The organism is Lysobacter sp. BMK333-48F3, assembly GCF_019733395.1.
GTDB lineage: Bacteria > Pseudomonadota > Gammaproteobacteria > Xanthomonadales > Xanthomonadaceae > Lysobacter.
The window spans coordinates 2,770,126-2,998,601 of the sequence record NZ_JAIHOO010000001.1; the positions used below are offsets into that span (position 1 = coordinate 2,770,126).

Here is a 228,476-nt window from a genome sequence, read left to right on the forward strand (position 1 = left end):
CGGCGACGCGCCGACGCCGCGCGCCGGCCTGACCCGCGCCCAGGGCCTGGCCGCCGCGCCGGCCACCGCGGCGATGCAGCTCAAGCGCGCCAACGCCGCCGTGGTCAGCACCGCGACCCGCGAGATCGAGCTGCAACTCGGCGCGCACCGGGTCAATGCGGTGCTCGACCAGGCCCGCGACACCGGTCGCGGCAGCACGGTGTGGCTGGGCCACGTGCGCGAGACCGCCAAGGCCGCGGCGCGCGACGCGCGCGAAGTACGCCACGACGAACGCAACTCGGTCGCCCTGGTGCGGCGCGGCAACGGCGTCACCGGCAACGTGCGCATCGACGGCCAGTTGTACCGGATCCGCCCGCTCGCCGACGGCAGCCATGCGGTGGTCGAGGTGGACGAAAGCCGCATGCCGCCGGACCATCCGCGCGGCTTCCTCGATTCGGACCTGCCGCAGATCGCGATGGACGCCGCGCCGGCCGCGCGCAGCGCCTCCGGCGGCATCGGCGCGGCCGCGGTCGACCCGGGCGCGACCGCGACCATCCGCGTGCAGGTCGTCGCGACCAACCAGGCCGTCACCGCTTACGGCGGCGACATGCAGGCCCTGGTCGAACTGGCCGTGGCCGAAAGCAACCAGGGCTACGCCAACTCCAACGTCGGCATCCAGCTCGAATTGGCCAACTACCGCACCGTCGAGTACACCTCGGCCGGCGACGGCCACTTCACCGACGAAGAGCGCTTCGCCGACCCCAACGACGGCTACATGGACGACATCCACGCCAGCCGCGACGCCAACGCCGCCGACGTCAACGTGCTGGTGATCAACGATGGCGGCAACTGCGGCCTGGCCCATTCGATCGGCTCGACCGCCGACACCGCCTTCGCCACCGTCCATTACGACTGCGCCACCGGTTACTACAGCTTCGCCCACGAGATCGGCCACCTGCTGTCGGCCCGCCACGATCCCGCCGCCGACCCGACCAACACGCCCTATGCCTACGGCCACGGATACCGTTACGAGCCCGCCAGCGGCAGCAAGTGGCGCACGATCATGGCCTACAACTGCAGCGGCGGCTGCCCGCGCCTGAACTACTGGTCGAACCCGGACGTGACCTACAACGGCGTGGCGATGGGCACCACCGACCGCAACCACAACCAGCGCGTGCTGGTGCAGACCAAGGCGACGATGGCCGCGTTCCGCGGCGCGCCGGGCGGCAATACCGCGCCGGTGGCCAACTTCAGCTCCTCGGCCAGCGGCCTGACGGTGGCGTTTACCGACAGCTCGACCGACAGCGACGGCAGCATCGTCTCGCGCAGCTGGAACTTCGGCGACGGCACCAGCTCGACCGCGACCAGCCCGAGCAAGACTTACGCCGCGGCCGGCACCTACAGCGTGGTGTTGACGGTCACCGACGACGACGGCGCTACCCACAGCAAGACCGCCTCGGTCACGGTCAGCGCCAGCGGCGTGCAAACCTACACCAACGGCACCGACGTCAGCATCCCGGACAACAACGCCACCGGCGTCAGCAGCAGCATCGCGGTGTCCGGTCGCAGCGGCAACGCGCCGAGCAATGCGCAGATCTCGGTCAACATCGTCCACCCGTACAAGGGCGACCTGATCGTCGACCTGATCGCGCCGGACGGCTCGGTGTACAACCTGCACAACCGCAGCGGCGGCAGCGCCGACAACGTCACCGGCACCTTCACCAAGAACCTGTCGAGCGAACCGCTCAACGGCACCTGGAAGCTGCGCGCCGCCGACCGCGCCGCCCAGGACGTCGGCAAGATCGACACCTGGAGCGTCACCTTCTGAAGCTTCACCTTTCGGACGACGTCCGCCGCAACGGCGGACGCGTTCGAGCGCGCTTAGGGGAGCGCATCGTCGCCGCGCCGTGTTCGACGGCGCGGCGGCAGGACTACGGCCCGGACGCGGGCCGTCGCCCACGGCGTCGCGTCCGGCCCGCCTCGGCCGGGCGCGACGGCGCGGGCTCGTCGCACGCCGCCGGAACCGCCAAGCCGCGGGACCGCGCGGCCGCAGTCATCGCCTCATCGCCACCATCGCCTGACATCCCAACGGACGGAGACAGACATGAAACGCATGACCCTCACCCTAGGCTTGCTCGCAATTTCGATCGGAACGGCGCTGGCCGGGCCGAACCAGCGTCCGGCCGCCTTCGACCACGCCGGCCTGACCCGCATCGACCGCATCGGCGTGCGCAGCATGCCGGCCGTGGACGTGGCCAAGCTGCGCGCCGAAGATCGCCAGCGCGAAGCGCGCAACGAAGTGCCGCGCTTCGCCACCGCGCTCGCGGTGGACATCGACACGCTCAACAGCGGCCTGTGGGAAGACCTGGATGCCGACACCGCGGTATGGCGCACCCGGGTCGAGTCCAAGGACGCGCAATCGCTGAACTTCCATTTCGACCGCTTCCGCCTGCCGGAAGGCGCGCGCATGCTGATCTATCCGGCCGACCAGACGCCCGGCGCGGCCACCGGCCGCGTGCGCAGCTTCAGCGCCGCCGACAACAACGCCTTCGGCGAACTGTGGACGCCGGTCGTGCTCGGCGACGAGGCGGTGATCGAAGTGGTGGTGCCCAAGGCCAAGGCCGGCCAGCTCAAGCTGCACCTGGCCAAGGTCAACCACGATTACGTCGGCTTCGGCAAGCTCGCCCGCCGCGCCGCGCTCGACGCGGTGCCGACCGCGACGTCCGGCAGCTGCAACATCGACGTGGTCTGCCCGGAAGGCAACGGCTACCGCGACATCATCCGTTCGGTTGCGGCCTATTCCAAGCAGGGCACCATGTGGTGCACCGGATCGTTGGTCAACAACACCGCCAACGACAAGAAGATGTACTTCCTGACCGCGAACCATTGCGGCATGACCAGCGCATCGGTCAACAATTCGATGGTGGTCTACTGGAACTACCAGAACTCCACCTGCCGCGCGCCCGGTTCGGCCGCCAGCGGCGCCAACGGCGACGGTTCGCTGGCGCAATCGCAGACTGGCGCCACCCTGCGCGCGACCAATGCCGCCTCCGACTTCACCCTGCTTGAGCTCAGCACTGCCGCCAATCCGGCTTACAACCTGTATTGGGCCGGCTGGGACCGCCGCGACCAGAACTACCCGAGCTCGATCGCGATCCACCATCCCAATGTCGCCGACAAGCGCATCAGCTTCTCCGACAGCGCCTCGCGCCTGACCAACTACGGCGGCGCCGACTACAACCCGCCGACCGTCGCCAACGGCAGCCATCTGTTCGTGAAGTGGGGCGTCAACCGCGGCGTGACCGAGCCGGGTTCGTCGGGCTCGCCGCTGTACAGCCCGGACAAGCGCGTGATCGGTCAGTTGCATGGCGGTCCGTCCGGCTGCAGCGTTCCGCAGGAACAGAAGGCGGACTACTACGGCCGCATCTTCACCTCCTGGACCGGCGGCGGCTCCGCCGCCACCCGCCTCAGCGATTGGCTCGACACGTCCGGCAGCGGCGCGCAGTTCGTCGACGGCCTGGATTCCGGCGCGCCGGGCGGCAACAACCCGCCGGTGGCGAACTTCAGCTCGTCGGCCAGCGGCCTGACGGTGGCGTTCACCGATAGCTCGAGCGACAGCGACGGCAGCATCGTCTCGCGCAGCTGGAACTTCGGCGACGGCACCAGCTCGACCGCGACCAGCCCGAGCAAGACCTACGCCGCGGCCGGCACCTACAGCGTGGTGTTGACGGTCACCGACGACGACGGCGCCACCCACAGCAAGACCGCCTCGGTCACGGTCAGTGCCAGCGGCGTGCAGACCTACACCAACGGCACCGACGTCAGCATCCCGGACAACAACGCCACCGGCGTCAGCAGCAGCATCGCGGTGTCCGGTCGCAGCGGCAACGCGCCGAGCAATGCGCAGATCTCGGTCAACATCGTCCATCCGTACAAGGGCGACCTGATCGTCGACCTGATCGCGCCGGACGGCTCGGTGTACAACCTGCACAACCGCAGCGGCGGCAGCGCCGACAACGTCACCGGCACCTTCACCAAGAACCTGTCGAGCGAGCCGCTCAACGGCACCTGGAAGCTGCGCGTCGCCGACCGCGCCGCCCAGGACGTCGGCAAGATCGACACCTGGAGCGTCACCTTCTGATCCAACCGCGACCGCCCAGCGCGCTACGCGACTCAGCCCCCGGCAACGCCGGGGGCTTTTTTTTCCGGACGACGCGCGACGTTGCAGGGGCGAACGGCGCGGAAGGCGGCCGGAAAATTCAATCGAGCGCGGCGAAAAACCGGTGAAATTCCACGGCAAAAGCAGCGCCGCGTGCGCCGCTCGTACCCCGCAAGCAACCGCTCGCCGGCGAAGTTCCGCCGACGTGTGAGCGCGGCGGCTTCATGAACGCGGACGGGTTCTCAATTTCGATTTCCGCCCGCAGGTACCGATTTCAATCGAAACAAATCTTCGCCGTATGCGTGACGCAACACACGGATGCGATGTGGACTCGGCGGATTTGCGTCTTGTTGTGCGCGACGGCCCTGCCTCAGAGTCGCGCCGTGGTCGCGCCGGCTGCGCACCGATCGGCCACGCGTCGTCGCCGTTGAACACGCACGCTTGGGGGAAGCATGCGGCATTGCCTGCATCACGTGCTGGAGCATTCGATTCCCATCGCCTGACCCGCCGCCATCGCCACCGAAACGCCTCGTTCGGCGTCGCGGGTCTTTGCCTCTACTACGGACGGAGAGACTCATGAAACGATTCTGTGGTTCCCTGATGTTGCTCGGAATGTCGATCAGCGCCGCCCTCGCGGCACCCGCGTCGCGGCCCGCCGCGTTCGAACACGCCAATCTGTCCAGCGTCGACAGGATCAGCCTGCGCACCATGCCGGCGGTCGACGTTCCCAAGCTGCAAGCCGAGGATCGCGTGCGCGAAGCGCGCGGCGACATCCCGCGCTTCGCCCAGCCGCTGACCGTCGACATGACGCCGCAGAACTCCGGCGTCTGGGAAAGCATCGACGCCGATACCCTGGTCTGGCGCCAGCGCGTGCGTTCCAACAAGGCGCTGTCGCTGAACTTCGGCTTCACCCAATACCACATGCCGGCCGGCGGTCGCCTGCTGGTGTATCCGGCCACCCAGATGGCGGGCGGCGATCGCAGCCTGATCAGCCAGTACGACGCCAGCAACAACAACGCCGAAGGCCAGCTGTGGACCGCGATCGTGCCGGGCGAGGAGGCGGTGATCGAAGTGGTCGTTCCGCGCGCCAAGGCCAGCGAACTCAAGCTGCACCTGACCAAGGTCAACCACGACTACGTCGGCTTCGGTCCGCTGGCGCGCCGCCTGGCCGCGCAGAGCGGCGAGAAGGGCGTGTCGGGCCAGTGCAACGTCGACGTGGTCTGCCCCGACGGCGACGGCCGCCGCGACATCATCCGTTCGGTCGCGGCCTATTCGAAGAGCGGCTCGCTGGCCTGTACCGGTTCGCTGGTCAACAACACCGCGAACGACAAGAAGATGTACTTCCTGACCGCGCACCACTGCGGCATGGGCACGGCTTCGACCGCGGCCAGCATCGTGGTGTACTGGAACTACCAGAACTCGACCTGCCGCGCGCCGAACACCCCGGCCAGCGGCGCCAACGGCGACGGCTCGATGAGCCAGAACCAGACGGGTTCGACGGTCAAGGCGACCTACGCGACCTCCGACTTCACCCTGCTCGAGTTGAACACCCCGGCCAACCCGGCGTTCAACCTGTTCTGGGCCGGTTGGGACCGCCGCGACCAGAACTTCGCCAGCTCGATCGCGATCCATCACCCGAACGTCGCCGAGAAGCGCATCAGCCTGTCGGTGCAGCCGACCACCTTCGTCGCCTGGGGCGGCGGCGCCGGCACCACCCACCTGCGTTCGCAGTGGCAGCCCACCGGCGGCGTCACCGAGCCGGGCTCCTCGGGTTCGCCGCTGTACAGCCCGGAGAAGCGTGTCATCGGCCAGTTGCACGGCGGCCCGTCGAGCTGCTCGGCGACCGGCGACAACCGCAGCGACTACTACGGCCGCGTGTTCGTGTCCTGGACCGGCGGCGGCGCTTCGGGTTCGCGCCTGAGCGACTGGCTCGACGCGGGCGGCACCGGCCAGACCTTCATCGACGGTCTGGACTCGAGCGGCACGCCGGGCAACAACCCGCCGGTGGCCAACTTCACCTCGACCACCAGCGGCCTGACCGCGACCTTCACCGACAGCTCCACCGACAGCGACGGCACCATCGCCTCGCGTAGCTGGAACTTCGGCGACGGCACGACCTCGACCGCGACCAACCCGAGCAAGACCTACGCCGCCGCCGGCACCTATACGGTCACCCTGACCGTCACCGACGACGACGGCGCCACCAACACCAAGACCGGCACGGTCACGGTGTCCGGCGGCCCGGGCACGCAGACCTACAGCAACGAGACCGACTACGCGATCGCCGACCACAGCACCGTGGACAGCCCGATCACGGTCTCCGGCCGCAGCGGCAACGGTTCGGCCACCACGCCGATCCAGGTGACGATCTACCACACCTACCGCAGCGACCTGAAGGTCGACCTGGTCGCGCCGGACGGCACGGTCTACAACCTGCACAACCGCACCGGCGGCAGCGCCGACAACATCATCCAGACCTTCACCAAGGACCTGTCGAGCGAAGCGCTCAACGGCACCTGGAAGCTGCGGGTGAACGACAACGCCACGGCCGATACCGGCCGCATCGACAAGTGGAGCATCACCTTCTGATCCACGCGGTCTGATCCGCACCGCGCCGCGGCTTTCGGGCCGCGGCGTTTTTTCAGGGCGTCCGTACCGCGACGAGCGGACGCCGCCGGCCTCCGGCGATCGCAGCGGCGTTCTGCTGCGGATATCACGAAAGCGCATCGGCCGCGCGCCGCGCGGCGCTTGCCAGTGCGTCGCACCCATCCACAGCATGGTCGCAGCGCGCTGCCCCGCGACGCTGCCTGCCCACCGCACCGGTTCATGGAGAACTCCCTATGCGCATCCGATCCGCCGCGTTGCCGCTGTTGCTGGCCTTGTCCGCCGGCCACGCGTCCGCCGAAGACCTGCCGGTCTTCGTCACCGCCCATTACCAGAATCCCGCCCAGCTGCAGCGCATCGCGTCGCGCTTCCAGCACCTGATCGTTGACCGCAACGCGCGCACGGTGAAGATCGAAGCGATGCCGGAAGACCTGGACGCGCTGCGCCGCGCCGGCCTGCGCTACGAGATCGACCGCGAAGGCACCGAAAAGCTGCAGCGCCTGCAGAGCGCGCTGCAAAGCTCGGCCCTGGGGATCAAGAGCATTCCCGGCTACGCCTGCTACCGCACGGTCGAAGAGACCTACCAGACCATGGACCAGCTGGCGGCGAGCAAGCCGCAGCTCGCCAGCGTGCGGACGATCGGCCCGAGCTGGCAGAAGACCCAGAGCGCCGGCACCGGCTACGACATGAAGGTGCTGAAGCTGACCAACTCGGCCACCGACGCGGCGCTGCCGAACAAGCCGAACCTGGTCCTGTTCGGTTCGATCCACGCCCGCGAATACACCCCGGCCGAGACCGTCACCCGTTTCGCCGAATGGCTGGCCAACGGCTACGGCAGCAACGATGAAGCGACCTGGCTGCTGGACAACTTCGCCTTCCAGTTCGTGCTGCAGGCCAACCCGGACGGACGCAAGAAGGCCGAGGCCGGCTCGTCCTGGCGCAAGAACGTCAACAACACCAACGGCAGCTGCAGCGCCTCGTCCTACGGCACCGACCTCAACCGCAATTTCCCCTACCACTGGAACAGCGCCGCCGGCGGCTCCAGCGGCAACGCCTGCGCCGAGACCTATCGCGGCCCGACCGCGGCCTCGGAACCGGAGACGCAGAACCTGATGCGCCTGGTCGCCGGCACCCGCGGCAGCAACGGCGTCTATACCGGCGGCATCTTCCCCGATCGCCGTCCCGACGATGTCAACACCGCCGCGCCTGAGGACTACCAGGGCATCTTCATGGACATCCACAGCGCCGCCCAACTGGTGCTGTGGTCCTGGGGCGACACCAGCAATCCGGCGCCGAACAGCGCCGCGCTGCGCGCGCTCGGCCGGCGCATGGCCTACCACAACAACTACCGACCGCAGCAGTCCGACGAGCTGTACGCCACCGACGGCACCACCGACGACACCATGTACGGCTCGCTCGGCGTGCCGGCCTACACGATCGAGCTGGGCGTGTCGTTCTTCGAAAGCTGCAGCACCTTCACCGGCACCACCTTGCCGGACAACCTCAAGTCGCTGCGCTACGCCGCGCGCAGCCTGTGGGCGCCGTACAAGCTGCCGTCCGGCCCGGACACGGTCGCGGTGTCGGTGGCCTCGGCGACGGTGCCGGCCGGCACGCCGGTGTCGCTGACCGCCACCGTCGACGACAGCGTGTTCAACCAGAGCAACGGCACCGAGCCGGTGCAGAACATCGCCTCGGCCCGCGCCTACCTCGACGCGCCGCCGTGGGCGGCGGGCGCGGTGTCCTATCCGCTCAACGCCAGCGACGGCAGCTTCAACGCCAGCCGCGAAACGGTGACCGGCAGCATCCCGACCACCGGTCTGTCCCAGGGCGTGCACACGCTGTACGTGCAGGGCACCGACGCCGCGGGCAAGCCGGGCACGCCGAACGCGGTGCGCTTCACCGTTGGCGGCACCGGGCCGGGCAACAACCCGCCGGTGGCCAACTTCAGCTCGTCGGCCAGCGGCCTGACGGTGGCGTTCACCGACAGCTCGACCGACAGCGACGGCAGCATCGTCTCGCGCAGCTGGAACTTCGGCGACGGCACCAGTTCGACCGCGACCAGCCCGAGCAAGACCTACGCCGCGGCCGGCACCTACAGCGTCACCTTGACCGTCACCGACGACGACGGCGCCACCCATAGCAAGACCGCCTCGGTCACGGTCAGCGACGGCAGCGGCACCCAGACCTACCGCAACGACAACGACGTGCAGATCCCCGACAACGCCACGGTCGAGAGCAGCATCGTCGTGTCCGGGCGCAGCGGCAACGCGCCGAGCAACGCCTCGGTGGCGGTGACCATCTACCACACCTACAAGAGCGACATCAAAGTCGACCTGGTCGCGCCCGACGGCACGCTGTACAACCTGCACAACCGCAGCGGCGGCAGCGCCGACAACGTCATCGGAACCTTCGTCAAGGATCTGTCCAGCGAAGCCTTGAACGGCACCTGGAAGCTAAGGGTCAACGATAACGCCACCCAGGACACCGGCCGCATCGACACCTGGAGCATCACCTTCTGATCCGACGATCGGAACGACGATCGACCGCCGATCACCGCGTCGCGACGAACCCCGGCTCCGGCCGGGGTTCGTCGTTTCGGCGCACTGCGCGCGCTCGCGGCGGCATCCGCGTGCGCCGCTTTTCGTTCATGGAAATAGAGAAAATTCCGGGGTTTTTCGCTCGCATCGGACATGCGCCGGCGCACCGTAAGCGGTTACGGTGCGTATGCATGACCGCAGTCACGGACGCGAATGTGCGCTCGGACAGGTTGTCGCTTGTCCGTCACATCGTTGCGCGCTTAGGGTCGAGTCCCGGGTGCTTCGGAACGTTTCCCCCGCGCGTTTCGGCATCGCTTTCCCGCCCGGCAACTCCTCGCGACGGCCCGCGTTGCATCGCCGTCATTCCAGCCCATCGCGTCCCTGCGCCGGTGCCCGCACGCACCCGGTCGGCGACGCCGAACCCAGGAGCGCTTTCGTGAACAAGCACGTCGCCCCGCTGCCCGCTTTGCTCGCTCTCGCCTTGTCCGCCGCCATCGCGCCGGCGGCCGCACAGACTTCCGCTGCCGCGCAGGCCCATGTCCACGACCAGTCGCGGCTGAGCCCCGGCGAAGACCCGTTCAAGCCGGTGTTCATCGTCACTTCGCGCGACACCTACGACGCCGGGGTCAAGACCTTGGCCCGCAACTCCACCGGCGTGCAGAACGGCGCCGGCGCCAAGCTGGTGATCGCCGAACTCAAGACCCACCAGCTCACCGACGTGACCCACCACGTGCACGAGAAGGAGAAGCGCTGCGGCGGCTTCGTCGCTTTCGACAGCCGCGAAGAGGCCGAAGCCTTCGTCCGCAACGACCGCACCGCGCAGGCGATGGCGACCCAGTTCGCGACCTATACCATCGACAACCAGGCCACAGTGACGCCGTGGCTGAGCCAGGTCGCCGAGGCCAACATCCGCGGCACCATCAACCATCTGTCGACCTCGTACCCGAACCGCTACTACGCCTCGACCCACGGCCGCACTTCGGCGACCTGGATCAAGGACAACTGGCTGAGCCTGGCCAACGGCCGCAGCGACGTCAGCGCCGAGCTCTACACCGGCTGCACCACCTGCTCGACCCAGCCCTCGGCGATCCTGACCATCCAGGGCACGGACCTGCCGAACGAAGTGGTGGTGCTGGGCGCGCACCTGGACTCGATCTCCAGCACCGGCAGCGGCGACGCGATGACCGCGCCGGGCGCCGACGACGACGCCTCCGGCATCGCCACCCTGACCGAAGTGGCGCGCATCGCCCTGGCCAGCGGCTGGAAGCCCAAGCGCACGATCAAGTTCATGGGCTATGCGGCCGAGGAAGTCGGCCTGCGCGGCTCCAAGGCCATCGCCACCGATTTCAAGAACCGCGGCGTCAACGTGGTCGGCGTGCTGCAGCTGGACATGACCAACTACCGCACCAGCGGCACGCCGGAAGTGCGCCTGGTCAGCGACTACTCGAACTCGGCCCTGCAGCAGTTCCTGCGTGACCTGCATTCGACCTACCTCGGCGGCACCCTCGGCAGCTACACCTGCGGCTACGGCTGCTCCGACCATGCCTCCTGGACCTCAGCCGGATTCCCGGCGGCGATCTACTTCGAGGGCGGCAACAGCAGCGGCGGCTACTTCTCCTCGATCCACACGCCCAACGACAAGCTGTCCAACATGGGCAACTCGGCGACCAACAGCGTGCCCTTCGCCAAGCTCGGCCTGGCCTTCCTCGGCGAACTGGGCAAGACCGCCGGCACCGGCCCGGGCCCGGGTCCGGGCACCCAGACCTACACCAACGGCGCCGACTACGCGGTCAACGACAACGCCACCGTCGACAGCCCGATCACGGTCTCCGGCCGCACCGGCAACGCCCCGACCAGCGCCTCGGTGTCGGTGAACATCGTCCACACCTACCGCGGCGACCTGAAGGTCGACCTGGTCGCGCCGGACGGCTCGCTCTACAACATCAGCAACCGCGCCGGCGGCAGCGCCGACAACGTGACCGGCACCTTCACCTTCAACCTGTCCAGCGAACCGCTCAACGGCACCTGGAAGCTGCGGGTGAACGACAACGCCAGCCAGGACACTGGCCGCATCGATACCTGGAGCATTACCTTCTGAAAGCCGGCGCCCCGGCCGGGTCGAACCCGGCCGGGGCGCTTCGATCGAGCCCGAGGCGGATTTCCGCGTCCGTACTCCCGAGGAATTTTCCGTATCGATCGACGCAAGCGGGACCTCGCGTCGCTCCGATCTTGTTTCATTCTCGCAACCAGCCCCGATGCGTCGCGCAGCGCCTGCGGCCGCATCTCGAGCATGAACGATCAGTGAATTGTTCCTGCCACTCGCGGGGCCGCATTTCTACTTTCCCCTGTAACAGCGCGCTGCCGCGTCGGTCGCGCCGTTGCTTCGGATGCCCCAGGGCACGGAGCAGCGGCGGGGCGGCGCGGTTTCGCACCGGGCCAGCTCAGGGGGAAGAACAACATGAACTTGCGTACTTGGATCGCCGCGGCGCATGCCTGGGCGGAGATGGCGGGGGGCTTCGCGGCATCCAAGACCACTGCTCGCCGACCGAGCCGCTTGCGTCGCTACGCCGCGGCCCTGGCGCTGGCTGGGGTGCTGTACGCGTGGGCCGGCTCGGTGCTCGCCGCCACCTACACCGTGACCAGCCTCAGCGACGGCGCCGGCAGTTGCTCTGGCGTCAGTCCGAACTTCAGCTGCACCACGTTGCGTGCGGCGATAACGGCGGCCAACCTGACCGTCGGGGTGGCCGACACGATCGCGTTCAGCGTTTCGGGAACGATCAACGTCACCTCGGCCTTGCCGTCAGTCACCAGTACCCTGAGCATGGACAACAGCGGCATCACTCTCAACGGTGGTGGCGGAAGCTACAACGCTATCCGATTTTCCGGCGTCGGCGCCAGCGGCAGTGTGCTGCAGAACTACACGATTACGAACTTCAACCAAACTTTCGTGTCCGTCGAGAGCGGTGCGGCCAACGTCACGATTGCCGGAAATACGTTGACAGGGAGCGTGACGACCTTCGACGGCATCCGGTGCCTGGACAGCGACAATTGCAGCGTCACCAACAATACGCTGAACGGAAGCTTCGCTTACGGCATCAGCTACTACAACTTCGTCGCCATCGCCGGATACAACGGGACCATCACCGGAAACGTCATCAACGCGACCACGACCAATAGCGGCATCGGTCTGGGCAGCGGTGGCAACGTGACCATCAGCAACAATCAGCTGTCGGCGTCGAACGGTTGCGGAATCAATCTGTATCAGAATTTCGCGGCCGGAAATACCAGCAACAACACCATCACCAACAACACCCTGTCCGGCGGAACCGGTACGGGCATTTGCCTGACCGATACCCAAGGGGCGCAGACCAACAGCAATACCATTCAGGGCAACAGCATCACCGGAATGGGCGGTGGCGGGATCCGGTTGAGCTCGACCGGGGCCGGCGGAATCGCCGGCAACGCGATCACCGGTAACACCATAACCGGCAACGGCGGGGCCGGCGTCGCCGTCGTCGGCGTCAATGCGCAGAACAACTTCATCGCCGCCAATACCCGCATTTCCGGAAACGGTGGCCTCGGCATCGACCTGGGCGCCAGCGGCGTGACCGCCAACGACGTCGGCGACACCGACACCGGCTCGAACGGGTTGCAGAATTTCCCTGTGATCACCGGCATCGCCGGGAATGCGGTCAGCTTCACCTTGGGCACGAACGCCAACGCCAACGGTTACCGCATCGACTTCTACAACAACGCCAGCGGGCTGGATCCGACCGGTTTCGGCGAGGGGCAGAGCTGGCTTGGAAGCTGCATCGTGATCACATTCAGCGCCACCGCACCCAGCACCTGCACGATCGCAGGAGTGAACGCGGCCAGCCTGCGGATGACCGCGACGCGCTGCCTGACGGCGGCTTGCACCAGCGGCGCCACCTCGGAGTTCAACGGTCCTTCCTCCACCGACCTACGGATCACCAAAACCGACGGCCAGACCATCTATACGCCGGGCCAGACCATCGCCTATACCATCGTGGTCACCAACGCTGGGACGACGTCGGTGAGCGGCGCCGTCATCACCGATCCGGCCGTGAGCGGATTGACGGTCGGCAGCGTGACCTGCGGCAGCCCAACCGCTGGCTCCGCCTGTCCTTCGGCCGCCAACACCACCGTGGCGCTGATGCAAGGCGCCGGCATCGTCATTCCCACACTGACCCCGGGCGGAAGCGTGACCTTCACCGTCAATGCGACCGTAGCTGCGGGCGCGAGCGGAAATCTGACCAATACGGCCAGCGTCGCCGCGCCGAGTGGGGTGACCGAAAGCGCGAGCGCGGACAATACGGTTTCAGACATCGACGGCATGCAGCCCAGTTTCGGCACTTGCGACTCGCGGCTGTGGTTGGAGCAGTCGCCCAATGGCACCACGCCGACTACGCTGTACCAAATCGATACCAACGCCAATCCGCTGACGTTCAATCCGATCGGCATCGCAAATTCGACCTACAACGCGGTCGGCTACAACCCGGCCGACAACTACCAATACGGCCTGATCACCAATCCGGCCGGGAATACACTGGTGAAGATCGGCGCCGACGGCAGCGCTGTCAGTCTCGGCGCGGTCAGCGGACTGCCGTCGGCGGTCTACATTACCGGCGCGTTCGGCACTGCCGGCAATATCCTCTACGTCAAGAGCAACGTCGCCGCCGGCACGACCCTGTACGCGATCAACGTGACCACGTTGACCGCGACGCCGATCAGTCTGAGCGCGGCGATCAATATCGCTGATTGGGCCTGGGTCGGCGGCTTGCTGTATGGCGTCACCAACGGCGGGCAGTTGGTCTCGGTCAACCCAAGCACCGGTGCGGTGACCAACATCGGTCCGCCGAACGGCCTTCCGGCCGGCTTCTTCGGCGCCATGTACGGCGCACCGAACGGTTTGTACGGTTCCGGCAACAACCCGCCCAACGGCTTCTACAAATTCGACCTGGCCACCGGCGCGGCGACCCTGATCAGCGGCGCCCCGGGTTCGCAATCGAACGACGGCTCCAACTGTCCGACCGCCAATATCACCTTCGGCGCCGACATGCAGATCACCAAGACCAATACGCCCGCGTCGGGGCCGAACGATCTGGCCAACGACAGCTACACGCCGGGTACGGCGCGCACCTACACCGTCGTGGTTACCAACGCCGGCCCGTTCGGTGCCGCCAACGCGGTGTTCACCGATCCGGCGATCGCCAATTTCACGGTGAGTTCGGTGACCTGCGGCAGCCCGACCGGCGGCGGCGTCTGCCCGAGCGTGGCCAACACCACCGTGGCCCTGATGCAGGGCGGCGGGATCGCGATTCCGTCGCTGCCTTACAGCAACAACACCGCCAGCAGCGTCACCTTCACCGTGACCGGCACCGTCGCCGCGGGCGCGACCGGCGCGCTGGCCAATGTCGCCAACGTCGCGGTTGGCGCTGGAACCAGCGACGCCACACAGAGCAACAACAGCGCCACCGACACCGACACGCCGACCGGCACCATCGTGATCGTCAAGGACGCGGTGCCCAACGACGCCCAGGACTTCGCCTTCACCACCGCCGGCACCGGCCTGAGCGCCTTCAGCCTCGACGACGATGTCGACGGCACCCTGCCGAACACGCGCACCTTCACTGGGCTGGAATCGGGCAGCTATAGCGTGACCGAAGGCGTGGTCGCCAACTGGACCTTGACCGGCCTGAGCTGCGCCGATCCCGACAACGGCACTGTGGTCGACCTGGCCAATCGTCTGGCGACGATCGACATCGATTCGGGCGAAACGGTGACCTGCACCTACGTCAACAGCAATCGGGCCGTGCTGCGTTTGCAAAAGGCGCTGCCGCTAGGGCGCTTCGCCGCGACCGACCAATTCGTATTGCAGATCGCTGGTGCCGGTGCCCCGGCGCCGGTGACCACCACCGGCAGCGGCAGTACGGCGACCGGTACGGTGACCGCGGACCCCGTGACCGCCGGTACCGCGTACACCTTGTCGGAATCCGTCGCTGCGGGTGGGGATTTGAGCAACTACACCAGCGCCTACGCCTGCACCAATGCTCTGGCCGGAGGGCAGACTCCGAGCGGCAGCGGCGCCAGCTTCAGTGTGACGCCTGCGCCCGGCGACGACCTGACCTGCACAATCAGCAATACGCGCAAGCCCTTGGCCGACCTGACGATCACCAAGACGAACACGCCGGGCGTCAACGGCGAGGTCGATCAGGCGAACGACATCTTGGTCCGCGGCCAGACTACGAGCTATACCATCGTGGTTGGCAACGCCGGGCCGGACTCGGTGACTGGTGCGATATTGCGCGACCCGATTGCCGGACGCGTGGGCCTGGACTGCCCCGGCCCGGCGACCTGCGCCGGTACCGGTTGTCCGTCGCCGAGCCTGAGCATGGCGCAGCTCGACGGTGGCGTGACCTTGGGAACGATAGCGCTCAACGATACGGTCGCGGTGACTTTCGCCTGCACCGTGCAGTAGCGCCGAGGTCGAGCGCTGCGCCCCGTCCGCGCCTGGACTCGTCCTGGCGCGGTGTGAGGCGCGGACGGCATCGTCGCCGAGCCGTATGGCCCTGCCGATCCTGGGCCAAAGGGGCGGGGCTCAGGTCGTGAAGCGGCCTGTGCGGGCTAGCGAATCGAGTCCGTCCTGGGCCTGCTTGACCCAGGGGTGCCCCGGTCCGAGCCAGCGCAGAGCCGTATCGCGCAAGCGATGGAGGAACAGGCGTGCGCCTTCACGGTCGCCATTGCGCAGGGCGATATTGGCGCGGGTGTTGAGAATATTGCACAGCACCAGCCTGGCCCGGAGCTGGGGCAGGGCGGCTTCGACTTGCGGCGTGATCGCCGCCAGTTGCGCATCGGCCGCAGCCAGATCGCCTTCGTAATAGGAGAGCTGCGCCAGGCTGTAGAGAATGCGGAAGCGCAGGCTGTGCGAGGCGCTGAAGTAGCGCTCGCTGTCGGCAGCGACTTCGCCCATCAGCTGCCTCGCGGCGGTGCGGTCGCCGCCGATATTGCGGTTGGCCAGCTCGCGTGCGTAGTACAGCTTGGGCGTGAAGATGGGGATCTTTTGCCGGTTGGCTTCGTCGATCACCGTCGCCAACAGCGCCATGCCCTCCGCCAGCAGGCGTTGCCGTTCTTCGCTCGGTAGCGTTGTGGGCTTGCGATGCAGCAGCATTACCCCGAGGTCGGCCTGCGCGCGCAGCGCGGCTTCGTGCCTGGGGCCGTAGGCGGCGCTTAAGATCGCCACGACGCGACGCATCTCGGCCAAACGCTCGGCGTAGCTGTGCTCGGCGAGAAAGTACAGCTGGGTCGATACGCGCAAGGCTTCGGCGTACTCCGGATGCGATTCGCCGTAGCGCGCGCGCAGGATGTCTTTGCCGCGTTCGATCGAGGACCGGCAATCCTCGGGACGCTCGCCAGCGCATTGGCTGTCGGCCAGCGCCACCCAGGCGCGTCCGGTATCGGGATGGCGGTCGCCGAGCGTGCGGCGACGTTCGGCGAGCAGGCGCTGGGCCAGGTTCTGCGCTTCGGCGAACCGCTCCTGCAGGGTCAGCAGTTTGACCAGCTTTTCGCGCGCTTGATTGGCCAGCGGCGGCTGCGCGGCGGCGACGGCGATGGCGCGGCGGAAATCGGCTTCGGCCTGCGGTAGGTTCAGCAGGCGCGCATTCCAATGGCCGCGTAGGATCAACAGTTCGGCATACGGCGCCGGCGCGTTTCCAGAGGGCTCTTGCGCCAGCGCCAGCGCCGCGTCGAGCGCGGCCTGGGCGTCGCGGTGCTGCAGCAGCTCCCAATCGCTGCGCGCGATTTCGGTCAGCAGGCGCACCCGCAGCGGCCGGCTGGCCGGATCGTGGGGCACCTGGTCCAGGGCCCGCTCGGCGACGCTGCGCGCCTGGCGGTGGCGCGCCTGCAGGTTCAGCAGCGAGGCCAAGGTGGCGCGGGTTTCCAGCGAAGGCGCTCCGTCGCGATCGAGCTGGCGTGCAGCCTCGTCGGCCAGGCGGGTGGCGTTGGCGTAGTCGCCGATCACGGCATGGCTGCGCGCCAACGAGGCTAGTGCGCCGGCAAACGTGCGCGGCTGAGCCGAGAGGTCGAGCGCACGGACTTTGGTTTCGACGTCGCGCAGCAAGGCATTGGAGGAGAACGGCGTATCGCTGAGTCCGGACAGGGTCGCCGAGCCCAGGGTTTCCTCGAACAGCCGGCTTACGGCGAGAGTAGCCTGGGCTTCGCGCTCGACCCGATAGGCCTGCCACCAGGTCGCGCCGCTTCCGATCGCCGCAGTCAGCGCGGCTACGCCGGCCAGGCCCAGCGCCAGTCGATGCCGACGCAGGAAACGGCCAGCGCGGTATAGCCGGCCGGCGTCGCGCGCGCGCACCGGACGCTGCTGCAGCCAGCGCTGCAGGTCGTCGCCGAGTTCGTCCGCGCTGCGGTAGCGCTGCGCGGGATCGGCGTGCAGGCAACGTTCGACGATCGCGGCGAGGTCGCCGCTGACCTGTCGGACCAGGGCGCGGTTGCCGGGCAGGTTGCGGTTCGCGACCGTTTGCGGCGCAGCCGTGGCGGCGGCGTGGACCAGCCGTTCTGCGCTCGCGCCCGGCGACGGCGCCGCCAGCCACTGACTGGCCTGGGCCAGCAGCGAGCGCGAGGGGGCTACGCCGGTGAGCAACTGAGCGATGACCGCACCCAGCGAGTAAAGATCCGAGGCGATGCACGGCGCCGCACCGCGGAACACGATTTCCGGCGCGGTGTAGCCCGGCGTGAGCGCCAGCGGCGCGGCCTGCGTTTCCGTGCTCAGGCTCAACGGTGCGGCCAGACCGAAATCGAGCAACTGCACTCGGCCTTCCTCGGTGACCAGCAGGTTGGACGGCTTGAGATCCTGGTGCAGCACGCCCTGGGCGTGCGCATAGGCCAGTGCGTCGCAGACCTGGCCGAGCAAGGCGACGCGGTCGCGCAAGGTCTTGCCGCGGCGATCGCACCAGCGATCGATGGGTTCGCCCTCGACGTACTGCAGCGCGAACCAGGGATGGCCTTGCGGATCTACGCCGCCATCCAGCAGCGGCGTGATGTTGGGGTGCTGCAGGCGCGCCAGATGCCTGCGTTCGGCTTGCAAGGCTTCGCTCAGGCGCGGCGACGACAGTTCGGCGCGCACGCACTTTAGGGCGACGCGTTGCTCGTACTGGCGGTCGTCGCGCAGGGCCTCGTAGACGATGCCCATGCCGCCCTGGCCGATCTTGCGCACCAATCGCCACGGCCCGAGCCGGGTGCCGATGCGGTCCTCGCCTTCGCCGGGGGCGTCGTCGTCGTTGCCGGCCGGCAGCGCGCCGGTCAGGGACGGCAGCGAGCGGTCCAGCGGATGCCCATCGGCATCGGCGGCGATCATCGCCGCCAGCAAGGCATGCGCTTGCGGGTCGTCGCGGCGCGCGTCGTCGAGGAAGTGCGGCCGCCGGCGCGGCTCCAGGTCGACGTAAGTGCGGAACAGGGACAGTACGCGGGCGTCGACCGAGCTCATGCGCGCCACCGCTCAGTGCGCCGGCAAGTCCAGCGAGTCGCCCTGGCCCAGGCGGGCGATCAGGTAGCTGCGCGCGGTGCGCCATTCGCGCCGCACCCGGTCCTCGCCGAGCCCGAGCAGGGCGCCGATCTCCTTGTCGTTCAAGCCGCCGAAATAGCGCAGTTCGACGATGGACACCAGCCGTTCGTCGATCTTGCCCAGGTGGTCCAGCAGTTGGTCCATCAGCACCAGTTGCTCTATCCGCGCGCTTTCGCCGATCCGATGCTGGCCGTCGAGATCGACGAATTCGATGCCGCTGCCGCGTTTGTCGGCGACCGCCTTCTTGGTCTCGTCGAGGATCGCGTAACGCATCGCACGCGCGACCAGGGCGATCAGATGGAAGCGGCTTTCCGCCGACTCGGCGGCGCCGGCCATCTTCAGCCAGGCTTCGCTGATCAGCGAGGTCGGCGACAGCGGGGCGTGGCGCCGGCGCTGTCGCAGTTGGGCGCGGGCGAGCCGGTGCAGGTCCTGGTAGATCCGACTGTAGATCAGGTCCCAGGCGTCGCTGCGGCCGCCGCGGGCCTGGTGCAGCAGGACGGTCACCGACTCGACCGTGGTGTCCGGCAGGGACCACAAAGCTTGGGCGGCGGGCATGGACGGAGCGGTTCCAGGCTCGGGTAACGGCATTAATTGTGATTGTTATCACGAAATTGAGCCAGCCAAGGGGCCGATCGAGGCGACGAACGGGGCCGGGAGGCGGACTAGTGCAACAAAGCACATTCTTGCGTGGCGTCCGAAGCCGGTGGAGATCGTCCGTCCGCGGTTACCGTCGGCCTGCGGCGAGGCCGTCGGTGCGGCCATCGCGCTTGCGGGCGCGGCCACTTCGGTCCGCGCCGATGTCTCGCGAAACACGGCGAGGAGGCGAGCGGATTTCGTCGGCATCGAGTGCGGTCAGAACCATCGCCGAAGCGGCGTTTGACGTATGGATCGAAACAAACCGGGCGCCCTGGGCGCCTATGCCTCGATAAAACAATACGGGCGCCCGAGGGCGCCCGTAGGGAAACCGAGCCGGCGTCGTCGCCGGTGGGCTCAGATCGCTTCGAAGCGATTGGCCTCGACGTTCTTGCGCACCTTGGTCGGGTCCCAGATGCGGCCGTTCATGGCGATGTAGACGCCGGCCGGCAGCGACTGCACCGCGCCGACGGCAGTGCCGATGTTGAACTCGGCGTCGGAGCCGCGGAAACGCGCCGGATTGAGCGCGCCGGTGAGGACGATGGTCTTGCCGGGGATGGTCGCCAGGATCTTGGCGGTCTCGACCATGCTGTCGGTGCCGTGGGTGACCAGCACGTGCTGGGCGTCCTGGGCGGCGATGGTGGCGCGGATCAGCTCGCGGTCCTGTGCGGTGATGTGCAGCGAGTCCTTGCGGATGATCGGAATCACGCTGTAGCGGAACGCCACGCCGAGTTCGTCGAGGATGTGGCCGATCTGCGGTTCGCCGATCTGGTAGTCCGACTTGTCGTCGAAGTAGATCTTGTCGATCGTGCCGCCGGTGGTGACGATGCAGAGCTTGTCCATCTCGGGTGAGTCGCGTGGTCGGGAACGGATGGCGATTATAGGCCCCGGCGCGCGCCTCCGAGCCGCGCCGGCACCGTGCGGGCGCGTATCCCGGCCGCCGCCGCGCGGCGGGGTTCAGGCGCCGGTTTTATCGCCGGCTTTGCGGCCGAACCGCGCCGCCAGGCCGGGCTGGTTGGCGGCGAAGATCACCAGCAGGGCCAGGGCCAACTCGATCCAGGCGTAGCCGCGCTCGGCCGGGGACGACCAGGCCAACATCACCGCGTGGCAGAACCAGGCCAGGGCGCAGACCCCCGACCAGTACCCGGCGCGCCGGCTGCGCCGCCACACCCCCAGCGCCAGCAGCGCCGGCGGCAGCACGAACACCAGCAGCCCGGCCAGCAGGTGCCGTTGCGGCAGCAGGTACCAGAACGAGAACAGCGCGACCAGGCCGAGCAGCGCGGCCAGCAGCAGCGTCTGCGCGCGGCTGCGCGGCGCCGGAGCGTTCACCGGCTCACCTTGAGCACCAGTTCGGCGACCCGGCGGCCGAGCGCGCGCGCCAGTTGGGCCTCGTCGTCGCTGAGCTGCGGATCGTCCTGGGCGCCGGCGACGTGGCTGGCGCCGTAGGGCGTGCCGCCGCCGCGGGTGCTGCTGAGCGCCGGCTCGGTATAGGGCAGGCCGACCAGGATGCAGCCGTGGTGGAGCAGGGGCACCATCATCGTCAGCAGGGTCGATTCCTGGCCGCCGTGCTGGCTCGCGGTCGAGGTGAACACAGCCGCCGGCATGCCGACCAGGGCGCCGCTGGCCCACTGCGCGCCGAGCCCGTCCAGCCAGTGCTTGACCGGCGCGGCCATGTTGCCGAACCGGGTCGGGCTGCCGAGCACCAAGCCGGCGCACTCGGCCAGGTCGCGCGCTTCCACGTAGGGCGCGCCCTCATCCGGCACCGGCGGCGCCGCAGTCTGGGTGATCGCGGCCACCGGCGGCACGCTGCGCACGCGCGCGGCGACGCCGTCGACCTCGCCGATCCCGCGCGCGATCTGCCGCGCCAGCCGCGCCACCGAGCCGCCGCGGCTGTAATACAGCACCAGAACTTCGCTCATCGGAGTCTCCTTTGCGCCGCACAGGATACGGGAGCGGGGGCGGGCTTGGCGCTGCGGCGGCCCGGCCTGCATGCCCCGCCCACGTCCCATCGGTTACCCTGCGCCGGATGGAACCTCTGGATTCGATCTATCGCTGGAGCGAACGGGTGCGCGATCGCGCCCGGGCCGGAACCTTCTTCCGCTTCCTGGCGCGGCGCTTCCTCGACGACAACCTGTTCCAGGCCGCCGGCGCGCTGTCCTACACCACGGTGTTCGCGCTGGTGCCGCTGTCGATGGTGGTGTTCGGGGTGCTGTCGGCGTTCCCGATGTTCGGCGAATGGAGCGACCGCCTCAGCGACTACATCTTCTCCAACTTCGTGCCCTCGGCGGCGCGCTCGGTGGAGAACTACCTCAAGCAGTTCTCGGCCAACGCCGGCCAGCTCACCACCGCCGGCGTGATCGCCCTGGTGGTGTCGCTGCTGATCACCCTCAACGGGGTGGAGTCGGCGTTCAACCGGATATGGCGCATCCACTCGCCGCGGCCGCGCCTGGGCCGGTTCCTGGTGTACTGGACGGTGCTGACCCTGGGCGCGCTGCTGGCCGCGGCCAGCCTGGCGATCTCGGCGCGCTTCTTCGCCATGGACGTGTTCGCCACCCAGCCCGGGCGCTGGCTGGAGAGCCTGCTGCTGCGCACCGCGCCGATGGCGCTGGAATGGATCGCCTTCGCCGCGATCTACCGGGTGGTGCCGCACCGCACGATCAAATGGCGTCACGCCGCCGCCGGCGCGTTCCTGGCGATGGTGCTGTTCGAGCTGATCAAAAGCGGCATCGGCTTCTATCTGGGCAGCTTCGGTTCGTATTCGAAGATCTACGGCACCCTGGCCTTCGTGCCGATCTTCCTGCTGTGGATCTATCTGAGCTGGGTCGCGGTGCTGCTGGGCGCCTCGCTGGCCTCGTCGATCTCGGCGTTCCGCTACCAGCCCGCGTCGATGCGCCTGCCGCTGGGCTTCGAGATCTACGGCCTGCTGCGCCTGCTGGCGCGCTTCAACGGCGCGCGCAAGCTCGGCCGCGGCCTGCACATCGACGAGATCCAGCAACTGGAACCGATGCTGACCGACGCCCTGATCCAGCAGATGCTGGAGCAACTGGGCGAGATCAACGTGGTGCGCCGGGCCGAGAACGGCGAATGGCTGCTGGCGCGCGACCTGGATGAGCTGACCCTGGGCGAGCTGTACGAAGCCTGCAACCTGCGCATACCCATCGCCGAGGCGGTGCTGCCGTGCCGCGACGACTCGCTGGGCCAGTCGGCGATGGCGGCGATGGACGAACTGCGCGTGCCACTGCGCGCGCTGATGAAACGACGCGTGTCCAGCATCCACGCCGAACCGGAGTGACCATGAACCGACCGTACTCGCGCCCGATCCTGCTCGCCGCCGCGCTGGCGCTGGCGGCCTGCCAGCCGTCGGCGCCGCAGGGCGACAGCGCCAAGCCGGCGCCCGTTGCCTCGCCCGCACCGACTCCGGCGCCGACGCCGACGCCGACGGCCGAGCCGGCGAGCGACACGACGCAGCTGCGCATCGCCACTATCGACGGCAAGACCTTCGACCTGGCCGAGCACCGCGGGCGCTGGGTGGTGATCAACTTCTGGGCCACCTGGTGCGGCCCCTGCATCAAGGAAATGCCCGAGCTGTCGGCGCTGGACACGATGCGCGAGCACATCGACGTGGTCGGCCTGGCCTACGAGGAGATCGAGCCGGCCGACATGCAGGCCTTCCTCAAGCAGCATCCGGTCTCCTACCCGATCGCGGTGGTCGACGTGGCCTCGCCGCCGCCGGCCTTCGACACCCCGCGCGGCCTGCCGATGTCCTACCTGATCGCGCCGGACGGCAAGGTCGCCGAGAAATTCCTCGGCGCGGTCGACGCGAAGAAGATCGAAGACGCGATCGCCAAGGCCGGCGGGCCCAAGCCGGGCGAGAAGCCGGCGGCGCCGGGTGCGGCCGGCAGCCCATGAGCGCGGCGCGCTTTTTCGTCAGCGGCAAGGTGCAGGGCGTGTGGTTCCGCGCCAGCACCCGCGAGCAGGCCCAGGCCCTGGGCCTGCGCGGCTACGCCAACAACCTCGCCGATGGCCGGGTCGAGGTGCTGGCCGCCGGCGACGCCGCGGCGATCGAGCGCCTGGCGCAATGGCTAACCCACGGACCGCCGAACGCGCGCGTCGACCGCCTGCAGCGCGATCCGGCCGACGAGGCCGACGCCGGCCCCGGCTTCCTCTGCGGCTGAGCCGTTCCCGCGCCAAGCTCAAGTCGTCCTTCGTGGCGCTCGCTTTCCAAGCGGCTGTCCTCTTTAAAAAGGCAAAGCGCGGTTGTTCCTGTCCTTGCGCAACTCACCGAAAAGCAAATCCCCCGCGCTGCAGTCCGCTGTCGGCTTCGTGCATGCATCGGGCGCCGGCCCCCTTTGTCAAAGGGGGCCACGGTTGGCGCGTCGATCAACCAACCGCCGGAGCACCGGACGCGTTGCCGAGTCAAAGGGGCCACGGTTGGCGCGCCCGTCAATCTGACGGCCGGAGCAGCGAACGCATGTCGATCGCACCCGACCTAAAGTCCGCAATCTCCAGTTCCCCGCTTTTGCCGTTCCCTCCTTTGAATAAGGGTGAGAGCGTGCGCTTGCGAACGGCAGGTTCGCGCACGATCGAACGCCAGCAGGCTAGGCCTGCCGGCCGGACGGGCAGGGGTTGCTCTCGCTCCTCCTCGCAACGCCAACGTCTCGCGCCGCCGCGGGTTAGGCGCCTCTCATAACGCCCCCAGGCGCTCCATCGGCCGGCCATGGCGCCATTCCTGCTGCGCCTGCACCCGCCCGCTGCGCACCAGGTATTCGACGATCGCCCGCACCGTCACCACCGGATACTCGCCGCCGAGCCGGGTCGCGACCGAGTGATCGGTGAAGGCGATATTGTTGCCGAACAGCCCGCCGAGCACGCGCTTGGAATACGGGATGCGGATCCGGTCCGGCCGGAACCCGTCGCGTTCGGCGGCGCGGTAGGCCTGCGTGCGGTTGGCCCCGGACGCGTCCTCGGCCAAGGCCGCGCCCACGGTCTCCAGCACCCAGGCGGTGGAATTCTGATACTCGACGCTGCCTGGGCGCGCGATCAGGTTGTAGCGCGGCTGGTGCAGCGACGGCTGCGGCAGCGCGCGCAAGCGTTCGGCCAGGCGCTGCGCCAAGGCCGGCTCGAGCCAGACGATGCGCGCGTCCTGGTTGACCAGGTCGTCGGCGAAGAAATTCACCAGGCCCTGGGCGTACAGGCCGGAGCGGTCGCTGCCGCATTCGTTGAGCAGATGCACCGCGCTCCAGCGCCCGGCCGGGTGGTCGCGGACCACGAAGCCGACGTGGCTGTAAACCAGCCCCTGCGCCGACAGATCGGTGCCGACCCGCGCCACCAGCGCCAGCGGCGCGTCGCGCTGGTCCAGGGCCGCGGCGACGGTCAGGGCGGTTTGCGCCGCGGCGGCGAGCCGGTCGGCATCGAGGCTGCGGTTCTCGCAGCGGGTGCCGGCTGCGGCGGCGAACGGCTGCAGCGGCAGCGGCAGCATCGCGGCCAGCAGCACGGCGCGTAGGGCGCGATGCGGTGCGTAGGGGCTAGCGGCGAGGCTCATGTGTCGATGCGCTCGCTGTGCAGCAGGGCGCGGGCGGATTGGTTGGGCACGAAGCACAAGGCCTCGCCGGCTGCGGTGCTGATCAGCCAGCCGGCGGCGACCGCCGTGACCACCACGGCCTGGCCGACCTTGAGGCCCAGCCGCGCGGCTTGTTGCGCCGACAACGCTATGACGATCGAGGTGCCGGCGGCGACGGCCGAGACGGTGACCGCGGCGCCCTGGGCGCTGGCCTCGATCGCGGCGACCGAAAACCGCGCGCCCTGCGACAAGGCCTGGGCCGCGGCCGCCGGGACTTCCACCGAGGCCGCCAGGCTGGCCTCGGACTGACGGCTGAGGCCGTCGGATTGCACCGCCGCAAAGGCCGGCATCCCTGCCAGCGGGCCAGCGGCGGCCGAAACGGCCAGAACCAGGGGAAGCAGACGTTCGGCAATCCTTGGCATTCGCGTCTCCTCGTTCGGGACCGCGGCCAGACTCGGGCGCCGCGGCGCGGTTGGCAACAATGATCGACAAGGTGGCTCGGATTTCTATCGTCAGTAGAGTATTTTGCTACCCATGGCGCTTACTCTCGAGCTCGTCGATGCCCTCAAGCGGTTCCTGCGCGCGCAGGAGCTGACCTACCGCGACCTGGCCGGCCGGCTCAAGCTCAGCGAGGCGGCGGTCAAGCGCATGTTCTCGCGCCGGGCGATGAGCCTGCGCCGGCTGGAGCAGATCTGCGACGTGCTCGATATCGGCCTGGCCGAGCTCAGCGCCGAGGCCGCGCGCGGCCGCGCGCCGATGGCCATGCTCAGCGAGGCCCAGGAACAGGCCCTGGTCGACGACCCGGCCCTGCTGGTGGCGTTGTTTCTGACCTTGAACCGCTGGAAGCAGGCCGACGTGCAGGCGCATTTCGTCTTCGACGACGTGCGCTGGACCCAGCTGATGGTGCGCCTGGACCGGCTCGGCATCATCGAGCTGATGCCCGGCAACCGCGGCCGGCCGCTGACCGCGCGCAATTTCCGCTGGCGCGCCGACGGGCCGATGGAGCGCTATTTCCGCCACCACCTGCTCGGCGACTTCTTCGCCGATCCCTTCGACGGCGAGCAGGACGTGCTGTTGCTGCTCAGCGGCTCGCTGAGCACCGCCGGCATCCGCGAGCTCAGGCAGCGCCTGGGCGAGGTCGCGCGCGAGTTCGACGCCTTGCTGGCGCGGGACGCGGCCTTGAGCGCGCAGGAGCGGGTCGGGGTCAGCCTGGTGCTGGCGCAGAAGCCCTGGCTGCTGCAGCTGTTCCACCCGTTCCGGCGTTCGCAGGGCGACTGATCGCAGCCGTCGGGCCGATCGGCCAACCGGCTTCTCGCATTGTCCGCCTCCCTGTAGGAGCGGCGTGAGCCGCGACCAACCGCAGCGGTGTACGCCAGCGTTTCGGCCGAAGACCGGATGCGGGCTTTGGATTCGCCGAAGCGCGGCCGCAGGTCCGGGCTTCGGGAAGCGCGCTTTCGGACACCTCTTCTGTTGGTCGCGGCTCACGCCGCTCCTACAGGAAGGGCGGCGTCAATCGGCCTTCTTGCGCTTGTGGCCAGCCGCCGGAATCGGCTGCACCACGCCGTATTTTTCCGTCGACGGCTTGCCTTTCAGCTTGGGGAACTTCAGCGGCGCCGGCTCGACCCGGGTGTCGGGCAGGCGCGCGAGCAGGTCGCGGATCAGGCTCAGCCGGCCCTGGCGCTGGTCGTTGAAATCGACCAGGGTCCACGGCGCATGCTCGGTGTGGGTCGCCGCGAGCATGGCCTCGCGGGCGTGGGTGTAATCGTCGTAGTGCTTGCGCGCTTCCAGGTCGATCGGCGACAGCTTCCAGCGCTTGAGCGGATCGTCCAGGCGCTCGGCGAAGCGCTGCTCCTGCTGCTCCTGGTCGCAGCACAGCCAGTACTTGAACAACAGGATGCCGTCGTCGACCAACAGCCGCTCGAAGGTCGGCGCCTGGCGCAGGAAGGCCTGGACCTGCTCCGGCGTGGCGAAGCCCATCACCCGCTCGACCCCGGCGCGGTTGTACCAACTGCGGTCGAACAGGACGATCTCGCCGGCCGCGGGCAAATGCGGCACGTAGCGTTGGAAATACCACTGCCCGCTCTCGCGCTCGCTCGGCTTGGACAGGGCGACGATGCGGCATTGGCGCGGGTTGAGGTGATCGGACAGGGCGCCGACCACGCCGCCCTTGCCGGCGGTGTCGCGGCCTTCCAGCAGCACCGCCACGCGCCGGCCGCTGTGTTGCAGCCAGCGCGCCATCGCCACCAGTTCCAACTGCAAAGGTTCGAGCTGGGCTTCGTAGTCCTTGCGCTTGAGCGGCGCGCTCTTCGCCGGCTTGCTCATCGCGCGGCCTTCTTGGCCGCGCGCTTGCGCGGCGCGCGCGGCGGCGCGCTGCGGCGGGTGCCGGCCATGCCGGTGGCGACTTCGAGCAGGGCGCCTTGCTGGCGCGAGCTGAGCGCGCGGTAGGCGGCGAGCAGGTCGTGCTCGCCCTGGGTGCGGGCCGGGTCCAGGGTGCTGGCCAGTTCGGCCAACAAGGCGCCGGCCGGCACGCCGAAGGCGCGCGCCAGCGCGTCGAGCTGGTCCTTGCCGGGCAGCTTCTCGCCGCGCAGCCAGGCGCTGACCGTGGCCGCGCCGGCGCGCGGGATCGCGGTGGCCAGGTCGGCGACGCTCAGGCCGCTGGCCTTGGCCAGCAAACGCAGGGTCGTGTCCAACGACATGCCGATCACTCCTTCAGGCGCGGACGCAGGGTGGCGAGGTTGCACGGCTTGGTGCGCGCGTCGAGCTGGGCGCGGACGATTTTTTCCCAGGCCGTGCGGCAGGCCGAGGTCGAACCCGGCAGGCAGAACAGGAAGGTGGCGTTGGCCAGGCCGGCGAAGGCGCGCGACTGCAGGGTCGAGGTGCCGATCTCGTCGAAGCTGATCGCGCGGAACAGTTCGCCGAAACCCGGCATTTCCTTGTCCAGCAGCGGCAGCAGCGCCTCGGGCGTGGAATCGCGGCCGGTGAAGCCGGTGCCGCCGGTGACCAGGATGCCGTCGACCGCCGGATCGGCGATCCACTGCGACACCGTCGCGCGCATCCGGTAGCGGTCGTCGGGCAGCAGCGCACGCTCGGCCAGGCGATGGCCGGCCTCGGTCAGCGACTGCACCAGATAATCGCCGGAGCTGTCCTCGGCCAGGCTGCGCGTGTCCGACACGGTCAACACGCACAGGTTCAGAGCAATGAAATCGCGTTCGGCGGTCATGGGCGCAGCCTAGCGCAAACCGACGCCGGACGGGCAGTGCGGCCGGACGCAGCGGGCGAGACGCACATTTGGCATGTTCCGATACCCTGTCGCGCGCTTCGCTTGCCGGGGCGGGTGGCGCCGGAGCGGCGCCGCCGGAACGAACGCGATAATCGAGGAGATCGCTCATGGGTAATGTTTCGCTGTGTCGCGCGGCCGCCCGGCTGCTGGCACTGTTGGGCCTGTTCGGCAGCGCCACGGCCGGCGCGGCCGTGCTCGGCAACGTCGACGGCTTCTATTCGGGCGAAGGCGGCCATCCGGTCCTGTCCGGCTGGACCTGCGAGTCCGGCAATCCGGCTTCGATCCAGGTCGACGTGTTCGTCGATGCGCCCTATCCGCGCGGGCAATTCGTCGGCCGCTTCGCGGCCAACGCCGCCAGCGAGCCGGCGGTGGCCGCCAGTTGCGGCAGTTCCGGCGCGGCGCATCGTTTCGCGGTCGCGATCCAGGACCGCGACTGGGTCCAGTTCGGCGGCAAGCCGATCTACGCCTACGGTGTCGCCCCCGGCGGCAGTGCGCCGATCGGAACGCCTGGTGGCGTCGTCATGCCCGGCGGCGGCATTGCTGCGACCTGCCAGATCCAAGACCTGGCCTCGCTCAACCAGTGCGTGGCCAATCGCGCCCAGTACCAGGTATTCAATTTCAATGCCGACGTGGCTTGCACCGGCGCCGAGTGCTGCACCACCGCCGGCAGCGGCGGGGCGCTGCTGAACCTCGACTTCAGCGCCTACAAGGTGGTCCAGGGCAACGGCCACACGTTGTCGCGCTATGCGCCGCGCGCGGCCTGTCCGGCCATCAACATCAACCAATCCTCGTACGTCCGGGTCAGCGATCTGGCGATCGACGAGGACGAGAACGTGCCGGGTTGCCGGCCCGAGGACGACTGCCCCTCGGTGGCCTTGGTCAGTTCGTCCGACAATATCGACTTCCAGGGGCTGAAGGTCTATCACGGCAAGGGCTACGCGATTTATGTCTCCGGCACGCGAGTGTTCAACTTCAATCGTTCGCTGGTGGCCGACTCGGGCATCATCGGCCTCTACGTCGGCACCGTGGTCGGCGACTTCTCGGTGCCCAGCCATTACGTCACGGTTAGCGATTCGGTGTTCACCCATACCCGCACCAACGGCATCGCCTTCCAGGGCGTCTATGGCGACGCTCCCGGGCACAACCTGATCCGCGGCAACGTCCTGACCGGCAACCACTACAAGGGCATGTGGCTGGACCCTCTGGGCCGCGAGATCAACGGCGGCCAGCTCTACCTGCCCAACAGCGCGCACGTGACGGTGCAGGACAACGTGATCGGCGACGGCTTCTGCGCCACCTGCAGCAACACCGACGTCTGGGGCATGGAGCTGGGCGCCGAGGACGTGGTCCGCGACCTCGACGTCTCCGGCAACTATCTCTACAACATCAAGGGCATGGCGTTCTTCCTCAACGAGCACGGCGCGGTCGACGCCAGTTCCAGCCTGGTGTCCAACCGGGTGCTCGGCGTCAGCGTGTTCAAGAACTTCAACGTCGCCGAATCGGGCAACACCTTCTCCGATGCCGTTCCGTCGCTTAAGCGCAACGGCGATGCCAACTACGTGATTCACCGCTCGGTGTTCAACGGCTGGCACCAGGAAGCGAACACCCGCAACGAGCGCGGCGCCGTGTTCGAATCGGGCTTCGGTTTGAGCTCGCATTCCCGTCCGGGCGCGGATGGCGGACCGATCCTGCGCTGCTTCAAGAACGGCAGCGCGGCCGAGGATTTTCCGAGCCGGGATCGCAGCTGCGAGGGTATGGGCACGCTGCACAGCGTGCTGGGCTATAGCTTCGAAGCGGGCTACGTCGGCGCGCAGCCGTTCTACCGCTGCCGCTACAACCAGGACTATTTCGTGAGCTGGGATCCGGGCTGCGAAGGCCGCACCAACGAAGGCCTGCTGGGTTACGCGACCGTACGCTGAGCGCGTTCGTCACCGGCCGGAGCGTCAGCGTTCCGGCCCCTGCAACGGCGCCGGGGCCAGACCCTTGCGTTGGCGTCGCGCCATCGCCAGGGTCATCGCGGCGAAGTCGACCGCGAAGCCGTCCATGTCGAACAAGCCGCTGCTGCGGCGGCGCTCGGCCAGTTCGGCGCGCAAGGCGGCGAGGGCGGCGGGGTCGTTGCCGAGCGCGGCGGCGCGGTCGACGAAGGCCGCATCGTCGGCGAGGTTGAGCGAGTCCAGGCCGAGGTGGTGGTTGAGGCTTCCGGCCACGCGCGCGGCGAAGGTCGCGCCGGGCGCGGTCAGCACCGGGCACCCGGCCCAGATCGCGTCGGAGGCGGTGGTGTGGGCGTTGTAGGGATCGGTGTCGAGGAACAGATCGGCATGGCCCAGCCGCGCCAGGTACTCGGCCTGCGGTTGCTTGGGCATGAACACCAATCGCTCCGGCGCCACGCCCTGGGCGGCGGCGAATTCGCACAGGCGCTGGTCGGCGCGGCCCGGGCCCGACAGCAGCCACAGCACGCTGCCGGGCACGGCGCGCAACACCGCCAGCAGGCGCGCGACGCTGCGCGGGTTCAATTTGTAGCTGTTGTTGAAGCAGCAAAACACCACGCCGGTTGCGGGCAGTCCGCAGTCGGCGCGCGAGGGCATCGACGCGGGTACTCGGCGGGTGTCGGAGGGCTGGAAGCAGCGCGGCAGCCAGGCCGGGGTTTCGCTGAAATCGGCGGCCAGCGATTCGGGCAGCACGTAGCGGTCGGCGAGCACGTAGTCGATCCACGGCGCGCCGGAGGTGCCCGGATAGGCCAGCCAATTGACCTGCACCGGCGCCGGCCGCATCGCCAGCACTTCCGGCGTGCCGCCGCCGCCCCAGCCGCGCAGGTCGAACAGCACGTCGATGCCGGCGCGGCGGATGGTCGCGGCGATCTGCGCGTGCGGCTGCTGCGAGACGTCGTGCAGGGCGTCGGAGGCGGCGTGCAGGCGGCGCCGGATCGCGCTGCCGTCGTCGCGGTTGAGCGCGAACAGATGCACCGCCAGGCCGCCGCGGCGGTGCAGGGCCTCGAACAGGGCCACGGTCAGCAGGCCGGTGGGATGGGCGCCGAAACCGTTGGACAAAAAGCCGGCGCGTACCGGCGCCGCGGTCTCGCGCGCCGGCGCCGGCGGCAGCGCGCGCACCGACTGCGCGACCAGTTGCGCGCGCAAGCCGGCGCAACGGCGCTGTTCGGCGGGGCTGGCGTCTTCGCTGAGAAAGGCGAAGGGCTCGACCGAGGCGCGACCCTGCGCCACCGCGTCGCGCACCTGCTGCGACAGCGCCGGCAAATCGCGCCAATCGCACAGCTTGCGCCGCCAGGCCAGCAGATACGCCGCCAGCTGCGGCTCGCGCGGCGCCAGCGCATAGGCGCGCCCGTAGGCGCCGAGCGCGCCCTCGGCATCGCCGACGTCTTCCAGCGCATGCGCCAGCCAGACCGCGATGCCGGGATGCTGCGGCGCCGCGCGCGCCGCTTCGCCCAGGCTGGCGACGGCGTCCTCGCGCCGGCCCAGCATCCATTGCGCCCGGCCCAGCCGCGCCAGCGCCTCCGGGTGCCCGGGACGCAAGGCCAGCGCGCGCCGCGCCGCGGCCTCGCCGCTGCGCGCGTCGCCGGCATCGAGTTCGTGCTCGGCCAATACTATCCAGGCCATCGCATCGCCCGGATTGCGTTGCAGGGCCTGGCGCAGCGGCAGGCGCGGATCGTTCATCGCGGCAGTCCCGGAGCGAGGTTCAAACCGAGCTCAACGGCAGGTGGTAGCGCTGGGTGCCGTCGTAGCGCTGCCAGCCGGCCTCGTCGTACAGCGCCTGCGCCTGGCGATTGTCGTGATCGGTTTCCAGCTCCAGCCGCACCGCGCCGTCGGCGCGGGCGAAGCCGGCCGCCGCGTCGAGCAGGGCGCGGGCGACGCCGCGGCGGCGCGCATCGGCTTCGACGTAGAGATCGTTGAGCACCCACACCCGCGCCGCGCGCACCGAGGAAAACGTCGGGTAGAGCTGGACGAAGCCGGCGCCGTCGCGCCCGTCCAGGCGGGCCAGCCACAGGGCCGAATCGCCGCGCTGCAGGCGTTCGCCGATGAAGGCGCGCGAGGCCTGCGCGTCCTCGCGCCGGGTGTAGAAAAAGCGGTAGCGCTCGAACAGCGGCGCCAGCAGATCGAGGTCGTCGGGGCCGGCGCGGCGGACGGAAAGGCTCATGCGGGAGGCGGTCCGAGAAGGGAAGGCCGATTATGGCCGCAGCGCTCGCGCGGCGTCATGACCGCCGGCCGGCGATTTGTTGCGCGTTTGTAGGAGCGGCGTCCCGCGGGGATTTCCTTCGGTCATCAGCCGGGACCCACCGCCGCGGTGTGCGCGAGCGGTACGGCCGAAGATCGGGCGCCGGGCGCATGGTCGGAAAACCAACCGATCTTCCGGGCTTCGGATCGTTCGCTTTCGTGCGTCGCTGCGGTTGTCGCGGCTTGCGCCGCTCCTGCAGAGGGGGCAGATTCAATCGGCCGACAGGCGCGCCAGTTCGTCGGCCTGGTGCTCGTGGATCAGCCGGCCGATCAGCGCGTCGAGGTCGCCGGCGACGATGTTGGGCAGGTCGTACAGGGTCAGGCCCTCGACCCGGTGGTCGGTGATCCGGCCCTGCGGGAAGTTGTAGGTGCGGATGCGCTGGCTGCGGTCGCCGCTGCCGACCTGCAGGCGCCGGTCCTGGGCCTGCGCCGCCGCGGCCTTGGCCGCCGCGGCGTCGGCCAGCATCGCCTGCAGGCGCTTGAGCGCCTTGTCGCGGTTGGCGTGCTGGCTGCGTTCGGTCTGGTTCTCGACCACCGTGCCGGTCGGGACGTGGGTGATGCGGATCGCCGACTCGGTCTTGTTGACGTGCTGGCCGCCGGCGCCGGAGGAGCGGAAGGTGTCGATCTTCAGGTCGGCCGGGTTGATCTCGATCGGCTCGCCTTCCGGCTCCACCGCGATGATCGCCACCGTCGCCGCCGAGGTGTGGATGCGCCCCTGCGATTCGGTTTCCGGCACCCGCTGCACGCGGTGGGTGCCGGATTCGAACTTGAGCCGGGAATAGGCGCCGCGGCCTTCGACCCGGGCGATGATTTCCTTGTAGCCGCCGTGTTCGCCCGGGTTGGCCGATTCGATCTCGACCTTCCAGCCCTGGCGTTCGGCATAGCGCGCGTACATCCGGAACAGGTCGCCGGCGAAGATCGCCGCCTCGTCGCCGCCGGTGCCGGCGCGCACTTCCAGGTACAGGTCGCCCTCGTCGCGCGGGTCCTTGGGAATCAGGTGGGCGAGCAGCTCCACGTCCAGCCGCTGCAGCCGCTCCTGCGCCGCGCCGATTTCTTCCTCGGCCAGCTCGCGCAGTTCCGGATCGGCGCGCATCGCCTCGGCCGCGGCCAGGTCAGCCTTGGCCCGGGTTTCCTCGGCCAGCGCCAACGCCACCGGTTCGAGCTGGGCGAACTCGCGCGAGAACTTGCGGAACCGCGCGCTGTCGCCGATCACGCCGGGATCGGCGAGCAGGCGTTCGAGTTCTTCGCGGCGTTCGACGAGCGCTTCGAGCTTGCGGCGCAGGGTGGGGGTCATTGGGGTGCCGGGAATGGGGAATAGGGAATCGGGAATCGGAACGGCAGGCGCGCGACGACGCTAACGCTCGTCGGCGTCCGGCGAACCCGCTGTTTCGATTCCCGATTCCTCACTCCCCATTCCCGGCTTCAGCGCCGGAAACATCTTGTCCGCCGCCCGCGCCAGCTCCGGGTTGCCGCTCAGCGCGGCTTCGCGCAGGGCCACGGTGGGGGCGTGCAGCAGGCGGTTGGTCAGGGTGTTGGCGAGGAAGGCCAGCACCTGCGCCGGGTCCTGGCCGGCGGCCAGTTGCGCCTGGGCCTTGGCCAGCACCTCGGCGCGCGCGGCTTCGCCGTGGTCGCGCAGGCGCTTGATCGGCGCGGTGCGGGTGCTGGCGGCCAGGGTTTCGACGAAGCGCGCGACCTGCAGCTCGACGATCGCCTCGGCTTCGGTCGCCGCTTCGCGGCGGCTGCGGCGATTGTCTTCGATCGCCCGTTCCAGGTCGTCGACGGTGTACAGGAACACGTCTTCCAGGTCGGCCACGTCGGCGGCGATATCGCGCGGCACGGCCAGGTCGAGCAGCAGCATCGGCCGGTGCTTGCGTTGCGCGCGCGCGGCGGCGACGTCGGTGCGGCGCAGGATCGGTTCGCGGCTGGCGGTGGCCGACAGCACGATGTCGGCCTCGGCCAGGTGGCGGTCGAGTTCGCTCAGCGGCAGGGCGAAGCCGCCGTGGCGGCTGGCCAGGTCCTGGGCGTGGGCGAGGGTACGGTTGGCGATCAGCAGGCGCTTGGCCTTGGCCTGGACCAGGTGGCGCGCGGCCAGCTCGATGGTCTCGCCGGCGCCGATCAGCAGCACGGTCGAGTCTTCCAGGCGGGCGAAGGATTCCTGCGCCAGCCGCACCGCCGCCGAAGCCACCGAGACCGGATTGGCGCCGATGCGGGTATCGGTGCGGGCGCGCTTGGCGGTCGAGAACGCCTGCTGGAACAACCGGTCGAGCTGGCCGCCGAGGCTGCCGGCGGCGCGCGCCACTGCCCAGGCGTCCTTGACCTGGCCGAGGATCTGCGGCTCGCCGAGCACCAGCGAGTCCAGCCCGGTGGCGACCCGGAACAGGTGGCGCACCGCATCGGCGTCGCGGTGCCGGTACAGATAGGCGTGCAGGTCGCCGGCGTCGTCGGGATGGGTCGCCAACCACTCGGCCAGAGCGCTGCCGTCGTCGTCGGCGACCGCGTAGACCTCGGTGCGGTTGCAGGTCGACAGCAGGGCGACTTCGCGCACCGGGGCCAAGCCGCGCAGCGCGGCCAGCGCCGCAGGCACCGTCTCGCCCGAAAACGCCACCCGTTCGCGCAGGCTGACCGGCGCGGTCTGGTGGTTGATGCCGAGCACGAACAGGCTCATCGGCGCGCGCGGTTTCCGCTCGTCGCCGCGTCGCGCGGCATGGCCGTCGCAACGCAGCGAAAAAGTTTCATCGGTCGGCGAGTGCGGCGGGACATCGGTTCAGGTGCTTGCGATAAGCTGCGGGCTGCTGAAGGCCGCCATTCTACCGGCCCACTGGTCCCGACGTGGTTTTCTACCATTCGATTTGCCCGATCGGTCCAATAGACGCTGGCTACGACCGCGACGACGGCGCTGCCGCGCCGCGCGCCGACACCCTGGCCCGGCGGATCGGCGCGGTCCTGTTCGGCGTCGGCCTGCTCGGCGCGCTGCTGGCGGCCCCGGTGCGGGCCGCGGCGGTGCCGCCGGCGCCGTCGGCCGCGGCCCTGGCAGCCGCCCAGGCGACCATCCGCGAGCGCGCCGCGGCCGATCCGACCGGGTCGTCGCTGGAAGCGCTGATGAGCGGCGAATTCGCCCTCCAGGCCGGCAAGCTGAACGATGCCGCCACGGCTTATCTCAAGGCCGCGCGCGCCGCCGGCGACGCCGGCCTGGCCGAGCGCGCGACCAGCATCGCCGTCCTGGCCAAGCAGGACCAGGTCGCCGGCGAGGCGCTGGCGCTGTGGCGCAAGCTCGGCGGCCAGGGCAGCGGCGTGGCCGCCGCTGAGGCCACCTTGTCGCTGCGCCGTGGCGACGACCGCGCGGCCCTGCGCCAGCTCAACGAATTGATGGCCGCCGATCCCGAGGCCGGCTGGCGCCAGGTGCTGGTGGTGCTGACCACCGGCTCGAAGGACCCGGAGCAGGCCGGGCGCGTGCTGGAGAAGATCGTCGACGGCGGCAAGATCCCGCAGCGCAATCTGATGGCCTGGGTCGCCTTCGGCGGCCTGTCGCAGCGCCTGGACCGGCCCAGGCTGACCGAGCGCATCGTCGAGGAAGTGGTCGAGCGGTTCCCGGGCGAGCCGCGCGTGGCCCTGCTGCGGGCCAGCCAGCTGCGCGAGGACGGCAAGCCCGACGAGGCGCGCAAGCTGCTGCAGACCCTGGAACCGCAGGCCGAGCGCGACAACAGCCTGCGCGCGCTGATCGCCGAGCAGTACGAGGCCTTGAAGGATTTCCAGCAGGTCGCCGCCGTGCTCGGCCGCGGCCCGCAGGACGAGCAGACCTATGCGCTGCGTGCGTCCTACCTGGCCCGCGCCGAAGACAAGCCGACCCTGACCAAGCTCTACGACGAACTGCGCGCCAGCGCGGCCAAGCCCGATCCGGCGCGGCGCCTGCTGCTGGGGCAACTGGCCGAATTCCTGGAGCGCAACGAAGAAGCGCTGGCCTGGTACCAGGGCGTGCCGGGCGGTTCGCAGCGCTCGCTGGCGCGCCTGCGCAGCAGCAACGTCCTGCACAAGCTCGATCGCGCCGGCGAGGCCTACGCCAACCTGCGCGCGATGCAGGCCGACGCCGCGATCCAGGACGACGCCCGCCGCGACGCCTATCTGCTGGAAGCCAACCTGCGCGCCGACGACAAGAACGACGCCGGCGAGAGCGACGCCTTCGCCCGCGGCCTGGCCGCGTTCCCGGACGAGCCGGAAATCCTCTACGCCCGCGCCCTGAGCTGGGAGCGCCGCGACGACATCGCCCGCGCCGAGGCCGACCTGCGCCGGATCCTGGTCGCCGAGCCGGACAACAGCGCCGCGCTCAACGCGCTCGGCTACACCCTGGCCGACCGCACCACCCGTTACCAGGAAGCGTTGGAACTGATCGAGCGCGCCCGCGCCGCCGAGCCGGACAACTACGCGGTGATCGACAGCTACGGCTGGGTGCTTTACCGCCTGGGCCGCATGGCCGAAGCCGAAACCGAACTGCGCCGGGCCCTGACCCTGCAGAAGGACGCCGAAGTCGCCGCCCACCTGGGCGAGGTGCTGTGGCAGGCCGGCAAGCGCGAGGAAGCGCGCAAGTATTTCGAACAGGCGCGCCAGATCGACCCCGACAACCGCTCGCTGTTGCGCGCGCTGAAGAAGCTGGGCCTGTGAGCGCCGCCCGGATCGCCCCCACGCCGCGCGCCGCGGCGCGCCTGGCCGGCGCGGCCGCGTTGGCGCTGCTGCTCGGCGCCTGCGCCAGCCAGCCCGGTCGGCGCTCGCCGCCGGCCGAGACGGTGGTGCCGGCGGCCGACGCCGCGGCGCGCGAGACCGCGCGCGTCGCCCGTCTGCGCGGCCAGGCCGATTGGTCGCTGAACGGTCGCATCGCCGTGTCCAACGCCGGCAAGGGCGGCAGCGGCCGGATCGAATGGAGCCAGCGCGATGCCGCCTTCGAAGTCGCGCTGAGCGCGCCGGTGACCCGGCAGAGCTGGCGCCTGAGCGGCGGCCCCGGCGCGGCGCGCCTGGAAGGCCTGGACGGCGGTTCGCGCGAGGGCGGCGATGCTGCCGCATTGCTGCGCGAGGCCACCGGTTGGGAGATTCCGGTCGCGGCCCTGGCCGACTGGCTGCGCGCGCTGCCGGCGCAGGGCGGCCCGCAGGCGCAGGTCGCGCCGGGCGCCGACGGCCGGCCGCAGGCGATCGAGCAGGGCGGCTGGCGGATCGGCTACGAATGGCCTGCGACCGGCGACCTGCCGTCGCGGCTGGACGCGCGCCGCGACGGCGCGCGGGTGCGGCTGATCGTGGATCAGTGGCAGGGCGGGGCGAGCGACGCGAGCGCGCCGCCGGCCGAGGAAAGCCAGACCGAGCGCCTGCAGCGCGAGCTGTCGCAGCTGGATCTGGCCGATCCGGCCGCCGACCTGCGCCGCAATATCGCCCAGGGCGACCTGCGCCCGATCGGCGTCTGCGGTTTCGCCTGCCTGGCGCCGGGCCTGGCCCAAGGCGAGCAGCCCAAGCTGCAGGCCATGCGGATCCTGTCCGGCACCGGCGACGTGATCGAAGGCGAGCGCCACCAGCGCCTGATCGAGCAGGCCCGGGCCTACGCCACCGCCTACAACCGGGCCTTGAGCGACTGGCGGCGCGCGCATCCGTCCGCCGCCGGTCGCTGATCGCCTCCTCCTTATCCGCAGCCCGGCCTGCCGTTGCCCCGACCGCCATGTCCGACCCGCTTTCTCCTGCCGCCGGCGCCGAGTCCGGCTGGTCGCTCTGGCCCGCGCCGGCCAAGCTGAACCTGTTCCTGCGCATCGTCGGCCGCCGCGCCGACGGCTACCACCTGCTGCAGACCGTGTTCCGTCTCCTGGACTGGGGAGACAGCATCCGCCTGCGCCCGCGCAGCGACGGCCGGGTGGTGCGCCACGGCGGCTCGGTGGCCGGCGTCGCCGAGGCCGACGACCTCACCGTGCGCGCCGCGCGCTTGCTGCAAATGGAGTCCAATTGCGGCCAAGGCGCGGACATCGTCATCGAAAAACGCATTCCGGCCGGCGGCGGTTTCGGCGGCGGTTCGTCCGACGCGGCGACTGTGCTGGTGGCCCTGGACGCGCTCTGGGGCACTGGCCTGGGGGTCGAGCGCCTGGCCGCGCTGGGCCTGCGCCTGGGCGCCGACGTGCCGGTGTTCGTGCGCGGCGACAACGCCTGGGCCGAGGGGGTGGGCGAGGATCTGCGCCCGATCGCGCTGGCCCCGGCCTGGTACGTGCTGGCCGATCCGGGCGTCCACGCCCCGACCGCGGCCCTGTTTCAATCGCCTGAATTGACGCGGGATGCTGCGCCCGCGACAATGTCGGACTTCGTTTCGGGTTCACCGCTCGGGAATGCGTTCGAGCCGGTGCTGCGTCAGCGCGAGGCCGCCGTCGAGGCCGCCTTCGCCGCCTTGTCGCGGATCGGTTCGCCACGCCTGACCGGGTCCGGCAGCGGCTGTTTCGTCGAATTCGCGACCCGCGAATCGGCGCAGGCGGCGCTGGCGGAACTGCCTTCCGGCCTGCGGGCCTGGACGGCCGGCGGCGCGGCGCATTCGCCGCTGCGCGACGCGCTCGAAGCAAAAACGTAAACCGCACAGGGGCGTCGCCAAGTGGCCCAAGGCACCGGGTTTTGATCCCGGCATTCGTAGGTTCGAATCCTACCGCCCCTGCCAGTGTTACCCGCGGGATTGGAGATTTGGGATTCGGGATTCGCAGGACGCGCGCCTGTTGATTCCCGAATCCCAAATCCCGAATCCCGGCTACAACGCCGCCCGGTCAGAGCGAAGCGGAGTAAAGACAGTGCAAAACGATCGCAACCTGTTGGTGTTCAGCGGCAACGCCAACCGTCCGCTTGCTGCAGCGGTGTGCAAGGAGCTCGGCATCCGGCTCGGCAAGGCCCTTGTGGGCCGCTTCTCCGACGGCGAAGTGCAGGTCGAGATCGAAGAGAACGTGCGTCGTCAGGAAGTATTCGTCATTCAGCCGACGAACGCGCCGACGGCCGAGAACTTCATGGAGCTGCTGGTCCTGATCGACGCGCTCAAGCGCGCCTCGGTGGCCAGCGTGACCGCGGTGGTGCCGTACTTCGGCTACGCCCGCCAGGATCGCCGCCCGCGCTCCTCGCGCGTGCCGATCACGGCCAAGGTCGCGGCCAAGATGTTCGGCGCGGTCGGCGCCGACCGGGTGCTCACGGTCGATCTGCATGCGGATCAGATCCAGGGCTTCTTCGACATCCCGGTCGACAACGTCTACGCCTCGCCGCTGCTGCTCGCCGACATCTGGCGCGCGCACGGCACCGACAACCTGATCGTCGTGTCCCCGGACGTCGGCGGCGTGGTGCGCGCCCGCGCGATCGCCAAGCGCCTGGACGACGCGGACCTGGCGATCATCGACAAGCGCCGCCCGCGCGCCAACGTCGCCACGGTGATGAACATCATCGGCGACGTGTCGGGCAAGACCTGCGTGCTGGTCGACGACATCGTCGACACCGCCGGCACCCTGTGCGCCGCCGCGGCGGCGCTCAAGGCGCAGGGCGCGCAGAAGGTCGTGGCCTACTGCACCCACCCGGTGCTGTCGGGCGCGGCCATCGACAACGTGACCAAGTCGCAGTTGGACGAGCTGGTGGTGACCGACACCATCCCGCTGACCGCCGCGGCCCGCGCCACCGGCCGCATCCGCCAGCTCAGCGTCGCCGAGCTGCTGGCCGAAACGATCCGCCGCATCGCCTTCGGCGAGTCGGTCAGCTCGTTGTACGTCGACTGATCCGGGAGCCGGGAGCGGGGAATCGGGAATCGTAAAAGCAGCTGCGGCGCGAGCGCTCTACCGATTCCCGATTCGCCATTCCCGATTCCCAGCTTCAAAGGCTCACCTGGTCGCGGGTGAGTCTCCCAGCCGCCGCGAGGCGGTTCTAACGCTGTAAAACCGAGTAAACGCAAATGTCCGAACACATCATCAAGGCCACTGGCCGCAACGTCGAGGGGAAGGGTGCGAGCCGCCGCCTGCGTCGTGCCGCCAGCATCCCGGCCATCGTCTACGGCGGCGAAGCCGCTCCGCAGCCGATCCAGCTCGACCACGAAAAGATCTGGCTGGCCAGCCAGCACGAGTGGTTCTACTCCTCGATCCTGAGCCTGGATCTGGACGGCAAGGTGCAGCAGGTCCTGCTGCGCGACATGCAGCGCCATCCGTTCAAGCAGATCATCATGCACCTGGACTTCCAGCGCGTCGACGCCAACCAGGCGCTGCGCGTGGCCGTGCCGCTGCACTTCCTCAACGAAGACAAGTCGCCGGCCGGCAAGTCCGCCGACGTCGTGGTCACCCACGAGCTCAACGAAGTCGAAGTCAGCTGCCTGCCGAAGGATCTGCCGGAGTTCATCGAGGTCGACCTGTCGGCGCTCAAGGTCGGCGACATCGTCCACCTGTCCGAGCTCAAGCTGCCGGCCGGCGTGGAAATCCCCGAGCTGAAGCTGGGCAAGGAACACGACGTCGCCGTCGTGATCGCCAAGCACGGCAAGGAAGAGGCCGTCTCCGACGCCGAGGCCCCGGCCGCCGAAGTGCCGGCCGCCAAGGTCTCGAAGAAGGACGAAGACAAGAAGTGATCGCAGGCCTGCGCGCCCCGACGGGCGCGCCGGTTCGCGTTCGCGGATTGTCTTGATCCATGGCGGGACTGCGCCTGATCGTCGGCCTGGGGAATCCCGGCGCCGAATACACCCGGACCCGGCACAACGCCGGGTTTTGGTTTGTGGACGCCCTGAACGAAAAGTTCGGCGGCCGCTTCGGCCTGGAGTCCAAGCTGTTCGGCGAAACCTCGAAGGTCGAGATCGCCGGCCGTCCGGTCTGGCTGCTCAAGCCGGCCACCTTCATGAACCTCTCCGGCAAATCGGTAGCCGCGGCGCTGCGCTACTGGAAGATCGAGCCGGACGAGGCGCTGCTGGCGCACGACGAGCTCGACCTGGCGCCGGGCACGGCGCGGCTCAAGTTCGACGGCGGCCACGGCGGCCAGAACGGCCTGCGCGACACCGTCCAGCACCTGGGTCACGGCAAGTTCCACCGCCTGCGCCTGGGCATCGGCCATCCCGGCCACAAGGACAAGGTCACCCCGTGGGTGCTCGGCCGTCCCGGCAAGGACGACGAGGCCACGATTCTGCGCGCCATCGACGACGCCATCGACGTCGTGCCGCTGGCCGTGCAGGGCAATTTCCTGGACGCGATGACGCGTCTGCACACCCCTCGGGCGTGAATCGGGAATGGGGAACCGGGAATCGGCTCGGCCGTTCCGCTTTTCTCCATTCCCGATTCTCGACTCCCTATTCCCGGACCTGAAGCCATGGGCATCAAATGCGGCATCGTCGGCCTGCCCAACGTCGGCAAGTCGACCCTCTTCAACGCGCTGACCAAGGCGGGCATCGCCGCGGCCAACTTCCCGTTCTGCACCATCGAGCCGAACGTCGGCGCGGTGCCGGTGCCGGATCCGCGCCTCAACGCGCTGGCCGAGATCGTCAAGCCGCAGAAGCTGATCCCGACCGCGGTCGAGTTCGTCGACATCGCCGGCCTGGTCGCCGGCGCGGCCAGCGGCCAGGGCCTGGGCAACAAGTTCCTGGCCCACATCCGCGAGGTCGACGCGATCACCCACGTGGTGCGCTGCTTCGAGCACCCGGACGTGATCCACGTCAACAACAAGGTCGACCCGATCGCCGACATCGAGACCATCGACACCGAGCTGGCCCTGGCCGACCTGGAGAGCGTCGAGAAGGCCCTGCAGCGCGCCGAGCGCTCGGCCAAGACCGGCGACAAGGAGGCGGTGGCGCGCAAGGAGATCCTCGGCCGGGTCCGCACCGGCCTGGACGCCGGCAAGCCGGCCCGCGCGCTGGATCTGTCCGAGGACGACAAGGCCGCCCTGCGCGACCTGTTCCTGCTGACCCTCAAGCCGGTCATGTACGTGGCCAACGTGCTCGAGGACGGGTTCGAGAACAACCCGCACCTGGACGCCGTGCGCGCCCGCGCGGTGACCGAGGGCGCCCAGGTGGTGCCGATCTCGGCGGCGATCGAGGAAGAGCTGAGCCAGCTCGACGACGACGACCGCGACGCCTTCCTGACCGACCTGGGCCTGGACGAGCCGGGCCTGAACCGCCTGATCCGCGCCGGCTACGCCCTGCTCGGGCTGCAGACCTACTTCACCGCCGGGGTCAAGGAAGTCCGCGCCTGGACGGTCCGGGCCGGTTCGACCGCGCCGCAGGCCGCCGCGGTCATCCATACCGACTTCGAGAAGGGCTTCATCCGCGCCGAAACCATCGCCTACGACGATTTCATCAAGTACAAGGGCGAGGCCGGCGCCCGCGACGCCGGGCGCCTGCGCCTGGAAGGCAAGGAATATCGCGTCCAGGAAGGCGATGTGTTGCACTTCCGGTTCAATGTTTGAGTAGACTGTGCGGCCTCGCGCGGCGGCCCGGTTTCGGGCGCCGGGCAGGGCGGCCGGCGACGGCGGCGGTTCCGAAAAAGTTTGCGTGAAAACGCGTTGACAAGTCGGAAATCGCACGCCAGAATTACGGGCTCTTCGGAGGGATACCCAAGCGGCCAACGGGGGCAGACTGTAAATCTGCTGGCTCACGCCTTCGGTGGTTCGAATCCACCTCCCTCCACCAGTTTCAACGCGACGATCGGCGGTAAGATTCGGCGCGGCGCTTCAAGCGGGTTTCAAAGCCGGTTTGAAGCAAGCAAGTTTGAAGTAAGCAAGTTCCAACGCTGTAACGGCAGTACGCGGCGCGGGAGTAGTTCAATGGTAGAACCTCAGCCTTCCAAGCTGATGGTGCGGGTTCGATCCCCGTCTCCCGCTCCATTGAATCGCCGCCGCAGCGCGCCGTAACAGTCACCGAGTTTCATGCTCACGTAGCTCAGTCGGTAGAGCACCTCCTTGGTAAGGAGGAGGTCGAAGGTTCGATTCCTTTCGTGAGCACCATTCACTGCAGTACCGGCTGCTTTACCACCAGCCACCGCAACACTTAGACCCACATACGAGAAGCGACAGCCATGGCCAAGGGTAAATTCGAGCGCACCAAGCCGCACGTGAACGTCGGCACGATCGGTCACGTCGACCACGGCAAGACCACGCTGACGGCCGCTCTGACCAAGGTCGGCGCCGAGCGTTTCGGTGGCGAATTCAAGGCGTACGACGCGATCGACGCGGCGCCGGAAGAAAAGGCTCGCGGCATCACGATCTCGACCGCGCACGTGGAATACGAATCGGCCGTGCGCCACTACGCGCACGTCGACTGCCCGGGCCACGCCGACTACGTGAAGAACATGATCACCGGTGCGGCGCAGATGGACGGCGCGATCCTGGTGTGCTCGGCCGCTGACGGCCCGATGCCGCAGACCCGCGAACACATCCTGCTGTCGCGTCAGGTCGGCGTGCCGTACATCGTCGTGTTCCTGAACAAGGCCGACATGGTCGACGACGCCGAGCTGCTCGAGCTGGTCGAGATGGAAGTGCGCGAGCTGCTGACCAAGTACGAGTTCCCGGGCGACGACACCCCGATCATCCACGGTTCGGCCCGTCTGGCGCTGGAAGGCGACCAGAGCGAAATCGGCGTGCCGGCGATCCTGAAGCTGGTCGACGCGCTGGACACCTTCATTCCGGAGCCGGAGCGCGCGATCGACAAGCCGTTCCTGATGCCGGTGGAAGACGTGTTCTCGATCTCGGGCCGCGGCACCGTGGTGACCGGCCGTATCGAGCGCGGCATCATCAAGGTGGGCGACGAAATCGAAATCGTCGGCATCCGCCCGACCCAGAAGACCACGGTCACCGGCGTCGAAATGTTCCGCAAGCTGCTGGACCAGGGTCAGGCGGGCGACAACGCCGGCCTGCTGCTGCGCGGCACCAAGCGCGACGACGTCGAGCGCGGCCAGGTGCTGGCCAAGCCGGGTTCGATCACCCCGCACACCGAGTTCGAAGCCGAAGTGTACGTGCTGTCGAAGGACGAAGGCGGCCGCCACACCCCGTTCTTCAAGGGCTACCGTCCGCAGTTCTACTTCCGCACCACCGACATCACCGGTGCGGTGACCCTGCCGGAAGGCGTCGAGATGGTCATGCCGGGCGACAACATCAAGATGGTCGTGCAGCTGATCAACCCGGTGGCGATGGACGAAGGCCTGCGCTTCGCGATCCGCGAAGGCGGCCGTACCGTCGGCGCCGGCGTGGTGGCCAAGATCATCAAGTAATAGCTGTATCGCGGCGGCCTTCGGGTCGCCGCAAGCCGCGAACGGCGGGCCGGCAACCCGGTCCGCCTTCGTTGTTTGCAACACCCGTCAACCGGCCGCCGGCCGCCCCCTTGCGGTGCGCCGAATCGGGCCTAAGATTTCAAGACGTACGCCAGTAGCTCAATTGGCAGAGCAGCGGTCTCCAAAACCGCAGGTTGGGGGTTCGAGTCCCTCCTGGCGTGCCACTCGTTACCGAGCCGTGTCGGACGACCCGGCGACTGGATAGCTATTGAAAGGGCCGCGCAGGGATGGGCGGGCTTTCGCGAGGGAATCGCCCCGAGAATGAACAGCAAGGCCGAACAAACCAAATCCGGCGGCGGTGCCGGCGATATCGCCAAGTACGCAGTGGCCCTGTTGCTCGCGGCCGGCGGCGTGTTCGCCTACCTGTGGTTCGAGAACTGGAGCGGTCCGTTGCGCGCTGGCGCGGTCGTGGCCGGCCTGCTCGCGGGCGCCGCGGTGTTCATGCTGACCGCCAAGGGCGCGCAGACCCGCGAATTCCTGTCCGAATCCCGCTTCGAACTGCGCAAGGTCGTCTGGCCGACCCGCGACGAAGCGCTGAAGACCACCTGGGTGGTCATGATCGCCGTCGCGATCCTTAGCCTGATCCTGTCCGGTTTCGATTACCTGATCCAGGCCGCGGTCAAGTTCCTGCTGTCGCGTTAAGGAGACGACCGACGTGAATTCTCACGAAAACAAGCGCTGGTACGTGGTCCACGCGTACTCCGGATTCGAGAAGTCGGTGGCGCAGGCGCTGCGCGACCGCATCGTTCGTTTCGAAATGCAGGACCGCTTCGGCGACGTCCTGGTCCCGACCGAAGAGGTCGTGGAGATGCGTTCCGGCCAGAAGCGCCGTTCCGAACGCAAGTTCTTCCCGGGCTACGTCCTGGTCCAGATCGCCACCCACGACGAAGCCGGGATTCCGCGCATCGACAGCGAGAGCTGGCATCTGATCAAGGAAACCCCGAAGGTCATGGGTTTCATCGGCGGCACCGCCGACCGCCCGTTGCCGATCCAGGACAACGAGGCCGACCGTATCCTGCAGCGCGTTCAGGAAGGCGTCGAGAAGCCGCGTCCGAAGGTGCTGTTCGAGGCCGGCGAGATGGTCCGGGTCATCGACGGCCCGTTCGTCGACTTCAACGGCGTGGTCGAGGAAATCAACTACGAGAAGAGCCGCCTGCGCGTCGCGGTGCTGATCTTCGGCCGTTCGACCCCGGTCGAGCTGGAATTCGGCCAGGTCGAAAAGGCGACCTGAGCCCGGCCGGCCTTCGGGCCGGTTTCTGGGCTGCACAGCCCAAAAAATCTGATATAGTGTGCGGCTCGCTACCCTGGTTGTGGCGAGCTTTGCCTGTTCAGCCATTCCGAATCCTGGTTCAGGTTTCCCTGGTCCAGGGGAGGGCGGCAGGCGGGAAAGCCCGGTTTCAGCGGGCGCAGCATTCAAACGCGATGCCGGAACGCGCGATTTCCGGCCCGATGGGGAGCCTGCGGTCAAGGCGCTAGCACCCGGAGAGCACATCAATGGCAAAGAAAGTAGTCGGCTATATCAAGCTGCAGGTCAAGGCCGGTCAGGCCAACCCCTCGCCGCCGGTCGGTCCTGCGCTGGGTCAGCGCGGCCTGAACATCATGGAGTTCTGCAAGGCGTTCAACGCCGCGACCTCCAAGCTCGAGCCGGGTCTGCCGACCCCGGTCATCATCACGGCCTACTCGGACCGTACCTTCACCTTCGTCACCAAGTCGACCCCGGCTTCGGTGCTGCTGAAGAAGGCCGCCGGCATCACCTCGGGCTCCAAGCGTCCGAACACCGAGAAGGTGGGCAAGGTCACCCGCGCCCAGCTCGAAGCCATCGCCAAGCAGAAGGAAGCCGACCTGACGGCGGCCGACCTGGATGCGGCGGTGAAGACGATTGCGGGTTCGGCCCGCAGCATGGGCCTGGTGGTGGAGGGTTAAGACATGGCGATGACCAAGCGCGAAAAAGCAATCAAGGCTGCCGTGGTTCCGGGCAAGGCCTATCCGTTCGAAGAAGCGGTGAAGATCGTCAAGACCGCCACCAAGGCCAAGTTCGTCGAGTCCGTCGACGTCTCCGTCCGTCTGGGCGTGGACGCGAAGAAGTCCGACCAGCAGGTGCGCGGCTCGACCGTGCTGCCGGCCGGCACCGGCAAGAGCGTGCGCGTGGCGGTGTTCGCCCCGGCGGGCGCCAAGGCCGACGAAGCCCTGGCCGCCGGCGCCGAAGCCGTCGGTATGGACGACCTGGCCGAGAAGATGCAGGCCGGCGACCTGAACTACGACGTCGTCATCGCGACCCCGGACGCCATGCGCGTGGTCGGTAAGCTCGGCCAGGTGCTGGGCCCGCGCGGCCTGATGCCGAACCCGAAGGTCGGCACCGTCTCGCCGAACCCGGCCGAAGCGGTCAAGAACGCCAAGGGCGGCCAGGTGCGCTACCGCACCGACAAGGCCGGCATCATCCACTGCACCATCGGCAAGGTCTCGTTCGAAGACGGCTCGCTGAAGGACAACCTGCAGGCGCTGCTGCTCGACCTGATCAAGGCCAAGCCGTCCGCCGCCAAGGGCCAGTACCTGCAGAAGATCTCGATCAGCTCGACCATGGGTCCGGGCGTGATCGTCGATCAGACCTCGCTGACCTTGAAGTGACGCATCGGCGCGCTCGCGCCTAGCGCGAGCGCCTTTGCCGACGCGTCATCCCCGCGAAAGCGGGGATCCAGAGCCGCCGAACTCTGGCCGCAAGCGACGAATCCGGACTCTCGCGACCGCGAGCGTCCAACGAAACAAAAGGCGAACGGCGATCCACCGCCGCCAGCCGAAACTTTTGAGGGCAATCGCCCAGGGGAAACCCGAAGCGATCGCCGTCAAAGACCGCAGGCGCGGTCGCGCGAGCATCGATGACGGGCATGGAAGCTCGACACGGCAGGGAGTCGCCGTCGATGCAAGCAAGACCGCTTAATTCGGACTCTTCGGAGCCGGGCCGGCGTAGATGGTGCCGCCCCTGGAATCTTTTTCAGGAAAGGCCACCACCCGGGATGCCCACGGGCGTCCCCGGCGACAAGGATCCGTCGCCGCCCAGGACCGCAAGCGGCAGGAGCCGTGAGCGGAATAGAAGGAGCGGGGAGTTGGAGAAGCGGAACAGGGAATCGCAAAGCGAGTCCCGAAACCCGAGTCCCAAGTCCCGGCTTTAGGAGGAGTGCAATGGCTCTTAATCTGTCTCAGAAGCAAGAAGTAGTCGCCGAGCTGGCAGAAGTCGCCGCGAAGGCCCACTCCTTGGTTGCTGCCGAGTACGCGGGCATCACGGTCGGTCAGATGACCGCGATGCGCAAGAAGGCTCGCGAAACCGGTGTGTACTTGCGTGTCGTCAAGAACACCCTGGCCTCGCGCGCCGTGGCCGGTACCGAATACGAGTGCGTCCAGGACAAGCTCGTCGGTCCGCTGCTGTATGCGTTCTCGACCGAAGAACCCGGCGCCGCCGGGCGTCTGATCAAGGAATTCGCCAAGGGTAACGACAAGCTGCAGGCCAAGGTCGTCGCCGTGGGCGGTCAGGTTTATCCGGCCAGCCACGTCGAAGTCCTCGCCTCGCTGCCGACCCTCGACCAGGCCCTGGCCATGCTGGCCCGCGTCCTGTCCGAACCCGCCAGCATGTTCGCCCGCGCCGTCAAGGCCGTGGCCGACAAGCAGGGCGGCGGCGAAGTCGCTGCCGAAGCGCCGGCCGAGGCGGAACCGGCCTGATCGCCGGCCCGCATTCGCGACCGCTTCACTGAATCCGATTCGAAAGATCACAATTTCCTGAGGTAATACACATGTCCCTGTCCAACGAACAGATCGTCGACGCCATCGCCGAAAAGACCCTGATGGAAGTCATGGAACTGGTTCGCGCGATCGAAGAGAAGTTCGGCGTCACCGCCGCTGCTCCGGTCGTCGTGTCCGGCGGCGGCGCCGCCGAGGCCGCTCCGGTCGAAGAGCAGACCGAGTTCAACGTCATCCTGAAGGCTGCCGGCGAGAAGAAGGTCGAAGTCATTAAGGCCGTCCGCGCCATCACCGGCCTGGGCCTGAAGGAAGCCAAGGACCTGGTCGAAGGCGCTCCGCAGACCGTCAAGGAAGCCGTCTCCAAGGACGACGCTGCCAAGATGAAGAAGGACCTCGAAGCCGCTGGCGCGACTGTCGAAGTCAAGTAAGCGTTACTTGCGTCGCCGTTTTTCTTTGGCGACCACCGAAGGCTGGGGACGTAAGTCCCCGGCCTTTGGCCGTTCCAAGGGAATTGGGAATGGGGAATAGGGAATCGCAGAAGCAGCCTTCGGCTCTTACCGATTCTCCATTCCCCATTCCCGGTTCCCGGCTCCACCCGAGTTGTCAGTCGGAAGTAGCGGGAGAGGGCGTGCTGGTGCCGGCAATACCAGCGACTTCCCACTGGCAATTTTTACGTCATTAGTCCCCACGAGCCGCGGACGCGCGGTTCGCCCGGAAATCCGCCTGCGGCGGGTTTCCCGGCCCATTAGCTAATCGAGGCGGTAGCTCACCATGACCACAGCTTCCACGAACTATTCGTTCACCGAAAAGAAGCGAATCCGCAAGGACTTCGGCAAGCGCAAGTCCATCCTCGAAGTTCCCTTCCTGCTCGCGATCCAGGTCGACTCCTACCGCGAATTCCTGCAGGAACACACCGACCCGGCCAAGCGCGCCGATCGCGGCCTGCACGCGGCCCTCAAGTCGGTGTTCCCGATTTCCAGCTACAGCGGCAACGCCGCGCTCGAGTACGTCGGCTACAAGCTCGGCGACCCGGTGTTCGACGAGCGCGAATGCCGCAACCGCGGCCTGTCCTACGGCGCCCCGCTGCGCGTGACCGTGCGCCTGGTGATCTACGACCGCGAGTCGTCGACCAAAGCCATCAAGTACGTCAAGGAGCAGGAAGTCTACATGGGCGAAATTCCGCTCATGACCGACAACGGCACCTTCATCGTCAACGGCACCGAGCGCGTCATCGTCTCGCAGCTGCACCGTTCGCCGGGCGTGTTCTTCGACCACGACCGCGGCAAGACCCACAGCTCGGGCAAGCTGCTGTACAGCGCCCGCATCATCCCCTACCGCGGCTCCTGGCTGGACTTCGAGTTCGACCCGAAGGACGCGCTGTTCACCCGTATCGACCGTCGCCGCAAGCTGCCGGTGACCGTGCTGCTGCGCGCGCTCGGTTACGGCAACGAGGAGATGCTCAACGAGTTCTTCGAGATCAACACCTTCCACATCATGCCCGAGGGCGTGCAGTGGGAGCTGGTCTCCGAGCGCCTGCGCGGCGAAACCCTCGACTTCGATCTGGCCGACGGCGACCGCGTCATCGTCGAGGCGGGCAAGCGCATCACCGCGCGCCACGTCAAGCAGCTCGAGCAGTCGGGCATCGAAGCCCTGGCCGTGCCGGACAGCTACCTGGTCGGCCGCATCCTCTCCCACGACGTGGTCGATACCAAGTCGGGCGAACTGCTGGCCTCGGCCAACGACGAAATCCACGACGACCACCTGGTCGCGTTCCGTCGCGCCGGCATCGAGTCGGTCGGCACCATCTGGGTCAACGACCTCGACCGCGGTCCGTACATCTCCAACACCCTGCGCATCGACCCGTCGAAGACGCAGCTGGAAGCGCTGGTCGAGATCTACCGGATGATGCGTCCGGGCGAACCGCCGACCAAGGACGCCGCCCAGAACCTGTTCCACAACCTGTTCTTCACCTTCGAGCGCTACGACCTGTCGGGCGTGGGCCGGATGAAGTTCAACCGCCGCATCGGCCGCAAGGAAACCACCGGCGCCTCGGTGCTGTACGACGCCAAGTACTTCGCCGACCGCAAGGACGACGAATCGGTGCGCCTGCGCAACGACCTCGGCCAGACCTCGGACATCCTCGACGTGATCCGCGTCCTGACCGAGATCCGCAACGGCCGCGGCGTGGTCGACGACATCGACCACCTGGGCAACCGTCGCGTGCGTTCGGTCGGCGAAATGGCCGAGAACACCTTCCGCGTCGGCCTGGTCCGCGTCGAGCGCGCGGTCAAGGAGCGCCTGTCGATGGCCGAGTCCGAAGGCCTGACCCCGCAGGAGCTGATCAACGCCAAGCCGGTGGCCGCCGCGATCAAGGAGTTCTTCGGCTCCTCGCAGCTGTCGCAGTTCATGGACCAGAACAACCCGCTGTCGGAAGTCACCCACAAGCGCCGCGTCTCGGCGCTGGGCCCGGGCGGCCTGACCCGCGAGCGCGCCGGCTTCGAAGTGCGCGACGTGCACCCGACCCACTACGGCCGCGTCTGCACCATCGAAACGCCTGAAGGCCCGAACATCGGCCTGATCAACTCGCTGGCGGTGTTCGCCCGCACCAATCAGTACGGCTTCCTGGAGACGCCGTACCGCAAGGTGGTGGACGGCAAGGTCACCGACGACGTCGAGTTCCTGTCGGCGATCGAAGAGAACGAGTACGTCATCGCCCAGGCCAACGCGCCGCAGGACGAGAAGGGCATGATCACCGCCCAGTTCGTCGCCTGCCGCTTCCAGGGCGAAACCCTGCTCAAGCCGCCGAGCGAGATCCACTTCATGGACGTCTCGCCGATGCAGACCGTGTCGGTCGCGGCCGCGCTGGTCCCGTTCCTGGAGCACGACGACGCCAACCGCGCGCTGATGGGCGCGAACATGCAGCGTCAGGCGGTTCCGACCCTGCGCGCGCAGAAGCCGCTGGTCGGCACCGGCATCGAGCGCGCCGTGGCGCGCGACTCGGGCGTGACCGTGAACGCCAAGCGCGGCGGCGTGATCGAACAGGTCGACGCCGGCCGCATCGTGGTCAAGGTGGTCGAAGAGGAGATCTCCGGCGTCACCGACGCGGGCGTCGACATCTACAACCTGATCAAGTACACCCGCTCCAACCAGAACACCTGCATCAACCAGCGTCCGCTGGTGAAGGTGGGCGACGTGGTGGCGCGCGGCGACGTGCTGGCCGACGGTCCCTCGACCGACATCGGCGAGCTGGCGCTGGGCCAGAACATGCTGGTCGCGTTCATGCCGTGGAACGGCTACAACTTCGAAGACTCGATCCTGCTTTCCGAGCGCGTGGTCGAAGAGGATCGCTACACCACGATCCACATCGAAGAGCTGACCTGCGTCGCGCGCGACACCAAGCTGGGGCCGGAAGAAATCTCCGCCGACATCCCCAACGTCTCCGAGCAGGCGCTGAACCGCCTCGACGAGTCGGGCGTGGTCTACATCGGCGCCGAAGTGCGCGCCGGCGACATCCTGGTCGGCAAGGTCACCCCGAAGGGCGAGTCGCAGCTGACTCCGGAAGAGAAGCTGCTGCGCGCGATCTTCGGCGAGAAGGCCTCCGACGTTAAGGACAGCTCGCTGCGCGTGCCGCCGGGCATGGACGGCACCGTCATCGACGTGCAGGTCTTCACCCGCGACGGCATCGAGAAGGACAAGCGCGCCCGCCAGATCGAAGAGTCGGAAATCCGCCGGGTCAAGAAGGACTTCGACGACCAGTTCCGGATCCTCGAAGCGGCGATCTACGACCGTCTGCGCTCGCAGCTGATCGGCAAGATCGCCAACGGCGGCGCCGGCCTGAAGAAGGGCGACACCGTCACCTCGCTGGTGCTGGACGGGCTGAAGAAGTCCGACTGGTTCACCCTGCGCATGAAGGACGAGGAAGCGATCGAGGCGATCGAGCGCGCGCAGAAGCAGATCGAAGTCCACCAGAAGGAATTCGAGCGCCGCTTCGCCGACAAGCGCGGCAAGATCACCCAGGGCGACGACCTCGCTCCGGGCGTGCTGAAGATGGTCAAGGTGTTCCTGGCCGTTAAGCGCCGCATCCAGCCGGGCGACAAGATGGCCGGCCGCCACGGCAACAAGGGCGTCGTGTCGACCATCGTGCCGGTCGAGGACATGCCGTACGCCGCCGACGGCCAGACCGTCGACATCGTGCTGAACCCGCTGGGCGTGCCGTCGCGTATGAACATCGGCCAGATCCTCGAGGTGCATCTGGGCTGGGCCGCCAAGGGCCTGGGCCAGAAGATCCAGCGCATGCTGGAGGCGCAGCAGAAGATCGCCGAGCTGCGCAAGTTCCTCGACGAGATCTACAACCACGACAACAAGCTGCACGGCCAGCGCGTCGACCTGAAGCAGTTCAGCGACGAAGAGCTGCTGACCCTGGCGCGCAACCTGACCGACGGCGTGCCGATGGCGACCCCGGTGTTCGACGGCGCGGCCGAAGTCGAGATCAAGAAGATGCTCGAACTCGCCGACCTGCCGACCGGCGGCCAGACCATCCTGCACGACGGCCGCACCGGCGAGGCGTTCGAGCGTCCGGTGACCATCGGCTACATGCACATGCTGAAGCTGAACCACCTGGTCGACGACAAGATGCACGCCCGTTCGACCGGTCCGTACTCGCTCGTCACCCAGCAGCCGCTGGGCGGCAAGGCGCAGTTCGGCGGCCAGCGTTTCGGCGAAATGGAAGTCTGGGCGCTGGAAGCCTACGGCGCGGCCTACACCCTGCAGGAAATGCTGACGGTGAAGTCCGACGACGTGCAGGGCCGCAACCAGATGTACAAGAACATCGTCGACGGCGAGTACGAGATGGTCGCCGGCATGCCGGAGTCCTTCAACGTGCTGGTGAAGGAAATCCGCTCGCTGGCCATCAACATGGAGCTGGAAGAGAACTGAGGAATGCCGGGAATCGGGAATGGGGAATAGGGAGTCGCGATAAGCGCCCCGTCCCCGTCCCGAAACCCGATCCGACCATTCCCCATTCTCTATTCCCGATTCCCGGAGAGTTCAAATGAAAGACTTGCTCAATCTCTTCAACCAGCAGCGTCCCGCGCTGGACTTCGACGCGATCAAGATCGCGCTGGCCTCGCCGGACCTGATCCGTTCGTGGTCGTTCGGCGAAGTGAAGAAGCCGGAAACCATCAACTACCGCACCTTCAAGCCCGAGCGCGACGGCCTGTTCTGCGCCGCCATCTTCGGTCCGATCAAGGACTACGAGTGCCTGTGCGGCAAGTACAAGCGCATGAAGCACCGCGGCGTGGTGTGCGAGAAGTGCGGCACCGAAGTGACCTTGGCCAAGGTGCGCCGCGAGCGCATGGGCCACATCGACCTGGCCTCGCCGGTCGCGCACATCTGGTTCCTCAAGTCGCTGCCCTCGCGCATCGGCCTGATGCTGGACATGACCCTGCGCGACATCGAGCGGATCCTGTACTTCGAAGCCTATGTCGTGACCGAGCCGGGCCTGACCCCGATGGAACGCGGCAACCTGCTGACCGAAGAGCAGTACCTGCAGGCGCGCCAGGAGCACGGCGACGACTTCGAGGCCGCGATGGGCGCCGAGGCGGTCTACGACCTGCTGCGCACCATCGACCTGCAGTCGGAAATGCTGCAGCTGAAGGAAGAGATCGCCTCGACCAACAGCGAAACCAAGCTCAAGCGCCTGACCAAGCGGATCAAGCTGGTCGAAGCCTTCCTCGAGTCCGGCAACCGTCCGGAGTGGATGGTCATGACCGTGCTGCCGGTGCTGCCGCCGGACCTGCGTCCGCTGGTGCCGCTGGACGGCGGCCGCTTCGCGACCTCCGACCTGAACGACCTGTACCGCCGCGTCATCAACCGTAACAACCGCCTGCGCCGCCTGCTCGAACTCAACGCGCCCGACATCATCGTGCGCAACGAGAAGCGCATGCTGCAGGAATCGGTCGACGCGCTGATGGACAACGGCCGCCGCGGCCGCGCCATCACCGGCACCAACAAGCGCCCGCTCAAGTCGCTGGCCGACATGATCAAGGGCAAGCAGGGCCGGTTCCGCCAGAACCTGCTCGGCAAGCGCGTGGACTACTCGGGCCGTTCGGTCATCGTGGTCGGTCCGACCCTGCGCCTGCACGAGTGCGGCCTGCCGAAGAAGATGGCGCTGGAGCTGTTCAAGCCGTTCATCTTCGCCAAGCTGCAGCGTCGCGGCCTGGCCACCACCATCAAGGCCGCCAAGAAGCTGGTCGAGCGCGAAGAGCCGGAAGTCTGGGACATCCTGGAAGAGGTGATCCGCGAGCATCCGGTGCTGCTGAACCGCGCCCCGACCCTGCACCGCCTGGGCATCCAGGCGTTCGAGCCGGTGCTGATCGAAGGCAAGGCGATCCAGCTGCATCCGCTGGTCTGCACCGCGTTCAACGCCGACTTCGACGGCGACCAGATGGCCGTGCACGTGCCGCTGAGCCTCGAGGCCCAGCTGGAAGCGCGCGCGCTGATGATGGCGTCGAACAACATCCTGTCGCCGGCCAACGGCGAGCCGATCATCGTGCCGTCGCAGGACGTCGTGCTCGGCCTGTACTACATGACCCGCGCCCTGGAGAACAAGGCGGGCGAGGGCATGGCGTTCGCCAACGTGGCCGAAGTCAAGCGCGCCTACGACAACCGCGTCGTGCAGCTGCACGCCAAGGTCAAGGTCCGCATCAGCGAGACCGTGATCAACGAAGACGGCACCCGTTCGCCGAAGACCTCGGTCGTCGACACCACCGTCGGCCGCGCCTTGCTGCGCGAGATCCTGCCGGAAGGCCTGCCGTTCGCCCTGGCCAACACCGAGCTGACCAAGAAGAACATCAGCCGCCTGATCAACTCGTGCTACCGCATGCTCGGCCTGAAGGACACGGTCGTGTTCGCCGACCGCCTGATGTACACCGGCTTCGGTTACGCGACCCGCGCCGGCGTGTCGATCGGCATCGACGACATGATCATCCCGGGCGAGAAGAAGGGCATCCTGGCCGAGGCCGAGTCGGAAGTGCTGGAAATCCAGCAGCAGTACCAGTCCGGCCTGGTCACCGCGGGCGAGCGCTACAACAAGGTCGTCGACATCTGGTCGCGCACCAACGAGCGCGTGGCCAAGGCGATGATGGACGCGATCGGCACCGACACCGTGACCAACGCCAAGGGCGAATCGGTCCCGCAGAAGTCGATGAACTCGATTTACATCATGGCCGACTCCGGCGCCCGCGGTTCGCAGGCGCAGATCCGTCAGCTGGCCGGTATGCGCGGCCTGATGGCGCGTCCGGACGGCTCGATCATCGAGACGCCGATCACCGCGAACTTCCGCGAAGGCCTGAACGTTCTGCAGTACTTCATCTCGACCCACGGCGCCCGTAAGGGCCTGGCGGATACCGCGCTGAAGACCGCGAACTCGGGTTACCTGACCCGTCGACTGGTCGACGTGGCCCAGGACGTGGTGATCACCGAAACCGACTGCGGCACCGTCGAGGGTCTGACCATGACCCCGATCGTCGAAGGCGGCGACGTGGTCGAACCGCTGCGCGACCGCGTGCTCGGCCGCGTCGTGGCCGAGGACGTGTTCCTGCCCGGCAACGACGAGGATCCGATCGTCACCCGCAACACCCTGCTCGACGAAGCCTGGGTGCAGAAGCTCGAGGACGCCAGCGTCCAGTCGATCAAGGTGCGTTCGACCATCACCTGCGAAAGCAGCTTCGGCGTGTGCGCGCACTGCTACGGTCGCGACCTCGGCCGCGGCCACCTGGTCAACCACGGCGAAGCGGTCGGCGTCGTCGCCGCGCAGTCGATCGGCGAGCCCGGCACGCAGCTGACCATGCGTACGTTCCACATCGGCGGCGCGGCTTCGCGAGCGGCGGCGATCGACAACGTCACGGTCAAGACCACCGGTTCGATCAAGTTCAACAACCTCAAGCACGTCGAACACGCCAACGGCCACCTGGTCGCGGTCTCGCGTTCGGGCGAACTGTCGGTGCTCGACCCGCACGGCCGCGAGCGCGAGCGCTACAAGCTGCCGTACGGCGCCACGGTCAGCGTCAAGGACGGCGCGGAGATCAAGGCCGGCCAGACCGTCGCCAACTGGGATCCGCATAACCACCCGATCGTCTCGGAAGTGGCCGGCTTCGTCCGCTTCATCGACTTCGTCGACGGCGTCACCGTCATCGAGAAGACCGACGAGCTGACCGGTCTGGCCTCGCGCGAGATCACCGATCCCAAGCGTCGCGGCTCGCAGGGCAAGGACCTGCGTCCGATCGTGCGCATCGTCGACAAGAACGGCAAGGACCTGCAGATCCCGGGTACCGACCTGCCGGCGCAGTACCTGCTGCCGCCGCGCTCGATCGTCAACCTCCAGGACGGCGCGCCGGTCGGCGTCGGCGACGTGGTCGCCAAGATCCCGCAGGAAGCGTCCAAGACCCGCGACATCACCGGCGGTCTGCCGCGCGTGGCCGACTTGTTCGAAGCGCGCAAGCCCAAGGACCCGGCGATCCTCGCCGAAGTCTCGGGCATCGTCAGCTTCGGCAAGGACACCAAGGGCAAGCAGCGCCTGATCATCAAGCAGGCCGATGGCAGCGAGCACGAGGAGCTGATTCCCAAGTACCGCCAGATCATCGTGTTCGAAGGCGAGCACGTGGAGAAGGGCGAGACCGTGGTGGACGGCGAGCCGAGCCCGCAGGACATCCTGCGCCTGCTCGGCGTCGAGCCGCTGGCCGTTTACCTGACCAAGGAAATCCAGGACGTCTACCGCCTGCAGGGCGTGAAGATCAACGACAAGCACATCGAGGTGATCGTTCGCCAGATGCTGCGCAAGGTCGAGATCGTCGATCAGGGCGACAGCAAGTTCCTCAACGGCGAGCAGGTCGAGCGTCAGCGCCTGATCGAAGAGAACGTGCGCCTGGCCGCCCGCAGCGAGATCGTCGCCAAGGTCGACCCGGTCCTGCTCGGCATCACCAAGGCCTCGCTGGCGACCGAGTCGTTCATCTCGGCGGCTTCGTTCCAGGAGACCACCCGCGTCCTCACCGAGGCGGCGGTCCGCGGTACCCGCGACGGCCTGCGCGGCCTGAAGGAGAACGTGATCGTCGGTCGCCTGATCCCGGCCGGTACCGGCCTGGCGTACCACACCCAGCGCCGCAAGAACGCTTCGGGTCTGACCGACTCGGAGATGGAAGCGCTGGCCGGTCCGGTGAGCGTCGCGGTCGAGGCTCCGGCCGCGGCCGAAACGGTCGCCGGCGACGACGCCGAGTAAGCGCGCTCGCCGCGCCCCGGTCCGGCCTCCAGGCCGGGTCGGTGCCGGCAAAACCGAGCTCGAAGGCAAGGCGGGCAGCGATGCCCGCCTTGTTTTTTGCCCGATCGCCGCCCGCCCGCGTTCGCAGGGTGGGGTGTGGTGGGGGATGGCAAGTCCGGCAAAACCTGCTAGACTCGCGAATCGGATTGGACCCTTTGGGTCGCACTCCCAGATCACGAAATTAGGCGCAGGGAGCGCCTAGTGTTCGGCCCAGGGTAGGGCGGGATCATCGAATTAGGAACGAATCTGGCGCTGCCGCAGCGCTGGCTTCGCCTGTTCGCGCTGCCTGCGTTGACGGAAACGTTAAGCGCGGGCTATACTTTTTCGTCTCGGCGGGTCGGGTGCATTCGGCTTGCCGTTCGTTTCTCACGAAGCGGCCGCCCGGCCCCTCAATCAAGAGTTCCAGATGGCAACCATCAATCAGCTCGTCCGCAAGCCGCGGCAGGCGACCACCTACAAGAGCACCTCGCCGGCGCTCGCGAACTGCCCGCAGCGTCGCGGCGTTTGCACCCGCGTCTACACCACCACCCCGAAGAAGCCGAACTCGGCGCTGCGCAAGGTTGCCAAGGTGCGCCTGACCAACGGTTACGAAGTCATTTCGTACATCGGCGGCGAAGGCCACAACCTGCAGGAGCACTCGGTGGTGCTGATCCGCGGCGGCCGCGTCAAGGACCTGCCGGGCGTGCGTTACCACACCGTGCGCGGCTCGCTCGACGCCGCCGGCGTCGCCAAGCGCCGCCAGGGCCGTTCCAAGTACGGCGCCAAGCGTCCGAAGTCCTAAGCGCGTCGCTGCCCAGGCGCGCGCATCGCGCCGCCGCCCGCAAGCACGTCTGTCCAGAATCACGAAAATAGGTACGCACCATGTCGCGTAAAGGTTCCACCCCGCAGCGTTCGGTTCTGCCCGATCCCAAGCACGGCAGCGAGACGATCGCGCGCTTCATCAATATGGTCATGCAGAGCGGCAAGAAGTCCGTCGCCGAGAAGATCGTCTACGGCGCCATGGACGTCATCGGCGAAAAGAATCCGAACGCCCTCGAGCTGGTCGAAAAGGCGCTGACCAACGTTTCGCCGTCGGTCGAAGTGAAGTCGCGCCGCGTCGGCGGCGCCACCTACCAGGTGCCGGTCGAAGTGCGCTCCTCGCGCCGCATGGCGCTGGCCATGCGCTGGCTGATCGAGTCGGCCCGCAAGCGCGGCGAAAGCTCGATGCCGCGCAAGCTCGCCGCCGAACTGCTCGACGCCTCCGAGAACCGCGGCGCGGCGATCAAGAAGCGCGAAGAAACCCACCGCATGGCGGAAGCGAACCGCGCGTTCGCTCACTACCGCTGGTGATCGCGGCGCCCTGACGACAGGGCCTTCGCAACATCCGCATGAGATGTTGCCGCGGCGGCTTCAAGGCCGCCTAGCGAACCGGAGGCCGCCGATAAGGCGGCGTCCGGCCATCTGGAATTCGAAAACTTACGAGAGGGTCCCGTGGCTCGCACCACTCCCATCGAGCGTTACCGCAACTTCGGCATCATGGCCCACATCGATGCCGGCAAGACCACCACGTCGGAACGCATCCTGTTCTACACCGGCGTCAGCCACAAGATCGGCGAAGTGCACGAAGGTGCCGCGACGATGGACTGGATGGAGCAGGAGCAGGAGCGCGGCATCACCATCACGTCGGCCGCGACGACCGCGTTCTGGAAGGGCATGGACAAGTCCCTGCCGGAGCACCGCTTCAACATCATCGACACCCCCGGGCACGTCGACTTCACCATCGAAGTCGAGCGCTCGCTGCGCGTGCTCGACGGCGCGGTGTTCGTCCTGTGCGCCGTCGGCGGCGTGCAGCCGCAGTCCGAGACCGTTTGGCGCCAGGCCAACAAGTACTCGGTGCCGCGCATGGCGTTCGTCAACAAGATGGACCGCACCGGCGCCAACTTCGATAAGGTCGTCGAACAGCTGAAGGCCCGCCTGGGCGCCTACGCCGTGCCGATGCAGGTGCCGATCGGCGCCGAAGACGGCTTCGAGGGCGTGGTCGACCTGCTGAAGATGAAGGCGATCCACTGGGACGTCGCTTCGCAGGGCACCAAGTTCGAGTACCGCGACATTCCGGCCGACCTGCAGTCCAAGGCTGAGGAAGCCCGCAGCTTCATGATCGAAGCCGCCGCGGAAGCCTCGGAAGACCTGATGGAGAAGTACCTGGGCGGCGAAGAGCTGACCGAGGCCGAAATCATCTCCGGTCTGCGCGAGCGCACCCTGAAGGTCGAGATCGTGCCGGTGTTCTGCGGCTCGGCGTTCAAGAACAAGGGCGTGCAGGCCATGCTCGACGGCGTGATCAACCTGCTGCCGTCGCCGTCCGACCGTCCGCCGGTCGCCGGCATCGACGAGGACGAGAAGGAAGACACCCGCAAGGCGTCCGACACCGAGCCGTTCTCGGCGCTGGCGTTCAAGATCATGACCGACCCGTTCGTGGGCTCGCTGACCTTCTTCCGCGTCTACTCGGGCGTGCTGAACTCGGGCGACCAGGTGTACAACCCGGTCAAGTCGAAGAAGGAACGCGTCGGCCGCATCCTGCAGATGCACGCCAACCAGCGCGACGAAATCAAGGAAGTCCGCGCCGGCGACATCGCCGCGGCCGTGGGCCTGAAGGATGTGACCACCGGCGACACGCTGTGTGCGCAGGACCACATCATCACCCTCGAGCGCATGGTGTTCCCGGAGCCCGTCATCTCGATGGCGGTCGAGCCGAAGACCAAGTCGGACCAGGAAAAGATGGGCATCGCCCTGGGCCGCCTGGCGCAGGAAGATCCTTCGTTCCGCGTGCGCACTGACGAAGAATCGGGCCAGACCATCATCGCCGGCATGGGCGAGCTGCACCTGGACATCCTCGTCGACCGCATGAAGCGCGAGTTCAACGTCGAAGCCAACGTCGGCAAGCCGCAGGTGGCGTACCGCGAGACGATCCGCAAGTCGGACGTCAAGTCGGACTACAAGCACGCCAAGCAGTCCGGCGGTAAGGGTCAGTACGGTCACGTGGTGATCGAGCTGTCGCCGATGAACGAGAAGGACCGCGCCAACCCGGACGTCGAGAACGACTTCCTGTTCGTCAACGACATCACCGGCGGCGTGATTCCGAAGGAATTCATCCCGGCGGTCGAGAAGGGCCTGCGCGAGACCATCACCAGCGGTCCGCTGGCCGGCTTCCCGGTCGTGGGCGTGAAGGTCAAGCTCGTGTTCGGTTCCTACCACGACGTCGACTCGTCGGAAATGGCGTTCAAGCTCGCCTCGTCGATGGCCTTCAAGGAAGGCTTCCGCAAGGCCGATCCGGTCCTGCTCGAGCCGATGATGAAGGTCGAAGTCGTGACGCCGGAAGAGTACGTCGGCGACGTGATGGGCGACCTGAGCCGTCGTCGCGGCCTGCTCCAGGGCCAGGACGACACGCCGTCGGGCAAGACCATCAACGCGATGGTGCCGCTGGGCGAAATGTTCGGCTATGCGACCACCATCCGCTCGCTGACCCAGGGTCGCGCGACGTTCACGATGGAATTCGATCACTACGCCGAAGCGCCGAACAACATCGCCGAGACCGTGATCAAGAAGGGCTGAGGCCCGGGATTCGGAATCGTGGATCCGGAATTCGCGCAACGAGTTCCGGATCCGCCGGGCCCGGATCCGATCGCAGACAACGGGGTCGGGAGACGCGCTCGCGGATCCCGGATCCCAAACCACGAATCACCGCAATTTAAAGAGAGACAACCATGGCTAAGGGTAAATTCGAGCGCACCAAGCCGCACGTGAACGTCGGCACGATCGGTCACGTCGACCACGGCAAGACCACGCTGACGGCCGCTCTGACCAAGGTCGGCGCCGAGCGTTTCGGTGGCGAATTCAAGGCGTACGACGCGATCGACGCGGCGCCGGAAGAAAAGGCTCGCGGCATCACGATCTCGACCGCGCACGTGGAATACGAATCGGCCGTGCGCCACTACGCGCACGTCGACTGCCCGGGCCACGCCGACTACGTGAAGAACATGATCACCGGTGCGGCGCAGATGGACGGCGCGATCCTGGTGTGCTCGGCCGCTGACGGCCCGATGCCGCAGACCCGCGAACACATCCTGCTGTCGCGTCAGGTCGGCGTGCCGTACATCGTCGTGTTCCTGAACAAGGCCGACATGGTCGACGACGCCGAGCTGCTCGAGCTGGTCGAGATGGAAGTGCGCGAGCTGCTGACCAAGTACGAGTTCCCGGGCGACGACACCCCGATCATCCACGGTTCGGCCCGTCTGGCGCTGGAAGGCGACCAGAGCGAAATCGGCGTGCCGGCGATCCTGAAGCTGGTCGACGCGCTGGACACCTTCATTCCGGAGCCGGAGCGCGCGATCGACAAGCCGTTCCTGATGCCGGTGGAAGACGTGTTCTCGATCTCGGGCCGCGGCACCGTGGTGACCGGCCGTATCGAGCGCGGCATCATCAAGGTGGGCGACGAAATCGAAATCGTCGGCATCCGCCCGACCCAGAAGACCACGGTCACCGGCGTCGAAATGTTCCGCAAGCTGCTGGACCAGGGTCAGGCGGGCGACAACGCCGGCCTGCTGCTGCGCGGCACCAAGCGCGACGACGTCGAGCGCGGCCAGGTGCTGGCCAAGCCGGGTTCGATCACCCCGCACACCGAGTTCGAAGCCGAAGTGTACGTGCTGTCGAAGGACGAAGGCGGCCGCCACACCCCGTTCTTCAAGGGCTACCGTCCGCAGTTCTACTTCCGCACCACCGACATCACCGGTGCGGTGACCCTGCCGGAAGGCGTCGAGATGGTCATGCCGGGCGACAACATCAAGATGGTCGTGCAGCTGATCAACCCGGTGGCGATGGACGAAGGCCTGCGCTTCGCGATCCGCGAAGGCGGCCGTACCGTCGGCGCCGGCGTGGTGGCGAAGATCATCAAGTAATTCGCGGTAGAGCAATCCGCGGCGCGCCGGGTTTCCGGTTCGCCGCTCGCGCTGGCGGCCTTCGGGCCGCCAGCGTCGTTTTGGGAGTTCGGTTTTCGGCCCGATCGCGCTCATGGGGCGAGGCGAGCCGGTCGCCGGGCTTGCGCCGCCGTATCGCCAAGCGCGCGGTATGGCATATCGCGCCGCGGCCGATGCGACGGCGGAAGGCGCGCGGGCGGCCGCGACGCGCAGCGCAAGTCCGCGCAGTCGGGGCGCGGGGCGGGGTCGGCCGGTGGCCGCTCAGAGCGTCCGCTGCCTGTCGATTCAAGCGATCTCGAGATGCCCCCGATGAACCCCGCGGCATCCTGGGGCTGCCTCGCACGGCTCGATTGCACCGCCTCACCCATGGCTTTCGGCAGGTCCGAGTCCGCTGCTTCCGCTCTCGCAGACGCTGGCGCGCGGCCTGCGGCCGGCCTGGATCTTGCGCTCGCCGATGTCGGCATGCGCGCCCGATTCCAGGGCCTGCGAGAAACGTCGGGCCGGCTGGAAAACGCCCCGTTCTTTGTCGCCGCGCGGTTCCAGCAACGCGGCATCGATTATCGGCCGGAAAGCGTCATCGAAAATCCATTGTCGGGTCTATTCGTCGGGCATCGGTCAGGCATGATCGATAATCATTTTTAAAAAATTACTGATTTTATGGGGGTTTTCCCTCAGTGTGATTCGTTTACTACTCATATGAAACTATGCTGCGCGGCAATGCGGGGTTTTAGGCTTTGGCCTAGCGCGTCACGGTGTCATTGAGCAGGGTGTCGATTAAATAATGTTAATTCTTGGGTGTTGGCGTATTTATTTAATTTTCGCTTGACCGGCGGTGCGGAGAAACTAACTTTCGTTGCGGGGCGCGGCCGCGCACTTTCCCCTGAACGACGAAAGGAGTTTTTCCATGAAGTATGTGTGTCTCGGTTATGCGCTCGCCTTGGGCCTGGCGCTGCAGGCGCCGTCGCCGGCGCAGGCGCAGCAAACCCGCGCGGCAATGGCCGTCCCGGCCCTGACGGATGCGCAGGCCCGTCAGCTGATCCAGGGCTGGGTCGCCGCCCGATCGGTCTCGGCCGAACAGGCGGGGAGCCTGGTCAAGGTGCTGAGCCTGGACGGCGAGCGCTCGCTGCGTGCGTTGCGGGTCGGGCGGGCGGTGCCGGTCGCGTTCGTCGATCCGCAGCAGTTGCTGGCGGGCCGCGATATCGCCCAGGCCTCGCATGGCGCATCGACCCTGCGCTACGTGCTGTGGGACGGGCAGACCCCGGTCGGCCTGGCCACCCTCGAGCCCGATGCCAGGGGCCGCTATCAGGTGGTCGGCGTCGGCGCCTCGGGCCTGGCCAACGAGATCGAGGCCGTCGCCCTGCAGCAACCCGGGCAGGGCGGTCTGCGCCTGGTGCGCAGCCGCCAGGGCGTGGCCGATTTCCTGGAAGTGCGCGACGGCGGCCAGGCCGCGCGTTACGTGCCGCTGGCCGCGGCCCGCGCCAACCTGGCCTTGGATGCGGCAGCCGCCACGGCCCCGCAGGCGCTGACCGCCGCCCAGGCCACCCCCGTCTTGCGTGCCGCCGTGGCCGCAGCCCTCAAGCGTCCATGAGCCCGCAGGAGCTCCCGATCATGTCCAATCGCAACCGCATCCGCTCCGTACTGGCGCCCCTGGCGCTGGCCCTGGCCGCGTTGGCCCCGGCCCAGGCCGGCTACCTGGTGAACTGGTCGACCCAGGAACAGCAGCACAGCTACTGGTGCTGGGCGGCGACCGCCAGCGCCATCCTCGCTTACCACGGCGTCGGCGCCAGCCAGTGCGCCACGGTCAATTACGACTTCCGGATCAACTACGCCTGCCAGAGCCAGCCCTTCGACTGGAACGACAGCGCCAACCGTCCCAATTACCTGTACGGCAACGCCAGCGACGGCGTCGACCGGATCCTGTGGAACTGGGGGGTTTCGACCGTCAGCTACGACCGCTCGCTGAGCTATTCCGAGATCGCCACCCAGATCGATACCCGCGGACCGCTGGCGGTGCGCTGGGGCTGGGACGGCGGCGGCGGGCATATTCTGGCGATCTACGGCTACCAGACCTTCGACGGCGTCGGCCACGTGGTCCTAGCCGATCCCTGGCCGGGCGAAGGCAACTCCTGGGTGCGCCACGACTGGGCGGTCAAGGGCGGCGGCCACACCTGGACCCATTCGCTGACGGCGTACCGTTAAGCGCGGGCATCCGATCCGCCGCGGGCGCCCCGGAGGTCCGGGGCGCCCGTTCGGCTGAACGGCGCGGCGGAGCCTTCCTGGCCGATGGCGCTGCCGTTACCATGTGCGCCCGCCGCGGCCGGTCTGATCGTTTGCCGGCGCCCCTGCGCACCGGGTTCCGCGGAACCGCGCCACGCGTGTGCTGGCCTCGGCGGCCGAGGCCGGGCCTGCCCGCCGGCGCTCCGGGCCAGCAGGCGAGGCGAGGCGAGGGCCGGGCCAGCCCTGGGCCGATCGCCAAGCGCTGCCGCCGCATCCCGACCCCGCGCGGAACCCGCGCCGGCGCGTCCGGAGTCCTCGCCCCGGCGCCCCTGAATCCATGTGTTGCGTTGCCCGCACGAGTGCGTGTAGAATGCGCGACCACTGTGCCGTCCCTGCTTTTCCGGGATGGCGCAACCAGCGAAATGAGGGGCAGGACGCGCCTCGTATTCGCCAGACAGGGATATGTCGCACGGCCGCGCTCCGTACGTTCCGGGCCCCCAGGGGCTTCCAAGGAACGCTAGACGGGGCGCTTCGTGCGTTCTACTCAGTCTGGGCGGGCCGGGTGACCGGGCCGCCTTAGCTTTTCCAGGCAAGGAAGCTCCGGAGCGAGGGTGTTGCTCTGGAGTGTTTGCGTTTTCGTGGGGCCGGCGCACCCAGAAGCCGTCCCGTCGCTCTTTTAACCAAGGAATTCCGTCATGGCGGACCAAAAGATCCGGATCCGGCTGAAGGCGTACGATCATCGTCTGATCGACCGCTCGGCCAGCGAGATCGTCGAGACGGCCAAGCGGACCGGCGCGCAAGTGCGCGGCCCGATCCCGCTGCCGACCAAGATCGAGCGTTACACCGTTCTCGTCTCCCCGCACGTCGACAAGGACGCGCGCGACCAGTACGAGACCCGCACGCACAAGCGCGTGCTCGACATCGTCGACCCCAACGACAAGACCGTGGACGCGCTGATGAAGCTCGAGCTCGCGGCGGGCGTTGACGTCCAGATCAAGCTGACCTGAGGCAACCACCATGACCGCGAAGAAGTATTCGTTGGGCATCGTCGGTCGCAAGGCCGGCATGAGCCGTTTCTTCACTGAAGACGGCAAGTCGGTTCCGGTGACCCTGATCGAGGCGACTCCGAACCGCATCACCCAGATCAAGACCGAAGACAGCGACGGCTACAGCGCCGTGCAGGTCACGGTCGGCGTGCGCCGCGCTGCGCTCGTCAACAAGCCGGAAGCCGGTCACCTCGCCAAGGCGAAGGTCGAAGCCGGTCGCGGCCTGTGGGAGCTGCGCGTGGAAGCCGACCAGATCGGCGCTTTCGAAGTCGGCGGCGAGATCAAGGCCGACATCTTCGAAGCCGGCCAGCTGGTCGACGTCCAGGGCGTCACCAAGGGCAAGGGCTTCCAGGGCACGATCAAGCGCTGGAACTTCCGCATGGGCGACGCGACGCACGGTAACTCGCTGTCGCACCGCGCTCCGGGTTCGATCGGCCAGCGCCAGACCCCGGGCCGCGTTTTCCCGGGCAAGAAGATGTCCGGCCACATGGGCGCCGTGCAGCAGAGCACCCAGCGTCTTGAAGTGGTCAAGGTCGACGCCGAGCGCGGCCTGATCGCGATCAAGGGCGCCGTGCCGGGCGCGCCGGGTGGCGACGTCATCGTCCGTCCCTCGAGCAAGGCATAAGGAGAGATGACGATGGAACTCACCATCAACAACAGCAGCAAGACGCTGTCGGTCTCCGACGCGATCTTCGGCCGCGAGTTCAGCGAAGACCTGGTCCACCAGGTGGTCGTTGCCTACCGCAACGCCGGTCGCGCCGGCACCAAGGCGCAGAAGACCCGCGCCGAAGTCAACGGCACGACCAAGAAGTCGAAGAAGCAGAAGGGCGGCGGTGCGCGTCATGGCGCGCTGACGGCTCCGATCTTCGTCGGCGGCGGCGTGACCTTCGCGGCCAAGCCGCGCAGCTTCGCGCAGAAGGTCAACCGCAAGATGTATCGCGCCGCGATCGCCGCGATCCTTTCCGAGCTGAACCGCCAGGGCCGCATCACGGTCGTCGAGAGCTTCGATCTCGACGCTCCGAAGACCAAGGGCCTGATCGAGAAGCTGAAGGGTCTGTCGGTCGGCCAGCGTCCGCTGATCGTCACCGAAGACGCGACCGAGAACCTGTACCTCTCGGCCCGCAACCTGCCGTACGTCGAAGTGCGTGATGTCCAGGGCCTGGATCCGGTCGCCCTCGTCGGCGCCGACTCGGTCGTGTTCACCGCCGAGGCGGTCAAGAAGATCGAGGAGTGGCTGGCATGAACGACGCCAAGCTCTACAGCATCATCCGCGCGCCGCGCGTGTCCGAAAAGACCGCGCGTCTGCAGGAAGTTTCCAACCAATACGTCTTCGAAGTCTCGACGGAAGCTACCAAGGCCGACATCAAGGTCGCCGTGGAAAAGCTGTTCGACGTCAAGGTCGAGGCGGTCAACGTGGTCAACGTGAAGGGCAAGAACAAGGCCTTCCGTTTCCGCATGGGCCGTCGCGGCGACTGGCGCAAGGCGTACGTGAAGCTGGCCGAAGGCCAGTCGATCGACGTGATGGCCAAGGCCTGAGGAAAGATCCATGGCATTGATGACTTTCAAGCCCACTTCCGCCGGCCGCCGCAACGCGGTCCGCGTCGTGACGCCGGGCCTGCACAAGGGCGCGCCGCACGCGGCGCTGGTCGAAAAGCAGAGCAAGAGCGGCGGTCGTAACCACCACGGCCGCATCACCACCCGCCACATCGGCGGTGGCCACAAGCAGCACTACCGCATCATCGACTTCAAGCGCGACAAGGAAGGCATTCCGGCGCGCGTGGAGCGGATCGAATACGATCCCAACCGCACCGCGCACATCGCGCTGCTGTGCTACGTCGATGGCGAGCGCCGTTACATCATCGCCCCGAAGGGCCTGAAGGACGGCGACCAGGTGATCGCGGGCCGCGACGCCCCGATCCGCGTCGGCAACACGCTGCCGCTGACCAACATCCCGGTCGGCTCCACCGTGTGCTGCGTCGAAATGAAGCCGGGCAAGGGCGCCCAGCTGGCCCGCGCGGCCGGCGCCAGCGCCTACCTGGTGGCTCGCGAGCAGGGCTACGCCACGCTGCGTCTTCGCTCCGGCGAAATGCGCAAGGTGCCGGTCGAGTGCCGCGCCACCATCGGCGAAGTCGGCAACGACGAGCACAACCTGGAGAAGCTCGGCAAGGCCGGCGCCAAGCGTTGGCGCGGCATCAAGCCGACCGTTCGCGGCGCGGCCATGAACCCCGTCGACCACCCGCACGGTGGCGGTGAGGCGAAGGCCGGCCAGGGCAACCCGCATCCGGTCACCCCGTGGGGTGTTCCGACCAAGGGTTACAAGACGCGCAAGAACAAGCGCACCACGCAATTCATCGTGCGCGATCGCAGGGGTTAATCGAACATGGCACGTTCACTGAAGAAGGGCCCGTTCGTCGACCATCATCTGATGAAGAAGGTCGAAACGGCGGGCAACAACAAGAAGCCGATCAAGACCTGGTCGCGCCGCTCGATGGTGCTGCCGGAGATGGTGGGCTTCACGATCGCCGTCCACAACGGCAAGAACCACATCCCGGTGCTGGTCAACGAGAACATGGTTGGCCACAAGCTTGGCGAATTCGCCCTGACCCGTACGTTCAAGGGTCACGGCGGCGACAAGAAGTCGGGCAAGTAAGGAGATGACCATGGAAGCGAAAGCCATCCTGCGCACCGCGCGCATCTCCCCGCAGAAGGCCCGCCTGGTCGCCGACCAGGTGCGCGGTCTGTCCGCCGAGCGCGCCGTCAACCTGCTGAAGTTCTCGGACAAGAAGGCTGCTGCACTGATCCGCAAGGTCGTGGAGTCCGCCATCGCCAACGCCGAGAACAACCAGGGCGCCGACGTCGACGATCTCAAGGTCAAGACCATCATGGTTGACGAGGGTCCCGCACTGAAGCGCTTCATGGCGCGTGCGAAGGGCCGCGGCACCCGCATCCTCAAGCGCACCAGCCACATCACTGTGGTTGTGGGCGCCGGCAAGTAAGGCGGAGTAGACAATGGGTCATAAAGTTCATCCGACCGGAATCCGCCTGGGCATCGCCAAGGATTGGAATTCCAAGTGGTTCGCCAACAAGAAGCAGTACGCCGAGTACCTGGCGGCTGACCTGAAGGTTCGCGAAATGCTGCGCAAGAAGCTGGCTCAGGCCGGCATCTCGAAGATCTTCATCGAGCGTCCGGCCAACAACGCCCGCGTCACGATCCACACCGCCCGTCCGGGCGTGGTGATCGGCAAGCGCGGCGAGGACATCGAGAAGCTGCGCAAGGAAGTCAGCGCGCTGATGGGCGTTCCGGCGCACATCAACGTGACCGAGGTCCGCAAGCCGGAACTCGACGCGCAGCTGGTCGCCGAGTCGATCGCGCAGCAGCTCGAGCGCCGCATCATGTTCCGCCGCGCGATGAAGCGCGCGGTCGGCAACGCGATGCGCCTCGGCGCCCTGGGCATCAAGGTCAACGTCGCAGGCCGTCTGAACGGCGCCGAGATCGCGCGTTCGGAGTGGTACCGCGAAGGCCGCGTGCCGCTGCACACCCTGCGCGCCGACATCGACTACGGCTTCGCCGAAGCCAAGACGACCTACGGCATCATCGGCATCAAGACCTGGATCTACAAGGGCGAAGTGTTCGACTTCTCCCAGGTCGGCCAGGAGAAGCAGGACGATTCGCCGCGCAGCGAGCGTGGTGACCGCGGCGATCGCGGTGATCGTAACGACCGCCCGGGCCGTCCTGCCCGCGAACAGAGGTAATCCGCCATGTTGCAACCCAAGCGAACCAAGTACCGCAAGGTGCACAAGGGCCGCAATGAGGGCCTGAGCTGGAACGGCAACGCCGTCAGCTTCGGCGAATACGGCCTCAAGGCGACCGCTCACGGCCAGCTGACCGCGCGTCAGATCGAAGCGGCCCGCCGCTCGATCAGCCGTTACGTCAAGCGCGGCGGCAAGATGTGGATCCGCGTGTTCCCGGACAAGCCGATCACCAAGAAGCCGATCGAAGTCCGAATGGGCTCCGGTAAGGGCAACGTCGAGTACTGGGTCGCTCAGATCCAGCCCGGTCGCATGATTTACGAGATCGAAGGCGTGGGCGAGGACGTGGCGCGCGAAGCGTTCCGTCTGGCCGCCGCCAAGCTCTCGGTGACCACCACTTTCGTTACCCGGACGGTGCGCTAATGGAACTCAAGCAATTGCGCGAGAAGTCGGCCGACGAGCTCAAGGCTCACCTGGTCGAGCTGCACAAGGAGGGCTTCGCCCTCCGCATGCAGAAGGCCACCGGTCAGCTCGCTAAGACCCATGAGGCCCGCCGTGTTCGCCGCGAGATCGCTCGCGTGAACATGCTGCTGGGCGAGAAGAAGTAAGGATCCGCCATGACCGACAACAAGACAGAGAAGGCGCTGCGCACGGTTGAAGGCCGGGTCGTCAGCAACAAGATGGACAAGACCGTCACCGTGCTCGTCGAGCGCCAGGTCAAGCATGCGCTGTACGGCAAGTACATCCGTCGCTCGACCAAGCTCCACGCTCACGACGCCGAGAACGCCTGCAAGGAAGGCGATATCGTGCGCGTGAAGGAGATCGCTCCGCTGTCCAAGACCAAAAACTGGAGCGTGGTTGAGATCGTCAGCCGCGCGGCCGAATAAGAGGAGGGCTGAACCATGATCCAGATGCAAAGCTACCTCGACGTGGCCGACAACTCCGGTGCCAAGGAAGTGATGTGCATCAAGGTGCTCGGCGGCTCCAAGCGCCGTTACGCGCACATTGGCGACATCATCAAGGTCACCGTGAAGGACGCGATTCCGCGCGGCAAGGTCAAGAAGGGCGACGTCTACGACGCCGTCGTGGTCCGCACCCGCAAGGGCGTTCGTCGCCCGGACGGCTCGCTGATCCGCTTCGATGGCAACGCTGCGGTGTTGCTCAACAACAAGCATGAGCCGATCGGCACCCGTATCTTCGGGCCCGTGACTCGCGAGCTGCGCTCGGAGAAGTTCATGAAGATCGTTTCGCTCGCGCCCGAAGTGCTCTGAGCGGAGGAACTAGACCATGAACCGTATCAAGAAGGGCGATCAGGTGATCGTCACCGCCGGCAAGGACAAGGGCAAGAAGGGCGACGTGGTGCGCGTGCTCGGCGACAAGGTCGTCGTGGCGAACATCAATGTCGTCAAGCGCCACACCAAGCCGAACCCGCAGGCCAACCAGCCGGGCGGCGTGGTCGAGCGCGAAGCGCCGATCCACATTTCCAACGTCATGCTGTTCAACCCGGCCACCGGCAAGGGCGAACGCATCGGTTTCAAGGTGCTGGAGGATGGACGCAAACTGCGTGTGTTCCGCTCCAGCGGTGAGGCGGTTGACGCCTGAGGAATGCTGAAATGACCACCCGGCTCGAAGAGTTCTACAAGAAAGAAGTGGTTCCGGCGCTGACTGAAAAGTTCGGCTACAAGAACCCGATGGAAGTGCCGCGCCTCGTCAAGATCACGCTGAACATGGGCGTGGGCGAAGCCGCCACCAACAAGAAGATCCTGGAAAATGCCGTCGCCGACATGACCAAGATCGCCGGCCAGAAGCCGATCGTGACCAAGTCCCGCGTGTCGGTGGCTTCGTTCAAGATCCGCGACGGTTGGCCGATCGGCGCCAAGGTCACCCTGCGTCGCGCCAAGATGTACGAGTTCCTTGACCGCCTGGTCAACATCTCGTTGCCGCGCGTCCGCGACTTCCGCGGCGTGTCGGGCCGTTCGTTCGACGGCCGCGGCAACTACAACATGGGCGTGAAGGAACAGATCATCTTCCCGGAAATCGACTTCGACCAGGTCGACGCCCTGCGCGGCATGGACATCGCGATCACCACGACCGCGAAGACCGACGCCGAGGCCAAGGCCCTGCTCGAAGCCTTCCGCTTCCCGTTCCGCAACTGAGGCTAGGATTGAACAATGGCTAAGACCTCCATGGTCAACCGCGACCTCAAGCGGACCAAGCTGGTGAAGAAGTTCGCCGCCAAGCGCGAAGCGCTGAAGAAGATCATCTCCAGCGAATCGGCTTCGTACGAAGACAAGATGGACGCCGTGGTCAAGCTGCAGAAGCTGCCGCGCGACTCTTCGCCGAGCCGTCAGCGCAACCGCTGCGCCCTGTCGGGCCGCTCGCGTGGCGTGTACAGCAAGTTCGGCCTCGGCCGCAACAAGCTGCGCGAAGCCACCATGCGCGGCGACGTTCCGGGCCTGCGCAAGGCAAGCTGGTAAAAGTCTGTTATGCTTGCCGGCTCCCCGGGCTCCGGCCCGGGGACGGATCACCCAGCGCGGCCTCCGGGCCGCGCTGGCGTTGTTGTAACGCTGCAAACACAACTGAAATTCGCAATTCCGCGGATATCGGTGCTACTCATAGGTGACTTTTAATGAGCATGACTGATCCCATCGCCGACATGCTGGTCCGCATCAAGAATGCGGCCGCTGTGCGCAAGCAGACGGTGAAGATGCCGTCGTCCAAGGTGAAGGTGGCCATCGCCGCCGTGCTGAAGGACGAGGGCTACATCCTGGATTCGCGCGTCACCGAACTCGGTGGCGGCAAGTCCGAACTCGAAATCTCGCTGAAGTACTACGAAGGCAAGCCGGTGATCGAGCGCCTGGAGCGCTACTCCCGTTCGGGCCTGCGCCAGTACCGCGGCAAGGACGCGCTGCCCAAGGTCCTCGGCGGCCTCGGCGTGGCCATCATCTCCACCTCGAAGGGCATCATGACCGATGCGCAGGCGCGCCAGCAGGGCGTCGGCGGTGAAGTCCTGTGCTTCGTGGCCTAAGGGAGGAATAGACCCATGTCCCGAGTTGCCAAGAAGCCGATCGCCCTGCCGAAGGGCGTCGAAATCAATGTCCAGGCCGACGCCGTCGTCGCCAAGGGCCCGAAGGGCTCGCTGTCGATCGCCAAGCCCGCCGCCATCAACCTGAAGGTCGAGAACAACGAGGCGCTCTTCGTGACCGAAGACGCCGCGCTGATCCCGCTGACCGGCACCCTGCGCGCCATCCTCGCCAACATGGTGAAGGGCGTGTCGGAAGGCTTCGAGCGCAAGCTCGAGCTGGTCGGCGTCGGTTACCGCGCCTCGATGCAGGGCAAGGACCTGAGCCTGGCCCTGGGTTTCTCCCATCCGGTCGTGTTCAAGGCGCCGGAAGGCATCACGCTGGCCACCCCGACCCAGACCGAGATCCTGGTCCAGGGCGCGGACAAGCAGCGCGTCGGCGAAGTCGCCGCCAAGATTCGCGGTTTCCGTCCGCCGGAGCCCTACAAGGGCAAGGGTGTGAAGTACGCCGGCGAAGTCATCATCCGTAAGGAAGCCAAGAAGGCCTAACGGGTAGGGCGCCGGTCCCGGACCGGCCCCGAGACACCAAGCTTTCAGCTTTCGGAGACCAGATCATGAAGAAGAACATCGCCCGCCTGCGCCGCGCCAAGTCGACCCGTGCGCACATCCGTGAACTCGGCGTGCCGCGCCTGACCGTGCTGCGCACCGGTCAGCACCTGTACGCCCAGGTCTTCACCCACGACGGTTCGCGCGTCCTGGCTTCGGCCTCGACCGTGCAGGCCGAAGTCAAGGAAGGCCTGAAGAACGGCAAGAACGCCGATGCCGCGACCAAGGTCGGCCAGATCATCGCCGAGCGCGCCAAGGCTGCCGGTATCGAGAAGGTCGCTTTCGACCGCTCGGGCTACCGCTACCACGGCCGCATCAAGGCCCTGGCCGAAGCCGCTCGCGAAGGCGGCCTGCAGTTCTAAGGCTTGAAGGCGTGGGGGTTCGCCCCCATGCCTGATTGCATTCCCCGCCGGCCCGGGTCTTGGGTCGGGCGCCGCCGGGATTCGTGCCCCGACGGCGAAACACCCGCTGCAGCTCACAACGATAAGCGGCCAAGCCGCAAATCCTTTCAACTACAGAGATATAGCAATGGCTAACGAACGTGAACCGCGGGGTCGCGATCGCGATCGCAACCGCGAAGAGATCGACGACGGCATGATCGAGAAGCTGATCGCGGTCAACCGCGTCAGCAAGACCGTCAAGGGCGGTCGCCAGTTCACCTTCACCGCGCTGACGGTGGTGGGCGACGGCAACGGCAAGGTCGGCTTCGGCTACGGCAAGGCGCGCGAAGTGCCGGTCGCGATCCAGAAGTCGATGGAATACGCCCGCAAGAGCATGTCCAACGTCGAGCTCAACAACGGCACCCTGTGGCACTCGGTCAAGGCCGGCCACGGCGCCGCTCGCGTGTTCATGCAGCCGGCTTCGGAAGGTACCGGCGTGATCGCCGGCGGCGCGATGCGCGCCGTGCTCGAAGCGGTCGGCGTCAAGAACGTGCTGGCCAAGGCCGTGGGTTCGCGCAACCCGATCAACCTGGTGCGCGCCACGCTCAAGGGCCTGACCGACATGCACTCGCCGGCCAAGATCGCGGCCAAGCGCGGCAAGAAGGTGGAGGATCTCCTCAATGGCTAAGAACGAAGCCGGTACCGGCACCGTCAGGGTGCGTCTGGTCAAGGGTCTGCGTGGCACCCAGTCGCGTCACCGCCTGTCGGTGAAGGCGCTGGGCCTGAACAAGCTCAACGATGTGCGTGAACTGAAGGACAGCCCGCAGGTGCGCGGCCTGATCAACAAGGTTCACTACCTCGTCCAGGTCGAGGAGTAATCAACATGCGTCTCAACACTCTCAAGCCGGCCGACGGCGCTCGTCAGGAGCGTACTCGCGTCGGTCGCGGCATCGGTTCGGGCCTGGGCAAGACCGCCGGTCGCGGTCACAAGGGTTCGTTCGCGCGCGCCGGTAAGGGCAAGATCAAGGCCGGTTTCGAAGGCGGCCAGATGCCCATGCAGCGCCGCCTGCCGAAGATCGGCTTCCGCTCCAAGCTGAAGAACGACACGGCCGAAGTGCTGCTGTACCAGCTGGACAAGCTCGAAGCCGGCGAGATCGATTTTGCCGCCCTCAAGGCCGCCAAGCTCGTTCCGAGCACGGCCAAGCAGGCCAAGATCGTCAAGAAGGGCGAGCTGACCAAGAAGTTCGTGCTCAAGGGCGTGCTGGCTACGGCCGGCGCCAAGGCCGCCGTCGAAGCGGCCGGCGGCAAGGTCGAGGAGTAAACGACGCATGGCGCGGAGCGGCAACGCGATGGCTGGCCTCGGTGGCGGGCTCGGTAAGTTCACCGAGCTGCGTCAACGTTTGCTGTTCGTGATCGGCGCTTTGATCGTCTACCGCATCGGCAGCTACATCCCGGTGCCGGGCGTCAACCCTCAGGCGATGGTCGAATTCATGTCGACCAAGCAGGGCACGATCGTGGACATGTTCAACATGTTCTCGGGCGGCGCCCTGCATCGCTTCAGCCTGTTCGCGCTGAACGTGATGCCGTACATCTCGGCGTCGATCATCGTCCAGCTGCTGGTGCAGATCGTGCCCAGCCTGAAGGCCATCCAGAAGGAAGGCGAGTCGGGCCGGCGCAAGATCAACCAGTGGTCGCGGATGGGCGCGATTCCGCTGGCGGTGTTCCAGGCCTGGGGCATCGCCGCCGGCCTGCAGTCCAGCATGGCGCCCAACGGCGTTCCGGTGGTGTACGCGCCGGGCATGGGCTTCATCCTGACCGCGGTGATCGCGCTGACCGCCGGCACCATGTTCCTGATGTGGCTGGGCGAGCAGATCACCGAGCGCGGCGTCGGCAACGGCGTTTCGCTGATCATCTTCGCCGGTATCGTCGCGGGCCTGCCCGCCGCGCTGCTGCAGATGTTCGAGCAGATCCGCAACGGCGACATGAGCGCGATCGCGGCCATCGCCGTGGTCCTGCTGGTGGTCGGTTTCACCTACCTGGTGGTGTTCGTCGAACGCGGCCAGCGCCGGATCACGGTCAATTACGCCCGGCGCCAGGGCGGGCGCAACGCCTACATGAACCAGGCGTCGTTCCTGCCGCTGAAGCTCAACATGGCGGGCGTGATCCCGGCGATCTTCGCCTCCAGCATCGTCATGTTCCCCGCCACCGCCGCGACCTGGTTCGCCCAGAACAACAGCGGCAGCGGCTTCTCCGGGTTCCTCCAGCGGCTCAGCCAGTGGCTGAATCCGGGTGAACCCGTGCACATGATCCTGTATGCTGGTCTGATCATCGGCTTCGCGTTCTTCTACACGGCGCTGGTGTTCAACTCGCAGGAAACCGCCGACAACCTCAAGAAGTCGGGCGCGCTGATTCCGGGCATCCGCCCGGGCAAGGCGACGGCGGATTACGTTGACGGCGTGCTGACCCGCTTGACCGCGGCCGGCGCGATTTACCTGGTGATCGTCTGCCTCCTGCCGGAGGTCATGCGTACCCAACTGGGCACCTCGTTCTACTTCGGCGGCACTTCGCTGCTGATCGTGGTGGTCGTGGTGATGGATTTCATCGCTCAAATCCAGGCTCATCTGATGTCGCATCAGTACGAAAGCCTGTTGAAGAAAGCGAACTTGAAGGGCGGCTCGCGCGGCGGTCTCGCGCGCGGGTGAGTCAGGACCGGTTCGCGCGCCAGAGTAGCGCGCGGGGCTGAGGGGGCAGGGCATCGCCTCGTTCAGCCAGTTCAGACTCGTCGCCGGAGCATGGGCACACTCCCCATGCCGGAGTTCCGTGGCACCTCTGGTGCCGCGGGGCTTCCTATTAACCCGAGACCTAGATACAATTTCCAGTTCACTCCGCCAGGATTAATCCGTCCTGGCCGCCAAACCAGTTGGAGATCGCGTTATGGCGCGTATTGCGGGCGTCAATTTGCCTGCCCAGAAGCATGTCTGGGTCGGGCTGCAAAGCATCTACGGCATCGGCCGTACCCGTTCGAAGCAGATCTGCGAAACCGCAGGTGTGACCTCGACGACCAAGATCCGTGACCTGTCCGAGCCGGAAGTCGAGCGTCTGCGCGCCGAAGTCGGCAAGTTCGTGGTCGAAGGCGACCTTCGCCGCGAAATCGGCATCGCCATCAAGCGTCTGATGGACCTGGGCTGCTACCGCGGCCTGCGTCACCGTCGCGGCCTGCCGCTGCGCGGTCAGCGTACCCGGACCAATGCCCGTACCCGTAAGGGTCCGCGCAAGGCCATCAAGAAGTAAGGGGACCTAGACCATGGCCAAGCCGGCAGCTGCCAAGACCAAGAAGAAGATCAAGCGAGTCGTCACCGACGGCATCGCCCACGTCCACGCTTCTTTCAACAACACCATCATCACGATCACCGACCGCCAGGGCAACGCGCTGTCGTGGGCGACTTCGGGCGGCGCGGGTTTCCGCGGTTCGCGCAAGTCCACCCCGTTCGCCGCCCAGGTCGCCGCCGAAAAGGCCGGCCGTGCTGCGCTCGACTACGGCGTCAAGTCGCTGGAAGTCCGCATCAAGGGCCCGGGCCCGGGTCGTGAGTCCGCCGTTCGTTCGCTGAACAACGTCGGTTACAAGATCATCAACATCATCGACGTGACGCCGATCCCGCACAACGGGTGCCGTCCGCCGAAGAAGCGTCGCGTCTGAGGAGCTGAAGAACCATGGCTCGTTATATTGGCCCCACCTGTAAGCTCGCCCGTCGCGAAGGCGCCGACCTCGGCCTGAAGTCGTCCGCGCGCGCGCTCGACTCGAAGTGCAAGCTCGAGCAGAAGCCCGGCCAGCATGGCCCGACCGCCCGCAAGGGCAAGCTGTCCGACTACGCCACCCAGCTGCGCGAAAAGCAGAAGGTCAAGCGTATCTACGGTCTGCTGGAACGTCAGTTCCGCAACTACTACAAGAAGGCCTCGACCAAGAAGGGCAACACCGGCGAGAACCTGCTGCAGTTGCTGGAAACCCGTCTGGACAACGTCGTCTACCGCATGGGCTTCGCCGTCACCCGTCCGGCCGCCCGCCAGCTGGTCTCGCACCGCGGCGTCACGGTCAACGGCAAGTCGGTCAACCTGCCGTCGTACCAGGTCAAGGCCGGCGACGCGATCGCCCTTTCCGAACGCGCCCAGAAGCAGCTGCGCGTGCAGGAGTCGCTGACCGTCTCCTCGCAGATGGACCTGTCGCCGTCGTGGGTCGAAGTCGACAGCAAGAAGTTCAGCGGCGTGTTCAAGGCTGTCCCGGATCGCGCGGACCTGCCGGCCGACATCAACGAAGCGCTGATCGTCGAGTTGTACAGCAAGTAATAGTGCAGGGCGCAGGCGGTTCCGCAACGGCACCGCCTCCGCCGGCAACCCAGGTCGGCGCGGCATACGCGCCGGCCGCTCCCTCGAACCGAGGGGGCTCCAAGAGCTAAAGCCTTCCGTCGCCCCCCGGCGGAGGTCATTGGAGACACCGAAACATGACGGTTACCGCCAACCAGGTACTGCGCCCGCGTGGTCCGCAGATCGAACGCCTCAACGGCAATCGCGCGAAAGTCGTGATCGAACCGTTGGAGCGCGGCTACGGCCACACGCTGGGCAACGCGCTGCGCCGCGTGCTGCTGTCTTCGATCCCGGGTTTCGCCATCACCGAGGTCGAAATCGACGGCGTGCTGCACGAGTACACCACGGTCGAAGGTCTGGAAGAGGACGTGCTCGAGGTTCTGCTGAACCTGAAGGACGTCGCCATCCGCATGCACACCGGCGAGTCCTCGACGCTGTCGCTGGCCAAGCAGGGCCCCGGCATCGTCACCGCCGGCGACATCAAGACCGACCACAACGTCGAAATCCTCAACACCGACCATGTGATCTGCCACCTGACCAAGGACACGGCGATCAACATGCGTCTGAAGATCGAGCGCGGCTTCGGCTACCAGCCGGCCGCTGCGCGTCGCCGTCCGGACGAAGAAACCCGCGCCATCGGCCGCCTGATGCTGGACGCCAGCTTCTCGCCGGTCCGTCGCGTCGCCTACGCCGTCGAAGCCGCGCGCGTCGAACAGCGCACCGACCTCGACAAGCTGGTGCTGGACATCGAAACCAACGGCACGATCGACGCCGAGGAAGCCGTGCGCACCGCCGCCGACATCCTCACCGACCAGCTGTCGGTGTTCGGCGACTTCACCCACCGCGACCGCGGTGCGCAGAAGCCGGCCACCAGCGGCATCGACCCGATCCTGCTGCGTCCGATCGACGACCTCGAGCTGACCGTGCGTTCGGCCAACTGCCTCAAGGCCGAGAGCATCTACTACGTCGGCGATCTGATCCAGAAGACCGAAGTCGAACTGCTCAAGACCCCGAACCTGGGCAAGAAGTCGCTCACCGAGATCAAGGAAGTGCTGGCTCAGCGCGGCCTGTCCCTCGGCATGAAGCTCGAGAACTGGCCGCCGGCCGGCATCGCTTCGCACGGGATGATGGGGTGAGTCCCGGCCTCGCTGCGCGGCACCGCCGCGCGGCCGGGGCGAACGCCCGGCGCGCTGCGCCGGGCCGGGGAACGACAGGAGTCCACGCCGGAGTAACCCGAAGCGTGGACTCCCTGCCTCAGTAACACCGCAACAAGCACCACCGCCGACGGACCCAAGTCCGCGGCCCGCCGGTCAAGGAAGGCCGGTTCGGACCATCCGCAGTCCAATGCTCCAACGCCTGGATGGCGACAGCGAAGTCCAACCGTCCCAACATTCATCAGGAACCACAGTCATGCGCCACCAGAAAGCCGGTCGTAAGTTCAGCCGCACCAGCGCCCACCGCGATGCCATGTTCACCAACATGGCGGCCTCGCTGATCAAGCACGGCCTGATCCGCACCACCCTGCCCAAGGCCAAGGAACTGCGCCGCGTCGCCGAGCCGCTGATCACCCTGGCCAAGCAGGACGGCGTCGCCAACCGCCGCCTGGCCTTCTCGCGCCTGCGCGACAAGGAAGCCGTCGGCACCCTGTTCACCACCCTGGGCCCGCGCTACGCGAGCCGTCCGGGCGGCTACCTGCGCATCCTCAAGTGCGGTTTCCGCGCCGGCGACAACGCGCCGATGGCCTATGTCGAGCTGGTGGACCGTCCGGAAGCGGCGGCCGAGTAATACCGTCCGCGCCGCATCCGGCGCGACGAACAGCCAGCACACTGGGTCTCGGCCGGGCGACGGTCGGGGTCCTTGCGAGCGAGAACCCCGGCCGAAAGGTCGGGGTTTTTGCTTTCCGGCGACGGTTACGCCGGCAACGGTTACCGCAGTAAACGTCGCGAGCCGGTATGGTCGTAGCCACGCACGCAGGAGGTTCTCGGGAAGGCAGTAGCGGGCCGCTTCGGTCCGCGGTTTCGGGTCGCAGGACCAATCGTCGCAGGGCGGCAACTTTCGCGCCGCTGGCGCAGTCCATCTGGGCTGCGGCGCGACACAGCGTTGCCCCGACTGATGCCGATCGGACATTGGCACGACCCGACCCCGACCCGTATGGTGTGTACATGAACCCTTTCAAAGCCTCCTTCCGCGTCCAGTTTCTGCTCGGTTTCCTGGCCTGTGCCGGGCTGCTGGGCTATGCCTTCTACCTCCAGCTCTACCAGCACCTGGAACCGTGCCCGCTGTGCATCTTCCAGCGCGTGGGCTTCTTCGCCCTGGGCCTGGTGTTCCTGCTCGGCGCGATCCACGGCCCGCGCAAGCCAGGCGGCCGCCGCGCCTACGGCGTGCTGGCCTTGCTGGCCTCGCTCGGCGGCATCGCCGTGGCCGGCAACCACGTCCGCCTGCAGCACCTGCCGCCGGACCAGGTCCCGGCCTGTGGCCCGGGCCTGGACTACATGCTCGAGGCGATGCCGATCGCCGGGGTGATCCGCAAAGTCATGACCGGCTCGGGCGAATGCGCCGCCGTCGACTGGAGCTTCCTCGGCCTGGCGATGCCGGCCTGGAGCCTGATCTGTTTCATCGTGCTCGCGTTGTGGGCGGCCTATGCCGCGTTCCGCGGCCGTTGACCCGGATATAGCGTCACCCGTTTCGCTGCCACCCTTCCATCCACCCCGACCCCTCCCTCTCTCGCAAGTCCAACCGGAACCAAGGAAATGAGCGCCTCCGATCGCAGCAACCTCCGTGCCGTCAATCTGCCCGCCGACTGGAGCCCGACCTCCTGGCGCGAGCGCACCGCACTGCAGTTGCCGAACTATCCGGACGCGGCCGAGTTGGACAGCGCCCTGCAGGAACTGCGCCATCTGCCGCCGCTGGTGACCTCCTGGGAAATCCTGTCGCTGAAGCAGCAACTGGCCGAGGCGCAGGAGGGCAAGCGATTTTTGCTGCAGGGCGGGGATTGCGCCGAGAGCTTCGACCAGTGCAGCTCGGACGTGATCTCCAACCGGCTCAAGGTGCTGCTGCAGATGAGCCTGGTGCTGGTGCACGGCATGCGCAAGCCGGTGGTGCGGGTGGGCCGGTTCGCCGGCCAGTACGCCAAGCCGCGTTCGGCCGACACCGAAACCATCGACGGGGTGACCCTGCCGAGCTACCGCGGCGACATGGTCAACGGCCCGGCTTTCAACGAGACCGCGCGCAAGCCCGACCCGCGGCGCATGATCAAGGCGCATGCGCGTTCGGCGATGACGATGAACTTCGTCCGCGCGCTGATCGACGGCGGCTTCGCCGACCTGCACCACCCCGAGTACTGGAACCTGAGCTGGGTCGGCCACTCGCCGCTGGCCGACGAATACCGGCGCATGGTCAATGCGATCGGCGACGCGGTGCGCTTCATGGAGACCCTGTCGGGTTCGGAAGTGCACAACCTCAACCGGGTCGACTTCTACACCTCGCACGAAGCCCTGTTGCTGCCGTACGAGGAGTCGCTGACCCGGCAGGTGCCGCGCCATTGGGGCTGGTTCAACCTCAGCACCCATTACCCGTGGATCGGCATGCGCACCGCGGCGGTCGACGGCGCCCATGCCGAATACTTCCGCGGCATCCGCAATCCGATCGCGCTCAAGGTCGGCCCGTCGGTGACCCCGGACCAGTTGCTGCGCACCGTCGACCTGCTCAATCCGGACGACGAGCCGGGCCGCCTGACCTTCATCCACCGCATGGGCGCCAGCCAGATCGCCGACAAGCTGCCGACCCTGCTCGATGCGATGCGCCGCGACGGCCGCCGCGTGCTGTGGGTCTGCGACCCGATGCACGGCAACACCGAGAGCACCAGCAACGGCTACAAGACCCGCCGCTTCCGCAACATCCGGGCCGAGATCGAAACCGCGTTCGAGCTGCACGCCGCGGCCGGTACGCGCCTGGGCGGCGTGCACCTGGAGCTGACCGGCGAGGACGTCACCGAGTGCCTGGGCGGCGCGCGCGAGCTGACCGAGAGCGATCTGGAACGCGCCTACCGTTCCACCGTCGATCCGCGCCTGAACTACGAGCAGGCGCTGGAAGTGGCGATGCTGATCGTGCGCAAGCAGGCGCAGATCGCGGCGCCGGCGTAAGGCCGGGATCCTCGCCCCAAGAAGAGCCCGCCGTTCGGCGGGCTTTTTTTTGGGGCGGGATTCGGGATTGGTGGGAGCGGGTGCGCGCGATCGTGTGCGGGGCGGGTTCTTGAACAAGGCGCGAGTGGGCGGGACCGGGCCGTCGTAGCGGCGCGCAGGGACGAGGTGTCGTCGGTTCGCGGCGGTTTTGCGGACCTTCGTCGCGGTTGGCGCGGCTTGCGTCGCAAGCGCGCCGTCGTGCGTCGCGAGGGGCGTCTATGATGCGCGTCTTTCCATGGAGGAACGCGATGCGACGGTTTGCGATGATGACGTCCTGCCTGTTGGCCTGCGCCGCACTCGCGGCCTGCGGCGGAGCCGGCAGCGACGATGCGGCGGCGCCCGCCGCCGAAAGCGCGGCCGATCGCGGCGATGCCGCCGCGGCGGCCGAGACCGAGACCGAAGCCGAGGACGGCGACGAGGCGCAGGCCGTGCCGCAGTTCCCGGTGATTCCCGCCATCGTCGTGCCCGACATCGTCGGCGTCTCGCCCGCGCAACGCGCGCTGGAGAGCTCGATCCAGGACGTGCTCGATCCGGTGGCCGGGATCAGCGTCAAGCCGGCGCGTTGCGACTCCGGCGGCCAGCTGCTGGCCGACGGCGGCCTGACCAGCGTGGACGCGCAAGGGCGCTGGACCCGCAACAGCGGCCAGGGCGCGTTCCAGCTCGGCGCCGACGGCAGCGGCAGCGCCAACTACGAAGGCGGCCAGATCGTGGTCAACGCCGACGGCAGCGGTTCGATCAACGCTTCCTCGGGCAAGGCGCCGTCCGGCGACGAGGAGGACGACGAAGACGGCCCGGCCCGCGGTCCGATCGTCGAGGTGAAAGCGGACGGTTCGGGGAGCTACACCGGCCCGGCCGGCCAGATCGCGCTCGACGGCAAGGGCGGCGGCAGCTGGAACGACGAGCACAACCAGATCCGCAACAACGGCGACGGCAGCGGCAGCTGGAACGGCCCGCTCGGCCTGGTGGTGGTGAACAAGGACGGCTCCGGCACCTGGAACGGTCCCGACGAGATGGTGCGCAACCACGGCGACGGCACCGGCACCGTCGGTACGCCGGGCCGCAAGGTGAAGATGGCGCCGCTGCCGAAGTTGGCCCCGGCCGGCAAGTTTCCGCCGCTGGCGAAGTTCTCGTTGCCGGGCGCGCCCTGCGGCTACGTGATCACCTTGAGCGATCGGGTGCTATTCGACTTCGACAAGTCCGACATCCGCGCCGATGCGGCGGAAGTGCTGGATGCGCTGGCGAAGGCGTTGGCCAGGGTCAAGACCACCGGCCTGGAGATTCGTGGCCACACCGATTCCAAGGGCGCCGACGACTACAACCAGGCTTTGTCGGAGCGGCGCGCCCGCTCTGTGGTCGGCGCGCTGCAGCAGCGCGGCGCCGCCGCGGACGCCGCGGCGAAGGGATATGGCGAAACCCAGCCGGTGGCGCCCAACGAGGTCGCCGGCCAGGACGACCCGGCCGGCCGCCAGCTCAACCGGCGCGTCGAGATCTTCGTCAGGACTTGAGTCAGCGCACCACTCGGCCGGCTTTTACGGTTCATCTCTCTGTAGCCGTTGCTGTTCCCCCTTTGAAAAAGGGTGAGAGCGTGCGCTTGCGAACCGCAGGTTCGCGCACGATCGAACGCCAGCAGGCTATGCCTGCTGGCCGGACGGGTAGGGGGGATTTGCTTTGGCCTTGCCCTGAAGCGAGCAAAAGCAAATCCCCCGCGCCGCCGCTCTCTCGCTCGTATGCAACGACGCAAGGCGCGCGCCCCCTTTGCTAAAGGGGGCGATGTTGAAGGTGCCGCTGCGCAGGGACGATGCGGACGGCGTGGAAGGCGTCGCTTCGTAGGGAGCGACCCGACGGATCGATGCAGAAGGCGTCGCCTCGGCCGAAGAGAGCGGTGCGCCGTCGTTTCCCGCACTCGCATTTGCCTTTCCCCCCTTTGAAAAAGGGGGGGTAGGGGGATTTGCTTTGGCTCTCGTCTTGAACCGAGCAGAAGCAAATCCCCCGCGCCGCCGCTCTCTCGGCCGAGGCGACGCCTTCTGCATCGATCCGTCGGGTCGCTCCCTACGAAGCGACGCCTTCCACGCCGTCCGCATCGTCCCTGCGCAGCGGCACCTTCAACATCGCCCCCTTTGGCAAAGGGGGCGATGTTGAAGGTGCCGCTGCGCAAGGGGCGATGCCGGCGGCATGGAAGGCGTTGCTTCGTAGGGCCCGCTGGCCGGGCAGGGGGATTTGCTCTTCGGCTCTCGCCTCAGGGATTCACGCTCGCCGGATAGCGTGGCGCGCGCCGCGCGCGGGTGGCTTGTTCGAAGGCGTAGCCGAGCGAGAGCAGGCGCGCGTCGCTCCAGCGCGGGCCGATGAAGGCCAGGCCGACCGGCAGGCCCTGCGCTTCGCCCATCGGCACGCTCAGGCTGGGGTAGCCGGCGACCGCGGCGGCGCCCCAGCTGGCGCCGCCGAAGGCGTCGCCGTTGACCGGGTCGGCCATGAACGCCGGCGTGGTGGCCGGGGCGATCAGCGCGTCCAGGCGGTGTTTCTTGAGCGCCGCGTCGATGCCTTGCGCGCCGGCGAGCTGGCGCGCGCGGGCGGCGGCCTTGCGGTAGGCCGGCTCGCTCAGCGGGCCTTTCTTCGCCGCCTGCTCGAACAGCTCCTGGCCGAAGAACGGCAGCTCGCGCGCGGCCTGGGCGCGGTTGAACGCGATCAGTTCGTCCAGCGTCTTGAACGGCGCGTCGCTGTCGCGCAGATAACGCTGCAGGCCGTCCTTGAATTCGTACAACAGCACTTCGAACTCGGCCGCCTCCCACTTGCCCTGGGTCGGCAGGCGCACCTCGACCACGGTCGCGCCGGCCTCGCGCATCGCCTGCAGCGCGCGTTGCAGCGCCGCGTCCTGGTCGGGGTGGGGGCGCACGCCGTGGTCGCGCAGCAGGCCCAGGCGCGCGCCGCGCAGGGCGTCGGCGTCGAGCGCGGCGAGGTAGTCCTGCGCGCGCTTGCCGGCGGCGGCACGGGCGGCGCTGTCGCTTCCCGCTTCGGCCGCGGCCAGGACGTTGAGCAGCTGCGCCGCGTCGGCGACGCTGCGCGCCATCGGTCCGGCGCTGTCCTGGCTGTGCGAGATCGGGATGATGCCGGCGCGGCTGACCAGGCCGACGCTGGGCTTGAAGCCGACCAGGCCGTTCATCGCCGAGGGGCACAGGATGCTGCCGTCGGTTTCGGTGCCGACCCCGACCGCGGCCAGGCTGGCGGCGATCGCAGCGCCGGTGCCGCTGCTGGAACCGCAGGCGCTGCGGTCCAGCGCGTAAGGGTTGCGGGTGAGGCCGCCGCGCGCGCTCCAGCCGGAGGTCGAGCGGGTGGAGCGGAAATTGGCCCACTCGCTGAGGTTGGTCTTGCCCAGGATCACCGCGCCGGCCGCACGCAGCGCGACGACCAGCGGCGCGTCCTGGTTCGGCCGGTGCTCGGCCAGGGCCAGCGAGCCGGCCGAGTTGGCCATCGGCCGCGCGTCGATATTGTCCTTGAGCAACACCGGGATGCCGTGCAGCGGCCCGCGCACGCGCCCGGCCTTGCGTTCGGCATCCAGCGCGCGCGCCTCGGCCAGCGCCTGCGGGTTGAGTTCGATCACCGCGTTGAGGCGCGGGCCGGCGTCGTCGAGCGCGGCGATGCGGGCCAGGTAGGCCTCGGTCAGGCGCGCGCTGCTGAGATCGCCGCCGGCCATGCGCGCGGCCAGGGTGGCCAGGTCGGCTTCGACGATGCGCTGCGGATCGGCGGGCAGGCGGCCGGCGGGCGCGTCCGCGGCGGCGGGGCGCTGCGCCGCCGGCGGCGCGCCGGCGCACGCGGCCAGGGCCAGGGCCGATGCCAGCGCCAAGGCGCGGTAGCGCAGGACGGCGGACGGAGCGGACATGGCATTCCCCCTGCGATGGCTCGACCGAGTATGCCCGCAGCCGGGCCGGTCGCGCTCAGGTCGCGCTGTCGCCCGGCTCGGCGCCGCCCGGCGCCGCGCGCAACGGGCGACGATAGACGAACGGCGGCGCCGGGGCCTGCGCTTCGCGTTCGGCCAGCGCGCGCACCCGGGCGTGGTCGGGCGAACGCTCGCAGACCGGGTCGAGGGTGTCGGCGCGGCCGCTCAGCGCCAGGGCCTGGCAGCGGCAACCGCCCCAGTCGCGTTCGCGATGCTCGCAGCCGCGGCAGGGTTCGGGCATCCAGTCGGTGCCGCGGAAGCGCGCGAACGCCTCCGACTCGCGCCAGATCTCGCCCAGGCTGCGTTCGCGCACCGAGTCGAAATGCAGGCCGTCGATGGTTTCGGCGGCATGGCAGGGCAGCACCTTGCCTTCCGGGCTGACGTTGACGAAGCGCTGCGCCCAGCCGCCCATGCAGGCCTTGGGCCGGCGCGCGTAGTAGTCGGGGGTGACGTAATCGATGATCAGCCGCCCGCGCAGGCGTTCGCGCGCGGCCTCGACCGCGGCGGTCGCGGCCTCGAGCTGTTCGCGGCTCGGCATCAGCGCGGCGCGGTTGCGCAGGCCCCAGCCGTAGTACTGGGTGTGGGCGACTTCCAGCCGGCCGGCGCCGAGTTCCAGCGCCAGCTCGATCATCGCCGCGACGCGTCCGGCGTTGTGGCGGTGGATCACCGCGTTGAGGGTCAGCGGCAGATCCAGTTCGCGGCACCACTGCGCCAGGGCGAGCTTGCGTCGGTGCGCGCCCTGGTAGCCGGCGATGCGGTCGGCGCCGGTCGGCTCGCTGTCCTGCAGGCTCAGTTGCAGATGGTCGAGGCCGGCCTGCTGCAGGGCCTGCAGGCGCGCGCGGTCCAGGCCGATGCCGGAGGTGATCAGATTGGCGTACAGGCCCAGCGCGCGGGCGCGCGCGACCAGTTCGGCCAGATCCTTGCGCAGGGTCGGTTCGCCGCCGGAGAAATGCACCTGCAGCGCGCCTAGTTCGGCGGCTTGGTCGAGCACGCGCAGCCAGTCGGCGGTGGCCAGTTCCTCGCGCGGGCCGACCAGGCGCAGCGGGTTGGAGCAGTAAGGGCAGGCCAGCGGGCAGCGATGGGTGAGCTCCAGCAGCACCGCCAGCGGCGGCACCGGCGCGCGTCGCGCGATCGCGTCGGGCGCCAGCGGCACGGCGTTCATGTCGTCGGCGCCAGGGCCAGCAGGCGGCGTTCGAGCAGGGTCGCGAACAGCTCGCCGACGTCGGCGGCGACTTCGCCCGGTTCGGCGCCGTACTCGGCGGCCAGCGCGGCGACGATCGCGTCGACGCGGGTCGCGCCGTCGACGCGGGCGAGCACGGCGTGGGCGATCTCGTCGAGCTCGACCACCCGCTCGGGCGCCAGCAGCACCCACTGATCGCGCGCGCGGTCGTGCTGCAGGCGCACCCCGGGCGGGAAGCGCGGCACCGCGTCCGGCGCCGGCGATTGCGGCGTCGCGCTCATGCGCCCGGCTCCGACGGGGACGCGCCCGATCTGGTCCGATCCGGCACGAACGCGCCCGGCGGCGGCAGGCGCGGTTCGACGTAGGCGAAATGCAGCGCGTCGAGCATCGACCACAGCACCTCGCACTTGAAACGCAGCGCGGCGCAGACCGCATCCTGCTGCTCGCGGCTGCGGGCGTGGCGCAGCACGTAGTCGAGGGCGAAGTCGGCGTCCTGCGGCGCTTGGTGCAGGCGCGAGTCGAAATAGGCCAGCGCCTGCTTGGACACGAAGTCGTAGTTGGCCAGCATGCCGGCGACGCGTTGGCCGATGATGGTCGGCGCGAACAGCTCGGTCAGCGAGGAGGCGATCGCCTCCAGCAGGCTGCGCTCGCGCACGAACTGGATATAGGCCTGGGCGGCGAAACGGGTCGCCGGCAGCAGCCCGCGCCCGGACTCGACCAGTTCGCGGTCCAGGCCCAGCGCATCGGTCAGGCGCAGCCAGCGGGCGATGCCGCCCTCGTCGGGGCCGTCGCCGTCGTGGTCGACGATGCGCTGGCGCCAGACCCGGCGCAGTTGCGGGTCTTCGATCCGGGCCAACAGGGCCGCGTCCTTGAGCGGAATGCAGCGCTGGTACTCGTAGCGGTTCAGCGCCCAGGCCTGGACCTGGCCGCGGTCGAGGCGGCCGCCGTGGAGCAGGGCGTGGAAGGGGTGCTGGTCGTGGTAGCGCTCGGCGCCGATCGCGCGCAGCCGCGCTTCCAGTTCGGCCGCGCTCAGCGCGCGCGCGGCGTCGGCATCGGTGCGAGCGCCGGCCGGGTCGAGCGGCGACGGGGCGGGGCGGGCGTTCACAGCTGGATCTCCATGCCGTCCTCGGCGACTTCCCAGCCCTGCGCGCCGGCGTGGGCGCGCTCCGGCGAGGCCTCGTCGAGCAGGGGATTGGTGGTATTGAGGTGCACGAACACCTTGCGCGCGACCGCCAGCCCGGCGAACGCGGCCAGGGTGCCGTGCTCGCCGGCCACGCTCATGTGGCCCATGCGCGCGCCGGTCTTGCTGCCGACGCCGGCGCGGATCAGTTCGTCGTCGTGCCAGACGGTGCCGTCGAAGAACACCAGCGCGGCGCCGCGCACGCGTTCGCGCAGGGCGTCGGTCATCGCCGCGCAGCCGGGAATGTAATAGCAACGCTCGCGGCCGTCGTCGATTTCCAGGCCCAGGGTGTGTTCGGCGTCGCCGGCCAGGTCCTCGACCCGCGACTCCATGAACAAGGGCACCTTGCCAGGCACGGCGAAGGCGGTCACGCGCAGGCCGAGCGGAGCCTCGAGCCCGTCGATGTCCTTCGGCGCGTCCAGCGCCAGCGCGCGGCGGCGCACGTAGGCCGGGTCCAGCGCGTCGAAGATCGGGTTGTCGCGCAGCAGTTGGTGTACGCGCGCGCTGGCCCACAGGTCGAAGCGCTGGCGTTCGCGCATCGACAGCAGGCCGGCGATGTGGTCGATCTCGCCGCTGCTCAGCAGCACCGCCTCGATCGGCGAATGGCGCAGGCCCTGGCGCGGCCACAGCTGCGGCGCGGCCAGCACTTGCTGGCGGAAATCCGGCGAGGCGTTGATCAGCAGCCAGCGTTCGCCGTCGGCGCTGACCGCCACGCTGGCCTGGGTGCGGCGCTTATGCCCCGGCGCCTGGCGCCAGGCCTGGCGGCTACCGGGGGTGTTGCAGTTCCACTGCGGATAGCCGCCTCCGGCCGCCGCTCCGAGCACGACGATGCGCATCATCGCCGGCCCGCATCGGCACCGGGCCTCGCGCGCGTCGCGGCGGCGGAAGCGGACATGCTCAGAACAGATCGCCGGACGAGTACGAATTGATTTCGCAGCCGACCGAGATCTCGCGGATCTGAGGCTTGGACCAGGTCTTCATGAGCGTTCCTCGTTGGGGAGTGGGACGGTCGCGGCGGGTCGGCCGCGACTTGCCGACGATACACCGCGGCCCGCGGCCGCGCCTGTGATTGGCGGCCGAATCGCGGCCCGGCGAGCGGGCGCAGACGGCGGTCGCGGCGCGCTCAGCGACGCCGTTTGGCCAGATCGCGGGCGAGAACCCAGACCACGATCACGTTGATCGCCAACACCGCCACCGACAGCCAGCCCGGATGACGCCACAGCGCGTACAGGTCGACCGGCAGGTACAGCGCGGCGCCGATGCAGCCCAGCCACGAGGCCCAGGCGCGCGCCTTCCACAGGCCCCAGGCCTCGAGCAGGCGCAGCAGGCCGTAAGCGAGCGCGATCGCCGCGGCCAGGTGCACCGAGTCCGGGTCGATGCCGCGCGCCAGCCAGGCCACCGCGCCGTGCGCGGGATCCAGGTGGAAGCGTGCGATCAATTCTTCGATCCAGCGCTGCAGCGGCGCCGGGCCGAGCAGTTCCAGGCCGCTGGCCGCCGACAGCGCCAGCACGCCCTTGGCCGCTTCCAGCGCGGCGATCGCGTGCAGGCCGCGGTGCGCCGTGGGCGCGGGGTCGTAGCCAGGGGACGCGTTCATCGCGCGGCGCGGCGGTGGGCCCGGATCGGGCCGGTCGGAACCAGGAGACGCATGCGGGCGGTGATCCTCAGGGCGCGGAGAGGGCGCGAACGGGGCGAGGACCGCAACGCGGGCGCGGCCCGCGTCGGACGCCTTGCCTCTCCCGGCGAGCGGGAGAGCAAGGACATGGGGATGCGGCGGCGAGCTTCAAGCGGGCCGCCGCGGCGGCGCATCAGGCGGCGCGCGAAGCGCGCTTGCGGTCGCTTTCGGTGAGGAACTTCTTGCGCAGGCGGATTTCCTTCGGGGTGACTTCGACCAGCTCGTCGTCCTCGATGAAGTCCAGCGCCTGTTCCAGGGTGTACTTGATGGCCGGGGTCAGCTTGATCGCGTCGTCCTTGCCCGAAGCGCGCATGTTGGTCAGCGGCTTGGTCTTGATCGCGTTGACGGTCAGATCGTTGTCCTTGGAGTGGATGCCGATCAGCTGGCCTTCGTACACGTTGTCGCCTTCGGCGGCGAACAGGCGGCCGCGCTCTTCCAGCGGTCCCAGCGCATAGGCCGGCGTGGCGCCCGGCGCGTTGGCGATCATCACGCCGTTCAGGCGCTTGGCGATCGCGCCGGTTTCCTTCGGGCCGTAATGGTCGAACACGTGGAACAGCAGGCCCGAGCCTTGGGTCAGGGTGCGGAACTCGTTCTGGAAGCCGATCAGGCCGCGCGCCGGGATCTCGTAGTCCAGGCGCACGCGGCCCTTGCCGTCGGGCTCCATGTTCTTCAGCTGGGCCTTGCGGATGCCCAGCTTCTCCATCACGCCGCCCTGGTGCTGCTCTTCGATGTCGACCACCAGCTGCTCGATCGGCTCCATCAGCTGGCCGTCGATTTCCTTGATGATCACTTCCGGGCGCGACACGGCCAGTTCGAAGCCTTCGCGGCGCATGTTCTCGATCAGCACCGACAGATGCAGCTCGCCGCGGCCGGAGACCAGGAACTTGTCCGGGTCGGAGCCTTCCTCGACCTTCAGCGCGACGTTGTGCAGGGTCTCGCGCTCCAGGCGCTCGCGCAGCTGGCGGCTGGTGAGGAACTTGCCGCCGCTGTATTCCTTGTGGCCGGCGAACGGCGAGTTGTTGACCTGGAAGGTCATGCTGATGGTCGGCTCGTCGACAGTCAGCGCGGGCAGCGCTTCCGGCGCGTCGAGCGCGCACACGGTGTCGGAGATCGACAGGTCGGTGACACCGGCGATGGCGACGATGTCGCCGGCGCCGGCTTCCTCGGTCTCGATGCGCTCCAGGCCCATGAAGCCCAGCACCTGCACGATCTTGCCCTGGCGCTTCTTGCCTTCGCGGTCGATGACGCTGACCGGCATGTTCTTCTTGACCTTGCCGCGCTGGATGCGGCCGATGCCGATCAGGCCGACGAAGTTGCTGTAGTCCAGCTGGCTGATGCGCATCTGGAACGGGCCGTCCTCGTCCACCTGCGGCGGCGCGACGTGCTTCATGATCGCTTCGTACAGCGGGGTCATGTCGCCCGAGCGCGCGGCGTCGTCGAGGCTGGCGTAACCGTGCAGCGCCGAGGCGTAGACGATCGGGAAGTCGAGCTGCTCGTTGGTGGCGCCGAGCTTGTCGAACAGGTCGAACACCTGGTCGATGACCCAGTCCGGACGCGCGCCCGGGCGGTCGATCTTGTTGACCACCACGATCGGCTTGAAGCCCATCGCGAAGGCCTTCTGGGTGACGAAGCGGGTCTGCGGCATCGGGCCGTCCATCGCGTCGACCAGGATCAGCACCGAGTCGACCATCGACAGCACGCGCTCGACCTCGCCGCCGAAGTCGGCGTGGCCCGGGGTGTCGACGATGTTGATCCGGTTGCCCTGCCAGGTGATGGCGGTGTTCTTGGCCAGGATGGTGATGCCGCGTTCCTTTTCCTGGTCGTTGCTGTCCATCGCGCGCTCGGCCAGCACCGTGCGTTCGGACAGGGTGCCCGACTGCTTCAACAGGCAGTCGACGAGGGTGGTCTTGCCATGGTCGACGTGGGCGACGATGGCGATATTGCGCAGGCGTTCGATGGACATGCGAGGGGACGCCGCGAGGCGCTATAGCTGAGGAAGGTAGCCGATCATTATAGCCAGCAACGGTGACCGCCCGCTCAATGCGGCCGAATCGGCAACCGAAAGGGGGCTCTTTCGGGTGGTTTCGGTGGGGCGGGGGGGGGGGCGGCGCCATGCGCCAGCTGGAGGCCTGTTCATGGCCGCATTGGCGTGTGGGATTTGCTCTTGATCCTGCGATTTCGGAGCCAGCGCACTTGGAGCCAGCGCGCCGGCGCGCCGGGCGCGCGCGGCCTGGTCGGCGCAGCGTTCGCCGCCGAGCCGACCGACCCGAGCCTGGCCGCCCGACCTGCCGCCCGCCGGATCCAGGTCCGGCCATGGCCCGAACCGGCCCGGCCCCGGCATGCGGGTATGCTATGCGGCTCCCTCACCGAACCGAGCCCGGACCATGAGCCTGATCGCCAATTTCGACACCGACCGCGGCACCATCCGCGTCGAACTCGCCGCCGACAAGGCGCCGCTGACCGTCGCCAACTTCGTCAACCTGGCCCAGCGCGGCTTCTACGACGGCCTGAACTTCCACCGCGTCATCCCCAACTTCATGATCCAGGGCGGCTGCCCGCAGGGCACCGGCACCGGCGGCCCGGGCTACCGCTTCGAGGACGAGACCCGCAACGGCCTGACCCATCAGCGCGGCGTGCTGTCGATGGCCAACGCCGGCCCGGGCACCAACGGCAGCCAGTTCTTCATCACCCACATCGTCTGCGACTGGCTGGACGGCAAGCACACCGTGTTCGGCAAGGTCCTGGAAGGCCTGGACGTGGTCGACGCGGTCAAGCAGGGCGACAAGATCAAGTCGGTCAAGATCGAGGGCGATGCCGCCGCCGCGCTGGCCGCCAAGGCCGACCGCGTCGCCGAGTGGAACAAGATCCTGTCGGCCTGATCGCTCGCGCCGAAGCATCGCCGTAGCTGCGAACGGCCCGGGAGCGATCCCGGGCCGTTCGCGTTTGCGGGCGCCCGTGGCCGCGACCGAGCGCGCCGTGCCAGCGCAGCCTCGCGCCCTGCGGCCGTCCGGGATCCCCGGTTCCGGCCTGGGTGCGCCGGCGCCCGCCGATCCGCCCGCCACGACCGGCACACGCACGCGCCCGGCCGCGCATCGGCCACCGGTCCGGCCATCGCCGCACGGATCCGCCTTGTTCCGCACGCGTCCGCACGGCGCCGCGCGCGCATCGCGCCGCACGGCCCGGGGCGGGCGCTGTGCTACCATTTTGCGGCTCGATCCGGCGGTTTCGCAGCCTTCGGGAACCCCGTCGCGCACCTCTCCCGCACGTTCCCGACGTACCCGACCCCACGAGGTTTTTACGATGCCCCAGCTCGCCCGGCGCATCGGTCGCGCCAAGCCCAGCGCGATCATGCAGGTTGCCGAAAAGGCCAAGCGGCTCAAGGCCGAAGGCCGCGACATCATCAGCTTCTCGATCGGCGTTCCCAACTTCCTGCCCGGCGAGCACGTCTACGCCGCGGTGCGCGAAGCGCTCGCCAAAGACAGCGGCCAGTACGGCAGCAACCGCGGCGCCGACGCGCTGCTGGATGCCTTCATCGAGCACATGGGCAAGATCGGCCTGACCGGCTACGGCCGGGTCAACTGCGCCACCGGCATCGGCGCCAAGCATGTGATCTACAACATCGCCGAAGCGCTGCTCGACGAAGGCGACACGATCGCGTTCCCGACCCCGTACTGGACCAGCTATCTCGACATCGCCGAGATCGTCAACGCCAAGATCGACCTGCTGCCGTGCCCGGCTTCGCAGGACTACAAGCTCACCCCGGAGCAGCTCGACGCCGCGCTGGCGAAGAAGCCCAAGGTGTTCTTGTTCAACAACCCGTCCAACCCGACCGGCATGGTCTACGGGAAGGAAGAAATCGACGCGCTGGCCGACGTCGTGGCCAAGTATCCGGACACCTGGATCATCACCGACGACATCTACAACCGGATGGTGTTCGACGGCCTGGGCTACCACAACTTCGTCCACGCCCGTCCGGAATTGCGCGACCGGGTGATCTTCATCGACTCGCTGTCCAAGACCTACGGCATGCCGGGTTGGCGCGTGGGCTTCATGGCCGGGCCGGAGTCGGTCGCCCAGGCCGTGACCACGATGAACTCCAACCACATCACCAACGTGCCGGAGATCGTCACCGCCGCCGCGGTGGCCGCGCTGGCCGGCCCGCAGGACGTGCCGACCCAGAAGTGCGCCGAGTTCCAGGCCAAGCGCGACCAGGTCATGGCGGTGATGAACGCCATCCCGGGCGTGATCTGCCCGCGTCCGCAGGGCGCGTTCTACGTGTTCCCCGACATCAGCGTCGCGTTCGGCAAGACCCACCAGCCCAGCGGCCTGAAGATCGGCAACGACATGGACCTGTGCAACGCGCTGCTGGAAACCAAGGGCGTGGCCTGCGTGCCGGGCTCGGCGTTCGGCGAGACGCGCGCGCTGCGCATCAGCTACACCTGTCCGACCCCGCAGCTGGCCCCGGGCCTGCAGCGCTTCCAGGAATTCTTCGCCGAGCTCGCCTGAGCCCGGCAAGAACTTCCAGGCCACCCCAGACGATCCGGAGAAAGGAAGCCCATGCGTGTAACCACCGTGCTCTGGATCGCTCTGGCGGCCGCCGTCGGCATCGGCGGCGCCAAGGCGCTCAAGTCCGGCAGCCTGGCCGGGCTGTTCTCCTCGCGCCCGGCCGAACTGCTGCCGGACGATCCGCGCCGCAGCACCGGCGACAAGCGCATCGTCATGCTCGCCGCGGAGTGGTGCGGCTACTGCGAGAAGCTGCGCAAGGACTTCGAGCTGGCCGATGTGCGCTACCGCATCATCGACATCGACACCGCCGAGGGCCAGCGCGCGATGAGCGCGGTCGGCGCGCGCGGCGTGCCGGTGACCATCGTCGGCCAGGACATTGTCTACGGCTACAACATGGACGAGATCAAGCAGCGGCTGGAGCCGCTGGGCTACCGCCTGTAAGCGCGGCCGCTTCGTCCCCCCGTTCGCGGGCCGCGCGCCCGCATCCGTTCAACCTGCGATCCCATCTGCGATCCAATAGCGAAGGAAACACCCCATGAAGACTCCCGTCCGCGTTGCCGTCACCGGTGCTGCCGGCCAGATCGGCTATGCCCTGCTGTTCCGCATCGCTTCCGGCGAAATGCTCGGCAAGGACCAGCCGGTCATCCTGCAGATGCTGGAACTGCCGCTGGAGAAGGCCCAGGCCGCGCTCAAGGGCGTGATGATGGAGCTGGAAGACTGCGCCTTCCCGCTGCTGGCCGGCATGGTCGGCACCGACGATCCCAAGGTCGCGTTCAAGGACGCCGACTACGCCCTGCTGGTCGGCGCGATGCCGCGCGGCCCGGGCATGGAGCGCAAGGACCTGCTGCTGAAGAATGCCGAGATCTTCACCGTGCAGGGCAAGGCCCTGAACGACGTCGCCTCGCGCAACGTCAAGGTGCTGGTGGTCGGCAACCCGGCCAACACCAACGCCTACATCGCCATGAAGTCGGCGCCGGACCTGCCGGCCAAGAACTTCACCGCGATGCTGCGCCTGGACCATAACCGCGCGCTGTCGCAGCTGGCCGCCAAGGCCGGCGTCGCCGTCGCCGAAATCAAGAACATGGTGGTGTGGGGCAATCACAGCCCGACCATGTACCCGGACTACCGCTTCGCCACCGTCGGCGGCCAGTCGCTGAAGGACAAGATCAACGACGCCGACTGGAACGCCAACACCTTCATCCCGGTGGTCGGCAAGCGCGGCGCGGCGATCATCGAAGCGCGCGGCCTGTCCTCGGCCGCGTCGGCCGCCAACGCCGCCATCGACCACATGCGCGACTGGGCCCTGGGCACCAACGGCGACTGGGTGACCATGGGCGTGCCGTCCGACGGCAGCTACGGCATTCCGGTCGGGGTGATGTACGGCGTGCCGGTGACCTGCGCCAACGGCGAGTACACCCGCATCGAAGGCCTGGACGTCGACGCGTTCAGCCGCGCCGCGATGGACAAGACCCTGGCCGAGCTGGAAGAAGAGCGCGCCGGCGTCGCCCACCTGCTGGGCTGATCCGCGGCTTCATGCAAGACCCGCAACGGGGCGGCTTCGGCCGCCCCGTTTCGTTTCCGCCGCCGCCCGCGCCGGCGGCATGGAACACTGCGCCGCCGCGAACCGGCCGGAGCGTGTAGCATCGGTTCCGCTCCGCCTGCCGGGAGCGCCCGGGACCGCCCATGAGCGACGCGCTGCGCCTGTTGATCGCCGACGACCATCCGATGTTCCGGGCGGCGCTGCGGCACGCGCTGGGCGAGGTGCTGCCGGGCGCCGGGATCGTCGAGGTCGCCAGCCAGAGCGCGCTGGAAGCGGCGATCGCCGGCGGCGAGGCCTTCGACCTGGCCATGCTCGACCTGATGATGCCGGGCGCGATGGGCTTCTCCTCGCTGGTGTTCGCGCGCGGCCAGCGTCCGGAGCTGCCGGTGGTGATCATCTCCTCCAACGAACACCCGCGCACGATCCGCCGCGCGCAGCAGTTCGGCGCGTCCGGCTTCGTGCCCAAGTCGGCCCCGGCCAGCGTGCTCGGCGAAGCGGTGACCGCGGTGCTGGCCGGCAAAGTCTGGTTCCCGCCGCTGCAGGCCGAACGCGACGAAGGCGACGCCCAGCTCGCCGACCGCCTGGCCCAGCTGACCCCGCAGCAGTTGCGGGTGCTGATGCGCCTGGCCGACGGCCTGCTCAACAAGCAGATCGCCTACGAACTGTCGCTGGCCGAGAACACGGTCAAGATCCACGTCACCGCGATCCTGCGCAAACTCGGCTGCCACTCGCGCACCCAGGCCGCGGTGCTGGTCAAGGGCCTGTCGCTGGAAGAAGACGCCAGCGGCCTGCACGATCAGGCCAACGGCCTGCGTTAGCCTTCCCCGTTTCGCTGTCCGTGCTGTTCCCCCCTTTGAAAAAGGGGGGGGATTTGCTTTGGCTTTGTCGAAACGCAAAGCCAAAGCCAGAGCAAATCCCCCACGCCATTGCCCCCATGCCCAGACTTCGTGCCGGCGCAGGGCGCAGCCCCCTTTTTCAAAGGGGGCGAGTTATCGCTAAGCGACGAGTTGTCGCGCCCCAACCAAGACTAGCCGCGCCGTTCCCCCCTTTGAAAAAGGGGGGCTAGGGGGGATTTGCTCTTGCTCCTCGCCCAGTACGCCACCGCCTCCCGGCCGCTTCATTCCCCTCGCGCGAGCAAGCGCATCGCCAGCGCGCGCAGCGCCGCCGGCTTGAGCGGTTTGGGCAGGAAGTGCCAGCCGCGCTCGAGCGCGCGCGGGCGCAGGCCGGGGTCGGCGTCGGCCGACATCAGCACCAGCGGCGGCAGCCCCTGCCACAGCGCTTGCAACTGCGTGGCCAGTTCGAAGCCGGTGCGGTCGCCGAGCCGGTAATCGAGCAGCAGCAGCTCGGGCCTCGGCGCGTCGGCGGCCAGGGCCAAGGCCTGCGCCGCGCTGCCCGCGCTCTCGACCGCGCAGCCCCAGTCGGCCAGCAAGCCCTGCGCGGCCAAGCGCGAGGGCGGGTCGTCGTCGACCACCCAGACGCGGCGGCCGCGCAGCATCGGGTCGTGCTCGGTGTCCGCCATCGCCGGAGCGGGCTGTACCGGTGCCGACGGGGGCTGCGCGACCTCCGCCTGGCGCGCATAAGGCACCTCGACCGAGAACACGCTGCCGCGCCCGGGCCAGGAGCGCACCGCGATGCGATGGCCGAGCAGCTGCGCGACCCGGCGCACGATCGCCAGGCCCAGGCCGGCGCCGCGCGCCGGCGCTTCGACGCCGACGTCCAGGCGCTGGAATTCTTCGAAGATCAGTTCGCGCTTGGCTTCCGGAATGCCCGGGCCGGTATCCCAGACCTCGATCCGCACGCCCTCGCGCAAGCGCCGCGCGCCGAGCACGATGCGGCCCGCGCGCGGAGTGAACTGCAAGGCGTTGGAGAGGAAGTTCTGCACGATCCGGCGCAGCAGCACTTCGTCGCTGTCGACCATCGCGCCGCTGGCGATGCAGTGCAGGCGCAGACCGCGCGATTCGGCCAGGATGCGGAACTGGCCTTCGATCGCGTCGAACACCCGCGCCAGCGGCAGCGCGCCGCGGCGCACTTCCAACGCGCCCGATTCCAGCCGCGAGATGTCGAGCAGGCTGGACAGGATGTCGTCCTGCGCGGTCAGCGCGGCTTCGATCCGGTCGGCCAGTTCGCGGCTGTCCGCATCGACCCGCCGGCGCAGCGAGGACAGATACATCCGCGCCGCGTTCAAGGGTTGCAGCAGGTCGTGCACCGCCGCGGCGACGAAGCGGGTCTTGTAGCGGTTGGCGCGCTCGGCTTCGCCCTTGGCCGTCTGCAGGTCGCTGGTGCGCTGCTCGATGCCGCGTTCCAGGCTGTCGGCCAGGCTGCGCAGGTCGCGCGCGGCCTGCTTGTAGGCGGTGATGTCGGCATAGCTGGTGACGAAGCCGCCGTCGGGCATCGGGTTGCCGCGGATCTCGATCACCGTACCGTCGGGGCGCTCGCGTTCGTGCAGATACGGCTGGCCGCGCTGCAAATGCTCGAGCCGGCGCCGGATCGCGTCCTCGGGATCGGGGCCGAGCAGGCCGCGGCGCGCGTTGTAGCGGATCAGGTCCTCGATCGGCCGGCCGATCTGCAGCAACTCGGGCGGGTAGCGGAACAGCTCGGCGTAGCGCCGGTTCCAGGCCACCAGGCGCAGCTGCGAGTCGACCACGCTGATGCCTTGCGGCAGATGCTCCAGGCTCTGGCTTTCGCCCGGGCCGGCCTGATGCGCGGCCTGGACCACGCCGTCGCGCGCGTTGCGCAGCGCTTCGGCGTGCAGCTCGACCATCTTCTCCAGTTCCTGCCGGCTGCGCAGGCGCAGCGCGGCGATGCGGTTGCGCTGCAGGATCAGCAGCGCGACCGAGACCAGCAGCAGCCAGGCGCCGGCGGCGACGCCGCGCGCGATCCAGGCGGTGCGCAGGCTCGGCGTGGTGTCGCGCAGCAGGTGCAGGGTCCAGCGCTCGCGCGGCAGGTGCAGCGATTGCCACAGCATCGGCTCGCGCATTGCCGGGTCGCGCAGCCGCACCACCCGCGCGCCGTCGCCGACTTCGCGCTGGACCCGGAATTTCGCCGGCAGCAGCCGCTGGCCCTGGTACTGCCGAGTCAGGCGCAGTTCGCGCTGCTGCGCCGCGCTTTGCGGCGCCAGCACGCGATAGCGCCACTGCGGCTGCGCGCTGAGGAACACCACGCCGTTGGCGTCGCTGAGCAGGACCAGGTCGCCGCGTCCGCTCCAGTCCGAGCGGATGTCTTCCAGCTCGACCTTGACCGCGACCGCGCCGACCGCGCCGCCGCGCTCGTCGTGGATCGCGCGGGCGATGAAGTGCCCGGGCACGTGGGTGGTGACGCCGATGGCGTAGAACTCGCCGGCGCCGTGGGCCATCGCGCGCTGGAAATACGGGCGGAACGCGTAGGAGTGGCCGACGTTGCTGTTGGCCAGGTTCCAGTTGCTGGCGGCGATGCCGATGCCGGCGGCGTCGATCAGGGTCAGGGTGCTGGTGCGGTTGGCGAAATTGAGCTGGACCAGGCGCTCGTTGGCGCGTTGGCGCTGGGCGCGGTCGCCAGGGTTGGCCAGGGTCGCGCGCAGCTGCGGGTCCAGCGACAGCACCGCCGGCATGATCCGGTAGCGGTCGATATGCTGCTCGATCACCTGCGCCCGCTGCCCGAGCAGGGCGCGCGCCTCGCCGGCCTGGCGCAGCAGCGCCTGCGCATACGCCACCCGCCCGGCGACCAGCGCCGAAAGCAGCGCGCCGGCCACGATCAGGACCAGCCAGAGGGTGTTGCGCAGTTGGCCGGAATCGACCAGGCGCACGCCGGTGAGGCCGTTCTGCGGGCGGGCGCGGAAGCGCGCGGCCGGGCCGAAGTACGTGCCGCGGCCGTCGCGGTAACCGTGCGGGTTCTCCACCGAGCCGGTCAGGCCCAGGTGCAGCACGCGGGTCTTCTCCTTGGTAGGCGTCCACACCGCGCGTCCGGCGGCGGTGGTGCCGGGGTTGTCGCCTTGCAGGTCGTGGCCGAAGAAGTAGGCCGCGCTGAGCGCGTAGCGCGGCCGCTCCAGCGACCATTCCACGCCGGTGCGGCGGCCCTGGTAGATCGCCTGGGAAGCGGCCGGCAGCCTGATGGAGCTGTCGGCCGCTTCCCAGGCGATCTACCAGGGCCGCCGCACCGGCGTGGAATGGTCGCTGGAGCGGCCGCGCTACGCGCTCAGCGCGGCCTACTTCTTCGGCCACGACCTGCAAGGCGACAACCCCGGCACCACCGCCGCCGGACGCGCGGTGTGGACGCCTATCAAGGAGAAGACCCGCGTGCTGCACCTGGGCCTGACCGGCTCGGTGGAGAACCCGCACGGTTACCGCGACGGCCGCGGCACGTACTTCGGCCCGGCCGCGCGCTTCCGCGCCCGCCCGCAGAACGGCCTCACCGGCGTGCGCCTGGTCGATTCCGGCAGCCTGCGCAACACCGACAAGATCGTGCGCAACGGCGTCGAGGCGCTGTGGATCGACGGCCCCTGGTCGGCCCAGGCCGAGTACCTGCACGCCACCGCGCAGCGCGACAACGGCGCGCGCGACTTCAGCGCCGACGGTTACTACCTCACCGGCAGCTGGGTGCTGACCGGCGAATCGCGCCCTTACAGCGGCAACAACGTCGGCAACGTCAAGCCCGCCCACCGCTACGGCGCGGTCGAACTGCTGGCCCGCTACGGCGAACTCGACCTGGACGACGGCGGCATCGCCGGCGGCCGCCAGCGCGACCTGACCCTGGGCGTGAACTGGTACCTGACCAGTCACTTCAAGTTCCAGGCCAACTACGTGCGGGTGAAGGCCGACAAGGGCCTGCTGTCGGCCGATCCGGAGGTACTGGAGATGCGGGCGCAGATGCAGTTTTGATGGAGCCGGGAATGGGGAATCGGGAATAGGGAATGGTTAAAGCCGGTGCAGCTGTGCGCCCTGGAGTCCAGGGTCCAGGCGAGTAAGCTGCAAGCATCGGCGCTGCCGCTTTGCCGATTCCCCATTCCCGGCTCCATCAAAACTGCATCTGCGCCCGCATCTCCAGTACCTCCGGATCGGCCGACAGCAGGCCCTTGTCGGCCTTCACCCGCACGTAGTTGGCCTGGAACTTGAAGTGACTGGTCAGGTACCAGTTCACGCCCAGGGTCAGGTCGCGCTGGCGGCCGCCGGCGATGCCGCCGTCGTCCAGGTCGAGTTCGCCGTAGCGGGCCAGCAGTTCGACCGCGCCGTAGCGGTGGGCGGGCTTGACGTTGCCGACGTTGTTGCCGCTGTAAGGGCGCGATTCGCCGGTCAGCACCCAGCTGCCGGTGAGGTAGTAACCGTCGGCGCTGAAGTCGCGCGCGCCGTTGTCGCGCTGCGCGGTGGCGTGCAGGTACTCGGCCTGGGCCGACCAGGGGCCGTCGATCCACAGCGCCTCGACGCCGTTGCGCACGATCTTGTCGGTGTTGCGCAGGCTGCCGGAATCGACCAGGCGCACGCCGGTGAGGCCGTTCTGCGGGCGGGCGCGGAAGCGCGCGGCCGGGCCGAAGTACGTGCCGCGGCCGTCGCGGTAACCGTGCGGGTTCTCCACCGAGCCGGTCAGGCCCAGGTGCAGCACGCGGGTCTTCTCCTTGATAGGCGTCCACACCGCGCGTCCGGCGGCGGTGGTGCCGGGGTTGTCGCCTTGCAGGTCGTGGCCGAAGAAGTAGGCCGCGCTGAGCGCGTAGCGCGGCCGCTCCAGCGACCATTCCACGCCGGTGCGGCGGCCCTGGTAGATCGCCTGGGAAGCGGCCGACAGCTCCATCAGGCTGCCGGCGCGCGAGGCGGCGACGCTTTCCATGCTGACCGGGGTCTTGAAGTAGCCCACGCGGACCTTGCCCAGATCCGCGCCGAACAGCGCCTTGGTCTCCATGCGCAGGGCGACGTCGAGCCACAGCTTGGACTCGAAGTCGTAGACCGCGGTGAAGTCGTAGACGTCCTTCTTCTTCAGGTTCATGCCGAACTCGCGCCGGCGGTAATGGCCGTCGTCGCGCAGCGCGGTGGCTGCGCTGCCGTAGCCGCGATCGGCGGAGAAATCGACCACGTCGTAGGCCCAGTTGGCGGTCGCCGACAGTTCGGTGCCGTCGGCGAAGGCGTACTTGGTCGGCCAGTTTTCCAGGGACAGGCCGTCGCCGGCCTGGGCGAGCGGGGCGGCAGCGGCGAGTGCGGCGGCGGTCAGGACGGGGATATAGCGGGAAAAACGCGGCATCGGACGGGCTCCATCGGTAGGTCGAGGGGCCGTCCTGGCCGCAGGGCGCCGTGCCGGACGCAGGGCGTCCGGCCGCGGGCGGTCAACGGGGGCGATCGACGGGGTCGATCAACGGGTTCGATCAGATGGGCGCCGGTCGCGGCGCCCGGATCGAGCGGCGATCAGGCGGTCTTGTCGGCGAGCGGGCCGTGATGGTCCGAGGGCAGGTCGACGTCGAGATCGGTCGCGCTGGGCGGGTTGAGCAGTTCGCGCTGCAGACGGTCGCGGTCGAGTTCGTTTTCCCAGCGCGCGACCACGATCGTGGCCACGCCGTTGCCGATGAAGTTGGTCAACGCGCGCGCCTCGCTCATGAAGCGGTCGATGCCGAGGATCAGGGCCAGCCCCGCCACCGGCACCGCCGGCACCACGGTCAGGGTCGCGGCGAGGGTGATGAAACCGGCGCCGGTGACGCCCGAGGCGCCCTTGGAGGTCAGCATCGCCACCGCCAGCAGGGTCAGCTCCTGGGTCAGGGTCAGGTCGACGTTCAGCGCCTGGGCGATGAAGATCGTCGCCATGGTCAGGTAGATGTTGGTGCCGTCCAGATTGAACGAGTAACCGCTGGGCACGACCAAGCCGACCACCGGCTTGGAGCAGCCCAGGCGCTCGAGCTTGCGCATCAGCGGCACCAGCGCCGATTCCGAGGACGAGGTGCCGAGCACCAGCAGCAGTTCGTCGCGGATGTAGCGGATGAAGCGCAGGATGCTGAAGCCGGTGAAGTAGGCGATGGCGCCGAGCACGACCAGGATGAACACCGCGCAGGTCAGGTAGAAGCTGCCCATCAGCCGCGCCAGCGGGCCGAGCGAATCCACGCCGTACTTGCCGATGGTGAAGGCCATCGCCGCGCCGGCGCCGATCGGGGCCAGCTTCATGATCATGCCCATCATGCCGAAGAAGGCCTTGGACACGGTCTCGAACAGATCGATGACCTTCTCGCCGGACTTGCCCATGTGCAGCAGGGCGAAGCCGAACAGCACCGCCAGCAGCAGCACCTGCAGCAGGTCGCCGTTGCCGGTGAAGGCGTCGGTGAAGGTCTTGGGGATGATGTGCAGCAGGAAATCGACCGTGCTCTGGTCCTTGGCCGCGCTGGCGTATTTCTCCACCGCGCTGGCGTCGAGCGTGGCCGGGTCGGCGTTGAAGCCGGCGCCGGGCTTGAGCGTGTTGACCACGATCAGGCCGATCACCAGGGCGATCGTCGAGACGATCTCGAAGTAGACGATGGCCTTGACCCCGACCCGGCCGACCTTCTTGACGTCGGACACACCGGCGATGCCGAGCACCACGGTCAGGAAGATGATCGGCGCGATCAGCATCTTGATCAGCGAGATGAAGCCGTCGCCGAGCGGCTTGAGCTTGACCGCGAAATCGGGGAAGTAGTGGCCGACCACGCCGCCTAGGACGATGGCGCCGAGCACCCAGAGGTAGAAGCGCGAGCCGGACTTTTTCATGGCGGGTACTCGATGGCGAGGAGCGAGGATGGCGAGGAGCGAGGAAGGCGAGGAGCGAGTGGAGAGGAACGAGCGGCGAGCGGGCGGCGGGGCTCAGTCGCGGTCGATGTGCGAGTGCTTGCGGGTGTCGGGCATCAGCACGTAGACCAGCAGCGAGCAGGCGATGCAGGCGCTGACGTACCAGAAGAAGCCGGTTTCCAGGCCGATCTTCTTGAACCACAGCGCGACCGGCTCGGCGGTGCCGCCGAACAGGGCCACGGTCAGCGCATACGGCAGGCCGACGCCGAGGGCGCGGATCTCGACCGGGAACAGCTCGGCCTTCACCACCGCGTTGATCGCGGTGTAGCCGCTGACCGCGCTGAGCAGGATCATGATCAGCCAGAAGGCCTGCATCGGCGTCTGCGCGTCCTGGATCAGGTGCATCACCGGCACGGTCAGGGTCGCGCCGAGCACGCCGAAGGCGATCAGGATCGGGCGCCGGCCGATCCGGTCCGACAGCGCGCCGATCAGCGGCTGCATCAGCATGTACACGAACAGGGTCGCGGCGTTGATCAGCGACGCGGTTTCCTTGTCGAAGCCGGTGCTGATGGTGAGGAACTTCAGCATGTAGTTGGTGTAGGTGTAGAACGCCAGCGTGCCGCCCATGGTCAGGCCGACCACGGTCAGCACCGCGCGCGGGTGCCGCATCAGGGTGCGCAGCGAGCCTTCCTTGCGCGCCGGCGCGTCGCTGGCCTTGAGCTTGGTGAAGGACTCGGTTTCCTGCATGTTGCGGCGCAGGTACAGGGCGATGATCGCCGCCATCGCGCCGATCGCGAACGGGATGCGCCAGCCCCAGGACTTGAGCTGCTCCTCGTCGAGCACGAACTGCTGCAGCACGATCAGCACCAGCAGGGCGAGCAACTGGCCCATGATCAGGGTCACGTAGAGAAAGCTCGACCAGAAGCCGCGGTTCTCGCGCGAGGACATCTCGCTGAGATAGGTGGCCGAGCTGCCGTACTCGCCGCCGACGCTGAGGCCCTGCATCAGCCGCGCCAGCACCAGCAGCACCGGCGCCATCACTCCGATGGTCGCGTAGCCGGGGGTGAAGGTGATGATCAGCGAGCCGGCGCACATCATCAGCACCGACAGCATCAGCGCCGCCTTGCGGCCGTGGCGGTCGGCGTAGCGGCCGAACACCCAGCCGCCGAGCGGGCGCATCAGGAAGCCGACGGCGAAGATCGCCGCGGCGTTGAGCGCCTGCGAGATCTTGTCGCCCTTGGGGAAGAACACGTGGGCGAAGTACAGCGAGAAGGCGCTGTACACGTACCAGTCGTAGTACTCGACCAGGTTGCCGACCGAGCCGGAGAAGATCGACTTCAGCCGTTGTCCGGCGGTCATCGACGAGGCGCGGGACAGGGTATCGGCGGCGGTGTCGGCGGCGGTGTCGGCGGTGATCGCGCTCAAGGCAGGCGGCTCCAGGTCGGTGCGGACGGTGCCGGGCAGCGCGGGGGAGGGCGCGCGGCCGCGGCACAACGGCGGCACCTCCTGGCGCCGACGTCGATGGTGGGCCGGGGCCGCGGCAGGGCCAATAGCACCATCGGGTTAGAGCCCCGGCTCAGGTTCGGCGATCCGCCCGTTCATTCGCGCCGCGACCAGCGTCGCGGCGCGATCGCGGAGCGTGCGTGCGCGCACGCTTCGCCATCAGCGCGTCATCAAAGCCCGTCACCCTGCGCGCTTTGCATCGCGGCAATGCCCTTACGCCGCCCGGAGACGCACGCAATGACCCGAGTGTTCGCCCCGACGCTGTCGGCCGCCATCTGTCTCGCCCTGGCCACGCTGCCGGCCTACGCCGCGCCGGCGGACGCCGCCGCCGACGCGGCTGCCGTCGCCAGCGCCGATGCCGGCGACGCCGATGCCACCACCCTGGATGCGGTCTCGGTGATCGGCCTGGGCGAAACCCGCCAGGTGCAGCGGATCAAGCTGGCCGACATCGAGCGCAAGGTGCCGGGCAGCAGCGCGCAGAAGGTGCTGAACAAGCTGCCGGGCATTTCGGTGCAGTCCAACGACGCCTACGGCGCCAACGAGGAATCGCAGACCATCAGCCTGCGCGGTTTCAGCCAGCGCCTGCTCGGCTACACCCTCGACGGCATCCCGCTCGGCGACAACAGCTACGGCAATTACAACGGCCTGGGCATCAGCCGCGCCCTGATCGGCGAAAACCTGGCCGGGGCCGAACTGGCCGCCGGCGTCGGCGCGCTCGGCACCGCCTCGACCAGCAACCTCGGCGGCACCCTGCAGTACTACTCGGCCGATCCGGACAGCGAGTTCGGCCTGCGCCTGGCGCAGACCTTCGGCAGCGACCGCACCCGCCGCACCTATGCGCGCCTGGACACCGGCGAGCACGGCGGCTTCTCGATGTATCTGTCCGGTTCGCTGCTCAGCGCCGACATGTGGTCGCGCCCGCACGACAACCAGGACCAGAACCAAGTCAACCTCAAGGCCGTCTACCAGTTCGGCGACGGCAACCGGATCAGCGCCTACTTCGCCAGCGCGCAGACCAGTCAGGCCAATTACGCCTATCTGTCCAAGGCCTTGCTGGCGCGCGGCGCCGACTGGGACTGGAACCTGTACAAGCCGGACTGGAAGCGCGCGCTGGCCGCCGCCTATTGCGCGCCGCGGCCGTGGCCGGCCAACCAGCATCGCGCCGGCGACCCGCGCTGCGCCTTCGTCGCCCCGGCGGCGACCATCGACGACGCCTACTACGCCAGCCGCGCGCTGCGCACCGACCACCTCGGCGCGCTGGCCGGCGAGTTCAACCTCGGCGAAGGCCTGTCGCTCAAGGCCCAGGCCTACTACCACGACGACCGCGGCCAGGGCCATTGGTGGTCGCCGGGCAATTACTCCTACCCGAACACGGCCAAGGCGATCCCGATCTCGATCCGCAGCACCAATTACGGGATCAACCGCTACGGCGCTATGAGCTCGCTGGTCTGGGAGGTCGGCAACCATCGCATCGAAGGCGGGGTGTGGTACGAGAGCAACCACCACGACGTCCAGCGCAACTTCTATTTCATCGACGGCCCGGTCAACGACGACCGCTTCCTCAACGACCCCGACCGCCGCCTGTTCTTCCAGAAGTACCGCATCCACACCCGCCAGGCCTATCTGCAGGACACCATCCGCCTGTTCGACGACCGCCTGACCCTGGACCTGGGCGCCAAGAGCACCCAGGTGACGATGCGCGCGCGCCAGGTCGACCCGCGTGCGATGGAAGTGCCGAACGCGACCGGCCAGCTGGAGACCAAGGATCGGTTCCTGCCTCAGTTCGGGGTCGGCTATCGCCTCGGCGACCACCAGGGCGAGCTGTTCGCCGCCTACACCGAGAACGTCGCCGCCTTCGTCGGCGGCGGCGCCGGCGGCCCGCTGGCGATCAACCAGGCCGCGTTCGACGCCCAGCGCAGCGACCTGAAGCCGGAGTCGTCCAAGACTTTCGAGGCCGGCTACCGTCGGGTCGGCGAGACCTACCAGGCCTCGCTGAGCGTGTACAAGGTGCGTTTCGACGACCGCCTGTTGTCGCTCAACCCCTGCTCCAGCATCGAGGCCGGCACCCGGCCGGAATGCATCACCAAGTTCTTCAACGTCGGCTCGGTCGACAGCGTCGGCAGCGAACTGGTGTTCATCTGGAAGCCGAGCGATCGCTTCGAGTGGTACAACGCCTTGTCGTGGAACAAGTCGACCTACCAGGACAATTACCTCGACGGCGGCAAGGTGGTGCAGACCCGCGACAAGCGCGTGGTCGACGTGCCGGACAAGATGCTGTCCAGCGAAATCACCTGGCGCCAGGGCCCGTGGCTGGCCAGCCTGAGCGGCAAGTACACCGGCAAGCGCTACTTCACCTACACCAACGACAACGGTTTCGGCGGCGCGACCACCTTCGACGCCAGCCTGCGCTACCGCTTCGATGCGATGGGCCCGCTGCGGCAGTGGTCGATCGCCCTGCACGGCAGCAACCTGACCGACAAGCGCACCGCCAGCAACCTGACCGCGTTCAGCGCTTCCGACCCGCAGGGCAAGACCTACGCCTTCCACGCCAACGCGCCGCGGCAGGTGTTTCTGACCTTGGATGCGCAGTTCTGAGGCGAAGCGGCTCGGAGGGGGCGACGACGTGTTGCTGCGCTGCGGAAAGCAAATCCCCCGCGCTTCGCTCGTCGTCCCGGCTTCGGGCCAGCGCCGGGCGCTAGCCCCCTTTTTCAAAGGGGGCCGGTGGTCGCACCCCGGATTACGCACGCTGTTCCCCCCTTTGAAAAAGGGGGGGCAGGGGGGATTTGCCTTTGCCTTCGCTTCACCGCCCCCCGGCCGCAATCGCCTAGACCATCGTCGTAACGCAAGCCGACTCCGCCTGGACTAGCCTGTCCAGCATCCGCTCCTACGCCCCGCGCGAGGTCGATGCATGCGCTACCAGGACTTCCATCGCCGCTCGATCGAGCAGCCCGAGGCCTTCTGGGCCGAGCAAGCGCAGGCGATCCACTGGCACAAGCCGCCGCAGACCATCCTCGAGTACGACCGGCCGCCGTTCCGGCGCTGGTTCGCCGGCGGCGAAACCAACCTGTGCTACAACGCCCTCGACCGCCATCTCGAGCAACGCGGCGACCAGCTCGCCTTGGTCGCGATCTCCAGCGAAACCGGGCAGACCCGCGAGCTGAGCTACCGCGAGCTGCACGCCGAGGTCAACGCCTTCGCCGCGGTGTTGCAGTCGCTCGACGTCGGCCGCGGCGACCGGGTGGTGATCTACATGCCGAACATGGCCGAGGCGGTGTTCGCCATGCTCGCCTGCGCGCGCATCGGCGCGGTGCACTCGGTGGTGTTCGGCGGCTTCGCCGCGCACAACCTGGCCCTGCGCATCGACGACGCCGCGCCCAAGCTGCTGATCTGCGCCGACGCCGGCATGCGCGGCGGCAAGGTCATCCCCTACAAACCGCTGGTCGATGCGGCCTGCGAGGAAGCGCAGCACCCGCCGCCGCACGTGCTGGTGGTGAGCCGCGGCCTGGACCCGGAACATCGCATCCTGGCCGGGCGCGACCTCGACTACGCGAGCCTGCGCGCGCGGCACGACGGCGCCCAGGTCGAGGTGCAATGGCTGGAATCCAACGAACCCAGCTACCTGCTCTACACCTCCGGCACCACCGGCAAGCCCAAGGGCGTGCAGCGCGACGTCGGCGGCTACGCGGTGGCGCTGGCGCTGTCGATGTGGTCGATCTACGACATCCGCGCCGGCCAGGTCATGTTCTCGACCTCCGACGTCGGCTGGGCGGTGGGCCATTCCTACAACGTCTACGGTCCGCTGATCGCCGGCGCGACCTCGGTGTTGTACGAAGGCCTGCCGACCCATCCCGACCCGGGCATCTGGTGGCGGATCTGCGAACGCTACGGCGTGCGCACCATGTTCTCCTCGCCGACCGGCATCCGCGTGCTCAAGAAGCAGGACCCGGCCTGGCTGAAAAAGCACGACCTGTCCGCGCTGCAATGGCTGTTCCTGGCCGGCGAACCGCTGGACGAGCCGACCGCGCACTGGATCACCGACGGCATCGGCAAGACCATCGTCGACAACTACTGGCAGACCGAAACCGGCTGGCCGGTGCTGTCGCTGATGCCGGGGCTGGACCTGCAGCCGGTCAAGTTCGGCTCGCCCGGCCTGCCGACGCCGGGCTATCACCTGCGGGTGATCGACGAGGCCACCGGCCGCGACGTCGGCCCGCACGAGAAAGGCGTGCTGGTGATCGTGCCGCCGTTGCCGCCGGGTTGCATGACCACGGTCTGGAACGACGACGCGCGTTTCCTGTCGAGCTACTTCGGCCACTTCAAGGAGCTGCTGTACAGCTCGCTGGACTGGGCGGTGCGCGACGAGGACGGCTACACCTTCATCCTCGGCCGCACCGACGACGTGATCAACGTCGCCGGCCACCGCCTGGGCACGCGCGAGATCGAGGAATCGGTGGCCAGCCACGCCAGCGTCGCCGAGGCGGCGGTGATCGGCGTGCACGACGAGCTCAAGGGCCAGGTGCCGGTGGTGTTCGCCACCCTCAAGGGCGGCAGCGGCGAGGATGCGGGCCTGGCCGCGGCCGGCATGCAGCGCTGCGTGGTCGAACAGCTCGGCGCTGTGGCGCGGCCGGCGCGGGTGTACGTGGTCGCGGCCCTGCCCAAGACCCGCTCCGGCAAGCTGCTGCGGCGTTCGATCCAGGCCCTGGCCGAACACCGCGATCCCGGCGATCTGTCGACCCTGGACGATCCCGGCGCGCTGGAGGAAGTGCGGCGCGCGCTGGAGCGCGGCGCCGACGCCGGCGGCTGAACGTCCGCGCGTCGGCGCGGTTCGTGCGGGTTCAGTCCCTTGACGGATTTTTCGCCGCCAGCGCGTTAGCATCGTGAATACGCGGAACCGTCCGCGGCCGATGCGAGCGAGGCATAACGCGCAATGACGGCAGAACAGGACAGCGCGCCGGGGTGGGACGCGATCGACCAGGCTCTGGCCCGGCTGTACACGCGCCAGCAACCGCTGCATTACGGCAGTCCGGTCGGCCCCGAGCTCGGCGGCGAACCCTTGCGCGGCATCAGCGCCTACAAGCGCATCACCCCGGTGCCGCACTGGCATCTGGTCAGCTACGGTTTCAGCGAGCTTTACGACAAGACCTCCGAAGACCCGGCGCTCAGCGGGTTCGGCTTCGAACTGACCTTCCGCGTCGCCGACCCCGAGGACAGCGAGCAGCCGCCGGCCTGGGCGCTGAACTTCCTGCAGAACCTGGCCCGCTACGTGTTCCAGAGCGGGCACGGTTTCCACGCCGGCCATTACCTGCACGCCAACGGTCCGATCGCCGCCGACACCGCCACCCATCTGCAGGCGGTGGCGTTCGCCCACGACCCGGAGCTGCCGCCGATCGACACGCCCAACGGCCTGCTCGAATTCCTGCAGGTGATCGGCCTGACCAGCGAGGAGGAATTCGCGCTCAAGCGCTGGTCGACGCTGAAGGTGCTGGACGTGTTCCAGGACTACCTGCCGTTGTGGGTGACCGACCTGGAGCGCGAGTCGCTGCTGGCCGATTCCGACATCGCCGCGCGCCTGGCCGCCGGGTCGGCCCACGAGGGCTCGAGCTCGGCGATGGTCTACACCGACCAGCTCGAATGGAGCCAGCGCAAGCGCCTGCTGCGCCAGCCGGCGACGCGGATCGTCATCGGCGCGCGCCAGGTCGGCGAACTGCTGGCCCTGCTGCCGCTGCGCTTGCCGTTCGGCAAGCCGTTCAGCCTGATCGGGCCGCAGGCGCGGATCGTGTTCGAGGCCGCGCCGCGCAACGGCGTCCAGGTCGTCGAGGGCGCGCTGCACCTGCGCCTGAACGAGGCCGCTTTGCGCAATATGGTCGCCTGCCTGCGCGCCCAGGAGGGCGAGTACCGGGTCGAGGGCGTGGAATTCCTCGAGATCCAGGTGCAGCGCAGCCAGATCCGCGACCGCGACGGCAACGTGGTGCAGACCATCGGCTAGCCACGGCCGGCGCCCCGGGGCAGGGGTGCCGGGCCGGCGCGACGGGGTAAAATGCCGGATCGCCCCGAACGGGCCCGCCGGAGTTTGCCGATGTCGTTCACCTCCGCAGGCGCGAAGTTCCGCGCCGCGCTCGCCGCCGAATCGCCGCTGCAGGTGATCGGCGCGATCAACGCCAACCACGCCCTGCTGGCCCAGCGCGCCGGCTACCGCGCGATCTACCTGTCCGGCGGCGGCGTCGCCGCCGGCTCGCTGGGCCTGCCGGACCTGGGCATCAACACGCTCGAGGACGTGCTGATCGACGTGCGCCGCATCACCGACGTCTGCGACCTGCCGCTGCTGGTCGACATCGACACCGGTTTCGGCCCCAGCGCGTTCAACATCGAGCGCACGGTCAAGTCGCTGATCAAGGCCGGCGCGGCCGCCTGCCACATCGAGGACCAGGTCGGCGCCAAGCGCTGCGGCCATCGTCCGGGCAAGGAAATCGTGACCGCCGGCGAGATGGCCGACCGGGTCAAGGCCGCGGCCGACGCCAAGACCGATCCTGACTTCTTCCTGATCGCGCGCACCGACGCCATCGCCGTCGACGGCGTCGACGCGGCGATCGAGCGCGCCATCGCCTGCGTCGAGGCCGGCGCCGACGGCATCTTCGCCGAGGCCGCCTACGACCTGGCGACCTATCGCCGCTTCGTCGACGCGGTCAAGGTGCCGGTGCTGGCCAACATCACCGAGTTCGGCCAGACCCCGCTGTTCTCGCGCGACGAACTGGCTTCGGCCGGGGTCGCGATCCAGCTGTTCCCGCTGTCGGCGTTCCGGGCCATGAACAAGGCCGCCGAGAACGTGTACGAGTCGATCCGCCGCGACGGCCACCAGAAGAACGTGGTCGACAGCATGCAGACCCGCGCCGAGCTGTACGACCGGATCGGCTACCACGCCTTCGAGAACAAGCTCGACGCGCTGTTCGCCAAGAAGGGCGGTTGAGATTTTTCTTCTCCCGTTCGCGGGAGGAGCCCGTTTTTCCTTCTCCCGCACTGCGGGAGAAGGCGGCCCGGAGCCTGCCCCTGCGCAGGCAGGGGGCCGGATGAGGGCGAGCGAAATTTCCAGCCAGCGACCGAGCCACAAGTCGCGCGCCCTCACCCTTGCCCTGTCCCATGCGTGGGACAGGGAATAAGGAAAAGACCACTTTTTATTGAGGAAGGACCATGAGCGAACCGCAATCGACCCTGCCCAAGCCCAAGAAATCGGTGGCCCTCAGCGGCACCGCCGCCGGCAACACCGCGCTGTGCACCGTCGGCCGCAGCGGCAACGACCTGCACTACCGCGGCTACGACATCCACGACCTGGCGACCCAGTCGACCTTCGAGGAAGTCGCCCACCTGCTGGTCCACGGCGCGCTGCCGACCGTGTCGCAGCTGAAGGCCTACAAGACCAAGCTCAAGCGCCTGCGCGGCCTGCCGGCGATCGTCACCGACGCGCTGGAGCTGGTGCCGGCCAACGCCCACCCGATGGACGTGCTGCGCACCGGCTGCTCGGTGCTGGGCACCGTGCTGCCCGAGCGCGAAGGCCACGTCGCTTCGGAAGCGCGCGACATCGCCGACCGCCTGATCGCCAGCTTCGGCTCGATGCTGCTGTACTGGTGGCACTTCACCCGCAACGGCCGCCGCATCGACTGCGAGACCGACGACGACTCGGTCGCCGCGCACTTCCTGCACCTGCTGCACGGCGAGCCGCCGAGCGCGCTGCACGCCGACTCGCTGGACAAGTCGCTGATCCTGTACGCCGAGCACGAGTTCAACGCCTCGACCTTCACCGCCCGGGTGATCGCCGGCACCGGTTCGGACATCCACTCCTGCATCACCGGCGCGATCGGCGCGCTGCGCGGCCCCAAGCACGGCGGCGCCAACGAAGTGGCGATGGACATCATTTCCCGCTACGGCAGCGCCGACGAGGCCGAGGCCGACATCCGCGCCCGCGTCGAGCGCAAGGAAATCGTGATCGGCTTCGGCCACCCGGTCTATACGGTCGGCGACCCGCGCAACCCGATCATCAAGGAGATCTCGCGCAAGCTGTGCAAGGACGGCGGCAACCAGACCCTGTTCGACGTCAGCGAGCGCATCGAGACGCTGATGTGGGACAGCAAGAAGATGTTCCCGAACCTCGACTGGTACTCGGCGTCCGCCTACCACATGATGGGCATCCCGACGCCGATGTTCACCCCGCTGTTCGTGATCGCGCGCACCACCGGCTGGAGCGCGCACGTGATCGAGCAGCGCGAGGACGGCAAGATCATCCGCCCGAGCGCCAACTACACCGGCCCGGAAGATCGCGCCTACGTGTCGATCGAGCAGCGCTGAGGGTTCTGCGCCGCCCGGTCCGCCGGAGCGAGAACGCAGGACGGTAACGCGAAAGGCCAGGCGATCCGCCTGGCCTTTTGCTTTTCGTCGCGACTTGCGCGCAGCCGCGCAGCGTAGCGGCTGCGGCATACGACTAACGTCGAATCCGACACAGAATCCGCATCTGGCGGCATGGCATAGTCCGTCGCCAGCCGGTACGCCTTACGGCGGTCCGCCGCGCCCAGCGCATGGCGCGACTGCGTGCGGCGTCCGCAGACGCCGCATCGGGGGGCTGCGGCAGGGGAAGACTCAGAGGAAACACCATGCGCGAGAGCGATGTGCCGGTCAAAACCCATGCCGGCCGCGACGAAATCCAGAACCGCACGCGCAAGCTCGCGCCGGTGTTGCGTTCGATTCTGCTGATCGTCGACGGCGATCGCAGCGCGCGCCATTTGCGCGACCTGATCGCCAGCCTGCACGGGCCGCAGGACGCCCTGGAGCAGCTCGAGGCGATGGGCCTGATCGCCTCCTCGGCGGCGGTGGCGGCGACCCAGTTCGCGCATGCGCCGACCCCGGGCGCGGCCTTCGCCACGGCGGTGCCGATGCCGACGCCGTTGTCGATGGCCGATGCGGCGCAGCGTTACCAGACCCTGTACGGGCTGATGACCGAAGCGGTGCGCGAGCACCTGGGCCTGCGCGGTTATTTCCTGCAACTCAAGATCGAGCGTTGCGGCAACAGCGACGAGCTGGCCGAACTGCTGCCCGATCTGAGCGCGGCGCTGGCCAAGGTGCGCAAGGACGATATCGCCGCGCAAATCGAGGCGCGCTTCGCTACCGGGGTCTGAGCGCGCGATTCCGCAATCGCGCTGCGATATCGCGTCGCCGTCCGAAACCGGATCGCACCGGAATGCCGCAACCCGTCTGTACGGGCTTCGGGCGATCGCGCTTGCGTACGTCGCTGCGGCTGTCGCGGCTTACGCCGCTCCTACAGGAAGCGATGGCTCCCGTAGGAGCGGCGTGAGCCGCGACCAACCGAAGACGCGGCATGCCACGTCGCTTTCCGAAGCCGAGACGCCGCCCGGAACGAACCCCTCCGGTCATCCGGGTTCGACGAGCGTGCTCGCGTACGTCGCTTCGGCTGTCGCGGCTCACGCCGCTCCTACAGGAAGGGGGCGTCGCTCCCCGAGGCGTCGCGGTGCGGCCCTGGAGCCGCACCGCGGGCGTGCCGTTACAGCAGCCCTTCGGCCTTCAGTGCGGCCTGCACGCCGGCATCGGCTTCCATGCGGCGCTTGAACGCGGCCAGGTGCTCGTAGCCGGACAGGTCGACCTTGACCGAGTCGGCCCAGCGCAGGGTGATGTACAGATAGGGATCGGCGTAGCTGCGGAAACCGGCCAGCCATTCGCGGTCGGCCAGGCGCCGGTCGGCGCTGGCGTACATCGCGCGCAGGCGTTCGCGCGCATGCTGGCGCAGCGTGTCGGCCTGGGCCGGATCGGGATGGAACTTGCCCGGCGCGAAGATCGGCAGGTAGGCCGGATGCACGTCGGAGTTCACGTACGCCAGCCAGCGAGCGGCTTCGGCGTGCTGCTGTGCGCTGCCGTCGCCGGTCAGGCGCGCCTGCGGGAACGAGTCGGCGATGTAGCCCATGATCGCCGAGTTCTGGGTCAGCACGAACTCGCCGTCGACCACGGCGGGCACCGCGCCGGCCGGATTGATCGCGAGGAAGGCAGGCGCCTTCATCGTGTCCTTGTCGAGCACCTCGACCTCGAACGCGCCGCCGGTCCACTGCAGGGCGATGTGGTCGGCGGTCGAACACGCGCCGGGTTTGGTGTAGAGCTTCATGCGGGCCTCTCCGTTGTGGCGATAAACAAAAAAACAGGTCGGCGACTATCACCGACCTGTTTCGCATCCTCAAGGAGGGTGCTGCAACGGAGTGTCTTGTTGGAGCGGGAGTCGGGAATGGGGAATGGGGAATCGGCAAGCACGACGAACCGCCTGAACGATTCTCCATTCCCGATTCCCGATTCCCGGCCCTCAACCTCGTCGGGACTTGAGCTTCTGCACCTTGTAGAAGGTGTGGTCGCCGATGACCGCGACCTGGTAGGCGTTGCGCCAGGACGGGCTGGCGATGGCGTGGGCGGCGAAGTGGCTGGCGCCGGGCACGATTTCCTTGCGCTGGCCGTTCGGCAGGGCCCAGTTGCGCTCGGCCGCCAGGGCGACGTTGACCGACTCGGTCCAGGCCTCGCTATTGCTCAGGCGGGTACCCGGGGAGACCAGGGTCGGGGCGAACTGCTTGTTGGCGGTGACTACGTCGCAGACCGTATCGCCCCACAGGCCGCTGTCGCGGCGGCGCAGGGCGACCTCGGCGACGGCCTGTTGGCCGCGCAGGGACTGGTCGCGGGCTTCCAGGTACACGGTGGTGCTCAAACACAGCGAATCGGCGGTTTGTGGCGGCAGTACCGAGGCCAACCACAGGATCCAGGCCAGTTTCATCAGATGACTCCTTGCTCCGTTGCGTTGGCCGCACCGGGTCGTCCATCGCCCGCGGGGGCGAGGGGAACCGCGATCGGGCCAACATGGCGTACTGGGGAGGGCAGCGGCTCTAGCGGCGCGCTTTTGCCCCGTCACCGGGATCCGGGCCAACAGGGCCTCGGGTCGGTGGTGGGTGCCGCTTCTGCAGGGGCGGCGGAAAAGTCGGCGAACGGTAGCGACGCCTAACCAAACAAAACCTGAACGTCGAAAACCCAAGTTCCTATTTTGGTTGGAGTTTTTATTCTGAACAGGCGGCAGGTCCTTGGTTTTACAGGGCTTTGTGCCGGCACGAAGCGTGCCCAGTTCGTCTCACAGGTTCATGATCTCAAACCGTATGGTTTGCCTGAATGCGCGTTTCGGCGTCTCCAGCCGGTCGTGGACTCCAAAGCGACTGGGATTGGCGCCCGTCCGGGTCAAAATCCGACATCAACTACTGCTCAGGGTAGGAGCGGCGCAAGCCGCGACCGCGCCACCGCGCCGACCGACGCCAGCCCCGACCGCCCCGACACCCGGCCACGATCGAACGAGCAGCCAAGGCCGTCCGCCCGCGACCCGAGTCCGCGCGCCAGAAACGCAAGCCGCCTCGAGCCGCGTCGTGTCCGTCGCTCACCCACGCGCGCCACTGCGCGCGCATACATATATATGTATGCGCGATGTTCGCGAGCGCGCAGCGACGCGCTCGTTCGCGCCGCGAAAGCAGCGGAAAAACCCGGGTTTTACAGGCGCGCCGCCAAACGGCTGCCCTGGGCGATCGCGCGCTTGGCGTCGAGTTCGGCGGCGACGTCGGCGCCGCCGATCACGTGCACCGGCCGGCCGCTGCCGGCCAGTTCGGCGGCGAGCGGCTTGAACGGCTCCTGGCCGGCGCAGATCACCACCTGGTCGACCGGCAGCACCTGCTGGCTGCCGTCGACGCTGACGTGGAAGCCCTCGTCGTCGACGCCGAGGTATTCGACCCCGCCGATCATCCGCACCTGTTTCGCCTTCAGCGTGGCGCGGTGGATCCAGCCGGTGGTCTTGCCCAGCTTCGCGCCCGGCTTGCCGGCGCTGCGCTGCAGCAGCCAGACCTCGCGCGCCGGCGGTTCCGGCCGCGGCTCGACCAAGCCGCCGCGGTTGTCGGCGTAGTCCAGGTCCACGCCCCATTCGGCGCGCCAGCGCGCCGGGTCCAGGCTGACCGAATGGCCTTCGTGGACCAGGTACTCGGCGACGTCGAAGCCGATCCCGCCGGCGCCGACGATGGCCACGCGCCGGCCCGGCACCACCCGGCCCTTGAGCACGTCCAGGTAGCTGACCACCTTGGCGTGGTCCGAGCCCGGGAAGGCGACCTCGCGCGGGACGATGCCGGTGGCCAGGACGATCTCGTCGTAGTCCTGCAGGCTCTGCGCATCGGCCACCGTGCCCAGGCGCAGCTCGACCCCGGTCTGCTCGATGCGGCGGCCGAAGTAGCGCAGGGTTTCGTGGAACTCCTCCTTGCCGGGGACCTTCTTGGCCAGGTTGAACTGGCCGCCGATCTCGGCCGCGGCGTCGAACAGGGTCACCCGGTGGCCGCGTTCGGCGGCCACGGTGGCGCAGGCCAAGCCGGCGGGGCCGGCGCCGACCACCGCCACCCGCTTGGGCGCGGCGGCCGGCGGGTAGTTCAGTTCGGTCTCGGCGCAGGCGCGCGGGTTGACCAGGCAGCTGGCGTGCTTGTTCTCGAACACGTGGTCCAGGCAGGCCTGGTTGCAGCCGATGCAGGTGTTGATGTCGGCGGCGCGGCGGTCGCGCGCCTTGGCCACCCAGGCCGGGTCGGCCAGCAGCGGCCGCGCCATCGACACCATGTCGGCGTCGCCATCGGCGAGGATGCGCTCGGCGACGTCGGGCATGTTGATCCGGTTGGTGGTGACCAGCGGGATCCGCACTTCCGGCTTGAGCCGGGCGGTGATGCCGGTGAAGGCGCCGCGCGGCACCGAGGTGGCGATGGTCGGCACCCGCGCCTCGTGCCAGCCGATGCCGGTGTTGATCAGGGTCGCGCCGGCGGCCTCGACCGCCCGCGCCTGCGCGACCACGTCGCTCCAGGTCGAGCCTTCGGCGACCAGGTCGATCATCGACAGCCGGTAGACGATGATGAAGTCCGGGCCGCAGGCCTCGCGGATACGGCGGACGATTTCCACGCAGAAGCGCATCCGCTTGGCGGCGTCGCCGCCCCAGGCGTCGCCGCGCTTGTTGGTGCGCGGCACGGTGAACTGGTTGAGCAGATAGCCTTCCGAGCCCATCACCTCGACCCCGTCGTAGCCGGCCTCGCGCGCCAGCCGTGCGGCGTTGACGAAGGCCTTGATCTGGCGCTCGACCGCGCCGGCCGACAGCGCGCGCGGGGTGAACGGGTTGATCGGCGCCTTGAGCTTGCTCGGCGCGACCTGCAGCGGGTGATAGCCGTAGCGGCCGGCGTGCAGGATCTGCATGCAGATGCGCCCGCCGTGCTCGTGCACGGCGCGGGTGACCTGGCGGTGCTTGCCGACTTCCCAGGGCCAGCTGAGCTTGCCGCCGAACGGCTTGAGCCAGCCGGCCAGGTTGGGGGCGAAGCCGCCGGTGACGATCAGGCCGACCCCGCCGGCGGCGCGCTCGGCGAAATACGCCGCCAGCTTGGGGAAGTCGGCCGCCTTGTCCTCCAGGCCGGTGTGCATCGACCCCATCAGCACCCGGTTGGGCAGGGTGCAGAAGCCCAGGTCCAGCGGCGCGAACAGGTGCGGATACAGCGGGTGCGGGGCGGCGTCGGAGACGGGCGGGGCGGAGAGGGCGGCCGAGGACATGCTGGCTGGATACGCTGGCGTATGGAGTGTGCACGATGCCGGGAAAAGCGTCGGAATTCAAGCGCCGGCACGGGCCGCGTCGACGCCGCGCGAGGGCAGGCACCGAACGGCGCCGATTGCAACGGTTGTCACGGCCGGACCCATCGCCGAACATGCCCGACCCCTAGTCGTCCGGATTCCATGGACCCCGCCTTCGATCCCAGCCTTCAGGACTATCTGCGCGCCGACATGTCGGCGGCCGATCTGCCGGACCTGCAGCCCCTGCTGGGCGCGCGCGACCTGCTGCGCGCGTTCTCGACCCTGTTCCACGGCGGCGAAGAGTCGGTGATGGTGCGCCTGCTGGTGCTGCGGGCGATCGGCGAGCGCGGCCAGGCCCCGGACTGGAGCCCGCAGGAGCTGCGCGAGCATTTCGCCTACCTGGAGCCGATCAAGTTCGACACCGTGCTCGGCCGCCTGCGCGAAAACGGGCTGCTGCTGTGGGACGGCGAAACCCAGCGCTACCGGATCAGCCCGGTCGGCCGCCAGGCCCTGGCCTCGATCGGCCTGCTGCTGCAGTTCAACCGCGAAGGCGACGAACTGGCCTACGTCACCGCCCAGATCGCCGCCGGCCAGGCGGTGGGCCGGGTCAGCGCCGACGACCTGCAACACCTGCTGTCGCGCCTGAACGAGTTGCGCGAGGACTTCGACCAGGCCGTGCTCAGCGGTTCCGAACACCGCATCCTGCGCGCCGCCGGCACCTTGCAGCAGGCCTGGCGCTGGATCGAGAAGGGCACCGAGATCGTCGAGGAGATCGCCGCCGACCAGGACCTGGACAGCGTCACCCACCGCGTCGCCCAGCAGATCGGCCGCGCCCAGAGCGCGATGCTGCGCCAGGCCTCGGTGTTCCAGCGCGCGCTGAGCCAGCTCGACCGGCACCGCGTGCACCTGGGCGCCAGCGGCCTTTCTTCTTCCGACGTCAACCGCTTCCTGCGCGAACTCGACATCGACGCGCTCGCCGCCTTGTCCGAGGACGTGCTCGCGCGCACCGCGATCCCGGCCTTCGTGCTGGCGCCGATCGCGCTGGACGTGGCCGAGTACGAACTGGTCGAACGCGAGCGCGAGGCGCGCGAGGACCAGTCGCTGCCGCCGGCGCAGGCCGCGCCCAACGCCGACGGTTCGCCCGCCGCGGCCACCGATTTCCAGTACGCCGAACGCTGGCTGGACGAACTGGCCGCCCTGGCCGTCGACGCAGCCGGCCTGTCCGAACTGGTGCCGCAGGACAGCTTCTCGATCAGCGCTTATCGCCTGTCGCTGTTGGGCCTGATCGGCGACCCGGGCGCGGAGAACCGCGAAGGCGTCAGTGCGCAGATGGCGCGTCTGCCGCTGGCGTGGAAGGTCGACACCGAATTCGAAACCGTCGGCCGCGCCGGCGTCGCCTACATGAGCCGCGGCCGCCTGGAAACCCTGAGCGAAGAACAACTGCGCCAACAGCGCAGCGCGCGCCGGCGCGCGCCCAAGCCCGAGCAGGACGAGGGCGAGCCCGTTGCGTCCCAGCGCGCCAAGCCCGGACCCAAGAACAAGACCGCCTCCGCGGACGCGCCGGCCAAGCCGCGCCGCGCCAAGCCGGCCAAGGACACCGCTTAAACGATGAACGACCCCATCGCTTCTTTGATCGCGCGCCTGCTGGCCGAGCGCTGGCTGCCGCGCGACGACGCCTCGGTGCGCGAACTGCTGACCGACGCCGAACTGCGCAACGACCTGGACCGGCGCCTGGCCGCCGCGGGCCTGCGCCTGCTCGAGCATCCCTACGCGGCCAACGTCGCGGTCGGCATCGCCCGGCCGCAGGAATCGGCCGCGTTCGGCAGCGCCAAGGCCTGGTCGGCGACCAACCTGCAACTGGACCGCGACGCGATCGCCCTGCTGGTGGTGCTGTGGGCGCTGCTGGTGCTGCCCAAGCGCCAACGCCAGATCGCGCGCCAGCAGGCCGACCGCGACCAGGACCAGGAGCAGATGTTCGCCGAGCTCAAGCCGATTCCGGTCGGCGCCGAAGTGGTCGAGCCGATCAACGAGCGCACCCTGCTCGCCGACTTCGGCGAGAAGCTCGGCGGCAAGACCCGGATCCAGTTCAACCTGGGTTCGCTGGCGCGGCAGGGCTTCATCACCCGGCGCAAAGAGCGCATCCATGAGGGGCCGCTGCTGGACCTGGCCTTCGATTACGAACGCATCGCCGGCCGGGTCATGGACGGCGCGCTGTCGTTCGTGGTGACCGAGGCGCGCCAGCACGCGAACGAACAGGCGCTGCTCGACGCGGCCGCGGGCCTCGACGGCGACGCCGAGGACGAGGCCGCCGCCGCGGCGATCCGGGTCGGCGCCTACGTCGGCGACGAGGACGCCGCGTTCGCAGCGCTGGCCGCGACGACCGCGGCCGCCGAGACCGATGCTGCGCTGGAGCGGGCGGCGGATGCGGCGGCCGAAGACGAAACCGAGACCGAAGCCGGCGCCGATCCCGACGGCGCGGCCGGCGCCGTAGCGTCCGACGCCGCCGCCGCAGCCGAATCCCCGGCGACGACGGACGCAGGCGGCGAAGCCCCAGACGACGGCGACGCCCATCCGGCGTCCGCCGGCACCGACATGAAGCACGACCAGGAGGCCGCGGCCGATGTTTGAGTTCCGCTCGCTCGAAGTCGTGCACTGGGACTACTGGCAGCGCTTCCAACTGCCGCTGGACGCGTCCATCGTCACCGTGGTCGGGCCGAACGGCTCCGGCAAGACCACCTTGCTCGACGCCCTGCGCACCCTGCTGGCGATCGAGGACCGCGACACCGCGCGCGACTACAAGACCTATCTGCGCCACAACGGCAAGCCCTATGCCTGGTTGCGCGCGGTGGTCAGCAACCGCCCCGACCGGCGCGGCGGCCGGCCGTTCTTTCCGATCAAGGACGAACTGGTCACCCTGGCCTGCCGGGTGCGCAAGCGCGGCGGCGACTGGAGCCGCGACTACCAGATCGTCGGCGGCGACGTGGCGGTGGAAACCCTGGAGCAGGGTGGCGAATGGCTCGGCGTGCGCGACTACCGCGTGCGCCTGGCCGGCGCCGGCCTGACCCGCGCGATCTGCCGGGTGCTGACCCTGGAGCAGGGCGCCACCGACAAGCTCTGCCAGTACTCGCCGCGCGAACTGCTGCAGCTGATCTTCGACGTGTTCGAGGACAAGGCGGTGCTGGACGACTATCAGCGCGCGCGCACCGAGCAGTTCGACGTCGAGAAGGAACTGCAGCAGCTCGGCCAGGACCTGGCCGGCCTGCATCTGCGCCTGGAATCGGCCAAGGCCGACGTGCGCTCGTTCGAGGAATACAACGCCCTGCGCAACCAGCGCCAGCGCCTGGAAACCGAAGTCGCGCCGAAGGTCGAACTGGGCGAGCAGCGCGCGGTCATCGACGGCGCCAAGCCGCGCCTGACCGGCCTGCGCCGCGCGCTGCGCGAGCGCGAGCGCGCGCTGGACGAGATGCAGGCGCAGGACGGCATCGCCTCGCAAGGGCGCGACGTGCTGCAGGAAGCGATGCGCGAGGCGCGGCGCCAGGTCGGCGCCAGCGAGCAGGCCTTCACCCAGGCCCGCGACGCCGCGCGCGACGCCGAGATGCTGGTCAAGCGCCGCGACGAGTTGGCCAGGCTGCAGGCCCAGCGCGGCGCGCTCGACATCGACGCGCTCAGCGCCGGCGTCGAGAGCGGACGCCGCCGCCAGGCCGAGCTCAAGCTCGAGGCCGAGCGCGACCGCAAGCGCGCCGGCGAAATCTCCGCCCAGCTCGCCGCGCTCAGCGGCGGCGGCCGCATCGTCGAGCCGTTCGAACGCGACTTCCGCGCTGCGCTGGAACGCGCTGACATCGACCACCGGGTGCTGACCGAACTGGTCGAGATCGCCGACCCGCAATGGTCGGTGGCGGTGGAAGCGGTGCTGGCGCCGTATCGGCATCTGCTGGTGCTGGAAAACCCGAAAGACGCGCGCGAAGCCTGGAAGCTCGGCGAAAGCCTGCAGTACCGGCATTTCATCGTCGCCGAGCGGGCGCCGGTGCCCAAGCCCAGCGCCGGTTCGCTGCTGGAAGTGGTGCGTTTCTCGGCCGATCCGCCGGCCTGGCTGCCGCGCCAGCTCGACCGCATCCGCCGGGTCACCGACATCGAGCACGGCTCGCGCCTGCCGGCCTCGCAGGACTGGATCACCCAGAAGGGCTACCTGCGCGAAAGCCGCGGCGGCCGCCACATCGGCGGCAACCAGCAGCACTTCGGCAGCGGCGCGCGCCAGTCGCAGCTGGCCGAACTGCGCGCCGAACAGACCGTCATCGCCCAGCGCGCGCAGGCGCGCGAGGCCGAGCTGCAGGAACTCAACCAGCGCGTCGATGCCGACCAGTCGCGCCTGCTCGGCCTGGACGCGACCCAGGAGCTGGTGACCCGCGCGGCCGAATTCGCCGACGCCCAGGAACGCCTGCCGGGCTTGGCCGAAGCCGCCGCCGAAGCCGCTGCCGCCCTCGCCCAGGCGCGCGCGCAGATCGATGCGGCCGGCGAGCAGGACAAGGCCGAAGGCATCGCCGCGGCCAAGCGCCAGGGCCAGATCGACGCCCTGGCGCGCGAGCTGCGCGAGCGCGCGCAACAGATCAACGGCGAGCGCCAGAGTCTGATCCAGCGCATCGTCGACTACCGGCGCAAGCGCGGCCTGATGCCCAGCGACTGGCGCAGTGCGGCGGCGCTGGCCGCGGCGCGCGAGGAGTACGAAAGCGCTTCGGCAGTGCGGCGCGAGCTCGACCGCATCGACGACCGCCTGACCCGCGGCGGCTTCGTCGTCGACGAGTCCTGCGTGCCCTTGCGCGACAAGATCGGCGCCGACCACGACGAACTGGCCAGCTCGATCATGCGCCGCGAGGCGCACCTGGAGCGGGCCAAGCGCCTGACCGAGGAAGCGCGCGGCGCCTACATCAACGTGCTGCGCGCGACCGTGCGCCGCTACAAGAAGAACCTGGTCGCGCTGGGCGAACTGGCCGGCATCGGCGTCGACGCCGACATGCCGGAGCTGGCCAACAACGACGTCGCCCTGGCCCAGGCCGGCTTGTCGGTGCGCTTCGATTTCGACCGCAAGGGCTGGATCGGCCTCGACGACGGCGAGGCCTCCGGCGGCCAGCAGGTGATGAAGTCGCTGCTGCTGCTGGTCGCGCTGCTGCGCGACGAAGACCAGCCGGGCGGCTTCGTGTTCATCGACGAGCCCTTCGCCCACCTGGACGTGTTCAACATCGAAAAGGTCGGCCGCTTCCTGCGCGCCACCGACGCCCAGTACATCCTGACCACGCCGATCACCCACAACCTCAACGTGTTCGATCCCTCCGACCTGGTGCTGACCACCAGCAAGCGCCGCGGCGGCAACGCCTGGGCCGAGCCGGTCGCGGTGCTCAAGCGCCAGATCGAGACCGCCGGCAAGGCGGCCTGAGCGGGACGGTCCCGGCAAGGCGGCTTGGCGGTCGCCGCGCCCATCGCGGCTTTGCCATCGCCGTTCCCCACTTTGAAAAAGGGGGGCAGGGGGGATTTGCTTTTTGCTTCTGTCGCCGCAACAGCAACAGCAAATCCCCCGCGCTCCGCATGCCACTCAGCAGCGAAGCCCACGCCGGGCGCTGGCCCCTTTTTCAAAGGGGGCAACGGTTAGCGCGCCATCGTTCGCGCCGCCGTGGGTTGAGCCGCGGTCCCCATTCCGTTCCCTGCCGTTGCTGTTCCCCCCTTTGAAAAAGGGGGGGAGGGGGGATTTGCTTTTCGCCCAAGCGCTGACACGCCGCCCTCTCAAGCCTGGAACGATAAATCCCATCGCCCACACCAGCGCAACGCTTGACTCGCGCAGCGCCGGCCCTACTCTATGCACACGCAACAACCACCTCTTCTTTCAGGCCACTCCGTCATGCAGCGCTTCCCGCTCCTGATATCGCTGAACGCCCTGCGCGCGAGCGCGGGCCGGGTGCGCCTGCCTCCTGCAGTCTTCGCTTCGCGGCCGAACTGACCCGCGTCGTGCGAAGCCGCAGAGAACAAAGCACCCGCAAGGGTGCTTTTTTATTGCCCGCAATTCCCGAGCCACCGGCGATCGCCGGCCTCCCATCACCGCAGTCACCGGAACCCAAGGAGAACGTGTCGTGAATACCACGGACGAAACCCAAGCCTAGCCGCGCGTCCCGTCGCCAACCGGGGCGCGCGGCGACCCATGCGTTGGCCACGAATGCGAACACTCTTATGAACACCCCGCTCTTCAGCAACACCTCCGTCAGCCGCTGGCGCAACCTCGGCATCATCGCCCACGTCGACGCGGGCAAAACCACGCTCACCGAACGTCTGCTGTGGAAAACCGGCGCGATCCATCGCACCGGCGAAGTCCACGACGGCGCCGCCACCACCGATTTCGACCCGATCGAACGCCGCCGCGGCATCACCATCGGCGCCGCCGCCGTGCAGGCGCGCTGGACGCCGCACGACGGCGACGAACATCGCCTGACCGTCATCGACACGCCCGGCCATATCGACTTCGCGATCGAAGTCGAACGTTCGTTGCGCGTGCTCGACGGTGCGGTCGCGGTGTTCAGCGGTGTCGACGGCGTGCAACCGCAATCGGAAACCGTGTGGCGCCAGGCGCGCCGCCACGGCGTGCCGTTGATCGCCTTCGTCAACAAGATGGACCGCGTCGGCGCTTCGCTCGAGCGGACCCTCGCGCAGATGCGCGAGAAGCTCGACGCGGTGCCGTGGGCGCTGGGCGAAACCGTGGGCGCGGAATCCGAGCTCAGCGGCTGGATCGACTACGTCGCACGCGAACACCTGTCCTGGGACGAGCGCGGCATGTTGTCGCGGCGCGCCTGGACCGAGGCGGAAACGCAGGCCTTCGAGCCGGCGCGCCAGCGCCTGGTCGAAGCCGTCGCAGATCACGACGATGCGCTCGCCGAAGCGTTCCTGGACGGCAGCGCCATCGACGTCGCCCTGCTGAAGGCGGCGCTGCGCCGGGCCACGCTGGCCGGCGCCGGCACGCCGGTACTGGCCGGTTCCGCGTTCAAGAACAAGGGCGTGGAAGCGCTGCTCGACGCCATCGTCGACTATCTGCCGTCGCCGCTGGAGCGTCCGCCGGTGCGTGCGCAAAGCGAGCACGGCGAGGTCGCACTGGCGGCCGATGCCGACGGCCCGCTGGCCGGCTTGGTGTTCAAGATCGTGCACCACGAACACGGTGCGCTGAGCTTCGTGCGCCTGTACTCGGGCACGCTGCGGGTCGGCGACACGGTGTGGGCGTCGCGGCGCGAAAAGGCGTTGCGCGTGGGCCGGCTGCAAGTCGTGCAGGCCGATCGCGGTCAGGACGTGGACGTGGCCTACGCCGGCGAGATCGTCGCGATCGCGGGCTGGAAAGACGCGGTCAGCGGCGAGACGCTCAGCGATGCCGGCCGGCGTCTGGCGCTGGACAGCATCCAGGCCCAGCCGGCGGTGTTGTCGTGGCGATTGACCGCGGGCAAGTCCAGCGACCTGATCCGCCTCGGCCAGGGCCTGGCCAGCCTGGCCCAGCAGGATCCGTCGTTCCGCGTCGGCACCGATGCGGATACCGGCGAAACCCTGGTCTGGGGCATGGGCGAGCTGCACCTGGAGGTGATGGTCGACCGTTTGCGCGAGTTGTGGAACGTCGAGGTGCGCACCGGTTCGCCGCGCGTGGCCTATCAGGAAACGCCGAGCCGCGCGGTGCGCGGCGTGGAGGGCAAGCAGGCCAAGCAGAACGGCGGCATCGGCCAGTTCGCGCGGGTGATCGTCGATGTGGCGCCGCGCGACGACGGCCAGTTCGAGTTCGTCGACCGCACCGTCGGCGGCGTGGTTCCGCGCAACTTCGTCGCCGCGACCGAAAAGGGCCTGCGGGCGGCGCTGGCCGAGGGGCCGCAAGGCTTCCCGGTGGTGGGGCTGAGCGTGACCCTGGTCGACGGCGAGACGCACGCCAAGGACTCCTCGGAGTTGGCGTTCCAGATCGCCGCCGCGGCGGCGCTGAAGGCGGCGCTGGCGCAAGCCGGCACGACCTTGCTCGAACCGGTGATGGCCTTGGTGGTGGATACGCCCGCGGCCAACGTCGGCGACGTGGTCGGCGATGTGCAGCGGCGTTCCGGCCGCATCTTGTCGATTGAGGACAAGGGCGGCCGTAGCGACGTGACCGCACGCGCGCCGCTGGCGCAGTTGTCGGGCTACACGACGGCGCTGCGTTCGTTGACCCAGGGCCGCGCATCGGCGTCGATGGTGTTCGATGGCTACGAAGTCGCGCGCGGTCTGCCCAAGGCCGCATAGGCGCGGGTCAACAAGGGGCCGGTTCGCCGGCCCCTCTTTGCGCATGGTAGAGCCGGCTTACCAGCCGGCCAGCACCAGCTTGCCGATGGTGGCGCCCGATTCCAGCCGGCGGTGCGCTTCGCGCAGGTTCTCGGCGTTGATCGCGCCCAGGGTTTCGCCGTGGCTGCCGCGCAGCTCGCCGGCGTCGATCAGGTCGGCGACGCGGTCGAGCAGGCGGCCTTGTTCGATCAGGTCGGCGGTGCCGAAGCGCGGCCGGGCGAACATCATTTCCCAGTGGATGCCGATGCACTTGGCCTTGTACGGGTCGCCGATGTGCAGCGGCCCGGTCGGCTCGACGATCAGGCCGACGTGGCCCTGCGGCGCCAGCAACTGGCCCAGTTCGGTCCAGTAGCGATCGGTGTCGGCCAGATTCAGCGCCGCGTCGATCTGCTCGTAGCCCAGCGCCTGCAGCTGCGGCGCCAGCGGCTGCGAGTGATCGATCACGTGGTCGGCGCCGTAGCGCTTGCACCATTCGATGCTGGCCGCGCGCGAGGCGGTGGCGATTACCTCGAAGCCGGCGCGCTTGGCCAACTGGATCGCGATCGTGCCGACGCCGCCAGCGCCGCCGACGATCAGCAGGCGGCGGCCGCGGCCGCCGTGCTCGCTGTCGTAGGGCATGCGCTGGAACAGCAGTTCCCAGGCGGTGATCGCGGTCAACGGCAAGGCCGCCGCTTCGGCCGCGCTCAGCGTGGTCGGCGCGCGGCCGACGATGCGCTCGTCGACCAGCTGCCATTCGCTATTGCTGCCGGGACGGCCGATGTCGCCGGCGTAATAGACCCGGTCGCCGACCTTGAATCGGCTCACCGCTGCGCCGACCGCTTCGACCGTGCCGGCGGCGTCGTAGCCGAGCACGCGCGGTTCGGCCAGCACCTCGGTCGCCGGTTTGGAGCGGCGCACCTTGGTGTCGACCGGATTGACCGAGACCGCTTCGACCCGCACCAGCAGGTCGTGGCCGGCGGCGACCGGCGTGGGCAGGTCGAATTCGAGCAGGGACTGCGGATCGTCGATCGGCAGGTGGCGGATCAGGGCTACGGCTTTCATTGCGGACTCCGAGGGGAGGGGAGGAGAACCGGCATCGAGGGCATCGATGCCGGATTGTGGATCAAGCGCAGGTTCGTCGTTGTCGAGCTGCGGGTCGCCAAGCCGCTCCGTCGCCAGGCCGCACTGCCGCCGAGCCGCGTCGGCGTCAGCGCGGTCCGAACAGCAGCGGCTCGTCGAGCGCGGCGGCCATGGCGCGGTAGCCGGCGTCGCCGGGATGCAGGCGGTCGCCGGAGTCGTAGACCGGCAGGAACTGGGTCGGACGCTGCGGGTCGCGGACGATCGCGTCGAAATCGACCACCGCATCGAACTCGCCGCTGTCGCGGATCCAGGCGTTGACCGTCTGCCGCACCCGTTCCTTGGCCGGGCTGTAGTAATCGTGGATCGGCGTGCCGGGCAGGGCGCCTTCGAACGGGGTCAGGGTGGCGCCGACGATCCGCACCGACTGCAGCCGGGCCCGAGCGATCAACTGGCGATAGCCGTCGATCAGGCGTTGCGCGTCGACCGCCTCGCGCGCCGGTTCGAAGCTGCTGCCGGGCCAGGCGATGTCGTTGATGCCCATCAGCAGCACCACCGTATCCGGGCGTTGGCTGAGCACGTCGCGCTCGAACCGGGCCAGCGCGCTGACCCCCATGCCGTCGCTGAGCACGCGCGCGCCGGAGATGCCGGCGTTGAGCACGGCGACGCCGCGCGGCGCCAGGCGCTGGGCGAGGAAGTCGGGCCAACGCTGGTAACGGTTCGGGGTGGACGCGGCGCCGTCGGTGATCGAGTCGCCGAACGCGACCACGCGCCGCACCGGCTGCGCGGCTTCGACATAGACGCCGCTGAGGAAAGGGCGGGTCTGCAGCACATCGCCGCCGTCCAGCCGGGCTTGGGCGGTGCGGTCGCCGGCGACCAGGAACGCATCCTGGCGCCCTTCCCAATGGAAGCTGCGCAAAGCGGTGTCCTGCGGCAGGTACAGGCTGACCGCGACTTCGGCGAGCGCGGCGAGTTTCAGCTCGACCGGGTCGCTGAGCACCGGCGCGCCCGGCAGCAGGGTGACTTCGCGCCGGCCGCCGAAGGTCAGCACCCGATCGCTGCCCGGTTCGATCCGCGAGCCGCCGGCGCTGCGGGCGATGCGCGCCGCGCCGATGGTCACCGGCGCATCGCCGTAGGCGTTGGACAGGGCGATCCGGACTCGGCCGCCGCCGACGCTGACCCGCGCCACCTGGCGCAGGGTCTGGTCGTGCAGGCGCGCCGGGGCGCCGTTGGGCAGGACGAAATCGGCGCCCCAGGTGGCCTGGGGGCTGGCGATCCAGCTGCCGACCCAGTGCGGCGCGGCTTGGCTGTCGGCGGCCCGGACCGGCGTGGCCAGGCCCAGGGCGAGCGCCGCGGCGGCGAGGGGAGAGAGCAGGCGGGAAAGATTCATGAGCGGAGTCCGCAATGGGGTCGGGGAGTCGACGCCGGCCACGTTAGGTTCTTCCGGAATTCGCCAGTAGCGGGCAAGATCGCATAGGGCTCATTCCATTTCGGAATGGGCACGGCCCGGAGTCGCCCGCACCGCCCATGGACACGCTTCGCGGCTTGCAGACCTTCGTGCGCGCGGTCGAACTCGGCAGCCTGTCGGCGGTCGCGCGCGAACTCGGCACCACCCAGCCCACGGTCAGCAAGACCGTGGCCGCGCTGGAGCAGGAACTCGGTGTGCGCCTGCTGCAACGCAGCACCACCCATCTGGCGCCGACCGAGCAAGGCCGGCGTTTCTACGAGCGCGCGCGGCGGGTGCTGGAGGAATACGGCGAAGCGGTGGCCGATGCGCGCGGGCTCAGCGAAACGCCGGCCGGGCTGTTGCGCGTGGCCGCGCCGGTCAGCGTCGGCGTGCTGCGCCTCAACCGGCTGGTGCAGGAATTCCTGGCCCTGCATCCGCAGGTCGAGGTCGAACTGATCCTCAACGACCGCTACGTCGATCTGGTCGAAGAGGGCATGGACCTGGCCCTGCGCATCGGCGCCAACCTGCCGCCGAACGCGGTCGCGCGTCGCGTCGCGATATCGCCGCGCGGGCTGGTCGCTTCGCGCGAGTATCTGGCCCGGCATGCGCCGATCCTGAGCCCCGGCGACACCGCCGCGCACGATTACCTGCGCTTCGCCTGGGCCGGGGACACTTACACCTTGCACGGCCCCGGCGGCGAGACCGCGGTATTGCGCGGCGACGGCCGTTATCGGATCAACAATTCGCTGGGCATCCGCGAAAGCTTCCTGCTCGGCAGCGGCATCGGCCTGGCGCCGGCCTGGCTGGTGCAGGACCTGGTCGACGAAGGACGCTTGCAGTGGATCCTGCCGCAGTGGCGGGCGTCGGCGCATGAGTTGTATCTGCTGTATCCGGCCCGCCGCTACCTGCCGGTGCGCACGCGGGCCTTGCTGGAATTCCTGAGCGAACGCCTGCCGCTACTGCCCGGACTGGAACCGCCTGGCCTGGAACTGTCTGGTTTGGAACTGTCTGGTTTGGAGCCGCCCGGCCTGGAACTGCCTGGCTCGGAGCCGCCGCCGGGCTGAGCGCTGGCGCATTCGGCTCAACTTGCGACGCAGGTAGCCGCATCGGCGGGCACGCTGGCTTCGCGCCGACGCGGCCGCGCATCCAGGCGCGCGGCCCACAGCGCCAGGACCAGGCCCGACACGGTCACCAGCGCCGCGACCCAGGTCACCGCGCCCAGGCCGGGGCCGTGTTCGATCACCGCGCCGCCGAGCCAGGCGCCGAGCGCGTTGCCGAGATTGAACGCGCCGATGTTGAGGCTGGACGCCAGGTTCTGTCCGGCCGGGTCGGTCTTCTGCAGCACCCACAGCTGCAGAGGCGGCACGGTCGCGAACGCGGCCACGCCGAGCAGGCCGACGAAGGCGATCGCGGCGATCTGATGATGCAGGGCGAAGGTCATGATCCCGAGCACCGCGGCCAGGGCGACCAGGGTGCCGATCAGCGCCGGCGCCAGGCGCCTGTCGGCGAAGCGGCCGCCGATCAGATTGCCGAGGATCATGCCGCCGCCGAACACCAGCAGGATCGGCGACACCGCGGCCTCGCCGAAGCCGCTGATCCGGGTCAGGATCGGCTGGATGAAGGTGTACACGGTGAACACGCCGGCGAAGCCGAGCACGGTCATCGCCAGGCCGAGCAGCACCTGCGGATGCAGCACCGCCTTCACTTCGCGACGCAGCGCCACCGGCTCGGGCTTGCTGCGGTCGGCCGGCACCAGGGTGGCGATCACCACGGTCGCGATCACGCCGATGACGGCCACCGCCCAGAAGGTCGAGCGCCAGCCGAACTGCAGGCCGAGCCAGGCGCCGGCGGGCACGCCGAGCAGGGTCGCGACGGTCAGGCCGGTGAACATGATCGAGATCGCCGAGGCCTTCTTGTCGGCCGGCACCAGGCCGGTGGCGACCACCGCGCCGACGCCGAAGAAGGTGCCGTGGGCGAGCGAGGTGATGACCCGCGCGATCATCAGCACGGTGTAGTTGGGCGCGATCGCGCAGACGATGTTGCCGAGGGTGAAGATCAGCATCAGCGCGACCAGCACCGCCTTGCGCGGCATGCGTCCGGTGGCGACGGTCAGCACCGGTGCGCCGACGAACACGCCCAGCGCATAGCCGGAGATCAGCAGCCCGGCCGCGGCCAGGCCGACCTGCAGGTCGGCGGCGACCTGCAGCAGCAGGCCCATGATCACGAATTCGGTGGTGCCGATGCCGAACGCGCCCACGGTCAGGGCGTACAGGGCGATCGGCAGGCGCCCGCCGGCGGCGTTGGCCGGGGCGGCGGGCGAGGGAGCGGGGGCGGCGTGCATGGGGCGCATCCGGAAGGGGCGATGCGCGGCAGTCTGGGCGCTTGCATCTTGTGGAAAAACCGCCAGGATGACGAATCACTATCAACGAATTATTGAAAGCGGAATGGACCGCATCGCCGACCTGCAGCTGTTCCTGCGCGTGCTCGACCTGGGCTCGATCAGCGCCGCCGCGCGCAGCCTGGACCTGTCGGTCGCGGTCGCCAGCCAGCGCCTGAAGCGGCTGGAGCGCGAACTCGGCGTGCGCCTGCTGCACCGGACCACCCGCCAGTTGCACGCCACCGCCGAAGGCCTGGCCCTGGCCGAGCGCGGCCGCGGCCTGGTCGAGGAACTGGAGGCGCTGACCGCCGACCTGCGCCGCGCCGGCAGCGAGCCGGCCGGGCTGTTGCGGGTCACCACCTCGGCCGCGTTCGGGCGCATGTACCTGTCGCCGTTGCTGGCCGAGTTCCAGCGCCGCTATCCGGCGGTGCGGCTGAGCGTGAACCTGACCGACCAGAACCTGGACCTGATCGCCGCCGGCATGGACCTGGCGATCCGGATCGGCCCGCTCGACGATTCCAGCCTGGTCGCGCGCAAGCTGGCCGACAACCGGCGCGTGCTGGCGGCCGCGCCCGAGTACCTGCGCCGGCACGGCGCGCCGCGCACGCCGCAGGATCTGATCGGGCACGAGTGCCTCGTGCTGGTGGGCGGGCAGGGGCGGATGGAGGACTGGCGCTTGCTCGACGCGGACGGCGTCGCGACCACGGTGCGGGTCAACGGCCGGATCGAGAGCAACTTCGGCGAAGTGCTGCGCGACGCCGCGGCGGCGGGCTTGGGCATCGCCCATTTCTCGGTCTGGCACGTGCACGAGGACTTGCGCAGCGGGCGCCTGGTGCAGGTGCTGCCGGACTACCGGCTGCCGGACACGGCGATCAGCGCGGTGATGCCGCAGCGCCGGTTCGTGCCGTTGCGGGTGCGCGCTTTCATCGACTTCGTCGCCGAGTCGTTCGGCGAGGTGCCGCCGTGGGAGCGCGGTGGCTAGCGCCGCACGCCTTCGTAGGAGCGGCGCCCCACAGGGATTTCCTTCGGTCACAAGCCGCGATCGCGCTCTCGCCCGTTCGCCGCGTCTTTGTCCTAGACCCCCTGTAGGAGCGGCGTAAGCCGCGACCGCGCTGCTGCGGTCTCGCGGCGTCTGTATTCGAAGGCTTCAAAAGCTCCAAAGGCCAAAGCTTCCGTCCGCAAGCGGCCGGGTCACTTTCTTTGTCCAAGGCGACAAAGTCCCACGGGATTTCCTTCGGTCAAAAGTAACCAAAGAAAACGCCATAACTGTTTCGAATCAAAAGCCACTATGGGACGAGGCCTGCGCGGGGCTGCTCCGCACAGGCCATCCCTGGCCTGGCTGCGCACGGGCCGCATCCCTGCGGGCCGCCCTTCGGGGCTGCAGGGTGTTCTCGCGAGTTCGGTCCCGCGCCAAGCTTATTACGACAACGACAACGACAACGACAACGACAACGACAACGGCAACGGCAACGACAACGGCAACGACAACGGCAAACGCTGCGTCGCAGTTGTTGGGGTAGGAGCGGCGTCCCAAGGGGATTTCCTTCGGTCACAAGCCACGACCACCATGCGTCGACCTTGCGGCGATACCTTGTAGGAGTGGCGTAAGCCGCGACCACACGACGCGCAGGAAAACCACCGCCGTCGGAATGGATCGAAACCGTGTTCCGTGGCTTTCGAATCGCCACGTCGTCGACGGGCTGTCGCGCTCGCGGCCTGTGACCGAAGCCAATCCCCGTAGAACGCTACTCCCACCCCCGCCGCCGCTAGGCCCTCAATCGAACGCGAACGCGTCCAACGCCAGCGAACCCATTTCGTGCGAGCGGTGCAGGCCGCGCGCGGTCGGCGCTTCGCCGGCGGCGCCGAGGGCGACGAACAGCGGCATCAGGTGTTCGACCGTGGGATGGGCGCGATGCGCATGCGGCGCCTGCGCCTGCCAGTCGAGCAGGGCGGGCAGGTCGTGAGCGGCCAGGCGCCGGCGCATCCAGTCGGCGAACTCGGCCGCCCAGGGCGGCATCGGCGCGTCGCGGTCGGCCCAGTCCAGGTCGCCGAGGTTGTGCACGAAGCCGCCGGAGCCGATCACCAGCACGCCCTCGTCGCGCAACGACGCCAGGGCCTGGCCGACCGCGTAGTGGCGCTGCGCGTCGCCGTGCGGCATCACCGACAGCGGCACCACCGGAATATCGGCCTGCGGGTACATCCGCCGCAGCGGCACCCAGACGCCGTGGTCGAGGCCGTGGTTGTCGCGCAGGCGCGCCTCCAGGCCGGCATCGGCGAGGCGGTCGCGGATCTCTTCGGCCAGCCGCGGCAGGCCGGGCGCCGGGTATTGGATCCGGTACAGCGGCTCGGGGAAGCCGCCGAAGTCGTGCACGGTATGCGGGCGCTCGTGGCCGCCGACCATCGGCCGGTCGGTCATGAAGTGGGCGGAGGCGATCACGATCGCCCGCGGCCACGGCAGTTGCTGGCCGAGGTCGTCGAGAAAACGTCCGGCGGGCGAGTCCTCCAGCGCCAGCATCGGCGAGCCGTGCGAGAGGAACAGGGTCGGCAGGCGAGTGGGGATGTCCATGCGTCCAGGGTGATCCTGCGCCGGGCGATTTCCAAGTTGGGTCGGCGCGCCTGATCGTTCCGTTCCTGTTCGCAATCAGGAGGTCGCGGCGCGATTGTTGATCCGCACCGCCGCCCGCGGCTTGCCGTTCCTGTCCGCGCCGCCTGCCCGCGCCGGCCGCCCGTGCCGCCGGCTCCCCGCCGTCTGGCAAAATAGCCGGCTCACTCACCCGCAGGCCTCTTGCACATGAGCCACTTCGACATCCGTTCGACCGTCCGCCCCGATCCCGACAAGCCGATGGTCGACATCGCCGACTACGTCGCCGACTACAAGATCGATTCGAAGGAGGCCTTCGACACCGCCCGCTACATGCTGCTGGACTCGCTGGCCTGCGCGGCGCTGGCGATGGACCACAAGGAATGCCTCAAGCACCTCGGCCCGCTGGTGCCGGGCGGCGAGATGAAGGGCGGCGCGCGCGTGCCGTTCACCTCCTACGAGCTCGACCCGGTCCAGGCCGCCTACAACATCGGCGTGCAGATCCGCTGGCTCGACTTCAACGACACCTGGCTGGCGGCCGAATGGGGCCACCCCTCCGACAACCTCGGCGCCATCCTCGGCGTCGCCGACTACCTGGGCCGCAAGGCCGAGGCCGAAGGCGGCCAGGCGATGACCGTGCGCGACGTGCTCGGCCACGCGATCAAGGCCCACGAGATCCAGGGCGGCTACGCGCTGAAGAACTCGTTCAACCGGGTCGGCCTGGACCACGTGATCCTGGTCCGCCTGGCCTCGACCGCCGTGACCACCCAGATGCTGGGCGGCGGCAAGGACGAGATCGTCACCGCGGTCTCGCACTCGTGGATCGACAACGGCGTGCTGCGCACCTACCGCCACGCGCCGAACACCGGCCCGCGCAAGAGCTGGGCCGCCGGCGACGCCTGCCGCCGCGCCGTGACCCATGCGCTGAACGCCAACAAGGGCGTGGTCGGCTACCCGAGCGCGCTGTCGGTCAAGACCTGGGGCTTCTACGACATCGCCTTCAAGGGCAAGCAGTTCGAGTTCGAGCGTCCGTTCGGCAGCTACGTGATGGAGAACGTGCTGTTCAAGATCTCCTTCCCGGCCGAGTTCCACGCCCAGACCGCGGTCGAGTGCGCGATGAAGCTGCACGAGCAGGTCAAGGACAAGCTCGACCAGATCGAGCGCATCGAGCTGGAGACCCAGGAAGCCGGCGTGCGCATCATCGACAAGACCGGCCCGCTGGCGAACTACGCCGACCGCGACCACTGCCTGCAGTACATGGTCGCCGTGCCGCTGATCTTCGGCCGCCTGACCGCCGACGACTACGTCGACGCGGTCGCCGCCGACCCGCGCATCGACGCGCTGCGCGACAAGATGGCGGTCAAGGAGAACGAGCAGTTCACCAAGGACTACTTCGATCCCGAAAAGCGCTACATCGGCAATTCGGTGCAGGTGTTCTTCAAGGACGGCAGCTCGACCGAGAAGGTCTCGATCGATTACCCGATCGGCCACCGCAAGCGCCGCGCCGAAGGCATCCCGGTGCTGATGGCCAAGTTCGAAGCGGCGATCCGGGCCAAGCTGCCGGCCGCCCAGGCCGAGCGCCTGCTGGCCCTGGCGGCCAAGCCGGAGGAACTGGAAGCGCTGCCGATCACCGAGTTCCTCGGCCTGTTCGCCGCCGCCAAGTAATAGAACGTCCTCGCGACGACTGATTCGAGTGCGCAAAGCCGGGACCGGCCTTGCGCACATCGAAACTGAACGAATTTCGACTCGCAGCGGATTCGGTGACGCTGCGCGTCGATATGTTAGACGGTTGTTAACACCGCTTTCACATTGGCAAACCTACCCTGCGCGGGATGGCGTCATCCAGGCGACCGTCCTGAACGGTAGAAACCTCGCAGACGCGGTTTTCCGAATTTTCTGAACCAGGAGCTACAAGATGAATAAGAAACTCCTCTGCGCCGCCCTGCTGGGTGGCCTGAGCCTCGCGCAGGTCGCCAGCGCGCAGGACTTCGACGACCGCTGGTACCTCACCGGTTCGGCCGGCATGAACGTCCAGGACAACGATCGCGGCACCCGCAACGCTCCGTTCGGCGCGATCGGCCTGGGCAAGTTCCTCAACCCGAACTGGTCGCTGGACGGCGAGCTGAACTATCAGAACCCGAAGTTCGACGCCAACCAGGACGCCAACTGGAGCCAGTACGGCATCTCGCTCGACCTGCGCCGCCACTTCGTCACCGAAGGCCGCAACTGGAACCCCTACCTGCTGATGGGCCTGGGCTACCAGCGCTCGGAAGAAGAGTACCTGTCGGCCACCACCCTGCTGCCGGCCGAGCGTAAGGAAGGCAACCTCGCCGCCAAGTTCGGCGTCGGCGTCCAGGGCGACCTGGGCCGCGTCGGCATCCGCACCGAGCTGGCCTACCGCGCCGACTTCGACGACAACAGCGTCAACGGCGTCGACCGCAACGGCGAGTCGGAAGATTGGTTCGGCGACGTGCTGGCTTCGGTCGGCATCATCGTCCCGCTGGGTCCGGAGCCGGTCGCTGCGGTCGCTCCCGCTCCGGTCGTGGAGCCGGGCTGCGCCGACAAGGACGACGACGGCGACGGCGTGAACAACTGCGACGACAAGTGCCCGGGTTCGCAGGCTGGCCAGACCATCGGTCCGGACGGCTGCCCGGTGCCGGTCACCATCGACCTGAAGGGCGTGAACTTCGACTTCGACAAGTCGACCCTGCGTCCGGACGCGGTGGCGATCCTCAACGAGGCCGTCGAAATCCTGAAGCGCTACCCCGACCTGAAGGTCGAAGTGGCCGGCCACACCGACCTGTGCGGTAAGGACGACTACAACCAGAAGCTGTCGGAGCGTCGCGCCAAGGCCGCTTACGACTACCTGACCAGCAACGGCGTCGACGCCGCTCGCCTCCAGGGTCCGGTCGGCTACGGCGAGAGCCGTCCGCTGGAATCGACCCCGCAGACCTTCCCGGCCTGCAAGAGCGAGGTCAACCGTCGTACCGAGCTGAACGTCCAGAACTAAGCCTCTGGAACGGCGCAGGCCTCGGCCTGCGCACGGCAGCACCCACGAAGCCCTGCCTCGCGCCGGGCTTCGTTTTTTCGGGCGTGCGGCCCGCCGTCGCCGGGCCTTGCACCGGCCTCGCGCAACGCAGCAATCGCCGGGCCGGCCGCTGCGGACGTCGCCCCCCCTGCGTGCCGGTATAAATCGAAAAATACGACCAATCGCCCAAAATCTTCGGGCAACGTGACCGTTCGTCGGCCGAAACGCGCACAAATGGGAGATCATCCCGCCGGCGCGTTAATTAACGCAGGTTTAGCGCCGTCCGGGCCGACGTTAAGTGGTATTAACAAACACCTTGACGGTGTATGATCCCCCCGCCAGTGACTGCGGCGCCGGCTCTGCCGGGTGCTACCGCGTCTCTGTCGCAGGAGCAGCGCCGCATAAGACTGTCCCGATCAAACAGTCCGATCACCCCCCGTTCCGATCGATCTGAAGGAGTTAGAGATGAAGATCCGTATGTTGAGCACCGCACTGCTGGCGGGCTTGGCTTTTTCGCAGGTGGCCAGCGCGCAGGATTTCGATGACCGCTGGTACCTGACCGGCTCGGCCGGCATGAATGTCCAGGACAACGACCGCGGCACCCGCAACGCTCCGTTCGGCGCGATCGGCCTGGGCAAGTTCCTGAGCCCGAACTGGTCGCTGGACGGCGAGCTGAACTACCAGAACCCGAAGTTCGACGCCGACCAGGATCTGAACTGGAGCCAGTACGGCATCTCGCTCGACCTGCGCCGCCACTTCGTCACCGAAGGCCGCAACTGGAACCCCTACCTGCTGATGGGCCTGGGCTACCAGCGCTCGGAAGAAGAGTATGTGGTCAGCTCGCCGCTGTCGCCGGCCGAGCGTAAGGACGGCAACTTCGCCGCCAAGGTCGGCGTCGGCGTCCAGGGCGACCTGGGCCGCGTCGGCATCCGCACCGAACTGGCTTACCGCGCCGACTTCGACGACACCAGCGTCGCCGCTCCGCAGGAAGACTGGTTCGGCGACGTGCTGGCCTCGGTCGGCATCATCGTCCCGCTGGGTCCGGAGCCGGTCGCTGCGGTCGCTCCCGCTCCGGTCGTGGAGCCGGGCTGCGCCGACAAGGACGACGACGGCGACGGCGTGAACAACTGCGACGACAAGTGCCCGGGTTCGCAGGCTGGCCAGACCATCGGTCCGGACGGCTGCCCGGTGCCGGTCACCATCGACCTGAAGGGCGTGAACTTCGACTTCGACAAGTCGACCCTGCGTCCGGATGCGGTGGCGATCCTCAACGAGGCCGTCGAAATCCTGAAGCGCTATCCCGACCTGAAGGTCGAAGTGGCCGGCCACACCGACCTGTGCGGTAAGGACGACTACAACCAGAAGCTGTCGGAGCGTCGCGCCAAGGCCGCTTACGACTACCTGACCAGCAACGGCGTCGACGCCGCTCGCCTCCAGGGTCCGGTCGGCTACGGCGAGAGCCGTCCGCTGGAATCGACCCCGCAGACCTTCCCGGCCTGCAAGAGCGAGGTCAACCGTCGTACCGAGCTGAACGTCCAGAACTAAGCCTCTGGAACGGCGCGGGCCTCGGCCCGCGCACGGCAGCACCCACGAAGCCCGGCCTCGCGCCGGGCTTCGTTTTTTTCGCGGCGCGCCGAGCGCGTCCGGGCATGACGAAGCTGAATCGAGCATCGCGCTAAAAAACCTCGATAACCGCCTGATTTCGCGGGTTGTCCATGGCCTTGCGCGCGCCTACACTGGCGCATCGTTCAACGGCGCGGCGATGCGTTCGCGCCGAACCCGGGAGACCCTCATGCGCCGAGTCCTTGCCGCCACGTCGTTGTTCCTGTTCGCCGCCGCGGCGCAGGCGCAGACCGCCAATTGCGCAGCGCTCGCCGCCACGCGCGCGCAGCCGGTCGAACCGACCCTGATCGCGCCGATCTCGCCGGAACTGGTCGCGCCCGCGCACCAGCTCGGCTCGCCGAGCGGCGTGCTGTCGCAGGCGCTGGACGAAGCCTTGTCGGTCGACCAGGTGCTGCTGCGCATCCGCCTGGAAGGCTGCAACGTCGCCAAGGCCGCGCCGGCCTCGACCGGCATGCCCTCGGCCAACGATCCGGCGGCCTACAAGCCCAAGACCGAGTTCGACAACACGCCGTGGCGCTTCAACATGAGCCAGGGCGGCAAGCGCATGACCGCCGACGAGTTCAGCGCCTGGATGAAGGCCAAGGGCGTGCGCGTGGCCAAGGGCAACGGCGCCGCGGCCGCACCGGCCGCACCGGCACCGGCGCCGGTGGCCGAAGCCGCACCCGCCGCGGCCGAGAAGAGCAAGAAGAAGTAAGCCGCATCGGCGGCGCAACCGGACGGCCGCGGGCATCGCCTGCGGCCGTTCCGTTTTGGGTGCCATGAATCGGCGCCATGCATCGGCGCCGCGAACCGGCGCGCCGCCCTATCCTCGATCCGATCCCAGCGATCCGCCGCCGCCTTGAGTCCGCCTCCTCCCCGTCACGGTCTGGCCCGCGTGCTGTCCAAGCAGGGGCTGTGCTCGCGCAGCGAGGCGGCCAAATGGATCGCCGCCGGACGGGTCGCGGTCGACGGGCGGGTGGTGCGCGATCCGGAGTTTCCGATCGTCCAGGGCCGTCAGCGCATCGCCGTCGACGGCCAGGCGATCGAAGCGGCCCAGCGCGTCTATCTGATGCTCAACAAACCGCGCGGCCTGGTCACCACCGCCCAGGACGAACGCGGCCGCGACACCGTCTACCGTTGCTTCGACGGCGCGCTGCTCGACGGCGCGCCGCTGCCGTGGCTGGCGCCGGTGGGCCGGCTCGACAAGGCCAGCGAAGGCTTGTTGCTGTTCAGCAACGACCCGGCGTGGGCGGCGGCGATCACCGATCCGGAAACCGGGCCGGACAAGACCTATCACGTGCAGGTCGATGCGATTCCGGATCCGTCCTTGCTCGCCGCGCTGCACGCCGGCGTCGCCGACGACGGCGAACTGCTGCGCGCCAAGTCGGCGACCCTGCTGCGCGCCGGCGAACGCAACGCTTGGCTGGAGATCGTGCTCGACGAGGGCCGCAACCGGCAGATCCGGCGCCTGCTGGCGGCGTTCGACCTGGACGTGCTGCGGCTGGTGCGGGTCGCGATCGGATCGCTGGCGCTCGGCGAACTGGCCAAGGGGCAGTGGCGGCGGCTGGACCCGCAGGACCTGCAGCGGCTGCGCTGAGCGGGCCGTTGCGCACGCGGGCCGCAGCGGAAATCCGACCGCAGTAACGGTCGCGGACGCCGTCCGCGGCTTATGGTGGGCGCCGGAACCGCCGCTGCGCACCGCGCGCGGCCATCGCGCGACAAGGAGGTGCGCTGCCGGCCCGGGCCCTGCCCGCGGGAGGCCGGCCCGATCGGAGCATCGCAATCTTCCGCACTTCCAACCGCGCCGCGGCCCCCCGGCCGGCGGCGCGCCGACTCGTCATGCCAAGGAGAGACCTACGATGTCGCAGCAAACCCTCACCCCCGTCCGCAAGCCCCGCGCCTGGACCCAGCGCCTGCGCGCCCTGCTGGTCGCCGCGCTGCTGAGCTTCAGCGTCGGCGCGATCGCCGACCCGGTGATCGCCAACCAGATCCTGCAGGCGGTGCGTTACGACCGGCAGATCCTGGACATGGACCTGCAGATCGCCAGGAGCTTCGTGCAGAACGGCAACATCGCCCAGGCGCGGCTCTACTACACCCGCGCGCAGATGGACGCGACCATGCTCAGCGTCCAACTGGCCAAGTTGCAGCAGCAGAATCTGGATTCGCTCAACCGCGGCCTGTACAGCAACCGCGCGGCGATGGAACTGGCGGTCTCCAAGGGCCAGATGTCCCGGTTGCAGAGCCAGTACATCGAGATGGACCTGGCGATCCTGTCGCAGCTGCCGACCTCGATGGAGCATCGGGTCAAGCTGGACATGGACCTGTTCGTGTTCAACATGACCATGATGCAGCTGGAACAGGCGATGCGCGACGCCGCCTGAGCGTCCCATGGGCGGCCGCACGACGGCCGCCCATCTCGCTGCCTTCGTTCCTGATGGCTAGTCCCGCGCGCCGTCAAGCGCTCGCAGCCGCGCCTTGGCCAATCCCGAATCTCGAATCCCAGCGCCGCTAAGCGCTCCTGATCCCGAATCCCTAATCTCCCGCGCCGTCAGGCGCTCGCCAGCGCGCCAGGCGCGCTTCCAGCAAGGCGGAGACCACTTCCCGCGCCCGTGCGTCGCCGGGCCCGCGCGCGTCGTGGCTGGCGCCCTTGCCGTGGTTGCACGGCGCGCAGGCGAGGGCGAGGTTGCGCGGATCGTCGGCTTCTTCGCCGACCTGCGCGGTCAGCGCCGCGGCGGCGCGGCGGCCGAACCAGGCGCTGGGCACCACGTGTTCCAGCGAGGCCGAGCCAGGGCCTCGCCGTCCTCGCGCAGGGCCAGCGCGCGCCGGCAATGCAGGCAGCGCGTGCGCCAGACCCGTTCGCCGGCGTCGAAGCCGGCCAGCGCGTCGGTGCGCACGGCTTGCAGCAGGCGGCGGCGCAGCGCGGAACGCACGGGCTCAACAAAGCGAAACGGCGCCGGGGAGGCCGGCGCCGTCGAGAACGCGATCGATCGATACCGGCACCGACGGCTCAGCCCTGGATCACGCCGAGCTCGCGGCCGATCTTGATGAAGGCGTCGATCGCCCGATCCAGGTGCTCGCGGGTGTGCGCCGCCGACATCTGGGTGCGGATGCGCGCCTGGCCCTGCGGCACCACCGGGTAGAAGAAGCCGATCGCATAGATGCCTTCCTCGAGCAGGCGCGCGGCGAACTTCTGCGCCAGCGGCGCGTCGTACAGCATCACCGGGCTGATCGGGTGCACGCCGGGCTTGACGTCGAAACCGGCGGCGGTCATGCGTTCGCGGAAATAAGCGGTGTTGCGCGCCAGTTGCTCGCGCAGGTCGCCGGCCGCCGACAGCATCTCGAAGGCCTTGATGCCCGCGGCGACCACGTGCGGCGGCAGCGAGTTGGAGAACAGGTAGGGGCGCGAGCGCTGGCGCAGCAGTTCGATCACTTCCTTCCTGGCGGTGGTGAAGCCGCCGAGCGCGCCGCCCATGGCCTTGCCCAGGGTGCCGGTGAAGATGTCGATCTTGTCCATCACCCCCTTGACCTCGGCCGAGCCGCGGCCGTGGGCGCCGAGGAAGCCGGTGGCGTGGCATTCGTCGATGTGGACCAGGGCGCCGTACTTTTTCGCCAGGGCGACGATTTCGTCGAGCGGAGCGATGAAGCCGTCCATCGAGAACACGCCGTCGCTGGTGATCAGCTTGGTCTTGCAGCCGGCGGCGTCGGCGGCCTGGAGCTGCTTTTCCAGGTCGGCCATGTCGCAGTTGGCGTAGCGGAAGCGCTTGGCCTTGCACAGGCGCACGCCGTCGATGATCGAGGCGTGGTTGAGCGCGTCGGAGATGATCGCGTCGTTCTCGCCCAGCAGCGGCTCGAACAGGCCGCCGTTGGCGTCGAAGCAGGCGGCGTAGAGGATCGTGTCTTGCGTGCCGAAGAACTCGGCGATGGTCTTCTCGAGTTGCTTGTGCAGGTCCTGGGTGCCGCAGATGAAGCGCACCGAAGCCATGCCGAAGCCGTGCGTGTCCAGCGCGTCCTTGGCCGCCCGGATGATGTCCGGATGGTCCGCCAGGCCGAGGTAGTTGTTGGCGCAGAAGTTCAGCACCGTGCGCCCGTCCTCGAGCACGATTTCGGCCGACTGCGGGCTGGTGATGATGCGCTCGGACTTGAACAGCCCGGCGGCGCGGATCTCGTCGAGGGTGTCGGCGTAGTGTTGGGTCAGGGACATGGGGGCCGGGAATTGGGAATAGGGAATTGGGAATCGGAAAGCGGCATGCCGGGGAACTGAAGCGTGAACCGGGCGGGACGTTGCGCTCTTCCCATTCCCAATTCCCGATTCTCCATTCCCGGCTCTCGTCAATTCCAGCTAAGCACGACCTTCCCGGCCTTGCCCGCTTCCATCAGGTCGAAGCCCTTCTGGAATTCGTCGATCGGCAGTTGGTGGGTCAGCACCTTGCCGAGCGGGAAACCGGACAGCACCAGCTGGGTCATCTTGTACCAGGTCTCGTACATCTTGCGGCCGTAGATGCCGTGCAGGGTCAGGCCCTTGAAGATGATCTTGTCCCAGTCGGCGCCGGCGCCCTTGGGCATGATGCCGAGCATGGCGATCTTGCCGCCGTGGTACATGCAGTCGAGCATGTCGTTGAAGGCGCGCGGGTTGCCGCTCATCTCCAGGCCGACGTCGAAGCCTTCCATGTGCAGGTCGGCCATCACGTCCTTGAGCGACTGGTTGGCGACGTTGACCACCCGGGTCGCGCCCATGTCGGCGGCCAGCTTGAGGCGGAAGTCGTTGACGTCGGTGACCACCACGTTGCGCGCGCCGATGTGCTTGCAGATGCCGGCGGCGATGATGCCGATCGGGCCGGCGCCGGTGATCAGCACGTCCTCGCCGACCACGTCGAACTCCAGCGCGCAATGCGCGGCGTTGCCGTAGGGATCGAAGAACGCGGCCAGTTCGCTCGGGATCTGGTCCGGGATCGGCCACAGGTTGCTGGCCGGCATGACGATGTACTCGGCGAAGGCGCCGTTGCGGTTGACGCCGATGCCGGTGGTGTTCGGGCACAGGTGCTGGCGGCCGGCGCGGCAGTTGCGGCAATGGCCGCAGACGATGTGGCCTTCGGCCGAGACGCGTTGGCCCGGACGGTAGCCGGTGACGCCGGGGCCGAGGTCGACGATGCGGCCGACGAACTCGTGGCCGATCACCAGGCCCGGCTTGATCGTGCGCTGGCTCCAGTCGTCCCACAGGTAGATGTGCAGGTCGGTGCCGCAGATCGCGGTTTTCTCGAGCTTGATCAGCACCTCGTTCGGACCCGGCACCGGTACCGGCACGTCTTCCATCCAGATGCCCTTGCCGGCTTCGCGCTTGACCAGTGCCTTCATCGTTTGCGTCATGGGGGTCGTTACCTGAGAGCCGCGGCGGCGCCGCGCGGGAAAGAAGCGCGAATTATACGCCGCCGCCCGGGGCGGGGCCGGGCCCGGGTTTGCCGGGGTCGGCCGGCTTGGCCTATCGTCGCGGCTTCGTAATGTTCCGGAACGACCATGCGCCCCCGTGTGTTAGCCCTGTCCCTGGCCTTGTGCGCCACCGCCGCCCAGGCCGATGAAGGCATGTGGATGCCCTCGCAGCTGCCCGATATCGCGCCCCAGCTGCGCGCCGCCGGTTTCCAGGGCGACCCCGCCGGCCTGGCCGAGCTGACCCGCGCGCCGATGAACGCGGTGGTCAAGGTCGGCGGCGCCACCGGCGCCTTCGTTTCCGCCGACGGCCTGGTGCTGACCAACCACCACGTCGCCTTCGGCGTGATCCAGTACAACGCCAAGCCGGAGCGCGACCTGATCCACGACGGCTACGTCGCCGCCGACCGCGCCGCCGAGCTGCCGGCCAACCCGGACTTCCGCGTGCTGGTCACCACCGGCTTCGACAAGGTCACCGAGCGCGTGCTGAAGGATGCGCGCGGCAAGCGCGGCCGCGCCTACTACGACGCGGTCGACGCGGCGACCAAGTCGCTGGTCGCCGAATGCGAACGCGAGGCCGGTTACCGCTGCAGCGTCGCCAACATGTACTACGGCACCGACTTCTACCTGATCCGCCAGCTCGAGTTGCGCGACGTGCGCCTGGTGTACGCGCCGCCGGACAGCATCGGCAACTACGGCGACGAGGTCGACAACTTCGTCTGGCCGCGCCACAGCGGCGATTTCACCCTGCTGCGCGCCTACGTCGGCCGCGACGGCAAGCCGGCCGACTATTCGCCCGACAACGTGCCCTACGCGCCGCCGGGGCATCTGCAGATCGCCACCGACCCGGTGCGCGAAGGCGACTACGCCATGCTCGCCGGCTACCCGGGCGTGACCTTCCGCCACCGCATGGCCTCCGAGTTCGTCCAGCAGATCGAATGGCAGCTGCCGTCGCGGGTGGCGCTGTACGCCGGCATGATCAAGACCATCGAAGCCGCCGCCGCGGGCGACGCCGAGGCCAAGGTGCGCTACGCCGCCCAGGTCGCCGGCTTCAAGAACACCCTCAAGCGCGCCCAGGGCGAGCTCGACGGTCTGCGCCGCAGCGATGCGGTGCGGGTGCGCCGCGAGGACGAGGCGGCGATGCTGGCCTGGCTGGGCAAGCAGGCCGACGCGCGCGCGACCCGCGCCGACATCGACGCGACCCAGAAGGTGCTCGACGCCGGCGCGGCCACCCGCGAGCGCGACCAGTTGCTGAGCGCGATCCGCAGCCAGGCGCAATTGCTCGGCGCCGCGCTGACCGTGCAGCGCCTGGCGCTGGAGCGGGCCAAGCCCGACGCCGAGCGCGAATCGGGCTACCAGCAGCGCGACGAGACCCTGATCGCCGGGCGCCTGAAGCAGGTCCAGCGGCGCTACTGGGCGCCGGTCGAGAAAGACCTGCTGCGCTACCTGCTGCTGCAGTACAAGGCGCTGCCGAAGACTCTGCGGGTGGCCGAAATCGACCGCGTGTTCGAGGGCGAGGACGAGGCCGCGCTCAAGCGCAGCATCGACGCGGCGTACGCGCACACCGGTTTCGGCGAAGAGACCGCGCGCTTGCAGGCGATGAAGAGCGACGCCAAGGCCTTACAGGCCGCGGAAGACTCGCTGTTGCGCGCCGCCGCGGCGCTGACGCCCGCGTTCGTGCGCATCGAGGAGGAGGGCAAGGCGCGCGAGGGCGAGCTGTTGCGCCTGCGCCCGGCCTACATGCGCGCCCTGATCGCCTACCGCCATTCGCAGGGCCGCGCGGTCTATCCCGACGCCAACTCCACCTTGCGGGTCAGCTACGGCAAGGTCAGCACGATGGACCCGCGCGACGGGGTGAGCTATCGCGCCCTGACCACGGTCCAGGGCATCGTCGAGAAACACACCGGCAGCGCGCCGTTCGACGCGCCCAAGCCCTTGCGCGAGGCGATCGCCAAGGGCGATTTCGGCAGCACCGCCGATCCGCAGCTCAAGACCCAGACGGTCGATTTCCTGACCAACCTGGACACCACCGGCGGCAACTCCGGCTCGCCGGTGCTGGACGCCCACGGCCGCCTGATCGGGCTGAACTTCGACAGCAACTGGGAAGCGGTCAGCGCCAGCTGGATGTACGACCCGCGCTACAAGCGCGCGATCCACGTCGACATGCGCTACCTGCGCTGGCTGCTGGCCAAGGTGTATCCGGCGCCGCATCTGCTGAAGGAAATGCGGCTGCCGGCGGAGTGAGGCGGGCGAGGAGATCGCGGACCGGAGCCGGGAGTCAGCGGGGTCATGCTTTCTGATCTCCTGTCTCCCAAGCGCTATCTCCTTGATTCCATGGCAAGTTAAACTCGCAATCCAATTCTTTTGTCCATCAGGGGTATACGCATGCGCTACACGACATTGGCCGCGGCCGTCGCGGCAGGGACGCTGGGCTTGGGCCTGGCCACGACGGCCGGCGCCGTCGAAGGCATGTGGGTGCCGCAGCAGCTGCCGGAGATTTCCGCGCCGCTGAAGAAGGCCGGGCTCAAGCTCGACGCCAAGCAACTGGCCAACCTCACCGGCGACCCGATGGGCGCGGTGGTTTCGCTCGGCGGCTGCACCGCCAGCTTCGTCTCCCCGCGCGGCCTGGTGGTGACCAACCACCACTGCGCCTACGGCGCGATCCAGCTCAACTCGACCGCGCAGAAGAACCTGATGCGCGACGGCTTCAACGCCGCCACGCCGGGCGAGGAAGTCTCCGCCGGCCCGGCCTCGCGCATCTACGTGCTCGACTCGATCCAGGACGTGACCGCGCAGATCAAGTCGGCGATCGACGAAGCGGTCGAGCCGATCGACCGCACTCACGCGCTGGAGACGGTGCAAAAGCGCCTGGTCGCCCAGTGCGAAGCCGAGCCGGGCTACGGCTGCGAGGTCTACAGCTTCTTCGGCGGCAGCACCTACCGCCTGTTCCGCCGCATCGAGATCAAGGACGTGCGCCTGGTCTACGCGCCGCCCGGCAGCGTCGGCAACTACGGCGGCGAAGTCGACAACTGGATGTGGCCGCGCCACACCGGCGACTTCTCCTTCTACCGCGCCTACGTCGGCAAGGACGGCAAGCCGGCCGCGTACGCGAAGGACAACGTTCCCTACCAGCCCAAGCACTACCTGAAGATCGCCGACAAGCCGCTGGGCGAGGGCGATTTCGTCATGGTCGCCGGCTACCCGGGCCGCACCAACCGCTACGCCCTGGCGGCCGAGTTCGACGCCACCGAGGACTGGACCTATCCGACCCTGTCCCAGCACTACAAGAACCTGGTCGCCCTGGTCGGCGAAACCGCGAAGAAGGACCCCGAGATCGGGGTCAAGTACGCCAGCACCGTGCGCGGCTGGCAGAACACGCTGAAGAACTACGACGGCCAGCTGGAAGGCTTCGGCCGCGTCGGCGTGGCCAAGAAGAAGCACGCCGACGAAGAGGCGGTGCTGGCCTGGTTGAACAAGCGCGGCAAGGCCGGCGCGCCGGCGCTGGCCGGCCACGCCAAGCTGGTCGAGCAGATCGAAGCCGCCAACGCCCACCGCGACCGCGACCTGGTGTTCTCGCAGCTGCGACGGTTCGGCGTGATCGCCGCTTCGGGTACCCTGTACCGGCTCGCGGTCGAGCGCGCCAAGCCCGACGCCGAGCGCGAGCCCGGCTACCAGCAGCGCGATCTGCCGTCGATCAAGGCCGCGCTGGAGCAGATGGAGCGCCGCTACGATCCGCGCATGGACCGCGAGCTGCAGGCCTATTGGCTGCGCGAGTACGTCAAGCTGCCGGCCGGCGAGCGCATCGCCGAACTCGACCGTTGGCTCGGCGGCAGCGACGAGAAGGCGATCAAGCGCGGCCTGGACAAGCTGGCCAAGACCAAGCTGGGCGGCACCAAGGAGCGCCTGGCGCTGATCGACGACGACCGCGCCGCGATGGACAAGAGCCGCGATCCGGCGATCCAGCTGGCCAAGGCGCTGTACCCGGCGGTGCTGCGCCTGGAGCAGGAGAGCAAGGCCCGCGAAGGCGAGGCGCTGGTCGCGCGCCCGGCCTACCTGCAGGGCGTGATCGACTACCGCAAGAGCAAGAAGCAGGCGGTCTACCCCGACGCCAACTCGACCCTGCGCATCACCTTCGGCAACGTCAAGGCCTACACCAAGCTCGACGGCAGCAAGCAGGCCGCGTTCACCAAGCTCGAGGAAGTCGCGGCCAAGGCCACCGGCGAGGAGCCCTTCGACGCGCCGCAGAGCCTGCTCGACGCGATCGCCGGCAAGCAGTACGGCGGCCTGGCCGACAAGCGCCTGAAGACGGTGCCGGTGAACTTCCTCTCCGACCTGGACATCACCGGCGGCAACTCCGGCTCGCCGGTGCTCGACGGCGAGGGCAAGCTGGTCGGCCTGGCCTTCGACGGCAACTGGGAATCGGTGAGCTCGAACTGGCTGTTCGACCCGACCATGACCCGGATGATCTCGGTCGACCAGCGCTACATGCGCTGGATCATGCAGGAGGTCTACCCGGCGCCGCAGCTGCTGACCGAGCTGGGCGTGCCGGCGCAGAAGCCGAAGAAGTAACGCGCGCTTCCTCGCTGCGTTCGATGCAGAAACGCCGGCTGCCTAGCGGCCGGCGTTTTTCTTTGCGCGGCTGGCCAAGTGCGGCTTTCGTAGGAGCGGCGTGAGCCGCGACATCCGAAGCGGTGTACGCAAGCGCCGCCGGGCTGCGGACGCCAGGCGCACGCGGTACCGTGCGAGGTTTCGGTTGACGACGTGGTATTTCACCGCGTCGGATGTCGCGGCTCACGCCGCTCCTACAGAGACAGGTTTCGGGAGGACTCGGAAAGAGTCCATGCTTTTGCTTTTGCCAATCCCCAATCCCCAATCCCCAATCCCGGCATTAACGGAAATTTAGCTTCCGCGTTCGCGCAACCTGAGCGTTCGGTAAAGCCGCGCTTCGGCCCGCTGCCGCTCGATCGCCGCCGGCCGCATCCGGCATGGCCTTGGCCGAAACAGCCGAGCTAGACTCGTCCTCCCTCGGTCGATCGGACGTCTGGATGCGATACACGGTGCTGGCCCGCGCGGTGGCTCTGGCAGGAGGCTTGTTCGGCTTGGCGGCCTGGAACGGCCCCGCGCACGCGGTCGAGGGCTTGTGGACGCCGTCGCAATGGCCCGAACTGGCGCCGCAGCTCAAGCAGGCCGGGCTGCGCGCCGCGCCCAAGCAACTGGCGCAATGGGCCGACCCCAAGGGCGATCCGCTCGGCGCGGTGGTGCCGCTGGGCAGTTGCACCGCCAGCTTCGTCTCGCCCAAGGGCCTGCTGCTGACCAACCATCACTGCGCGCTCGGCGCGATCGCGCTCAACTCCACCGCGCAGAAGAACCTGCGCCGCGACGGCTTGCGCACCGGCACCAACAACGACGAGGTGTCGGCCGGGCCGAACGCGCGCATCTTCGTGCTCGACGCGGTGCAGGACGTGACCGAGCGGGTGCGCAGCGCGCTGGGCGCCGCGGCCGATCCGCTGGCGCGGATCGCCGCGCTCGACGCGCTGGAGCGGCAGTTGATCGACGAGTGCCAATCCGAGCCCGGTTATGCCTGCCGTCTGTACAGCTACAGCGGCGGCAATCGCTACCAGCTCCAGCGCAACATCGAAATCCGCGACCTGCGCCTGGTCTACGCGCCGCCGGACAGCATCGGCAACTTCGGCGGCGAGAACGACAACTGGATGTGGCCGCGCCACACCGGCGACTTCGCCTTCTACCGCGCCTACGTCGGCCAGGACGGCAAGCCGGCGGCGTTCGCGATCGACAACGTGCCCTATCAGCCCAAGCGTTGGCTCAAGATCGCCGACAAGCCGCTGGGCGCCGGCGATTTCGTCGCCGTGGCCGGCTTCCCCAGCCTGACCAACCGCTATGCGATGGCCGACGATTTCGCCGCCAATGCCGAGTGGACCTATCCGACCGTGGCCGGGCATTACCGCCGCCTGGCCGCGTTGGTCGAAGCCGAGACGCGCAAGAACCCCGAGATCGCCGCCAAGTACGCCTCGACCGTGCGCGGCTGGCAAGGCGCGGCGATCAACTACGACCGCCAGGTCGAAGGCTTGCGCCGCGCCGGCGCGGCCCAGGCCAAGCGCGAGGAGGAAACCGCGCTGCTGGCCTGGCTGCGCAAGCAGGGCGCGGCCGGCGAGCCGGCGTTGGCCGCGCACGCGCGCCTGCTCGAACTCGGCGCGCAATCGCGCGCGGTGCGCGAGCGCGAGCTGATCCTGAGCCAGTTGTTCGCTACCGGCTCGCTCGGCGCGGCGACCCAGCTTTACCGCGCTTCGATCGAACGCGCCAAGCCCGATGCGCAACGCGAGTCGGGCTATCGCGAGCGCGATGCGGCCGGCTTCGAGAACGGCCTGCGCCAGGCCGACCGCCGCTCCGATCCGCGCGTGGACCGGGCGCTGTACGACTATTGGCTGCGCGAATACCTCAAACTGGCCAAGGAACAGCGCGTCGCCGCGCTCGACCAATGGCTGGAAGGCGAGGACGACAAGGCGGTCAAGCGCGCGCTCGACCGGCTGGGCAAGTCGCGCCTGGGCACGCCGGAGCTGCGCGCCAACTGGCTCAAGGCCGACCGCGCGGCGTTCGAGAAGAGCAAGGACGGCGCGATCCAGTTCGCGATCGCGGCGATGCCGACCCTGCTGCAGTCCGAGCGCGAGATCCGCAACCGCGCCGGCGAGACCCTCGGCGTGCGGCCGGCCTACCTCAAGGCGCTGGCCGATTACCGCAAGAGCCAGGGCCGCGTCGCCTATCCCGACGCCAACGGTTCTCTGCGGTTGAGCTATGGCAGCGTGACCGCCTACACCAAGGACAGCGGCGCCAAGCAATTGCCGTTCACCCGGGTCGAGGAGATCGCCGCGCGCCACACCGGCAGCGAGCCGTTCAAGGCGCCACCGGTGCTGCTGGAGGGCATCCGCACCAAGCGTTACGGCGCGTTGGCCGACAAGCGCCTGGGCTCGTTGCCGGTGAACTTCCTGTCCGACCTGGACATCAGCGGCGGCAATTCCGGCTCGCCGGTGCTGGACGCGCAGGGCAAGCTGGCCGGGCTGGTGTTCGACAGCAATCTGGAATCGGTGAGCGCGAGCTGGGCGTTCGACCCGGCGACGACGCGGACGATTTCGGTCGACCAGCGCTACCTGCGCTGGATCATGCAGGAAGTGTTCCCGGCGCCGCGCCTGCTGGCCGAAATGGGCGTCCCCGCCGGCGGCAAATAACGCCGCTTCTTGTAGGAGCGGCGTGAGCCGCGACCAACCGAAGCGACGCGATACCACACTTCCGGCCGAAGCCGCGTCGCGACAAGACCGATTGCCTTTGCAGGGTCGGTCCTGGCTTCGGAAGTCCCGCTCGCGCACCTCGCTCCGGCTGTCGCGGCTCACGCCGCTCCTACAGGTGGATTACGCCGCTTTCAGGCGAACGAGCGCGTGCGGCACATACGGCGGCCCCAACGACGAAGGGCCGGCGAGGCCGGCCCTTCGATACATCGAACGCGCGCGGCGAATCAACGCGGATTGCAGACCAGGTGGCCGACGCTGTACTTCGAGGTGCGGACGCCGGATTCGGTCAGCACGCCTTCGCAGCTCATCTGGGCCTGGCCGACGACGTTGCCGCTGGCGTCGAAGTAGACGTAGAACTCGCCGATTTCGTCCGGACCCGGCGGGCGGGCGAGGGTGGTGGTGGCGACCAGGGCGGCGACCAGGCCGAGACCGAGGGCAAACGACTTACGCATGGCGAACTCCTTATCGTGCAGTGGCGTTGCTAGGAAGATCCGGCGCGAGGGCCGGAGGTTGGCGATGTCTGCGCACGCGCGGGACGGCTCGCGCCAAGCGTCGCTCACGCTCGGCGGCGTGCGTACGCCGCATGCTGCACAGACCGGTGACTCGAGTACGGTAACGACGATGCGTCCGCGAGGCTGCGACGCGCGCGGTCCGGATGTTGGCGGCTTCCCGATCCCGGACGCGGCTTGCGCGCAACGCGCGAGCGCTCATGCGATCAGTTCGGATCCGGATCGCAGATGAAATAGCCGTCGCTGTAGTTCTTGGTGAACGTGCCCCACGACGAGCGGGTGTTGTCGCAGTTGATGGCCTGGTAGCCGACCACGCTGCCGTTGGCGTCGTAGTAGTAATAGAACTGGCCCGGACCGGTGGGACCGATCGCGGCGACCGCGGCGCCGACCGCGGCGAGCGCCGCGAAGCCGAGCGTCAGAGCGAGTTTCTTGCGCATGGCGTTCTCTCTTCGGATGCCGGCACGGTGCCGGCGCGAAGACGCTAGGACGGCAGTCGCGATTCCACAATGTGCCGTTGTGCTCGCAATCGTATCTTTGTGACGCGGGTCCACGGCGCCATCGAAAATTGCTTGTCGCTGCACACAAGCGCTGGTGTTCGCCGCCGCCGCGCGCGGCCGGCGCCTGCGCACTTGCATGCGCGCGCGCGCTGACTTAGGCTGCGCGGGCAGTCGCGGATTCCCATGCCAGCCGGCCCCGTCTCCCGACCCGTGTTCGATGCCGCCCCGCGCGGCGCCGCCGTCGGCGGCATCGCGGCCCGCCGTTCAGGGCCCGAGATCTTTCCGTAGTGCCGGCTCGCATTCGCTCCGTCGTCTGTCCCCACACGACCTGGAGCTTGCGATGAAAGTACTGGCCTGCGATGGCATTCATGAAGACGGTCTGGCCCTGTTCCGCGAAGCGGGCTGGGACGTCGTCGTATCCGACCCGATCAAGGATCCCGCCGCGCTGGCCCAGGCGCTGCACGGGGTCGACGCCGTGCTGGTGCGTTCGGCGACCAAGGTGCCGGCCGAGGCGCTGGCCGATGCGGCGCAACTGCGGGTGATCGGCCGCGCCGGCGCCGGCGTGGACACCATCGACGTCGATGCCGCCACCGAGCGCGGCATCGCGGTGATGAACGCGCCCGACGGCAACACCCTGGCCGCGGCCGAGCACGCGATCTCGCTGCTGTTCGCCCTGGCCCGCCACATTCCGCGCGCCGACGCCGGCATGAAGGCCGGCGAATGGCCCAAGGCCGGCCTCACCGGCTTCGAACTGGAAGGCAAGAAGCTCGGCGTGATCGGCCTGGGCCGCATCGGCGGCACGGTCGCGCGCAAGGCCCAGGGCATCGGCATGGAAGTCGCCGCGCACGATCCCTTCCTGCCCGCGTCCGCGGCCGGCAAGGGCAGCGTGCCGCTGAAGACCCTGGACGAGCTGCTGGCCTGGGCCGACGTGGTCACCCTGCACATCCCGCGCACCAAGGAAACCACCAACCTGCTCTCGGAAGCGCGCATGCGCGCGATGAAGAAGGGCGCCTACCTGATCAACGCCGCGCGCGGCGGCCTGGTCGACGAAGCCGCGTTGCTGGCGCTGATCGAGGAAGGCCACATCGCCGGCGCCGCGCTCGACACCTTCGTCACCGAACCGCTGCCGGCCGATTCGCCGCTGCGCGCCAATCCCAAGCTGATCCTGACCCCGCACCTGGGCGCCTCGACCAGCGAAGCGCAACAGGCGGTCAGCACCATCCTGGCGCGACAGATCATCGATTTCGCCGCCACCGGCGCGGTCGCCGGCTGCGTCAACCTGCCGCCGCTGACCGCCGAGGCGGCGCGCGAAGTCGGCCCATGGATGCCGCTGATGTCCTCGCTCGGCCGCCTCGCCGCGCGCCTGATCCCGGCGCCGACCCGGCTGGAGATCACCTACGCCGGCCGCACCGACGCGCTCGACACGCGCCCGCTGACCCGGCTGCTGGTCGCCGCGCTGCTCGGCACCGCCTCGGGCCGGGTGACCCCGGTCAACGCGCTGCAGGAAGCCGCCGCGCGCGGCCTGACCGTGGCCGAAACCCTGGGCGGCGACGGCGACGGTTTCGACCGCCTGCTCAAGCTGCGCGTGGTCGGCGAACAGCGCACCCGCGAGATCGAAGCGACCTTGCACCGCGGCCCACGCGTAGTCCGCCTGGACGGCGTCGAAATCGAATTCGATCCGCAGGCGCACGTGCTGCTGCTGCGCAACGAGGACCGCCCGGGCATGATCGGCGCGGTCGGCTCCAAGCTCGGCGCGGCCGGCGTCAACATCGTCAACTTCGCCCTCGGCGCGGCCGGCGACGGCCAGGCGCGCGCGGCGATCACTGTCGATCGCCCGGTCGACGACGAACAGCTCGCCGCGTTGCGCGCGACCCCCGGCATCCTCTCTCTGGCGCAGGTCTGATCATGCGGATATTGCTTGCCCGCCACGGCGAAACGCCGTGGAACGCCGAAGGCCGCTACCAGGGCCAGGAAGACATCGCCTTGTCGCCGGTCGGCGAAACCCAGGCCAAGGCGCTGGGCGCGCGCCTGCGCGAGGTGTCGATCACCCGCGCGGTGGCCTCGCCGCTGAGCCGCGCGCGCTACACCGCCGAACTCGCCCTGGGCGAGGAGCGCGCCTCGATGCTCAAGCTCGATCCGGGCCTGATGGAGATCGCCCACGGCACGTGGGAAGGCCTGCTCGCCAGCGAGATCCGCGAGCGCGACGGCGACCGCCTGCGCGCCTGGCGCGAGACCCCGCACGAGGTGCTGATGCCCGGCGGCGAGTCGATCGGCCACGTGCTCGACCGCGCCTGGCCCGCGTTCGCGCGCGCCTGCGAGGGCCTGGGCGACGACGACACCTTGCTGCTGGTCGCTCACGACGCGGTCAACCGGGTGCTGCTGTGCAAGGTGCTCGGCATTCCGCTGGCCAAGCTGTGGACCTTCCGCCAGGCCCCGACCACGCTCAACCTGCTCGAAGGCGACAGCGTCGACCGGCTCGACGTGGTGCGGCTGAACGACTGCAGCCACCACACCGCGCTGTTCGGCGAGGCGGTGCACCGGGCCCTGTAACCCGTCGCGGCCGCGGGTCCGGGAGGCCGGACCCGCGCTGCGCGCTTCCCGGGGCCACGGCGGCGCGGCGGCCGGCCGTCGCCGGGTGCGGTCGCGCCAACGCGGCCGCCGCATCTGCGAAAATGCGCCGATGAACCGCACCCTCGCCGACTGGCTCTCCCACATCGAACGCATCCACCCCAAGTCCATCGACATGGGCCTGGAGCGCATCCGCGAGGTCGCCCAGCGCCTGGGCCTGGGCCGGCCCGGGCGCCGGGTGATCACCGTTGGCGGCACCAACGGCAAGGGCTCGACCGTGGCCTTCATCGAGGCGATGGCCCGTGCCGCCGGCTGGAAGGTCGGCGCTTACACCTCGCCGCACCTGCTGGCCTACAACGAACGCATCCGCATCGACGGGCGCGACGCCGCCGATGCCGACATCGTCGCCGCGTTCGAGGCCATCGAGGCCGCGCGCGGCGAGACCGCGCTGACCTATTTCGAATACGGCACCCTGGCCGCGCTGTGGCTGTTCGAGCGCGCCGGGCTGGACCTGGCGATCCTGGAAGTCGGCCTGGGCGGGCGCCTGGACGCGACCAACCTGGTCGACGCCGACGTCGCCGTGATCACCACCGTCGACCTCGACCACCAGGACTACCTCGGCGACGACCGCGAGAGCATCGGTTTCGAGAAGGCCGGCATCGCCCGCGCCTGGAAGCCGCTGGTGCTGGGCGACGACGACCCGCCGTCGAGCGTGCTGCGCCATGCCTATGTCATCGGCGCTTCGGCGGTGCGGGCCGGCTGCGACTTCTTCTTCGCCGCCAGCCCGGCCCAGCCCGATCAGCCGCCGCAGTGGCGCTGGCGCGAGGTCGGCTTCGGCGTCGACCTGCCGCTGCCGGCGCTGGCCGCGCCGGTGCAGATGCGCAATGCGGCGGTCGCGATCGCCGCGCTGCGCGCGCTGGGCAAGGCGCCGAACCGGCAGCAACTGGCCGCCGGCGTGGCCGCGGCGCAGGTGCCGGGGCGCCTGCAGCGCTTCCAGCGCGGCGCGGTCGAGATCGTGGTCGACGTCGGCCACAACCCGCAGGCGGCGCGCGAACTGGCCGCCTGGCTGGCGGCCCAGCCGGCCGCCGGCCGCACCCTGGCGGTGTTCGCCGCGCTGGCCGACAAGGACGCGCCTGGGGTGGTCGCGGCCCTGGCCGAGCGCATCGACGCCTGGCACCTGGCCGGGCTGGACGATGCCGGCGCGCGCGGCCAGAGCGCACAGGCCCTGGCCGAGCGCCTGCACGGCAGCGCCGCCGCGGCCGGCACGCCGCACCCGGACGTGGCGACGGCGCTGGCCGCAGCGCGCGCCCAGGCCGGCGACGGCGACCGCATCCTGGTGCTGGGCTCGTTCCACACCGCCGCCGCGGCACTGGCCTGGCTCGCCGCGCACTGAGCCGCCCAGCGAACCCGAGCCGGCGCGCGGCCGTGCCGAGTCGGGCGTTTCTGAATGCATTGCGCTTGGGCGCGATCCGACCCCGGCCGTCGCCGCCGACGGGGGTATAATTCGCGCCGGTAACCGGTCCGCGAGCATCCCATAGCGATGGAACCTGCCCTGAAACAGCGATTGATCGGTGCGATGGTATTGGTCGCACTGGCGGTGATCTTCCTGCCCATGCTGATCAAGGGGCCCGCGCCGGAAAGCGGCGCGTCCGACGTTCCGCTGACCCTGCCCGATGCGCCCAAGGGCGAGACCGAAACCCGCGAACTGCCGCTGGTGACGCCGGGCGACGCGCCGCAGGGCGGGGTGGTCGGCCTGGACGGCGCCGCGCCGGCCGGCGACGGCCAAACCCTGCCGACGGTCGATACCGCGGCGCAAAGCCAGGGCATGCATCCGGCCGCGACCGCCGGCGGCAACTACGCGGTCAGCTTCGGCAGCTACGCCAGCGCCGGCGACGCCGACAAGGTGATCGCCGCGCTGCGCGCCGCGCGCCTGCCGGGCTACCAGGAAACCGCGCTGGGCGCCGGCGGGCGCACCGTGCACCGGGTCCGGATCGGCCCGTTCGCGACCCAGGCCGACGCCGAGGCCGCGCGCCTGGGCTCGACCAAGGTCCGCAACGACATCAACGCCAAGGTGGTGGTGCTGGACGCCGACGCCGCCGAACCGGCCGCGAGCACCGCCGCGGCCGCGGCCGCGCCGGCGGTGAGCGCGCCGCAGCCGCTGGCCGAGAGCGCGCCGGCCAAGCCGGCGCCGCTGCCGGCCGAGACCGCCAAGCCCGCCGCCAAGCCCGTCGAGCCGGCCAAGCCGGTGGCGAGCAAGCCTGCTGAAACCAAGCCCGCTGAAACCAAGCCCGCCGCCAAGCCGGCCGAGACCAAGCCCGTCGCCGCGACCAAGCCCGCCGAGGCCAAGCCGGCGCCGGCCAAGCCGGTCGAGGCCGCCAAGCCCGCGCCCAAGCCGGCCGCGGCCGGCACCGGCTTCGCGGTCCAGCTCGGCGCCTTCGGCAATCTTGAGGAAGCCAACAAGCTGCGCGACCGTGCGCGCGCGGCCGGGTTCAGCGCCTTCGTCGAACAGGTCCGTACCGACAAGGGCACGCTCAACCGCGTGCGCCTGGGTCCGGTGGTCAATCGCGCCGATGCCGACAAGCTCAAGGCCCAGGTCGCCGGCAAGCTCGGCGTCGGCGACGCGCTGGTCAAGCCGCACCCGTAAGGGAACCGCGGCGGCAGTCTATCGACCGGCGCAGGGCGCGCCGGTGCAACGCGCATCGCGGACGCGCTTCGAGGCGGAGATCGCCATGGTCGAGGTGGCGCCGGTGCGCAGAGGGAGCGTCACGCTATGACGGCATTGGATTGGGGTTTGGCGGTGATCGTCGGTTTGTCGGCCCTGCTCGGCATGGCCCGCGGACTGATCGGCGTGGCGGCCTCGCTGGCGGCCTGGCTGCTGGCGGGCGTGGCCGCGGTCGTGTTCGGCGGCGATGTCGGCCGCAGCCTCGGCGACGGCCAGGTCGGCTGGGGCGAGTACCTCGGCGGCTATGCGCTGTGTTTCGTCGTGGTCTGGGTCGGCGTGGGGCTGATCGGCTGGGTGATCCGCCGGGTCGCGCATTCCTACGGTCTGTCGGAGATGGACCGGTTGCTGGGACTGGGGCTGGGCGCGGTGCGCGGGGTGATCTTCGCCTGCGCGCTGCTGGTGTTCCTGGGCATGACCACGCTGCCGCGCGAACCCGCCTGGCGCGAGTCGGGCCTGGCGGCGGTGCTGATGCCCGGCGCGAAGCTGATGCGCAGCGCCTTGCCGGATGCGATGGCGGGCAAGGTCGACCTGGAAGGGCGCGGCACCTCCTTGCAGGCCTCGGTGCAGCAACAGGCCAAGAGCCTGGAGCATGAACTGGGCGGCCGCCTGCCCAAGGCGCTGCCGGACGTGCTCGGCGAGCCGGCCGCGGCCGGCCAGCCGCAGGGCGGGGCGCTGCCGCAGGCCCTGCCGGACAACCTGGGCGGTTTGACGGACGCCTTGCCTGAGGCGATGCGCGACCTCATACCGGGGTCGAGCCGCGGCGCGGGACGCGCGCAAGGGGCGCGGGTCGAAGGCGACCCGGCCCAGGTCGGTGCGCAGAAGCGCGACGACAAGCAGGTGCAGTAACGGCCGCGCGCATCGGCGCGGCGGCCGGCGGACGCGGACCGGGATCGAATACCAGGCAACACGGCGGATGGGCGCGCGACGGCGCCGGGCGGATCGCCAACGGCGCGCCGCGAACCGCGCCGGGGACGGCCCCGGCGCACGGCAACACGCGTACGACCACACTTTCTTCAGCGCGGCGGCGTCATCGACCGGCGCCGCGCAGCCACCAGACTCTCAGCAGGATTCAAGCGCTATGTGCGGCATTCTCGGAATCGTCGGCAACACGGATGTCGCCGCCCAGCTCTACGACGGCCTGACGGTGCTGCAGCACCGCGGCCAGGACGCGGCCGGCATCGCCACCGCCGACGGCAGCCGCCTGCGCGTGCACAAGGGCAACGGCCTGGTCAGCGACGTGTTCGACGAAGCCTCGATGCGCCTGCTGCAAGGCCGGGTCGGCATCGGCCACTGCCGCTACCCGACCGCCGGCAGCGAAGGCTCCGACGAGGCGCAGCCGTTCTACGTCAATTCGCCGTTCGGCATCGCCCTGGCCCACAACGGCAACCTGATCAACACCGACACCCTGCGCCGCGAGGTGTTCGAACAGGACCGCCGCAACGTCAACACCGAGTCCGACTCGGAAGTGCTGCTGAACGTGTTCGCCCACGAACTCGACCGCCAGCGCGCGCTGACCGCCGAGGCGGCCTTCGCCGCGATCGAGGGCGTGCACCGCCGCTGCGTCGGCGGCTATGCGGTGGTCGCCACCGTGCTCGGCCTGGGCCTGGTCGCGTTCCGCGATCCGCACGGGATCCGCCCGCTGGTGCTGGGCAAGCGCAATCTCGGCGGCCAGGATGAATACGCGGTGGCCTCCGAATCGGTCGCGCTCGACCTGCTCGGTTTCGAGCGCGTGCGCGACGTGCGCCCGGGCGAGGGCATCGTGGTGACCCCGCGCGGCGAACTGTTCGCCCACCAGTGCGCGGCGCCGCGCAAGCACACGCCGTGCATCTTCGAATACGTGTACTTCGCCCGTCCGGACTCGATGATGGATGACGTCTCGGTGCACAAGGCGCGCATGCGCATGGGCCAGACCCTGGGCGAGAAGATCCTGCGCCTGCGTCCGGACCACGACATCGACGTGGTCATCCCGATTCCCGACACCTCGCGCGATTCGGCGCTGGAAATCGCCAACACCCTCGGGGTGAAGTACCGCGAGGGCTTCATCAAGAACCGCTACGTCGGCCGCACCTTCATCATGCCGGGGCAGGGCGAGCGGGCGAAATCGGTGCGGCGCAAGCTCAATCCGATTCCGCTGGAATTCCGCAACCGGGTCGTGCTGCTGGTCGACGACTCGATCGTGCGCGGCACCACCTCGCGCCAGATCGTGCAGATGGCGCGCGACGCCGGCGCGCGCAAGGTCTACCTGGCCTCCGCCGCGCCGCCGGTGCGCTATCCCAACGTCTACGGCATCGACATGCCCTCGGCCGAGGAACTGGTGGCGCACGGCCGCAGCGACGAGGAAGTGCAGACCCTGCTCGGCTGCGACTGGCTGATCTACCAGGACCTCAGCGACCTGGAGCAGGCCGTGTCCGGGCCCAAGCACCGGATCGAGAACTTCGATTCGTCCTGCTTCAACGGCGATTACGTCACCGGCATCGAGCCGGGCTATTTCGAACGCATCCAGCAACTGCGCTCGGACGAGGCCAAGAACACCCGCCGCGCTTCCTGAGCGCGGCCTGGACCGACCCGGCATGAACCTGTTCGACGCCGCCCGCGCCTGCCTCGACGCGGACACGCCCGAGGCCAAGGTCGAGCTGAGCTTCGCTCATGCCGCGGCGTTCGAACGCGGCGAACTGGCGATCGCCGACGACGCGCCGCCGCCGCAGCCGATCCGCATGCCGGGCCGGCCGCCGCGGCCGGCGCTGGTGCACCCGCGCGAGTTGCCCAAGCGCGGCTTCGGCACCGCCGAAGGCCGCGCCGCCTTCATCCATGCCATCGCCCATATCGAGTTCAACGCCATCGACCTGGGCTGGGACGCGGTCTACCGTTTTCGCGGCCTGCCGCGGCAGTTCTACGCCGACTGGGTCGGCGTGGCCCAGGACGAGGCGCGCCACTTCGGCCTGCTGCGCGCGCGCCTGCGCGAGCTGGGCTACGACTACGGCGATTTCGACGCCCACAACGGGCTGTGGGAAATGGCCGAAAAGACAGCCCACGACGGCCTGGCGCGGATGGCGCTGGTGCCGCGGGTGCTGGAAGCGCGCGGGCTCGACGTCACCCCGGGCATGATCGTCAAGCTGCGCTCGCTCGGCGACACGCCCACGGTCGCGATCCTGGAAACCATCCTGCGCGAGGAAGTCGCCCACGTCGCCGCCGGCTCGCGCTGGTTCCGCTGGTACTGCGAGCGCGCCGGGGTCGATCCCAATCCGCGCTTCCGCGAGCTGCTGGCCGAGTACGCCCGCGCCGTCCTGTACGGGCCGTTCAATCTGGAAGCGCGCAGCGCCGCCGGCTTCGACGAGGAAGAGCTGCGCATGCTCGAGGCCTTCGTCGAACGCTGACCCGCGCTGCGCCGCAGCAGCCGGCGGGCAGGCATGGACAAGCGAACCGCCCGACGATGTGCCATCGTCGCGGTTCCGCACCAGGGAGGGGTAGGGATGAAGCGATGCATCGCACTGGCCGCGCTGTGGGCGGCGACCTCGGCCGCCGCGCCGCCGGCGCTGACCGGCGCCGACTACGCCCGCGCCGAAAAACTGCTCGACTACCGCCTGCGGGGCACGATCAAGAACGCCCGCATCGAGCCGCAATGGCTGGCCGACGGCCGCTTCTGGTACCGCCGCGACGGCGAGCGAGGGCCGGAGTACGTGCTGGTCGACCCGGCCGCGCGCAGCCGCCAGGCGCTGTTCGACCCGTCGCGCCTGCACGCGGCGATGCGCGCCGTCGTGCCCGCGGCCGCGGCGCCGCAGCCGCTGGCGGTCGCCGGCGACGGCGCGGGCCTGCGCCTGCGTCTGCGCGGCGACGGCGAGCGCGAACTGAGCTGCGAACTGCGCGACTATCGTTGCCAAGCCTTGCCGGCGCGCAGCGATCCGCTGGCCCTGGTCTCGCCCGACGGCGCCCGTGCGGTGTTCGTGCGCGAACACAACCTGTGGCTGCGCGACCTGCGCAGCGGCGCCGAGCGCGCGCTGACCCGCGACGGCGAGGCGCACTACGGCTACGGCACGCTGCCCGATTTCGCCTTGCGCGCCGTGCCCAGCCAACAGGGCCGCTGGCGCGCGCCGCCGTTCGCGTTGCGCTGGTCGCCGGACGGCCGGCGCCTGTTCGGCACCCGCTTCGACGAACGCCGCGTCCAGCCCTATCCGATGGTGGCGATGGCCCCGGCCGACGGCTTCCGGCCCAAGGTCTTTGAGGTGCGCCTGAGCCTGCTCGGCGACGCCGAGAGCGTGCGCGACGAGTGGTATGCGGTCGATGTGGACAGCGCCGCGGCCGATGGCGCCGCGGTGCGGCGGATCGCGATCCCGGCGGGCTGGAACAACGTCGCCGAAGCCGATGTGCTCGGCTGGTCCGGCGACGGCCGCCGCGCCTATGCGGCGATCGCCCGCTACGACCGGCCGGCGCGGATGCGCCTGGTCGAGGTCGACCTCGAGCGCGGCGCGTTGCGCGAAGTGCTGGAAGAACGTTCCGACACCCGCATCCAACTCAACGACTATCTCTACAGCCGTCCGGCGGTACGCATCCTCGCCGCGCGCAACCAGGCGGTGTGGTTCTCCGAACGCGACGGCTGGGGCCACCTGTACCTGGTCGATCTCGCCGACGGCCGCGTGCTGCGCCGGCTGACCCGCGGCGATTGGTTGGTGCGCGACCTGGTCGGCGTCGACGAGACGCGCGGCGAGCTGTACTTCAGCGCAGGCGGACGCGAGCCGGGCGACCCCTACCAACGCCGCCTGTACCGAGCGAGCCTGGACGGCGGCGAGCCGGTGCTGCTGACTCCGGAACCGGCCGACCACGCGGTCGATCCCGGCGCCAGCGCGATCCTCGGCGGCGCGCCGAAGCAATGGCTGTCGCCGAACGGCGACTACGTGGTCGACAGCTATTCGACCCTGGACGCGCCGCCGCGCACGGTGTTGCGCTCGACTCGCGACGGCGCGGTGCTCATGGAGCTCGAACGCGCCGACGCTTCGGTCGCCTACGCCGCCGGCTGGCGCCCGCCGCAACGCGTGCGACTGAAAGCGGCGGACGGGCGCAGCGACATCTACGCGACCGTGTTCCTGCCGCCGGGCTATTCGGCCGACGACGCGCGGCCGAAGCAGTATCCGATCATCGACGGCTTCTACGGCGGCCCGCAGATCACCAACGCGCCGGTCGCGCTGGCCGATGCGGTCGCGGCGACCAATCCGGTCTCGCGCGCCAGCCTTGCAGCGCTCGGCTTCGTCGTCGTCACCATCGACGCGCGCGGCACGCCGGGGCGCTCGCAGGCCTTCCACGACGCCAGCTTCGGCCCGTTCGCCGATCCGCAGATCGACGACCACGTCGCCGCGATCCGCCAGTTAGCCGAGCGCTACCCCGGCGTGGACCTCGACCGGGTCGGCGTCTACGGCCATTCCTTCGGTGGCTACACCTCGACCCGCGCGATCCTGCGCCGGCCCGAGTTCTACCGGGTCGCGGTGTCCTCGGCCGGCAGCCACAACTACCAGGGCATGTACGGCGGCGGCGTGCACGGCCTGGAGCGCCTGCTCGCCGGCCCGCCGGCGTACGGCGAGTCCGGCCCGCGCCGGCCCGCACCCGATGCGGTGCCCGACAACTACCGCGCGCTCGACAACGCCAGCCTGGCCGACCGGCTGCGCGGCAAGCTGATGCTGGTCTACGGCGACCTGGACGAGAACGCGCTGCCGGCGACCACCGTGCAACTGACGTCCGCGCTGATCCGCGCCGACAAGGACTTCGACCTGCTCTACCTGCCGAACCAGGACCACGAACTGTTCCGCAACGACGCCTACTACACCCGGCGCATGTGGGACTACTTCGTCCGCCACCTGATGGGCGCGCAACCGCCGCAGGACTATCGGCTGCAACCGCCGGCGAAGGCGGGCGGGGCGGGGTACTGAGCGGACGCTGCGCGGGCATGCCGGTGGCGAGCGATATCGCCGTCGTGATTCGCGACGGCGATGTCTTCGTTCGACGATGGCGAATGTCATGAACTCGCGATCGTCGTGAGCGCGCAGCCATTCCATCGGCCATCCCCGCACATCCAAACCGCCGACTCGATCAACTGACGCGGATCTGAAATACCCCGTTCACACCGAGTCGACAGACTTCCGGGCTTCGCTCTGACGCCGCCCAAGAGCGGACTGCGCATCGCGCGGCGGCCACTTTGATCTGGAAGTCCCCTGAAATGACGACGACGAAGACGACGCTCCTCGCCGCCTCGATTTTGCTGTGCCTGTACGCCGGCCGCGGCCAGGCCGCCGAAGCCGCTCCCTTGCCCGCAGCGGCCGCCGACAGCGGCGCCGCCGCGGCCCCGGCCGACGACGCGACCACGCTGGACGCGGTGTCGGTGGTCGGCACCGGCCAGACCCGCCAGGTGCAGGCGTTGGGCCGCGCCGAACTGCAGCGCGAAGCCGCCGGCACCAGCCCGCTGAAGGTCATGGCCAAGCTGCCGGGCGTGCACTTCCAGAGCTCCGATCCCTGGGGCAACTACGAGTGGTCGAGCAAGCTCAATATCCGCGGCTTCTCGCAGCAGCAGCTCGGCTTCACCCTCGACGGCGTGCCGCTGGGCGACATGAGCTACGGCAACCACAACGGCCTGCACATCGGCCGCGCGATCAGCAGCGAGAACCTGTCCGGCGCCGAGCTGTCGCAGGGCAGCGGCGCGATCGACACCGCTTCTTCGGGCAACCTCGGCGGCACGCTGCGTTTCTTCAGCTCCGACCCCTCGGCCGAATTCGGCGTGCGCCTGGCCCAGACCGTCGGCAGCGACGCCACCAGCCGCACCTATGCGCGCCTGGATACCGGCGACCACGGCGGCTTCAGCGCCTACCTCAGCGGCATGTTCCACACTACCGACAAGTGGAAGGGCGAGGGCCCGCAGCGCAACTCGCAGTTCAACGGCAAGTTCGTGTTCTCCGGCGAAGACTTCCGCGTCAGCGGCTATGCCGATTCCTCGCGCCGGCGCGAGACCGACTACGCCGACCTGTCGCTGGAATCGGCCAAGCGTCTGGGCATGGACTGGGACAACTACGCCAAGGACTGGCAGCGCGCGATCGACGCCGCACAGGGCCGCTTCCGCGGCGGCGTGACCAGCCTGGACGATGCCTACTACATCGCCCGCGGCGTGCGCGACGACGACCTGGCCTATATCAGCGCCGACTGGAACGTCAATCCGGACGTGGTGCTGGCGGCGACCGCCTACTACCACCGCAACGAGGGCCAGGGCCACTGGGCCACGCCGTACTCGACCTCGCCGACCGTGCCGCTGCGCATGCGCACCACCGAGTACGACATCGAGCGCACCGGCTTCATGCCCAGCCTGAGCTGGCAGATCGGCAACCACCGCCTGCAGGCCGGCCTGTGGCTGGAGAAGAACGACCACGGCGTGCAGCGCAACTTCTACGACCTCAACCGCAACGAGGCGCCGGACGAGATCTTCTTCTACCGCAATCCGGACCAGCGCGTGTTCCGCCAGCGCTTCGACACCGATACGCGGATGTACTACGTGCTCGACCACATGGAGTTCGCCGACGGCCGCCTGGCGGTCGACGCCGGCTTCAAGGGCCTGCGCGTGGAGACCGACGGCAAGACCCTGATCGGCGGCGGCAGCCGCGCCAGCGGCAAGCTGGTCTCGGAGGACAATTTCCTGCCGCAGATCGGCGCGCGCTGGCAGTTCAGCGAGCACGAGGAAATCTTCGGCTCGTACAGCGAGAACCTGTCGGCGTTCCGCACCGGCGTCAACGGCCCGCATTCGACCTCGCAGGCCGCCTTCAACGCCGCGGTGGCGACCCTGGAACCGGAAAGCTCGAAGACCTTCGAGGCCGGCCTGCGCACCAGCCGCGACGCGATCGAGGCCTCGGTCGCGGTGTACCGGGTGAACTTCGAGAACCGCCTGCTGGCGATCGCGCGTTGCGCCGGCATCGTCGGCTGCGCCTCCAGCTTCGCCAACGTCGGCGACGTCGAGAGCCGCGGCGCGGAAGTGACCGTGCTGTGGAAGCCGCTGGCGGGCTTCAGCTGGTACCACTCGCTGGCCTTCAACGACTCGCAGTACGAGTCCGACTACCTGGACGGCGCCACCCTGGTGCGCACCCGCGGCAAGCAGGTGGTCGACGCGCCCAAGCGCCTGTACGCCACCGAGGTCCGCTGGGAGCGCGACGGCCTGCAGCTGCAGCTCGGCGCCAAGTACACCGACAAGCGCTATCTGACCTACCTCAACGATTCCAAGGTCGATGCGTTCTGGGTGTTCGACGCCGCCGCCTCGTACGAGTGGAAGGACCTGTCCTGGGCCGATGCGTTCAAGCTGCAGTTGAACGTGACCAACCTGTTCGACAAGGAATACTTCGGCAGCATCGGCACCAACGGTTTCGTCGCCTCCGATCCGCGCGGCTTGAACTACACCGTGCAGTCGGGCGCGCCGCGGCAGGTCTTCCTGACCGGCGAACTGAAGTTCTGATCGGCGATGAAGGATCGCGGCGGCGTTGCGGCGCCGTCGCGGTCGAGTCATAGCGCACGCCGGCCCTCGCGGGCCGGCGTCGTCGTTTCTGGCGCCTGCCCGATCGGCCGGAAGCAACCGCCGCAGGGATCAGTCGGCGGCGGCGACCTGCACCACCGCGGTCGGCGCGCCGAATTCCTCCGGCCACGCCGCCCAGGACACATCGGTCGGGCCGAGGTCGAATTGCACGACCTTCCAGGCGCCGCCGCGCTTGGCCAGCAGGGCATAGGTGCCGTCGCCGTCGAGCAGGCCGTCGCGTTGGCGCTCGGCGTAGCGGGTGCGCAGGAAGTCGATCGGCTGGCCGTCGGCGGTGCGCGGACGCACCGAGGCGAAGGCCCAGCCGCCTTGTTCGCGCAGCAGATCCACGCGCAGGGTTACCGGCTGGCCGAGGTCCTTGGCCAGCACGGCCTTGAGCGCGGCGAGCAGGGGCGCGCGGCGCGGATCGCCGACGCCGACCTCGATCGGCGCGGTCGCGGCGGACGGCGCTGCGCCTGGGCTCACCTTGCGCAACCGCTTGAGCACCCATTCGCCGCGCGCGGCCTGTTCGACCACGCCGTCGACGCTGCAACCGGCGGCGCAGGCGGCGAGCAGGCGCTTGCCCTCGGCGCTGCGCGCCTCGACCTGCAGGCTCATGATCGAACCGGCGGCGCGTTCGACCTTGGGGTCGTCGCGGCCGGCGACCTGGATCACCCGTTCGTTGTCCATCGCCAGATCGACCGCGTTGAAACGCAGTTCGATCCAGTCCGCGCCGGCGCCGACCGATTCGACCAGGAAGCGGCCGTCGAGGCGGTGCGCGGCGTCGCCGTCGGGTTGCAGCGCGATCTCTCGCAATGCCTTCAGGCGCTGGTCGTAGGCCGAACCGACGCAGGCCGGTGCGGTGCAGGCGTCGCGCTCGCCGCGCCAGCGGCGTTGCGCCTGGCGCACTTCGGCGTCGAGCAGGCCGCGCTCGGACAACTCGCGCCAGGCCTCGGCCAGGTCGCGGTCCTTGGCGGCGAGCGCGGCGTCGGCGCAGACAGTGGTTTCGCCGTAGCTGCGCGCGGCGGCGCAGTCGAAGCTGGCGCGGATCGGGCCGGATCCGGCGGCATCGGCCGCAGGCGCGGAGGCCGGACTCGCTGTGGACGGCGCAGGCGCCGTACCGGCGGCCGAATCGTTCTTCGCGGCGGCTTGCTCGGCATCGGCCGCCGGTGCGGCGACGCGATCGCAGGCCGGCAAGGCAGCGAGCAGGGACAGGCAGAGCAGGGCGGTCGGCAGGCGCATACGGACTTCCTCGGGGTTCGCTCAGCTCAGGCTTTGCAGGCGCGCGCCGTCGCGGTCGACGCGCAGCACCGAGCCCTGTTCGTACCAGTCGCCGAGCACGATGCGCTCGCAGGCGCGGCCGGCGACTTCCAGCGCGTGCACCGCCGGACGGTGGGTGTGGCCGTGGACGATCCGGTCGATGCCGTAGCGGGCGAAGGTCTCGGCCACGGTTTGCGGCGAGACATCGGTGATGGTTTCCATGCGCCCGGCGTCGCGCAGCCCGGCCTGGTGCGCCTTGCTCGCCGCGCGCGCCTGCTGGGCGAAGGCCAGCCGCGCCGCCAAGGGCTGGGCCAGGAACTGCGCCTGCCAGGCCGGGTGGCGGGTCTGGGCGCGGAACTGCTGGTAGGCGACATCGTCGGTGCACAGCAGGTCGCCGTGGCCGATCAGGGTCGGGCGGCCGTACAGCACCACCACCGACGGGTCCGGCAGCAGGCGCATGCCGGCGCGCGCGGCGTAGTCGGTGCCGAGCAGGAAGTCGCGGTTGCCGCGGATGAAGTACACCGGCACGCCGCTGTCGGCCAGGGCCTTGAGTTCGGCGGCGACGAAGGCGCCGGTCTCGGCCGGGTCGTCGTCGCCGACCCAGGCCTCGAACAGGTCGCCGAGGATGTACAGCGCATCGGCGCCGCGCGCCTCGTCGCGGACGAAGCGGCCGAACAGGTCGGTGATCTGCGGCCGCTCTGGGTCCAGGTGCAGGTCGGAAATGAAAAGGGTGGTCATGGGCCTAGTTTAGGCCAGCCCGGCGCCCGCACCGGCATGGCCGCGGACCTCCCGGGGCCGGTTCCGGCGGCCCCGACGGCCCCGGCCGCGCCCATCCGCTAAAATAGCCGGTCTTCCCGGATCCGCCCGAGCCCCCGCATGACCCGCACCCGTTTCGCCCCCAGTCCCACCGGCTACCTGCACATCGGCGGCGCGCGCACCGCGCTGTATTGCTGGCTGGAAGCGCGCCGCGCGGGCGGGCAGTTCATCCTGCGCATCGAGGACACCGACCAGGAGCGCAGCACCCAGGCCGCGATCGACGCGATCCTGGAGGCGATGGACTGGCTGGGCCTGGGCTACGACGAGGGCCCGATCTACCAGACCCACCGCCTGGCGCGTTACCGCGAGGTCGCCGAGCAGATGGTCGCCGCCGGCACCGCCTACTACGCCTACGAGACCAAGGAAGAGCTGGCCGCGGCGCGCGACGCGGCGATGGCGGCGAAGGAGAAGCCGCGCTACAGCGGCGCCTACCGCGACCGCGACGAGCCTTACCGCGACGACCCGAACCGGGTGATCCGGTTCAAGAATCCGCTCGGGGGTACGGTCGCGTTCGACGATAAGGTCAAGGGCCGGATCGAGATCGCCAACGACGAACTCGACGATCTGGTGATCTTCCGCGCCGACGGCTACCCGACCTACAACTTCGCCGTGGTCGTCGACGACTGGGACATGGGCATCACCGACGTGGTGCGCGGCGACGACCACGTCAACAACACCCCGCGCCAGATCAACATCTACCAGGCGCTGGGCGCGCCGGTGCCGCATTTCTCGCACCTGCCGATGATCCTCGACGAGGAAGGCAACAAGCTGTCCAAGCGCACCGGCGCGGCCGACGTGATGCAGTACCGCGACGCTGGCTATCTGCCGCATGCGCTGCTCAACTACCTGGTCCGCCTGGGCTGGTCGCACGGCGACCAGGAAATCTTCTCGATCGAGGAGATGACCCGTTTGTTCCAGCTCGAGAACGTCAACTCCAAGGCCTCGCGCCTAGACGCGGCCAAGCTGGGCTGGCTCAACCAGCAGTACCTCAAGAGCGACGATCCGGTCGAAGTCGGCCGGCACCTGGAATGGCATCTGCGCCAGCAGGGCTACGACCTGGCCGCCGGCCCGGCTCCGGCCGACGTGGTGATCGCGCTGCGCGACCGGGTGCAGACCCTGAAGGACATGGCCGAACGCGCGGCGGTCTGGTACCGGCCGCTGCAACAGTACGACGATGCGGCGGTGGCCAAGCACCTGACCGCGGCCGCGCAGGCGCCGCTGAACGAGGCGCGCGCGCGCCTGGCCGCGCTGGCGGCGTGGAGCGCGGAAAGCGTGGCGGCGGCCCTGCACGAGACCGCCGAAGCGCTGGGCCTGGGCATGGGCAAGATCGCCCAGCCGATGCGGGTGGCGATCACCGGCACCCAGGTCAGCCCGGACATCTCGCACACGGTCTACCTGGCCGGCCGCGAGCAGGCCTTGCAACGCATCGACGCCGCCCTCACTAAGATTGCGGCATAGGTCGAATCGTCCGATCAGGCCCGCGCCGCGACTTCGGAGTCCGCCATGAGCACCCACACCGCCTGCACCGATCCCCAGCACCACGTCCACGACGGCGACGCCTTCGTGCACGAGGTCGAACGGGCCTGCGAGCAGCGCGGCCTGCGGCTGACCCCGATCCGCGCCCACGCGTTGCGCCTGATCGCCGACGCCGGCCGGCCGATGAAGGCCTACGACCTGCTCGACCGGATGAAGGCGACCCACGACGCCGCGGCGCCGCCGACCATCTACCGCGCGCTGGATTTCTTGCTCGAGCACGGCTTCATCCACAAGCTGGCCTCGATCAACGCCTTCGTCGGCTGCCATCACCCGGGGGGCGCCCAGCACGCGGTGCCGTTCCTGATCTGCGACAACTGCCAGTCGGCGACCGAACTGGAAGACGAGCGCATCGTCGACCTGCTGGAAGCCCGCGCGCGCGCGCTGGGCTTCGTGCCGCAGGCGCAGACCCTGGAAGTGCACGGCATGTGCGCGGACTGCGTGCAGGCGAAAGCGGCGCAGGGGTGAGCGCGGGGGCTATGGCGATGCGCGAAGCAAAGGCGAATCCCCTTTAACCCGTCCGGCCAGCAGGCATAGCCTGCTGGCGTTCGACCGTGCGCGAACCTGCGGTTCGCAGACGCACGCGCTCCTTTTTTTCAAAGAAGGGAAGAGCGGTGGCGAAGGGGAGGCTGCATGGGTCTTTCTCTCTCGACCTCTCTATCTCTCTCGACGGGCGAGGAAGTTCGTCCTTCCGTCGTAGGCCGACAACAAACTCGCCCCCTTTGAAAAAGGGGGCTGCGCCTTGCGCCGTCCGAGGTCGGGTTGGTCCGGCTGGCGCGGGGGATTTGCTTTTGCTTTCGGTGTTGCGCGAAGCAAGAGCAAATCCCCCCTAGCCCCCCTTTTTCAAAGGGGGGAATTTTTCAAAGGGGGGAACAGCGGTGGTAAAGGAGAGGCTGCATTGGCTCTCTCTCGACCTCTCTATCTCTCTCGACGGTCCAGGAAGTTCGTCCTTCCGTCGTAGGCCGACAGCGAACTGGCCCCCTTTGAAAAAGGGGGCTGCGCCTTGCGCCGTCCGAGGTCGGCCTGGTCCGGCTGGCGCGGGGGATTTGCTCTTTTCAAACGGGGCACTGCAAGATCGGCGAGCGCGACTACGCTTTCGCCGTCGCCAATCCATCCAGCGACGGCCTGGCTTCGCGGATCGGCAGGTTCGCCGCCGCGGCCAGCAGCGCCAGGACGATGTCGGCGTACCACATCCAGGTGTAGTCGCCGAACTTCGCCATCGCCAGCCCGCCGAGCCAGGCGCCGAAGAAGCCGCCGATCTGGTGCGAGAGCAGGGTCAGGCCGAACAGCGTGCCCAGGTAGCGCGGGCCGAACAGTTTGCCGACCAGGCCGGCGGTCGGCGGCACCGTGGCCAGCCAGGTCACGCCCAGGCCGGCAGCGAACAGATAGAAGGTCAATGGCGTCGGCGGCGAGACCAGATAGATCGCGATCAGCGCGGCGCGGCTGGCGTACATGCCCGCCAACAGGTACTTCATCCGGTAGCGCTGGCCGAGCCAGCCGCGCCGCGCTGATCGCGATCTATCTGGTCTCGCCGCCGACGCCATTGACCTTCTATCTGTTCGCTGCCGGCCTGGGCGTGACCTGGCTGGCCACGGTGCCGCCGACCGCCGGCCTGGTCGGCAAACTGTTCGGCCCGCGCTACCTGGGCACGCTGTTCGGCCTGACCCTGCTCTCGCACCAGATCGGCGGCTTCTTCGGCGCCTGGCTCGGCGGGCTGGCGATGGCGAAGTTCGGCGACTACACCTGGATGTGGTACGCCGACATCGTCCTGGCGCTGCTGGCCGCGGCGGCGAACCTGCCGATCCGCGAAGCCAGGCCGTCGCTGGATGGATTGGCGACGGCGAAAGCGTAGTCGCGCTCGCCGATCTTGCAGTGCCCCGTTTGAAAAGAGCAAATCCCCCGCGCCAGCCGGACCAGGCCGACCTCGGACGGCGCAAGGCGCAGCCCCCTTTTTCAAAGGGGGCTGCGCCTTGCGCCGTCCGAGGTCGGCCTGGTCCGGCTGGCGCGGGGGATTTGCTCTTTTCAAACGGGGCACTGCAAGATCGGCGAGCGCGACTACGCTTTCGCCGTCGCCAATCCATCCAGCGACGGCCTGGCTTCGCGGATCGGCAGGTTCGCCGCCGCGGCCAGCAGCGCCAGGACGATGTCGGCGTACCACATCCAGGTGTAGTCGCCGAACTTCGCCATCGCCAGCCCGCCGAGCCAGGCGCCGAAGAAGCCGCCGATCTGGTGCGAGAGCAGGGTCAGGCCGAACAGCGTGCCCAGGTAGCGCGGGCCGAACAGTTTGCCGACCAGGCCGGCGGTCGGCGGCACCGTGGCCAGCCAGGTCACGCCCAGGCCGGCAGCGAACAGATAGAAGGTCAATGGCGTCGGCGGCGAGACCAGATAGATCGCGATCAGCGCGGCGCGGCTGGCGTACATGCCCGCCAACAGGTACTTCATCCGGTAGCGCTGGCCGAGCCAGCCGGCGGCGAGGCTGCCGGCGACGTTGAACAGGCCGATCAGGCCCAGCGCCATCGCCGAGACGTTGTCGGACAAGCCGCACAGCGCGATCTCGCCGGGCAGGTGGGTGACCAGGAAGGCGATGTGGAAGCCGCAGGTGAAGAAACCCACGTGCAGCATCCAGTAGCTCGGCTCGCGTGCGGCGATGCGCAGTTGTTCGCGCAGGCCGATGCCGGCCGGCGCCGCGCTCGCCGTCGCCGATGCGGGCGATTCGCGCCGGCGCAGCGGCCAGGCCAGCGGCAGCGTCGCCACCGCGGCCGCGGCCAGGGTCCACATCGCCGCCATCCAGCCGGCCGCGGCGATCACCGCCTGCACCAGCGGCGCGAACACGAACTGGCCCATCGAGCCGCCGGCGTTGATCACGCCCGAGGCCATCGAGCGCTTTTCCGCGGGAATGCGCTGCGCGGTGGCGCCGATCAGGATCGAGAAGCTGCCCGCGCCCGCACCGGCCGCGCCGAGCACGCCCAGGGTCATCAGCAGGCCCCATTGCGAGGACACGAACGGAGTCAGGCCCATGCCGGCGATCAGCAGCACGCCGCCGAACACTAGGACTCGGCCCGGGCCGCGCTGGTCGGCCAGCGCGCCGAACACCGGCTGCACCGCGCCCCAGACGAACTGGCCGATCGCCAGGGCGAAGCTGATTTCGGCGATGCCCAGGCCGGTGCTGTGGCCGATCGGTTTGACCAGCAGGCCCTGCGATTGGCGGATGCCCATGGTGATCATCAGCATCGCCGTGGCGGCGAGCAGCAACGGCCAGTAGGACGCGGGTTTGGCGGAGGACGTGGGAGGCATGAGGGCGCTCGGCTACGAACGGCGGGGAAGGGGGCTGGCGGCGGTTCGGGCGTTCGCGCAGCGGGAAGCGATGTCGCGGTGAAGCCCTGGATCCCCGCCTGCGCGGGGATGGCGGTAGGGCAGAGACGCTGGCGTGGTGTGGTCGGTCGCTACGAGTCGTTGCGCCTGCAAGGTCGGGCGGCTCCCGCGGAATCGACTCCGGCGAAATTGGATTGCGCTTCCGCTTCGGCGCAGCCGGGCATCCACGAACTTCGGAGCCACGTCGCGATGAAGCCCTGGATCCCCGCTTTCGCGAGGACGACAGCGAGTGGCTAGCGTCCAAGTTGCGGCCTCGGCAGCGTTCATGCGCCATCGCCCTGCAACTGCGCGATCGCGCGGTCCAGTTGCGCGTGCAGGGCGGCGACGCCGTCGGCGCCGAGGCCGCGGTCGATTTCGTCCTGGGCCATGCGCCACAGCGGCTGCGCGCGTTCGATCGTGCGGCGGCCGGACGCGGTCAGGCGCAGGCGGCGTTGGCGCGCGTCCTCGCCCGGCACCGATTCGATCCAGCCGGCCTCGACCAGCGGCTTGAGGTCGCGGCTGAGGGTGCTGCGGTCCATGCCCAGTTCGCGGGCGATCTCGCCGAGCGGGCGGCCCTGGCCGCCGGTGCGGCGCAGGATCGAGTACTGGTTGAGGTTGAGGCCGGCCGGCGCCAGTGCCTGGTCGTAGCGCTGGCTCATCAGCCGCGACAGCTTGCGCATGCGGAAGCAGGTGCAGACGCTCGGGGTGGCGGGAGGTGCGATCATTGAGTGTATATACACCTAATTCGGCGACCGACGCAAACGCCGGCGGGAGCCGGCGTTCGAGCGGCAGATGCCTAGGGCAGGGAGCCGGGCCCGGGAGGAGCGCGGCGACGGTCGCAGCGCCGCCGAGCCGGAAGAGGCGGGAATGCGGGCGGCGTCGGCCGCCCGCTCCTTGCCGCCGTTGCCGGCGGCGGTCAGAAGAACATCCGTACCCCGAACGCGACTCCGCGGCCGGGCAGCGGCGCCACGTCCTTGAGGAAGGAGGTGTGCGCGCGCGCTTCCTTGTCGAGCAGGTTGCTGCCGTCGAGGAACACTTCCCAGGCGTTGCCGGCGGCGGTGTCGGCGTGCCAGGCGAGGTGCGCGTCGACCAGGGTGTAGCCCGGCGTTTCGCTCTCGAACTCGGCGACCCGGTCCTGGCGCGCGTAACGCACCGCGCCCAGCGAGGCGCGCAGCGGGCCGCGCGCCCAGCGCAGTTCGCCGCCGACGCGCCAGGGCGCGATCCGCGGCAGGTTGCCGCCCCGGGCCAGGTCGGCGGTGTAGTCGTGGCTGTGGTCGCCGTGCGGCACCGAGAACGCGACCTCGCGGGTGCCGCTGCCGTCGAGCTTGCCGCGCACCACGTCGCCGAACACGCGCAGGCCCCAGGTGCCGGTGTCGTTGTCGAGGAAAGTCCAGTCGGCTTCGGCTTCGGCGCCGCTGAAGCGCGCATCGCCCTGGGTCCACAGCCGCACCGGGCCGTCGTGCTCTTCCACGCCGGTGTCGGCCAGGTAGATGAAATCGCTGTAGCGCACGTGGTACAGCGAGGCGCTCAGCTTGAGCGGGCCGTTGTGCCAGTGCAGGCCGATTTCGGCGCGATTGGCGGTTTCCACGTCCAGCTCCGGGTTGCCCAGCTCGACGCTCGCGGTCGCCACGTGCAGGCCGTTGGAGTACAGCTCCTCCGCGGTCGGCGAACGCTGCGCGCGGTCCAGGCCGAAGGACAGGTGGAAGTCCTCGCTCAGGTTCCAGCGCGCCGAGGCCGACAGGCTGGTGGTGTCGAAGTCGCGGTCGGCGCCGATCGCGTCTTCGGCGACGTCGATCTTGTTGCGGTCGTGGCGCGCGCCCAGTTCCAGCTTGACCGGGCCGAACTCGCGCTCGCCGATCCAGAACAGTCCGCCGTCGCGCGACTGCGAGGGCGGTACGAAGGCCTCTTCGCCGATCGCGCGGAAATCGCGCTTGGCGAACTGCAGGCCGAACGCGCCGTTCCAGCCGCCCCAGGGGCGGTGCACCAGTTCCAGCCGGCCCTCGGTGCTGGTGTTGTCGAACACGGTGCCGACCTCGGCGCCTTCGTACTCGGTGTGGGTGTATTCGGTGCGCGCCAGCTTGGCCCGGATCGAGGCGAACGGGCCGACCTCGTTGAGGCCGCCGCGCACTTCGGTGCGGCGCTGGTCCATCTCGATCTGCACCGGGCCTTCCTCGCCCTCGGCGTCGCCGCCGTGGTCGTGGCCGTCGTCGCCGTGCTCGTGCTCGTGGCCGGGCACGCCGTAGCGGGTGTTGAACAGGCTGTAGCTGGCGCCGAGGAAGCCGCGTTCGCCGACCCAGGAAATGCCGAGCGCGCCGGCATCGGTGCGCACCGCGCTGTTGCGCAGCACGCCGCGGTCGGCCGGGTCGGCTTCCTCGCCGGCTTCGGCGCGATGGGCCGCGCTTTCGGCATAGCCGGGAATGTCGTAGTCGCCGGTCTCGCGGTGCAGGGCGTCGAAGTGGAACACGACGTGACCGGAGGCCGAGGTGCCGTCGAGGCGGACCATGCCGGTCTTCTCGTCGTTGACCGTGCCGCCGCGCAGTTCGGCGCGTCCCTGCAAGGGCTGCTCGGTGGCGCGCTCGGGGATGCGGCCGTCGATGACGTTGACCGCGCCGCCGATCGCGCCGCTGCCGTAGAGCAGGGTGGCCGGACCCTTCAGCACTTCGATCTGATCGGCGAGGAAGGGCTCGATGCTGACCGCGTGGTCGACGCTGACCGTGGACACGTCGCCGGAGCCCAGGCCGTCGCTGAGCACCTGCACCCGCGCGCCGTCGAAGCCGCGCACGATCGGCCGGCCGACGCCGGGGCCGAAGTACGAGCTCTGCACGCCCGGCAGCTTGGCCACGGTTTCGCCGAGCGAGTTGGCCTTGGCGCGGTCGAGCTGCTCGCCGGCCAGCACGTCGACCGGACGGGTCAGGTCTTCGGCGGTACCCGGCAGCGGCGTGGCCTTGACCTCGATGCCGCTCAGGTCGGTGGGCTGGTGGTGGTCGGTCGGCGCAGTGCCGGCCTCCTGGGCCTGGGCGATCAATGGAACAGCCAGTTGCAGGGCCAGGGCGAGCGGCAGCAGCCGCGGAAGGGGACGTCGGGGCATGGGTTCAGGTAAAGTGCTGGAAGCGACAGGTCGCAATGTTATATTATAACAACGCGAGTTGTCCCCTCCCCCAAAAGTCATCATTAACGATCCGTAATCCATGTCCGACCTGCGTCCCCGCAGCCTGATCGACCGCATCGGCGCCTTCGGCTCGCTGCTGTGCGCCGTGCACTGCGCCCTGCTGCCGCTGGCGATCGCGCTGCTGCCGTCGCTGGGCGTGGCCGGCTGGTTCGACGGCCGCTTCGAATTGGCGTTCGTGATCTTCGCCACCTTGCTAGGCAGTTTCAGCGTCGCCTGGGGCTATCGCCGCCATCGCGCCGTACGCGCCCTGGTGCTGCTGCTGCCCGGCGTGCTGGTGCTGTGGCTGGGCCTGTTGTACCCGCCGCTGCACCACTCGCTGCTGCCGCACGCGGTGGTGATGACCCTCGGCGGCACCCTGGTCGGGCTGGCCCACCTGGCCAATCTGCGACTGAACCACGTTCACGTCCACGACGCCCACTGCGCCCATTGAGCCCGCCGCGGGCCTGGAACCGACGCTTGTGCTAGGCTTCGCAGCCTCGCGCGCGCCGTGTGGCTGCCGGCACCGGTCCTGCGGACCTGCCCGGCGGCCCCGCCTGCCGCCAGCGCGAACACCATTCGATCCAACGCACAACGTCTTAATTAGGAGCACGACCATGGGTAAGGGCGACCGCAAGACCGCCAAGGGCAAGCGCTACAACTCCAGCTACGGCAACGCCCGCAAGGCCGTGACCAAGGCCACCGGCACCGCCGCGGCGCCGGCGGCTAAGAAGACCGCCAAGAGCGCGGCCAAGGCGCCGGCCAAGAAGGTCGTGGCGAAGAAGGCCACCAAGGAATAAGCCGGCCTGCCGGGCCTTGCGGCCCGCAAGCTCGCAACAAAGCCCCGCGCCAGCGGGGCTTTTGTTTTTTGGGGCGCGGTTCTGCGGGTGGGCGGCGCGATACACGCAGACAGGATGTAATTTTTTCATTAAGATGCGCGCCGTTCCCGAGGATGGGAACTTCATCACCAATCAAGGAACAAGGGGATTTATGAAGAAGCAACTCGCGCTGGGCCTGGCCCTGGCCCTGGCGTCGACCGCCGCAGCTGCGGAAGGTCTGAGCTACACCCACATCGAAGCCGGCTACTCGGTGCAGCAGTACGAAGTGCGCAGCCTGACCCCGGGTCTGAGCGTGCAGGATCCGAAGGCCGACGGCGGCTACATCGATGGCTCGGTCGCGTTCGGCGAAGCGCCGTTCTACGCGTTCGGCAGCTACCGCAAGGGCGAAGACGACAACGTCGGCGTGCGTTTCAACAATATCGCCCTGGGCGACATCGACGTCGATGCCGACCAGCTCAAGATCGGCGTGGGCTACCACCACACCCTGTCCGAGCGCGTCGACTGGGTCGGCGAGCTGAGCTACATCCGCACCGAACTCGATTCCAGCCTGCTGCAGGACGAGATCGACGGCGACGACTTCCGCGGTTCGGTCGGTCTGCGCGGCAACCTGGCCAAGAACTTCGAAGGCTGGGCCAAGCTGAACTACACCGACGGCGACATGTACGACAGCGAGTTCAGCGGCACCCTCGGCGCCCTGGTCAAGTTCAACCAGACCTGGGGCATCGTCGGCGAAGCCGAATTCGGCGAGCACGCCAAGCAGTACAGCATCGGCATCCGCGCCAGCTTCTGATCCGCGCTTGCACGATGGTCGAAGAAAGCCCGGCTCGCGCCGGGCTTTTCTTTTGACGGTCGGGATTCGGGATTCGGGATTCGCTTAAGTGCCGGATCGCTTGGTTTCCCTCGCGAGGTGCGCTGTGCGAATTAGACGACGGCTGGCTGGGCTGGCATGAGCGCCGGTTCCGCTTCGGCTTGCACCGCCGCGGACGGGCTCAGCCCGGCGCGTCCTGCACGATCACGTACTGCTTGCGGAATTCCAGCCCTTGCCCGGCCGCGCTCGGCCAGGTCGCGGCATAGGCGTTCAGGCTGTCCAGGCCCGGCGACCAGTCTTCGCCGTTGACCCGGCAATCGGCCTGGCATTCGCCGTCGCGGTGATCGCGCGAGGCGAACAGGCGCAGCGCGAACACGCCCTCGGCCTGCAGCAGCGGGCGGAACGCGTCCAGCGACTGGGTGAAAAGACAGCAGGGGCAATAGCCGTGCTCGCAGGCTTCCGCGTCCTCGCCCGCGTCCGCACTCGCGGCCTGCTCGGCCGGCGCCTGGCCGAAGTGCGCCACCGGCCCGAACACGACCCGTCGCTGCCGCGCTTGCGCTCCGTCCTCGCCATCGAAGTCCATGCGCATGCTCATGCAGGCTTCGGGTTCGACCCGCGTCGCATCGAGCAGGGCGATCAGGTCGGTGCGCGCCCATTGGCCGAAACCGCGCCGCACGGCGTCGTCGAAGCCCTCGCCGGTGGCGTGCTGGTACTCGAACAGGCCCTGCGGGAAGCAGCGCGGGTGGTTGCACTGGATGGTGCTGGCGGTACGGATGACGCCGTTGTCGAGCTCGGTGAATTCCACCAACTGCGGGAACGCGAACAGGCCGTCGTCGCCGATCTCGATCCAGCCGTTGTCGTAGGCGTGCGCGCGATGGCCGCCGTCGGCCAGCACCTCGGCCAGGGTCTGGACCAGGTCGAACGGTTCCAGGAACTCCTCGCCGTGTTCGTCCTGGAAGCGCAGGTGGCCGTCGGGCGAACCGCCGGGGTTGGCTTCGAGCAGGTCGAACTCCGGGCCGGCTGCGGTGGCGCTCATCGACCCACCGCCTGCGCCTCGACCGCGCGCCACACCCGCAGCAGGTTGCCGCCGAGGATCTTGCGCACGGTGTCGTCGGAATGGCCGCGGCGCTTCAGGCCTTCGATCAGGTTGGGATAGTCGGCGACCGACTTGAGGCCTTCCGGCAGCGCGCCGGACACGCCGTCGAAGTCCGAGCCGATGCCGACGTGATCGGCGCCGAGCAGCTTCACCCCGTAGTCGATCTGATCGAGCACGGCGTCGATCGGCACCTTGCGCGGCGGATGGGCCTTTTCCCAGGCGGCGTCGTAATCGGCCTGGCTGCGCACCGGTTCGCCGCGTTCGCGCGCGGCGGCCTGTTCGCGCTCGAACTTGGCGCTGTCGACGAAGTAGGCCTGGGTGTCGGCGGCCGAGGCCGGGTCGACGAAGGCGTTGCCGAACACGATCTGGACCACGCCGCCCTTGGCCGCGACCGCCTTGGCCAGTTCGTCGCTGAGGTTGCGCTCGAAGCCCGGGGTGAAGTGGCGCAGGCCGGAATGGCTGGCGATCACCGGCGCCTTGCTGCGCGCGAGCACGTCGCGCACCGCGTCGTCGGACAGGTGCGAGACGTCGACCATGATGCCGAGCCGGTTCATTTCGTCGACGACCTTCTCGCCGAACGGGCTCAGCCCTTGCCAGCTGCGCTTGGTGCTGTAGGACGAGTCGCTGATCCGGTTGTCCTCGCTGTGGGCGAGGGTGATGTAACGCACGCCGCGGGCATGGAACTGCGCCAGCCGGGCCAGGTCGTCGCCGATCGGCGCGCCGTTTTCCATGCCCAGGGCCAACAGCACGCGCTGGCCGCGGGCGTGCAGGCGTTCGAAATCGGCCGGCGAACGCAGCAGGGCGAATTGCTGCGGGTGGCGGCCGATCATCGCCTCGACCGCGTCGATCTGGGTGTGCGCGGTCTGGGTCGCGCTGCCGGCGCGGTCTTCGCCGGGCGAGGTGTAGATCGACATGAAGGCCACGTCCAGGCCGCCCTGGCGCGCGCGCGGATAGTCGAACTCGACTTTCGGCGTGTCCACGCCGAGGTCGGCCCAGTGGCGCAGCAGCAGGCTGGGCGCATCGATGTGGGTGTCGACGATGATCGCGTCCTGGGCGAAGCGCTGGCCGGCGCTCAAGGGTTGGTCGGCCTGCGCGGCTGGACTGGACAGGGCAAGGGCTAAGGCGAGAGCGGCGATCCGCACGGATCCTCCGGTGGGCTGCGCGCCGCGGCGCGCGGGAGGACTGAGCGTACAGCAAGCCGCGGCGAGGGCATGCCGCGGCGCAGCGATGCATCGCTGTCGATGCCGATGCTGATGCGGCCGCGGGGCGATCATGGTTCACGCCGCGTCGGCCGCTGCCGGCGCGTTCGCCCGCGCCTCAGGCGTCGCCGGCCACCTGCAGGCCGCCGGCGTAGACGCGCCGCGCCAGCCGGCCGCCGAGCCAATAGCACAGCTCGGACGGGTGGCCAATGTCCCATTGCACGAAATCGGCCTGCGCGCCGACCCGCAGCACGCCGCGGTCGGCGTAGCCGAGCGCGCGCGCGGCGTGCACGGTGGCGCCGCGCAAGGCCTCTTCCGGGGTCAGGCGGAAATGCGTGCAGGCCAGCTGCATCGCCTGGCGCAGCGACAGCAACGGCGAGGTGCCGGGATTGCAGTCGGTGGCCACCGCCATCGCCACGCCGTGTTCGCGGAACGCGTCCAGCGGCGGCAGCTTGGTTTCGCGCAGTACGTGGAACGCGCCCGGCAGCAGCACCGCGACGGTGCCGCGTTCGGCCATCGCCCGCACGCTGTCCAGCGAGGTGTGTTCGACGTGATCGGCCGACAGGCCGTCGAACGCGGCGGCGAGGCCGCCGCCGCCGAGGTCGCTGAGCTGGTCGGCGTGCAGCTTGACCGGCAGGCCGAGTTCGCGCGCGGTCTCGAACACGCGCCGGGTCTGTTCCGGCGAGAAGCCGATGCCTTCGCAGAACGCGTCGACCGCGTCGATCAGGCCTTCCTCGTGCAGGCGCGGCATCCAGGCGCAGACCGCGTCGATGTAGTCGCCGCTGCGGCCGGCGTACTCCGGCGGCAGGGCGTGCGCGGCCAGGTAGGTGGTGCGCACCCCGAGGCCGAGCTCGCGGCCGATCGCGCGCGCGGTGCGCAGCATCTTGCGCTCGTTCTCCAGGTCCAGGCCGTAGCCGGACTTGATCTCCACGGTGGTGGCGCCGTCCTCGAGCAGGGCGCGCGCGCGCGGCAGCGACTGGCGCAGCAGTTCGCCGTCGCTGGCCTCGCGGGTGGCGCGCACGCTGGAGACGATGCCGCCGCCGGCGCGGGCGATCTCCTCGTAGCTGGCGCCCTGCAGGCGCAGCTCGAACTCGCGCGCGCGGTCGCCGGCGAACACCAGGTGGGTGTGGCAGTCGACCAGGCCGGGGGTGATCCAGCCGCGGGCCTGGATCACTTTGGCGGCCAGCGACTGCGGCGCGCCGGGCAGGCCGGAGCGCGCGCCGACATAGGCCAGGCGGCCGTCGCGCCAGGCCAGCGCGGCGTCGGCGATCTCGCCGTAGCCGCGGTCGCCGTCGAGGGTGGCCAGGGTGGCGCCGAGCACGAGGCCGTCGTACAGGGCGCCGTCGGAACGGGGGGAAAGGGCGGTCATGACGGGATTTTAGCCGTTGGCGCCGGTCGTGACCCGGCCGGCGGTCGCGTCGCGGGCGCGTGCAGGCGAGAATGCGGGCATGACCACGCCCCCTCCCTATATCGACTGGACCCCGGCCGGCTGGCGGCGCCCCGCGGCCGTACCAGCCGGTACGCCGCTGCGCCGCCGCGTGCCCGGCATCGCCAACCTGCATTCGCACGCCTTCCAGCGCGCCATGGCCGGCATGGCCGAGCGCCAGACCAACCCGGCCGACAGCTTCTGGACCTGGCGCGAGACCATGTACCGCTTCGCGGAGCGGTTCACGCCCGAAACGCTGTACGCGGTCGCCTGCCAGTTGTATGTGGAGATGCTGGAGGCCGGCTACACCAGCGTGTGCGAGTTCCACTATCTGCACCGTCCACCCGAAGGCCATCGCTTGGCTGCCGTCGCGGACGCGATGTCATGGTCGTTGATCGGTGCCGCGGCGGAAGTAGGCATTCGAATGACCCTGCTGCCGGTGTTGTACATGACTGGTGGATTCGACGAGCGCCCGCTCAGCGAACGCCAGCGTCGTTTCGGCCATGACGTCGATTCCTATTTGCGATTGCTCGAAAAGTTGCGCGCTCATAGCTACGACATGCTGCGCGTCGGCTGCTGCCTGCACAGCCTGCGCGCGGTGCCGCCGGCGCCGATGCGCGAGGTGCTGGCGGCGATCCCCGGCGACAGCCGCGTGCACATCCATATCGCCGAACAGACCGCCGAGGTCGAGGATTGCGTGGCGCTGCGCGGCGCGCGTCCGGTGCGCTGGCTGCTCGACAACGCCGACGTCGACGAGCGTTGGACCCTGGTCCATGCCACCCATCTCGACGAGAGCGAAGTGCGCGGCATCGCCGACAGCGGCGCGACCGTGGCGATCTGCACCACCACCGAGGCCAATCTCGGCGACGGCCTGTTCCCGCTGCGCGACTACCTCGACGCCGGCGGCGCCTGGGGCGTGGGTTCGGACTCGCACATCTCGGTCTCGCCGGTCGAGGAACTGCGCTGGCTGGAGTACGGCCAGCGCCTGATCACCCGTCGGCGCAACATCGCGGTCGGCCGCGGCGACGCGGCGCATGCGGCCAGCGTCGGCGAAACCTTGCTGCGCGGGGTGGCGGCCAGCGCGGCGGCCTCGACCGGTTTCGGCGCCGACGTCCTGGCCGGCGATCGGCTGACCCTGGATCCGAACGCGCCGATCCTGGCCGGCGCCAGCGACGAGGACTGCATCGACCGCTGGTTGTTCAGCGGCAACCGTAATGTCATCGACACGGTCGAAGTCGGCGGCCGGGTGGTCGTCTCCGGTGGACGACACCCCAAGCGCGACGAGATCGCCGCGGGTTATGCGGATGCGATGCGGTTGTTGATGGCGGATTGAGTGGCTGGGGGAATGGCGTCGGCGGCACAGCTAGAGCAACAGCAGCAACAGCAACAGCAAATCCCCCCTGGCCCCCCTTTTTCAAAGGGGGGAAAGGCAGGGCACCGTTGCCTGGGTTCTCACCTCTGACGCGCTGCCGCGCTGTTCCCCTCCCTTTGAAAAAGGGGGGAAGGCAGGGCACCGTTGCCTGGGCTCTCATCTCTGACGCGCTGCCGTGCTGTTCCCCCCTTTGAAAAAGGGGGGTAGGGGGGATTTGCTCTGGCGTTTGCTCCTGCCCTGCTTGCGCTTACCTGGATCCGCCCCGCGCACGAAACCTCAACGCGGCGCGAACAAATCCCCGATCGGCACCGCCTCGACCGCCGGCAGCGCGCCTTCCAGGGTCAGCAGGAACTGCTTGGTCGGCAGGCCGCCGCCGAAACCGGTCAGGCTGCCGTCGGAGCCGATCACTCGATGGCAGGGCAGCACGATCGGCAGCGGATTGCGGCCGTTGGCGGCGCCGACCGCGCGGGTCGCGGTCGGCCGGCCGATGCGCTGCGCCATCTGCGCATAGCTCCAGGTTTCGCCCCAGGGGATCTGCGCCAGGGTGCGCCAGCACTGCAGCTGGAACGGCGTGCCGTGCGGCGCCAGCGGCAGGTCGAACTCGCGCAGGCGGCCGGCGAAGTAATCGTCGAGCTGATTGCGCGTGCGCTGCAGCACTTCGTCGTCGCCTTCGCGCCAATCGGCGCCGCGCTTGTACGGATGCCAGGGGTGCTCGAATTCGATCAGGCGCAAACCGTCGGCGGCGCTGGCCAGCAACAGCGCGCCGACCGGGCTGTCGATGCTCTGGTAGGTGATCATGCCGCCGCGCCCTCGTTGCGCGCCGATCCGGTATCGGCGGCGTGATCGGCGACGGCGCGACGGCGCTTCGGCGCGGGCTTCGCCGTCGCGGCGGGCTTGGCCGCCGGCACCGGCATGCTGTCGCGCCAGACCTGGATCACCGCATAGGCGCGCCACGGCCGCCAGGCTTCGGCGCGCGCATTGAGCGCCTTGGCGGTCATGCGCACGCCGTCTTCCGGCACGGCCTTCTGCAGCACCAGGTCGTCGGCCGGAAAGGCGTCGGGATGGCCGAGCGCGCGCAAGGCGACGTAATGCGCGGTCCACGGACCGATGCCGGGCAGGGCGACCCAGCGTGCGACGAAATCGTCCAGGGTGCGTTCGGCTCGGAAATCGACCCGGCCGTCGAGCAGGGCGCGGGCGACCGTGCGCACGGTGTCGGCGCGCGCACGGGTCACCCCGATCGAAACCAGGTCGGCATCGGCCAAGGCGTCCGGCGTCGGGAACAGGTGCTCCAGTCCGGGCGCGAACGGTTTCGGCAGCGCCTGGCCGTAACGCTGCGCCAGACGCGAGGCCAGGGTGCGCGCGGCGGCGACGCTGACCTGCTGGCCGAGGATCGCGCGCACCGCGATTTCGAACCCGTCCCAGCCGCTGGGCAGGCGCAGGCCGGGGCGCCGTTCGACCAGCGCTTTCAAGCGTGGATCCACCGACAGCGCGGCGCCGATCGCGTTCGGGTCGGCATCGAGATCGAACATGCGCCGCAAGCGGTTGATGATGTCGAGCAGCCGCGCCGGCGCCGGGCCGTGCAGTTCCAGGCGCAGCGCGTGCTCGGGCTCGCCCTTGCGCGACGGCCAGGCGCTGACCCGCAGCCAGCCCGGCGCTTCGATCGGGCCGATCACCCGGCTGTAGCTGTGCTCGTCGACCAGCTCGACCCCGGGCAGGGCGCGGCCGCGCAGGAAATCCAGCATCGCGGCGAAGTCGTACGGCGGCCGGTAGCCCAGGCGCAGGCTCAGGGTTTCGCCGCTGCTGTCGAGGCTTTCGTTCGGCCGCCGGCGCAGCTCGCGCGGCGCCATCCGGTAGGCCTCCTGGAAGGTCGCGTTGAAGCGGCGCAGGCTGCCGAATCCGGCGGCCATCGCGACCTCGGTGATCGGCAAACGGGTTTCGGTCAGCAATTGCTTGGCGAACAGCAGTCGGCGGGTGCCGTGCACGCCGATCGGCGGCGCGCCGAGGCGGTCGACGAACAATCGCCGCAACTGGCGTTCGCCGACGCCGACGCGCGCGGCGAGCTCGGCCAGGGGTTGTTCGGCCAGCAGGCCCTGGTCGATCAGCTTCAGCGCGCGCGCAACCGCAGCATCGCCGCGCCGCCAGGCGCCGTCGCCGGGCGACAGCTCCGGCCGGCAGCGCAGGCAGGGACGGAAACCGGCGGCTTCGGCCGCGGCGGCGTGGCCGTAGTACACGACGTTCTCGCGCTTGGCCGCCGGCGCCGGACACACCGGGCGGCAATAGATGCGGGTGCTGGTCACGGCGGTGAAGAACAGGCCGTCGAAACGCGGATCGCGGCTCAGCCGGGCTTGTTCGCAGACGCGCCAATGCGGCAGGGAGGCGGCCGGCGCGGGAGTGGGGGTGGCTTCCATGCGGGGCAGCCTAGCACCGGGGCAGGGCGCCGACTCGCCGGATTCGGACATGAACGTGGAGGCGCCTGCGAGGGGCTGGCGCGGTGGGTTCACTGGCGCGGTCGCGGCTTGTGACCGGAGGAAATCCCCGTGGGACGCCGCTCCTACCCTTGAGCGATGCGTCTGGGAACGAGCTGGTCCGGCTTGTGTAGGAGCGGCGTCAGCCGCGACAACCGAAGCGGCGAAATACCACGCCATCGCCCGAAGTCCGGATGAGGCCGTACGAACAGCCCGGCGGTCCGGGCTGCAGCGGTTGCGCTTGAGTACGTCGCTGCGGTGGGTCGCGGCTCGCGCCGCTCCTACAGGGGCGATGCAACGCGCTAGGACGATTCAGGGCTCGCGCAGCGCCGGCAGCAGCGGGGCGATGTGGCCGTCGTTCGGCGCCGGGGCGATGCCGATCAGGCGCGCCAGCAGCGGATAGACATCGACGTTGTCGATCGGGGCGAGAGTCGCGCCGCGTTTGAACGCTGGACCGCGGGCGACGAAGATCGCGCGCATCGACGGCAGCGCCGGGTCGTAGCCGTGCGAACCGCGGGTGCCGGGGTTGGGGTATTCGCGCAGCTTGCTGGCTTCGATCGCGTCCCAGCCTTCGCGCATCTGGCACACGATCGGCGGCACCCGCGGGTGGCGGCCGTAATGCCAGCGCGCCGGCAGGTCGCCCTTGCGCCAGCAGTCGTAGTGGGGATGCGCGCCGAGCAGGCGCCGCTCGACTTCGGCCTCGCGGCCGCGCAGCGGGACGATGCCGATCGATTGGCCGACCGAGGTCACCACGGCCTGGTCCGGAGCGACCATGTCCTCCACCGCGATGCGCTGGCCCGGCGCGACCTCGGCCATGCCGTGGTCGGAAACCAGCACCAGGTTGACCCGCTGGCTCAGGCCGCGCGCCTCCAGGCCGTCGATCAGGCGGCCGATCGCCGCGTCGATGCGGACCAGGGCGGCGCGCGCCTGCGCCGAATTCGGGCCGTGGTCGTGGCCTTCGTGATCGAGCGCATCGAAATACAGGGTGGCCACGTGCGGCCGGGTCGTCGCCGGTTCGCCGAGCCAGCCCAGGACTTCGTCGACCCGCGCGTTCTCGTCGATCGAGGCATCGAACGGGCGCCAGCGGTTCGGGCGCAAGCCGCGGATCGGCGCTTCGCTGCCGGGCCAGAACAGGGTCGCGCTGCGCAGGCCGGCCTTCTGCGCGCCGATCCAGATCGGCTCGCCGCCGTTCCACCAGCGGGTGTCGCCGACCGCGTCGCGGTCGGCGACGCGGAAACGGCCGAGCGCATCGTCGCTCATGCTGTTGTGGACCACGCCGTGATGGTCGGGGCGCAAGCCGGTGACCAGGGTGTAGTGGTTGGGAAAGGTCAGCGAGGGGTAGGACGGGGTCATCCACTGCGCGCGCACGCCGTCGGCAGCCAGGCGCTCGATGTTCGGGGTCAGGCCCAGATCGAAATAGCCTGCGCGGAAGCCGTCGATCGAGATCAGCAGCAGCGGCGTGTCGGCGGGCGGCGTCTCGCGGGTCGGCGCGGCGCAGGCGGCGAGGACGGACAGGAGCAGGGCGGCCCAGGCCGCGGACAAGATCGAACGCATCCGCGCATGATAGCGGCCCGGGATGGCAGGCCGGTGTCGGCCGCCGGGAGCGCGACGGGCGGCCAGATTCGGCATGACTTCCGTCGCTGGCGCCGTTGGCGGGGCCTGCCGATAGTGGCCGCAACGCCCGTCGAGTTTCCGTCCATGCGCATTCTCGTCCGCATCGCCTGCCTGGCCGTCGCGCCGTGGTCGCTCGCCGTCGCCCAGAGCGCATCCGCGCCGGCGGCGCCGGCCGCCGCAGCGCAGGCGCCGGCAGTGAGGCTGGATGCGGACGAATGCGCAGTGTGGGCGCGCGAACTGAGCTTCGCCCGTTCGGTCGCCGAACACGACGCCCAGGCTTTCGCCGAGCACCTGCATCCGCAGGCCGCGTTCGGCGCCGGCCGCCCGCAGCCGACCCGCGGCCGCGAGCGGATCGCCCAGGATTGGACCGGGCTGATCGAAGGCAAGCAGACCCTGCTGCGCTGGTATCCGACCCGGGTCACCATCGCCGGCGCCCGCGACGTCGCCTGGTCCACCGGCCCGGCGCTGTACCAGCGCGTGCAGCCCGGCGCGCAGCCGCGCTATGCGCTGGGCGCGTTCCAGTCGGTCTGGCACCGCGGCGCGGACGGGGTGTGGCGGGTGTTGTTCGACGACGGACAGGCGCCGCGCCCGGCCACCGAAGCCGAGGCGATGGCGTTCCACAGCGGCCGCCGCGAGGCCTGTCCGCAACGCTGACAGAAACCTAAACGACGATCGCCCTAACGGCACCGCGTCCGGAGCGCGGGCGTATCGTGGATGGGACCGCTTCATCCCTGTCGATCACAGGAGGCGTTCCATGAAATCCGCAATGTTCGCCGCCATGCTGTGCGCATGCGCGTTCGCCGCCGGCGCGCAGACTCCGACCGCCGCCGATCCCGCCGTCGCCCAAGACGCCCGGCTCGGCGCAGACGCCGGCCGCGCCGCCAAGCAGGACGCCCAGGCGGCCGCGACGCCGCGCGCCGACGACCGCTATTGCCTGCGCCAGACCGGCTCGCGGATCCAGTCGCGGGCCAAGCAGGACTGCACCGCCTACGGCCGCCGTTACGATCGCGACGAACTGCAGCGCACCGGCGAAGTCGACGTCGCCAGCGCGCTGCGCAAGCTCGATCCCTCGGTACGCTGAGGCGCGCCGCCGTTTCGTCGGCCGCGGCGCCTCGCGCGCGGCCGTTCCGGTTCCGATCCCTTCTGGATCGATCGAACGCCCGGCTCGTGCCGGGCGTATTTTTCGCCCGCGTCCCGCGTCAGCGTTCGAACGTGGCGGTCGCCGACGGATAGTCGACGCTGATCTTCAAGTCGGCGAAGGCGTTGCCGCCGATCGCGCCGTCGACGCGCTGGTCCATCCACTTCGACATGTAGTCGTGGAAGTTGCGGTCGCGGCGTTCGGCGAACCACACCGGACCGACCCGATAGCCGCCGACTTCCAGTTCCGGCACTTCGATCAGCCGCCCGCTGTCGTTGCGGTCGGCGTGTTCGATCACCCGCCAGTGCGGATGCCGTTCGCGCCAGCGTTGCAGCACGCTGGCGGCGATGAAGCTGCCGGCGCGATCGGCCGGGCCGCCGCCGAGTTCGCGCACGCCCTGTTCGGTCAGCATCAGGCTCGCGCCGGTGTCGAACAGCAGTTGCAGGGTTTCGCCGTCGATGCGCACCGCGATGCGCGGGAAGTGGGTGGTCGGGCGCCCGTCGTCGCCCTTCTGCAGGCCCAGGGCGACCCGGTGCGCGGCCTCGACCCGTGGCAGGGCGCCGTCGGGCAACAGGCGCAAGCGGCCGCGCGGATAGTCGAACTCCCAGCTGCGTCCGCCGAACCAGGCCGCGCCGAGCATGCCGTCGCCGATCCGGCGCTCCTGATCGGGCGGCGCGGCCAGCGTAGGCACGCCGCGCTGCGCGTCGCGCGGCGGCGGAATCCAGGCGCGCGGGTCGAACTGCGGCCAGGCCAGCAACTGCGGCGGCGCATCGGCGGCCTGCGCCTTGGGCGTAACGCCCATGGCGCGCGCGCCGGTGTGGGTGAACAGCAACCCGCCGCCGGTGTCGGAGAACAGACGCAGCTTGCGCCCGTCGCGCAACTGCGGCTGGAGGAAGAACCGTCCGGCTTCCAGCGTCGCCGGCAAGGTCATCGGCAGCTTCGACGCGACCGGCTCGGTGGGGGCGGCCGGCGCCTGCGCGCGCAGCGGCGACCAGGCCGCGAGCCCCAGCAGGGCCGCGGCCAGGGGAAGACGGAACAGCGGCGAAGACAGGTGCGTCATGGCGGACTCGCTGCGCAGTGAGGACAGCATCCAGCTTCGCTGCAACCGCGCCGGCGGGTCAGTGCAGGAGGTCAACCAACTTTCGGCAGTCCGCCCCGACGCTGACGGTTCAGTCCATGTACGCCGGGAATTTCGGCAGCGCGGCGAAATCCTCCGGCGCGTGCTGCACCACCACCTGGCCGGGGTGGGTCGCGAGCAGGCGCCTGACCCGTTCGAACGAGGCCAGGGTGTCGGCGCGGTTGTGGTTGAACGCCGGCACCCGCGATTGCTCGTAGTTGGCCCGGGTGTGCCAGAGGTCGCCGGACAGCACCAGCGGGCCGAAGTTGGCCAGGCGCAGCATCAGCACGCGATGCCCCGGCGTGTGGCCGGGCGCGCGCAGGATGCGCACGCTGCCGTCGCCGAACAGATCGTCGTCGTCGTTGCCGTCGCGCAGCTTGGCCTGGCGCCAACCGGCGAACAGCCTGGGGTCGACGCCGATCGGCGTCGGCGTAGCAGAAGCCCATTCCAGTTCGCTGCGATTGAGCACCCAGGTCGCCTTGGGGAACAGGCCGAGGTTGCCGCTGTGATCGGCGTGCAGGTGCGACAGAGCGACATAGTCGATGTCGGCCGGGCGCAGCTTGAGTTCGGCCAGTTGTTCGACCAGGGTGCGCTGGACCGTGAAGCGGATGCCCATGCCCGGCAGCGGCACGCCCTCGGGCTTGGCCGCGATCGCGTCGCCCAGTCCGGTGTCCCACAGCAACCGGCCCTTGGGATGCTCGATCAGGAAACAGGGCGCAGCCATGGTGCCGGACTGGCCGGCGTACTCGTCGGCGTCGGAGAACATGCCCATGTCCTGCAGGTCGATGCGTCCGCAGTCCAGGGCGTAGACGCGCAGCGAGGACGGCTGGGCGGCGGGCGGCGCCGCCTGCACGGAAGCGGCGAACAGCGTCCAGCTCAGTGCGGCGGCGAGAAAACGGGAGTGGCGCATGGCGCGTGCTCGGCGATGGGGAGGACGCGGATTATCGCCAAGCCCCGCGGCCGCGGCTGTGCCGGACAGCGGAATATCGTGCCGGACTGTCGGGCCGGAATGGCCGCTCGCCGTCGCGTCTCCGGCGCGCGCGCTTCGATCGCGCGCTTCAATCCGCGCGCTTCAATCGTTCAACAGTCCGTGCAGCAAGCGGTCCAGCGAGGCGTCGTAGAAGGCGCGGAATTCGGCTTCGCCGTAACTGAAGCGGCCGGCGCGGTACAACGCGATCAGGCCGTGGGTGTGTCCCCACAACGTCATCGCCAAGTCCCAGGCGTCGCCCTCGCGCAGCCGGCCGGCGCGTTGCGCTTCGGCGACCAGGTCGGCGACCACGTTCAAGGTCGGCGACAGGCGGGCGCGGAAGTCCTCGGGGAAGCGCCGCGCGCGTTCGCGCCGCATCGAGAAGGCGTGATCGAACAGGTGCGGATGGACCAGTGCGTAATCGAGGTAGATGCGCTGGGTCGCGAGCAGGCGCGCGATCACGTCGCCGCCGGCGCTGCGCGCGCTCCAATGGCGGGCGATCTGCTCGAAGCTGTCGTCGCAGATGCGCTGCAGCAGCGCTTCGCGATTGCGGAAGTGGCGGTAAATGGCCATCGGCGTGATCCCGACCGCCTCGCCGATGCGGCGCATGGTCACCGCTTGCGCGCCGCCGCGCTCGAACAAGGCCCGGGCGGCGCGCAGGATCCGGTCGGCGGTGGCGGGGGCGCTCATGTATACAGCGTATACATCGGCGGCATCCGAGGGCAAATTCGCGGCCTTCGTGCGCCTATACGGGCGCTTCCGGCGGCATCGGCGCTGGCGGCGGCGAAGAACGCGGCGCGATAATTTCGCCATCCCACACCGCCGGAACATCGCCATGTCCGCAGGCACCCGCCTCGATCCCGCCCGTGTCGTCCGCGCCCCGCGCGGCAGCGAAAAGAGCTGCAAGTCCTGGCTCAGCGAAGCCGCTTTCCGCATGCTGCAGAACAATCTCGACCCCGAGGTGGCGGAGAACCCGACCGCGCTGGTGGTCTACGGCGGCATCGGCCGCGCCGCGCGCGACTGGGAAAGCTTCGACGCGATCCTCAAGTCGCTGCGCGAGCTGGAAGACAACGAGACCCTGCTGATCCAGTCCGGCAAGCCGGTCGGCGTGTTCCCGACCCATGCCGACGCGCCGCGCGTGCTGCTGGCCAACTCCAACCTGGTGCCGCACTGGGCCAACTGGGAGCACTTCAACGAGCTCGATAAGAAGGGCCTGATGATGTACGGCCAGATGACGGCCGGCTCGTGGATCTACATCGGCTCGCAGGGCATCGTCCAGGGCACCTTTGAAACCTTCGTTGAAATGGGCCGCCAGCACTACGGCGGCGATCTCAAGGGCAAGTGGATCCTCACCGCCGGCCTCGGCGGCATGGGCGGCGCGCAGCCGCTGGCCGCGTCGCTGGCCGGCGCCAGCTCGCTGACCATCGAATGCCGCCAGGCCAGCATCGATTTCCGCCTGCGCACCCGCTACGTCGACGAGCAGGCCCACGACCTCGACGACGCCCTGGCGCGGATCGCCAAGTACACCGCCGCCGGCGAAGCCAAGTCGATCGCCCTGCTCGGCAACGCCGCCGACATCCTGCCCGAGCTGGTGCGCCGCGGCGTGCGTCCGGACTGCGTCACCGACCAGACCTCGGCGCACGATCCGGTGCACGGTTACCTGCCGATCGGCTGGACCGTGGAGCAATGGCTGGAAGCGCAGAACAGCGACCCGGCCCGGGTCCGCGACGAAGCCAAGAAGTCGATGCGCGTCCACGTCGAAGCCATGCTGGCCTTCCACGCCCAGGGCATCCCGACCGTCGATTACGGCAACAACATCCGCCAGATGGCCAAGGACGAGGGCTGCGCCAACGCCTTCGATTTCCCGGGCTTCGTTCCGGCCTATGTGCGTCCGCTGTTCTGCCGCGGCGTCGGCCCGTTCCGCTGGGTCGCGCTCAGCGGCGATCCGGAAGACATCTACAAGACCGACGCCAAGGTCAAGGAAATCATCGCCGACGATCCGCATCTGCATCGCTGGCTGGACATGGCGCGCGAGCGGATCAGCTTCCAGGGCCTGCCGGCGCGGATCTGCTGGGTCGGCCTGGGCCTGCGCCACAAGCTCGGCCTGGCGTTCAACGAAATGGTCCGCAACGGCGAGCTGAAGGCGCCGGTGGTGATCGGCCGCGACCACCTCGACAGCGGCTCGGTGGCCTCGCCGAACCGCGAGACCGAGGCGATGCGCGACGGCAGCGACGCGGTCAGCGACTGGCCGCTGCTCAACGCCATGCTCAACGTCGCCGGCGGCGCGACCTGGGTCTCGCTGCACCACGGCGGCGGCGTCGGCATGGGCTATTCGCAGCACTCTGGCGTGGTCATCGTCTGCGACGGCAGCGAAGAAGCCGACAAGCGCATCGCCCGGGTGCTGTGGAACGACCCCGGCACCGGCGTCATGCGCCACGCCGACGCCGGCTATGAGATCGCGCGCGATTGCGCCAGGGAGCAGGGGCTGAAGCTGCCGATGCTCTGAGCCTCGCCGCCAGTCCACAGTCCGCCACGACGGCCCGCATTCGCGGGCCGTCGTCGTTTCGAAGCGCAAACCGCGGCGCTGCCCCTGTAGGAGCGGCGTAAGCCGCGACAGCCGCAGCGGTGTCATTCCACGCGAGCGGCCGAAGTCCGGATGTCCGGGCTTCGGCCGCCGCGCTTGCGTACGTCGCTGCGATGGTCGCGGCTTACGCCGCTCCTACAGGGGACGCCTCGGGCTCAGCCCGGAATCGTCGGCTCGACCAGGCGTTCGAGCAGGGTCAGCGATTCCTGCCAGCCGAGGTGGCACTGCTCGGCCGGGATCACGTCCGGAATGCCTTCCTGCACCACCTCCACTTCGGTACCGCAGGACACGGCGCGGAAAGTGATGGTGGTCATGATGGTGCCGGGCAGGTTGGGGTCGTCGAAGCGGTCGTCGTGGACGATGCGTTCGCCGGGCACCAGCTCCAGATAGGTGCCGCCGAAGCTGTGGCTGCCGCCGCTGCCGAAATTGGTGAAGCTCATCCGGTAGCGGCCGCCGACCTTGGCCTCCAGTTCGTGCACGGTGCAGGTGAAGCCGTCCGGCGGCAACCACTTGCACAGGGCGGCGGGGTCGAGGAAGGCGCGGTAGACGCGTTCCGGCGGGGCGGTGAAGACGCGCAGCAGGCGAACGGTGTTGCTCATGGGTGATCTCCGATAGAGAGGTGTAGCCCTCATTCATGGCGACGAACGGGCAGGGCCGGAATCGACATCCGCGGCGAACGCCGATTTTGGCTGGCGCGTTCTGGCCGGCGCGCTCGGGACGGCACGCGCCGCGGGACGCGGTTCAGGTTGTAACCCAGACCGCGGCCGGTCCGAAACGCGAAATCGCCCCCGATTCATCGGACGGTTGTCACTAGCCAAGCCGCGCCGCGTCCCTATCATCGGGCGGTGCCTCCCCGCATGGAGCCTGCGATGACTCAGGATCTCTCGGCCGTCGAGACGGCCGCCGCACCGCCTTCGCTGTGGCGCGAACTGCGCGACGCGGTGCGCGGCACCGACGCCGATTACACCAAGATTCCGTTGCGCCGCGCCGTGTTCCTGCTCGCAGTGCCGATGGTGCTGGAACTGGTACTGGAATCCACCTTCGCGGTGGTCGACATCTTCTTCGTCGCCAAGCTCGGCCCCTCGGCGGTGGCCACGGTCGGCCTGACCGAGAGCTATCTGTTCCTGCTGTACGCGGTGGCGATGGGCCTGGCGATGGCGGTGACCGCGGTGGTCGCGCGCCGGATCGGCGAGGGCAAGCGCGAGGAAGCCGGGATCACCGCGGTGCAGGCGATCTTCATCGCCGTGCTGGTGTCGGTGCTGCCGGCGGTGGCCGGGATTGTTTATGCCCAGGACCTGCTGCGGCTGATGGGCGCCGACGCCTGGAGCATCGAACACGGCTACCGCTATACCCAATGGATGCTCGGCGGCAACGCGGTGATCATGTTGCTGTTCGTGATCAACGCGATCTTCCGCGGCGCCGGCGACGCCGCCATCGCGATGCGGGTGCTGTGGCTGTCCAACGGCCTCAACATCCTGCTGTGCCCGATCCTGATCTTCGGCCTCGGGCCGGCGCCCGAGCTCGGCATCGAAGGTGCCGCCATCGCCACCAACATCGGCCGCGGCATCGGCGTGGCCTACCAGCTGTGGGTGCTGTTCCGCGGCGGCAAGCACATCCGGGTGACGATGGCGCAGTTGGCCTGGCGCGGGGCGATGCTGTGGAACATCGTCCGCACCTCGCTCGGCGGGATCGGCCAGATGATCGTGGCGATGACTGCGTGGATCTTCCTGATGCGCATCCTGGCCGCGATCGGCAGCGAGGCGGTGGCCGGCGCGACCATCGCCATCCGCCTGATGATGTTCACGATGATGCCGGCCTGGGGCATGTCCAACGCCGCCGCGACCCTGGTCGGGCAGAACCTCGGCGCCGGCCACCCCGAACGCGCCGAGGCCTCGGTGTGGCGGATCGGCTGGTACAACATGGCCTATCTGATCGCGGTCTCGGTGCTGTTCTTCGCCCTGCCGCAGCAACTGGTCGGCATCTTCACCGCCGATCCCGAGGTGGTGAGGATCGGCGCCGAGTGGCTGCGGATCCTGTCGTACTCGTTCTTCATCTACGGCTGGTGGATGGTGACCGTGCAGGCCTTCAACGGCGCCGGCGACACCATGACCCCGACCAAGATCAACGTGGTGTTTTTCTGGCTGATCCAGATCCCGTTGTCCTACGTCCTGGCGATCTCGCTGGGCTGGGCCCATTCGGGCGTGTTCTGGGGCGTGTTCGTGTCCGAAACCGCGGTCGGCGTGTTCACCCTGTGGCTGTTCACGCGCGGAAAGTGGAAGCAGGCGCAGGTGTAGCGGCCGTCGACGAGCGGCTTGCCCGCACGGGCGGGCCGCTCATCCCGGCGAATCCAGATAGCGGTAGGCGGCGAACGCCGCGACCGCGAAGCCGATCCAGACCGCCAGCCCGACCAGCGCGCACGGCGTGTCGCCGGGCTCTTTCTTGCCGTAGAACGGCTTCAGGACGACCCGGCCGGTGCCGTGCAGCAGCAGTTCGACCACGCCTTCCAGCAACAGGCGCCCGACCAGCCTCAGGGCGCCGCCGAGCAGTTCGCCTACCGCGTCCAATGCCATCGTCTCTCTCCGCTGCCGCCGCCGCGCCGGCCGTAGCTTAGCCGGTGCATGGCGGCCCGGAGCGGCGACTCAGCGGTCCGACCACACCGCCAGTTCGTAGCCGTTGGGGTCGACGAAGTGGAAGCGGCGACCGCCGGGGAACTCGTGCTCGGCGACGATCGGCGCGCCGGCGGCCTCGACCCGGCGCCGCGCGTCGGCGAGATCGTCGGCGTAGATCACCACCAGCGCGCCGCCCGGCTTGGGCGCGGCGTGGGCGTTGAAGCCGCCCTTCATGCGGCCGTCGTCGAACTCGCAGTAGTCCGGGCCGTAGTCGGTGAAGCTCCAGCCGAACGCGGCGCCGTAGAAGGCCTTGGCGGCGGCGATGTCGGCGACGGCGAATTCGAGGTAGTCCAGGCGCAGGTTGCGGTCGGAGGCGGTCATGGCGGTCCTGTTAGGGGCGGTGGGTCAACCGGCCGTGCGCGGGGCGACGGCTTCGGCGAGGAAGGCGCTCAGCGCCTGGCGGAATTCGGGCGAATCGGCGGCGTTGACGTGATTGCGCGCGGGCACGATCAGCAGGCGCTTGCGTCCCTCAGGCAGCGGCGTGGCCCGATACAGGGCTTCGGCGAAGCGCGGCGGGGTGGCGACGTCGTTTTCGCCGGCGACGAACAGCACCGGTTCGTCCAGGGCTTCGACGACCTGCTGGTTGCCCTGGCCGGCCAGGGCGCCGGCCGGGGCGACGCGCCGCACCAGCATCCGCGCCCATAGCTTCTGTCGCGAACGCATGTGCGCGCCCCAGTCTTCGAAACTGGTCACCGAGCTTTCCAGGATCAGGCCGTCGAGCCGCCGGCTCGCCGCGACCCGCCCGGCCATGAAGCTGCCCAGCGAATGGCCGTGCACGATCAGCGGCAGGCCGGACAGCTCCGGGTCTTGCCGCAAGCGGTCGTAGACCGTGCCTGCGTCGCTCAGCAAAGCGTCCAGCGACGCCGTGCCGGTGCTGGCGCCGTAGCCTCGGTGATCGACCAGGACGAAATTGACCGGCGCGTCGGCATAGGCCTTGGCGCTGGTCGCGGCCTGCCTGGCCACGGTGTAGCCGTTGCCGCCGAAGTACAGGACCGTGGCGACCGCGTCGCGGCGCAGGAAGCGCAGCGCGTACAGCTGCGCGCCGTCGGCGTCGATGCGGCTTTCTTCGATCCGGTAGGCCGGCAGTTGCGCGCGCAACGCGGCCAGGTCGGCGGCCGGCGCGGGTCGCGCGATCACGATGTTGTCCTCGCGCACGTGCCAGGTGCAGGCGGACAGGGCGGTAGCGAGCAGCAACGAACACAGAACGCGGGCTGGCTTCATGGATCCTCCTTGACGACGTTGTTGCGTGGCCGCGGTCTTGCCGTACCCGCGAAAGGCGTCATGTATCGCCGTTCGCGCGCCGAAAGGGAAGCCGGAGCGGACGGCTGCCGCAACGCGGACACGAAAAAGGCCGCCGGTCGCCCGGCGGCCTGGCTTCGCGCAATCAACGCGCCGCGATGGGCTGCGGTTTACTTGGACAGTTCCAGCGCCAGCGAGGACACCCAGCCCTTGTTGCCGAGCTCGTCCTCGACTTCCCACATCGCGCCCTGCTTGTTGCCGGTCGGGTACAGCATCATGCCCGGGTCGAGCGGACGCACGACCTTGCCGCTGCCCGAGGAGTTGGCGAACAGGCGCGCGGCCTTGACCACGGTCACCGCCTGCTGCGAGTTCGAGGCCGAGGCGTTGCCGGACAGGCCGCCGAGCTCGGTGACCAGGTTGGTGTAGGCCTGCAGGTAGGCCATGGTGATGACCTGGCCGATCTCGGTGTTGGCGTAGCCGGACACGCCGGCGCCGCCCAGGCCGCTGCCGCCCCACAGGGCGCCGCCGGCGCCGAAGCCGATGTCGGTCTTCTTGGCGCTGCCTTCGGCCATCGCGACCTGCTCGGACGAACGCACGTCGGTCACGGTCAGGACCACGTCGGCGGTCTTCTTGCTGAAGTTGAGGTTGCCGGCGACCGCGCCGGCCTTGCCGCCGATCAGGCCGCCGAGCAGGCCGCCGATGGCGTTGCCGCCGGCGTTGCTGTTCTTGGCGATCAGGTCCGGCACCAGGACGTAGTCGGCGGCGCGGATCTGGCCCTTGCCGATGTTGGACTTGTTGCGCAGCTGGCCGCTGGAGGCCAGGTCGCGCTCGCGCATCGCCATGTCCATGCCGGCGCCGCGGTCGACCAGGGTGAAGCAGCGCGACTTCTGCACGAACACCTTGATCAGCTTGCTCGGGGCCGGCAGCTGCTGGCCGCTCCACCAGTTGACGCCGTCCTCCGGCTCGATCACCGAGATCGCGCCGAGGTTCTTGGAGCAGGTGGGGATCTCGGTCATCTTCTGGGCGCGGATGTCCTGCGCGCTCTTGCGCTGGGCCCAGGTCGGCGCGGCGCTCAGCGCCAGGCCCACTCCGAGCACGCATGCCACCACTTGAATGCCCCTGCTTGCGGTTTTCATCGTCTAGTCCTTGAAACGGACGCCTGCGGCGACCGTGCGTTCCTGAAAGAGCCGCGGTCTGCGCCGCGGTGCCTGCGCCACCCCATCGTCCCTCTCGCAGGCCATCGCTGCGTTGCAGCGGGAGGTCGGCCGGAGTCCCCAGAACGAAGGCCGCGGCGGCGGGCGCCGCGGTGGTGGTACGCCCGGCAATGATAACGGCATCACACTAGTTTTCAGGCCAGGCGGCCCCCGTCGACTTTGACAGGTGGCTGCCGGCGGCCGATTCGCGGCTGGCCCGCTGGCCCGGACCCGCGGCAAGGCCGTCGGCGCGGGACCTGGCCGGGGCGGGATCGACCCGGGCTGGACAGCCCGGTGCGTCTCGCCGGCTGCGAACAGCGCGGGCGATACTGCCTGGCCTGCGGCCCGCGCGGCCGTCCGTTCATTGCCGGGCGCAGCCGCATTGCGGCCACGCCGGCCCGTTCCGGCGCCCGATCCATGCTGCATACCCTGGCCATCGCCAACTACCGCTCGCTGCGCGAACTCGTGCTGCCGATGGGGCGGCTGAACGTGGTCACCGGCGCCAACGGCAGCGGCAAGTCCAACCTCTACCGCGCCCTGCGCCTGCTGGCCGAAACCGCGCAGGGCGGGGTGGTGCCGGCGTTGGCCGCCGAGGGCGGCCTGGGTTCGACCCTGTGGGCGGGGCCGGAGACGATCTCGCCGCGCATGCGCCGCGGCGAGGTGCCGGTGCAGGGCACCTCGCGGCAGGCGCCGGTGGCGCTGCGGCTGGGCTTCGCCGGCGACGACTACGGTTATGCGATCGACCTGGGCCTGCCGGCGCCGAGCCGCTCGCGTTTCGCCCACGACCCGGAGATCAAGCGCGAGGCGATCTGGGCCGGGCCGTTCCTGCGCCCGGCCAACCTGCTGGTCGACCGCCGCGGCGGTTTGGCGCGGGTGCGCGAGGGTCGCGGCTGGCGGGTCGCGGCCGAGGGCCTGAACCCGTTCGACAGCCTGTTCGGCCAGCTCGCCGATCCGCAGGCCGCGCCGGAAGTGCTGAGTCTGCGCGAGACCATCCGCGGCTGGCGTTTCTACGACCATTTCCGCAGCGACGCGCAGGCGCCGTCGCGGCAGCCGCAGCTGGGCACGCGCACGCCGGTGCTGAGCCACGACGGCCGCGATCTGGCCGCGGCCTGGCAGACCATCCTCGAGATCGGCGACGAGCGCGCGCTGGAGGCAGCGGTGAACGACGCGTTTCCCGGCGCCCGGGTCGCGGTCGCCGGGCGCGAGGCGCTGTTCGCTTTGGAGTTCCATCAGCACGGCCTGCTGCGGCCTTTGTCGGCGGCCGAGCTGTCCGACGGCACGCTGCGTTATCTGCTGTGGATCGCCGCCCTGCACACGCCGCGGCCGCCGCCGCTGATGGTGCTCAACGAGCCGGAGACCAGCCTGCATCCGGACTTGCTGCCGGCGCTGGCGCGGTTGATCGCGCATGCCTCGCGGCGCACCCAGGTGTGGGTGGTCTCGCACGCGGCGCGGCTGATCGCGGCGCTGGAGGAAGAGGCCGATTGCAACAGCATCCGGCTGGAGAAGCAGTTCAGCCAGACCGGGGTCGTGGGGCAGGGGATGCTGGATGCGCCGGCGTGGTATTGGCCGGAGCGGTGAGGTTGCGGTGGGGCGGGGGCTGCAGCAACGGCAACAGCAACAGCGACAGCAACAGCAACAGCAACAGCAACAGCAACAGCAAATCCCCCCTGCCCCCCCTTTTTCAAAGGGGGGAAGAGGGCTGGGGGCTTCGATAAGTCGCAGGCGCCGACGCGGTTGCCGTTTGTTCTCGACGCTCTCCCTCGCAGCCCTCCACGAGCTCATTGTTTCCGAGTCCCTTAGCTGTTCCCCGGGCTCCATCGCAAAGCTCTTGCTGTTCCCCCCTTTGAAAAAGGGGGGCAGGGGGGATTTGCTCCTAAGCTCCTAAGCCCCTAGCCGCCAACTCCCGCCCCGCACACCGCATTGCGGTCGCTGCGATCCCACGCCACCAGGTCCGGAATCCGCTCCACCAGCAGGTCGATCGCCGCGCGCGTGCGCAGCGGCAGGTAGTGGGTGCGCGGCCACAGCGCGTGGATGCTGGTGCCGACCACGCGGTCGGCGTGCATCACCAACTGCAGTTCGCCGGCGCGGATATGCCGCGACAGCATCCAGCACGGCAGCATGGCCAGGCCGGCGCCGGCCACCGCGGCGTCGGCGATCGCCTGCAGATCGTCGAAGCGCAGGCGCGCGTTGACCGGCGGCTCGCGCACCTGGCCGTCGTCGTCGCGCAGTTGCCAGGCGACGTTCTGGCCGTTGCGGCCGTAGACGATCGCGTCGTGGCCGGCGAAGCCGTCGATGTCGCGCGGCAGTCCGCGCTGCGCCAGGTACGAGGGCGCCGCGCAGATGCCCAACCCTTCTTCGGTCAGCCGGCGCGCCGCCAGGGTCGCGCTGTCGGGCAGGCGGCCGACCCGGATCGACAGGTCGTAGCCTTCCTCGACCAGGTCGACATAGCGGTCGTTGAACGACAGGTCGATTTCCAGCCGCGGATGCCGGCGCGCCAGCTCCAGCATCACCGGCGCCACGCAATGGCGGCCGAACTGCACCGGCGCGCTGACCCGCAGCCGGCCGCTGGGCTCGCGCCGGCCGCTGTCGAGCGCGGCCTCGGCGGCATCGAGTTCGGCCAGCGCTTTCACGCAGCGCTCGTAATAGGCCTGGCCGTCGTCGGTCAGGCTCTGCCGGCGCGTGCTGCGATGGAACAGGCGCACGCCGAGCTGCTGCTCCAGGCGTGCGATGCGCTTGCCGATCGCCGAGCGGGTCACGCCCAGGCGCTCGGCGGCGGTGGCGAAGCCGCCGGCTTCGGCGGACTGGACGAAGGCGACGATGCCGAGGAGTCGGTCGTTGACGGCCATATTGGTTCCTATGGGGATACAAATATCGGAACGAAACTAACCACTGGTGCGATATCGGAAGCGATATCGTACCCGCACTCGGTCGCTGCCGCATCGCCACGATGCCTCGGCGCACCGCGTCCCCCATTCCCATCGAGACAGACATGAAGGCTTATCGCATCCGCGCCGGCGCCGGCATCGGCGCTCTGGAATCGTTCGAACGCGCATCCGCTCCGCTCAGCGGCAATCAGGTCCGGGTCCGGGTCCGCGCCGTATCCCTGAACTACCGCGACCTGATGGTCGCCAGCGGCCACTACCCGGTGTCGACCGACGCGCCGCTGGTGCCGGGCTCCGACGCGGTCGGCGAGATCGTCGAAGTCGGCCCCCAGGCCAGCCGCTGGAAAGTCGGCGATCGCGTCGCAACCAGCTTCTTCCCGCATTGGCACGACGGCGCGCCGACTCCGCACGCGACCCGCGACGCCTTCGGCGGCGGCGCCGAAGGCGTGCTGGCCGAAGAGCTGGTGACCAGCGAGCTGTCGCTGTTCGCGGTGCCGGCGCACCTGAGCGACGCGCAGGCCGCGACCTTGAGCTGCGCCGGCGTAACCGCCTGGAACGCGCTGTTCGTCGAATCGCGGCTGACCCCCGGCGGCAGCGTGCTGCTGCTCGGCACCGGCGGCGTGTCGATCTGGGGACTGCAGTTGGCCAAGGCCGCCGGCCTGCAGGCCTTCGTGACCTCCTCCAGCGACGAAAAGCTGGCCCGCGCCCAGGCGTTGGGCGCAGACGGCACGGTCAACTACCGCAGCAATCCGGAATGGCAGCGCACGGTGCTGGACCTGACCGGCGGCCGCGGCGTCGACGCGGTGCTGGAAGTCGGCGGCAAGGGCACCCTGCAGCGCTCGATCGATGCGGCGACGATGGGCGGCACCATCGCCGTGATCGGCGGCGTCAGCGGCTTCGCCGGCGAATTCGATCCGTTCTCGGTGATCGCCGGCGCCAAGCGCCTGGCCGGCATCTACGTCGGCAGCCGGGCGATGGGCGAGGACCTGGGGCGCTTCGTCGGCGTCAACCAGATCGCGCCCGCGGTCGACCGCGTATTCGGTTTCGACCAGGCCAATGAGGCCTATGCCTATCTGCGCGACGGGGCGCATTTCGGCAAGGTGGTGATTGGGGTTTGAGGCTGGGAATCGGGAGTCGGGAATAGGGAATAGCAGAAGCGGCTTTCGTTCCCTCGATGACCTGCACAGCGGCGGTCGTGCAAGGCGCCGGGCTTGCCCGGCGTTTTGCTTCAGGCGTCGATAGCGGCGGTTGCGACTTTTCGCCGATGCCTCAGGCGGCGGCTTCGTGCGATCTTCGGCGGATCGTCCCGACGTTGCCTAACCCGATGACTTCCGCCCCGCCCGAACACGACGCCGTGCGCATCCGCCGCGCCGGCGCCGACGATGCCGCCGCGCTGGCCCTGGCCGGCGCGGCGACCTTTCTGGAAACCTTCGCCGGCATCCTCGACGGGCCCGACATCGTCGCCCATTGCCGCAACCAGCACGCGGTCGAACTCTACGACGGCTGGCTGGCCGATCCGCAGTGCGTGGCCTGGCTGGCCGAAACCGTACACGGCGCGGCGCCGGTCGGCTACGCGCTGATCGCGCCGCCGAAGCTGCCGCTGGCCGATCTGCGCGCCGACGATCTGGAACTCAAGCGGATCTACCTGTTGTCGCGTTTCCACGGCGGCGGCGTCGGCCGCGAGCTGATGCGCCATGCAGTGGAACAGGCGCGCGAACGCGGTGCCGGCCGGCTGCTGCTCGGCGTGTACGCCGGCAACGCGCGCGCGCTGGCCTTCTATGCCCGCAACGGTTTCGGACAGGTCGGCGAGCGCCGCTTCCAGGTCGGCGCCAACGTCTACCAGGACGCGATCCTGGCGCTGGAGCTGGGCGCATGAGCCTGAGCATCGTCGCATTGACGCCGGCCCTGGCCGCGGCGGCGTTCGCCTTCGATTCCAGCTTCGCGGTCGATTCGCGCCTGCGCCTGCGCAGCGAGGGCGATGCGATCGCGTACGAAATCGAGCCGTTGCCGGCCTACCGCAAGCGCTACGGCGACGAGCCCGGCGACGAGGACCTGGACGAGCATTTCGAAGGAGAGCAGGCCGCCGGTTTTGTCGCGCTGCACGACAGCGCGGTGATCGGCCGCGTGCTGGTGTCGATAGCCTGGAACGGCCTGGCCCTGATCGACGACATCGCGGTCGATGCCGGCCAGCGCCGCAGCGGCGCCGGTGCGGCCTTGCTGCAGCGGGCGATCGACTGGGCGCGCGAGCGCGGCCTGCCGGGGGTGGTGCTGGAGACCCAGGACCGCAACGTCGCTGCCTGCCGCTTCTACGCCCGCCACGGCTTCGTGCTCGGCGGCTACGACCGCCTGCATTACGCGCACGACCCGGCATTGCGCGGCGAGGCCGCGCTGTTCTGGTATCTGGACCTCGGCGGGCTCGGCCTGGACGCCCCCGTCTAAGCGCGACCGTTTCAGCCGTCGCGTTGCGGCGGCACCGGCGCCAGCGACGCATGGCGGCTGGCCAGGCCCAGGTCCAGCCGCACCAGGCGGCCGAGCCGGTCGCGGCGTTGCGCGCGCAGGTACCAGTGCGCGGCCCAGGGCTCCAGCCGCAACGGCGGGCGCACCGGCTCGCCCCACAGGCTCAGTTCGTAGTGGCGCTCGTGCAGCCAATAGAGCAGCCGGTCCAGCGCCGCGGGATCGCCGTCGTCGAGCAGCAGGTCGGCGTCGGCCGGCGGCCGCTTCAGCCCGTCGCCGCCGTGCGCCAGCCAGTGGGCGAAGCTGCCGTGCAGGCGATACCCGAAACCGGCCGCGCGCATCGCCTGCAATTCGTCGCGGGTGCTCTGCAGGCAGATCGTTTCCGGCTGTTTCTGGAATACCAGCGCGTACTCGTGGCTGCGGTCGCTGCGCGCATCGCCGGGCGCGCGCGGCTGCGGCTCGCGCCGGTAGCACAGCAGGCGTTCCTCGCGCGCCACGAACAGGCCGCCGAGCACCCGGCCGAGGTCCCAGGCCAACGGCAGCATGCGCCCGTCGATGACCAGGTTCTCGGCCATGGCGATGCAATAGCCGCCCTGCGGCAGCGCCTCGCGCACGGCGTGGAAGATGTCGCGCAGGCGTTCCAGGTAGGCGGCGTAGTCGCGCTCCAGGTACAGCTGGCCGGCGTCGTCGCGGCCGGGCCAGCGGCAGCCGAAATAGGGCACGTTGGTCAGGCACAGCGAATACGCCTGCGGCGCGGACGTGCCGGGCAGGCTGCCGGTCGCGATCGGCGCTTCGACGCCGTGCCGCGCCAGCCGCTCGCGACCCAGCGCGGCGCGCTCGGGATCGATCTCCATGCCGCAGCCGCGCCGGCCTTCGAGCGCGGCGGCGAGCAGGGTGGTGGCGAAGCCGCAGAACGGATCGAACACGGTCTCGCCGGGGCGGCTGAAGTGGCGCACGAACGGGCGCATCTGCGCGACCCAGCCGCAGTCGCGGCCGTCCAGGCCGTCGCGGGCGCGCAGGTCGTCGGGCAGGCGGTGTTCGGGCGGGTCGGGGTCCAGCAATAGCCAACTACGGCTGTCCATGCGGCGCCTCCCACAGGATGTCGCGATCCGGCTGCCAGCCGGCGCAAAGCCGGCCGTTGCCGTGGTAGACCAGCTTGTACACGTCGCCGCTGGCGTGGCGGCGGTGCATCGCGGCGTAGTCGGAGGATTCGAACACCACCTCCAGGCCGCTGCGCGGATCGTGCAGGCGCAGGTTCCAGAAGTAATAGCCTTCGGTGATCCGGCGCGGCTGCAGCCGCGACCACCACGGCGCGTCCATGCATGCGGCCAGCACCTGTTCGATCGGCACGCGTTCGGCCTCGATATAGCGGCGGGTGGCGTTGTCGCGATAGCCCGCGTCCAGGCGCGAGAACTCGCGGAAGATCACCGTGCCGGCGCCGCAGGCGCGGGCCCAGTCCAGATAGGCGGCGACGCCGTCGGCGTCGTCGATGCCGCCGCGCTGCAGGATGCAGACCTGGCGCAGCGGCAGCGCCGCGGCCAGGCGCCGCGCCACCGTTTCGAAGCGGGCGCCGTCGGCGATGGCCTCGCCGTCGCGGAAGCGCATGATGCGCTGGTTGCGGGCCGCATCGTAGTGATGGCGGGAAAGCTCCAGCCACGACAGGCCGAACGCCTGCAACGCGGCGATCAGCTCCTCGCCGCGGCCGCGGGCGAAGCCGGCGCCGTTGCTGTACAGCACGCGTTCCTCGACCGCCACGCCGTCGCGCTCGGCCGCGCCGAGGGTGTCCAGCAGGCGCAGGAACCAGTCCTCGTCGTCGCTGGATTCCAGGCCCGACAGCGACCACGACAGCGGCAGCCCGCGCAGTTGCGCCAGCGCTGCGCCGAGGCCCTGGAAATAGTCCGGCCCGGGACGCAGCGTCTGCGCCATCGCGCCGGCGCCGGCAGGGCGCAGGTTTTCCGAGCAGAACAGGCAACGCGCCGAACACGGCCGCGCCGCGGCGTAGGGGGTGAAGGTGACCGGTTGGGCGATGCGGTAGCGACGCGCGCCGATGCGCTGCTCGCGCCAGCGCGCGGCATCGTGTTCGCCCGGCGCGCGCCGGGCCAGCTGCGGCGTGGTCGCGCGCAGGCGTTGGAACAGGGAAGAGGCCGCGCTGAGCGGGAGCGTGCCCGGATCGGCGGTCGCTAGCCCTTCGAGTGGGGCCGGCATGGGAGGCATCCTGGAATCGGTGGTGGCGAGGAGCGGGTTGCCCTCAGCCTGGCCCTCTCCCGCAGGCGGGGTGAGGGAACCCTACGGCGCGATCTGAAAGCAGTGACGAGGCCTTCCGAGCCCCTCCTGCCATCGGCAGAAGAATCCTGCGTTTCGGTCCGAAAGCGGCGAAGCTTCCGAGCCCCTCTCCCGCTTGCGGGAGAGGGGCTGGGGTGAGGGCCGCCTCAAAGCCGGGTCGCATCCGCCAGCTCGCGCACCTGGGCGAAGCTCCAGTCGGCGAGCAAACGGCCGTCCTCCCACACCGTCGTCATCGCATCCTCGTAGCCCAGCGGCGGCGTCGCCTCGGCCACCGACGGCGCGTCCTGCGGCACCGGCACGGTCTTGAAATGGCCGTACTCGCGGTGCCGCACCAGGGTCATGCGGCCGCGCTTGCTCGACTTGCCCTTGTCGGTGACCGGATCCTTGTAGACGTCGATCCATTCGCCGTCGATCCGCGCCGCCGAGCACTTCAGCGCGAACTTCTGCGTGTCCCGGTCCAGCCGCTGCAACAGCGCGCCGCCCATGCCGAAGGCGAGGTTGTCGGTGGCGTAGCCGTAGCTGGTGATGCGCTCCAGGATCGCGCGGATGCTGGTCGGGTTGATGCCGTCGCCCTGGATCACCCGCACGTGGTTGAGCACCTTGTAGCCCTTGCCGTTGACGGTGTGGCCGAAGGCCTCGTCGAGCAGGGTCAGGCATTGGTGGACCACGTCGACCGGGTCGCCGGAGTCCGGCCGCACCACCAGGGTCGCGCCGGAGGCGATCACCTGCTCGCGCAGGGTCTTGCCCCAGTGCTCGCGGATGGCGTGGAAGATGTCGTAGCTGTCGGAGACCACCGCGACGATCGCGCCGGGCTTGGCGAACTGGGTCAGCATGTTGCGGTAGGCGTCGACCTCGCGTTCGCGGCCCCAGCTGGTGATGGTGCTGTGCTCGGCGGCCGGGATCGAATAGCCGGCCATCGGCTCGTGGTAATAGCGCCGCGCCAGCAACAGGCCGGAGACGGTGTCGGTGCCGAGGAAGTTGACCAGGTGCGCGGCGCCGCCGAGCGCGGCCGATTCGGTGCTGGACACGCCGCGCGCGCCGAAGTCGTGCAGCTTGAACGGCAACTGCCCGGCCGGGTCGTCGCTGGTGCGTTCCAGGAACTGGCGGATGGTCTGCTTGGCGTGCCAGCTGATCGTCGCCACCGTCACCGGGTACCACAGCCGCAGCAGCAGGGTTTCCAGGTAGGACGGCACCCAGTAGGCATTGGGATCGGTGGACTCGATCGTCACCAGGGCCTGGTGGGTCGGCACCACCGTGCCTTCGGGCACGGCGCGCACGCGGATCGGCAACAGGCCGCCGTGGCGGTCGACGATGTCGCGCCAGCCGGCTTCGTTGAACGGCTCGCCGTGCGCCGCGTACAGCTCGCGCGCTTCGTCGATGTCGGCGTGGGTGACCGGCTTGCTGAGGTACTCCTTGAGGATCGCCTGCAGGCCGAAGAACACCGTGCGGTCGTGCACGCCGCCGCGCGATTCGACGTAGAAGAAGGTGGCGTCGGTGCCGGGCGGGTACTGCAGCCAGTGGCTGGCCTTGTAGCTGTCGGTGTTGAGCAGCAGGTTGTCGAGGCATTGCATGACGGAAGCTCCTTCGCGTCTGGGAGAAGCCGGCGGTCTGTCCACCGGCATGGGGCCGGGCGGTCCTTTGGATCAGCCGTGGCCGAGGAAGTATTCGAGGATGTGCAGGTGGTCTTCGTACAGCTGCGGGCTCATTTCCAGCGCTTCGCTGACCGGAATCCAGCGCGCCTTGTCGGCGTCGTCGCCGCCGCGCACCGGCGGCAGGTCGCCGGCGGCGAACTCGAAGTGATAGGCGTGGGTGATGGTGCGGCCGCGCGCGCTGCGTTCGGGGTGGTCGAACACGCGCTGGCCCTTGAGCGAGCCCTTCAGCACCGGCAGCGGCAATTTGAGCCGGGTTTCCTCGCGCAACTCGCGCAGGCAGGCGTCGAGCAGGCCTTCGTGCTGGCCGACGAAACCGCCCGGCAGCGCCCACAGGCCCTTGCCCGGTTCGGCGCGGCGGCGCACCAGCAGCACGTGGCCGGAATGCACCACCACCGCGTCGGTGGTGACGAAGGTCGGCGGGTAGGGCGCATCGGCCCAGGCGGCGCGGTATTGCTCGAGGAACTGGTACTCGGCGACCAACTGGCGGAATGCTGGGGAGTTCTTGCGGAACGCTTCGAGCATGTCGAACACCGGCGCCGGCACGTTGGCCCGGATCAGCATCAGCCCGCCGTGGCTGTCGAGCTGGTTGGCCTCGAACAGGTAGCGGCGCAGCTCGGTCGCCGACAGGGTGGCGGTGTGGGTCACGTCGACCAGCGGCCACTGCGGAAACTCGCGCAGGTAGTAGCTGGAGGCGTCCTTGTCCATGCCGATCAGGCCGATCCGCGCGTCGGCGTCGGCGCCGTCCTGGCGCACCGCCTCGGCGACCGTGCGCTGCACCGCGGCGATCCACTGGCTCTCGTTGTAGAGGTGGTCGCGCAGCGGGCGCACGATCAGGCGCTCGGCGGCGTCGGCGAAGGCGCTTTGGATCATCACCGCGCGCTCGGCGACGGTGAACGGGTTCTTGACGGTGCGGGGAGTGTCGGCGGAACCGACCAGGAAGACGACCTTCTTCGCCTTGCCCAGCGCGTGGCGGGCGACAGCGGCATGGCCGTTGTGGAAGGGCTCGAAGCGCCCGATGAAGACCAGGTAATCGTATTCGTGTGCCATGAGAATCCCTCACGGAGTTGATTCGCCGCCGGTCTGTCCGAGGGCGTGACGAAAATGCTACGCCGATCGCGACCGCCGTCAAGTGCCGCGGCGCTGCGTACAATCGGTCGCTCACGGACATGGGGGAACGCAGGGATGGCGATGATCGTGCCGCAGTACTGGGCCGAAGCGCAGGTGCAGGAGCGCTTCGGCCGCGACCACCCCAGCGGGCGGCGTTCGCTGACGGTGCGCCGCTTTGGTTGGTCCGACGCCAGCCTCGCCGAGGCCCAGGCGATGGCCGACGCACGCGCCCGCGATGCCTTCGACCGCCTGCTGGCCGGGCAGAGCGGCCTGGCGCGCAGCGAACCGCGCGTGCCCTACGACGCCGAAGGCCTGCCGATCCGCGAGCAGATCGTCGAACGCGACGGCGACTCGGTGGTGACCCGCAACAGCTACGGCGCGCGCTGCCTCAACACGCCCGAGGTGCTGTTCGCCGACATCGACTACGACGCGCCGGTCTCGGCCTGGCGCCGCGGCTATCTGTTCGCGTCGCTGGCGATCGGCGTCGCGGTCGGCTGGTTCAGCCATCCCGGCTTCGGTTTTCTGGCGTTCTTCGCCAGCGTGTTCGGCTTTTCGCTGATCGCCCGCGCCCAGTCCAAGCGCCGCCACGCCGCCGACGGCGGCCCCGAGATCCGGGCGATGCAGCGCGTGCGCGCCTTCCTCGCCGGGCACCCGGACTGGCATCTGCGCCTGTACCGCACCCCGGCCGGGCTGCGCCTGCTGGCGATGCACCGGACCTTCGATCCGAACGAGCCGGCGGTGGCGGAGTTCTTCGCCGCGGTCGGCGCCGACCCGCAATTCGCGCTGATGTGCCAGCGCCAGCACTGCTTCCGCGCCCGGCTCAGCCCCAAGCCGTGGCGGATCGGCATCCGCGAACGCCTGCGCCCGCGTCCCGGCGTATGGCCGATCGACCCGGCCTACCTGGCGGAGCGCGAACAGTGGGTGGCCGAATACGAACGCAAGGCCGTCGGCTACGCCGCCTGCCGCTTCGTCGAAAGCCTGGGCAGCCGCGACTACGTCACCGCGGCGCAGCACGTGCAGCGCTTGCACGACGAGGCGTGCCGGGCGCAGAGCGCGTTGCCGTTGGCGTGATTGGCAGGAAGCCTCCGGATAAATTGAGGAGAGCGCGCATGCAGCGCATGTCGTCGCCGAAGCGACGCCTTGACCCCTATCGGATTGCTTTGTTCGCTGCGGTGATGCTGGCCGGGACGGTTGCGGCGCTGGCGTGGCCTAGGCGGCCCCTGCTGGAGCCAGGACCGATAGTGGTTTTTGACGAGGTAGCGGAACACCCGACATGGGTCGGCGTTAGCCCGAACTCCGCCCATCTGGCGAGACAGCGCAGGATCTTGAGAGAGATAGATGCGCTCGGAGAGGAGCATCCCTGGGCAGGTCGCTACGTCGCCAGCTCCGGCTACGAAGCCCAACGGCTGATGTTGGCTCCGATCAACGGAGCCCATGTCCAATTGTCCAGCGACGTCGTCGGATCGGAGCTGCGTTGCGATTACGCGGTAGGCGAGCGCGCCGATGGCGATCTGCAGTTGACCGCGTTGCGGCACCCCGACCCGTGTGCGGTACGGGTGGGGACGATGCTGCGTCCGGTTCGTTGGGGACAGCGTCGCTATCTCGTCGAGGCAGGGCTCTTGGCCGAGTTCGTCGAGCGGATGAGCCTGGGGCTGGAGCCGCGCGAGGAACTGTACGAGCACTCGGGCGTGAGAATGGAGGGGCTGGCCTTGCTGAGAGAAGGCGACGAAGAGAAGACCGTCGAAGGCTTGCCCGATCTACCCGCGAACGTGCTGGCTGCATTGCATAGGCAGCCGGAGCCTGTCGCGGTGATCTCTGTCGCGCCGTCGGCAAGCCCGGGCGCCAACGGTTCTTCTTATCGCTGGCGCTTACGGGCTGGTTCCAGTGCCGGTCTGCATGAAGGCGAGCGCTTGCGCTATGCGCTTCCCGGTTGTGGCGAGGGCACGATGACGGTGACCTCGACCGAGGCCATTGCGGCGACGGCCTACTCGTCGGCTCGGCCTTGTCTACTCGAACGCTCGGGCAGGGGCGAATTGCGTGTGCTGCGGGCCCATTACGACCCCTGGCAGGCGCAGAAAACGAACCCGGCCGGCTGAGCAGGAGGCAATCGGCGGACGGATCAGGCGCTGGCGAACACCACGATCTGCACGCCCTGGCAATCCACCCGCTGGCCTGCGCGGATCTTGCAGGTCTTGCGCAGTTCGACCTGGCCGTCGACCCGGACCGCGCCGCTGGCGACCAGGGCCTTGCCGGCGCCGCCGCTGTCGCATAGCCCGACCAGCTTGAGCAGCTGGTTCAGTTCGACGTGGTCGTGGTGGGCATCGAGTTCGAAACGGATCGGTTGCATGGTCGGGCGGCGGTTCGTGGCAGGGCAGGGTCGCAGCGCTGCGACCTGGACGCAAGACGCTTGCACGCGCGGCGGCGTAGGCTGGGGTGGTTCGGCCCCGGCGGCGGCGCCGGGCCCCAGGCCGGCGACGACCCGTCGCGGCGTACTTCCGCGGCCTCGCCCGAGGCCCTCTGACGGAGCCAGGCGATGCTCAAGGCGCAATATTCCCATCGCGGCCCGGTGCCGCAGGACGTGATCGAGGCGGTGCCGTTCGAGGCGCCGCCGCTGCAGCCCGGCCAGGCATTGATCGAGGTGCTGGCGGCGCCGATCAATCCGTCCGACCTGCTGACCCTGACCGGCGAATACGGCCTGCTGCCGCCGTTGCCGGCGGTGGGCGGCAACGAAGGCGTGGGCCGGATCGCGGCGCTCGGTGCCGACGTGGACAGCCTGCGCGTCGGCCAGCGGGTATTGCTGCCGATCGGCGGCGGCAGCTGGACCACGCACCGGGTGGCGCCGGCGCAGGGGCTGGTGGCCTTGCCCGGCGAGGGCGACCCCAAGCAGTTGGCGATGATCACCATCAATCCGCCCACCGCCTCGCTGCTGCTGAGCGAATTCGCCACGCTGCACCGGGGCGACTGGGTGATCCAGAACGCGGCCAACTCGGCGGTCGGCGGCTATCTGGTCCAGATCGCGCGCCAGCGCGGCCTGCGCACGATCAACGTGGTCCGGCGCGAGTCGGCGGTCGCGGCGGTGCGCGCGCTCGGCGCCGACGTGGTGCTGGTCGACGGCGACGATCTGGCCCGGCGCGCGCGCGAAGCCGCGCAGGACACGCCGATCCGGCTCGGCATCGACGCGGTCGGCGGCGTCGCCACCCAGCGCATCGCCGAGGCCCTGGGCGAGGGCGGGGTGGTGGTGAACTACGGCGCGATGAGCCGCGAACCTTGCCAGATCTCGCCGGCCGCGTTCGTATTCCGCGACGTCAGCCTGCGCGGCTTCTGGCTGTCGCGCTGGTTCCAGCAGGCCAGCCCGCAGCGGCGCGCGCAGGTGTTCGGCGAAATCGCCCACGCGGTCGCCGCCGGCACCCTGAGCGCGCGGATCCAGGCTACGTTCGGCCTGGACCGGATCAAGGACGCGGTGGCCGCGGCCGCGGCCGGCGAGCGCGACGGCAAGATCCTGCTGTTGCCGAACGGGCCGGTCTGAGCGGCCGGGCGACCGGCGCCATGGGAGAACCGAGGCATGAGCGTGGAACTGCAGATGCTGGCCTGGTCGATCGCCCTGGGCATCGTCCACCTGCTGGTCAACGCGGGCTTCATGACCGCGCAGCGCGGCCTGCGCTGGAACGCCGGCGCGCGCGACGGCACGCCCGAGCCGCTGACCGGGGTGGCCGCGCGGATGGAGCGGGCCTGGCGCAACTTCCTCGAGACCTTCGCCCTGTTCGCCGCGGCGGTGCTGGCGGTGCAGGCCGCCGGCCGCGGCAGCGACGAGACCGCGCTCGGCGCGCACCTGTATTTCTGGGCCCGGCTGGTCTACGTGCCGGTGTACGCGGCCGGCATTCCCTACCTGCGCTCGGCGGTATGGGCGGTGGCCTTGTGGGGTCTGCAGAAACTGCTGTGGGCGCTGTTCTGAGCGCTCAGGCGGTCGCCGCGGCGGCGCACAGGGCGCGCTTGGCCGGCGCGCTCAGCTGCTTGATCGCGTACTCGGCGCGCAGCGCCGCCGAGCGGTCGGGGTGCGGGAAGCGCGCCAGCAGCCGCGCCGGCGGGTGCGAGCGGGTGTAGCGCGCGCCCTTGCCGGCGGCGTGCTCGGCGTAGCGCCGCTCCACGTCGACCGCGATGCCGGTGTAGAGGCTGCCGTCGCGGCATTCGATGACGTAGACGTACCAGGCGGACATGCGCCATAGCCTAGCCGTTGCCGGCCGGCCGGCCGGCAAGCCGGGAGGCGATCCGGCCGGCAGGGGCGGCTTGGCCCGGCCGGGCGCCGCGGCGCTTGCGCCGCAAGGCCTGTCGCGCGTCGTATTGCGAAACATGGCGCGCGATCACAAACATACGTAACCGCACGTCATTGCCAGGTCGCAATGGGCTCACCACAATGCGGCGTCCTCTTCGAAGAGCCGCCGCTTGAACGCCGACGCCGAATCGCCTGTAACCGCCCGCAACCTGCGTCAGCTTTGCGCGCACTTCGCCCAGCCCCACCTCGGCCGGGCCGTTTGGCAATTGATCAACACCCTGGTGCCGTTCGCCGTCCTGTGGGCGCTGATGGCCTGGAGCCTGATCGGCGACTGGGGCTACGGCTGGACCCTGCTGATGGCGATCCCGGCCGCCGGCCTGTACGTGCGCACCTTCATCATCCAGCACGACTGCGGCCACGGCTCGTTCTTCGCCAGCAGCCGCGCCAACGACCTGGTCGGCCGCTGCCTCGGCGTGGTGACCCTGTTCCCCTACGGCTACTGGAAGAAGACCCACGCGATCCATCACGGCACCTCGGGCAACCTGGACCGGCGCGAGATGGGCGACATCGTCACCCTGACCGTCTCCGAGTACCGCGCCCTGTCCTGGTTCGGCCGCCTGCGCTACCGCCTGTACCGCAGCACCCCGGTGCTGCTCGGCGTCGGCCCGGTCTACCAGTTCGTGATCAAGCACCGTTTCCCGTTCGACCTGCCGTTCACCTGGAAGCGCGAGTGGGCCAGCGTGCTGTTCAACAACCTCGCCCTGGCCGTGGCCATGGTCGGGTTCGGCTACGCGCTGGGCTGGAAGACGGTGTTGCTGACCCACCTGCCGATCGTGCTGATCGCCGGCGCGGCCGGGGTGTGGCTGTTCTACGTCCAGCACACCTTCGAGGACGCCTACTGGACCCGCAAGGACGACTGGAACTCGCACGCCGCGGCGATCGCCGGCAGCTCCTACTACGACCTGCCGCGGATCGTGCATTGGTTCACCGGCAACATCGGCTACCACCACATCCATCACCTGGCCAGCCGCATCCCCAACTACCGCCTGCGCGAGGCCTTCGAGTCCAGCCCGCTGCTGCAGGCGGCGCCGCGCCTGACCCTGTGGTCGAGCCTGAAGTGCGCGCGGCTGAAGCTGTGGGACGAAGAGCTGCAGCGCATGGTCGGCTACCCCAAGCGCGTGCGCGCCTGAGCCGCGCGCCCCGCGTCGCGGCCGGCCGCACGGGCCGCCGCGGCCGGCGAAACGCCGAAGCAATTAACTTATTCGCTAATTAAGCACCGCTATAATCGACCGGCACGCGAACGGCGTGCGACCGGCGACGGCGGTGCCCCATGACGCAGGACAAGATCTTCGAAGCCCTGGCCTCGTCGCCGCGCCGGCAGATCCTGGCCTTCCTGTCCGAGCGCGAGCTGACCGCCGGCGACATCGCCGCGCGCTTCGAGATGAGCGCCCCGGCGGTCTCGCGCCATCTGTCGGTGCTGGTCAACGCCGGCCTGATCGACAGCGAGCGCCGCGGCCAGTTCGTGGTCTACCGGCTAGTGCCGGACCACCTGGTCAACACCCTGACCCAGTTCGCGTTCGAAATCTGCCCGATCGGCGGCCCGCTCAAGCGCGAGAGCCGGCGGGCGAAGAAGGCGGCCGGCTAGGGCGCGGCCGCCCGACGCAACCCAGATCGCGCGGCGACTTGCGTAGTGTGAGTGCTCTGGCTCTTGGGGCATGAGCGACAGCAACAGCAACAGCAACAGCAAATCCCCCCTGGCCCCCCTTTTTCAAAGGGGGGAACCGCGGCTTCAAAGGGGGAACCGCGGCGCTGGTCGAGGAGACAGGCCGTGCGAACCATGGTTCCCTTTGAAACAGGGCGCGAGCGATCGTTTACTCCTGCGCTGCAAGTCCCGTCGGCGCTGCAGCGGCGGCTTCGGCGCGATGGCGGTAGAAGTCGAGGATGACCTGGCTGAAGTCGCCGATCAGCCAGTCGGCGACCGGCACCGCGTACCAGTTGAAGCCGGTGCTGACCCGGTATTCCATCCGGATCGCCAGTTCGGTCGCCGACCCGCGCGGGGTCAGGGTGTAGGTGGTGTCGCCCAGGTCGAAGTAGTGGCCGCCGATGCGGACGTGGTCGTCGAGCGCGCGCGGCGGGACCGAATCGGCGTCGAACAGGTACTGCCAGCGCACCCGCCGCTGCGGTTGCCAGTCGGACGACATCTGCCGGAAGGCGATGCCGCGGCCCATGCGCACCTCGCGCACCAGCCCGGTCGGGGTTTCGTGGGTCAGGCCGAACAGCGGCACCGGCACGCCGATGCGGTACATCCAGGCGCGGTCGACTTCGCCGGCGCGGATCCGGTCGGCGTCGAGCAGGTGGGTCCAGACCTCGGCCGGCGCGGCCTGCACCAGCACCGTGCGTTCGACCGCGCGATAGCGCACCGGCGTGTCCTGGCCGACGCCGGCCAGGCCGAGCAGCAGCGGCAACACGGCGATGCCGTACACGGTCGGGGTCTTCGACCAGCCGGCGTGGCGGCAGATCAGGCCCATCACCACACCGCCGAGCGAGCCCAGCAGCAGGAAGATCGGCAAGGCCAGCAGCACGCAGATGATGCCTTCCCATAGCGCGGCCATGCTGCCGATCAGCACCAGCACCACCGTCGCCATCGGCGCGAACACGTGGTAGCGGACGCTGCGCGCGCGCAGTCGCTCGGCGACGAACACGGTGACGGCGCCGACCGCCGCCGGCGCGAGCAGGAAGAAGATCGGCAGCATCGGCGCGAAGCGTTCGCCGGGCTCGCCGTCGAAGATCCAGCGCAGCGCCAGGCCGACGGCGGCGCCGATCAGCACCGGCACGGTTTCGGCAAGCAGCGAGGGCCGTCGCGCGGCAGGCGGGGTTGGCGTCGGCGGCAGCGGAGGCAAGGGCGGGAAGTCGGTCATCGTGGCAAGGCCGGGGCGAGCGGGCAGCGGCAGGAGCGCGTCGCGGCGACGGCGCGCGGCGGCAGGGGCGAGAGGTCGGTCATCGCAGGCGACGAAACCGCAGGCGGATCGTCGAGGCGTTGCAGTTCCGGCCGCGGCGGCAGATCGGCCGGCAGGCGCAGGCCGCGCACCAGGCCGATGCGTTCGCAACCGCGCAGCAGCCACCAGCCCGGATCCCATTCGCCCGGATACAGCCCAAGCCGCGCCGAGCCGGGGAAGGCGTGGTGGTTGTTGTGCCAGCACTCGCCCATGGTCAGCAGCGACACGAAGCGCACGTTGCGGCCCTGCACCGCGGCGCCGCGCACCTCGTGGCGCATGCCGCCGTGGTTATGGGCGAAGTAGCCGATCAGCCAATGGCCGAACACCCCGGCGACCACGCGCGCGCACACGCCCCAGAACACCCAGCCCCAACCGCCGACGGCGAGGAAGGCCAGCGCCCAGGGCAGGTGCTGCAGCATCCAGGTGCGTTGCAGGAACCGGTAAAAACGGTCGCCGGCGATGCGCGGCTCCAGTTCGATCCGCGGCGGGCGGTCCAGGCGCAGTTCGCAGTGCAACTGCCACCAGGCGTCCAGCAGCGGCGGGCGGCGATGGGCTAGGTAGTCGTGGCAGTCGGGCAGGCGCTGGGCGTAGTCGCGCAGGTCGTGGGTGCGGACCAGGCCGATCGGCCCGGCCAGGCCGACCTGCACGCCGCAGTACACCAACAGGTATTCGAACCACTTCGGGCAGGCGAAGCTGTCGTGGATCAGCTTGCGGTGCATGCCCAGCGAATGGCCGAGCAGCAGCACCGTCGCGGTGGCGACGACGAACAGGCCGAACGCGTCCCAGCTGAAAGTAAGCGCGCCGCCGAGCGTCGCGCCCAGCGCCATGGCCGAGAACCACAGCGAGCGTATCGGTTCCCAGACCACGCGCCCTTCGCTGACGCTGGCGATGCTGGCGCGGGCATCGGCCTGCGGACGGACCCGGTGCGCGTCGAGACTGACCGGCAATGCGTGCATGACCTCTCCCTGTCCTGGACGGCGGCGCGGGCGGCGCCCGGCGATCAATGGATCAGCAATTAACTAATTTGCTAAATATTTCGACGCCGGCGGACCCTGCCGTCAAGCACGTGCCGACGAACGGTCGCGGCGGCTAAGCTCGGCCGATGTCCGCTATCCGTTTCGCCCATGGCGTTTTCCTGGGCCGCTGCGACCTGCGCCGCGAGGCCGAGGGTTTCAGCTTCGCCGAGCTGTCGCCGACCGTGCCCGAGGCGCTGGTCCAGACCCATCGCCACGACGACGCGCATTACGTGCTGCTGCTCGACGGCGTCTACCTCAGCAGCGCGGACGGCGCACCGGCGCTGTGCCGCGGTCCGGCGCTGATCTACAACCCGCCCGGCACCACCCACCGCGATTGTTTCCGCAGCGAGCATGGGCGCTTTTTCACCCTGACCGTATCGGCGGAACGCGAGCGCGAACTCGGCACGGCGCTGAACCTGCCGGCGCAGGCGCTGTGGCAGGACGACGCGGCCGCGTTGTTGCCGGCGCTGCGCCTGCTCGCCGCCTGCCGCGCCTGGGACGAAACCGCGGCCTTGAGCGGCGAGGCGCTGAGCTGGGAGCTGCTGGCCCACACCGGGCGACTGGCGCTGGAGCGCAGCCTGCGCCCGCCGGGCTGGTTGCGGCGGGTGCGCGAACAACTGCGCGACGAATGCGCGCGGCCGCTGCGCATCGCCGACCTGGCGCGCACCGCCGGCGTGCATGCGGTACACCTGGCGCGCGAATTCCGCCGCCACTACCGCTGCGCGCCCGGCGACTACCTGCGCCGGCTGCGCCTGGAGCGCGCGCTGGCCGCGCTGGCCGACCCGCGCCTGCCGCTGGCCGAGGTCGCCGCGCAGGCCGGTTACGCCGATGCCGCGCATCTGGGCCACGCCTTCCGCCGCGGTTACGGCCTGACCCCCGGCGACTACAGGCGCCTGCGCGCGGCCTTGCTGCCGCGCGCGCAGGTTGCGCGCAGACAATCGCGCGCCGCCGCGGCGGGTTAATCTGCCGGCCGGACAACAGGGAGCGGAATCGATGGTCGCGAGGGTGCGTGGATGGATGCTGGCGGTCGGGCTGGCGTGGGCGGCAACGGGGCAGGCCGCAACGGTCGCGCCGGAGTGGCGCGAGTTGGATGCGGCGCTGCAGCGCGGCGACTACCAGCAGATCACCAGCGTGCTGATCGCCCGCGACGGGCGCCTGGTCTACGAAGGCTATTTCCACGGCAGCGACGCGCAGACCCGGCACAACACCCGCTCGGCGACCAAGACCGTGACCGGCATGCTGGCCGGCCTGGCGATTGCCGACGGCCGCATCGCCTCGGTGCAGGCGCCGGTGCTGCCCTGGCTCGGCGCCGGACGGACGGTCCAGAACCCGGATCCGCGCAAGCAGGCGATCAGCGTCGAGGACCTGCTGACCATGAGCTCGGCGCTGGAGTGCGACGACTGGAATACCTGGTCGCGCGGCAACGAAGAGCGCATGTACCTGATCGAGGACTGGGTCGGCTTCTACCTCGACCTGCCGATCCAGGGCTATCCGGCCTGGATGCCGAAGCCGGCCGATTCGCCGCACGGGCGCAGCTTTCGCTACTGCACCGCCGGCGTCACCGCGCTCGGCGCGGCGGTCCAGGCCGCGGTCGGCCGGCCGCTGCAGGACTACGCGCGCGAGCGGCTGTTCGCGCCGCTGGGCATCGAGGCGCCGGAGTGGCAGTTCTCGCCGCTGGGCCTGGCCCAGGGCGGCGGCGGCCTGGGCCTGCGCAGCCGCGATCTGCTCGCCCTGGCCCAGCTTTACCTCGACGGCGGCCGCCACCAGGGCCGCGCCTTGATCCCGGCCGATTGGGTGCGCGCTTCGATCGCGCCGCACGCGCGCATCGACGACGACACCGAATACGGCTATCTGTGGTGGCTGCACCGCCTGGCCTACGCCGGCGGCACGATGCGCTCGTATGCGATGAACGGCACCGGCGGCAACAGCGTGCAAGTCCTGCCCGAGCAACGCGCGGTGGTGGTGATCACCACCACCAACTACCAAGTGCCGAAGGCGCCGAAACTGACCCAGCGGCTGCTCTCGGAACAGGTGCTGCCGCAGTTGAAATGAGCGCCGCGGCTCAGCCGTAGTCGATCGCCAGCACTTCCACCGCCAGGTCGCCGGCCGGACGTTTCCACAGCGCGCTGTCGCCGACCCGCGCGCCGTGCAACGCGCGCGCCAGCGGCGAGACCCAGCTGATCAGGCCGCGCTCGGGGTCGGCCTCGTCCTCGCCGACGATGCGGTAGACGTGCTCTTCGCCGGCGCCATCGATCAGCTCGATCCGGGCGCCGAACGCGACCCGGTCCGCTTGTTGGCGCTCCGGGGCGATGGTGATCGCGCTGAGCACGCGCGCCTGCAGCCAGCGCAGTTCGCGCTGGAGGTGGGCGCGCTCGAGCAGGGCGCCGGTCGCGTCGGCGTCGATCGCGCCGAGCCGCCGGCCGGCCTCGTCCAGGCGCGCGCGCAACAGGTTCATGCCGCGCGGGGTGACGTAGTTCGGGTGCTCGCTGATCGGCAGCTCGGGCAGGTCGAGGGACGACGGTTCGCCGTCGCCCTCCTTGACGAAGGCTCGGCTCATGCGGGGAGAGTCGTATCGAACATGCGTCGACGATAGTGGCAACGATGTTGTGACCGAGTGAGCAGTTTTACTCTCAGTGTGATGCAGTGTCCATCCGCTCCTGCGCTCAGCTGACGAAGTCGTACAGGCGATAGATCCACGACAGCTGGTAGACCAGGCTGGCGGCGACGAAGGCGCGGTGGAAGGCCTCCGAGCGGGTGCGCATCGCGACCAGGCACAGGACCACGTAAGCCAGGTTGCGCAACGGGTATTCCAGGCCGAAAGCCTCGAAATAGCGCCGGCCCTTGATCAGGGTGTCGCCGAAGTCGATCACGTAGGAGGCGGCCATGATTCCGAAGAACCATCGCCGCCGCGACAGGAAGTAGTCGCGCCAGCCCTCGTAGTCGCCGATGTCGTCGGGGAACAGCAGGGTGCACAGCAGGAACAGCACCACGACGTACAGGATCAGGAAGGCGAACGAGACGAAGCTCCACTGGCCGACATGGACCAGGCGGAACTCCCACCACCAGAAATGCGCCAGCAGGGTGAACATCGACAGCGCCCAGGCGATGTGCACGCCGTAGACGCGCTCGCGCCCGGGGTGCTGGACGAACCGAGCCAGGCCCTTGAGCAGGGTGGTGATGGCCAGGCCGAGGACGATGCCGAGCAGGACGCGGATGTGCAGGAACTGCTCCATGACGGTCTCCGGGGCGGGGGCTGGATCAGGATAGGCTTTGCGGCGTGGGGCAAAAAGCAAGAGCGAGAGCAAGAGCAAGAGCAAAAGCAAATCCCCCCTGGCCCCCCTTTTTCAAAGGGGGGAAGGGCGAAGGCTGGGGCGGGAGAGATTCGGCAGCGGCTGCGGTCCTGCGATGCGATTCGACCAGGGTGGTCGGGCGCGGTGGCGCAGGGGCGCGCGATCCTGGGCTCCCTTTGAAACTGGCCCCCTTTGAAAAAGGGGGCTGGCGCCCGGCGCGAGTACGAAGCCCGACGTGTGCGGCGGCGCGGGGGGGGGCCTTTGCCTTCGGGCAAAAGCAAAGCCAATCCCCCATGCCCCCTTCCAAAGGGAGGGAACAGCAACGGCAAGGGGCGACAGAGGGCCGGGAGGCGACCTGGCGCAGGCGCGTTGAACGGGGCGCCCAACCGGCGCCCCGGGCGCAAGCACGGCGCGAAGCTGCGATCATGGCGCATGACCGATCTTTCCCCGACCGCCGGCGCCGACGCGACCGGCGCCGCTCCGGCGGCTTTCGACGCCCTCCCGCTGACCCCGGCCCTGCTGCAGGGCGTGGCCGCGGCCGGCTATGCGGCGATGACCCCGATCCAGGCCCGCGCCCTGCCGGCCGTGCTCGAGGGCCGCGACCTGATCGCCCAGGCCCCGACCGGCAGCGGCAAGACCGCCGCGTTCGGCCTGGGCCTGCTGCAGCGCCTGGACCCGGCGGCGATCCGCACCCAGGCCCTGGTGCTGTGCCCGACCCGCGAACTGGCCGACCAGGTCGGCCAGCAGCTGCGCAAGCTCGCCTTCGCCATTCCCAATCTGAAAATCTCGGTGCTGTGCGGCGGCATGCCGCTGGGCCCGCAACTGGCCTCGCTGGAGCACGCCCCGCACGTCGTGGTCGGCACCCCGGGCCGCCTGCAGGAACTGCTGAGCAAGCGCGCGCTGCAGCTCGACGGCCTGCGCACCCTGGTGTTCGACGAGGCCGACCGGATGCTCGACATGGGCTTCGAGGAGCCGATCCGGGCGATCGTCGCCAAGACCCCGAAGTCGCGCCAGAGCCTGCTGTTCTCGGCGACCTTCCCCGAAGCGATCCGCGAACTGGCCCGCGCCGCCCTGCGCGATCCGGTCGAGGTCACGGTCGAAGGCGCCAGCCAGGCGCCCGCGATCGAGCAGTACTTCTACGAAATCGAACCGGCCAAGAAAACCCCGCTGCTCGGCGCGCTGCTGTTGGAATACCGGCCCGAGTCCTGCGTGGTGTTCTGCAACATGCGCCGCGACACCGAGGAAGTGGTCGGTTCGCTGAGCCACTACGGCTTCACCGCCCTGGCCCTGCACGGCGACATGGAGCAGCGCGACCGCGACGAGGTGCTGGTGCGCTTCGCCAACCGCAGCTGCAACGTGCTGGTCGCCAGCGACGTCGCCGCGCGCGGGCTCGACGTCGAGGACGTCGGCGCGGTGATCAACTACGAACTGCCGACCGACCCGGACGTGTACGTGCACCGGATCGGCCGCACCGGCCGCGCCGGCCGCGGCGGGGTCGCGCTGAGCCTGTGCGCGCCGCGCGAAGTCGCCCGTGCCGAGCAGATCGCGCAACGCCAGGGCCAGCCTCCGGCCTGGCGCCGCGCCCAGCCGCTGGGCGGCAAGGCGCACAACGCGCCGGCGGCGCCGATGGCGACCCTGCGCATCGACGCCGGCAAGACCGACAAGCTGCGCCCCGGCGACATTCTCGGCGCGCTGACCGGCGAAGCCGGGCTCAAGGCCGAAGCGATCGGCAAGATCAACGTCTACCCGACCCGGTCCTACGTCGCGGTCGCGCGCGGCCAGGCCGCGGCGGCGCTGGCGCGCCTGCGCGAGGGCAAGATCAAGGGTCGCAAGTTCCGCGTCGCGCGGATCTGAGCGCGACGCGTCCAGTGTCCCGATGGCGGACGCCGCGTCGCGGCGTCCGCGCGGCCGGGCCTACTTGCCGTTGAGGCTGTAGCGTCCCGGGCCGGCCAGGGCGATCGCCACCGCGGCGGCGACGAACATCGCCTGCAGCTCGATCGCCCAGCCGCCTTGTTCGTTGAGCTGGGCGAGTTGACCCAGATGGACCAGGCCGATCGCCACCAGCATGTTGGCCGCGATCAGCGCCGCGCCGAGGCGCGCATGCCAGCCCAGGATCAGCAACAGCGGCGCCAGCACCTCGCCGACCAGCACGCCGTAGCCGAAAAAACCCGGCAGGCCGTGCGCCTGCAGCATGCCGACGATGCCGTCGAGGCCGCCGCGCAGCTTGGCGATACCGTGCAACAGGATCAGCGCGCCCAGGCTCAGGCGCAGCAGCAACAGGGCGAGATCGCGGGACTTCTCGGCGTTCATGGCGGCTCCGGCGGACGGGGAGGGCGCCTGCAGCTTACGCCTGTGGCGTGGGCGCGATGCGAAGCGGCGAGGGAGCCGCGGCAGGGCGCTGAAGTCCGTGGATGCCCGCCTTCGCGGGCATGACGGCTTGGCAGCGCGCGGGACGGAAGCTGGCAAAAGCCCGGGGCGCAGAGAGTGAAGCACGCTCTACTCCCTGCATCCCTTGGCAGTTGCGGGCACACCGAGCGACGCGACCTTCCTATCGTCGTTCCCGCGAAGGCGGGAACCCAGGGCGTCATCGCGACAGGGCGCTGAAGTCTGTGGATGCTCGCCTTCGCGGGCATGACGGCTTGATGCTGCGCAGGAACGCGTCGCCGCCCAGCGCACAGGTCGGCGGGCGCACCGAGCGCCGCGACCTTCCTATCGTCGTTCCCGCGAAGGCGGGAACCCAGGGCGCCATCGCGACGCGGGCTGAAGTCTGTGGATGCCCGTCTGCGCGCGGCATGACGGTTGCGGGGTGCGCGGCGCGAAAGCCAGGGACGGAGGGTGTTAAGCGCGCTTAACACCCTCCGTCCCTTGGATGCTCTTTGCACGCCGAAGTTTCCCGAACGGCAGTCGAACCGCAGGCGCACGATGGGTTCAGTCGCGGTTGCGCATCGGCGATCATCGGCGCCGACTTGGATCATCACGGATCGCCGGCATTCCGGCAGGGACAGGACGCGCCTCATGCACCCGCTCACCCCGCACACGACTTCGGCATCGCCTCGCGCGCAGGGTTCGCGCCGTTGGCGCTGGGGTGCGGCCGGAGCATTGGCATTGGCCAGCGGCGTGGCGTTGGCGCAGGGCGAATCGCCGCGTGCGGGCAGCGGCATCGACGTGCTGCATTACACCGCGCAGATCGAACCCGACCTGGCCCAGCGCAGTCTGCGCGGACAAGTCGCGATCCGCTTCCAGACCCTGGTCGCGGGGCAGCAGCAGATCGAATTCGACGCCGGCGAACTGCAGGTCGAATCGGTGCGCGAAAACGGCCAGGCATTGGCCTTCGAGAAACTCGACCAGCGCCTGCGGGTGAAGCTGCCGGCGCCGGCCGCGGCCGGGCAACGGCGCGAGATCCAGATCGTCTACCGCGGCGCGCCTAAGTTCGGCCTGGAGTTCCACCCCGAGCGCAGCGAGGTCTATACCGTGTTCTCGACCAGCCAATGGCTGGTCTGCGTCGACGCGCCGCGCGAACGCGCCACCCTCGACCTCAGCTTGACCGTGCCCAGCGGGCTCAAGGCGGTCGGCAACGGCCGCCTGCTCGCGCGCACCGCCTTGGGCGGCCACCGCCAGACCTGGCGCTGGCGCCAGGACCTGGCGATGCCGAGTTATGTCTACGGCTTCGCCGCCGGCCGCTACCAGGAGGCCGGCGGCAGCGGCGACCGGGTCGAGCTGCGCTATCTGTCGGCGGAACTGTCGCCGCCGCAGTTGCGCAAGGTGTTCGCCGACACCGCCGACATGCTGCGTTTCTTCGGCCGCCGCGCCGGCATCCGCTACACCGGCAGCTACAGCCAGGCCCTGGTCGCCAAGACCATCGGCCAGGAGCACGCCGGCTTCGCCCTGATGTCGGAGGCCTATGGCCGCGAAGTGCTGGAAAAACCGCAGGCGCAGGCGCTGATCGCGCACGAGGCCGCGCACCAGTGGTGGGGCAATGCGGTCACCTGCCGCGACTGGAACGAGTTCTGGCTCAACGAAGGCTTCGCCAACTTCATGGCCGCGGCCTATCTGCAGCACCGCTACGGCGAAGCCGCGTACCGCGAGCAGGTCGAGGGCTGGAAACGGCGCCTGGACAAGCTGCGCGAAACCGGCAAGGACCACGCGCTGATCTACGAGCGTTGGCTCAAGCCCAGCGCCGACGACCGCGCGGTGGTCTACCAGAAGGGCGCCTACGTCCTGCACCTGTTGCGCGAGGAACTCGGCGAGCGCGCGTTCTGGCGCGGCGTGCGCGCCTACACCCGGGCCCATTACGGCCACTCGGCGACCAGCGCCGATCTGCGTCGCGCGATGGAGCGCGCCAGCGGCCGCGACCTCGGCGGCTTCTTCGCGCGCTGGGTCGAATCGGCCGAACCGGCGCCGGCACGGGCCACGGGCGCGCCCGGCCGCTGACCGTCGCCAGGACCGGAGGTCGGGCGGGTAGTGTGCCGTCCGACCCGCAGGTTCCGCCCGGCGGACCGCGGCGACCGGGAATTTTTGCGAATCCGGTTGCCGGGCTGTGCACGAACTGTCGTCTTGGCGATAGGCTAGGCGGATGCCCCGCCCGCCCCAGCCAAGGATCCCGCTATGACGTCTTCCCGTTTCCGCCCCGGTCGCGCCCGCCTGTTCTGTGCCATCCAAGGCGCGCTGCTGGCCGGCGGCCTGTTCGCCGGTACCGCCGCCGCCCAGGACGCCGCCGCACCTGCGCCGGCGCAGGAGAGCGAGGCGCGCACCCTGGAAACGGTCTCGGTGCTGGGCTCGCGCCGCAGCCAGCGGTCCTCGGACACCACTTCGATCTCGCCGGTCGACGTGTTGCCGATGGCCAAGAACGCCGAAGAGGGCGCCCAGTTCGACCTCGCCCAGTCGCTGCAGTACGCCGCGCCCTCGTTCAACTCGACCCGCCAGAGCGGCGCCGACGGCGCCGACCTGGTCGACTCGGCCGCGCTGCGCGGCCTGGGCTCGGACCAGACCCTGGTCCTGGTCAACGGCAAGCGCCACCACACCACCGCGCTGCTCAACCTGTTCGGCGCGCGCAACCGCGGCAACACCGGCACCGACCTCAACACCATTCCGCTGATGGCGATCGACAGCGTCGAGATCCTGCGCGACGGCGCCGCCGCGCAGTACGGCTCCGACGCCATCGCCGGGGTCATGAACATCTCGCTGAAGAAGCGCAAGGGCTGCGAGGCGGTCGCCGGCTACGGCCAGTACTCCAAGGGCGACGGCGAGAACTGGCTGGCCAGCGCCTACTGCGGCTTCGCCCTCGGCCAGGACGGCAGCATCGGCATCACCGGCGAATGGCAGGACCGCGGCCGCTCCGACCGCTCCGAGCCGGCCGGCAGCCCGCGCATCATCGGCGACTCCAAGGTCGAGAACCGCACCTTGTTCCTCAACGGCGACAAGCCGCTGGGCGAGAACCTGGACCTGTACTTCACCCTCGGCGTGCAGAAGCGCGACGCCTCCTCGGCGGCGTTCGCGCGCGACGGCCTGGGCTCGGAAGACATCCCCTCGCGCAACTCGGCGGCGATGTACCCCGACGGCTTCGTGCCCTTCATCGACGGCGAACTCGACGACCGCTTCGGCATCCTCGGTCTGCGCTGGGCGATGGGCGAGTGGAACGCCGACCTGTCCTACACCTACGGCTACAACAAGCTGCGCTATCGGATCAACAACACCCTCAACGCCTCGATCGCCAACCTCGACCTGCTCAACGGCGGCAAGGGCGTCAGCGCCGACAGCTTCGACGCCGGCGGCTTCTCGTTCGAGCAGAAGACGGTGAACTTCGACGTCAGCCGCTTCTACGACCAGGTCTTCAACGGCCTCAACCTGGCCTTCGGCCTGGAGCGCCGCGACGAGCGCTACAAGATCTTCGCCGGCGAGCCGGGCTCCTACATCGACGCCGACGGCGTCGGCTTCGGCGGCAACGCCGGCAGCCAGGGTTTCCCGGGCTTCCAGCCGGCCGACGCTGGCGGCCACAGCCGCGACAGCTGGGCCGCCTACGCCGACGTCGAAGCCGACTTCACCGACCGCTTCACCGCCGGCGTGGCGGTGCGCTACGAGGACTACAGCGACTTCGGCAACACCACCACCGGCAAGCTCGCCGCCGGCTTCCGCGCCACCGACACGCTGATGCTGCGCGCCTCGGCCAGCACCGGCTTCCGCGCGCCCTCGCTGCAGCAGAAGTACTTCTCCTCGACCATCACCGACTTCGTCAACGGCGAACCGGTCGACGTGGTGATCGCGCCCAACGGCGGCACCATCGCCAACGCCGCCGGCCTGCCGCTGCTGACCAAGGAGAAGTCGCGCAACTACACCGTCGGCCTGACCTGGTCGCCGACCGCCGACACCTCGCTGACCCTGGATGCGTACCGGATCGACATCGACGACCGGATCGTGCTCAGCGGCCGCTTCGACACCACCGATCCGACCATCGGCGGCATCCTGCAGTCGCTCGGCGTCGGCCAGGCCCAGTTCTTCGTCAACTCGGTCGATACCCGCACCGACGGCATCGACCTGACCTTCAACCACGAGCGCGAACTCGGCAACGACTTCAAGCTCGGCACCTTCTTCGCCCTCAACCTCAACCGCACCGAGGTCAAGGCGATCCACGCGCCGCCGGCGCTGATCGGGCGCGAGGACGTGTTGCTGTCCGAGCGCGAGCGCTTGTTCATCGAGCAGGGCGCGCCCAAGTCCAAGGCGGTGCTGGGCTTCGACCTGTCGCGCGGCCCCTGGGAAGGCAATCTGAAGATCATCCACTTCGGTCCGCAGACCCTGGGCACCTTCTCCGGCACCGCCGCCGGCGTGCCGAACGCGCACTACAAGGCCAAGACCTCGGCCGACCTCAGCGTGACCTACGCCTTCAGCGAGAACACCAAGCTGACCGTCGGCGGCGCCAACCTGTTCGGGGTCAAGCCGACCCGGCAGAACCCGGACGAGACCGACAACGGCCACGTGTTCGACAGCGTCCAGTTCGGCCTCAACGGCGCCTCGTACTTCGTCCGCCTGTGGCACAAGTTCTGAGTCCTGCCGGATAAAGCCCGATCGAGAGAGCCCGGCGCGAGCCGGGCTTTTCTCTTCGCCGTTCGTCTGCGCAGCTTTGCCTTTCCGTCGGTGAGGACGCTGACGGCGCGCCTGCGCGGCGCTACGATGCGCCGCATGAGCGACGACTTCATCGCCCACCTGCGCGATCTGGCCGCCGACTTCGGCGCGCTGAGCGCGCGCCGCATGTTCGGCGGCTACGGCCTGTACCACGACGGCCTGATGATCGGCCTGGTCGCCGACGAGACGCTGTATCTGAAGACCGACGAGATCAGCCGCCCGCGTTTCCTAGCCGCCGGCTGCGAACCCTTCGTCTACGACCGTCAGTGCAAGCCGATCGAGATGAGCTACTGGACCGTGCCCGAGTCGGCGATGGACTCGCCGCAGGACATGCGGCCGTGGCTGCGCCTGGCCTTCGAGGCGGCGTTGCGCAAGGCCAATGC

At 69.1% G+C, this 228,476-nt stretch carries 192 protein-coding genes, 5 tRNA genes and 5 pseudogenes (2 of these 202 only partly in view); 133 read left to right on the forward strand and 69 right to left on the reverse strand.

Going from position 1 to position 228,476, the window contains the following annotated elements; translation table 11 throughout:
* From K4L06_RS11745 to K4L06_RS11770, 7 genes and pseudogenes are all read left to right on the forward strand, one after another.
* Positions 1-1,192 (forward strand): annotated as a pseudogene (locus K4L06_RS11745) (M12 family metallo-peptidase) (its annotated part extends 113 nt beyond the left edge of the window); the annotation flags it as partial.
* Positions 1,178-1,807 carry a proprotein convertase P-domain-containing protein gene (locus K4L06_RS22790; RefSeq protein ID WP_343225819.1) on the forward strand — a complete coding sequence of 210 codons (630 nt, stop codon included), beginning with the start codon at positions 1,178-1,180 and terminating at the stop codon, positions 1,805-1,807. The pseudogene K4L06_RS11745 and the gene K4L06_RS22790, both read left to right, overlap by 15 nt.
* Positions 1,808-2,083: 276 nt before the next feature.
* Positions 2,084-4,120, forward strand: a complete 2,037-nt coding sequence (locus K4L06_RS11750; protein WP_221671558.1) for a proprotein convertase P-domain-containing protein — start codon at positions 2,084-2,086, stop codon at positions 4,118-4,120.
* A 594-nt stretch (positions 4,121-4,714) separates the two neighbouring features.
* A complete protein-coding gene (locus tag K4L06_RS11755) occupies positions 4,715-6,727 on the forward strand; it encodes a proprotein convertase P-domain-containing protein (protein WP_221671559.1) in 2,013 nt (670 codons plus the stop codon).
* A gap of 251 nt (positions 6,728-6,978) precedes the next feature.
* Positions 6,979-9,261: a M14 family zinc carboxypeptidase gene (locus tag K4L06_RS11760; RefSeq protein WP_221671560.1), complete on the forward strand. Its 2,283-nt coding sequence runs from the start codon at positions 6,979-6,981 to the stop codon at positions 9,259-9,261.
* Between the two features lie 454 nt (positions 9,262-9,715).
* The gene (locus tag K4L06_RS11765; protein WP_221671561.1) at positions 9,716-11,377 is read left to right on the forward strand and encodes a M20/M25/M40 family metallo-hydrolase; all 1,662 of its coding nucleotides are present in this window, start codon (positions 9,716-9,718) and stop codon (positions 11,375-11,377) included.
* A 360-nt stretch (positions 11,378-11,737) separates the two neighbouring features.
* Positions 11,738-15,778 carry a right-handed parallel beta-helix repeat-containing protein gene (locus tag K4L06_RS11770; protein ID WP_221671562.1) on the forward strand — a complete coding sequence of 1,347 codons (4,041 nt, stop codon included), beginning with the start codon at positions 11,738-11,740 and terminating at the stop codon, positions 15,776-15,778.
* Positions 15,779-15,898: 120 nt separating this feature from the next.
* On the opposite strand, the gene K4L06_RS11775 is transcribed toward K4L06_RS11770, so the two are convergent.
* From K4L06_RS11775 to wrbA, 5 genes are all read right to left on the reverse strand, one after another.
* Entirely contained in the window at positions 15,899-18,793 is a 2,895-nt protein-coding gene (locus K4L06_RS11775) for a serine/threonine-protein kinase (protein ID WP_221671563.1), read from the reverse strand.
* A gap of 12 nt (positions 18,794-18,805) precedes the next feature.
* Positions 18,806-19,426, reverse strand: a complete 621-nt coding sequence (locus K4L06_RS11780) for an ECF-type sigma factor (protein ID WP_221671564.1) — start codon at positions 19,424-19,426, stop codon at positions 18,806-18,808.
* Between the two features lie 435 nt (positions 19,427-19,861).
* Positions 19,862-20,347: an asparaginase domain-containing protein gene (locus K4L06_RS11785; protein ID WP_221671565.1), complete on the reverse strand. Its 486-nt coding sequence runs from the start codon at positions 20,345-20,347 to the stop codon at positions 19,862-19,864.
* Positions 20,348-20,461: 114 nt separating this feature from the next.
* Positions 20,462-20,833: a DUF2069 domain-containing protein gene (locus K4L06_RS11790; protein ID WP_221671566.1), complete on the reverse strand. Its 372-nt coding sequence runs from the start codon at positions 20,831-20,833 to the stop codon at positions 20,462-20,464.
* Positions 20,830-21,423, reverse strand: a complete 594-nt coding sequence (wrbA, locus tag K4L06_RS11795; protein ID WP_221671567.1) for an NAD(P)H:quinone oxidoreductase — start codon at positions 21,421-21,423, stop codon at positions 20,830-20,832. Before wrbA ends, K4L06_RS11790 begins: the two co-directional genes overlap by 4 nt.
* Positions 21,424-21,530: 107 nt before the next feature.
* Between wrbA and K4L06_RS11800 the strand changes: the two genes are divergently transcribed.
* The 3 genes from K4L06_RS11800 to K4L06_RS11810 are packed head-to-tail and all read left to right on the forward strand — an operon-like array spanning position 21,531 to position 23,679.
* On the forward strand, positions 21,531-22,796 hold the full coding sequence (locus K4L06_RS11800; protein WP_221671568.1) for a YihY family inner membrane protein: 1,266 nt from the start codon (positions 21,531-21,533) through the stop codon (positions 22,794-22,796).
* Between the two features lie 2 nt (positions 22,797-22,798).
* On the forward strand, positions 22,799-23,413 hold the full coding sequence (locus K4L06_RS11805) for a TlpA disulfide reductase family protein (RefSeq protein WP_221671569.1): 615 nt from the start codon (positions 22,799-22,801) through the stop codon (positions 23,411-23,413).
* On the forward strand, positions 23,410-23,679 hold the full coding sequence (locus tag K4L06_RS11810) for an acylphosphatase (protein WP_221671570.1): 270 nt from the start codon (positions 23,410-23,412) through the stop codon (positions 23,677-23,679). The genes K4L06_RS11805 and K4L06_RS11810 overlap by 4 nt, the downstream gene beginning before the upstream one ends.
* A gap of 509 nt (positions 23,680-24,188) precedes the next feature.
* Here the strand turns inward: K4L06_RS11810 and K4L06_RS11815 are convergent.
* Both K4L06_RS11815 and K4L06_RS11820 read right to left on the reverse strand, forming a co-directional pair.
* Positions 24,189-25,046 (reverse strand): DUF2145 domain-containing protein, encoded by an 858-nt coding sequence (locus tag K4L06_RS11815; protein ID WP_221671571.1) that lies wholly within the window; start codon positions 25,044-25,046, stop codon positions 24,189-24,191.
* On the reverse strand, positions 25,043-25,396 hold the full coding sequence (locus K4L06_RS11820) for a hypothetical protein (protein WP_221671572.1): 354 nt from the start codon (positions 25,394-25,396) through the stop codon (positions 25,043-25,045). Before K4L06_RS11820 ends, K4L06_RS11815 begins: the two co-directional genes overlap by 4 nt.
* 202 nt (positions 25,397-25,598) lie before the next feature.
* Here K4L06_RS11820 and K4L06_RS11825 point away from each other — a divergent pair, with 202 nt between their 5' ends.
* A complete protein-coding gene (locus K4L06_RS11825; RefSeq protein WP_221671573.1) occupies positions 25,599-26,342 on the forward strand; it encodes a helix-turn-helix transcriptional regulator in 744 nt (247 codons plus the stop codon).
* Positions 26,343-26,573: 231 nt separating this feature from the next.
* Here K4L06_RS11825 and ppk2 read toward each other — a convergent pair whose 3' ends face one another.
* Genes ppk2 through moaB form a run of 3 tightly spaced genes read right to left on the reverse strand, consistent with a single transcriptional unit; the run spans position 26,574 to position 28,284 of the window.
* The gene (gene ppk2, locus K4L06_RS11830; protein ID WP_221671574.1) at positions 26,574-27,386 is read right to left on the reverse strand and encodes a polyphosphate kinase 2; all 813 of its coding nucleotides are present in this window, start codon (positions 27,384-27,386) and stop codon (positions 26,574-26,576) included.
* Positions 27,383-27,760 carry a helix-turn-helix domain-containing protein gene (locus tag K4L06_RS11835; RefSeq protein WP_221671575.1) on the reverse strand — a complete coding sequence of 126 codons (378 nt, stop codon included), beginning with the start codon at positions 27,758-27,760 and terminating at the stop codon, positions 27,383-27,385. Before K4L06_RS11835 ends, ppk2 begins: the two co-directional genes overlap by 4 nt.
* Before the next feature lie 5 nt (positions 27,761-27,765).
* A complete protein-coding gene (gene moaB / locus K4L06_RS11840; protein WP_221671576.1) occupies positions 27,766-28,284 on the reverse strand; it encodes a molybdenum cofactor biosynthesis protein B in 519 nt (172 codons plus the stop codon).
* Between the two features lie 167 nt (positions 28,285-28,451).
* Here moaB and K4L06_RS11845 point away from each other — a divergent pair, with 167 nt between their 5' ends.
* Positions 28,452-30,263, forward strand: coding sequence for a right-handed parallel beta-helix repeat-containing protein (locus tag K4L06_RS11845; RefSeq protein WP_221671577.1), 1,812 nt, complete (start codon positions 28,452-28,454; stop codon positions 30,261-30,263).
* A 24-nt stretch (positions 30,264-30,287) separates the two neighbouring features.
* On the opposite strand, the gene K4L06_RS11850 is transcribed toward K4L06_RS11845, so the two are convergent.
* The 4 genes from K4L06_RS11850 to hemA all read right to left on the reverse strand — a co-directional run bounded on the left by K4L06_RS11850 (position 30,288) and on the right by hemA (position 35,235).
* Positions 30,288-32,012, reverse strand: a complete 1,725-nt coding sequence (locus K4L06_RS11850) for a tetratricopeptide repeat protein (protein WP_221671578.1) — start codon at positions 32,010-32,012, stop codon at positions 30,288-30,290.
* Positions 32,013-32,034: 22 nt separating this feature from the next.
* A complete protein-coding gene (locus K4L06_RS11855; protein WP_221671579.1) occupies positions 32,035-32,493 on the reverse strand; it encodes a GNAT family N-acetyltransferase in 459 nt (152 codons plus the stop codon).
* 288 nt (positions 32,494-32,781) lie between these two features.
* Positions 32,782-33,864: a peptide chain release factor 1 gene (gene prfA / locus K4L06_RS11860; RefSeq protein ID WP_221671580.1), complete on the reverse strand. Its 1,083-nt coding sequence runs from the start codon at positions 33,862-33,864 to the stop codon at positions 32,782-32,784.
* Positions 33,865-33,924: 60 nt separating this feature from the next.
* Entirely contained in the window at positions 33,925-35,235 is a 1,311-nt protein-coding gene (gene hemA / locus K4L06_RS11865) for a glutamyl-tRNA reductase (RefSeq protein ID WP_221671581.1), read from the reverse strand.
* Between the two features lie 254 nt (positions 35,236-35,489).
* On the opposite strand from hemA, the gene K4L06_RS11870 reads away from it, so the two are divergent.
* From K4L06_RS11870 to K4L06_RS12155, 58 genes are all read left to right on the forward strand, one after another.
* Positions 35,490-37,226 carry a tetratricopeptide repeat protein gene (locus tag K4L06_RS11870; protein WP_343225820.1) on the forward strand — a complete coding sequence of 579 codons (1,737 nt, stop codon included), beginning with the start codon at positions 35,490-35,492 and terminating at the stop codon, positions 37,224-37,226.
* Positions 37,223-38,215 (forward strand): lipoprotein insertase outer membrane protein LolB, encoded by a 993-nt coding sequence (gene lolB / locus K4L06_RS11875; protein WP_343225756.1) that lies wholly within the window; start codon positions 37,223-37,225, stop codon positions 38,213-38,215. Before K4L06_RS11870 ends, lolB begins: the two co-directional genes overlap by 4 nt.
* A 47-nt stretch (positions 38,216-38,262) precedes the next feature.
* Positions 38,263-39,150, forward strand: coding sequence for a 4-(cytidine 5'-diphospho)-2-C-methyl-D-erythritol kinase (ispE, locus tag K4L06_RS11880; RefSeq protein WP_221671582.1), 888 nt, complete (start codon positions 38,263-38,265; stop codon positions 39,148-39,150).
* A gap of 7 nt (positions 39,151-39,157) precedes the next feature.
* A tRNA-Gln gene (locus tag K4L06_RS11885) sits at positions 39,158-39,234 on the forward strand.
* Between the two features lie 127 nt (positions 39,235-39,361).
* Positions 39,362-40,321 (forward strand): ribose-phosphate diphosphokinase, encoded by a 960-nt coding sequence (locus tag K4L06_RS11890; RefSeq protein ID WP_221671583.1) that lies wholly within the window; start codon positions 39,362-39,364, stop codon positions 40,319-40,321.
* 173 nt (positions 40,322-40,494) lie between these two features.
* Positions 40,495-41,154: a 50S ribosomal protein L25/general stress protein Ctc gene (locus K4L06_RS11895; RefSeq protein ID WP_221671584.1), complete on the forward strand. Its 660-nt coding sequence runs from the start codon at positions 40,495-40,497 to the stop codon at positions 41,152-41,154.
* 59 nt (positions 41,155-41,213) lie between these two features.
* On the forward strand, positions 41,214-41,795 hold the full coding sequence (gene pth, locus K4L06_RS11900; protein ID WP_221671585.1) for an aminoacyl-tRNA hydrolase: 582 nt from the start codon (positions 41,214-41,216) through the stop codon (positions 41,793-41,795).
* A gap of 87 nt (positions 41,796-41,882) precedes the next feature.
* Positions 41,883-42,974 (forward strand): redox-regulated ATPase YchF, encoded by a 1,092-nt coding sequence (gene ychF / locus K4L06_RS11905; protein WP_221671586.1) that lies wholly within the window; start codon positions 41,883-41,885, stop codon positions 42,972-42,974.
* Between the two features lie 137 nt (positions 42,975-43,111).
* Positions 43,112-43,197 (forward strand) — tRNA-Tyr (locus K4L06_RS11910).
* 120 nt (positions 43,198-43,317) lie between these two features.
* Positions 43,318-43,391 (forward strand) — tRNA-Gly (locus K4L06_RS11915).
* 44 nt (positions 43,392-43,435) lie between these two features.
* Positions 43,436-43,511: transfer RNA gene (locus tag K4L06_RS11920), tRNA-Thr, on the forward strand.
* Positions 43,512-43,582: 71 nt separating this feature from the next.
* On the forward strand, positions 43,583-44,773 hold the full coding sequence (gene tuf / locus K4L06_RS11925) for an elongation factor Tu (protein WP_221671587.1): 1,191 nt from the start codon (positions 43,583-43,585) through the stop codon (positions 44,771-44,773).
* Between the two features lie 148 nt (positions 44,774-44,921).
* A tRNA-Trp gene (locus K4L06_RS11930) sits at positions 44,922-44,997 on the forward strand.
* A 97-nt stretch (positions 44,998-45,094) separates the two neighbouring features.
* Complete coding sequence (secE, locus tag K4L06_RS11935; RefSeq protein WP_221671588.1) at positions 45,095-45,475, forward strand: preprotein translocase subunit SecE; 381 nt, start codon at positions 45,095-45,097, stop codon at positions 45,473-45,475.
* A gap of 13 nt (positions 45,476-45,488) precedes the next feature.
* Complete coding sequence (gene nusG, locus K4L06_RS11940) at positions 45,489-46,064, forward strand: transcription termination/antitermination protein NusG (RefSeq protein ID WP_221671589.1); 576 nt, start codon at positions 45,489-45,491, stop codon at positions 46,062-46,064.
* Between the two features lie 263 nt (positions 46,065-46,327).
* Positions 46,328-46,756: a 50S ribosomal protein L11 gene (gene rplK / locus K4L06_RS11945; RefSeq protein ID WP_221671590.1), complete on the forward strand. Its 429-nt coding sequence runs from the start codon at positions 46,328-46,330 to the stop codon at positions 46,754-46,756.
* A gap of 3 nt (positions 46,757-46,759) precedes the next feature.
* Positions 46,760-47,458 carry a 50S ribosomal protein L1 gene (rplA, locus tag K4L06_RS11950; RefSeq protein WP_221671591.1) on the forward strand — a complete coding sequence of 233 codons (699 nt, stop codon included), beginning with the start codon at positions 46,760-46,762 and terminating at the stop codon, positions 47,456-47,458.
* 552 nt (positions 47,459-48,010) lie between these two features.
* The gene (gene rplJ / locus K4L06_RS11955) at positions 48,011-48,544 is read left to right on the forward strand and encodes a 50S ribosomal protein L10 (protein ID WP_221671592.1); all 534 of its coding nucleotides are present in this window, start codon (positions 48,011-48,013) and stop codon (positions 48,542-48,544) included.
* A gap of 71 nt (positions 48,545-48,615) precedes the next feature.
* Positions 48,616-48,990: a 50S ribosomal protein L7/L12 gene (rplL, locus tag K4L06_RS11960; protein ID WP_221671593.1), complete on the forward strand. Its 375-nt coding sequence runs from the start codon at positions 48,616-48,618 to the stop codon at positions 48,988-48,990.
* A gap of 343 nt (positions 48,991-49,333) precedes the next feature.
* A complete protein-coding gene (gene rpoB / locus K4L06_RS11965; RefSeq protein ID WP_221671594.1) occupies positions 49,334-53,497 on the forward strand; it encodes a DNA-directed RNA polymerase subunit beta in 4,164 nt (1,387 codons plus the stop codon).
* A gap of 115 nt (positions 53,498-53,612) precedes the next feature.
* Positions 53,613-57,836 carry a DNA-directed RNA polymerase subunit beta' gene (gene rpoC / locus K4L06_RS11970; RefSeq protein WP_221671595.1) on the forward strand — a complete coding sequence of 1,408 codons (4,224 nt, stop codon included), beginning with the start codon at positions 53,613-53,615 and terminating at the stop codon, positions 57,834-57,836.
* Positions 57,837-58,281: 445 nt separating this feature from the next.
* Positions 58,282-58,656, forward strand: coding sequence for a 30S ribosomal protein S12 (gene rpsL, locus K4L06_RS11975; RefSeq protein WP_064746583.1), 375 nt, complete (start codon positions 58,282-58,284; stop codon positions 58,654-58,656).
* A gap of 80 nt (positions 58,657-58,736) precedes the next feature.
* Positions 58,737-59,204 (forward strand): 30S ribosomal protein S7, encoded by a 468-nt coding sequence (rpsG, locus tag K4L06_RS11980; RefSeq protein WP_064746582.1) that lies wholly within the window; start codon positions 58,737-58,739, stop codon positions 59,202-59,204.
* Positions 59,205-59,345: 141 nt separating this feature from the next.
* Positions 59,346-61,463 carry an elongation factor G gene (fusA, locus tag K4L06_RS11985; RefSeq protein WP_221671596.1) on the forward strand — a complete coding sequence of 706 codons (2,118 nt, stop codon included), beginning with the start codon at positions 59,346-59,348 and terminating at the stop codon, positions 61,461-61,463.
* A 152-nt stretch (positions 61,464-61,615) separates the two neighbouring features.
* The gene (tuf, locus tag K4L06_RS11990) at positions 61,616-62,806 is read left to right on the forward strand and encodes an elongation factor Tu (RefSeq protein ID WP_221671587.1); all 1,191 of its coding nucleotides are present in this window, start codon (positions 61,616-61,618) and stop codon (positions 62,804-62,806) included.
* Between the two features lie 327 nt (positions 62,807-63,133).
* Positions 63,134-63,466, forward strand: a complete 333-nt coding sequence (locus tag K4L06_RS11995) for a hypothetical protein (RefSeq protein ID WP_221671597.1) — start codon at positions 63,134-63,136, stop codon at positions 63,464-63,466.
* Between the two features lie 262 nt (positions 63,467-63,728).
* Complete coding sequence (locus K4L06_RS12000; RefSeq protein WP_221671598.1) at positions 63,729-64,412, forward strand: hypothetical protein; 684 nt, start codon at positions 63,729-63,731, stop codon at positions 64,410-64,412.
* A gap of 20 nt (positions 64,413-64,432) precedes the next feature.
* Positions 64,433-65,023 carry a papain-like cysteine protease family protein gene (locus K4L06_RS12005; protein WP_221671599.1) on the forward strand — a complete coding sequence of 197 codons (591 nt, stop codon included), beginning with the start codon at positions 64,433-64,435 and terminating at the stop codon, positions 65,021-65,023.
* Between the two features lie 713 nt (positions 65,024-65,736).
* On the forward strand, positions 65,737-66,048 hold the full coding sequence (rpsJ, locus tag K4L06_RS12010; RefSeq protein ID WP_022968186.1) for a 30S ribosomal protein S10: 312 nt from the start codon (positions 65,737-65,739) through the stop codon (positions 66,046-66,048).
* 10 nt (positions 66,049-66,058) lie between these two features.
* Entirely contained in the window at positions 66,059-66,712 is a 654-nt protein-coding gene (gene rplC / locus K4L06_RS12015; RefSeq protein ID WP_221671600.1) for a 50S ribosomal protein L3, read from the forward strand.
* Positions 66,713-66,724: 12 nt separating this feature from the next.
* Positions 66,725-67,330, forward strand: coding sequence for a 50S ribosomal protein L4 (gene rplD / locus K4L06_RS12020; RefSeq protein WP_221671601.1), 606 nt, complete (start codon positions 66,725-66,727; stop codon positions 67,328-67,330).
* Positions 67,327-67,623 carry a 50S ribosomal protein L23 gene (gene rplW / locus K4L06_RS12025; RefSeq protein WP_064747320.1) on the forward strand — a complete coding sequence of 99 codons (297 nt, stop codon included), beginning with the start codon at positions 67,327-67,329 and terminating at the stop codon, positions 67,621-67,623. The genes rplD and rplW overlap by 4 nt, the downstream gene beginning before the upstream one ends.
* Before the next feature lie 10 nt (positions 67,624-67,633).
* A complete protein-coding gene (rplB, locus tag K4L06_RS12030) occupies positions 67,634-68,461 on the forward strand; it encodes a 50S ribosomal protein L2 (protein ID WP_221671602.1) in 828 nt (275 codons plus the stop codon).
* A gap of 6 nt (positions 68,462-68,467) precedes the next feature.
* On the forward strand, positions 68,468-68,737 hold the full coding sequence (gene rpsS, locus K4L06_RS12035; protein ID WP_057943874.1) for a 30S ribosomal protein S19: 270 nt from the start codon (positions 68,468-68,470) through the stop codon (positions 68,735-68,737).
* Between the two features lie 10 nt (positions 68,738-68,747).
* Positions 68,748-69,083 (forward strand): 50S ribosomal protein L22, encoded by a 336-nt coding sequence (gene rplV / locus K4L06_RS12040; RefSeq protein ID WP_055902442.1) that lies wholly within the window; start codon positions 68,748-68,750, stop codon positions 69,081-69,083.
* Positions 69,084-69,096: 13 nt separating this feature from the next.
* A complete protein-coding gene (gene rpsC, locus K4L06_RS12045; protein ID WP_064747317.1) occupies positions 69,097-69,840 on the forward strand; it encodes a 30S ribosomal protein S3 in 744 nt (247 codons plus the stop codon).
* A gap of 6 nt (positions 69,841-69,846) precedes the next feature.
* Positions 69,847-70,260 (forward strand): 50S ribosomal protein L16, encoded by a 414-nt coding sequence (gene rplP / locus K4L06_RS12050; protein WP_194932363.1) that lies wholly within the window; start codon positions 69,847-69,849, stop codon positions 70,258-70,260.
* Positions 70,260-70,445 carry a 50S ribosomal protein L29 gene (rpmC, locus tag K4L06_RS12055; RefSeq protein ID WP_074872140.1) on the forward strand — a complete coding sequence of 62 codons (186 nt, stop codon included), beginning with the start codon at positions 70,260-70,262 and terminating at the stop codon, positions 70,443-70,445. Before rplP ends, rpmC begins: the two co-directional genes overlap by 1 nt.
* Before the next feature lie 9 nt (positions 70,446-70,454).
* Complete coding sequence (gene rpsQ, locus K4L06_RS12060; RefSeq protein ID WP_064747315.1) at positions 70,455-70,724, forward strand: 30S ribosomal protein S17; 270 nt, start codon at positions 70,455-70,457, stop codon at positions 70,722-70,724.
* A 15-nt stretch (positions 70,725-70,739) separates the two neighbouring features.
* Positions 70,740-71,108, forward strand: a complete 369-nt coding sequence (rplN, locus tag K4L06_RS12065) for a 50S ribosomal protein L14 (protein WP_064747314.1) — start codon at positions 70,740-70,742, stop codon at positions 71,106-71,108.
* A 16-nt stretch (positions 71,109-71,124) separates the two neighbouring features.
* Positions 71,125-71,439, forward strand: coding sequence for a 50S ribosomal protein L24 (gene rplX / locus K4L06_RS12070; RefSeq protein WP_064747313.1), 315 nt, complete (start codon positions 71,125-71,127; stop codon positions 71,437-71,439).
* Positions 71,440-71,450: 11 nt separating this feature from the next.
* Complete coding sequence (gene rplE, locus K4L06_RS12075) at positions 71,451-71,993, forward strand: 50S ribosomal protein L5 (protein ID WP_031373824.1); 543 nt, start codon at positions 71,451-71,453, stop codon at positions 71,991-71,993.
* 15 nt (positions 71,994-72,008) lie between these two features.
* Positions 72,009-72,314 carry a 30S ribosomal protein S14 gene (gene rpsN / locus K4L06_RS12080; RefSeq protein WP_221671603.1) on the forward strand — a complete coding sequence of 102 codons (306 nt, stop codon included), beginning with the start codon at positions 72,009-72,011 and terminating at the stop codon, positions 72,312-72,314.
* Positions 72,315-72,466: 152 nt separating this feature from the next.
* Positions 72,467-72,865 (forward strand): 30S ribosomal protein S8, encoded by a 399-nt coding sequence (gene rpsH, locus K4L06_RS12085; RefSeq protein WP_221671604.1) that lies wholly within the window; start codon positions 72,467-72,469, stop codon positions 72,863-72,865.
* A 15-nt stretch (positions 72,866-72,880) separates the two neighbouring features.
* Positions 72,881-73,408 (forward strand): 50S ribosomal protein L6, encoded by a 528-nt coding sequence (gene rplF, locus K4L06_RS12090; RefSeq protein WP_221671605.1) that lies wholly within the window; start codon positions 72,881-72,883, stop codon positions 73,406-73,408.
* A gap of 65 nt (positions 73,409-73,473) precedes the next feature.
* The gene (gene rplR, locus K4L06_RS12095) at positions 73,474-73,827 is read left to right on the forward strand and encodes a 50S ribosomal protein L18 (RefSeq protein ID WP_064747309.1); all 354 of its coding nucleotides are present in this window, start codon (positions 73,474-73,476) and stop codon (positions 73,825-73,827) included.
* Between the two features lie 166 nt (positions 73,828-73,993).
* Complete coding sequence (gene rpsE, locus K4L06_RS12100) at positions 73,994-74,533, forward strand: 30S ribosomal protein S5 (protein WP_221671606.1); 540 nt, start codon at positions 73,994-73,996, stop codon at positions 74,531-74,533.
* The gene (gene rpmD / locus K4L06_RS12105) at positions 74,526-74,723 is read left to right on the forward strand and encodes a 50S ribosomal protein L30 (RefSeq protein WP_221671607.1); all 198 of its coding nucleotides are present in this window, start codon (positions 74,526-74,528) and stop codon (positions 74,721-74,723) included. Before rpsE ends, rpmD begins: the two co-directional genes overlap by 8 nt.
* Entirely contained in the window at positions 74,723-75,166 is a 444-nt protein-coding gene (gene rplO / locus K4L06_RS12110; protein ID WP_221673612.1) for a 50S ribosomal protein L15, read from the forward strand. Before rpmD ends, rplO begins: the two co-directional genes overlap by 1 nt.
* Before the next feature lie 7 nt (positions 75,167-75,173).
* Positions 75,174-76,547 carry a preprotein translocase subunit SecY gene (gene secY / locus K4L06_RS12115; protein WP_221671608.1) on the forward strand — a complete coding sequence of 458 codons (1,374 nt, stop codon included), beginning with the start codon at positions 75,174-75,176 and terminating at the stop codon, positions 76,545-76,547.
* Positions 76,548-76,779: 232 nt separating this feature from the next.
* Positions 76,780-77,136, forward strand: a complete 357-nt coding sequence (rpsM, locus tag K4L06_RS12120) for a 30S ribosomal protein S13 (RefSeq protein WP_064747304.1) — start codon at positions 76,780-76,782, stop codon at positions 77,134-77,136.
* A 13-nt stretch (positions 77,137-77,149) separates the two neighbouring features.
* Positions 77,150-77,542 carry a 30S ribosomal protein S11 gene (gene rpsK, locus K4L06_RS12125; RefSeq protein ID WP_031373814.1) on the forward strand — a complete coding sequence of 131 codons (393 nt, stop codon included), beginning with the start codon at positions 77,150-77,152 and terminating at the stop codon, positions 77,540-77,542.
* Positions 77,543-77,556: 14 nt separating this feature from the next.
* Positions 77,557-78,186 (forward strand): 30S ribosomal protein S4, encoded by a 630-nt coding sequence (gene rpsD, locus K4L06_RS12130; protein ID WP_036111747.1) that lies wholly within the window; start codon positions 77,557-77,559, stop codon positions 78,184-78,186.
* Between the two features lie 155 nt (positions 78,187-78,341).
* Positions 78,342-79,340, forward strand: coding sequence for a DNA-directed RNA polymerase subunit alpha (rpoA, locus tag K4L06_RS12135; protein ID WP_064747303.1), 999 nt, complete (start codon positions 78,342-78,344; stop codon positions 79,338-79,340).
* A 274-nt stretch (positions 79,341-79,614) separates the two neighbouring features.
* Positions 79,615-79,989: a 50S ribosomal protein L17 gene (gene rplQ, locus K4L06_RS12140; protein WP_064747302.1), complete on the forward strand. Its 375-nt coding sequence runs from the start codon at positions 79,615-79,617 to the stop codon at positions 79,987-79,989.
* A 377-nt stretch (positions 79,990-80,366) separates the two neighbouring features.
* Positions 80,367-80,867: a disulfide bond formation protein B gene (locus K4L06_RS12145; protein ID WP_221671609.1), complete on the forward strand. Its 501-nt coding sequence runs from the start codon at positions 80,367-80,369 to the stop codon at positions 80,865-80,867.
* Positions 80,868-80,954: 87 nt separating this feature from the next.
* Positions 80,955-82,346 carry a 3-deoxy-7-phosphoheptulonate synthase class II gene (locus tag K4L06_RS12150; protein WP_221671610.1) on the forward strand — a complete coding sequence of 464 codons (1,392 nt, stop codon included), beginning with the start codon at positions 80,955-80,957 and terminating at the stop codon, positions 82,344-82,346.
* A 305-nt stretch (positions 82,347-82,651) separates the two neighbouring features.
* Positions 82,652-83,890: an OmpA family protein gene (locus K4L06_RS12155; protein WP_255595093.1), complete on the forward strand. Its 1,239-nt coding sequence runs from the start codon at positions 82,652-82,654 to the stop codon at positions 83,888-83,890.
* A 731-nt stretch (positions 83,891-84,621) separates the two neighbouring features.
* Here the strand turns inward: K4L06_RS12155 and K4L06_RS12160 are convergent.
* From K4L06_RS12160 to typA, 7 genes are all read right to left on the reverse strand, one after another.
* On the reverse strand, positions 84,622-86,073 hold the full coding sequence (locus K4L06_RS12160; RefSeq protein WP_255595621.1) for an amidase: 1,452 nt from the start codon (positions 86,071-86,073) through the stop codon (positions 84,622-84,624).
* Between the two features lie 241 nt (positions 86,074-86,314).
* On the reverse strand, positions 86,315-87,478 hold the full coding sequence (gene pqqE / locus K4L06_RS12165; RefSeq protein ID WP_221671613.1) for a pyrroloquinoline quinone biosynthesis protein PqqE: 1,164 nt from the start codon (positions 87,476-87,478) through the stop codon (positions 86,315-86,317).
* On the reverse strand, positions 87,475-87,777 hold the full coding sequence (pqqD, locus tag K4L06_RS12170; protein ID WP_221671614.1) for a pyrroloquinoline quinone biosynthesis peptide chaperone PqqD: 303 nt from the start codon (positions 87,775-87,777) through the stop codon (positions 87,475-87,477). The genes pqqE and pqqD overlap by 4 nt, the downstream gene beginning before the upstream one ends.
* Complete coding sequence (pqqC, locus tag K4L06_RS12175) at positions 87,774-88,529, reverse strand: pyrroloquinoline-quinone synthase PqqC (protein WP_255595622.1); 756 nt, start codon at positions 88,527-88,529, stop codon at positions 87,774-87,776. The genes pqqD and pqqC overlap by 4 nt, the downstream gene beginning before the upstream one ends.
* A gap of 68 nt (positions 88,530-88,597) precedes the next feature.
* On the reverse strand, positions 88,598-89,512 hold the full coding sequence (pqqB, locus tag K4L06_RS12180) for a pyrroloquinoline quinone biosynthesis protein PqqB (RefSeq protein ID WP_221673613.1): 915 nt from the start codon (positions 89,510-89,512) through the stop codon (positions 88,598-88,600).
* A gap of 287 nt (positions 89,513-89,799) precedes the next feature.
* Positions 89,800-90,270 (reverse strand): DUF2127 domain-containing protein, encoded by a 471-nt coding sequence (locus tag K4L06_RS12190; RefSeq protein WP_221671615.1) that lies wholly within the window; start codon positions 90,268-90,270, stop codon positions 89,800-89,802.
* Positions 90,271-90,481: 211 nt separating this feature from the next.
* Positions 90,482-92,311 carry a translational GTPase TypA gene (gene typA, locus K4L06_RS12195; RefSeq protein ID WP_221671616.1) on the reverse strand — a complete coding sequence of 610 codons (1,830 nt, stop codon included), beginning with the start codon at positions 92,309-92,311 and terminating at the stop codon, positions 90,482-90,484.
* Between the two features lie 421 nt (positions 92,312-92,732).
* On the opposite strand from typA, the gene K4L06_RS12200 reads away from it, so the two are divergent.
* The 5 genes from K4L06_RS12200 (at position 92,733) to K4L06_RS12220 (ending at position 97,212) form a co-directional block, all read left to right on the forward strand.
* Positions 92,733-93,227, forward strand: coding sequence for a peptidylprolyl isomerase (locus K4L06_RS12200; RefSeq protein WP_221671617.1), 495 nt, complete (start codon positions 92,733-92,735; stop codon positions 93,225-93,227).
* Positions 93,228-93,648: 421 nt separating this feature from the next.
* The gene (locus K4L06_RS12205) at positions 93,649-94,854 is read left to right on the forward strand and encodes an aminotransferase class I/II-fold pyridoxal phosphate-dependent enzyme (protein ID WP_221671618.1); all 1,206 of its coding nucleotides are present in this window, start codon (positions 93,649-93,651) and stop codon (positions 94,852-94,854) included.
* Positions 94,855-94,905: 51 nt separating this feature from the next.
* Positions 94,906-95,295 (forward strand): glutaredoxin family protein, encoded by a 390-nt coding sequence (locus tag K4L06_RS12210; RefSeq protein WP_221671619.1) that lies wholly within the window; start codon positions 94,906-94,908, stop codon positions 95,293-95,295.
* Between the two features lie 94 nt (positions 95,296-95,389).
* Positions 95,390-96,376 (forward strand): malate dehydrogenase, encoded by a 987-nt coding sequence (locus K4L06_RS12215; RefSeq protein ID WP_221671620.1) that lies wholly within the window; start codon positions 95,390-95,392, stop codon positions 96,374-96,376.
* 161 nt (positions 96,377-96,537) lie between these two features.
* Positions 96,538-97,212: a response regulator transcription factor gene (locus tag K4L06_RS12220; protein ID WP_221671621.1), complete on the forward strand. Its 675-nt coding sequence runs from the start codon at positions 96,538-96,540 to the stop codon at positions 97,210-97,212.
* A 299-nt stretch (positions 97,213-97,511) separates the two neighbouring features.
* On the opposite strand, the gene K4L06_RS12225 is transcribed toward K4L06_RS12220, so the two are convergent.
* Positions 97,512-100,430 (reverse strand): porin, encoded by a 2,919-nt coding sequence (locus tag K4L06_RS12225; RefSeq protein WP_221671622.1) that lies wholly within the window; start codon positions 100,428-100,430, stop codon positions 97,512-97,514.
* Between the two features lie 22 nt (positions 100,431-100,452).
* On the opposite strand from K4L06_RS12225, the gene K4L06_RS12230 reads away from it, so the two are divergent.
* Positions 100,453-101,247 (forward strand): porin, encoded by a 795-nt coding sequence (locus K4L06_RS12230; protein ID WP_343225821.1) that lies wholly within the window; start codon positions 100,453-100,455, stop codon positions 101,245-101,247.
* Positions 101,248-101,383: 136 nt separating this feature from the next.
* Here K4L06_RS12230 and K4L06_RS12235 read toward each other — a convergent pair whose 3' ends face one another.
* The 3 genes and pseudogenes from K4L06_RS12235 to K4L06_RS12245 form a co-directional block, all read right to left on the reverse strand.
* On the reverse strand, positions 101,384-102,595 hold the full coding sequence (locus K4L06_RS12235; RefSeq protein ID WP_221671624.1) for a porin: 1,212 nt from the start codon (positions 102,593-102,595) through the stop codon (positions 101,384-101,386).
* Positions 102,596-102,831: 236 nt separating this feature from the next.
* Positions 102,832-104,079 (reverse strand): annotated as a pseudogene (locus K4L06_RS12240) (dicarboxylate/amino acid:cation symporter); the annotation flags it as partial.
* A gap of 93 nt (positions 104,080-104,172) precedes the next feature.
* The gene (locus tag K4L06_RS12245) at positions 104,173-105,522 is read right to left on the reverse strand and encodes an MFS transporter (protein ID WP_255595095.1); all 1,350 of its coding nucleotides are present in this window, start codon (positions 105,520-105,522) and stop codon (positions 104,173-104,175) included.
* A gap of 315 nt (positions 105,523-105,837) precedes the next feature.
* Here K4L06_RS12245 and K4L06_RS12250 point away from each other — a divergent pair, with 315 nt between their 5' ends.
* The 6 genes from K4L06_RS12250 to K4L06_RS12275 all read left to right on the forward strand — a co-directional run bounded on the left by K4L06_RS12250 (position 105,838) and on the right by K4L06_RS12275 (position 114,761).
* On the forward strand, positions 105,838-108,195 hold the full coding sequence (locus K4L06_RS12250) for a TonB-dependent receptor (RefSeq protein ID WP_221671626.1): 2,358 nt from the start codon (positions 105,838-105,840) through the stop codon (positions 108,193-108,195).
* A gap of 313 nt (positions 108,196-108,508) precedes the next feature.
* Positions 108,509-110,404 (forward strand): propionate--CoA ligase, encoded by a 1,896-nt coding sequence (prpE, locus tag K4L06_RS12255; RefSeq protein WP_221671627.1) that lies wholly within the window; start codon positions 108,509-108,511, stop codon positions 110,402-110,404.
* A gap of 123 nt (positions 110,405-110,527) precedes the next feature.
* Positions 110,528-111,586, forward strand: coding sequence for a suppressor of fused domain protein (locus tag K4L06_RS12260; protein ID WP_221671628.1), 1,059 nt, complete (start codon positions 110,528-110,530; stop codon positions 111,584-111,586).
* A gap of 90 nt (positions 111,587-111,676) precedes the next feature.
* Positions 111,677-112,564 carry a methylisocitrate lyase gene (gene prpB / locus K4L06_RS12265; protein WP_221671629.1) on the forward strand — a complete coding sequence of 296 codons (888 nt, stop codon included), beginning with the start codon at positions 111,677-111,679 and terminating at the stop codon, positions 112,562-112,564.
* Between the two features lie 221 nt (positions 112,565-112,785).
* Positions 112,786-113,937: a 2-methylcitrate synthase gene (gene prpC / locus K4L06_RS12270; RefSeq protein ID WP_221671630.1), complete on the forward strand. Its 1,152-nt coding sequence runs from the start codon at positions 112,786-112,788 to the stop codon at positions 113,935-113,937.
* A gap of 302 nt (positions 113,938-114,239) precedes the next feature.
* Positions 114,240-114,761 carry a hypothetical protein gene (locus K4L06_RS12275; RefSeq protein ID WP_221671631.1) on the forward strand — a complete coding sequence of 174 codons (522 nt, stop codon included), beginning with the start codon at positions 114,240-114,242 and terminating at the stop codon, positions 114,759-114,761.
* Positions 114,762-115,144: 383 nt separating this feature from the next.
* On the opposite strand, the gene K4L06_RS12280 is transcribed toward K4L06_RS12275, so the two are convergent.
* The 3 genes from K4L06_RS12280 to K4L06_RS12290 form a co-directional block, all read right to left on the reverse strand.
* A complete protein-coding gene (locus K4L06_RS12280) occupies positions 115,145-115,756 on the reverse strand; it encodes a glutathione S-transferase N-terminal domain-containing protein (RefSeq protein WP_221671632.1) in 612 nt (203 codons plus the stop codon).
* 192 nt (positions 115,757-115,948) lie between these two features.
* Positions 115,949-116,407 carry a cell wall hydrolase gene (locus K4L06_RS12285; RefSeq protein ID WP_221671633.1) on the reverse strand — a complete coding sequence of 153 codons (459 nt, stop codon included), beginning with the start codon at positions 116,405-116,407 and terminating at the stop codon, positions 115,949-115,951.
* A 755-nt stretch (positions 116,408-117,162) separates the two neighbouring features.
* Positions 117,163-119,229, reverse strand: a complete 2,067-nt coding sequence (locus tag K4L06_RS12290; protein ID WP_221671634.1) for an NADPH-dependent 2,4-dienoyl-CoA reductase — start codon at positions 119,227-119,229, stop codon at positions 117,163-117,165.
* Positions 119,230-119,409: 180 nt separating this feature from the next.
* Between K4L06_RS12290 and K4L06_RS12295 the strand changes: the two genes are divergently transcribed.
* The 4 genes from K4L06_RS12295 to fusA (K4L06_RS12310) all read left to right on the forward strand — a co-directional run bounded on the left by K4L06_RS12295 (position 119,410) and on the right by fusA (K4L06_RS12310) (position 127,524).
* Complete coding sequence (locus K4L06_RS12295; RefSeq protein ID WP_221671635.1) at positions 119,410-120,852, forward strand: hypothetical protein; 1,443 nt, start codon at positions 119,410-119,412, stop codon at positions 120,850-120,852.
* A gap of 3 nt (positions 120,853-120,855) precedes the next feature.
* Entirely contained in the window at positions 120,856-121,875 is a 1,020-nt protein-coding gene (locus K4L06_RS12300; RefSeq protein ID WP_221671636.1) for a hypothetical protein, read from the forward strand.
* Positions 121,868-124,675, forward strand: coding sequence for an AAA family ATPase (locus tag K4L06_RS12305; RefSeq protein ID WP_221671637.1), 2,808 nt, complete (start codon positions 121,868-121,870; stop codon positions 124,673-124,675). The genes K4L06_RS12300 and K4L06_RS12305 overlap by 8 nt, the downstream gene beginning before the upstream one ends.
* A gap of 785 nt (positions 124,676-125,460) precedes the next feature.
* Positions 125,461-127,524 (forward strand): elongation factor G, encoded by a 2,064-nt coding sequence (gene fusA / locus K4L06_RS12310; RefSeq protein WP_221671638.1) that lies wholly within the window; start codon positions 125,461-125,463, stop codon positions 127,522-127,524.
* 57 nt (positions 127,525-127,581) lie between these two features.
* Here fusA (K4L06_RS12310) and K4L06_RS12315 read toward each other — a convergent pair whose 3' ends face one another.
* Complete coding sequence (locus tag K4L06_RS12315) at positions 127,582-128,604, reverse strand: zinc-binding alcohol dehydrogenase family protein (protein ID WP_221671639.1); 1,023 nt, start codon at positions 128,602-128,604, stop codon at positions 127,582-127,584.
* A gap of 145 nt (positions 128,605-128,749) precedes the next feature.
* Positions 128,750-130,009 (reverse strand): SGNH/GDSL hydrolase family protein, encoded by a 1,260-nt coding sequence (locus K4L06_RS12320; RefSeq protein ID WP_221671640.1) that lies wholly within the window; start codon positions 130,007-130,009, stop codon positions 128,750-128,752.
* A gap of 137 nt (positions 130,010-130,146) precedes the next feature.
* Between K4L06_RS12320 and K4L06_RS12325 the strand changes: the two genes are divergently transcribed.
* A complete protein-coding gene (locus tag K4L06_RS12325; RefSeq protein WP_221671641.1) occupies positions 130,147-131,130 on the forward strand; it encodes a LysR family transcriptional regulator in 984 nt (327 codons plus the stop codon).
* A 17-nt stretch (positions 131,131-131,147) separates the two neighbouring features.
* Here K4L06_RS12325 and K4L06_RS12330 read toward each other — a convergent pair whose 3' ends face one another.
* On the reverse strand, positions 131,148-132,284 hold the full coding sequence (locus tag K4L06_RS12330; protein ID WP_255595624.1) for an MFS transporter: 1,137 nt from the start codon (positions 132,282-132,284) through the stop codon (positions 131,148-131,150).
* A gap of 226 nt (positions 132,285-132,510) precedes the next feature.
* On the opposite strand from K4L06_RS12330, the gene K4L06_RS12335 reads away from it, so the two are divergent.
* Positions 132,511-133,425, forward strand: a complete 915-nt coding sequence (locus tag K4L06_RS12335; RefSeq protein WP_221671643.1) for a LysR family transcriptional regulator — start codon at positions 132,511-132,513, stop codon at positions 133,423-133,425.
* A gap of 792 nt (positions 133,426-134,217) precedes the next feature.
* Here the strand turns inward: K4L06_RS12335 and K4L06_RS12340 are convergent.
* Positions 134,218-135,009 (reverse strand): class III extradiol ring-cleavage dioxygenase, encoded by a 792-nt coding sequence (locus K4L06_RS12340; RefSeq protein ID WP_221671644.1) that lies wholly within the window; start codon positions 135,007-135,009, stop codon positions 134,218-134,220.
* 225 nt (positions 135,010-135,234) lie between these two features.
* Between K4L06_RS12340 and K4L06_RS12345 the strand changes: the two genes are divergently transcribed.
* The 6 genes and pseudogenes from K4L06_RS12345 to K4L06_RS12370 all read left to right on the forward strand — a co-directional run bounded on the left by K4L06_RS12345 (position 135,235) and on the right by K4L06_RS12370 (position 142,035).
* Positions 135,235-136,689, forward strand: a complete 1,455-nt coding sequence (locus K4L06_RS12345; protein WP_221671645.1) for a bifunctional 2-methylcitrate dehydratase/aconitate hydratase — start codon at positions 135,235-135,237, stop codon at positions 136,687-136,689.
* A gap of 250 nt (positions 136,690-136,939) precedes the next feature.
* A pseudogene (locus K4L06_RS12350) lies at positions 136,940-137,959 on the forward strand (OmpA family protein); the annotation flags it as partial.
* A gap of 558 nt (positions 137,960-138,517) precedes the next feature.
* Positions 138,518-139,522, forward strand: a pseudogene (locus tag K4L06_RS12355) (OmpA family protein); the annotation flags it as partial.
* Between the two features lie 322 nt (positions 139,523-139,844).
* On the forward strand, positions 139,845-140,369 hold the full coding sequence (locus tag K4L06_RS12360) for a hypothetical protein (RefSeq protein WP_221671648.1): 525 nt from the start codon (positions 139,845-139,847) through the stop codon (positions 140,367-140,369).
* Positions 140,370-140,486: 117 nt separating this feature from the next.
* Complete coding sequence (locus K4L06_RS12365) at positions 140,487-141,251, forward strand: pseudouridine synthase (RefSeq protein WP_343225822.1); 765 nt, start codon at positions 140,487-140,489, stop codon at positions 141,249-141,251.
* Between the two features lie 262 nt (positions 141,252-141,513).
* Positions 141,514-142,035: a methionine biosynthesis protein MetW gene (locus tag K4L06_RS12370; RefSeq protein WP_221671649.1), complete on the forward strand. Its 522-nt coding sequence runs from the start codon at positions 141,514-141,516 to the stop codon at positions 142,033-142,035.
* Between the two features lie 151 nt (positions 142,036-142,186).
* On the opposite strand, the pseudogene K4L06_RS12375 reads toward K4L06_RS12370, so the two are convergent.
* The 3 genes and pseudogenes from K4L06_RS12375 to tdh form a co-directional block, all read right to left on the reverse strand.
* Positions 142,187-142,584 (reverse strand): annotated as a pseudogene (locus K4L06_RS12375) (HNH endonuclease).
* 77 nt (positions 142,585-142,661) lie between these two features.
* Positions 142,662-143,855 (reverse strand): glycine C-acetyltransferase, encoded by a 1,194-nt coding sequence (gene kbl, locus K4L06_RS12380; protein ID WP_221671650.1) that lies wholly within the window; start codon positions 143,853-143,855, stop codon positions 142,662-142,664.
* A 128-nt stretch (positions 143,856-143,983) separates the two neighbouring features.
* Positions 143,984-145,018: an L-threonine 3-dehydrogenase gene (tdh, locus tag K4L06_RS12385; RefSeq protein ID WP_221671651.1), complete on the reverse strand. Its 1,035-nt coding sequence runs from the start codon at positions 145,016-145,018 to the stop codon at positions 143,984-143,986.
* Positions 145,019-145,165: 147 nt separating this feature from the next.
* Between tdh and K4L06_RS12390 the strand changes: the two genes are divergently transcribed.
* The 3 genes from K4L06_RS12390 to K4L06_RS12400 all read left to right on the forward strand — a co-directional run bounded on the left by K4L06_RS12390 (position 145,166) and on the right by K4L06_RS12400 (position 152,316).
* Positions 145,166-147,319: a S46 family peptidase gene (locus tag K4L06_RS12390; RefSeq protein ID WP_221671652.1), complete on the forward strand. Its 2,154-nt coding sequence runs from the start codon at positions 145,166-145,168 to the stop codon at positions 147,317-147,319.
* A gap of 225 nt (positions 147,320-147,544) precedes the next feature.
* Complete coding sequence (locus K4L06_RS12395; protein ID WP_221673617.1) at positions 147,545-149,644, forward strand: S46 family peptidase; 2,100 nt, start codon at positions 147,545-147,547, stop codon at positions 149,642-149,644.
* A gap of 476 nt (positions 149,645-150,120) precedes the next feature.
* Entirely contained in the window at positions 150,121-152,316 is a 2,196-nt protein-coding gene (locus tag K4L06_RS12400) for a S46 family peptidase (RefSeq protein ID WP_221671653.1), read from the forward strand.
* Between the two features lie 284 nt (positions 152,317-152,600).
* Here the strand turns inward: K4L06_RS12400 and K4L06_RS12405 are convergent, their stop codons facing one another.
* Positions 152,601-152,828, reverse strand: coding sequence for a DUF6289 family protein (locus K4L06_RS12405; protein ID WP_221671654.1), 228 nt, complete (start codon positions 152,826-152,828; stop codon positions 152,601-152,603).
* A gap of 263 nt (positions 152,829-153,091) precedes the next feature.
* Positions 153,092-153,322 (reverse strand): DUF6289 family protein, encoded by a 231-nt coding sequence (locus K4L06_RS12410; RefSeq protein WP_221671655.1) that lies wholly within the window; start codon positions 153,320-153,322, stop codon positions 153,092-153,094.
* Positions 153,323-153,722: 400 nt separating this feature from the next.
* On the opposite strand from K4L06_RS12410, the gene serA reads away from it, so the two are divergent.
* The 9 genes from serA (at position 153,723) to K4L06_RS12455 (ending at position 167,142) form a co-directional block, all read left to right on the forward strand.
* A complete protein-coding gene (gene serA, locus K4L06_RS12415) occupies positions 153,723-155,285 on the forward strand; it encodes a phosphoglycerate dehydrogenase (protein WP_221671656.1) in 1,563 nt (520 codons plus the stop codon).
* A gap of 2 nt (positions 155,286-155,287) precedes the next feature.
* Entirely contained in the window at positions 155,288-155,932 is a 645-nt protein-coding gene (locus tag K4L06_RS12420; protein ID WP_221671657.1) for a histidine phosphatase family protein, read from the forward strand.
* A 130-nt stretch (positions 155,933-156,062) separates the two neighbouring features.
* Complete coding sequence (gene folC, locus K4L06_RS12425; RefSeq protein WP_221671658.1) at positions 156,063-157,343, forward strand: bifunctional tetrahydrofolate synthase/dihydrofolate synthase; 1,281 nt, start codon at positions 156,063-156,065, stop codon at positions 157,341-157,343.
* 147 nt (positions 157,344-157,490) lie between these two features.
* Entirely contained in the window at positions 157,491-158,594 is a 1,104-nt protein-coding gene (locus K4L06_RS12430; protein WP_221671659.1) for an SPOR domain-containing protein, read from the forward strand.
* 126 nt (positions 158,595-158,720) lie between these two features.
* Positions 158,721-159,518 (forward strand): CvpA family protein, encoded by a 798-nt coding sequence (locus K4L06_RS12435; protein ID WP_221671660.1) that lies wholly within the window; start codon positions 158,721-158,723, stop codon positions 159,516-159,518.
* 232 nt (positions 159,519-159,750) lie between these two features.
* Positions 159,751-161,220 (forward strand): amidophosphoribosyltransferase, encoded by a 1,470-nt coding sequence (gene purF, locus K4L06_RS12440; protein ID WP_221671661.1) that lies wholly within the window; start codon positions 159,751-159,753, stop codon positions 161,218-161,220.
* A 22-nt stretch (positions 161,221-161,242) separates the two neighbouring features.
* The gene (locus K4L06_RS12445; protein WP_221671662.1) at positions 161,243-162,046 is read left to right on the forward strand and encodes a ferritin-like domain-containing protein; all 804 of its coding nucleotides are present in this window, start codon (positions 161,243-161,245) and stop codon (positions 162,044-162,046) included.
* 96 nt (positions 162,047-162,142) lie between these two features.
* Positions 162,143-164,587: a DPP IV N-terminal domain-containing protein gene (locus tag K4L06_RS12450; protein ID WP_221671663.1), complete on the forward strand. Its 2,445-nt coding sequence runs from the start codon at positions 162,143-162,145 to the stop codon at positions 164,585-164,587.
* Between the two features lie 287 nt (positions 164,588-164,874).
* Positions 164,875-167,142: a TonB-dependent receptor gene (locus K4L06_RS12455; protein ID WP_221671664.1), complete on the forward strand. Its 2,268-nt coding sequence runs from the start codon at positions 164,875-164,877 to the stop codon at positions 167,140-167,142.
* 129 nt (positions 167,143-167,271) lie between these two features.
* On the opposite strand, the gene K4L06_RS12460 is transcribed toward K4L06_RS12455, so the two are convergent.
* Together K4L06_RS12460 and lpxH are read right to left on the reverse strand one after the other, a co-directional pair.
* Positions 167,272-168,438, reverse strand: a complete 1,167-nt coding sequence (locus tag K4L06_RS12460; protein WP_221671665.1) for a lysozyme inhibitor LprI family protein — start codon at positions 168,436-168,438, stop codon at positions 167,272-167,274.
* A gap of 21 nt (positions 168,439-168,459) precedes the next feature.
* Positions 168,460-169,194, reverse strand: coding sequence for a UDP-2,3-diacylglucosamine diphosphatase (gene lpxH, locus K4L06_RS12465; protein WP_221671666.1), 735 nt, complete (start codon positions 169,192-169,194; stop codon positions 168,460-168,462).
* A 138-nt stretch (positions 169,195-169,332) separates the two neighbouring features.
* Between lpxH and gltX the strand changes: the two genes are divergently transcribed.
* Positions 169,333-170,730, forward strand: a complete 1,398-nt coding sequence (gltX, locus tag K4L06_RS12470; protein ID WP_221671667.1) for a glutamate--tRNA ligase — start codon at positions 169,333-169,335, stop codon at positions 170,728-170,730.
* A 45-nt stretch (positions 170,731-170,775) separates the two neighbouring features.
* Positions 170,776-171,273, forward strand: coding sequence for a transcriptional repressor (locus tag K4L06_RS12475; RefSeq protein ID WP_221671668.1), 498 nt, complete (start codon positions 170,776-170,778; stop codon positions 171,271-171,273).
* A gap of 620 nt (positions 171,274-171,893) precedes the next feature.
* On the opposite strand, the gene K4L06_RS12480 is transcribed toward K4L06_RS12475, so the two are convergent.
* Positions 171,894-172,280 carry a hypothetical protein gene (locus K4L06_RS12480; RefSeq protein ID WP_255595100.1) on the reverse strand — a complete coding sequence of 129 codons (387 nt, stop codon included), beginning with the start codon at positions 172,278-172,280 and terminating at the stop codon, positions 171,894-171,896.
* A gap of 68 nt (positions 172,281-172,348) precedes the next feature.
* Between K4L06_RS12480 and K4L06_RS12485 the strand changes: the two genes are divergently transcribed.
* Entirely contained in the window at positions 172,349-172,657 is a 309-nt protein-coding gene (locus K4L06_RS12485) for a hypothetical protein (RefSeq protein ID WP_255595101.1), read from the forward strand.
* A gap of 203 nt (positions 172,658-172,860) precedes the next feature.
* Here K4L06_RS12485 and K4L06_RS12490 read toward each other — a convergent pair whose 3' ends face one another.
* From K4L06_RS12490 to K4L06_RS12500, 3 genes are all read right to left on the reverse strand, one after another.
* The gene (locus K4L06_RS12490) at positions 172,861-174,099 is read right to left on the reverse strand and encodes an MFS transporter (RefSeq protein ID WP_221671669.1); all 1,239 of its coding nucleotides are present in this window, start codon (positions 174,097-174,099) and stop codon (positions 172,861-172,863) included.
* Between the two features lie 341 nt (positions 174,100-174,440).
* On the reverse strand, positions 174,441-174,881 hold the full coding sequence (locus K4L06_RS12495; protein WP_221671670.1) for a MarR family winged helix-turn-helix transcriptional regulator: 441 nt from the start codon (positions 174,879-174,881) through the stop codon (positions 174,441-174,443).
* Positions 174,882-175,072: 191 nt separating this feature from the next.
* Positions 175,073-177,244 (reverse strand): TonB-dependent receptor, encoded by a 2,172-nt coding sequence (locus tag K4L06_RS12500; RefSeq protein WP_221671671.1) that lies wholly within the window; start codon positions 177,242-177,244, stop codon positions 175,073-175,075.
* Between the two features lie 100 nt (positions 177,245-177,344).
* Here K4L06_RS12500 and K4L06_RS12505 point away from each other — a divergent pair, with 100 nt between their 5' ends.
* The 3 genes from K4L06_RS12505 to K4L06_RS12515 all read left to right on the forward strand — a co-directional run bounded on the left by K4L06_RS12505 (position 177,345) and on the right by K4L06_RS12515 (position 178,930).
* Positions 177,345-177,755, forward strand: coding sequence for a MerC domain-containing protein (locus K4L06_RS12505; protein WP_221671672.1), 411 nt, complete (start codon positions 177,345-177,347; stop codon positions 177,753-177,755).
* 163 nt (positions 177,756-177,918) lie between these two features.
* Positions 177,919-178,101 (forward strand): 30S ribosomal protein THX, encoded by a 183-nt coding sequence (locus K4L06_RS12510; protein ID WP_221671673.1) that lies wholly within the window; start codon positions 177,919-177,921, stop codon positions 178,099-178,101.
* 190 nt (positions 178,102-178,291) lie between these two features.
* Positions 178,292-178,930: a hypothetical protein gene (locus tag K4L06_RS12515; protein ID WP_221671674.1), complete on the forward strand. Its 639-nt coding sequence runs from the start codon at positions 178,292-178,294 to the stop codon at positions 178,928-178,930.
* Positions 178,931-179,129: 199 nt separating this feature from the next.
* Here K4L06_RS12515 and K4L06_RS12520 read toward each other — a convergent pair whose 3' ends face one another.
* From K4L06_RS12520 to hutI, 3 genes are all read right to left on the reverse strand, one after another.
* A complete protein-coding gene (locus K4L06_RS12520) occupies positions 179,130-179,984 on the reverse strand; it encodes a hypothetical protein (protein ID WP_221671675.1) in 855 nt (284 codons plus the stop codon).
* On the reverse strand, positions 179,981-181,186 hold the full coding sequence (locus tag K4L06_RS12525) for a dipeptidase (RefSeq protein ID WP_221671676.1): 1,206 nt from the start codon (positions 181,184-181,186) through the stop codon (positions 179,981-179,983). The genes K4L06_RS12520 and K4L06_RS12525 overlap by 4 nt, the downstream gene beginning before the upstream one ends.
* Before the next feature lie 175 nt (positions 181,187-181,361).
* Positions 181,362-182,612 carry an imidazolonepropionase gene (gene hutI, locus K4L06_RS12530; protein ID WP_221671677.1) on the reverse strand — a complete coding sequence of 417 codons (1,251 nt, stop codon included), beginning with the start codon at positions 182,610-182,612 and terminating at the stop codon, positions 181,362-181,364.
* Between the two features lie 79 nt (positions 182,613-182,691).
* Between hutI and K4L06_RS12535 the strand changes: the two genes are divergently transcribed.
* Positions 182,692-184,002, forward strand: a complete 1,311-nt coding sequence (locus K4L06_RS12535; RefSeq protein ID WP_221671678.1) for a formimidoylglutamate deiminase — start codon at positions 182,692-182,694, stop codon at positions 184,000-184,002.
* Positions 184,003-184,317: 315 nt separating this feature from the next.
* On the opposite strand, the gene K4L06_RS12540 is transcribed toward K4L06_RS12535, so the two are convergent.
* The 3 genes from K4L06_RS12540 to K4L06_RS12550 all read right to left on the reverse strand — a co-directional run bounded on the left by K4L06_RS12540 (position 184,318) and on the right by K4L06_RS12550 (position 188,060).
* Positions 184,318-184,839 carry a methylated-DNA--[protein]-cysteine S-methyltransferase gene (locus K4L06_RS12540; RefSeq protein WP_221671679.1) on the reverse strand — a complete coding sequence of 174 codons (522 nt, stop codon included), beginning with the start codon at positions 184,837-184,839 and terminating at the stop codon, positions 184,318-184,320.
* A complete protein-coding gene (locus K4L06_RS12545; RefSeq protein ID WP_221671680.1) occupies positions 184,836-186,449 on the reverse strand; it encodes a DNA-3-methyladenine glycosylase 2 in 1,614 nt (537 codons plus the stop codon). Before K4L06_RS12545 ends, K4L06_RS12540 begins: the two co-directional genes overlap by 4 nt.
* A 369-nt stretch (positions 186,450-186,818) precedes the next feature.
* Complete coding sequence (locus K4L06_RS12550; protein ID WP_221671681.1) at positions 186,819-188,060, reverse strand: ectonucleotide pyrophosphatase/phosphodiesterase; 1,242 nt, start codon at positions 188,058-188,060, stop codon at positions 186,819-186,821.
* A 144-nt stretch (positions 188,061-188,204) separates the two neighbouring features.
* On the opposite strand from K4L06_RS12550, the gene K4L06_RS12555 reads away from it, so the two are divergent.
* Complete coding sequence (locus K4L06_RS12555) at positions 188,205-188,774, forward strand: DUF4440 domain-containing protein (RefSeq protein WP_255595103.1); 570 nt, start codon at positions 188,205-188,207, stop codon at positions 188,772-188,774.
* A gap of 100 nt (positions 188,775-188,874) precedes the next feature.
* Positions 188,875-189,201: a hypothetical protein gene (locus K4L06_RS12560; protein ID WP_221671682.1), complete on the forward strand. Its 327-nt coding sequence runs from the start codon at positions 188,875-188,877 to the stop codon at positions 189,199-189,201.
* Between the two features lie 118 nt (positions 189,202-189,319).
* On the opposite strand, the gene K4L06_RS12565 is transcribed toward K4L06_RS12560, so the two are convergent.
* The 3 genes from K4L06_RS12565 to K4L06_RS12575 all read right to left on the reverse strand — a co-directional run bounded on the left by K4L06_RS12565 (position 189,320) and on the right by K4L06_RS12575 (position 192,032).
* Positions 189,320-190,318, reverse strand: coding sequence for a retropepsin-like domain-containing protein (locus K4L06_RS12565; RefSeq protein WP_221671683.1), 999 nt, complete (start codon positions 190,316-190,318; stop codon positions 189,320-189,322).
* 109 nt (positions 190,319-190,427) lie between these two features.
* The gene (locus K4L06_RS12570) at positions 190,428-191,285 is read right to left on the reverse strand and encodes an N-acyl homoserine lactonase family protein (protein WP_221671684.1); all 858 of its coding nucleotides are present in this window, start codon (positions 191,283-191,285) and stop codon (positions 190,428-190,430) included.
* A 162-nt stretch (positions 191,286-191,447) separates the two neighbouring features.
* Positions 191,448-192,032: a TetR/AcrR family transcriptional regulator gene (locus K4L06_RS12575; protein WP_221671685.1), complete on the reverse strand. Its 585-nt coding sequence runs from the start codon at positions 192,030-192,032 to the stop codon at positions 191,448-191,450.
* A 145-nt stretch (positions 192,033-192,177) separates the two neighbouring features.
* Between K4L06_RS12575 and hutU the strand changes: the two genes are divergently transcribed.
* A complete protein-coding gene (hutU, locus tag K4L06_RS12580) occupies positions 192,178-193,848 on the forward strand; it encodes a urocanate hydratase (RefSeq protein WP_221671686.1) in 1,671 nt (556 codons plus the stop codon).
* 233 nt (positions 193,849-194,081) lie between these two features.
* Here hutU and K4L06_RS12585 read toward each other — a convergent pair whose 3' ends face one another.
* Positions 194,082-194,525: an SRPBCC family protein gene (locus K4L06_RS12585; RefSeq protein WP_221671687.1), complete on the reverse strand. Its 444-nt coding sequence runs from the start codon at positions 194,523-194,525 to the stop codon at positions 194,082-194,084.
* Between the two features lie 270 nt (positions 194,526-194,795).
* Here K4L06_RS12585 and K4L06_RS12590 point away from each other — a divergent pair, with 270 nt between their 5' ends.
* The gene (locus K4L06_RS12590) at positions 194,796-196,220 is read left to right on the forward strand and encodes an MATE family efflux transporter (protein ID WP_221671688.1); all 1,425 of its coding nucleotides are present in this window, start codon (positions 194,796-194,798) and stop codon (positions 196,218-196,220) included.
* A 39-nt stretch (positions 196,221-196,259) separates the two neighbouring features.
* Here K4L06_RS12590 and K4L06_RS12595 read toward each other — a convergent pair whose 3' ends face one another.
* From K4L06_RS12595 to K4L06_RS12610, 4 genes are all read right to left on the reverse strand, one after another.
* Entirely contained in the window at positions 196,260-196,496 is a 237-nt protein-coding gene (locus K4L06_RS12595; protein ID WP_221671689.1) for a hypothetical protein, read from the reverse strand.
* Positions 196,497-196,565: 69 nt separating this feature from the next.
* The gene (locus tag K4L06_RS12600; RefSeq protein WP_221671690.1) at positions 196,566-196,916 is read right to left on the reverse strand and encodes a VOC family protein; all 351 of its coding nucleotides are present in this window, start codon (positions 196,914-196,916) and stop codon (positions 196,566-196,568) included.
* A gap of 24 nt (positions 196,917-196,940) precedes the next feature.
* Positions 196,941-197,816 (reverse strand): alpha/beta fold hydrolase, encoded by an 876-nt coding sequence (locus tag K4L06_RS12605; protein WP_221671691.1) that lies wholly within the window; start codon positions 197,814-197,816, stop codon positions 196,941-196,943.
* A gap of 188 nt (positions 197,817-198,004) precedes the next feature.
* The gene (locus tag K4L06_RS12610) at positions 198,005-198,970 is read right to left on the reverse strand and encodes a CsgG/HfaB family protein (protein ID WP_221671692.1); all 966 of its coding nucleotides are present in this window, start codon (positions 198,968-198,970) and stop codon (positions 198,005-198,007) included.
* Positions 198,971-199,444: 474 nt separating this feature from the next.
* On the opposite strand from K4L06_RS12610, the gene K4L06_RS12615 reads away from it, so the two are divergent.
* Positions 199,445-200,605, forward strand: coding sequence for an AAA family ATPase (locus tag K4L06_RS12615; protein WP_221671693.1), 1,161 nt, complete (start codon positions 199,445-199,447; stop codon positions 200,603-200,605).
* 311 nt (positions 200,606-200,916) lie between these two features.
* On the opposite strand, the gene K4L06_RS12620 is transcribed toward K4L06_RS12615, so the two are convergent.
* On the reverse strand, positions 200,917-201,873 hold the full coding sequence (locus K4L06_RS12620) for a LysR family transcriptional regulator (protein WP_221671694.1): 957 nt from the start codon (positions 201,871-201,873) through the stop codon (positions 200,917-200,919).
* Positions 201,874-202,016: 143 nt separating this feature from the next.
* On the opposite strand from K4L06_RS12620, the gene K4L06_RS12625 reads away from it, so the two are divergent.
* The 3 genes from K4L06_RS12625 to K4L06_RS12635 all read left to right on the forward strand — a co-directional run bounded on the left by K4L06_RS12625 (position 202,017) and on the right by K4L06_RS12635 (position 204,348).
* A complete protein-coding gene (locus tag K4L06_RS12625; protein WP_221671695.1) occupies positions 202,017-203,027 on the forward strand; it encodes an NAD(P)-dependent alcohol dehydrogenase in 1,011 nt (336 codons plus the stop codon).
* A 206-nt stretch (positions 203,028-203,233) separates the two neighbouring features.
* Positions 203,234-203,785, forward strand: coding sequence for a GNAT family N-acetyltransferase (locus K4L06_RS12630; RefSeq protein WP_221671696.1), 552 nt, complete (start codon positions 203,234-203,236; stop codon positions 203,783-203,785).
* Positions 203,782-204,348 carry a GNAT family N-acetyltransferase gene (locus K4L06_RS12635; RefSeq protein WP_221671697.1) on the forward strand — a complete coding sequence of 189 codons (567 nt, stop codon included), beginning with the start codon at positions 203,782-203,784 and terminating at the stop codon, positions 204,346-204,348. The genes K4L06_RS12630 and K4L06_RS12635 overlap by 4 nt, the downstream gene beginning before the upstream one ends.
* 11 nt (positions 204,349-204,359) lie before the next feature.
* On the opposite strand, the gene K4L06_RS12640 is transcribed toward K4L06_RS12635, so the two are convergent.
* From K4L06_RS12640 to K4L06_RS12655, 4 genes are all read right to left on the reverse strand, one after another.
* A complete protein-coding gene (locus K4L06_RS12640; RefSeq protein ID WP_221671698.1) occupies positions 204,360-205,445 on the reverse strand; it encodes a DNA methyltransferase in 1,086 nt (361 codons plus the stop codon).
* On the reverse strand, positions 205,432-206,568 hold the full coding sequence (locus K4L06_RS12645) for a hypothetical protein (RefSeq protein ID WP_221671699.1): 1,137 nt from the start codon (positions 206,566-206,568) through the stop codon (positions 205,432-205,434). Before K4L06_RS12645 ends, K4L06_RS12640 begins: the two co-directional genes overlap by 14 nt.
* A gap of 224 nt (positions 206,569-206,792) precedes the next feature.
* Positions 206,793-208,217, reverse strand: a complete 1,425-nt coding sequence (locus tag K4L06_RS12650) for a nicotinate phosphoribosyltransferase (RefSeq protein WP_221671700.1) — start codon at positions 208,215-208,217, stop codon at positions 206,793-206,795.
* Positions 208,218-208,289: 72 nt separating this feature from the next.
* Positions 208,290-209,345, reverse strand: coding sequence for a bifunctional nicotinamide-nucleotide adenylyltransferase/Nudix hydroxylase (locus tag K4L06_RS12655; RefSeq protein WP_221671701.1), 1,056 nt, complete (start codon positions 209,343-209,345; stop codon positions 208,290-208,292).
* 135 nt (positions 209,346-209,480) lie between these two features.
* Between K4L06_RS12655 and K4L06_RS12660 the strand changes: the two genes are divergently transcribed.
* Positions 209,481-210,476, forward strand: coding sequence for a hypothetical protein (locus K4L06_RS12660; RefSeq protein WP_255595104.1), 996 nt, complete (start codon positions 209,481-209,483; stop codon positions 210,474-210,476).
* Positions 210,477-210,514: 38 nt separating this feature from the next.
* Positions 210,515-211,501 carry a hypothetical protein gene (locus K4L06_RS12665; protein ID WP_221671702.1) on the forward strand — a complete coding sequence of 329 codons (987 nt, stop codon included), beginning with the start codon at positions 210,515-210,517 and terminating at the stop codon, positions 211,499-211,501.
* A 23-nt stretch (positions 211,502-211,524) separates the two neighbouring features.
* Here K4L06_RS12665 and K4L06_RS12670 read toward each other — a convergent pair whose 3' ends face one another.
* Positions 211,525-211,752, reverse strand: coding sequence for an RNA-binding S4 domain-containing protein (locus K4L06_RS12670; RefSeq protein ID WP_221671703.1), 228 nt, complete (start codon positions 211,750-211,752; stop codon positions 211,525-211,527).
* Between the two features lie 186 nt (positions 211,753-211,938).
* On the opposite strand from K4L06_RS12670, the gene K4L06_RS12675 reads away from it, so the two are divergent.
* Positions 211,939-212,931 carry a zinc-dependent alcohol dehydrogenase family protein gene (locus tag K4L06_RS12675; RefSeq protein WP_221671704.1) on the forward strand — a complete coding sequence of 331 codons (993 nt, stop codon included), beginning with the start codon at positions 211,939-211,941 and terminating at the stop codon, positions 212,929-212,931.
* Positions 212,932-212,967: 36 nt separating this feature from the next.
* Positions 212,968-213,357, forward strand: coding sequence for an MAPEG family protein (locus K4L06_RS12680; RefSeq protein ID WP_221671705.1), 390 nt, complete (start codon positions 212,968-212,970; stop codon positions 213,355-213,357).
* A 4-nt stretch (positions 213,358-213,361) separates the two neighbouring features.
* On the opposite strand, the gene K4L06_RS12685 is transcribed toward K4L06_RS12680, so the two are convergent.
* Complete coding sequence (locus K4L06_RS12685; RefSeq protein ID WP_221671706.1) at positions 213,362-213,619, reverse strand: GIY-YIG nuclease family protein; 258 nt, start codon at positions 213,617-213,619, stop codon at positions 213,362-213,364.
* Between the two features lie 226 nt (positions 213,620-213,845).
* Here K4L06_RS12685 and K4L06_RS12690 point away from each other — a divergent pair, with 226 nt between their 5' ends.
* Positions 213,846-214,865 (forward strand): fatty acid desaturase, encoded by a 1,020-nt coding sequence (locus tag K4L06_RS12690; RefSeq protein WP_221671707.1) that lies wholly within the window; start codon positions 213,846-213,848, stop codon positions 214,863-214,865.
* A gap of 140 nt (positions 214,866-215,005) precedes the next feature.
* Positions 215,006-215,320 carry a metalloregulator ArsR/SmtB family transcription factor gene (locus K4L06_RS12695; protein WP_221671708.1) on the forward strand — a complete coding sequence of 105 codons (315 nt, stop codon included), beginning with the start codon at positions 215,006-215,008 and terminating at the stop codon, positions 215,318-215,320.
* A gap of 226 nt (positions 215,321-215,546) precedes the next feature.
* Here K4L06_RS12695 and K4L06_RS12700 read toward each other — a convergent pair whose 3' ends face one another.
* Positions 215,547-216,593, reverse strand: a complete 1,047-nt coding sequence (locus K4L06_RS12700; protein ID WP_221671709.1) for an SRPBCC family protein — start codon at positions 216,591-216,593, stop codon at positions 215,547-215,549.
* On the reverse strand, positions 216,590-217,627 hold the full coding sequence (locus K4L06_RS12705; protein ID WP_221671710.1) for an acyl-CoA desaturase: 1,038 nt from the start codon (positions 217,625-217,627) through the stop codon (positions 216,590-216,592). Before K4L06_RS12705 ends, K4L06_RS12700 begins: the two co-directional genes overlap by 4 nt.
* 146 nt (positions 217,628-217,773) lie before the next feature.
* On the opposite strand from K4L06_RS12705, the gene K4L06_RS12710 reads away from it, so the two are divergent.
* Together K4L06_RS12710 and K4L06_RS12715 are read left to right on the forward strand one after the other, a co-directional pair.
* Positions 217,774-218,649, forward strand: coding sequence for an AraC family transcriptional regulator (locus K4L06_RS12710; protein ID WP_221671711.1), 876 nt, complete (start codon positions 217,774-217,776; stop codon positions 218,647-218,649).
* 43 nt (positions 218,650-218,692) lie between these two features.
* Complete coding sequence (locus K4L06_RS12715) at positions 218,693-219,739, forward strand: serine hydrolase (protein WP_343225757.1); 1,047 nt, start codon at positions 218,693-218,695, stop codon at positions 219,737-219,739.
* A gap of 10 nt (positions 219,740-219,749) precedes the next feature.
* Here K4L06_RS12715 and K4L06_RS12720 read toward each other — a convergent pair whose 3' ends face one another.
* Positions 219,750-220,244, reverse strand: a complete 495-nt coding sequence (locus tag K4L06_RS12720) for a GreA/GreB family elongation factor (RefSeq protein WP_221671712.1) — start codon at positions 220,242-220,244, stop codon at positions 219,750-219,752.
* Between the two features lie 106 nt (positions 220,245-220,350).
* Positions 220,351-220,920 carry a hypothetical protein gene (locus K4L06_RS12725; RefSeq protein ID WP_221671713.1) on the reverse strand — a complete coding sequence of 190 codons (570 nt, stop codon included), beginning with the start codon at positions 220,918-220,920 and terminating at the stop codon, positions 220,351-220,353.
* Between the two features lie 489 nt (positions 220,921-221,409).
* On the opposite strand from K4L06_RS12725, the gene dbpA reads away from it, so the two are divergent.
* Positions 221,410-222,831, forward strand: a complete 1,422-nt coding sequence (gene dbpA, locus K4L06_RS12730) for an ATP-dependent RNA helicase DbpA (RefSeq protein WP_221671714.1) — start codon at positions 221,410-221,412, stop codon at positions 222,829-222,831.
* 60 nt (positions 222,832-222,891) lie between these two features.
* Here the strand turns inward: dbpA and K4L06_RS12735 are convergent, their stop codons facing one another.
* Entirely contained in the window at positions 222,892-223,287 is a 396-nt protein-coding gene (locus tag K4L06_RS12735) for a DoxX family protein (protein WP_221671715.1), read from the reverse strand.
* A gap of 705 nt (positions 223,288-223,992) precedes the next feature.
* Between K4L06_RS12735 and K4L06_RS12740 the strand changes: the two genes are divergently transcribed.
* The 3 genes from K4L06_RS12740 to K4L06_RS12750 all read left to right on the forward strand — a co-directional run.
* On the forward strand, positions 223,993-225,408 hold the full coding sequence (locus K4L06_RS12740) for a M1 family metallopeptidase (protein ID WP_255595105.1): 1,416 nt from the start codon (positions 223,993-223,995) through the stop codon (positions 225,406-225,408).
* A 174-nt stretch (positions 225,409-225,582) separates the two neighbouring features.
* Positions 225,583-228,015 carry a TonB-dependent receptor gene (locus K4L06_RS12745; protein ID WP_221671716.1) on the forward strand — a complete coding sequence of 811 codons (2,433 nt, stop codon included), beginning with the start codon at positions 225,583-225,585 and terminating at the stop codon, positions 228,013-228,015.
* Between the two features lie 135 nt (positions 228,016-228,150).
* On the forward strand, positions 228,151-228,476 hold the 5' portion of the coding sequence (locus K4L06_RS12750) for a TfoX/Sxy family protein (RefSeq protein ID WP_221671717.1). It continues 43 nt past the right edge of the window; only the first 326 of its 369 coding nucleotides appear in the window; its start codon is at positions 228,151-228,153; its stop codon lies beyond the right edge, outside the window.

Bases quoted from the DNA above. Each gene is read 5' to 3' on its own strand.
- K4L06_RS22790 (WP_343225819.1), top strand. From the start codon at position 1,178: ATGGCCGCGTTCCGCGGCGCGCCGGGCGGCAATACCGCGCCGGTGGCC.
- K4L06_RS11750 (WP_221671558.1), top strand. From the start codon at position 2,084: ATGAAACGCATGACCCTCACCCTAGGCTTGCTCGCAATTTCGATCGGA.
- K4L06_RS11755 (WP_221671559.1), top strand. From the start codon at position 4,715: ATGAAACGATTCTGTGGTTCCCTGATGTTGCTCGGAATGTCGATCAGC.
- K4L06_RS11760 (WP_221671560.1), top strand. From the start codon at position 6,979: ATGCGCATCCGATCCGCCGCGTTGCCGCTGTTGCTGGCCTTGTCCGCC.
- K4L06_RS11770 (WP_221671562.1), top strand. From the start codon at position 11,738: ATGAACTTGCGTACTTGGATCGCCGCGGCGCATGCCTGGGCGGAGATG.
- K4L06_RS11775 (WP_221671563.1), bottom strand. From the start codon at position 18,793: ATGAGCTCGGTCGACGCCCGCGTACTGTCCCTGTTCCGCACTTACGTC.
- K4L06_RS11780 (WP_221671564.1), bottom strand. From the start codon at position 19,426: ATGCCCGCCGCCCAAGCTTTGTGGTCCCTGCCGGACACCACGGTCGAG.
- K4L06_RS11785 (WP_221671565.1), bottom strand. From the start codon at position 20,347: ATGGACAAGCTCTGCATCGTCACCACCGGCGGCACGATCGACAAGATC.
- wrbA (WP_221671567.1), bottom strand. From the start codon at position 21,423: ATGAGCGAAGTTCTGGTGCTGTATTACAGCCGCGGCGGCTCGGTGGCG.
- K4L06_RS11800 (WP_221671568.1), top strand. From the start codon at position 21,531: ATGGAACCTCTGGATTCGATCTATCGCTGGAGCGAACGGGTGCGCGAT.
- K4L06_RS11805 (WP_221671569.1), top strand. From the start codon at position 22,799: ATGAACCGACCGTACTCGCGCCCGATCCTGCTCGCCGCCGCGCTGGCG.
- K4L06_RS11810 (WP_221671570.1), top strand. From the start codon at position 23,410: ATGAGCGCGGCGCGCTTTTTCGTCAGCGGCAAGGTGCAGGGCGTGTGG.
- K4L06_RS11815 (WP_221671571.1), bottom strand. From the start codon at position 25,046: ATGAGCCTCGCCGCTAGCCCCTACGCACCGCATCGCGCCCTACGCGCC.
- K4L06_RS11825 (WP_221671573.1), top strand. From the start codon at position 25,599: ATGGCGCTTACTCTCGAGCTCGTCGATGCCCTCAAGCGGTTCCTGCGC.
- ppk2 (WP_221671574.1), bottom strand. From the start codon at position 27,386: ATGAGCAAGCCGGCGAAGAGCGCGCCGCTCAAGCGCAAGGACTACGAA.
- K4L06_RS11835 (WP_221671575.1), bottom strand. From the start codon at position 27,760: ATGTCGTTGGACACGACCCTGCGTTTGCTGGCCAAGGCCAGCGGCCTG.
- moaB (WP_221671576.1), bottom strand. From the start codon at position 28,284: ATGACCGCCGAACGCGATTTCATTGCTCTGAACCTGTGCGTGTTGACC.
- K4L06_RS11845 (WP_221671577.1), top strand. From the start codon at position 28,452: ATGGGTAATGTTTCGCTGTGTCGCGCGGCCGCCCGGCTGCTGGCACTG.
- K4L06_RS11850 (WP_221671578.1), bottom strand. From the start codon at position 32,012: ATGAACGATCCGCGCCTGCCGCTGCGCCAGGCCCTGCAACGCAATCCG.
- K4L06_RS11855 (WP_221671579.1), bottom strand. From the start codon at position 32,493: ATGAGCCTTTCCGTCCGCCGCGCCGGCCCCGACGACCTCGATCTGCTG.
- prfA (WP_221671580.1), bottom strand. From the start codon at position 33,864: ATGACCCCCACCCTGCGCCGCAAGCTCGAAGCGCTCGTCGAACGCCGC.
- hemA (WP_221671581.1), bottom strand. From the start codon at position 35,235: ATGAGCCTGTTCGTGCTCGGCATCAACCACCAGACCGCGCCGGTCAGC.
- ispE (WP_221671582.1), top strand. From the start codon at position 38,263: ATGTCCGACCCGCTTTCTCCTGCCGCCGGCGCCGAGTCCGGCTGGTCG.
- K4L06_RS11895 (WP_221671584.1), top strand. From the start codon at position 40,495: ATGTCCGAACACATCATCAAGGCCACTGGCCGCAACGTCGAGGGGAAG.
- pth (WP_221671585.1), top strand. From the start codon at position 41,214: ATGGCGGGACTGCGCCTGATCGTCGGCCTGGGGAATCCCGGCGCCGAA.
- ychF (WP_221671586.1), top strand. From the start codon at position 41,883: ATGGGCATCAAATGCGGCATCGTCGGCCTGCCCAACGTCGGCAAGTCG.
- tuf (WP_221671587.1), top strand. From the start codon at position 43,583: ATGGCCAAGGGTAAATTCGAGCGCACCAAGCCGCACGTGAACGTCGGC.
- secE (WP_221671588.1), top strand. From the start codon at position 45,095: ATGAACAGCAAGGCCGAACAAACCAAATCCGGCGGCGGTGCCGGCGAT.
- rplK (WP_221671590.1), top strand. From the start codon at position 46,328: ATGGCAAAGAAAGTAGTCGGCTATATCAAGCTGCAGGTCAAGGCCGGT.
- rplA (WP_221671591.1), top strand. From the start codon at position 46,760: ATGGCGATGACCAAGCGCGAAAAAGCAATCAAGGCTGCCGTGGTTCCG.
- rplJ (WP_221671592.1), top strand. From the start codon at position 48,011: ATGGCTCTTAATCTGTCTCAGAAGCAAGAAGTAGTCGCCGAGCTGGCA.
- rplL (WP_221671593.1), top strand. From the start codon at position 48,616: ATGTCCCTGTCCAACGAACAGATCGTCGACGCCATCGCCGAAAAGACC.
- rpoB (WP_221671594.1), top strand. From the start codon at position 49,334: ATGACCACAGCTTCCACGAACTATTCGTTCACCGAAAAGAAGCGAATC.
- rpoC (WP_221671595.1), top strand. From the start codon at position 53,613: ATGAAAGACTTGCTCAATCTCTTCAACCAGCAGCGTCCCGCGCTGGAC.
- rpsL (WP_064746583.1), top strand. From the start codon at position 58,282: ATGGCAACCATCAATCAGCTCGTCCGCAAGCCGCGGCAGGCGACCACC.
- rpsG (WP_064746582.1), top strand. From the start codon at position 58,737: ATGTCGCGTAAAGGTTCCACCCCGCAGCGTTCGGTTCTGCCCGATCCC.
- tuf (WP_221671587.1), top strand. From the start codon at position 61,616: ATGGCTAAGGGTAAATTCGAGCGCACCAAGCCGCACGTGAACGTCGGC.
- K4L06_RS11995 (WP_221671597.1), top strand. From the start codon at position 63,134: ATGAACCCCGCGGCATCCTGGGGCTGCCTCGCACGGCTCGATTGCACC.
- K4L06_RS12000 (WP_221671598.1), top strand. From the start codon at position 63,729: ATGAAGTATGTGTGTCTCGGTTATGCGCTCGCCTTGGGCCTGGCGCTG.
- K4L06_RS12005 (WP_221671599.1), top strand. From the start codon at position 64,433: ATGTCCAATCGCAACCGCATCCGCTCCGTACTGGCGCCCCTGGCGCTG.
- rpsJ (WP_022968186.1), top strand. From the start codon at position 65,737: ATGGCGGACCAAAAGATCCGGATCCGGCTGAAGGCGTACGATCATCGT.
- rplC (WP_221671600.1), top strand. From the start codon at position 66,059: ATGACCGCGAAGAAGTATTCGTTGGGCATCGTCGGTCGCAAGGCCGGC.
- rplD (WP_221671601.1), top strand. From the start codon at position 66,725: ATGGAACTCACCATCAACAACAGCAGCAAGACGCTGTCGGTCTCCGAC.
- rplW (WP_064747320.1), top strand. From the start codon at position 67,327: ATGAACGACGCCAAGCTCTACAGCATCATCCGCGCGCCGCGCGTGTCC.
- rplB (WP_221671602.1), top strand. From the start codon at position 67,634: ATGGCATTGATGACTTTCAAGCCCACTTCCGCCGGCCGCCGCAACGCG.
- rpsS (WP_057943874.1), top strand. From the start codon at position 68,468: ATGGCACGTTCACTGAAGAAGGGCCCGTTCGTCGACCATCATCTGATG.
- rplV (WP_055902442.1), top strand. From the start codon at position 68,748: ATGGAAGCGAAAGCCATCCTGCGCACCGCGCGCATCTCCCCGCAGAAG.
- rpsC (WP_064747317.1), top strand. From the start codon at position 69,097: ATGGGTCATAAAGTTCATCCGACCGGAATCCGCCTGGGCATCGCCAAG.
- rplP (WP_194932363.1), top strand. From the start codon at position 69,847: ATGTTGCAACCCAAGCGAACCAAGTACCGCAAGGTGCACAAGGGCCGC.
- rpmC (WP_074872140.1), top strand. From the start codon at position 70,260: ATGGAACTCAAGCAATTGCGCGAGAAGTCGGCCGACGAGCTCAAGGCT.
- rpsQ (WP_064747315.1), top strand. From the start codon at position 70,455: ATGACCGACAACAAGACAGAGAAGGCGCTGCGCACGGTTGAAGGCCGG.
- rplN (WP_064747314.1), top strand. From the start codon at position 70,740: ATGATCCAGATGCAAAGCTACCTCGACGTGGCCGACAACTCCGGTGCC.
- rplX (WP_064747313.1), top strand. From the start codon at position 71,125: ATGAACCGTATCAAGAAGGGCGATCAGGTGATCGTCACCGCCGGCAAG.
- rplE (WP_031373824.1), top strand. From the start codon at position 71,451: ATGACCACCCGGCTCGAAGAGTTCTACAAGAAAGAAGTGGTTCCGGCG.
- rpsN (WP_221671603.1), top strand. From the start codon at position 72,009: ATGGCTAAGACCTCCATGGTCAACCGCGACCTCAAGCGGACCAAGCTG.
- rpsH (WP_221671604.1), top strand. From the start codon at position 72,467: ATGAGCATGACTGATCCCATCGCCGACATGCTGGTCCGCATCAAGAAT.
- rplF (WP_221671605.1), top strand. From the start codon at position 72,881: ATGTCCCGAGTTGCCAAGAAGCCGATCGCCCTGCCGAAGGGCGTCGAA.
- rplR (WP_064747309.1), top strand. From the start codon at position 73,474: ATGAAGAAGAACATCGCCCGCCTGCGCCGCGCCAAGTCGACCCGTGCG.
- rpsE (WP_221671606.1), top strand. From the start codon at position 73,994: ATGGCTAACGAACGTGAACCGCGGGGTCGCGATCGCGATCGCAACCGC.
- rpmD (WP_221671607.1), top strand. From the start codon at position 74,526: ATGGCTAAGAACGAAGCCGGTACCGGCACCGTCAGGGTGCGTCTGGTC.
- secY (WP_221671608.1), top strand. From the start codon at position 75,174: ATGGCGCGGAGCGGCAACGCGATGGCTGGCCTCGGTGGCGGGCTCGGT.
- rpsM (WP_064747304.1), top strand. From the start codon at position 76,780: ATGGCGCGTATTGCGGGCGTCAATTTGCCTGCCCAGAAGCATGTCTGG.
- rpsK (WP_031373814.1), top strand. From the start codon at position 77,150: ATGGCCAAGCCGGCAGCTGCCAAGACCAAGAAGAAGATCAAGCGAGTC.
- rpsD (WP_036111747.1), top strand. From the start codon at position 77,557: ATGGCTCGTTATATTGGCCCCACCTGTAAGCTCGCCCGTCGCGAAGGC.
- rpoA (WP_064747303.1), top strand. From the start codon at position 78,342: ATGACGGTTACCGCCAACCAGGTACTGCGCCCGCGTGGTCCGCAGATC.
- rplQ (WP_064747302.1), top strand. From the start codon at position 79,615: ATGCGCCACCAGAAAGCCGGTCGTAAGTTCAGCCGCACCAGCGCCCAC.
- K4L06_RS12145 (WP_221671609.1), top strand. From the start codon at position 80,367: ATGAACCCTTTCAAAGCCTCCTTCCGCGTCCAGTTTCTGCTCGGTTTC.
- K4L06_RS12150 (WP_221671610.1), top strand. From the start codon at position 80,955: ATGAGCGCCTCCGATCGCAGCAACCTCCGTGCCGTCAATCTGCCCGCC.
- K4L06_RS12155 (WP_255595093.1), top strand. From the start codon at position 82,652: ATGACGTCCTGCCTGTTGGCCTGCGCCGCACTCGCGGCCTGCGGCGGA.
- K4L06_RS12160 (WP_255595621.1), bottom strand. From the start codon at position 86,073: ATGGCCGGCGGCGATCTCAGCAGCGCGCGCCTGACCGAGGCCTACCTG.
- pqqE (WP_221671613.1), bottom strand. From the start codon at position 87,478: ATGAACGCCGTGCCGCTGGCGCCCGACGCGATCGCGCGACGCGCGCCG.
- pqqD (WP_221671614.1), bottom strand. From the start codon at position 87,777: ATGAGCGCGACGCCGCAATCGCCGGCGCCGGACGCGGTGCCGCGCTTC.
- pqqB (WP_221673613.1), bottom strand. From the start codon at position 89,512: ATGCGCATCGTCGTGCTCGGAGCGGCGGCCGGAGGCGGCTATCCGCAG.
- K4L06_RS12190 (WP_221671615.1), bottom strand. From the start codon at position 90,270: ATGAACGCGTCCCCTGGCTACGACCCCGCGCCCACGGCGCACCGCGGC.
- typA (WP_221671616.1), bottom strand. From the start codon at position 92,311: ATGTCCATCGAACGCCTGCGCAATATCGCCATCGTCGCCCACGTCGAC.
- K4L06_RS12200 (WP_221671617.1), top strand. From the start codon at position 92,733: ATGAGCCTGATCGCCAATTTCGACACCGACCGCGGCACCATCCGCGTC.
- K4L06_RS12205 (WP_221671618.1), top strand. From the start codon at position 93,649: ATGCCCCAGCTCGCCCGGCGCATCGGTCGCGCCAAGCCCAGCGCGATC.
- K4L06_RS12210 (WP_221671619.1), top strand. From the start codon at position 94,906: ATGCGTGTAACCACCGTGCTCTGGATCGCTCTGGCGGCCGCCGTCGGC.
- K4L06_RS12215 (WP_221671620.1), top strand. From the start codon at position 95,390: ATGAAGACTCCCGTCCGCGTTGCCGTCACCGGTGCTGCCGGCCAGATC.
- K4L06_RS12220 (WP_221671621.1), top strand. From the start codon at position 96,538: ATGAGCGACGCGCTGCGCCTGTTGATCGCCGACGACCATCCGATGTTC.
- K4L06_RS12235 (WP_221671624.1), bottom strand. From the start codon at position 102,595: ATGCCGCGTTTTTCCCGCTATATCCCCGTCCTGACCGCCGCCGCACTC.
- K4L06_RS12250 (WP_221671626.1), top strand. From the start codon at position 105,838: ATGACCCGAGTGTTCGCCCCGACGCTGTCGGCCGCCATCTGTCTCGCC.
- prpE (WP_221671627.1), top strand. From the start codon at position 108,509: ATGCGCTACCAGGACTTCCATCGCCGCTCGATCGAGCAGCCCGAGGCC.
- K4L06_RS12260 (WP_221671628.1), top strand. From the start codon at position 110,528: ATGACGGCAGAACAGGACAGCGCGCCGGGGTGGGACGCGATCGACCAG.
- prpB (WP_221671629.1), top strand. From the start codon at position 111,677: ATGTCGTTCACCTCCGCAGGCGCGAAGTTCCGCGCCGCGCTCGCCGCC.
- prpC (WP_221671630.1), top strand. From the start codon at position 112,786: ATGAGCGAACCGCAATCGACCCTGCCCAAGCCCAAGAAATCGGTGGCC.
- K4L06_RS12275 (WP_221671631.1), top strand. From the start codon at position 114,240: ATGCGCGAGAGCGATGTGCCGGTCAAAACCCATGCCGGCCGCGACGAA.
- K4L06_RS12280 (WP_221671632.1), bottom strand. From the start codon at position 115,756: ATGAAGCTCTACACCAAACCCGGCGCGTGTTCGACCGCCGACCACATC.
- K4L06_RS12285 (WP_221671633.1), bottom strand. From the start codon at position 116,407: ATGAAACTGGCCTGGATCCTGTGGTTGGCCTCGGTACTGCCGCCACAA.
- K4L06_RS12290 (WP_221671634.1), bottom strand. From the start codon at position 119,229: ATGTCCTCGGCCGCCCTCTCCGCCCCGCCCGTCTCCGACGCCGCCCCG.
- K4L06_RS12295 (WP_221671635.1), top strand. From the start codon at position 119,410: ATGGACCCCGCCTTCGATCCCAGCCTTCAGGACTATCTGCGCGCCGAC.
- K4L06_RS12300 (WP_221671636.1), top strand. From the start codon at position 120,856: ATGAACGACCCCATCGCTTCTTTGATCGCGCGCCTGCTGGCCGAGCGC.
- K4L06_RS12305 (WP_221671637.1), top strand. From the start codon at position 121,868: ATGTTTGAGTTCCGCTCGCTCGAAGTCGTGCACTGGGACTACTGGCAG.
- fusA (WP_221671638.1), top strand. From the start codon at position 125,461: ATGAACACCCCGCTCTTCAGCAACACCTCCGTCAGCCGCTGGCGCAAC.
- K4L06_RS12315 (WP_221671639.1), bottom strand. From the start codon at position 128,604: ATGAAAGCCGTAGCCCTGATCCGCCACCTGCCGATCGACGATCCGCAG.
- K4L06_RS12320 (WP_221671640.1), bottom strand. From the start codon at position 130,009: ATGAATCTTTCCCGCCTGCTCTCTCCCCTCGCCGCCGCGGCGCTCGCC.
- K4L06_RS12325 (WP_221671641.1), top strand. From the start codon at position 130,147: ATGGACACGCTTCGCGGCTTGCAGACCTTCGTGCGCGCGGTCGAACTC.
- K4L06_RS12330 (WP_255595624.1), bottom strand. From the start codon at position 132,284: ATGGGCCTGCTGCTGCAGGTCGCCGCCGACCTGCAGGTCGGCCTGGCC.
- K4L06_RS12335 (WP_221671643.1), top strand. From the start codon at position 132,511: ATGGACCGCATCGCCGACCTGCAGCTGTTCCTGCGCGTGCTCGACCTG.
- K4L06_RS12340 (WP_221671644.1), bottom strand. From the start codon at position 135,009: ATGGACATCCCCACTCGCCTGCCGACCCTGTTCCTCTCGCACGGCTCG.
- K4L06_RS12345 (WP_221671645.1), top strand. From the start codon at position 135,235: ATGAGCCACTTCGACATCCGTTCGACCGTCCGCCCCGATCCCGACAAG.
- K4L06_RS12360 (WP_221671648.1), top strand. From the start codon at position 139,845: ATGCGCCGAGTCCTTGCCGCCACGTCGTTGTTCCTGTTCGCCGCCGCG.
- K4L06_RS12370 (WP_221671649.1), top strand. From the start codon at position 141,514: ATGTCGCAGCAAACCCTCACCCCCGTCCGCAAGCCCCGCGCCTGGACC.
- kbl (WP_221671650.1), bottom strand. From the start codon at position 143,855: ATGTCCCTGACCCAACACTACGCCGACACCCTCGACGAGATCCGCGCC.
- tdh (WP_221671651.1), bottom strand. From the start codon at position 145,018: ATGACGCAAACGATGAAGGCACTGGTCAAGCGCGAAGCCGGCAAGGGC.
- K4L06_RS12390 (WP_221671652.1), top strand. From the start codon at position 145,166: ATGCGCCCCCGTGTGTTAGCCCTGTCCCTGGCCTTGTGCGCCACCGCC.
- K4L06_RS12395 (WP_221673617.1), top strand. From the start codon at position 147,545: ATGTGGGTGCCGCAGCAGCTGCCGGAGATTTCCGCGCCGCTGAAGAAG.
- K4L06_RS12400 (WP_221671653.1), top strand. From the start codon at position 150,121: ATGCGATACACGGTGCTGGCCCGCGCGGTGGCTCTGGCAGGAGGCTTG.
- K4L06_RS12405 (WP_221671654.1), bottom strand. From the start codon at position 152,828: ATGCGTAAGTCGTTTGCCCTCGGTCTCGGCCTGGTCGCCGCCCTGGTC.
- K4L06_RS12410 (WP_221671655.1), bottom strand. From the start codon at position 153,322: ATGCGCAAGAAACTCGCTCTGACGCTCGGCTTCGCGGCGCTCGCCGCG.
- serA (WP_221671656.1), top strand. From the start codon at position 153,723: ATGAAAGTACTGGCCTGCGATGGCATTCATGAAGACGGTCTGGCCCTG.
- K4L06_RS12420 (WP_221671657.1), top strand. From the start codon at position 155,288: ATGCGGATATTGCTTGCCCGCCACGGCGAAACGCCGTGGAACGCCGAA.
- folC (WP_221671658.1), top strand. From the start codon at position 156,063: ATGAACCGCACCCTCGCCGACTGGCTCTCCCACATCGAACGCATCCAC.
- K4L06_RS12430 (WP_221671659.1), top strand. From the start codon at position 157,491: ATGGAACCTGCCCTGAAACAGCGATTGATCGGTGCGATGGTATTGGTC.
- K4L06_RS12435 (WP_221671660.1), top strand. From the start codon at position 158,721: ATGACGGCATTGGATTGGGGTTTGGCGGTGATCGTCGGTTTGTCGGCC.
- purF (WP_221671661.1), top strand. From the start codon at position 159,751: ATGTGCGGCATTCTCGGAATCGTCGGCAACACGGATGTCGCCGCCCAG.
- K4L06_RS12445 (WP_221671662.1), top strand. From the start codon at position 161,243: ATGAACCTGTTCGACGCCGCCCGCGCCTGCCTCGACGCGGACACGCCC.
- K4L06_RS12450 (WP_221671663.1), top strand. From the start codon at position 162,143: ATGAAGCGATGCATCGCACTGGCCGCGCTGTGGGCGGCGACCTCGGCC.
- K4L06_RS12455 (WP_221671664.1), top strand. From the start codon at position 164,875: ATGACGACGACGAAGACGACGCTCCTCGCCGCCTCGATTTTGCTGTGC.
- K4L06_RS12460 (WP_221671665.1), bottom strand. From the start codon at position 168,438: ATGCGCCTGCCGACCGCCCTGCTCTGCCTGTCCCTGCTCGCTGCCTTG.
- lpxH (WP_221671666.1), bottom strand. From the start codon at position 169,194: ATGACCACCCTTTTCATTTCCGACCTGCACCTGGACCCAGAGCGGCCG.
- gltX (WP_221671667.1), top strand. From the start codon at position 169,333: ATGACCCGCACCCGTTTCGCCCCCAGTCCCACCGGCTACCTGCACATC.
- K4L06_RS12475 (WP_221671668.1), top strand. From the start codon at position 170,776: ATGAGCACCCACACCGCCTGCACCGATCCCCAGCACCACGTCCACGAC.
- K4L06_RS12480 (WP_255595100.1), bottom strand. From the start codon at position 172,280: ATGAAGTACCTGTTGGCGGGCATGTACGCCAGCCGCGCCGCGCTGATC.
- K4L06_RS12490 (WP_221671669.1), bottom strand. From the start codon at position 174,099: ATGCCTCCCACGTCCTCCGCCAAACCCGCGTCCTACTGGCCGTTGCTG.
- K4L06_RS12495 (WP_221671670.1), bottom strand. From the start codon at position 174,881: ATGATCGCACCTCCCGCCACCCCGAGCGTCTGCACCTGCTTCCGCATG.
- K4L06_RS12500 (WP_221671671.1), bottom strand. From the start codon at position 177,244: ATGCCCCGACGTCCCCTTCCGCGGCTGCTGCCGCTCGCCCTGGCCCTG.
- K4L06_RS12505 (WP_221671672.1), top strand. From the start codon at position 177,345: ATGTCCGACCTGCGTCCCCGCAGCCTGATCGACCGCATCGGCGCCTTC.
- K4L06_RS12510 (WP_221671673.1), top strand. From the start codon at position 177,919: ATGGGTAAGGGCGACCGCAAGACCGCCAAGGGCAAGCGCTACAACTCC.
- K4L06_RS12515 (WP_221671674.1), top strand. From the start codon at position 178,292: ATGAAGAAGCAACTCGCGCTGGGCCTGGCCCTGGCCCTGGCGTCGACC.
- K4L06_RS12520 (WP_221671675.1), bottom strand. From the start codon at position 179,984: ATGAGCGCCACCGCAGCCGGCCCGGAGTTCGACCTGCTCGAAGCCAAC.
- hutI (WP_221671677.1), bottom strand. From the start codon at position 182,612: ATGACCGCCCTTTCCCCCCGTTCCGACGGCGCCCTGTACGACGGCCTC.
- K4L06_RS12535 (WP_221671678.1), top strand. From the start codon at position 182,692: ATGACCACGCCCCCTCCCTATATCGACTGGACCCCGGCCGGCTGGCGG.
- K4L06_RS12540 (WP_221671679.1), bottom strand. From the start codon at position 184,839: ATGATCACCTACCAGAGCATCGACAGCCCGGTCGGCGCGCTGTTGCTG.
- K4L06_RS12545 (WP_221671680.1), bottom strand. From the start codon at position 186,449: ATGGAAGCCACCCCCACTCCCGCGCCGGCCGCCTCCCTGCCGCATTGG.
- K4L06_RS12550 (WP_221671681.1), bottom strand. From the start codon at position 188,060: ATGCGTTCGATCTTGTCCGCGGCCTGGGCCGCCCTGCTCCTGTCCGTC.
- K4L06_RS12555 (WP_255595103.1), top strand. From the start codon at position 188,205: ATGCGCATTCTCGTCCGCATCGCCTGCCTGGCCGTCGCGCCGTGGTCG.
- K4L06_RS12560 (WP_221671682.1), top strand. From the start codon at position 188,875: ATGAAATCCGCAATGTTCGCCGCCATGCTGTGCGCATGCGCGTTCGCC.
- K4L06_RS12565 (WP_221671683.1), bottom strand. From the start codon at position 190,318: ATGACGCACCTGTCTTCGCCGCTGTTCCGTCTTCCCCTGGCCGCGGCC.
- K4L06_RS12570 (WP_221671684.1), bottom strand. From the start codon at position 191,285: ATGCGCCACTCCCGTTTTCTCGCCGCCGCACTGAGCTGGACGCTGTTC.
- K4L06_RS12575 (WP_221671685.1), bottom strand. From the start codon at position 192,032: ATGAGCGCCCCCGCCACCGCCGACCGGATCCTGCGCGCCGCCCGGGCC.
- hutU (WP_221671686.1), top strand. From the start codon at position 192,178: ATGTCCGCAGGCACCCGCCTCGATCCCGCCCGTGTCGTCCGCGCCCCG.
- K4L06_RS12585 (WP_221671687.1), bottom strand. From the start codon at position 194,525: ATGAGCAACACCGTTCGCCTGCTGCGCGTCTTCACCGCCCCGCCGGAA.
- K4L06_RS12590 (WP_221671688.1), top strand. From the start codon at position 194,796: ATGACTCAGGATCTCTCGGCCGTCGAGACGGCCGCCGCACCGCCTTCG.
- K4L06_RS12595 (WP_221671689.1), bottom strand. From the start codon at position 196,496: ATGGCATTGGACGCGGTAGGCGAACTGCTCGGCGGCGCCCTGAGGCTG.
- K4L06_RS12600 (WP_221671690.1), bottom strand. From the start codon at position 196,916: ATGACCGCCTCCGACCGCAACCTGCGCCTGGACTACCTCGAATTCGCC.
- K4L06_RS12605 (WP_221671691.1), bottom strand. From the start codon at position 197,816: ATGAAGCCAGCCCGCGTTCTGTGTTCGTTGCTGCTCGCTACCGCCCTG.
- K4L06_RS12610 (WP_221671692.1), bottom strand. From the start codon at position 198,970: ATGAAAACCGCAAGCAGGGGCATTCAAGTGGTGGCATGCGTGCTCGGA.
- K4L06_RS12615 (WP_221671693.1), top strand. From the start codon at position 199,445: ATGCTGCATACCCTGGCCATCGCCAACTACCGCTCGCTGCGCGAACTC.
- K4L06_RS12620 (WP_221671694.1), bottom strand. From the start codon at position 201,873: ATGGCCGTCAACGACCGACTCCTCGGCATCGTCGCCTTCGTCCAGTCC.
- K4L06_RS12625 (WP_221671695.1), top strand. From the start codon at position 202,017: ATGAAGGCTTATCGCATCCGCGCCGGCGCCGGCATCGGCGCTCTGGAA.
- K4L06_RS12630 (WP_221671696.1), top strand. From the start codon at position 203,234: ATGACTTCCGCCCCGCCCGAACACGACGCCGTGCGCATCCGCCGCGCC.
- K4L06_RS12635 (WP_221671697.1), top strand. From the start codon at position 203,782: ATGAGCCTGAGCATCGTCGCATTGACGCCGGCCCTGGCCGCGGCGGCG.
- K4L06_RS12640 (WP_221671698.1), bottom strand. From the start codon at position 205,445: ATGGACAGCCGTAGTTGGCTATTGCTGGACCCCGACCCGCCCGAACAC.
- K4L06_RS12645 (WP_221671699.1), bottom strand. From the start codon at position 206,568: ATGCCGGCCCCACTCGAAGGGCTAGCGACCGCCGATCCGGGCACGCTC.
- K4L06_RS12650 (WP_221671700.1), bottom strand. From the start codon at position 208,217: ATGCAATGCCTCGACAACCTGCTGCTCAACACCGACAGCTACAAGGCC.
- K4L06_RS12655 (WP_221671701.1), bottom strand. From the start codon at position 209,345: ATGGCACACGAATACGATTACCTGGTCTTCATCGGGCGCTTCGAGCCC.
- K4L06_RS12660 (WP_255595104.1), top strand. From the start codon at position 209,481: ATGGCGATGATCGTGCCGCAGTACTGGGCCGAAGCGCAGGTGCAGGAG.
- K4L06_RS12665 (WP_221671702.1), top strand. From the start codon at position 210,515: ATGCAGCGCATGTCGTCGCCGAAGCGACGCCTTGACCCCTATCGGATT.
- K4L06_RS12670 (WP_221671703.1), bottom strand. From the start codon at position 211,752: ATGCAACCGATCCGTTTCGAACTCGATGCCCACCACGACCACGTCGAA.
- K4L06_RS12675 (WP_221671704.1), top strand. From the start codon at position 211,939: ATGCTCAAGGCGCAATATTCCCATCGCGGCCCGGTGCCGCAGGACGTG.
- K4L06_RS12680 (WP_221671705.1), top strand. From the start codon at position 212,968: ATGAGCGTGGAACTGCAGATGCTGGCCTGGTCGATCGCCCTGGGCATC.
- K4L06_RS12685 (WP_221671706.1), bottom strand. From the start codon at position 213,619: ATGTCCGCCTGGTACGTCTACGTCATCGAATGCCGCGACGGCAGCCTC.
- K4L06_RS12695 (WP_221671708.1), top strand. From the start codon at position 215,006: ATGACGCAGGACAAGATCTTCGAAGCCCTGGCCTCGTCGCCGCGCCGG.
- K4L06_RS12700 (WP_221671709.1), bottom strand. From the start codon at position 216,593: ATGACCGACTTCCCGCCCTTGCCTCCGCTGCCGCCGACGCCAACCCCG.
- K4L06_RS12705 (WP_221671710.1), bottom strand. From the start codon at position 217,627: ATGCACGCATTGCCGGTCAGTCTCGACGCGCACCGGGTCCGTCCGCAG.
- K4L06_RS12710 (WP_221671711.1), top strand. From the start codon at position 217,774: ATGTCCGCTATCCGTTTCGCCCATGGCGTTTTCCTGGGCCGCTGCGAC.
- K4L06_RS12720 (WP_221671712.1), bottom strand. From the start codon at position 220,244: ATGAGCCGAGCCTTCGTCAAGGAGGGCGACGGCGAACCGTCGTCCCTC.
- K4L06_RS12725 (WP_221671713.1), bottom strand. From the start codon at position 220,920: ATGGAGCAGTTCCTGCACATCCGCGTCCTGCTCGGCATCGTCCTCGGC.
- dbpA (WP_221671714.1), top strand. From the start codon at position 221,410: ATGACCGATCTTTCCCCGACCGCCGGCGCCGACGCGACCGGCGCCGCT.
- K4L06_RS12735 (WP_221671715.1), bottom strand. From the start codon at position 223,287: ATGAACGCCGAGAAGTCCCGCGATCTCGCCCTGTTGCTGCTGCGCCTG.
- K4L06_RS12740 (WP_255595105.1), top strand. From the start codon at position 223,993: ATGCACCCGCTCACCCCGCACACGACTTCGGCATCGCCTCGCGCGCAG.
- K4L06_RS12745 (WP_221671716.1), top strand. From the start codon at position 225,583: ATGACGTCTTCCCGTTTCCGCCCCGGTCGCGCCCGCCTGTTCTGTGCC.